This is a genomic window from Mycolicibacterium obuense, assembly GCF_055397605.1.
Genome location: NZ_AP043663.1, coordinates 5,106,142 through 5,332,829, shown reverse-complemented (window position 1 = coordinate 5,332,829; position 226,688 = coordinate 5,106,142). Strand labels below are relative to the sequence as shown.

Below are 226,688 nucleotides of genomic sequence, written 5' to 3'. Positions count from 1 at the left end.
ATCGGCGGCAATCTGATGCAGCGGCCGAGGTGCCTGTACTTCCGCGACGTGACCGCGGCATGCAACCGGCGCACCCCCGGCGCGGGGTGTGCGGCCATCGGCGGCCGCAACCGCCACCACGCCATCCTCGGCACCAGCGACGCGTGCGTTGCCACCCACCCGTCCGACCTGGCCGTTGCCCTGGTGGCTCTCGACGCCGCTGCGGTCGTTCGAGACCGAGATGGAGATCAGACGATCCGGCTCGCCGACTTCTTTCGCCAACCGGGCGACCGGCCCGACCAGGAACACAACCTGCCGCCCGGTGCCCTCATCGTCGCCCTCGAGGTCCCGGTCACGGCAGCGGCCGCACGGTCGGGTTACCTGAAGGTGCGCGATCGGGAGTCCTACGAGTTCGCACTGACGTCCGCTGCGGTGGCGATGGACCTCTCCGGCGGGGTGATCCGCAGTGCCCGCGTCGCCGTCGGCGGCGTCGGCACGGTGCCGTGGCGCCTGCCGTCGGTCGAAGCGGCGCTGGCGGGACAGCGTCCCAGCGCCCGGCTGTGGTCGGAGGCCGGCGCTCTGGCCGCTGACGGGGCAAAGCCGCTGTCGGAGAACGGGTTCAAGGTCGAACTGGTCAAGCGGACCGTCGAACGTCAGCTCGCGACCGTGGCTGGTATGCCATGAGTGGAGCGCAGCCCGTCGCCGGACAACCCATCACCCGGGTCGACGGACGCCTCAAGGTCACCGGCAAGGCCGCCTACGCGGCCGACCACCCGATTCCGGATGTGCTGTACGCCGCGCTGGTCGGCGCCACCGTGGCGCGGGGCGGCGTCGGCCGCATCGACGCCGCCGAGGCGAAGGGCCAACCCGACGTGGTGGCTGTCCTGACCGACTTCGGCGGGGTGAAGCTGCCGTACGACCCCACGCAGGTGGCCTCGTTCGGCCAGCCGGTGGCGATCGTCGTCGCCGCCACGCTGGAGGCCGCCGCGCACGCCGCATCGCTGGTCACCGTCGACTACTCGCCGGGACCTTCGGTGACCGACATCGATGCGCCGCAAGCGGTTCCGCAACCGAGTGCCCGCACCCGCGACTACAGCCGTGGCGATGCCGACGCCGCACTGCGGACCGCCGCGGTGGTGTCCGACCTGACCTACGCGATCGAGCGCAACAACCACAACTCGATGGAGATCCCCGCCACCATCGCCCGCTGGGACGGTGACGGGCTGACCGTGTGGGACAAGACCCAGGCGGTCGCGCGATCCCAGGAGGCCTACGCAGAGGCGTTCGAGCTGCCGGCCGAGCAGGTGCGGCTGATATCGCCGTTCGTGGGCGGTGCCTTCGGCTCGGCGGGCCGGGTCTGGCCGCACCAGCTGCTCGCGGCTTTCGCGGCCAAGCAAGTGCGCCGCCCGGTCAAGCTGATGCTGACGCGCAAGCAGTTCTACACCACCGTCGGGTACCGGCCGACGAGTCGGCAGCGGCTGGCGATCGGCTCCGACCGCACCGGACGCATCTCGGTGATCGTCCACGAGGGGCGGGTCGAGACCTCGCGCGACATCGGCTACGAGGACGGCATCGTCGGCGCGCCGCGGATGCAATACGCCGCTCCGAACATGCGCTCGACGTACCGGGTGGTGCCGCTGGACGTGAACTCGCCGACCTACATGCGCGGTCCGGGTGACACCACCGGCGCGTTCGCGCTGGAGTCCGGCGTGGACGATCTGGCGCACCGGCTCGGCATCGACCCCATCGAGCTGCGCTTGCGTAACGAGCCCGACCGGGACCAAGAGGAGGAGCGGCCGTTCTCCACCCGCAGGCTCACCGAGTGCTTCAGCCAGGGCGCCGCGGCGTTCGGCTGGTCGCGCCGCAGCCAGCAGCCCCGGACGGTACGGGACGGCGCACAGCTGATCGGAATGGGCACGGCCGCAGCGATTTATCACACCAATCGCAACAAGTGCTCGGTGCACGCGAAGATGAACGCCGACGGCACGGCCGACTTCGACACCGCCACCAGCGACATGGGGCCGGGCACCTACACCTCCATGACCCAGATGGCCGCCGATGCGCTGGGCCTGCCGATGAACCGGGTCCGCTTCGACCTCGGCGATTCGCGGATGCCGCCCGCTCCGATCCACGCGGGCTCGATGACGATGGCCAGCGTCGGGTCGGCAGTCAACCATGCCGGTATCATGTTGCGCGACAGGCTGGTTCGGACCGCAGTCGTGGATCCCGGCTCGCCGCTGAACGGTCTGGCTCCTGAGGCCGTCACGGTCACGGATGGCCGGATGTCAGCCCGGACCGACCCTGGTCGCGGTGAGTCCTACCAGGATCTGTTGCGACGGCGGGGCTGGCCCCAGCTCGAGGCGCGCTATGACTGGGCGCCGGACGACGCGAACACCCGCTTCTCGATGAACGCCTACGGCGCGGTCTTCGCCGAGGTCGCGGTCGACGAGCTGCTCGGGACGGTGCGGGTGCGCCGGATCTACGGGTGCTACGACGCCGGACGGGTGATCAACCCGATGCTGGCGCACAGCCAGGCCATCGGCGGCATGGTGGGCGGCATCGGGATGGCGCTGCTGGAGGCCACCCACCTCGACCACCGCGACGGCCGGATCGTCAACGCCAACATGGCCGATTACCTGGTACCCGTCAACGCCGATGTGCCAGAACTCGACGCCGCGTTCCTCACCGGCGAAGACATGATCGCCGACCCCATCGGCGTCAAAGGGCTGGGGGAGGTGGTGATCGTCGGGGTGCCTGCGGCGATCGCGAACGCCGTCTTCAACGCGACGGGCCGGCGGGTGACCGAGCTGCCGATCACGGTGGAGGCGCTGCTGTGAGGCCCTCTAGATCCGCCGGACGACGATCAAGCGGCGAGGTACGAGTCGCGTTGTGGGGGCACCTCCCGCTTGCGGGGGAGAGTCCGGTAATCAGATCCGCGACATCTCGGCGTTGATCCGGTCCAGCAGCTGTGGATAGCGCTTCGCCTCTTTGTGCCCGCTCGGCTTACCGCTGCTGACCACCGCGACCGACAGTGCCCGCTGGGGATCGGCCCACACCGCGATGTCGGTGAGGCCGGTGTGGCCGAAGGCGCCCTGCGCGTTGCGGCCGAACGGCCCGAATCGCTTGGAGCCCAGCATGTATCCGGTACCCCAGCGCATCGGCTGCAGTCCCGTCGCCAGATCCGGCCGCAAGCGGCGGGCCTCTCTGGTCGCCGCCTGCAGCGTTGCGGGTGACATCACTCGAATACCGTCGAGTTCGCCTCCGCGACAGAGGATCTCGGCGAACCTGGACAGCTCGTTCGCGTTGGACACGGTGCTCGACGACGGGATCACGCTGGTGAGGAACTCTGGTGTGTTGGAGAACGGGATGATCCGCTGCGGGGTGCCGCCGACGGCGATCTTGAACGCCTTGGCGATCGGCGGGGGCAGCGGCTTCCCGGTGACGTGGCTGGGCGCCACCAACGGAACATCCTCTGCCGCAACACCGTAATTCGTCCACCGAAAGCCCAGCGGGGCCAGGATCTCGTCGTGCAGGATGTCGCGGATGTTGCGGCCCGCCGCCGCACCGATGATCTCGCGCATCAACGGACCCCAGGTGAGGCCGTGGTAGATGTGCACCAGACCGGGAGGATGGATCGGCTTGAGCTGGCCCAGCATCTCCCGGGCGTACTCGCTGTCGTTCATGCGGCGCAGGTCGGGGCGAGGCCCGGTGGCGAACGGCACGCCCGCGCTGTGCGTCATCACATGCCTGATCGTGGTGCGGTCCTTGCCGTGGCTGGTGTAGGTCGGCAGGTAGTCGCACACGCGGTCGTCGAGGGAGAACACACCGCGCTCGACAAGCATGTGCGCGACGGTCGTGGTGATCGCCTTGGCCGCGGAGTAGACGCAGAACGGGGTGTCGGTGCCGACGACGACCTTCTCGGCGTCCGGCGGGTCAGCGGGTCCGTTGCCTCGGGCGTGCCCGATCGCGCGGTCGAGAACGGTGCGGCCGTCGCGGCGGATGCACACCTGGATCGCCGGCTGCATGCCCGCCGCGTACCAGTGCCGCGCCGCCTGCCAGATCCGCTCGACGGAGGCGGGGTCGACGTCCGTGTGGTCTTCGGCGCCGACCGACGTCACGGCGTCGAGGTCGGCGGGAACGACGATCCGGCCGTCGAGGGTGCCCGCGGCTGGGCTCAGCGCGGTCCCCCGTTGAACATGCCGCTGCCGATGGCCTGGGTCAGTGCGCCCAGCAGGTCGCCGGGTCCCGGCTGAGGCGGCATCGGGGCGTTGGTGAGCTGCCAGGTCTGGCAGTCGGTGGTGGTGAACGAGGTGTCGGTCGCATCGATCTGGACGAACGCCGGCTTCTTGGTCAGGGCGTTGTCGACCAGCTTGTCGCCGGCCGAACGCTTCCAGTAACACGCGCCGTTGTCGACGGGGCCGGCGGAGGAGTACACCCCGGGGACGATGTCCTTGCCTACCGCGTACGACCCATTGCCGTCGATGGTGGTCTTGGGACCGTCGGCGGCCGGTGCGGGAGCGGGGGCCGGCGGCGCGGGCTGAGCGTGGGCCAGCGGTGCTGCGACGCAGGAACAGGCCAGCACCGCAGCCACGGTCGTACGCAGGAATCTCATGAGAAAACCAGCCTCATAGCAAGCCAGTCTAAGTGCTGCGGCGGCGGGCGTGAACCCGCCGCCGCAGCGCCTGACGGTCGAGGCGGCGTCAGCCCGCCATGAAGGTGTTGTAGGCCGACTGCAGATCGGCCGGCAGCACGGTGACGTTGCAGGTGCGCTGGGTGTCGCCGATCGGCGCCAGGATGCCCCGCAGGTCGTAGTACTCACCAGGGTTGGCGGTGAAGTAGCCACGCAGGTTGGCCTCGGCCTCGGGGCGAGACTGATGCATCGCGGCCGTCACGACCTGGTTGGCGCCCGGATGGCTGTCGAGGTACTGGCGCGCCGCGGTGGTCGCCGAACCCACGGTGCCCGCGACCTGGCTGGCGCTGCAGCCCTCACCCGGAGCGGCCGACGCCGTGGGCGCCACTGCCGCGGCCGACGCGATGGCCACGCCGCCGAAGACAGCCGCCGCCCCGATGCGGGCCACGTTCTTGCGCACGCTGATAGCACTGGAATTCATGGTGGTTCTGGTCCTTCTCAGATGTCGTTGGTGGTGCTTTTCCCCGCCCGCATTCCACGGTAACCGCGTTCTGAGGGGCTGAAACCGAGCATGTGTTCGCCCGGCGGGGACCCCGCCGGTGTTACAGGGTCGCGGCGTGAGATCGGCCTCAAAACGACGGCGAAACCGCCTCTGACGTTGGGTCATCGTTGAGACTTCTCACGATCGGCGGCGCTTCCTTAACTGATCGTGATGTGCGTTGTGTCCGAATCGTTATGTCGCGACGGCTAATTTGGTTCCCGTGAAGCTGGGTTTGCTGATGCCCGGGATCGAGGTGGGGCTCGTCACCACGAACCTCGAGGCGATGGTCGCGTTCTACGAGGGGTTCCTCGAACTCGAGCCGCAGGGCGAGATCGCCTTCGAGGGCGGCTCTCAACGCCGCTACTCGCTCGGCACCAGCGTGCTCAAGCTCGTCACCTACGACACCCCGCCGGCACCGGCCGTGCCCGGCGGCGGCCGCGCCCAGGCGGGCCTGCGGTACTTCACGATCGGGGTCACCGGGCTCCGCGCCGTCGCGGGTGCCTTCGAGGCGTCGCCGTACGAGATCGTCGAGGGACCGACCGAGTTCGCGCCGGTGCCCGGCATGGGCTTCATGTTCGTCGCCGACCCCGACGGCAACCACATCGAACTGTTCGGCACCCTGTGAACCAGCCCGGCTACCCGCCCCCGCCGCCGCCCGCGTACTGCTACCGGCATCCCGACCGGCCGACCTACGTCGGCTGCACCCGCTGCAACCGCCCCATCTGTGGCGAGTGCATGCACAGTGCCGCGGTTGGCCATCAGTGCGCCGAGTGCGTCGGCGCCGGGGCGCGCTCGGTGCGGCAGGCCACGACACCGTTCGGCGCGGTGGCGCGCCGGTCGGCGACGCCGGTGGTCACCTACACGCTGATCGGTCTCAACGTCGCGATGTTCGTGCTGCAGATGGCAGTGCCCGGCACGGAACGCGCGCTCGCGCTGTGGCCCGTCGCGGTCGCCGACGGCGAGTGGTACCGGCTGCTGACCTCGGCATTCCTGCACTTCGGGGTGGCCCACATCGCGTTCAACATGCTGGCCCTCTACTTCGTCGGCCCGCCGCTGGAGATGGCGCTGGGCCGGCTGCGGTTCGGTGCGCTGTACCTGCTCAGCGCGCTCGGCGGCGCAGCGCTGGCCTACCTGCTGACACTCAACGCGTTGACCGCGGGTGCCTCGGGGGCGGTGTTCGGATTGTTCGGCGCGACGTTCGTCGTCGGAAAGAAACTGAACATGGACGTCCGCGGCGTCGTCGCGGTGATCGTCCTCAACCTGGCGTTCACGTTCGTCTTCCCCTTGATCAGCGGCCAGAACATCAGCTGGCAGGGCCACATCGGTGGGCTGATCACCGGCGCCGCGGTGGCCGCGGCCTTCGCGTACGCGCCGCGGGCCCAGCGCACCGCGGTGCAGGCCGGGGCCTGCACCGCGACGCTGGTGCTGATCCTCGCGATCGTGCTGTGGCGAACGGCAGACCTGCGGGCGATGTTCGGGCTGTGACCGGCTAGAGCCGATCGCCGAGCGTGGAGTTCAGCTGGGCATAGCGTTGCGGGGAGCGCGCCTTGATGACGTAGGCGCCGATGACGCCGATGGCCAGTGACGCGAACAACATGGCGGTGAAGGTGATCTGCAGCCACCCGCCCCCGCCGAGCAGGACGTCCATGCCCGTGATGGCGTACCAGAGGAACGGCAGCAGTCCGGCGACGCCGAGAAGCGGCGCGATGAAGGTGTTCCAGGGTCGCTTGTCGACGGTCGAGCGGCGGAAGAACACGAAGATGGCGATGCTGGCGATGGTCTGCAGCAGGATGATGCCGGCGGCGCCGACGCCGGTCCACCAGGTGAACAAGGTGGTGTAGGGGTCGAGGCCCAGTATGGCGAAGACGGCGACCACCACGGCGACCATGGCGATCTGCACGTAGCAGGCCAGTGCCGGTGACTTGCGGGTCGGGTGCGTGGTGCCCAGCCGTTTCCAGATGACGCCTTGGCGGCCCAGCGAGTACAGATAGCGGGCGACGTTGTTGTGGAACGTCAGGATCGCGGCGAACAGGCTGGTGATGACCAGGAGTTGGAAGGCTTCGGTCCCGGCGCGGCCGAGGACGCTGTCGCTCACGGCGAACACGAGGTTGCCGCCCTCGCTTCCGGCCAGGTCGACGATGTTCCCGACGCCCACGGAGTTCACGATGAGGAACGCGGTGACGGCGTAGAACACGCCCATGAAGATCACCGAGGTGTAGGTCGCGCGGGGGACGGTGCGTTTGGGGTCTTTGGCCTCTTCGCCGTAGATGGCTGTGCCCTCGAAACCGATGAAGGAGGCGTGGGCGAACATCAGCGCGACACCGATCGCACCGGCGAACACCGCTGACGGAGCGAAGGGTTCGAACGAGTAGTCACTGACGGGATTCGGTGAGTTGACGAGGATGCCGATGTTGAGGACGAGGATCACGCCCGTCTCCAGCGTCAACAGCACGGCCAGCACGCGAGCACCGGCGTGGATCTGCCGGACGCCGAGGAACAGTGACGCGCCCATCGCCAGCCCCGAGAAGACCCACCACGGCACGCCGACACCGGTGTGGCGAGAGGTGAATTCGGCTGCGTAATAGCCGAAGCCGCCGATGACCCCGAGCTGGATGGCGTTGTAGGCGAAGATCGCCAGGGAGGCGGATCCGATCCCCATCGGTCTACCGAGCCCCCGGGTGATGAAGGCGTAGAAAGCGCCCGCGTTGGTGATGTGTTTGCTCATGGCGACATAGCCGACCGCGAAGATGGTCAGCACTATCGCCACGGCGACGAAGGCGCCCGCGATTCCGACACCGTTGCCGGAGCCGATGATCACCGGGAACAGCGCGACGACGACAGTCAGCGGCGCGGCAGCGGCGACGACGAAGAACACGATGCCGAGTACGCCGATCTGGTTGCGCGCCAGACCTTCCGAGCCGTCAGGCGAATCCTTCAGGGTGGCCAACGACTGGGGATCGTCCTGGTGCAGCATGGCAGTCCTTCGGGGGTGGAGTGGTCGGTTAACGGGTGGTCTTGCTGCGGGCGGCGAATTTGACGACCTTGCGCAGCGCAGGGCTGCTCGCGACGGTGTAGCCGAGCTTCTTGCCGGTCTTGGTGTCCATCACGGTCTCCATGGCGCGGTCGATGACGCCGGCCTTAGGCGCCGGGCCGACGCGCTGCGCGGTCGGTGCGGGGGTTCCGTTGAGGTCTGCGATGACGACCTGGGCGGCGTTGTGACCGTTGGCGCCCATCACTCCGCCGCCGGGGTGAGTGCCGGAGCCGCAGAGGTAGTAGTTGTCGACCGTGGTGCGGTAGTCGGCCAATTCGGGCGTGGGCCGGTTGTTGAACAGCTGGTCGAAGAACATCGAGCCGTGGAAGATGTTGCCGCCGGTGAGCCCGTAGTCGCGTTCGAGGTCCTTCGGTGTGATGATCACCCGTTCCAGGATGTGGCCCCGCAGGTTGGGCGCGTACCTGAAGAGGACTTCCAGCACTCGATCCGCCCACTCGTCGCGGATGGTGTCCCAGTCCGTGCCTGCGAGTTCGAACGGAAGTTGTTGCACGCCCAGGGTCATCGTGTGTTTGCCCTCGGGGGCCAGGGTCGAGTCGTGCGTGGACTGGATGACAGCCTCGATCACGAAGTCGTCGGGGATCTCACCGCGGCGCTCGGCCTCCCAGGCGCGCTCGAAGTTCTCGATCGAGGCACCCATGATGGCCTGCGCCTGGTGCTGGGGCCCCTGCACGCCGGCGGGGAAGCCGATGTAGTCGGGCAGCTCGTCGATCAGCAGGTGGATGCGTGCCATCGAGCCGCGGGCGTCGTAGTCCTGCAGTTTGGCGGTCAGTTTGGCGTCGACCGCGCCGGCCGGTAGCAGGTGCAGCATGGAGCGTTGCGGGTCGGCGTTCGAGATCACCGTGCGCGCCGAAATAATCTGTCCGTCAGCCAGTTTCACGCCCGTCGCTTGGCCTCGGCTCACCACGACCTGCTCGACCGGTGACGAGAGCCGGATCTCGGCGCCATGCGCCTTGGCGCTGCGGGCCATCGCCTGGGTGATGCCGCCCATGCCTCCCTTGACGAAACCCCACTGTCCGAGTGTTCCTTTGAACTCGCCGACGGAGTGATGCCCGTAGACATAGCCGGTGCCCGGGGTGGACGGGCCACCCCACACCGAGATCATGCCGAAGAAGGTGAACAGGCCCTTGATGTGTTCGTTCTCGAAGTACCGGTCCAGCAGATCCTTCGTCGACAGCAACACCATCTCGTTGAAGAGATCCTCGGCGCCGGCGGCCTCGAAGGCGGCCAGCACCTGGGAGCGGCTGGGGGCCGGCGAGAGCAGGAACGGCGTGAGAATGGACGCAAATTTCTTGACCCGCAAACCGAATTCGAGGAAGGCGGCGGCATCGCGGGCGGAGAACTTCTCGATCTCCTTGAGCGTCTTGTCCATGTCCTTCCACACGAACAGATGGCTGCCGTCGGGGAAGATGCTGACCTCACTGGCTGCGGTCTGATACATCTCCAGGCCGTAGCGCTCCAATTCCAGATCGGCGATGATCTCCGGGCGAAGCAGGCTCGCGATGAATGCACACGACGACCAGGTGGCACCGGCGATGAGTTCTTCACTCGTACACGCGCCACCCACGACATCGCGGGCCTCCAGGACCAAGACCTTCTTACCCGCACGGGCGAGATATCCGGCGGTGATCAGGCCGTTGTGGCCCGCGCCGATGACGATGGCGTCGTAGGAGGGGACGGTGGTCGAAGTCATTGGTGTTCTCCCGGAATGGCGTGAGTGAAGTAGGTGCGGACGGTGGCGGGGTCGACGAGTTCGTCGAAGCCCGCGATGACGGGTTTCATGCTCGGGTCGTGGTCGCGGAACTGCTCCCAATCCGCCCAATCGGTGACCTCCATGACCTCCAGGATGTCGGCCGGAGCGCCATCGGGCGCATCGTCGACGCGGAACGCCTCGAAGCGTCGAACCAGGTCCCCGCGGGCCAGGCACGTCGGGCGATCCACCTCGGTGGAGAAACGCTCGAACTCGGCCGGGTCGACGCCGGGCAACATGGAGAACAGATTCACCGCCACTACCGTGCGGCCGGGGACAGTCATCGCAGGACCTCCGAAGGTGTTGTGCAGCAGACGATGTGGTCAGCTCGCCAGATTGATCATGATGTGCTTGATCTCGGTGTACTCCTCGACGGAGTAGATCGACATGTCGTTGCCGTGCCCGGATTGTTTGAACCCGCCGTGCGGCATCTCCGAGACGATCGGAAGATGGTCGTTGACCCACACCGTGCCGAATTGCAGCCTGCGGGCGGCGCGCATCGCCCGGCCGACGTCTCGGGTGAAGACCGATGCGGCCAGGCCGTACTCGACATCGTTGGCCCAGGCGAAGGCCTGCTCTTCGCTGCTGAAGCGGGTGGTGGTGACGACCGGGCCGAAGACTTCCTTCTGGACGATCTCGGAGTCCTGCGCGGCGTCGACGACAAGGGAAGGCTTGTACCAGAATCCGGGTCCTGAGCCGATGCCGCCGACGGCCAGCGAGGCCGGACCCGATGCGACGGCGCGGTCGACGAAGCCGGCCACCCGGTCGCGCTGGCGTTCCGAGATGACCGGGCCCATCTCGGTGGACTCCTCGGAAGGTTCACCCACGGCCACCTTGCTCACGGCGCGGGTCAGTTCGGTCACGAACTCGTCGTAGATGCCGTCGGCGATGTACACGCGTGAGGCGGCCATGCAGTCCTGGCCGGAATTGCCGTATCCGCCTTCGCAGATCTTCGTGATGGCGAGTTCGGCGTCACAATCGTCGAAGACGAGCACAGGCGCCTTGCCGCCCAGTTCCAGATGGAGGCGTTTGAGGTTGTCGGCCCCGGCGCGGGCGACGACCTTTCCGGTGGCGGTGTCGCCGGTCAGCGAGCTCATCCGCACCCGCGGGTGACCGGTCAGCGCGGCCCCGACGGTGTCGCCGTGACCGGTGACGACGTTCAGGACCCCTGCTGGAAACAGGTCGGCGGCCAGTTCGGCGAGGCGCAACGTGGTCAGCGGTGTCTGCTCACTGGGCTTGAGCACCAGCGTGTTTCCCGTCATCAGCGCCGGGCAGATCTTCCAGATCGCCATGACGAGGGGGAAGTTCCACGGCGCGACGCTGCCGACCACGCCGAGCGGATCGCGCCGGATGATGCTGGTGTGGGTGGGGGAGTACTCGCCCGCGGCGCGGCCCTCCAACACGCGGGCGGCGCCTGCGAAGAATCGCATGTTGTCCACACCGAAGGGGATCTCCTCGCGCGCAACGGAAATCGGCTTGCCGACGTTCTGCGACTCCAGCGCAGCGAACTCCTCGGCGTGAGCCTCCAGGCGGTCGGCCAGCTTCAGCAGGAGTTCGGCTCGCTTCCCCGGTGTGGTCGCCGCCCATCCGTCGAAAGCGCTCTCCGCCGCGCTGACCGCGCGCTGGACGTCGGCGGCGTCGCCCCGCGGCACAGTGGCGATCTGGTCGCCGTTCGCCGGGTTGATGACCGCTTCGGTCGCGCCGCTGGCGGCGGGGACGTGTTCTCCCGCGATGTACATGAGTGGGCCGTCCGCCATGAAAGTTCTTCTCCAAGTCACTGGGAGTGCGATGCCCGCCGAGCGGACGTGCTCAAGTGTTGAACAGTTGACATGGAGAACTTAAGCACAGCCGATAGGTGTCCGCAAGACGAGCAGTCAGAAAAGTCGTGGTGACGACACGGCCGTCGAATCGATGCTCGCGCAGCGCCGTCCGCGATGACTGCCGGCAGGGATGCGGCTAGCCCGCCGTGCGGGCAGCGAGGATCTTGCGCACCTCGTCACGGTTCTCGGTGATGATCTCGGCGATCGTGTCGCGGGCCACGTTCGGATCACGGGAGGTGAAGGCGGTGACGATGCGCTGGTGTTCGTCTTCGAGCCCCGAGCCGGTCTCGTACTCGTGATGGTCCAACGACAGGATCAGGAGGAAATAGCGCAGATCGCCGAGCAGTTCGGCGTAGAACTTGTCGAGCCGTGGGCTGTTCATCAGGCCGACGATGGCCCGGTGGATGTCGAGATCCTTCTCGACGATGACGCGTGGATCGTGCGTCGCCATGGCCGCTTTCAACGCCTCCATCGCGGTGAGCAGAGGCGACAGATCCGTATCGGGTCCCAGGGATGCGGCGGCCGCGGTCTCCAGATGCAGGCGGGCGCGGTAGATGTCGAGGACCTCCTCGTCGGAGGGATCCCAGACGACCAGGCCGCGGTTGAAGGTGTAGCGCACCAACCCGGTGCCCTGTAACAAGCGCACCGCTTCGCGCACGGTGTTGCGCGAGATGCCCAGGGCGTCGGCGACGACGGCTTCCCTGATGCGCTCACCGGGCTTGAGTTCGCCCTCCAGGATCATGTCCATCAAGCCGTCGGCGATCTGCTGCGCACTACTGCGTCCGACGATCTGAATGCGCTCGGCGATGGACATGGCCTCAGCGTACAACTGTTGAACACCGATTCGGAGCGCTGGCGGACGCGGTCGCGGCGGGCTGACTGGACGCCTCATGCTCTAATGTTCTACAGTTCATCGCTATCAACGACAGCCGCGGGTATCGCGGCGCAGTGAGATTCGATCGGGCGGCCGGGGCTGCGGGCCCCTCGGCGCGAGAACAGGATTGGCGATGACGGACGCTTTCCCCGACAGGGCCCTCGCCATCCCGCTGCGCTCCCGTGCACGGGACGGGGGCGTGTTCCGGGGCTCCGCTGCGCTTCTTCGCATCGCCCGAGAAAGTGCGCTCGACGAGTCGCCGGCAGAGCGCTTTCCCGAGCAGCAGGTGGCCGCCGAATTGCGGCGGCAGTACGACCTGGCCGGTCAGTTGAGCCGTATCCCGACCGAGAAGGACGATACGTTCCGTCTGGCCACCGACATCGGTCGCTTCCTGGTCAAGATCGCACCGGCAACGGAGGCCGCCCAGATCGTCAACCTGCAGTCCGCGGTCATGCTGCACCTGGAGAAGAGCCGACCCGCGATCCCCGTCCAGCGGTTGATCCGCGGGGTGCGCGGCCAGGTCGAGTCCACCGTGGTCGACCCGCGCGGGAATGCACGCCTCATGCGGGTCATGAGCTACCTCGACGGTGACCTTCTCGCGTCGACCATCCCGACCCCCACCCAGTTCCAGAAGGTCGGCGCCATGCTGGCGCGGCTCGACTCCGGGCTGGCCGGCTTCCGGCACCCCGGCGAATCTCGGTCACTGATCTGGGATCTGAAGAACTTCCTCCACGTGCGGCCACTCCTGGAGCTGGTGAACGACCACGACGACGTCACGATGGCGACGTGGATCTTCGACCAGTTCGAAGCTCTCGTCGCACCCCGAATCGGCACCCTCCCCACGCAGATGATCCATGGCGACTTCAGCCCGTTCAACGTCGTCGTCGACCCTGCCGCCGACGACTTCGTCACCGGCGTCATCGACTTCGGTGATGTCGTCCGCAGTCCCGTGCTGTTCGAACTGGCCGTTGCGGTGGCCAACCAGATCGGCCTCGACGATCGGCGTCCGTGGGACAGCGCGGTGGAGATCGTGCGCGGCTACCGTGCGGTCCGGCCGGTGCCCGATCGTGATGTGGCGCTGTTGGCCATCGCCGGGCCGGCGCGACTCCTGTTGCGTGCCTTGATTTTCGGCTGGCGCGCGGCTATCCATCCCCACAGCCGGGATTACGGGTTGTCCCATTCGGCGCAGGATTGGACCAGGCTCCGGTGCGCACTGTCGGTGGCCTCACCCACCGTGCAGGCACTGCTGTCGGCTGCCGGTGCATCATTTCAGACAGGAGAGAACTGACGATGACCAAGGCGTTCACGCCAGGAGCGTCCGAGCCCATGGTGAACGGGTTCGACACGTCGCGCATCGACGAGCTGCCCCCGCGCACCCGCGGCCAGGTCGAAGCTCGTGACCGTCTCCTGGGACCCGGCTACCGGTTGTTCTACGAAGACCCCGTGGAGATCGTCCGCGGCGCGGGAACTCTGCTCTTCGACGCCGATGGCAATGACTACCTCGACGTGTACAACAACGTGGTCAGCGTCGGGCACTGCCATCCCTACGTCGTCGACGCGATTCATCGGCAGCTGTCGACCCTGAACACGAACACCCGTTACATCCAGCAGTCGATCCTGACGTACAGCGAGCAGTTCCTGGCCACCATGCCCGCCGAGATCGGGCATGTCATGTTCACCTGCACCGGTTCCGAAGCCAACGACCTCGCGATGCGGGTGGCCCGGTACCACACCGGAAACCAGGGCGTCATCGTCACCGCCGGCGCCTACCACGGGCTGACCTCCGACGTGTCGGCCTTCTCGCCGTCGCTGGGTGTCGGTGTCCCACTGGGGCCACATGTGCGCACCATCAGCGCACCGGATCGCCTGCGTCACGGCGGAAACGACGCCGTGATCGCGACCATGCAGCGCGAGATCCGCGCAGCGATCGCCGATCTGGAGCGTCACGGGTTCGGAGTCGCAGCCTTCATTGCCGACATGATCTTCTCCTCCGACGGCATCTACGCCGATCCCGCGGGCTTCCTGCAGCCTGTCATCGAGGAAGTCCACAACGCCGGCGGGCTGTTCATCGCCGATGAGGTACAGCCGGGATTCGGCCGTACCGGACGGAATTGGTGGGGATTCCAGCGGCACGACCTCGTCCCCGACATCGTGACGACCGGTAAACCCATGGGCAACGGTATTCCGATCGCGGCGGCCGCCTTCCGCCCCGAACTCCTCGTCGAGTTCGGACGTAACATCCGCTACTTCAACACCTTCGGCGGTAACTCGGTGTCCATCGCGGCGGCGCAGGCGGTATTGGACGTGATCAACGGCGACGAGTTGATGGCGAACGCTGACCGCGTAGGCCGCTACATCCAGGCCGAAATCGAGTCCATGGCAGGCCGTTACGAACAGGTCGCCGAAGTCCGCGGCGCGGGGTTGTTCGTGGGGGTGGACATCGTCACCGACCGAGAATCCGCCACTCCCGACGGAGACGCGGCGTTGCGCGTGGTCAACCACATGCGCCGGCGCCGCGTGCTGATCTCGGCGTCGGGGCCCCGCGGCAGCGTGCTCAAAGTGCGTCCGCCGCTGCCTTTTTCGATGGCCGATGCCGATCGTCTCCTCGAGAATCTCGCGGTGGTGCTCGCCGAGGAGCTTCATTGACCCGCGCCGTCACGTTCGTACAGCGGCTGACCGCCGGCGCCGTCGAGGTCGACACCAGCAGCCGGCGGTTGGCCGAGTACAGCTACGACGCCTCGAATTATCGGGTCGAGCCAGTGGCCGTCGCATTCCCCCGGAACGCGGAGGACGTGAGTCATATCGCCCGGCTCTGTGCGGAGTTCGGCGTTCCCCTCATCGCGCGGGGCGGCGGCACATCGATGGCGGGCAATGCCATCGGCAGCGGAGTCGTCCTGGACTTCTCGCGACACATGGACCGCATCGTGTCTGTCGACGCCGCCAGCCGAACTGCCGTCGTCGAGCCGGGCGTCGTCTTGGCGGAGCTGGCGGAGGCCGTACAGCGCAGCACGGCCGATCAGTTGACGTTCGCCCCGGATCCGTCCAGCAGGAACCGGGCCACCGTCGGAGGATCGATCGGCAATGACGCCTGCGGCAACCACTCGGTCCGGTACGGGCGCACCGGCGACCACGTGGTGTCGTTGGACCTGGTGCTCGCCGACGGCACTCGCCTGACGGCCACCCACAGCGGACTGTGTGCCACCGATCCGGCGGACATCGCCGCAACGGAGCGAGCCAGCGCACTGTCCGCTGACCTGAGAGCCTTGACCGCACGGTACATGGCCCCGTTTCGTCTGGAACTCGGTCGCATTCCTCGGCAGGTCTCGGGCTTCCAGCTCGCACACCTGCTGCCGGAGAACGGCTTCGACGTCGCACGCGCACTGGTGGGCACCGAGGGATCCTGCGCCGTCGTCGTCGGCGCCACCGTCACCCTTGTCGACGTACCGCCGTCGGCGCTGCTCCTGGTCGTCGCCTATGACGACATCGTCGACGCCGCCCGCGACGTCACCACGATCCTGGAGTACTCGCCCGCGGCGGTCGAAGGCATCGACGAACACATCGTCGCCACGATGACAGCGCGCCGCGGCGAAGACTCCGTCGCCGCCTTGCCCGCCGGCCGCGCGTGGCTCTACATCGACCTCGACGGTGACGACGACGTCGCCGTCGCCGAGCACGCCCGCAGGCTCACCGCCGATCTGCGGGCCAACGGACGGGCCCGGCAGTTCCGGGAGGTCCGCGACCCGGGCGAACGTCGACAACTGTGGCGCGTTCGGGAGGACGGCGCCGGATTGTCGTCGCGACTACACCTCGCCGACGGGTCCACCGTGACGTCGTGGCCCGGTTGGGAAGATTCCGCCGTAGCCCCGGAGAACCTCGCCGATTACCTCGCCGACTTCCGCAACCTGCTCCAGCAGTACCAGCTGATCGGCGTGATGTACGGCCACTTCGGTGCCGGTTGCATGCACATCCGCATCACCTTCGATCAACGCACACCCGAAGGGCGAGAGGTCATGTCGGCGTTCCTCACCGCCGCGGCCCGGCTCGTCGTCGCACACGGCGGAACGCTGTCGGGCGAACACGGTGACGGGCGCGCACGGTCGCAGCTGCTGCCCGAGATGTACTCGCCGACGATCATGGAGGCGTTCGCCGGGTTCAAGGCTCTGTTCGATCCGGGCAACACCCTCAACCCCGGGATGATCGTCGCGCCCGAACCGATCACCGAACAGCTGGCGCTCGCCGATATCCCACCACTGCCCTGGCAGACCACGTTCACTCTTCACGAGTCCGCCGCACCAGGGTCCAGCCCATTCGCCGAAGCCGTGCAGCGCTGCATCGGCGTGGGCAGGTGCCGCTCACACAGCGGCGGAGTCATGTGCCCGAGCTATCGGGCGACCGGTGACGAGAAGGACTCCACGCGAGGTCGCGCCCGCGTTCTGCAGGACATGGTTCGCGGCGCTGACACGATGGACCAGGGATGGGCATCTGAAGACGTTCGTGACGTCCTGGACCTGTGTCTGTCCTGCAAAGCGTGTTCCACCGACTGCCCGACCGGTGTCGACATGGCAACCTACAAGGCCGAGTTCCTCGACCACCACTACCGCCGACGTGTGCGTCCGATGTCGCATTACTCACTGGGGTGGTTACCGCGATGGTTGGCCGTGACATCTCGCACTGCTCCCGTGGTCAACCGATTGCTGGCCAGCCCGCTGCGATCGGTGGGGCTGCGTCTCGGCGGACTGACGACGCAGCGACCGCTGCCCACCTTCGCCTCTCGCCGCGCGTTGCGCGCCGAAGTCGGTGTGCCGGGTGGCGGCACCGGGGACGTGATCATGCTGGTGGATTCTTTCACCAGAGGCTTTCGGCCCGAGGTCGCCGGCGCGGCGCGGCGCGTGATCGAGGATGGCGGCCAGCGCGCCGAGGTCCGCACCGACGTGTGCTGCGGACTCACCTGGATCTCCACCGGGCAACTGCGCCAGGCCCGAAAACGTCTGGCACGCACCGCTGCCGCTCTCGACGACGGAACCGATCGGCCGATCGTGGTCACCGAGCCGAGCTGCGCGGCCGCGCTGCGCAAGGATCTTCCTGAACTGGTCGGAAGCGACGCCGCTCGTCGGGTCGCGCGACGTGTCCGCAGTTTCGCCGAGCAGATCACTGCCCAGAGCGAGACCGGCTGGGCGCCGCGGGTAGCTCTGCCCGAGGCTGTCACCCTGCAGACCCACTGCCACGAATACGCCGTGTTCGGTGCGGCCACGCAGCGCCGCGCACTCGCCGCGGTCGGCATCGACCAGGTGCGTGAGGCGACCGGATGCTGCGGCGTTGCCGGCAATTTCGGTTTCGAGCGCGAGCACTACGACGTCAGCATGGCCGTCGCCGAACTGGCGCTGGCCCCGGCGCTGCGCGCCGACCCGGAGGCGGTGGTGCTCACCGACGGCTTCAGCTGCCACATGCAAGCCAGACAGCTGGCTCCGACCGCCCACGCCTCCCTGCACCTGGCACAGATTCTCGACCCCACATTGGAGAACGATCGATGACGTCAACAACGCTGCACGCTGGTCTCGCCGACATCCCGACCGGGCTTCTCATCGGCGGGCGGTGGCGCGCCGCGAACAACGGAAACGTCTTCGAGGTGGAGAACCCCGCCACCGGAGAGCTGTTGGCCAGCGTGGCCGATGCGGGTCCCGGGGACGCTGACGCGGCCCTGGACGCCGCAGTCGCTGCGCAGCGCTCGTGGGCCCGCACCGCACCACGCGTGCGTAGCGAAATCTTGCGCCGCGCATATGATCTCGTGATGTCCCGGCAGGACTGGCTGGCTGAGGTGATGACCTCGGAGATGGGTAAGCCGCTGGCCGAGGCCAGGGGTGAGGTGGCCTACGCCGCGGAGTTCCTGCGGTGGTTCTCCGAAGAAGCGGTGCGGATCTCCGGTGACCACACCACCACCGGCGACGGCGCGAACCGCATCATCGTCACGCGGGAACCCGTCGGTCCCTGTGTCCTCATCACGCCGTGGAACTTCCCGTTGGCGATGGGCACCCGCAAGATCGCGCCCGCCGTGGCAGCCGGCTGCACGATGGTGCTCAAACCCGCGCCGCAGACACCGCTGACCTCGTTGGCCCTGGCGGCGATCCTGCAGGAGTGCGGTCTGCCCGAGGGAGTGCTCAACGTCGTCACCACCACCGATGCAGCGACCGTGGTGCAGCGGTGGATGAGCAGCGGCAAGGCCCGCAAGATCAGCTTCACCGGCTCCACCGGCGTGGGCAAGGTGCTGCTGCGCCAGGCGGCCGACACGGTGATGAGATCGTCCATGGAGCTGGGCGGCAATGCGCCGTTCATCGTGTGCGCCGACGCCGACATCGACACCGCGGTGCAGGGGGCCATGGCGGCGAAGATGCGCAACATGGGGGAGGCGTGCACAGCGGCGAACCGCATGTACGTGCACCGTTCTCTGGCAAGCGAATTCAGTGAGCGCCTCGCGGCGCGGATGGCCGAACTGACGGTGGGCAACGGCCTGGCCGACGGTACCGATGTCGGACCGCTCATCGACGCCGCCGGCCGAGCCAAGGTCCAGCACCTGGTCGACGACGCGCTCGCCCGTGGTGCCACCGCCGTGACCGGCGGCCGGCTTCCCGACGGACCGGGTTACTTCTACCCGCCGACCGTGCTCGCCGATGTGTCACCTGAATCCGAGCTGATGTCCACAGAAGTGTTCGGTCCGGTGGCGCCGGTCATCCCGTTCGACGACGAAGACGACGTGATCTCCCGCGCCAACGACACCGACTGGGGTCTGGTCGGATACGTCTTCACCCAGGACATCGATCGCGCGTTCGACCTGAGCGAACGACTGGAGGTCGGCATGGTCGGTGTCAACACCGGGGTGGTGTCCAACCCCGCCGCACCCTTCGGAGGAGTCAAACAGTCCGGCCTCGGACGCGAAGGTGGCAAGGTCGGAATCGACGAGTTCCTCGAGTACAAGTACCTGTCGGTTCCCCGGCGCCGCCGCTAGGCGGACAGGCCCGCCGCGTCTGCGACAGCCTCCAGTGCCTCGAGGTGCTTGTCGACGGTCGTCAGGCCGGCGCCCATGGTGTTCACCGTCAGATGCGTGGCCCCGATCTGTCGCCACGCCTCGATCGCGGCGAGGACCGCGTCGGAGTCACCCTGCCAGCTGACGCGGCCCTCCATGCCGATGCTTTCCGGATCGCGGCCGGCGCCTCGGGCTGCCTCGTCCACCACGGCCCGCGCCTCGTCGAGACGCGGCCCCGGCCCGAACATCGGGAACCAGCCGTCGGCGAGCCTGCCCACGCGGGCGTACGCCCGCGGCGATGCGGCGCCGATCCACAGCGGTATGGGCCGCTGCACCGGCAGGGGAGCCACGCCCGCACCCACCACCCGGTGGTGACGTCCCTCGAACGTCACCGAGCGTTCGGTCCACAGCCGGCGCAGCAACTCGATCTGCTCTTCGGAGCGCCTGCCCCGATCGCCGAAGTTCTCACCGAGCGCCTCGTACTCCACCGCGTTCCAGCCCAGGCCCACCCCCAGCCGGAACCGCCCGCCTGTCAACAGGTCCACCTCCGCGGCCTGCTTGGCCACCAGCGCGGTCTGGCGCTGCGGCAGGATGATGACCCCGGTGACAAGCTCCAGCGTCGTCGTCACGGCCGCGAGATAGCCGAACATCACCAACGGCTCGTGGAACGTGGTGTCCACGTCGTACGGGCCTGCCCAGTCCCGGTGCACGGCCGGGTCGGCTCCGAGCACGTGGTCGTAGGCGAGAAGGTGGGTGAACCCGAGCTCCTCGACGCGCTGCCCCATGGCGCGCACCGCGCCGGGGTCGCCGCCGAGCTCGGTTTGCGGGAAAACCACGCCGATGCGCATACCGGGGCCAACCGTCACAGCGTGGAAATTAGTCCGTCTGGGTAGAAAGGGAGGGTGTTCGGACTACCGGAGGGCATCCGCGCGTGCCTGTTCGACCTCGACGGCGTGCTCACCGATACCGCCAGCGTGCACAAGCGGGCATGGAAGAAGATGTTCGACGACTTCCTCCGGGCACGCGACGGCGACGACTTCACCCCGTTCGACATCGGCGCCGACTACGACGACTACGTCGACGGCAAGCCGCGTGAGGACGGCGTGCGGTCCTTCCTCGAGAGCCGCCACATCGACGTCGACGACGCATGCGTGCACCAACTCGGCGATGAGAAGAACACGGCCTTCCAACACACGTTGGAGAAGGACGGGGTCGAGGTGTTCGACGGATCGCGTCGCTACCTGCAGGCGGTCGCCGAGGCCGGCCTGCGCCGCGCCGTCGTGTCGTCGAGCGCCAACACCAAGCAGGTCCTGGAGATCACCGGACTGGCCCAGTACGTCGAAGTACGGGTCGACGGCGTGACGCTGCAGGAGGAGCATCTGCGCGGCAAGCCCGCACCGGACAGCTTCCTGCGCGCCGCCGAATTGCTCGGCGTCGAACCAGCGGAGGCCGCGATCTTCGAAGACGCGCAGTCGGGAGTGGCCGCCGCTAAGGCCGGTCACTTCGGGGCCGTCGTCGGCGTCGACCGTGTCGGTCAGGCCGATGCGCTGCGTGAGCACGGCGCCGGCATCGTCGTCACCGACCTGGGGGAGCTGCTCGACCGATGATGATCTCCGACGAGGCTTTCCCGGTCGAACCGTGGCGGATCCGGGAAACCCAGCTCGTGTTCGACCTGCTGCCACAGACCGAGTCGATCTTCGCACTGTCCAACGGCCACATCGGATTACGCGGCAACCTGGACGAAGGGGAACCGTTCGGGCTGCCCGGTACCTATCTGAACGGGTTCTACGAGACGCGGCCTCTGCCCTACGCCGAGGCAGGCTTCGGCTATCCCGAGGACGGCCAGTCGATCGTCGACGTCACCAACGGCAAGCTGATCCGCCTGCTCGTCGAGGACGAGCCGTTCGACGTCCGCTACGGCGACCTGCTCTCCCACGAACGGGTGCTCGACATGCGGGCAGGCACCCTGACGCGCGAAGCCGAGTGGAAATCGCCTGCAGGCAAGCACGTCCGGGTCACCTCGGTGCGGCTGGTGTCGCTGGCGCAGCGCGGTCTGGCCGCCATCGAGTACATCGTCGAGGCGGTCGACGATCCCGTGCGCGTCACCCTGCAGTCCGAGCTGGTGGCCAACGAGGACCAGCCGGAGCCCTCCGACGATCCGCGGGTGGCATCGGTCCTGAAGAATCCGCTCAAGGCGATGCAGCACGAGGTCAGCGACAACGGCGCGGTGCTGATCCACCGCACCCGGGCCAGCAAGCTGATGATGGCTGCGGCGATGGATCACGTCGTCGAGGCCCCCGGGCGCGTCGACATCAGCGGCGACGCCGGCGGCGACTGGGCCCGCACCACGGTGGTGTGCGGCTTGCAGCCGGGTGAAAAGCTGCGCCTGGTCAAGTATCTCGCCTACGGCTGGTCGAGCATCCGATCCCGGCCTGCCCTGCGCGATCAGGTCGCCGCCGCGATCGCCGGTGCCCGCTACACGGGCTGGGACGGACTGCTCGACTCGCAGCGGGAGTATCTCGACGACTTCTGGGACAGTGCGGACGTCGAGGTCGACGGCGATGCCGACTGCCAGCAGGCGGTGCGCTTCGGCCTCTTCCACGTGATCCAGGCCGCGGCCCGCGCCGAACGCCGCGCGATCGCCGGGAAGGGCCTCACCGGCACCGGGTACGACGGGCACGCCTTCTGGGACACCGAGGGTTACGTGCTACCCGTACTGACCTACACCGCACCTCATGCCGCCGCAGACGCGCTGCGGTGGCGGTCCTCGACGCTGGACCTCGCCTGCGACCGCGCCAGAGAGCTCGACCTCGACGGCGCGAGCTTCCCGTGGCGCACGATCGCCGGAGAGGAGTGTTCGGCGTACTGGCCCGCAGGCACCGCCGCGTTCCACGTGAACGCCGACATCGCGATGGCGTTCGACCGCTACCGCGTGGTCACCGGCGACCACTCGCTCGAAAAAGACTGCGGGCTGGCGGTTCTCGTCGAGACCGCACGGCTGTGGATGTCTCTGGGCCACCACGACCGCAACGGTCTGTGGCGCATCGACGGTGTCACCGGCCCCGACGAGTACACCGCGGTGGTGCGCGACAACGTGTTCACCAACCTGATGGCGGCCAACAACCTGCGCATCGCCGTGGACGCTTGCCACCGAAACCCGGACGCCGCAAGCGATCTCGGGGTGGACAACGAGGAGACCGCCGCGTGGCGCGATGCCGCCGAGGCCGTGCACATTCCCTACGACGACGAGCTGGGTGTGCACCCGCAGTGCGATGGCTTCACCACGCTGCGGGAGTGGGATTTCTCGGCGAACACCGAATACCCTCTGCTGCTCCACGAACCGTACGTGCGGCTCTATCCGGCGCAGGTGGTCAAACAAGCTGACCTCGTGCTGGCCATGCAGTGGCAGAGCCACGCGTTCACCGCTGAGCAGAAGGCCCGCAACGTCGACTACTACGAGAAGCGCACCACCCGCGACTCGTCGTTGTCGGCGTGCACGCAGGCGGTGATGTGCGCCGAGGTGGGGCACCTGGAGCTCGCGCACGACTACGCCTACGAGGCCGCGCTGATCGATCTGCGCAATCTGCACCACAACACCGGTGACGGCTTGCACCTGGCGTCACTGGCGGGCAGCTGGACCGCGCTCGTCGGCGGTTTCGGCGGGCTGCGCGACGACGAAGGCATGCTGAGCCTCGACCCGCATCTGCCGTCGGGGATCAAGCGGCTGTGTTTCCGGTTGCGGTGGCGAAACTTCCGCGTCACCGTCGAGGCCGACCACTCGTCGGTCACCTACACCCTGCGCGACGGGCCGCACCACCGACTGACCATCCGTCATGCCGGTGAACCGCTGGAGATTAACACCGATGCGCCGACCACGGTGCCCGTTCAGCCGGTCACGCCCCTGTTGCCCACCCCGACGCAGCCGCCCGGCCGGGAACCGGTGCGCCGGCATCTGCAGAAATCAGACCTCGAGTCGTGAGCCGATCACCACGGTGCGGTCCAGCGGTAGCCCGAAGTAGGCCGCCGCGTCTGAGGTGATGTACGACGTCGCGATGAACAGGCGCTTGCGCCACCGCGCCATCGACGGTCGATCCCCTTCGCACAGTTCGAGTTTCGACAGGAAGTAGGTCGCGTTCGCCAGGTCGAGCGGGCCCTCGGTCTGCTCGGAATCCAGCAGACCGAGCACCCTGGGCACGTTGACGTGCTCCATGTAGCCGAACCGGGCCACCACGTGCACGATGCCGTCGTCGTCGGGCCCGAGTCGGTCGACGCTGACGCGCTCTGAATCCGGGATGCGCGGCACCGGTTCGGTGGTCAGACTCATGATCACCACGTGCTCTGCCAGCACGTGGTTGTGTTCGACGTTGGTGCGCATGGACAGCGGCGCCGTGTCGTCGCCCCTGTTCAGGAACACGGCCGTTCCCGGCAGCCGCACCAACGGCGGATCCATCGTGGTCAGCCCGTCGATGAAGTCCTGCATCGGACCCTCGACCTCACGTCGTTCCTCGGTGACCAGCACCCGGCCCCGCTGCCACGTCGTCATCACCACGAACGCGACGACGGCGATCAGCAGCGGCAGCCACGCCCCGTGCACGAGCTTGGTCATGTTGGCCGCGAAGAACATCAGGTCGACGGTCAACAGCACCGCCCCACCGCCGAGCACCAACCACAGCGGCGCCCCGGCGCGGGTGCGGGCGATGTAGAGGAACAGCAGCGTGGTGATCGTGATCGTGCCGGTGACCGCCATCCCGAACGCGTACGCCAGCGCCGAGGAACTGCGGAACGCGAACACCAGGATCAGCACCGCGACCATCAGCATCCCGTTGATCCACGGCACGTAGACCTGCCCCATCGCGGTGGCCGACGTGTAGTGGATTCGCAGCCTGGGCAGGTAACCGAGCTTGGCTGCCTGCGATGCCACCGAGAACGCGCCGGTGATCACCGCCTGCGATGCGATCACCGTCGCCGCAGTGGCCAGCAGCACGATCGGGATGCGGCCCCACTCCGGAACGAGCAGGAAAAACGGTGCGGCGACGTTGCGTTCGTCGGAGAGCACCAGTGCGCCCTGCCCGAAGTAGTTGAGCGTGCAGGCGGGCAGCACCAGACCCAACCAACCGACGGTGATGGCTTTGCGACCGAAATGCCCCATGTCGGCGTACAGCGCCTCGGCGCCGGTGACCGCCAGCACGATCGCGGCGAGCGCGAAGAACGCCACATGGAAACGGCCGGACAGGAATTCCAGCGCGTGGGTCGGTGACAGCGCCCAGAGGATGTCGGGATTGGTGACAATGCCGCGGATGCCGCACGCGCCGATCACGGCGAACCACAGGATCATCACCGGACCGAAGAACCGGCCCACCGTCTCGGTGCCACGGCGCTGCACGGAGAACAGGATCACGATGATCACCGCGGTCACAGGCACCACGAAGTCGGCGAACCCGGGATCGATCACCTTCACGCCTTCGACCGCCGAGAGCACCGAGATGGCCGGGGTGATCATGCTGTCGCCGAAGAACAGTGCCGCGCCGAACACGCCGAGCGCCGCCAGCACGGTCGACACCCGTCGTGTGGACGGTTTCGAGAACTTCTTCACGAGCGTGATCAGGGCCATGATGCCGCCCTCGCCGTGGTTGTCTGCGCGCATCACCAGCGTCACGTAGGTGAACGTCACGATCATCATCACCGACCAGAAGATCAGCGACACCACGCCGTAGACGTGATCGCGCGACACCGGCACCGGGTGCGGATCGTGGGGGTCGAAAACGGTGGCCAGCGTGTAGATCGGGCTGGTGCCGATGTCGCCGAACACCACGCCGAGTGCGCCGACCACGATGGCCGGGCGGAGTGGATGACGACCAGTGTTCTCGGTGATAGTGGACATTGTGGCTGATGGGGTGGACGATCCAGCGACCGACGCGGTGTCCGATGCACTCGATGCGCTGTACACGGCGCGCCCGCAGGACTTCACCGCGCGGCGCACCGAGCTGGCCGCGGCGGCCAAGAAAGCCGGTGACGGCGACGCCGCGAAGCAGATCGGCGCCAGCCGCAGGCCGACCGTCGCGGCGTGGGTGGTGAATCTGCTGGCGCTGAGAGGCACCGCGCGAACCCAACTCGCGGACCTGCGCTCGCGGCTACGGGAGGCGCACGCGGCGATGGACGGCGACGCGATCCGCGCCCTGACCACCGAGCAGCGCCGACTGGTGGAGGAACTGAGCCACGCCGGGTTCGTCGCGGCGGGGATCTCCGATCCGTCAGCCGCGCTGCGCGACGACGTCGTCTCGACCCTGCAGGCGGCCGTCGCCGATTCCGAGGTGCTCGCCCGCCTGGGCCGGCTGACCAAGGCCGAACAGTGGTCCGGCTTCGGCGACTTCGGGGTCGCGACCGCGGTGTCGGCGAAGCGTTCCCCGGCCAGCGCACCGGCCCCACCGGCCGAGAAGCGGGCCCGACGAGGCCCGTCCCCGGCCCTGCGAGACGCTCTCGCCCGGCAGGCCGACGCCGACGCGGCTCTTGCGGAGCTGCAGTCCGACCTGTCCGTGGCCCGGTTACGGGTCGAGGACGCGCGCCGCCGGCTCGCCACCGCCGAGGAAGCGCTGCGCACCGCCGAGGAGGCGCGGCGCGCAGCCGAAGACGCCTATGCTGCCGGCAAGCAGGCGAGCCGGGATGCCGCGGGAGCCGTCACGGCGGCCAGAGCGGCGCGCTGATTCCCGCTACCCTGGGCACAGGCATCCACACAGGGGAGGCACGGGAGATGAAGCTTCGAGTGCTGCCGTATGTGACCGTCGAGGTCGACGATCGGCTCCGCCACCGGCTACGCCGCGCCGGGGAACGGTGGCGGCTGAACATGCGGGCCTACCTGCTCAGCGCGGCCGACGACGTCGACTCCGCTGTGGAAGGCGCAGGAGACCGGGTGCGGGGGCTGTGCGACCGTGCCGTCAACCGCATCGACTCCGTGGCGGCCACGGTCACCGACAAGATCGCACCCGAGACATCGGCGCAGCCGGAACCGCAGGAGCGGCCCCGGCTGCGGGTGGTCAAGGACGAGCGCGCCAGCTAGAGACGGCGGTCAAAAAAGTCAGGCCCGCACCCGGCCGGTGCGACCACCGACGAAGAACGAACCGGCGATCACCAGAACGCCGACGACGGCCACGGGGATCGACCAGGAGCGCCGCGACGACAGCGCGGACTGGCACTCGGCGACGAAGTCCTTGTGCGGGATGATCTCGTTCAGCACCGGCAGGTTGGCCAGATTGTTGCCGTCGACGTCGCGCGCCTGGGACAGATCCGACGCGATCGCGTTGCCACAGCCGATGTCACCCTGGGGTCCCGGCACCGATACCGGCACCAACAGTGCGATCACTCCGACGAGCAACACCACCGCGCCGGCGAGCATGAGCAATCTCCGCAGATTCATGGCGCAGGGAGTGCCCAGTTCCGCGCTGCTGAAACAAGATCGATCACCGGCGCCCGTCGTGCCGGGTGGGCAGCGGCACGGTAGGTGTGCTGTCCTTGTCGGGTGATCGGCCATGGCGTGACCGTCCTGCTGTCGTTGTTGGCGGCGGTGTTCCTGGCCATCGGCATCGTGGTGCGGCAGCGGGCCACCCTGGACGTGCCCGCCGAACACGGCGTCAGCGCCGTCATGGTGCTGACGCTGATCCGTAGGCCGCTGTGGTGGGCCGGAACCGCCGCGGCGGTGGCCGGGTTCGTGTTCCAGGCGCTGGCGCTGGCCAACGGATCCCTGCTCCTGGTGCAACCCATCCTGGTGTCGGCGCTGCTGTTCGCACTGCCACTGTCGGCCCGGCTGGCCCATCGCAGGGTCACTCGCGGGGAATGGGCCTGGGCGCTGCTGCTCACCGCCGCGCTGGCGGTGTTCGTCGTGCTGGCCAAACCCAGCCCCGGTGACTACGAGGCCTCGCTGGGGATGTCGGCGATCGTCGCGGTCGTCTGCACGGCGGCTGTGCTGGCGTGCGTCGTCGTCGCGTTGCGCAGCGCCGATTGGCGCCGTGCGGTGTTGCTGGCGGTCGCGGTCGGCGTGCTCTTCGGCGTGGTCGCGGTGCTGACGAAGTTGTTCATGCACGTGCTCACCCACGAGGGAGCGTCCACCGTCTTCGCCACGCCGGTGCCCTATCTGCTTGTCGTGCTCGGCGTGATCGCCGTGCTGCTGCAGCAGTCGGCGTTCCATGCCGGCTCCCTGCAGACGTCCGTGCCGACGATGCTGACCCTCGAGCCGGTGATCGCGGTCATCCTCGGCGCGGTCGTGCTCGGTGAACATCTGGACGTGAGCCGCCTCGATGCGGTGGCGCTGGCGATCTCGACGCTGGCGATGGCTGCCGGCACCATCGCGCTGGGCCGCGACGAAGGCGCCTACGAGGAGCGGCTGACGGCGCCGGCCGACTCCGAGCCGGCGGAGCGTCAGGCCGCTTCAGGCACCGAGTAGCCGATCGAGGCGGGCGGCGATCTCCTCTACCGGCTAGCCCCCACCCCAGGACGCCCAGCGGTGAATCGCGATGCTGATCACGGGGCCGTCCAGCGCGACGCGGTCATACTGCGGGTACTTGGCCCGCAACTGCGCATAGCCCTCCGCCAGCGCGCGGCCCTCGTGATGGATCGTCGCCGTGCCGTCCGCCCGCACCCACCACAGCCGCGACCAGTCGTCGTCGTAGTGCTCGACCAGCAGGCTCACCTGGGGTCGGTGGGCGATGTTGTCCAGCCGACGCAGCCGCCGGGTCGACTTGGGCTTCGCGTCGACGGCCGTGAACACGACGTCGTCGCGATCGGCGGCCGTCGCGAACACCACGGGCACGACATGGGGGGAACCGTCGGGTCGCACGGTCGCGAGCATCGCCACCGGAGCGCCGGCGAACGCGGTAACCGGCCCGGACATGCCCACCTGCTCAACCCTAGGCGCGAGCAGCGCCGCCAGGTTATGGTTCACCGCGATGACACGGCCAGGTAATCGCCGCGCCACTGCGCCGCCTCCTGCTCACCGGAAGGTCTCAACCATGCCCTCTGCCAACACCACTGGACGCCTGTCCCGGTTCCTCGTCTGTGCCGCATCGGCCCTGCTGGTCGTCGGCGCCGCGGCGTGCGCCCCACCGGAGAAGAACGACTCCGGCTCCCAGACGCAGTCCGGCGGCAAGGCGTCAGAGGCCACCTCGGCGGCCGACTTCGGCGACATGGACGGTCTGGTCAAGGCAGCCAAGGACGAGGGTGAGCTCAATGTGATTGCGCTGCCGCCGGATTGGGCCAACTACGGAGCGATCATCAAGGCCTTCTCCGACAAGTACGGCATCAAGGTGAACTCTGCGCAACCCGATGCGTCGAGCCAGGACGAGATCAACGCCGCCAACCAGCAGAAGGGCCGCAGCAGCGCTCCGGACGTGTTCGACCTCGGCCAGTCCGTGGCGCTGGCCAACACCGCGATGTTCGCGCCGTACAAGGTGGCGACCTTCGACGACATCCCGGCCGCCTTCAAAGATCCCAGCGGGGCATGGGTCAACGACTACGGCGGCTACATGTCGATCGGCTTCGACTCCGCCAAGGTGCCCCCGGTGACGAATGTCAACGATCTGCTCAAGCCCGAGTACCAGGGCAAGGTCGCGCTCAACGGAGATCCCACCCAGGCCGGTGCGGCGTTCTCCGGCGTGCTGATGGTGGCGCTGTCGCAGGGCGGGTCCGCCGACGACATCGCCCCGGGCGTCGAGTTCTTCCGCAAGCTCAAGCAGGCGGGCAACTTCCTGCCGGTGGACCCGACGCCGGCGACCATCGAATCCGGGCAGACGCCGGTCGTCATCGACTGGAACTACACGAATTCGTCTGAGACGAAGAAGCTTCCGTCCTGGACGGTGTTCGTACCGCCGAACGCCGCGGTCGCGGGGTACTACTACCAGGCGATCAACAAGGAGGCGCCGCACCCGGCCGCGGCACGGCTGTGGCAGGAGTTCCTCTACAGCGACGAGGGGCAGAACCTCTACGCCCAGGGCGGCGTTCGCCCGGTGCGCGCCGACAACATGATCGCGAACAAGACGCTGGACGCCGAGGTCGCCAAGGCGCTCCCGGTGGTCGACGGACCGGTCACGGTGCCGACCCCGCAGCAGACCGAGGCCGCCTCGAAATACCTGTCGGAGAACTGGGCCGCCGCGGTTGGTTGACATGCGCCGTGTTCGTGACGGCCTGCCGCTGCTGCCGTTCCTGGCCGTCGTCCTGATCTTCCTGATCATCCCGACGGTCACCGTCGTGGTGAGCTCTGTGTATCTCGACGGGGTGTTCTCCTTCAGTCGCATCGCGGCGCTGTTCACCGGGACGGCGCTGTCGGCGCTGCTGACCAGCGTGCTGCTCAGCGCCGCCACGGCACTGCTCGGCGCGCTGCTCGGTGCGGTGATGGCGTGGCTGATCGTCAGCAGCCCGCCGACGTCGATGGTGCGCCGGGCCGTGCTGTCGCTGTGCAGCGTGCTGGCCCAATTCGGCGGAGTGGCTTTGGCTTTCGCGTTCCTGGCGACAGTCGGCTTGAACGGTGTGCTGACGCTGTGGGTGCAGCAGGCGACCGGCTGGAATCTCGCCGGCTCGGGGTGGCTGTACGGCCTGGGCGGGCTGATCCTGGTCTACACGTATTTCCAGATCCCACTGATGGTGATCGTGTTCGTGCCTGCGCTGGAAGGCCTGCGTGAGCAGTGGCGCGAGGCGGCGGTCAGCCTCGGGGCGTCCACGTGGGACTACTGGCGGGAAGTGGCGGTGCCGTTGCTGACCCCGGCGTTCCTCGGTTCGATGCTTCTGCTGTTCGCCAACGCCTTTGCCGCCTATGCCACGGCCGCCGCGCTGGTCAGTCAAGGCAGCCCGATCCTGCCGCTGCTGATCCGGGCGTCGCTGGTCAGCGAGGTGGTGCTGGGGCAGGCCGGTTTCGCCTACGCACTGGCGCTCGAGATGATCGTCGTGGTGGCCGTGGTGATGGTCGCCTACAACCTGTTGGTGCGGCGCAGCGCGCGGTGGCTGTCATGACGCGGGCGGTGCGCGGGCTGCTGTGGGTGGCGTTCGGGCTGTTCTTCTGCTTTCCGCTCTACGCGATGGCCGACTTCTCGACACGCGACCTGATCTCCGGCGGGCGCACCGGGCAGGCGTGGGCGAATCTGATCGCCGACGAGGCGCTGTACCGCGCGATCATCGTCTCCCTGTCGCTGGCGGTACTGACCGTGCTGGCGATGCTGATCCTGTTGGTGCCCACCATGATCTGGGTCCGGTTGCGCGCGCCCTGGGCCAAAGGGCTGATCGAATTCCTGTGCCTGCTGCCGCTGACGATCCCGGCCCTGGTGATCGTCGTCGGACTGCGCAACGTGTACCTGTGGGTGACGTACTTCTTCGGGGAGTCGGCGCTGACGCTGACGTTCGTCTACGTCGTGGTGGTGCTGCCGTTCTCCTACCGCGCGCTGGACGCTGCACTGTCGAGCATCGACCTGCAGACCCTCTCCGAGGCGGCACGGTCGCTCGGGGCCGGCTGGGTGACGACGATCCTGCGGGTCGTGGTGCCCAACATCTGGTCGGGCATCCTGTCGGCGGCCTTCATCTCGATCGCCGTGGTGCTCGGCGAGTTCACCATCGCGTCGCTGTCGGGATACGAGACGTTGCAGGTGCAGATCGTGACCATCGGCAAGAGCAACGGCCCGACCTCGGTGGCCGCGTCGCTGGCCACGCTGCTGTTCGGCTTCGCGCTGCTGCTGATCCTCTCCCTGGTCACCCGTGGCCGCCGCCACCAGACAGGAGTGACCACGTGACCGGAGTTGCCGTCGAGCTCACCGAGCTGACCCGTCTCTACGGTGAGACCAGGGCGCTCGACGGGCTGACCCTGCACATCGAACCCGGTGAGATGGTGGCGCTGCTCGGCCCGTCGGGCTGCGGGAAGACCACGGCACTGCGCATCCTCGCCGGTCTCGACGAGGCGACGTCGGGCACCGTGACCGTCGGTGGCGTCGACGTCAGCACGGTGCCCGCCAACAAGCGGGACATGGGCATGGTGTTCCAGGCCTACAGCCTGTTCCCCCACCTGACGGTGCTCGACAACGTCGCGTTCGGTCTGAAGATGCGAGGAAAAGCCAAGGGCGAGAGGCTGTCCCGCGCGGCCGACATGCTCGATCTGGTGGGCCTGGGGGCGCTGGGCGGCCGCTACGCCAAGGAGTTGTCGGGTGGGCAGCAGCAGCGCGTCGCGCTGGCCCGGGCGCTGGCGATCCAGCCCCGGGTGCTGCTGCTCGACGAGCCGCTCTCGGCGCTCGACGCCAAGGTGCGCACCCAGCTGCGTGACGAGATCCGGCGCGTACAGCTCGACGTCGGCACCACGACGCTGTTCGTCACCCACGACCAGGAGGAGGCGCTGGCCGTCGCGGACCGGGTCGGGGTCATGAACAAAGGCAGGCTCGAACAGCTCGCCGAACCCGCCGAGCTCTATGCCCACCCGGCTACGCCGTTCGTCGCCGACTTCGTCGGGCTCAACAACAGGGTGCCCGCGACGGTGTCCGGTGGCCGCGCGTCACTGCTCGGGCTGTCGCTGCCCGCGGCGCCGGGTTCGGTCGACGGCGAAGGGGTGGCGATGGTGCGGCCCGAGTCGGTGAACGTGACCGCTGACCCGGCGGGCACCGCGACCGTGACATCGGTGTCGTTCCTGGGGGCGATCTCGCGGGTGCACCTGAGCGCGGCCGACGGTGCGGTGCTGATGGCTCAGATGGCCAGCTCGGCGGCCCGGGACCTGCAGCCCGGCGAGCGCGTGGCCGTCGCGGTGGACAGCGACGCCGTGCTCGTCACCCCTGCGTGATTTCGGCGTGCCTATCGTCGGTCAGCGACGACAACCACGCCGAAATCACACGTCCTTGACGGGGTCGATGCCCAGGTCGCGGTAGCTCACCAGCGCCTGAAACGGTATGCCGCGCTTGGCGAATCGCGCGGCGGCGATGTCCCCGCGATCGACCATCGGGATCACGCCCGTCACGACCACGCCCAGGGGCTCGATGCGCTCGAGCGCCAGCTCGGTCGAGCCCCCGGTGCTGATCACGTCATCGACCAGCAGCACCCGGTCCCCGGCCTGCAACCGGGTGCCCTCGATCCACTGCTCACGGCCACGCTGCTTCTGCTCCTTGCGCACCGAGAACCAGGCCTTGCCCGTCACCATCGCCACGCCGTGCGCGAGCGGATCGGCGCCCATCGTCAGACCGCCGACGGCGTCGAACTCGATGCCGTGGGCAGCGGCGAGATCGGCCACCGCGCGGCTCACCACCGACAGCCGCTCCCCGGTGTCGACGGCGAACTTGCCGTCGATGTAGTCATGGCTGAGCTGGCCGCTGGCCAACCGGAACGGCTCCTCGCGACGCTCGTGTCCGCGCGTGCGGATCAGCTCGAACGCGGCCTGCCAGGTCTCGGGACGCTGCATCTGCTCGGACATAGCGCGATCGTAGTGCCCGCCGGAGAATCACTGCCCGCGGGCCCGACGCGTCAACTCGACCGTGGCTGAACGCAATTCGTCGGCGGAATCCAGCGGGGAAGCGAAACCGATTCTGGTGTAGGCCATTCCGCGTTCGGTCAGCACCCGCAGATCCAGGCCGTAGCGGTCCACGCCGGTGCACGAGGCGGTCGTGGTGTCCGGGTACCCGCCCAGTTCCCGCGCCATCGCGGCCAGCGCGTCGGCGTGGTCGGCGTTCAGATGGGCGATGGCGCCCGCGGCGTGGCGGCTGACCGGGTCCGGTTGCGCAGCGCCGTAGTCTGCTCCGCTCGTCGACTCCATGCGGCCGTAGCCGCCGACCCACCGCACACGGGCCACCCGCAACACCCACAGCGTGAAGTCGGTGTAGTCGATGTAGTACTTGGCCGCATCCACCGCCGCCAGGTGCGCCTCGCGCGCTGCCGTGTGCTCGTCGCCGGTCGGACGTTCCACGAGACCCGCTACCGTGATGCGCGCGTTGGCCAGGGGATCGGACTCGGTGGCCGGCGCGACGATGGCCAGGCTCGCCCTCGGGTCGGCCGCCAGGTTGCGGCCGTGCTCGGCGAGGTTCGACACGCACAGCACCGGCGCTCCGCCGAGCAGCCCATAGGTCACGAACGACGCCCACGGATCGCCGTAGGCCGTCAGCGTCGCCAGCGTCGCGGAGTTGGTCGACGCCGCGATCGTGCGCGCCTCTTCGGCGGCTGAGGGCCGGGCAGGATTGACGGGTTCGCGCAGCGGCGGCGGAATGGTCGGCGCATCGCCGGGATCGCCGTGATCGCGGGGTCGGCTTCCGGACGTCACTACGGCACCATAACCGGCACAGCAACCCGCTGACGCGCGCGTAGATTTCCGGCTGCGCTCAGCAAACTCCGATCCGGCCTCGGGGTTGTGCTGGTATGCGAGAATTGCCGGGGAGTCAACGACGGTCTTTCGGTACTGCGTCGGCTGAATGAGGGGACATCATGGGGCGGCCCGCATCGCGTGTCATCGCGGCTGCCGGCGCGCTGTCCCTGGTGCTGTTCCTCGGCGGTGTCGGTGTTGGGGTCGGGCCCGCCCTCGCGCAACCCTCGGACAGTGACGGTTCCTCGCAGACGGACTCCGGCGGCTCCGACAGCGGTTCCGAGGCACCCAAGAACACGTCGACGGACACATCGGGAAGCACGTCCAGCGGATCTACCTCAGTCGACACTCCCGACGACGCGTCGGTCACCGTCGACACCGACCCGGAAGAACCCTCACGCAGCGGCGGCTCTCGCGAACCCTCCGAGCCCGACTCCCCGGTGGCGCCCCGGGAATCCGGCAAGGTCGACTCCGGTCGGTCGCTGACCATCCCGATGCTGCGGCTGCCCGCCCCCGGCGAGATCCCGTCGGGTCAACTGCCGCTGCCGCGCAACTTCTACACCACGGTCGAGATCCCCGTGCCGACCTTGACGCAGTTCCTCTCGGCACTGTCGATCGTGCCGCCGGCACCGCCGCCCGGTCCGGCGTTCCGTACCCAGGAGGAGGCGCCGGTGGTGGATGCGTCCACCGGTACCGCCGGCGCGGGAGGTGGCGGCGGAGGAGGTGCCGGCCACGATCCCGCCGGTCTCCGAGCACCACTCGTGGTGACCGTGCCGCGCGCCCTCACGGCCGCCGATGCCGCACCCCGGGGCGTCAGAGCGCCCGACGCTGTCGGCGCCGAGCCGGGCGTGACCGCGCCAGGAGTCGCCGGAGCCAGCGCCCCGACAATCCGCGGCTCGATCGCCCCGACACCGGGCATCACCGCGCAGCCCCTGTCCACCGGTGCGGTGCCGCGAGCCGAGGCGATGCCGCGCTCCATGGTCAGCCCCACCGTCGCCCAGCTCGCGGCCGTCGCACTCCCCGGTCTCGCCGGCCTCATCCTGCTGACCTTCGGGGGCGGGGTCCTCGGCTACCGGCAGGCCAACAGCCTGCGGTATGTGCGCACCGCCGGTGCGGAGCGATTCCTCGCCTGAGCGTGGTCGGCGACGTCGTAACGGGTACAGGGACACCGTGATGAGACTGCCCTTCGCTGACTGGATAGTGCGCCAGCGCTGGTACGCCGGGCGCACTCGCCAATTGACCCGCGCCGTACCGATCGCCGTCACCGCGCTAAACGCCGACCTCGACCATGTTCTGCTGGACATCGGGTACGGCGACGGCTCCACCGAGCGCTACCAGGTGCTGGTCCGCTGGAGCGACACCCCGGTACCCGACTTCGGCGACATCGCGGCGATCGGATCGGATCAGGGTCGCTTCGCCTACGACGCGATGTTCGATCCCGCCGCGGCGACCCGACTTCTGTCCCTGATCGACGAATCCGCCACGGTGGGTCCGCTGACGTTCGTCAAAGAGCCCGGTGCCGCGCTGCCTCTCGCCGCGGCGCCCCGGGTCTCGGGCGCCGAGCAGAGCAACACCAGCGTGATCTTCGGCAGCGAGGCCATCCTCAAGGTGTTCCGGCGCGTGACTCCAGGCGTCAACCCCGACATCGAGTTGAACAGGGTGCTGGCGCGCGCGCAGAACCACCATGTGGCGACGCTGTTCGGTTCCTTCGAGACCGGCGGGGTGGCGGGGGATACGACGGGTGACACCGAGCCGTCCGCGCTCGGCATGGTGACCGCGTTCGCAGCCGACAGCTGCGAAGGCTGGGACATGGCGACGGCCAGTACCCGTGAGGACTTCTCCGACTTCACAGGAGAATCCCGCCGTCTCGGGGAGGCGGTGGCCTCGGTGCACGCGGCCCTTGCCGACGCGCTCGGCACGTCGACAGTGCCGTTCCCCGTCGATACGGTCCTCGCGCGGTTGCGCACCGCAGTCGAGGCGGCGCCCGCGCTGACCGATCACATGCCGCTGATCGAAGCCCGCTACCGCGCGCTGGCCGACGAGGCGATGATCGTGCAGCGAGTGCACGGCGATCTGCATCTGGGGCAGGTGCTTAAGACCGAAGACGGCTGGGTGCTGATCGACTTCGAGGGTGAGCCGGGTCAACCGTTGGACGAGCGGCGGCGGCCGGATTCGCCGCTGCGCGATGTGGCCGGCGTGTTGCGCTCGTTCGAGTACGCGGCCTACCAGCTGGTGGTCGAGCGGGGTGACGGCGGTGACGAGCTGGCCGAGCGGGCGCGGGAGTGGGTGGACGGCAACAGTGCCGCGTTCTGTGCCGGATATGCCGCCGGGGGCGGAGCGGATCCGGCTGCGGCGACGCAGATCCTGGCCGCCTACGAACTGGACAAGGCGGTGTACGAAGCGGCCTACGAAGCGAGGTTCCGTCCGTCGTGGCTGCCGATCCCGATGCGGTCGATCGAGCGCATCCTGCGCGGCTGACGCACAGAAAAAGCTGGCAACCGTGGCCACCCGGTAGGTCACCGCCGCTCTACGGCTCCTACTCCGGCCCGCCCGACCGGTGGCGAAACGTCACGACGTCCGCCAACGAGCGGCCACGGCTGCAACAGCGCTCCCAAGCTAACACATCGGAGCGGCAAACACGCTGAACCCGGCGGGTAAGCGTGCTGCCGCGCAACGTCTTTCGTGTCAGCCTTTCACACCATCACGTCACTCGGTCGTTGCCCGCAGCACGATCGTCGCCCGCGCCGGCACCTTCAGCGTCGCCCCGGCCGGCTGTGGCTCGTCCTGCTGACCGTCAGGGGTGAGCTCGCCGGTGTTGATCTCCGTCACCCACGCAGCGCCGAATTCCTTGGGCGGCAACGTGAAGTCGATCGGCTCGTAGTGGGCGTTGAAGCACAGCAGGAACGAGTCGTCGACCACGCGCTGGCCGCGGGCGTCCATGTCGGGGATGCCCTGGCCGTTGAGGAACACCGTCATCGACTTCGCGAAACCGGACTCCCAGTCCTCGCCGCTCATCTCCGTGCCGTCCGGGCCGAACCACGCGATGTCGGGCAGGCCCTCGGCGCCGCGGCGACCGACGGGCTTACCGGAGAAGAACCGCCGCCGCCGGAACACGGGATGATTGGCCCGCAACTCCGACACCGCCCGGGTGAAGTCCAGCAGGCCCTCGTCGACTTCTGCCCAATTGATCCAGGTGATCTCGTTGTCCTGGCAGTAGCCGTTGTTGTTGCCGCCCTGGGTGCGTCCGAGTTCGTCACCGTGGCACATCATCGGGACACCCTGCGACAGCAGCAGCGTGGTCATGAAGTTGCGTTCCTGCTGGGCGCGCAGCGCGTTGATCTCCGGATCGTCGGTCGGCCCCTCGACGCCGCAGTTCCACGACCGGTTGTGACTCTCGCCGTCGTTGTTGTCCTCGCCATTGGCGTCGTTGTGCTTCTCGTTGTACGACACGAGGTCGCGCAAAGTGAACCCGTCGTGAGCGATGACGAAGTTGATCGACGCGACAGGCCGGCGCGCGGTGTGCTCGTAGAGGTCCGACGAGCCGGTCAACCGGTAGGCGAACTCGTCGATGCTGGCGCCCTCACCGCGCCAGAAGTCCCGCACGGTGTCGCGGTACTTGCCGTTCCACTCCGTCCACTGCGGCGGGAAGTTGCCCACCTGGTAGCCACCCGGGCCGACGTCCCACGGCTCGGCGATCAGCTTCACCTGGCTGACCGTCGGGTCCTGCTGTACGAGTTCGAAGAACGTGGCCAGCCGGTCGACCTCGTAGAACTCGCGGGCCAGCGTCGAGGCCAGGTCGAAGCGGAACCCGTCGACGTGCATCTCGGTCACCCAGTACCGCAGCGAGTCCATCAGCAGCTGCAGCGTGTGCGGATGGCTGACGTTGAGGCTGTTGCCGGTGCCCGTGTAGTCCATGTAGAACCGCTTGTCGTCGTCGACAAGGTGGTAGTACGCGGCGTTGTCGATGCCGCGCATCGACAAGGTCGGACCCATGTGGTTGCCCTCGGCGGTGTGGTTGTAGACCACGTCGAGGATGACCTCGATGTTCGCCTCGTGCAGCGCCCGCACCATCGCCTTGAACTCCTGGACCTGACCGCCGGGGTTCGGGTTGGAGCTGTACTTGAAGTCCGGCGCGAAGAAGCCGATGGTGTTGTAGCCCCAGTAGTTCGACAGCCCCTTGTCCACCAGCGTCGAGTCGTTGGCGAAGTGATGCACCGGCATCAGCTCGATCGCCGTGATGCTCAGCGACTTCAGGTGCTCGATGATCGCCGGGTGCGCGACAGCGGCGTAGGTGCCGCGGATCTGCTCGGGGACATCCGGGTGGGTCATGGTGAGGCCCTTGACGTGGGCCTCGTAGATCACCGAGTCGGCGTACTCGTGGTTGGGTGGGCGGTCCACCCCCCAGTCGAAGTACGGGTTGATGACCACGCACTTGGGCATGTTGGCGGCCGAGTCGTCGTCGTTGCGGCTGTCCGGGTCGCCGAAGTTGTAGGAGAACAGCGACTGGTCCCACTCGAAGGTGCCGTCGATGGCCTTGGCGTACGGGTCCAGCAGCAGCTTGTTCGGGTTGCAGCGCACGCCGTTGGCCGGATCGTAGGGGCCGTGCACCCGGTAGCCGTACCGCTGGCCCGGCTCGATGCTGGGGATGAACCCGTGCCAGACGAAGCCGTCGACCTCGGGGAGGGTGATGCAGGCGGTCTGCTCGCCGTTCGCGTCGAACAGGCACAGCTCGACCTTCTCGGCGGCCTCGCTGAACAGCGCGAAGTTGGTGCCGTAGCCGTCGTAGGTGGCGCCAAGGGGGTAGGCCTTGCCGGGCCACACCTCGAGCGGAAACGAGGTGTCCGGCGAGGCGGCGGTCTGAGTCAAGGAGTTCTCCTGGTGTGCGATCGGCTGGTAGCGGTAGCGGATGCCCACAACGAGGGCACTGCAACCGTCCGTTATGTCACAAGGACGTCAATTGACGGTGACGCCGGCCGCGCGTAGTGCGCTGACGGCGTCCTGGGTCGTCACGGGCGCGACGCCGGCGGTCAGATCGAGCAGGACACGGGTCGCGAGCCCGTGTGCGGCCGCGTCGGCGGCGGTCGCCTTGACGCAGTAGTCGGTGGCGATACCGACGACGTCGACGGTGTCGACGTCGCGTTGGCGCAGCCAGTCGGCCAGCGAGGTGCCGTCGTCGTCCACGCCCTCGAAGCCGCTGTACGCGGCCGAGTACCGGCCTTTGTGGAACACCGCCTCCACCGGTGTGACGTCGAGGTCGGGATGGAATTCCGCGCCGTCGGTGCCGACGACGCAGTGCCGCGGCCAGGACGTGACGAAGTCCGGATGGTCGGAGAAGTGCTCGCCCGGATCGATGTGGAAGTCCTTGGTCGCCACCACGTGGTCGTAGCCATGCGCACCGGACAGCAGCGCGGAGGTGGCACGCGCGACGGCGGCCCCGCCCTCGACGGCCAGCGATCCGCCCTCGCAGAAGTCGTTCTGCACGTCGACGATGATGAGCGCTTTCTTCGCTGTCCGACCTGTCATGGCTTCACGGTATCCGCGATGCCTCCCACCCGCTGATGGGCGGTCAGGAGCAGGTGGTCGAACGTCTCGCGGGTGGGCAGCGTGTCCTGATAGTCGAGTTGCCGGTAGTCGGCGAGCAGTTGTTCGGCGAGCGCCCGCAGTTTGACGTTCGACTCTTGAGAGCGCCAACGCAACAGTTCGAACGCGGCGTCGCCGTCCACCCGGTAGATGAGCATCAGCATGCCCTTCACCTGTTCGATCACCGCGCGGTTCTCGGCGATCTCGCTCAACGCGGCGGTGACCATCTCCTGGGTCATCGTCCTGGCGGGGGTGACGTCGATGTAGAAGCCGTGCGTCCCGATCACATGACCCTGCTCGTCGGTCATCCGGTCGCCCACCACGACGACGTCGTGGACGTCGCCGCCTGTGTCGATGATGCGGTGCCGCGTGGAGAACGGGCGATGGGCGCGGCGCATCTCGTGCAGCGTGGCGGCGACCGCCGGACGATCGTCGGGGTGCTTGTGGGAGAGCACGAGTTCGGTGGTCGGAGTCACCGTGCCGGGCTCATAGCCGTGCATGATCTGCACCGCGTCTGACCACGCCCAGCGCTCATCGTCGAAGTGGAACGTGAACCAGCCGACGTGCTGGATTTCCTCGTCGGGCACACCGAGAAGATTAGCGCCGGTGCCGTCGACGCGATGCCCGGTCAGCCACCGAACAGCAAATACAAACCCATGAAGGTGTACCCGACCATCACCAGCATCATCGCCAGCTGGCCGGTGACCTGGTGCGCCCGGGGCAGCAACGCCAAAGAGCGGTCATGGGCCGCGATCACTCCGGCGATGTGGCCGGCCACGACGAAGCCGACCTTCAACGTGGCGCCCACTGCGGGATGCATGGAGAGCACGTAGCTGACCTCGTTGTCGGCCAGGCCCAGCACGTTCCAGCCGTGTCCGAGAGGGTCCGCCAGCCGGATGATCGCCTCCTGTCCGCGTTCGACCAGGTAGGTGAGGTAGTGGGCGAACACGTAGCCGATGACGATCGGGATCAGCGAGTGAGCCATCTTGCCGGGCAGCTCGCGCCGCTGCTGCGCGTCCACGCCCCCCGTGCAGCGGGCCGCCAGCGTGAAAGACACCGCAACCACGACGGCGAACAGCAGGAGACCCGCGGTGCGCAGCAGGCTCGCCGTCACCGCGGAGTCGGTGACCCGGTCGCTGAAATTGCGGAACGACGGGGTGGCCGAGAAGCTGTCGAATGCGGTCGAGCCGAGCAGCACCGACAATACGGCGACGATCCCGGGACGCACCGGCAGTGTCCCCAGGTGGTCGAACGGGTTGCCGATCGCGATACGACCGTCGGCGTTGCGGCGCATCGGGGAGAGCCGGGACGCGACGACGCTGTAGACCTCGAACGGATCGGCGCGGGCACACCACCGGGTGCCGCACCACAGTGTGCCCACGAGAGTGATGCCCAGATAGATGAGTAGCCAGGTGCGGATCGCGGGCAGGGAACCTGGGTCCGGGCTGGCCAGCTCGAGCCAGACGAACGCGAACAATCCCGCCGCGGCCGGCCAGTACCCCAACCGGTCCGGATAGCTGCGCCCCACAGAGGGGCGTCCGGTGATGCGGTGCAGCGCACGCACCGGCGAGATCACTCGCCACACCGGGCCGAACACCAGCGACAGCGCGACGAGCCCGACCCACAGCAGCACGTAGAAGACACCGGGCAGCGCATTGTCCGAGTTCTGTGGTCCGAAGAAGGCCGCCATCGCCACCCACGCCGTGAGCACCAGCGTCAGCGCCGTGAGGACCCAGCGGGTCGCCGTCGCATCGACGATCCGCGTCACCGCCGCGGGCAGCGCCCGGCCCGGCCGCGCCGTATCGAATTTCGGCTTCCGCCATGCCAATGCGACAACAGCGAACGTGAACGTCAACGCCCAGGCCGCACCGATCAGCGCATAGGTGAACGGGATCGGCAGATCGGTCGAGCCGCCCAGCCCGTGGGCGAGCACGGTGGTCGTCACTGCACGGCGATGGTCGCGATGGTCTTGTTCAGCTCGTGCAATTCCACGTCGACGCGGCCGGGCATGTCGACGGAGAACTGGAACGACTGGCCGGGACCGACGGCGATCGGGAACGAATGCTCGGGGGTGGAATGCACGTGCAACTCGTCGGCGGCATCACTGTCGACTTGAATCACGATCGGCTGCTTGACCTTTGCCTGGAGTTGCTCGTTGGTCGGCGTGACGGTGCCGCCCTTGATGGTCACCTTCAGCACCAACCGGTCCGGCGCCGTTTGGGCGTCGGTCAACTGCGTGGGTGCGGCCGCGCCAGGTGTGGAACTCCCGGTGCCCGCGTCGTCGCTCTTGTTGCCCCCGCAGCCGGCGATCAGCAGAGCCGCCGCGGCGGTCAGAGCGAGAAGTCTGGTCACGGTTCCCCTGTCTCGTCAGAGTTTCTGCGGTTCTTCCTGGCGATGTAGAACACCACGCCCGCCACCACGAACGCCGGAGCGAATGCGGGCAGCGCCAACCAGATCGAGTGATCCGCGAGGATCACCACCTCAGTCGCAGACGTCATGCCTGCGCAGACGGCTGCAGTTCGTTCTCGCTGCCGGTCGGCTCGTTGTTGTTGATGCGGCCACCGCCCCAGCTGATGCCCGCGATCATCGCCAGCGTGCAGACCAGCACGATGAGGCAGCCGATGATCCACAGCGACGCCGGGATGTCCGGGCTGCGCTCCCGCTGCAGGATGGTGATCTCCGAGACGAACGGGCGGGTGAACTGTGCCTCGGCCGGCACCTCCTTGGCACCGATACCGGGATCACCCGCCAGATAGATCGGTACCGCGGTCAGCGTCGTACCGTCGTGGACACGCAGCAGCGTCTTCCACTGTCCCGAGACCGGCATGGGCTTGGTCGAGACGTAGTGGCCGGGGCCGACCCTGTCCAGGTGATCGATGAACTGCCCGCGTTCGTTGGACAGCCCGCCCTGCCAGGCGAGGACCGACACCCAGTTGGGGTCGTCGCTGATCGCATCCGGCGGGGTGAAGCGGACGTCGGCGGTGACGAACCGGCCGGGTCCGGGGCCCTGGGTCTCGGTGAGCGCGAAGGTCGCGGTCTCGTTCTGCGGCACGGAGTAGCGCAGGCCGTTCGCCGTCGCGCCGCCGATCGCGAGCACTGTCAGCACGACCAGCCCCACGGAGATCGCCCGGCCGGGCAGCTTGCGACCGGTGAGGACCATGCCGATCATTCCGCCACAGCCGCCCGCCAGGATCGCGACGGGGACGGCCATCGCCAGCGCCTCGGGCCAGATGCTGCTCGGCCAGGGGTACGGGTAGATCGCGTCGATCCACAGCGACTCCAGCCACAGCCCGACCGTCGCGATACCGAGGCCGCTGACCATTCCGAACAGCACGGGTTTCTTGAGCAGCGGGGTCAGCGCCACCAACTCCACGACCAGGGCCGGGCCCAGGTAGAGCGGGAACCAGTTGACCGGCGCGTCCAGCAGGGGCGCGACCATGAACGCGATGATCCCGCGCAGGCCGATGGCCACGACAGCGGCGATGATCGCCGCCCCGCGACCGAGGAAGATGCGGGCCGCGACCAGGGCGACCGACGCCGCGGCGGCGATCAGCATCGGCTGGAAGACCTGCCGGAACTGCGGCACGCCGAAGTCGAACTCGATCTGGTACACCGACAGGCCGATCAGGACGCCGGCGAAAGCCAGATACTGGATGAACTTCAAGCCGATGCCGTCGCGTGGGGCATCGGCGCCCACGGCCCGCTTGCCTTCGACTTCGAGGTAGGCCGCGGCGATCGTGGAGAAGCCGGCGCCGCCGATCATCATCAGATGTGTGGGTCCCCACAGCGTGACGTCCTGACCGAAGATGCGGTGCCACACGTCGTCGAGCGGGAAGCCGATCAGCGCGTACATACCGCAGCCGGCCATCACGATTCCGCCGACGGGCGCGTACCACTTGTCGGTGATCCGCACCGCGGCCGGGCCCGGCTTGTCGAACGGCAGGACGATCGCGGTGCATCCCGCGATGAAGACGAAGAACAGGCCGATGATGATGAAGTAGTGCGCCGGGTTGGCCAGCGGACCGGGGTCGCGGCCCTTACCGATGTGCAGGCTGACATCCCAGATGAAGCCGAACAGCGCGCAGATGATCGCGCTGACGAAGATCGCGACCGGAAGCGCCACCCACGCCGGCCGGTGGAACTTGCGGCCCAACCATTCGGCGAAATTGTTCAGCCAGGAGATCTTGTGCTGGCGGTGCAGGTATCCGATCCACAGCAGCACTGCGGTGACTGCGAGTGCCACTGCAGACAGGCCGAAAACCTGGCTGAGTTCCGCGCCGCCACCTTCGCTGCCCTGGGCGAGCACCGCGATGTCCGGTCGAGAATGCGTCATCGTCATTCCTGTTCACCGTGCCGATAAGGTCCCTACTGGGCGGTAATGTTGCCAGAAGCATCTCAGGTGAAACCAGGGGTATCGGGTTTTTTCCTGGACCGACACGTTTCTGTGTCCGGGGCGTCGCGGAGACCGTGCACAGTAGTGGACTCGGGGCTGATATAGGGCTCTATCGCGGCTTATGTGAGCTGCAGTCACCGTCGCGTCATCGTCATCGGCTCAGCGTGTGAGGGCTCGACAGCTACCGGCCGCCAGGTGATACACCGCGTCCGGCGGCCCACCCGCAGCCTCCGCTAGCGGTTGCTAGCAATCGCTAGCGGAGGCGCCTGCCCCCGGCGTCGCGTCACTTCTTCGGGGGTCGCAGCACCTTCATGGCAGCGTTCATCACCGGCCCCGGCACGCGGTCCTTCATCGCCAACGCGGTGTTTCCGGCTTGCGTGCGCGCCGGCGTACCCCGGCCGAACATGCGATTCAGCGGGCCGCCACTGGGCTCGAGGTCGACATGCAGTGGCGGCCTGCCGTCCCCTGCGCCCAGCGCGTTCGAGATGACGATGCGCTGGATCTCGCTGGTGCCCTCGAAGATCGTGTACAGCTTGGCGTCTCGGTACCACTTCTCCACCGGGTGGTCCTTGATGTAGCCCCAGCCGCCCATCGTCTGGATCGCCCGCTCGGTGGTGCGCACCGCCAGCTCACTGGCCGCCAGCTTCGACATGGAGCCTTCGCCGCGCTCGAAGGGCACACCGGTGGCGGCCATCCACGATGCTCGCCACGTCAGCAGCCGGGCGGCATCCAGCCCGGTGGCCAGGTCGGCCAGCGGGAACGCGATGCCCTGGTTGTCGATGATGGGCGCGCCGAACGCTTCTCGCCTATTGGCGTACTCGGTCACGTATTCCAGTGCGGCCCTTGTGATTCCGAGCGCCTGCGCGGCGACCATCGGCCGGGTCTGCTCGAAGGTGCCCAACGTGGCGGAGCCCGAATGCTTGGCGCCTTCGACCGCCTCGCGCGCCCGCGCCAGTTTGTGCTCCAGCTTCTCCTGGCCACCCAGCAGGTTCTCGGCCGGTACGCGCACGCTGTTGAACTTCAGTTCGGCGGTGTGAGAGGCGCGGCAGCCGAGCTTGTCGAGCTTGCGGACCATCTCCAGGCCCGGGGTGCCACCCGGGACGATGAACAGCGCCTGCCCCTTGTGGCCCAGCTCCTGGTCGACGACCGCGTTGACGACGTGCACATTGGCGATGCCGCCGTTGCCGATCCACATCTTGTGGCCGTCGATGATCCAATCGGCATCCGGGCTGTCCCCGTCGCGCCGGGCCGTGGTCCGCAGATTGCGCACATCGCTGCCACCCTCGGGTTCGGAGATGGCCAGCGCCGCGAGCTTGAGATCGCCGGGTGTGCCGAAGCATTCCGGCGCCCACTGGAGCATCTGTTCGGGGGAGGCGGCCTGCCCGATCGCCGACAGGGCCAGCGCGGGCATCACCACGGCCAGGCCGATGCCGGCGCATCCCCAGAACAGCTCCTCCATGAACATCGGCAGGGACAGGCCGGTCGGGTCGCCGATCAGATCCCGGTAGAACAGGGGGCTGTAGAAACCCCTCTGCGCGGCTTCCTCGAGGACGGGCCAGGGGAATTCTTGGCGTTGGTCGTATTCGGCGGCGACGGGCCGAACCACCTCTTCGGCGAATTCGTGGGTCCGGCGCGCCAAGTCGTGTTGGGCCGCGGTCGGGGTGATGTCGAAACTCATCGCCGCACCCCCTCCTGCGTCGGCTCAGACCTCAGCTCGGTCCTCGGCTCCTCGGTCAACCCAGACATGCGCACCACCGCCTTTTCCCAGCGCTTTTCCCAGCGTCTCGGCTGGGCGGGTACCCACGGCCGCGCCGAAATCCACCGGCCACTGATCCGCCCGTCACGCGGACATCGCCTGTGGCGGCCCGCCGGCCTCGACGATGCGGCGCTGCGCCTCGCCGACCGAGATGCGCAATCGACGGGCCAGCACCTGCGCCCACGAGGCGCCGGCGAACTCGGCCGGAGGCGGCGCGCTCACCAGCCGGCGGATGAGCCGGCGTTGGAACGCGCCGACATGCTTGTCCATTTCCTCCAGCCGCACCACCAGCGCGCGCAGATCGGTGGGGCGGAGCTCGTGCAACGGCAGATCGTCCAGAGCGCGGTAGGCGGTATCGAGGGCGTCGAGGGCGGCGAACACATCATTCGAACTCATGTTCGACACGGTAGGCGAGGCCACCGACATGTCGAATACGCTCGGGTGATGGCCCGAAAGTATGCGACCGCCGAGGCCGTCGCCGCCGACGAACTGCACGACTTCATCCGCCCACGCCACCAGATGGTGCTCACCACGTTCCGCGCCGACGGGTCGCTGCAGACCTCCCCGGTGACCGGCGGCCTCGACGAGCACGGACGCATCGTGGTGGCCAGTTACCCGCAGCGGGCCAAAGCGGCGAACATCCGGCGGGACCCACGCGCCAGCGTCCTCGTCCTCAGCGACGAGTTCAACGGCGCCTACGTGCAGGTGGACGGTCCGGCTGAGGTGATCGAACTGCCGGAGGCGGTCGAGGCCCTGGTGGACTACTTCCGCGCGGTGGCCGGCGAACATCCTGACTGGGACGAGTATCGGCAGGCGATGGTGGACCAGGGGAAGTGCCTGATCCGCGTCACTCCGCAGCGGTGGGGTCCGGTGGCCACGGGCGGCTTCCCGCCGTCGTGATCGACAGGGCGCGCAGGACGGGCGGCGCCGATTGTGGTAGTCAGAGCTAGCAGACGCGTTGCATCAGCTAGCACGTCAAACTATAGTCTGGACACATGTCCAGGAGGGGTTCGGATTTCTTGCGCCACATGATTCGACCAGCTCGGAGCGGCTTCTCGCGCTGGACTCTCGTTCATATGCGTCCCGCAGGATAGGTGAGCTGACGATGCGTATCGCCTTGCTGTCCTACCGGAGCAAGACACATTGTGGCGGGCAGGGCGTCTATGTGCGCCACCTCAGCCGCGGACTGGTCGAGCTCGGTCACGACGTCGAGCTGTTCTCCGGCCAGCCGTATCCCGAGGGCCTGGATCCGCGGGTGCGCCTCACCAAGGTGCCCAGCCTCGATCTGTACCGCGAGCCGGATCCCTTCCGCGTGCCACGGCCCAGTGAGATCAAGACCAGCATCGACCTCGAGGAACTGCTGACCACCTGGACGGCGGGCTTCCCGGAGCCGAAGACGTTCAGCAAGCGGGCGGCGCGGCTGCTCGCCGACCGGCTCGACGACTTCGACGTCGTGCACGACAACCAGTGTCTGGGGACGGGACTGCTGGACATCGCCGCGTTGGGCATGCCCGTGGTTGCGACCGTGCACCACCCGATCACGCGCGACCGTGTCGTCGAGGTGGCCGCCGCGCCGTGGTGGCGCAAGCCGCTGGTTCGGCGCTGGTATGCGTTCGCCGAGATGCAGAAGGCCGTCGCCCGCCGCATCCCCGAGCTCGTGACCGTGTCGTCGACATCGGCGACGGACATCGCCGAGGACTTCGCGGTCGACCCACGCCAGTTGCACGTCGTGCCCCTCGGTGTCGACACCGAGCTGTTCGGTCCGGCCGAGCATCGGGTGCGTAACCGGATCATCGCGATCGCCAGCGCCGACGTACCGCTCAAGGGCGTCAGCCACCTTCTGCATGCGATCGCGCGGCTGCGCGTGGAGCGGGATCTCGAGCTGCAGTTGGTCGCGAAACTCGAACCCAACGGGCCCACCGAGAAGCTGATCGCCGAACTCGGCATCTCCGACATCGTGCACAGCTCGAGCGGGCTGTCCGACACCGAACTCGCCGATCTGCTCGCTTCGGCCGAGGTGGCGTGCATTCCCTCGCTGTACGAGGGCTTCTCGCTGCCGGCTGTCGAGGCGATGGCCAGCGGCACTCCGATCGTCGCCAGCCGGGCGGGCGCACTGCCCGAGGTGGTCGGCCCCGACGGCGAATGCGCACGGCTGGTGACCCCGGCCGATGTCGACGAGTTGACGTCCGTACTCGGTGAGCTGCTCGATTCGCCGCTCGAACTGCGTCGGCTCGGCGCCAACGGCCGGCGTCGTGCCCTCGAGGTGTTCAGTTGGGAATCGGTTGCCGCACAGACGGTTGCGGTATACGAACAAGCTCGTGAAAGGGTCGCTGCATGCTGACCGTTGACTTCGACCGACTCGGTGTGGGTGCGGGAACCAAGGTGATCGACGTCGGCTGTGGTGCCGGCCGGCACACGTTCGAGGCCTTTCGCCGGGGCGCCGACGTCATCGGATTCGACCAGAACGCCGCCGATCTCAACGACGTCGACGAGATCCTGCAGGCGATGAAGGAGCAGGGCGAGGCCCCGGCGTCGGCCAGAGGCGAGGCCGTCAAGGGTGATGCACTCGATCTGCCGTACCCGGATGCCACCTTCGACTGCGTGATCGCCTCGGAGATCCTCGAACACGTCCCCGAGGACAACCGCGCCATCGCTGAACTCGTCCGCGTGCTCAAACCCGGTGGGGCCCTGGCGATCACGGTTCCCCGATGGCTGCCCGAACGGGTCTGCTGGGCGCTGTCGGACTCCTACCACGCCAACGAGGGCGGCCACATCCGCATCTATCGGGCCGATGAACTGCGAGACAAAGTGCTCGCCCACGGTCTGACGTTGAAGCACACGCACCACGCTCACGCGCTGCACTCGCCCTACTGGTGGCTCAAGTGCGCTGTGGGCACAGAGCGTGACGATCATCCTGCGGTGAGCGCCTATCACAAGATGCTGGTGTGGGACATGATGAGTCGGCCGTGGCTGACCAGAACCGCGGAGGCGGTGCTCAATCCGGTCATCGGCAAGAGCGTCGCCCTCTATTTCACCAAGCCCATCTGATGGCCGACATCCCACACGTACCAGGCGTTTTCACTGCCGAGCAATGCCTGCAGACCGCGGAATCCATTGCCGCGACGCAGGAGTCCTCGGGTGCGATTCCCTGGTCGGTGGGTGGGCACACCGATCCGTGGGATCACATCGAGAACGCGATGGCGCTGACCGTGGCGGGGCTACTGGACAGCGCGCGTGCGGCGTTCGAATGGTCGCGGACGACGCAGCGCGCCGACGGTACGTGGCCGATCCAGCTGCGCGACGGCGTCGTCGAAGATGCCAACAGCGACAGCAATTTCTGCGCCTACATCGCCACCGGCGTCTGGCATCACGTCCTCGTCACCGGCGACCGGGCATTCGCCGAACAGATGTGGCCGGTGGTGTCCAAAGCCATCGACTTCGTCCTGAGCCTTCAGAAGAGCACCGGTGAAATCTGCTGGGCCGCGGGACCTTCCGGTGTTGCGGACGAGGCTTTGCTCACGGGGTGCTCGAGCATTCACCACAGCATCCGGTGTGCGCTGGCGTTGGCCGACTATCTCGGGGAGCCGCAGCCGGAGTGGGAAGTCGCGGTGGGACGTCTGGGTCACGCCATCGCCGAGCATCCCGAGGGTTTCACCGTCAAGGATCGCTGGTCGATGGAGTGGTACTACCCCGTGCTGGGTGGTGCGGTGCGCGGACCTCGGGCGAGCGCTCGCATCCAAGCGCGCTGGCAGGACTTCGTCGTCCCCGGTCTCGGCATCCGATGTGTCGACGACCAGCCCTGGGTGACCGGCGCCGAGACGTGTGAGCTGGTACTGGCTCTGGATGCGATAGGGGACCGGAGCCGGGCGTTCGAACAGTTCTCGGCGATGCACCACCTGCGTGAGGAGGACGGGTCCTACTGGACCGGCCTGGTGTACGCCGACGGGAAGCGCTGGCCCGTGGAGCGTACGACGTGGACGGGTGCCGCCGTCATCTTGGCCGCCGACGCCTTGTCCTCGACGACCCCCGGCTGTGGCATCTTCCGCGGGACCGAGCTGCCCCGCGGCCTGGAGGGCGAGTACGACTGCGAGTGCGCGGCCAGCGAGCGCTAAGAGCCCCCAAGTGTGCCGGCCTCGCCGCTGACTCTTTCCAGCACCCGCATCGACCCCGTTGCGAGCTCCTCGCGGAAGTCGCCACACTCCAGTGCTTTTCGGTAGATGTGGAACGGTGCCTGGCCACCGTCGGCCGGATTCGGGAACACGTCGTGGATCACCAGAGCGCCACCGACCTCCACCCACCGTGCCCAGCCGTCGAAGTCGCGCTGGGCCGCTTCCTCGGTGTGTCCGCCGTCGATGAACAACAGCCGCAATGGTGTTCGCCATCCTCGCGCCACGACGGGGGAGCGGCCGACCACCGCGACGACGTGCTCGTCGAGATTCGCCGCGTCGAGCGTGTGTCGCAGCGTGGGCAACGTGTCGAACAATCCGGTGACAGGATCCACCAGCGACGAATCGTGGTACTCCCACCCGGCCTGGTGTTCCTCGGAGCCGTGGTGATGGTCGACCGTGAACAGAAGGCCTCCGGTCTGCTGTGCGGCAGCGCCGAGCATCACGGTGGACTTGCCGCAGTACGTGCCGATCTCGACGGCGACGCCGTCACCCAGATAGCGCAGAGCGGTGTCGTAGAGCGTTCGGCCCTCGTCGACGGGCATGAAGCCGGTGACCCGTTCCGCGAGGTCGAACAGCGTTGTGGCAGCCGGCGGCATGGTCATGACCCCCAACTTACCGTTGCTGGCATCTGCCCGTTGTAGTAGCGTCCGGACATGTGTCCGATCCGGCCCGCGAGTCGACTCGTCGGCGTCTGACGGCCAAGCAGGCCGAGACCGTGGAGCGTCTCGGGCAGGCTGCAGCGAAGGTGCTCGGCCGGGAGGGTTTCGCCGGCCTGACCGTGCGGCGGGTAGCCGCCGAGGCGGGCGTAGGTGCCGCGACTGCATATACGTACTTTTCGTCCAAAGAGCATCTGGTGGCCGAGGTGTTCTGGCGCCGCCTCGCCGAATCTCCCTGCGTGGCGTATCAATCCGACGACCCGGCGGTGAGGGTGATCGAGGTGCTCGGGCACATCTCGCAGCCGGTCGCCGACGAACCGGAATTCGCGGGGGCGGTCACCACTGCGCTACTCGGGCGCGATCCGGATGTCGAGGTGCTGCGCCTGCGCATCGGCCGTGTCATCCGGGATCGGCTCGCCGAAGCGGTCGGCGCCGATGCCGATCCCGGCGTGGTGGACACCCTCGAGCTGTTGTACTCCGGAGCGCTGGTGCGAGCGGGTATGGGATACGCCTCGTACGACGAAATCGCCCGCAGGTTGGAGACGGCGGCGCGTCTGCTGCTGGGCTAGCGTTCGTGCGTCCTCGCCACCAGTGCTGCGCACATGTCTCGCACCGACGCCGCCTCTGCCTGCTTGCGCTTGATGATCCGACGAATATTGCGGCCCCGCTCGGCTTTTCGCGCTGCGGGGGTGAGCTTGCGCAGTTCGTTGCACCGCTCCACGATCTCGGTCTCGAGAGCCTGCCAGCGGGCGGTCAACATCGCCAGGTAGTAGTCGGCCTGGGCGTCGTTCGCGCTGTCCGACGGCGGCAGCACTAGCCGGACGTCGGAACGTGCGACGCGATGCGATCGGCGATCGCGCTCGCCTGCCGCACGTCGGAGGACTGCGGCGCACAGGCCAGGACGTCGATGACCACGTTGGCGCGCGCCGAGAGGACGCGCTCGCAGGACGACGTGGCCGTCTCGGTCGCGCGACTGACGGGTATGCGTAGGCGGTCGAGCTGGGTGTCGAGATCACCACTGCGCCAACGGGGTAGCCGTTGATCGTTGAGCGTGATGTTGACCGTGTGGTTGGTGCACTTGGCCCACCGATCCGCTGACTGGGCGAAGAAGTCGCGCGCGCTCTCGGGTGTCGGGTACGAGGTCACCGACTGGACGACCGACGAGCGCCACTGGTCGTTTCCGGGAGCGCGTAGGAGCTGCCGTCGCACCGCACTCCAGGACCCCGGCGTGTCCGGGCTACCGTAGATCGCTGTCTCGCCAGGATGCCAGATGCCCAGGCAATTCAGGTTCGGCAGCATGTTCCGGTTGTCGTCCATCGCGGAGTTCACAGGGTCGGCGATCAGCGGCGCGCCGTTCATGATCACATCGATGTCGTTGCTGTTGAGCAGTATTCCACTCAGCGCGGAGTCCGGAACGAGATCCTGGGCGGTAGGTTGCGGTGCGGGCGACTTGCCGCAGCCTGCCGCGACGAGCGCCAGCGAGACGGACCCGGCGCACAACGCTGCGACGCGCCGTGGTCGGGCGAGGGTCATGCGTGAGTGCCTGCGGCGGCGCATGCTTGCTGCGCGGCGATGGCGTCGTTGTTCATCTCGTCAGCGGTGCTGTTCAACGTGTCTCGCCCGCCGCGCAGACCCATCTTGATCAGCAGCTTGGTGGCGTCCACCGACCACTGCCGCATCGGCTCGGCCACCGCCGGTGTCAGGCCGGGTGTGTTGGCAGCGCTCATCGCGACTCCGGCGCCCTGCCGTAACGCAGTGCGGCCCACCACATTGCTGCTCTCGACAGCGGGGTCGGAGTAGTCGACGGCGGCGAAGGCCTCGAGGGAGTCTGCGAAATCGCCGTAGTAGGTGGCCGTCGAGTCCAGCACCTCGGCGAACTGTCCACAGGCCGCGACCGCCGCGGGATCGGCGTTGTCGTTTCCCGGCGTGGCAACCTGAACCGGAGGAACCGCCGGATCGGCGACGGTATCAGCCGGTTGCGCGGCTGCGGCGGGCGCCAGCAAAAAACTCACGATGATTGTGACACATCCTGCGAGAAACGCTCGCGTGGCGCAGAACCCAGTTGGCACGTTCGTTCTCCGATCGATTCTGAAGCGTGATGGTGGTGCGCGAAAATTGTTCTTGGCAACGTATTTCGAGCTCGCGAATGCGTACTCAATGCGTCGAAAGTGAACGAATGGCGACGTGGGAATGGCCGACAGTGGTCTATTCATGGGTTCGCGGCCACCTCACAGTGAACCTCACAGTCGACTCACAGCAAAGGTCGGCACTCGATAGGAAACGGGCCTGAACGGGACACCGTGTGTTCACCCGGTGGACACCCGGCCCATGGACGCTCTGCGGGTCAAAGGCGATACAACCCGTCCACATTCCACGAGAGGCGTCGTCAGACCCATGTTCAACCGCTATGTCTCGCTCGCCGCTGTCTGCCTGGCGGCGCCGGTCCTGGCCGCACCGATCGTCGCGGCGGAGCCGGCACCCCCCAATCCAGGTGTACAGCCCGTCGCGGATGCGGCGCCTGTCCCGCCGCCGCCCGACGGCGCGGTCCCGTCCGGCCCGCCCGGAATCCTGGACACGCCCGACGGCTGGCATCTGGAAGTCTCGGGAAGCAACGAAACTCAGTTGCCGGTAGCGCCGCTGACCACAGCAATCTCGTCGCGTGAGTACCTCGTGAGCGGCACCTTCACGGGCAAGATCACCGGCAAGGGCAAGACCACTCTGGCCGGCGGGTCGATGGAGGCCGGTGAGCAGATCGGCTGCGGCATCATCTCCGACGAGACGGAGATCAACCCCGGCGCGAGCATCACGCCCAGCATCGGCATCCCGTTCACCGGCAACCCGGCGTTCGGCGCCTCGCTCAGCCTGCAGGGCAAGGTCTACCTCAAGCCCGGCACGGTCACGACGGTGGCACTCGACAAGAAGTCTTTCAAGGGGACCTCGACCCGTATCACGCTGACCGGTGTGCGGGTCAAGACCGATCAGTGCGCGGGTCAGTCCTTCATCCGGTCCTATGCGACGCTGACCAGCTCGACTGACAACACCGACGACGTCGTCACCTATCTCGGCGTGACGAAGGCGGTGTAGGCCCACCCGGACCCTCGTTCGTCATCACAGACTTCGCTGACCGAAAGACTCTGAGAGGCAATCGTATTCATGAAGAAGAAGCTCCTCGCGCTGGCCGTTGCCGGCCTCGCCCTCCCGGCCTTCGCGGTACCCACCGCACTCGCCCAGCCGGCTCCGCCGGCCCCACTGCCGCCGCCGATCGACGGTGCGCCGCCGCCGGACGCCGGACCGCCGCCGGACAACGGTGTCGTCGCATCCGCTCCTCCCGGAGTGGTCATGTCGCCGGACGGATGGCAGCTCAGCGTCGCCGCCACGGGTGAGACGCAGCTGCCCATCGCTCCGCTGACGACGGCCGTCTCGTCGCGCGAATACCTCGTCGGCGGAACGTTCGTCGGCACGGTGACGGGCAACGGCAAGACGAAGCTCAACGGCGGTGTGTTGGAGGCCGGTTACCAGATCGGTTGCGGCATCGAGCTCGGGCAGGTCCGTCTGATCGGCTCGGTCGGTATCGGCACCTCGGGTTCGACGCTGACCGGTGGCCTCGTACCGACGGGTGTGAACTTCCCGATCTCGGGCACGCTCGAGATCCACCTGAAGCCCGGCACGGTGAACCAGGTGTCCGTCGACAAGAAGTCGTTCAAGGCTGCACCGGCGCGCGTGACGCTCAAGGACGTCCACATCAAGGTGGATGGCTGTGCGGGACAGTCGTTCCTGCGCTCCTACGCGACGCTGACCAGCTCGACGACCGACACCGACGACATCGTGGCGTACTACGGCGTCACGAAGTCCGTATGACAGGTGTCATCCGGCAGGCACCGGCGGCGTTCCTCGCCGCCGGTGCCGCCGTCGTCTTCGCGGCTGTGGCCCATGCCCAGCCGCCGGCGCCGCCGGAGCCACTGCCGCCCGCACCGGCGCCTGCGCCGCCGGGACCCACCATCCCGGTGATCGGTGCGCCCCTCGGTCCCGAGGGCTGGAACATGCTCGCCCAGACGGGACAACCCGCTGTCCCCGGAATGCTCGGTGCGCCGGCAATTCCCGGCATCGACCGGACGACGGCCCTGGGGCAGAACGCGGTACCTTCGGCGCCTGGTGCAGGCCCGGGTGTGGTGCCGAATCTGCGTGCCTTCAACAACGCCTACGGTCTGCCGCAGAACGTGGTGCCGTCAGCCCCGGGGCAGGGCCAGCAGTTCGACGTCGCACCCGGGGATGAGAACGCCGACGTCAACGGGCGCACCTGGCTGGGCCGTTTCTACGACCTGGCCGCGGACGGGCGCCTGCACGGGGCTCTGCTCAACCAGTTGCCGCAGCAGCAGCTCGGCGAGCCGCTTCCGGGCACCGCTCCGCCTCCTGGCACCAACATCCCGCCGGGGCTCGTGCAGTTCCTGCCCGACCCGGCAGCACCGCCTCCACCGCCCTGACAGCACTGCGCGAAAGTGCTCCCAGTGCCGTGAATTGACGTTCGCAGCCGCAGTGTGAGCACTTTCGCGACGCATCGCCCACAACGAAGATCGGCCCCCACCGGATACGGTGGGGGCCGATCGCGTGTGAGGTCAGGCGGCGTCGGCTTCGGGCTTGCGGTGCTTTCCTCCGATCGACGGAGTTGCCTTCGAGTCAGGCTTGGTGCCGGTCTCAGTGTCAGACTTCGCGTCAGACTTCGCGTCAGACTTCGCGTCAGACTTGTTGTCAGACTTGGACTCAGACTCGGACTCAGACGTGGTGCCTGACTTGGACTCGGTCGTGGAGTCAGCCTTGGAGTCGGCTTCCGAGTCGGTCTTGGCGTCTGACTTCGTGTCCGAGGTGGTGTCCGGCGTCGAGGCTGCCTCGTGGACCGTCGGCTCCGGCGACTCCTCGACCTCGGGGGCACGGTGCTTGCCGCCGACGGTCTTGGGGGCCTCCGCGGTGTCAGACTCGGTCGGCTGGTCGGCGACGCTGTGCGCAGCGCTGAGCTGTGACAGGAACGGGTGCGGGCTGTCGAGAACGGTTGCCGCCGAACCGTCGCCGGCGAGCAGGTTCGGAGCGTGCCGACTCTGCAGAGCGAGTGACGCGGTGGAGCCGCCGAAGATCTGGTCGATGACGCTCTTGTTGTAGGCCAACTCGCTCTTGATGGCGGTGGAGATGCCGGGGAGCGCACCCTTCAGGTTCGCGCGGACAGTCTCGACGTACGCCGGGATTTCCGTGGTCCGGTTGGTCAGCACGTAGGTGAAGACCGAGAAGGGCAGAGAGGCCAGCTGCACCACGGCGTTGGCGGCGCTACCGACGGCCTTCGAGACACCGAGGAAGTTGTGGTACGGAATGGTCAACAGCTGGAGGAGCAGGGTGCCCTGGTCCACCGGATCTGCCTGCGCAGCAACGGTCTTGACGGACGTCGCCGACGACGTGACATTCGGCTGCGGGCCGAACACCTGGGAGATCAGATCGAGGTCGTACTGGATTTCGGTCTTGATCGCGGTGGAGATTCCAGGAAGGGCGCCGTTGAGGTTCTTCTGGACGCTGGCGATGTAATCGGGGATTTCGCTGGTGCGATTGGTCAGTACGTAGGTGAAGACGCTGAAGGGCAGCGATGCCACCTGGAGGACAGCGTTGACGGCACTGCCGACGGCCTTCGAGACACCGAGGACGTTGTGGTACGGCGCGGTCAGCAGTTGGAGCAGCAGCGTGGCCCTGTCGACACCCGACAGCTCAGCCATGGTGTCGACGGCCTCGACCAGCGTGGCGTCAGAGGTTGGCGCGACAGGGGCATTCAACGTCCGCAGCGATGGTGGAACCGGGTCGAACGTGGATACCGCTGCGGACAATTCGACGGGGATCGTCGCCGTGGCATGCACGGAATCGGAGGTGGTCATGGTCGTGGGCGTAGTCATGGCCGGGGCCGCCAGGCAGGCGGCCGAGACGAGCGCCACGAGAGGTTTGCCAATGGACGAGTGCATACCGTCGCCTTCATCAAGGGGTGTCAGGACGGACGGAAGGGTACGGGGTGCGCACATGGGAGTCCGGAACACATTGCGGCGCTGCGGTTCTGAGCGGGTGAACGGGTGGTGACTTTCCTGGGAAGGCGTCAGCCGCCGACCAGCGCGGCCGCCGCCGCCAGTGCCGGCTCGGTGATCTCGGCGACGTCGCGGCCATCCTCGACGACGTAGGCGGTCAGTTCGCGTAATCCGCCGAGGAGGATCAGCGCTGTGGTGGGCGCCAGCGGACGCATGCCGGCGCGATCGAACCCGGGGCTGGCCGTCAGCGTCGTCAACAACTCGGTGAGATCGCCCATCACCTGCCGGTGCAGCGGCCGCGCAACGGCACCCAGCGCGGGAGCCTCTCGAATCCAGCACAGCGTGATCGCGGGGCGCGCACCGATATGGGACACGTACGCGTCCACGGCCTGCCTGATCTGTGACTGCCAATCATCTTCTGGCGCAACAGCGGCGCGGATGCCGGCGATGAGGTCGGCGTTGTTGCGTCGCAGCAGTTCGATCAGGCACTGCTCTTTGCCGGCGAAGTGCTCGTAGAAGGTGCGTTTCGACGTCCGTGCGTACCGGACGATGTCGGCGACGGTGGTGTCGCGGTAGCCCCGTTCCCCTATCGACGCGGTCAGTCCGTCGAGCAACCGGTCCGATGTCGGCACTGCGCTCTCGGTCATCTCCACCTCTTGCGGTCCGCTGGTACCAAGCGGTACCGTACCGGACATGACTGTGGTACACAGCAGTACCAAGAGTGATCGTCTGCCGCCTGGTCCCGGTATCCCGCATGCGCTGCAGGGACTCGGATTCTCGTTCGCCCGCAAGTGGACGATCCGTCAGGCCACCCGCCGGTGCGGTGAGGTGTTCACGCTGAGTCTCCCGGTGTTCGGTGAATCCGTGATCGTGGCCGATCCGGTGCTCGCCAAGCAGGTGTTCATGGCCAATCCTGATGACGTGGGCAACATCTCGCCCAACCTGTCCCGCGTGCTCGGTCCTGGTTCGGTGTTCGCTCTCGACGGCACCGATCACCGTCTGCGCCGCAAGCTGCTGACCCCGCCGCTGCACGGCAAGAGCATCAAGAACTACGAGCGGATCTTCGAAGAGGAGACCCTGCGCGAGATCCAGACGTGGCCGGAGGGTTCGCCGTTCGAGACGCTCGAGCCGATGATGCGGATCACCCTCAACGTCATCCTGCGGGCCGTCTTCGGCGCCGACGGCGCACACCTGGACGAGTTACGACGCAGCATCCCGCCCTGGGTCACGCTCGGATCGCGGCTGGCGGTGCTGCCGATGCCCTCCCACACCTACGGCCGGTTCACCCCGTGGGGCAGGCTGGCTGCCTATCGCACCACCTACGACGAGATCATCGGGCGGCTGATCGATGCCGTGGCGGCCGATCCGGACCTCGACTCCCGCGATGACGTGCTGTCGCTGTTGTTGCGCAGCACATACGACGACGGTTCGTCGATGTCGCGTGAGGATGTCGGCGACGAACTACTCACGTTGCTGGCCGCCGGGCACGAGACCACGGCGGCAACGCTCGGGTGGGCCTTCGAGAGGCTCAGCCGTCACCCGGAGGTGCTCGACAGGCTCGCCGCTGAAGTCGACAGCGACGACAACACCTACCGTCAGGCAGCGATCCTCGAGGTGCAGCGCACCCGCACGATCATCGATTTCGCGGGTCGGCACGTCTATGCGCCGTCGTTCGAGCTCGGGGACTGGGTGATTCCGCACGGCTATTCGATCCTCGTGGCGATCGCCCAGATGCACCGCCGGGACGAAGATTTCCCGGAGCCTCTGCGGTTCGATCCGGAACGCTTCGTCGGTCAGCGGCCCTCCACGTTCGCCCACATCCCGTATGGCGGTGGCACCCGACGCTGTGTCGGGGCCACCTTCGCCAACGTGGAAATGGACGTCGTGCTACGAACGGTGTTGCGCCACTTCACCATCGAGCCGACGACGGAGCCCGCGGAGAAGCAGCACTTCCGCGGGGTCGCGCATACGCCGAAGCTGGGCGGGCGCATCGTGGTGCACCGCCGCCAGGCGAATTAGACCACCGCCGCCAGGCGAATTAGACCACCGCCGCCAGGCGAATTAGACCACCGCCGCCAGGCGAATTAGACCACCGCCGCTAGCTACACCTGCGTGCGCTTCGGCAGCTTCCAGCCCGGCCGCGGGAAGTGGCAGGTGTACCCGTTGGGGTAGTGCAGCAGGTAGTCCTGATGCTCCGGCTCGGCCTCCCAGAAGTCCGGTGCGGGGCTGACCTCGGTGACGACCTTGCCCGGCCACAGGCCGGAGGCGTCGACGTCGGCGATCGTGTCGAGCGCGACCTCGCGCTGTTCGTCGTCGACGTAGAAGATCTCCGAGCGGTAGCTGGAGCCGACGTCGTTGCCCTGCCGGTTCTTCGTCGTCGGATCGTGGATCTGGAAGAAGAACTCGAGCAGCGCCCGGTAGTCGGTCTCGGCCGGGTCGTAGACGATCTCGACGGCCTCGGCGTGCCCCGGGTGGTTGCGATAGGTGGGGTGGTCGTTCTGCCCGCCGGTGTAACCGACGCGGGTGGACACCACGCCCGGCTGGCGGCGAATCAGATCCTGCATGCCCCAGAAGCAGCCGCCGGCCAGCACGGCCCGCTTGTAGTCACTCATGCGCGCTCCTCCTCGGATTCGGTGACGGTGGATTCGGTGAACAATTCACGGTACTGCCCATAGCCCTGAGCCTCGAGGTCGTCGAGGTGGACGAAGCGCAACGCCGCGGAGTTGATGCAGTACCGCAGGCCGCCCGCCTCGCGCGGACCGTCGGTGAAGACGTGTCCGAGGTGGCTGTCGCCGTGGGCGGAGCGGACCTCGGTGCGCATCATGAGATGCGAGAAGTCGCGCTTGCGGATGACGTTCTCGGCGTCGACCGGCCGGGTGAAGCTCGGCCATCCCGAGCCACTCTCGAACTTGTCGACCGATGCGAATAGCGGCTCACCGGACACCACGTCGACGTAGAGACCGGGTTCGTGGTTGTCCCAGTACTCGCCGGTGAAGGGACGTTCGGTGCCGTTCTGCTGGGTGACGTGGTACTGCTCGGGCGACAGCGCGCCGATCGCGTCGGGATTCCTGTTGTAGGTCTGTGTCACGGAACCTCCTCGGGTTGGCACTTCTACAACCTCGAATGTCCCTCGGTTAGTTCCCGTCACGGACCTCGTCGACCAGCGTCACGATCTCGTCAGCGACGGCCTGTGGCTGGTACAGCATCTGGTTGTGTCCGGTCCCCGGCACGATGACGTTGGTGGTGCCGAGCGCGGCCGCCAACATGTCGTTCGCCTGATGGACCTGGGCTTGGGTGTAGTTGTCCGGCTTCAGGTTCTTCGGCGCGGCGAACTTGTCGGCGCTCAGCACGATCGCGGGGACGCGTGGCAGCGGAGGTGCCGCCGCGATCGTCGCGAACGCGTCGTACGGCAGGATCGCTTCCTCTCCCGGCGGCTTGGTGCGTCCGTCGGCGTCGAACGCGTCGTTCTGGTCGGGCCGACCGACGCTCATCAGGAATTCCGACGTCGGCTCGGAGAACAGCAGTCCGCTGACGAGTTCGGGATGCTGCCGTGCCAGCAGGTCGAGCACCAGGCCGCCGTAGGAGTGGGCGACGAACACCATCGGGGTCGGGAGCTGCGCTGCGGTGATGAGTGCGACGACGTCGTCGACGTCCTGCGCGACGGTGTGCGGCTGCGCGACAGGGGTCGACCGATCCGGGCCGTCGGGCCGGGTGTCGGGTCTGTCGTAGGAGCAGATGCGCGTCGTGCGCGCGACGATCGGCTGCGTCGCGAGGTCGGTGGGGTAGTCGATCACGGCCTCGTCGACGAGGTCGTAGCGCTGAAAGCGAATCGGGTCGTTCGGCGCGATCGACGCGTTCCATGCCTGGGCGTAGCTGCCCATGCCGGGAATGACGAAGACGGTGGGCGAGCCCGTGCCCTGGCAGTTCAGGTAGAGGCTGCGGCCGTTGCCGATGTCGATCAGCCCGGCGAAGTCCTGCGCGAGGGCGGGTGGAGCGGTTGCGAGCGCGACGATGACCCCGACGGTCGTCGCGAGCAACGTCTTCACGGCAAGGACGATACGACCGGTCGACAAGACCAGGTAGAACGTGTTCTAGTTCTGGGTGTGACGGGTAGCACTTTCAGTCGCGACGAGTTGGTCGAAGCGTTCGCGGTGTTCGAGCAGACGGTCGACCGTGCGGCGAGCACGCGCGACTGGGATCCCTGGGTCGCCCAGTACACCGATGACGTGCTCTACATCGAGCACGCAGCAGGCACGATGCGCGGCCGCGAGGAGGTACGGCCCTGGATCTGGAACACCATGGAGACGTTCCCCGGCAGCTACATGACGTCGTTTCCGGCGCTGTGGAAGGTGTTCGACGAGGACACCGGACGGGTGATCTGCGAGCTCGACAACCCGATGCGCGATCCCGGCGACGGCACGATCATCAGCGCGACGAACATCTCGATCGTCACCTACGCCGGTGACGGCAGGTGGTGCCGGCAGGAAGACATCTACAACCCGCTGCGCTTCGTCAAGGCGACCGTGAAGTGGTGCCGCAAGGCCCAGGAACTCGGCACCCTGCCCGACGAGGCCGCCGAGTGGATGGCGAAGGTGACCCGATGAGTGCGTTGGTGATCGGGGCCAACGGCTACCTCGGTAGCCACGTGACCCGGCAGCTGGTCGACGCCGGCGAGGACGTGCGCGTGATGGTGAGGGATGGGGCCAACACGATAGGTATCGATGACCTCACGGTGACCCGTTTCGTCGGCGACATCTTCGACGGCGAGGTGCTGCGCGCGGCCATGACGGGATGCGACGTCGTCTACTACTGCGTCGTCGACACCCGCGGCTGGCTGCGCGATCCGGCGCCGCTGTTCCGCACCAACGTCGAGGGCACCCGTCATGTGCTGGACGTCGCGGTTGAACCGGCGATCGCCGCCGGTCTGAAGAAGTTCGTCTTCACCAGCACGTACGCAGCCGTCGCCCGACGGCGCGGTCACACGGCGACCGAGGACGACGTGATCACCGACGAGCGCTCGCTGACCCCGTATGTGCAATCGCGCGTGCAGGCCGAGCGGCTCGTGCTGGAGTACGCGCGCACCCGCGGACTGCCTGCGGTGGCGATGTGCGTGTCCACCACCTATGGCGCGGGGGACTGGGGGCGCACCCCGCACGGCGCGATCATCGCCGGCGCCGCGTTCGGCAAGCTGCCGTTCGTGCTGGGCAGCATCGAGTTGGAGGCCGTGGGCATCGACGACGCCGCGGCCGCCCTGCTGCTCGCCGCCGAGAAGAGCCGCGTCGGCGAGCGCTATCTGATCTCGGACAAGATGATCTCCAACGCCGAGGTGGTGCGGATCGCCGCCGAGGCGGTCGGGGTCCCGGCGCCGAGCCGGACGGTCCCGCTACCGCTGACCTATGCGATGGCGGCGGTGGGCAGCCTGAAGGCACGGCTCACCGGAACCGACGAGCGCCTCTCGCTCGATTCCGTGCGACTGATGCGCGCCGAAGCCCCCGTCGACTGCAGCAAGGCCAAGCGTGAGCTGGGGTGGCAGCCCCGACCCGTCGAGGAGTCGATTCGGGAGGCCGCGAGGTTCTGGGTCAGCCTGCGCTCCGCGAAGCGGTAGGTCCTGCGAAAATCTGTCGGTGCTCAACGGTTACATCTCGCACTGGTACGACGGGCTGCCCACTCCGCGGTCGTTTCTGCCGGGTAGTCGCGACGCCGACGTCTGCATCGTCGGCGCCGGCTACACGGGCTTGTGGACGGCGTACTACCTGAAGAAGGCCGATCCGAGCCTGCGCATCGTGGTGCTGGAGGCCCGGTTCGCGGGATTCGGGGCATCCGGGCGCAACGGCGGCTGGCTGTCGGGTCTCGTGCCCGGCGATCGTGAGCGGATGGCGCGGCAGTACGGCCGCGACGGTGTGGTCGCCTGGCAGCGAGCTCTCAACGAGGCCGTCGACGAGGTCATCGACATCGCCGAGAGAGAGGGCATCGACGCGGGCATCGTCAAGGGCGGGACGCTGGAGATCGCACGTAACCGGGCGCAGGCAGCTCGGCTGGCGGACGCCGCGGCCGCAGAGCGACGCTGGCAGGTCGACGGTATCGAAGAGCTCTCCAGAGACGAAGCGCGGCAACGGATTCAGCTCAGCGACGTGGTGGCGGCCTACCACAACCCGCACTGCGCCCGAATTCAGCCGGCGCAGCTGGTGCGCGGATTGGCCGATACCGTCGCCGCGCTCGGCGTCGACATCTACGAGCGCTCGCCGGTGGTCGAGATCGCGCCCGGGCGCGCGGTCACCCCGCGCGGCACCGTCACCGCCCCAATCGTGTTGCGCGCCACCGAAGGATTCACCGCGGGTCTGCCCGGACTGAAGCGTCGCTGGCTGCCGATGAACAGCTCGATGATCGCGACCGATCCGATCCCCGCGCACGTGTGGGACGCCATCGGTTGGCAGGGCAGGGAAACGCTCGGCGACACCGCACACGGCTTCTTCTACGCGCAACGCACCGTCGACGACCGCATCGCGATCGGGGGGCGCAGCGTCCCATACCGGTTCGGTTCCCGCACCGATCGGGACGGCCGGGTACCCGAGCGCACCATCACCGCATTGACCGCCGCGCTGCGCACGGTGCTGCCGCAGGTGTCCGACATCGGCATCGCGCACGGCTGGTGCGGCGTGCTCGCGGTGCCGCGCGACTGGGAGGCGACCGTCGATTTCGACCGAGCCAGCGGGTTGGGCTGGGCGGGTGGCTACGTGGGCCACGGCGTCACCGCGACCAACCTGGCCGGCCGCACGCTGGTCGATCTGGTGCTCGGCCGTGCCACGCCGCTGACCGAGCTGCCGTGGGTGGGTCACCGGTCGGCGCAGTGGGAGCCCGAACCGCTGCGGTGGCTCGGGGTGCGAGGCATGTACCTGGCGTACAAGGCCGCCGATTGGCACGAGGCGCGGGGCCGCACCACGACGTCACCGATCGCCGTCGTGGCGGACAAGATCGCCGGCCGGCCGCACTGATCGGCCCCGAGGCGTTCAATGGAGTGATGACCGACCGCCCTGTGCTCGAACCGACGAGCGAACACCCGATCACCGTGACGCCGACCGGACGCCGAGTCGTCGTCCGCGTCGGCGGAGAGGTGATTGCCGACACACATGACGCGCTCACGCTGCAAGAATCCAATTACCCAGCGGTGCAATACATTCCGATGTCAGATGTGGTAGCCGATCGCCTTCGGCGCAGTGACACCAGCACCTACTGCCCGTTCAAGGGTGACGCCGGCTACTACGACGTCAGAACCGGGGCCGAGACCGTCGCCGACGCGGTGTGGACCTATGCGGAGCCCTACCCCGCGGTCGCCGAGATCGCCGGGCACGTCGCGTTCTACCCGAACAAGGCCGACATCGCGGTGGAGCCCTAGCGGATGCCGGAGAGCCGGACCGCCAGTGTCACGTTCCCCGGACCCGCGAGCCCGGCGCTGACACTGTCACCGCTGCGCCGCGGGCGGGCCGACCCGTGCTACCACGACGCCCCCGACGGCGCGATCTGGCGGACCAGCCTGCTGGCCAGTGGTGCGGTGACCGCACGGATCACCCGGGCCGCCGTCGACACCGTCGGGTGCGAAGCGTGGGGGCCCGGCGCCGCGGAGTTCACGGACGCGCTGCCCGCCCTGCTCGGCGCCGACGACGACGTGCGTGGGTTCGACCCGCAGGAGCCGACGATCGCGCGCGCCCACCGACGCGTGCCGCACCTGCGACTGGGCCGGACGGGACGCGTGCTCGAGGCGCTCGTGCCGGCGATCCTGGAGCAGCGGGTGTACGGCAAGGACGCCCGGCGCGCATGGCGCCAGCTGGTGACCAAGTACGGCGCCCCCGCCCCCGGCCCAGCGCCTGCACACATGCGTGTGCCGCCCTCGGCCGAGGTGTGGCGGCGCGTGCCGTCCTGGGACTTCCACCTCGCCAACGTCGATCCCGGCCGGGCCCGGACGGTGATCGGGTGCGTGCAGCGCGCCGATGCCCTCGAACGGTTGGTCCGGCGGTCGTGCGAAGCGGCGCGCACCGCGATGATGTCGCTGCCCGGGGTGGGTGTCTGGACGGCGGCCGAAGTGGCCCAGCGGGCGTTCGGCGACGCCGACGCCCTGTCGATCGGGGACTATCACCTGTCGACGATGGTGGGCTGGAGTCTGCTCGGCCATCCGATCGACGACGACGAGATGGTGGTGCTGCTCGCGCCTCTGTCGCCGCATCGGCAACGGGCCGTCCGATTGCTGGAAGCCAGTGGGCTCGCGGTGAATCCGCGCTTCGGGCCGCGGGCGGCCATCCCGAATCTTGCCGAACTGTGACGTCGAGCGCAGACGATTATCGCGCCGACGGCCCGGGTACACGGAGCGGGACATACGAAGGAGCTGTTACATGACTACGTTCACCGTGCCTGGACTGTCCGACAAGGCGGGCGCCGAGGTCGCAGAGTTGCTGCAGAAGGCGTTGAGCCGTTACAACGATCTGCACCTGACCCTCAAGCACGTGCACTGGAATGTGGTGGGCCCCAACTTCATCGGGGTTCACGAGATGATCGACCCGCAGGTCGACCTGGTGCGCGGATACGCCGACGAGGTCGCCGAGCGCATCGCTGCTCTCGGGGCGTCGCCGCAGGGCACCCCCGGGGCCATCCAGAAGGACCGCACCTGGGACGACTACTCGGTGGGTCGCGACACGGTGCAGGCGCACCTGGCCGCCCTCGACCTGGTCTACACCGGCGTCATCGAGGACACGCGGAAGAGCATCGAGCGGTCCGGAGAGCTCGACCCGGTCACCGAGGACATGCTGATCGGCCACGCCGGCGAACTGGAGAAGTTCCAGTGGTTCGTCCGGGCGCACCTGGAGAACTCCGGCGGTCAGTTGGCCACTGAGGGCAAGAAGACCGAGAAGGACGCCGCGGACGCCGCCAAGAGCGCCTGACCGCCTCAGTTTCCCCCGTGATCTGGGGTGCCGCCGGGGAGCGCGTCGTCGCGGACAGGGCGATCGGCGAGTTCCTCGGCGGTACCGAACAGATACGGATAGGCGATACCGGCGATCGCGGCGCCGATGAGCGGCGCAACCCAGAACACCCAGAGTTGTGCCGGTGCGCCGTCACCGTTGAAGAACGCCACACCGGTTGATCGCGCGGGATTCACCGAGGTGTTGGAAATCGGGATCGAGATCAGGTGAATCAGCGTCAACGTCAGCCCGATGGACAGGCCGGCGAAGCCTTTCGGGGCACGATCGTCGGTGGACCCGAGGATCACCAACAAGAAGATGAAGGTCAGCAACACCTCGGCGATGATGACCGCCACCAGTGAATATCCCCCGGGTGAGTGCGTGCCGTAGCCGTTGGCCGCCATGCTGCCGGTCGCGGTGAAGCCGTCGCGTCCTTTGGCGATCACGTAGATCACGGCGCCGGCGACCAGCCCGGCGATCACCTGCGTGACCCAATAGCCGGGTACGGCCTTCCATTCGACGCGTTTGGCCAAGGCGGCACCGAGCGTGACGGCTGGGTTGAAGTGGCCGCCCGAGATCGTTCCGAACGCGTAGACACCGGTCAGCACCGTCAGGCCGAAGGCCAGTGAGACGCCGACGAACCCGATCCCGAGCGACACGCCGTCTCCGGCGAGGAATTTGGCGGCGAAGACAGCGCTGCCACAGCCGCCGAACACCAACCAGAACGTCCCGATGAATTCGGCTGCGAGCCGATGCAGCATCGTCGGTGAGCGCATCGCGGACCCCTCTTCCCATTGATGTGGGCTCCACGGTGACACGACCACGGCGTTCTCGGCGCACGCCGTATCCGAACCGTTGCGTTATGGAAACGAAGGATTCATCACGATCAGCGGTAGGCGGTCAACCGCCACACCAGGGCCGGACGGCCGTCGGAACCGACTGCGACGACGTCCGCCGTGGCGGTGCGCCGGCCCATTCGGACGGGTGTCGCGCTGTAGTGCGCGCCGGCGCCGCCGTGCATCGGACGGAAGAAGTTGACCCGCAGCGAACCAGTGACGAACTCGGCGTCGGGACCACTGTTCAGCGCCGCCGAGCCGACGAGTTCGAGCCCCATCGAGGACACCCCGCCGTGGACCGCCCCCACGCCGTTGTACGGCGCGATCGTCGCGTTGGACCAACACGGCCGCCGCACCGCCGGTCTCGCCGACCTCGACGGCCATCCGGTCCGCGAGCTTCGATCCGACCACCGGCGCATCTGCGTCGTCGTCGGGCCACGTGACGAGTTCGGTCGGTGCGGGGATGTAGAAGGACCGGACGGTTGCCGTCGCGATCGCGATACCGTCGACCGACAGCTCGCAGAGCGCCAACGCGGTACTGCCCTTGGGCCCCATGGCGCGTGCGACGCCCAGCACCGGTCGATCGGGCGCAGCCGCGATTGCCTCGAGCGCGCCCGGCGCCACCTCCAGCGCCAACTCGCTGGACACCGTCCACTCGTCCGTCCCGCGCCGGACGTGATTGGCCGCGCCGGCGACATGGTCGACCAGCATCGCCAGCGGCGCGATGGTGGGCAACCCGGTGAGTGGATTGACCAGACCGGCGGTCGGAACGGACGCTGTCGCCAGGTCGGGATCGCGGTCATCGGTCTCGATCCCGAAGCGTCCGAGAGGGTGATTCAGCGGGTAGCGCACCCAGCCAGCCTGACCGGTATGCCGCACCGGCTCGGCGGTGGGGTCACCGTTGACGTCGATTGCTCTGCGGCACAATGTGTTTGGTCTAGCGAGTGGCGCTCCTGCGCTCGGGAAAGGACTGTCAGCCGTCAGGATGGCAACTCTAAGAATCTCGCCAGGCTTTGAGCAAACGCCACAGGGGCGTAACCCGCACGTCACGATCTGATGCGAAGTCTGTGGCAAACATATGACGACCGCATTGATCAAGTGTGACGTGGCTCTCATTTGGGGTGCCTGATCGTTGCCAGGGTGAAAGACCCTCCATGGCAACGTTATTCGTCTGTGACCTGGCAGTGGGGGCGGGACGTCGGCGCCCCGCCGGCCGGGCGTCGTTAGGGTCCACTAAGTTGGCATGTCAGGGGCCCTTTGTCATATCGTTTTGAGCACTTGTGGCGCGTGGAAAAAGGGCCGGCGTTCAGTGCTGCACGAAGGCCCCTCCGCCGCCGCCCCGGCTAACGTTCTCGCGCCGAGGTGTCTGAAGAAATAAGGTAGGTGGGAATGGCGCCCAGTCCTCAGGGCCTGTACAACCCCGCATTCGAACACGATGCGTGTGGCGTGGCCATGGTGGCGGATATGCACGGCCGCCGCAGCCGCGACATCGTCGAAAAGGCCATCACGGCGCTGCTCAACCTCGAACACCGCGGCGCTCAGGGCGCCGAACCGAACACCGGCGACGGCGCAGGCATCCTGCTGCAGGTCCCCCACGAGTACTTCCAGGCGGTCGTCGAGTTCGACCTGCCCGAGCCGGGCAGCTACGCCACCGGCATCGCGTTCCTGCCGCAGTCGTCCAAGGACGCCGCGACGGCATGCGAATCCGTCGGCAAGATCGCCGAGGCCGAGGGCCTGCAGGTGCTCGGCTGGCGCGACGTCCCGACCGACGAGTCGTCGCTGGGTGCGCTGGCGCGCGATGCCATGCCGACCTTCCGCCAGGTGTTCCTCGCCGGCGCCTCCGGAATGGACCTGGAACGTCGCGCCTACGTGGTGCGCAAACGCGCCGAGCACGAACTCGGCACCAAGGGCCCGGGCCAGGACGGCCCCGGCCGCGAGACCGTCTATTTCCCGAGCCTGTCCGGCCAGACCTTCGTCTACAAGGGCATGCTGACCACCCCGCAGCTCAAGGCGTTCTACCTGGACCTGCAGGACGAGCGCCTCACCAGCGCCCTCGGCATCGTGCACTCCCGGTTCTCGACGAACACGTTCCCGTCGTGGCCGCTGGCGCACCCGTTCCGGCGCGTCGCCCACAACGGCGAGATCAACACCGTCACCGGCAACGAGAACTGGATGCGCGCCCGCGAAGCGCTGATCAACACCGACGTGTTCGGTTCGGGCCAGGACCTGGACAAGATCGTGCCCGTCTGTACCCCCGGCGCGTCCGACACCGCCCGCTTCGACGAGGTGCTCGAGCTGCTGCACCTCGGCGGCCGCAGCCTGCCGCACGCGGTGCTGATGATGATCCCGGAGGCCTGGGAGCGTCACGAGTCGATGGACCCGGCCCGCCGGGCGTTTTACCAGTACCACGCCTCGCTGATGGAACCCTGGGACGGCCCCGCGGCGGTCTGCTTCACCGACGGCACCGTGATCGGTGCGGTCCTGGACCGCAACGGACTGCGTCCGTCGCGGATCTGGGTGACCAGCGACGGGCTCGTCGTGATGGCCTCCGAGGCCGGCGTCCTCGATGTCGACCCCGCCACCGTCGTACAGAAGATGCGTCTGCAGCCCGGCCGCATGTTCCTCGTCGACACCGCGCAGGGCCGCATCGTCGACGACGAGGAGATCAAGGCCGAGCTGGCCGCCGAGCAGCCGTACCAGGAGTGGCTCGACGCCGGCCTGTTCCAGCTCGAGGAGCTGCCGCCCGGTGACTACGTGCGTATGCCGCACCACCGCGTGGTGCTGCGCCAGCAGATCTTCGGCTACACCTACGAAGAGCTCAACATGCTGGTCGCGCCGATGGCCCGCACCGGCGCCGAAGCGCTCGGATCGATGGGCACCGACACGCCCATCGCGGTGCTCTCCTCGCGGCCTCGCGTGCTGTTCGACTACTTCCAGCAGCTGTTCGCGCAGGTCACCAACCCGCCGTTGGACGCCATCCGGGAAGAGGTGGTCACCAGCCTCGCGGGCACAGTCGGACCCGAGGGCGACCTGCTCAATCCCGACGCCGAGTCGTGCCGTCAGATCGCGCTGTCGCAGCCGATCCTTCGCAACGCCGAGCTGTCCAAGCTGATCTGCGTCGACCCCGACCACGAGATCCGCGGCCACAAGCACGGCATGCGCGCCGCGGTGATCCGCTGCCTCTACCCGGTCAACCGTGGCGGCCGCGGGCTCAAGGAAGCGCTGGACAACGTTCGCGCCAAGGTGTCGGCCGCGATCCGCGACGGCGCGCGCATCATCGTGCTCTCCGACCGCGAGTCCAACGAGCAGATGGCGCCGATCCCGTCGCTGCTGTCCGTCGCGGCGGTGCACCACCACCTCGTCCGCGACCGGACCCGCACCAAGGTGGGTCTCGTCGTCGAAGCCGGCGATGCCCGCGAAGTGCACCACATGGCATGCCTGGTGGGCTTCGGCGCCGCCGCGATCAACCCGTACATGGCGTTCGAGTCGATCGAGGACATGGTCGACCGCGGCGTCATCAGCGGCATCAGCAGTGACCAGGCGAAGGCCAACTACGTCAAGGCCGCCGGCAAGGGCGTGCTGAAGGTGATGTCGAAGATGGGCATCTCCACCCTGGCGTCCTACACCGGAGCGCAGCTGTTCCAGGCCATCGGCATCAGCGAGAAGCTGCTCGACGAGTACTTCACCGGGCTGTCCTGTCCGGTCGGGGGCATCGATCTCGACGACATCGCGAGCGACGTCTCCGCGCGCCATTCCCTCGCGTACCTGGACCGCCCCGACGAGTGGGCGCACCGCGAACTCGAAGTGGGCGGCGAGTACCAGTGGCGCCGGGAAGGTGAGTACCACCTGTTCAACCCGGACACGGTGTTCAAGCTCCAACACTCCACGCGCACAGGTCAGTACGAGGTGTTCAAGGAGTACACCAAGCTGGTCGACGACCAGAGCGAGCGGATGGCATCGCTGCGCGGTCTCCTGAAATTCCGTGCGGGTCAGCGCCCCTCGATCCCGGTGGACGAGGTCGAGCCGGCCAGCGAGATCGTCAAGCGGTTCTCCACCGGAGCGATGAGCTACGGCTCCATCTCGGCCGAGGCACACGAGACGCTCGCGATCGCGATGAACCGGCTCGGTGGCCGATCCAACTCGGGTGAGGGTGGCGAAGCGGTCGCCCGCTTCGACCGTGACGAGAACGGCGACTGGCGGCGCAGTGCGATCAAGCAGGTCGCCTCGGGTCGCTTCGGCGTCACCTCGCACTACCTGAGCAACTGCACCGATATCCAGATCAAGATGGCTCAGGGTGCGAAACCCGGTGAGGGCGGCCAACTTCCGGGACACAAGGTGTACCCGTGGGTGGCCGAGGTGCGGCACTCCACGCCCGGCGTGGGATTGATCTCGCCGCCGCCGCACCACGACATCTACTCCATCGAGGATCTCGCGCAGCTGATCCACGATCTGAAGAACGCGAACCCGCAGGCGCGGGTGCACGTGAAGCTGGTGTCCGAGAACGGCGTCGGAACCGTCGCCGCAGGCGTGTCGAAGGCGCACGCCGACGTGGTGCTGATCTCCGGCCACGACGGCGGCACCGGCGCGACCCCGCTGACGTCGATGAAGCATGCGGGCGCCCCGTGGGAACTGGGCCTGGCCGAGACGCAGCAGACCCTGCTGCTCAACGGACTTCGTGACCGCATCGTGGTCCAGGTCGACGGACAGCTCAAGACGGGCCGCGATGTGGTGATCGCGGCGCTGCTCGGCGCCGAGGAGTTCGGCTTCGCCACCGCACCGCTGGTGGTCTCGGGCTGCATCATGATGCGGGTCTGCCACCTGGACACCTGCCCGGTCGGGGTGGCCACCCAGAATCCGCTGCTGCGTCAGCGGTTCAACGGCAAGCCCGAGTTCGTCGAGAACTTCTTCATGTTCATCGCCGAAGAGGTCCGGGAATTGATGGCACAGTTGGGTTTCCGGACGGTCAACGAGATGGTCGGCCAGGTCGGCGCGCTCGACACGGCCAAGGCCGCGGAGCACTGGAAGGCGCACAAACTCGATCTGGCTCCGGTCCTGCACGAACCCGATTCGGCGTTCATGAACCAGGACCTGTACTGCAGCTCCCGGCAGGACCATGGGCTGGACAAGGCGCTCGATCAGCAGCTGATCGTGCAGTGCCGGGAGGCTCTTGACGGCTCCGCGCCGGTGCGCTTCTCGACCACGATCGCCAACGTCAACCGCACCGTCGGCACCATGCTCGGCCACGAGGTGACCAAGGCGTACGGGGGACAGGGTCTTCCGGACGGCACGATCGACATCACGTTCAAGGGCTCGGCGGGCAACAGCTTCGGCGCCTTCGTCCCGAAGGGCATCACGCTGCGTGTCTACGGCGACGCCAACGACTATGTCGGCAAGGGCCTTTCCGGCGGCCGCATCGTGGTGCGCCCACCGGAGAACGCGCCGGCGGGCTATGTCGCCGAAGACAACATCATCGCCGGCAACGTGGTTCTGTTCGGCGCCACCAGCGGGCAGATGTTCCTGCGCGGTCAGGTGGGTGAACGGTTCGCAGTGCGAAACTCCGGCGCCCACGCCGTCGTCGAGGGCGTCGGCGACCACGGCTGCGAGTACATGACCGGCGGACGGGTCGTCATCCTCGGCCCCACCGGCCGCAACTTCGCGGCGGGTATGTCCGGCGGCGTCGGCTACGTCTACGACCCGGGCAACGTCCTGGCCGACAATGTGAACGGCGAGATGGTGGCGTTGGAGAGCCTCGACGACGAGGACACCGAGTTCCTGCGCGACATCATCGCCGCGCACGTCGACGCCACCGATTCGGCCGTCGGACAACGGATTCTGGCCGATTGGGACACCCAGTCCGGCTACTTCACCAAGGTGATGCCCCGCGATTACAAGCGCGTGTTGCAGGCCATCGCCGATGCGGAACGCAATGGAGACGATGTGAACGAGGCGATCATGGCGGCTGCACGTGGCTGATCCGCGCGGTTTCATGAAATACACGCAGCGGGAGACCCCGCAGCGTCGCCCCGTCGATCTGCGCCTACGGGACTGGAAAGAGGTCTACGAGGATTTCCCTCCCGACCATCTGCAGATCCAGGCCTCGCGCTGCATGGACTGCGGTATCCCGTTCTGCCACAACGGCTGCCCGCTGGGCAACCTGATCCCGGAATGGAACGACCTGGTCCGCACCGACCGGTGGCGCGAAGCGATCGAGCGGTTGCACGCCACCAACAACTTCCCCGAGTTCACCGGGCGGTTGTGCCCGGCGCCGTGTGAGGGCTCGTGCGTGCTCGGCATCAACCAGGATCCGGTGACCATCAAGCAGGTCGAGGTCGAGATCATCGACAGGGCCTTCGACGAGGGCTGGGTGGTGCCGCTTCCGCCCGATCGAAAGACGGGCAAGAAGGTGGCCGTCGTCGGCTCGGGTCCGGCGGGACTCGCTGCGGCGCAACAGCTCACGCGCGCCGGCCACGACGTGACGGTCTTCGAACGCGATGATCGCATCGGTGGCCTGCTGCGGTACGGCATCCCCGAGTTCAAGATGGAGAAGCGCCACATCGACCGGCGCCTCGAGCAGATGGAAGCCGAGGGCACGCAGTTCCGCACCGGCGTGAACGTCGGCGTCGACATCACTGCGGCACAACTGCGTTCGCAGTTCGACGCCGTGGTGCTGGCCGGCGGAGCGACCGCGCGGCGCGATCTGCCGATCCCCGGGCGTGAACTCGACGGCATCCACCAGGCGATGGAGTACCTGCCCTGGGCCAACCGGGTGCAGCTCGGCGATCCCGTCGTCGACGACGACAACCAGCCGCCGATCACGGCCAAGGGCAAGAAGGTCGTCATCATCGGTGGCGGTGACACCGGCGCCGACTGTCTGGGCACCGCGCACCGCCAGGGCGCCGAGCACGTGCACCAGTTCGAGATCATGCCGCGCCCGCCGGAGACCCGCGCCGATTCGACGCCGTGGCCGACGTACCCGCTGGTGTACCGGGTCACCTCCGCGCACGAAGAGGGCGGCGAGCGCGTGTACTCGGTCAACACCGAGGAGTTCTTCGGCGAAGACGGCCGGGTGACGGGCCTGCGCGGCTACGAGGTCGAGATGAAGGCCGGCAAGTTCGAGAAGGTCGAGGGCAGCGACTTCGAGATGGCTGCGGATCTGGTGCTCTTGGCGATGGGGTTCACCGGTCCTGAGCGCGAAGGCCTGCTGGCCGACCTCAAGGTCGAAATCAGCGAGCGCGGCAACGTGGGGCGCGACGCGAAGTTCGCCACCTCGGTGCCCGGGGTGTACGTCGCCGGCGACATGGGTCGGGGCCAGTCCCTGATCGTGTGGGCGATTGCCGAGGGTCGCGCGGCGGCCTCCGCGGTGGACACGTACCTGATGGGGCACACGGCCCTGCCGGCGCCCATCAAGCCGACCGCGGTCCCGCAGCGGTAGTCGAAATTCTCGCTCGCGCATCGAGCGTGCACAGGTGGTCGTGAAAGCATCGATTTCACAACCACCACGGCACGCTCGATGCACGAGACGGTCAAGGATCTGTTTCGCGGTGTTAACAACAGTCACTTGAGTCACACCAGAAACAGCATATTTTTATTCGGCGTGCCTTCCGGTGTTTGCCAACGCTCAGGTATCTAATGACTTGGTGAGGGCGCTGCGGTAACGTGGCTCCCCGGTTCAGCTATACGTACACCGCAGGAGTGATCACCGTGTCCATCAACCCGGTTACCCGCACTCGGATCAGTCGTATTACCTGGTCACTGTTCCGTCACCACGTCAAAAGCCGCGAGTTTCCGGCCAAAGCCGAGCGCCTGATCACCCCAGACGAACTCGTCCGGTACGGCTTCTAGCGAATTTTGTCGCACCCGTCGATCTGCAGGCGGGCAGCGGGCGCCGCAACGTAGCCTTCCGTTACCGAATCGTGATCGTCACTGATCTTTGCTGAGCAGACCTGAGTCGCGGATCGCCTCGGCAAGCGGCTCGAGCACCGCGGGGTCATAGGGCGGAGGCAGGTAGATGATCGCCAGATCGAGGCCTTCGGCGCCCAGAGCGATGCAGTCCTCGATGAGCTTGCGATAGTTCTGCTCCTCCAGCCGCACGTGCGACGAGAGCATGATCTCCTTGGGGTCGCGCCCCACGTCGGCGCAATGCCGCTTCAGCACATCCCGCTTACGGGCGAATTCTTCCGGCGTGCCGCCCACGTAGTTCCAATGGTCGGCGTACTGGGCGGTGATGCGCAGCGTGCGCTTCTCACCGTTACCGCCGATGCAGATCGGCGGATGCGGCTGCTGCGGGCCCTTCGGCTCGTTGCGCGCGTCCTTCAGCTGGTAGAAGCGGCCGTCGAAGGTGGTCGTCTCCTGACTCAGGAGACCCTTGAGCACTTGGCAGGCCTCCTCGAAGCGATCGAACCGTTCCTTGATGCTGCCCAGTTCGATGCCGTAGGCGCCGGACTCCTCCTCGTTCCAGCCGGCGCCGATACCGAGCTCGAGCCGGCCATTGGAGACGATGTCCAGAGCCGAGGCCATGTTGGCGAGCACGGCTGGATGGCGGTAATGGATGCCGGTGACGAGCACGCCGACGCGCAGGCGCGTGGTCGCCTGCGCCAGGGCGGTCAGCGTGATCCACCCCTCCAGGCACGGTCCGGTCGAGTCGGAGAAGATCGGATAGAAGTGATCGAAGGTCCAGCCGGATTCGAAGACGTCGATATCGTCGGCGGCCTGCCAGACGGCGAGCATGTCCGACCAGGCGGTGTTCTGCGGGGATGTCTTGAAGGCGAATCTCACTATGCCGACTCTAGGACGAAATCCTGGAGATGCGCCGATGAGTTCGGCAGATGATCCGAGTCAGCACCGACATGATCGATATGACCTCTGCATGTGCGGGCACCGCGGACCTCGTGCGGGCCGTCGGTGACGATGAGTTGGCGGGGCCCACACCCTGTTCGGAGATGAGTGTGGCGGCGTTGGTGTCGCATCTGGGCGGCCTGGCGGCGGCGTTCACCGCGGCGGCCGCCAAGGAGTTCTGCGAGCTGACCGACACCCCGCCGGAGGTGAGCGACCAGCTCGACGACGGTTGGCGGACGTCGTACCCGGAGCGGCTGACGGCGATGGCCGCAGCCTGGAACGACCCAGCGGCGTGGGAGGGGATGTCGCGCGCCGGCGGGGTGGACTTTCCCGGCGAGGTCGGCGGAAGGATCGCGTTGACCGAGGTGGTGGTGCATGGCTGGGATCTGGCCCGCGCCGTCGGCCGACCCTATGCGGTCGACGACGACGTCCTGGCAGCGGTGCTGCCGCACGTGACGGAGTTCGCCGCCGGACCGCCGGTCGAGGGACTCTTCGCCGCAGCGGTGCCGGTCAATGACGATGCGCCACTGCTGGATCGGGTGATCGCACTGACCGGACGGGACCCTGCCTGGACACGTTAGGGGGCGACGAGCGACATCAATTGCGTTCCGTCGTTGGACAATTGGACCAGTGTGGTGTTGATGCGCCAGACCTGCGCATCGGAGTTGACCCCCGCCTGAAGTGTCCACAGCCTGTTGCACGTCGCGAGATCGACTGCCTTGGCGACGCGGCCGCGAACGGGATCGAGAATCCGCAGTACCGCGACCGTGCCGTCTGAGCCGAGATAGTTGCCGAAATTGTCCTCGCAGGTGGGCCCCTGCTTGCCAGTGCGCAGATCGTATTGTGTCCACTTCGGGAACGAGTTGCCGCCGCCTGTGTTGACCATCAGGCGTGTGCCGATGAGGACCGTGTCGGGCTCGGCGCCGTCGGAACTGATGCGAGCTAGCGGAGTACCTCTTGGCGTGTAAACCGTTGTACCGGCGGGTGTCACGATCATGGGGACATCCCGCGAACTGGTGGCCAGACGCCCTCCACTCTCGAGGTGTCCCACCTGTTGCGCTCGCGCGTCATAGAACAGAACCTCGTCGGGGTCAGCGAGTCTGCCGGAAGGTCCTGCTTCCGTCGCGAAGCCTCCCGGGTAGACGACGGCATCGAGGGTTTGCCTCTGCGGCCCGAGATCAGGGCTGAGAACTGTGCCGTCGGCAAGCGAGAAGGCTACTTTTCGCACAGTTGCCGGCCCGCCGACGACTTGAGTTCCGATGGTGGGATCGCCGAGGTCGCTCTGCGGCCGGTACCGCTGATCGGTGTCACCGTGGCCGCCGACGAACCACGTCAGCTCTGCGTGGTTTCCGATACCCGAGACACCGCGCCCCTGCTCGGAGGCAATGGCGTAGATGCCCACCTGGTCGACACCGTTGTGACCGGGGTTCTGCGTCAACGCTGTCGGTCCTCGGAAGGGGACAGCTCCTGTGGCGGCTTGGATGACCCACGCGATCGTGGAGGTTCCGTCGAGTCGCAGGCACAGCACGGTGTCTGGGCCGTTCAGGTAGCAATCTGGCCGGTAGACCGTATCCGACGCCAGCGACACAGGCGGGAAGAGTGGCTTGCCGCGGCGAACGTCGATGCCGACCAGCCACCAGTCGTGGTCGTCGAGTCGCGACGCCAGGAAGTACGCCTTGTCGTCGAGATAACCAACCAAAGGCTTCGACTGTCCGACGGCAGGAGCGGTGACGAACATGGTGTCGGGCGGAAGTCCGAGATCTGCTGCAGACAAGCGCCACCCGGTGACTGGCTGGGCGCGCATAGACGGAAGGAGTATCTGCGGCGGTGGATTCCACGCACCGGGCGACTGGGAAGGGCGAGAATGTTGCCACCACAGGAGGCCCGCGACTGTCGCGGCGATCAGTACAACACATGCGGCGGGCACGGCTCTTCTCTGCTGATCGGCTTGCCTGTCACGAGGGTGCGACAAGCGACATCAATTCCGTTCCGTCGTCGGACAATTGGATCAGAGTGGTTCCGGCGCGCCAAACTCTGCTGAAGGAGCCCGGGGCTGACGTGAAACGCCACCGCTCGACGCACGTGGCGATATCGAGGCCAAGAGTATCCCGCTGCGGGCTAGGAGTTTGATCTGTGAAAACCGCCGTAGTGCCATCGCTTCCAACAAGGCCGGACAGTGCGCTTCTGCAGATGCACCCCTTGCGGCCGTCAGTGAGATCGTACTGTTGCCAGTGATTCTGCGATCCGGAGCTGGTCTCATTGACGAAGAACCATTTTCCGAGCAGGAGCTGACCCGAGCCCGAATCAAACCCTGTGATATCGACTAGTGAGTTGCCCTCGTTGCTGTACACCGTGGATGTCCGGCTGGAAGCCACAATCGGGATTTCGTTCGACAACGTGTCGAGCGATCCTGCTGAGACAGCGTGCCCGAGTTGTCGTCCGTCGTTGTCGAAGAACCACACCACATCCGGGGTTGGTTGCTGCGACTTGGGAGTGGTCTGGACAGCGAACCCGCCTGGATAGACCACCGCGGACGTCGGCTCCACATCCTCGGGCAATTCCGGTTCGAGCACCTTGCCGTCACGTAGGGAGAACACGACCATGCGATCGGAACCTCGGCCGCCGGTCGTCTGGGCTGCCAGTGTCGACGCAGCGAAGTTCGTCGACCCCTTTTCGGTCCGCAAGCTTCCATCTCCCGGAACGAACCATGTCGTGTTTGCGGTATCGCCGATGCCGTAGACACCCTCGTCCATCATTGCCGCAACTGCGTAATCTCCTGCCTGCTCGACACCGAGATGCCCGACCGCCAGGGTCAGATCGGTCGGCCCGTCGTAAAGCACATTGCCGGATTCCGCATCGATCACCCATGCTGTGGATGTATCGCCGGAGGCAAGGCACAGCAGCCGATTCGGGCCATTGATGAAGCATTCTGGGTGAGCAGCGTCAGGCAAGGGCACCGGCGCGAAGAGCGGTCGCCCATCCCTGACGTCTATGCCCGTAAGCCACCATCGTCGATCGTCGGAGGTCGCGGACGTCATGAAATACGCTCGGTCGGAGACGCTTCCGATGTATGGACTTGACCACGGCGCATCATCGTTCGTCCCGAAGCGCACAGCTCCCGGTTGGTGAGCAATGGGCTCGGCAATGCCGAGGTCAGCTACCGAGATGCGCCAACCGGGAACGGGATGAGCGGCCATGGGCGACGACAACACGACTTCTGGCTGGGGGTGCCACTGCGGCCGACCGACAGGGTTGCCCTGGATGGCGCCTCGATGACCGCATCCGGTGACCACGGCAACGACGATCACGGCGGCAAGAGCCAACCACCTTCTGGAGCTAGCTGTTGACAGGGCGTATCGACGGTCCATCGTTCCGAATTGCCTCAGGCGAACATCACGGCACGCCGCTGCTCAACCAGTTCTGGTGCAGGCAAATGTAGTTCGCGGTGTAAGAAGCTCTCCGTCGCCGCACCGTCCTGACCGAGGCTTTGCATCAGGTTGGCGATGACGACGTGCTGTCCGGCCAGAGCTTGGAGTCGTGCCATCGTGGTGACGGCTCGGATTTCATCGGAGAGCTCACGCTCTGTCATTGTCACGACGTCAGGGCTGAGGATCACCCGGACGACCAGGCCGCTCATCAAAGCGACGGCAGATACGGTGTTCTCCGGGTTGCTCGCGGTGAACAGGACCGTCGTGAAGAGGTCCTCGCTGCCGTCATGAGAAGCGCTCGCCGGCCTGTAGACGTCCAGGGCCTCAACCGTCTGGCCCCAGTCAGATTCTTCTTCCTCGAACATCAATCCGTCCTTTCGACGTCCTAACCGGCGATCAGAGCCGACATTCCGTTCCGATCTGTTTGCCAGCCAGGTAGTCGGTGCTCTGATAGTTACGCGAAGCGTTCTGCAGCTTCTGGGCGAGTTCATCAGACACCCGCTGCATCGTGTGCCCCGCGACTTTGCGAGCGACATCTGCATCGGCCAGCGCCGAAGTCGTCATTGCACAGATCGGGCCGTGGGTTATGCCCACGTTGTTCGCCGCCGAAGCCGCCGCTCGGTTCGCCCCGACGAACTGTTCTGCGGCCCTTTGTTGCAGACCGGCAAGCCTGTCGATGTGTTCCGTGACGACGTGGAGATTGTCTTCGCGATTACCCATTGGTGTGCGACTCATTTCCGGAGGACGGGGGCTGTGTGCCCGGCGCCCGTCCCGCTGCCGTCGCGTGGCCGCGTGCACCCGGGCTCGCGGCGGGCATCGCGGGCTTGGGCGTGAATGCAGGGGAAGGGGTTCGGCCGGCCGATGAGGCAGACGATGACGGTCCGAGTGGTTTAGAGCCACCAGTTCCGAGCAGGGGCGCGGGAACCGCACCGGATTGATTGCTGTAGGGGATCGCGGGAGGACCCGTGTCGGGGACTTCCGGTTCTGGCACGGTGTAGTTATCGCCATCGGCGATGCGCGTCGGCAACCGCATGCGATCGTCTTGCTGGCTCACGAGCGTCGCGTTGCAATCGGGGCTCGCGTCGCCGACGGTTTCCTTACTCACGACTGCTGCGTAGTCCTGCAAGGTCGCCATGATGCGCTGAGCGTTCGCAACCGAATCGATCGCGAGATCGCTGATCGCCTTGGTCGTGACGCCCAGCGCTGCGGTGGCGGCGGCGATGTCTGCTTCCAGCTTGGCTGGTATGAGCGGCGGCACGAACATCATCCATGACGTCGCGAGCCCGAAGTCGTACAACGTTTGTGACGCCTCATCCAATGTCTGCCGCGTGCGGCGTACCTGGCCCGCTTCACGGGCAATCACCTCACCGATGGCCTTGTCCGCCACGCTGGTGTTGGACGCCTGCTTTCGGTGGACCGTGTTGGCCCGTCCGTACTCCTCTGCGGCCGCACCGTCCCACCGATCGTCCTTGGGTGTTGCGTCGATCAGTGTCTCCACAGTGTCTTCCAGCCGACGCGCGGAGTCGCGGTACCCGTTGCCCTCCTCGGGGTCGCCCGATCCTGTCAGCGCTTTCTGGCCTTCGATCGCGAGTTGCGCGGCGGCCAGGATCTTTGAGTCGGCCAGCTTGGCCGCCGAGCCCAGGTACCTCTTGGGCACCTCACCCAGGCTGACGCCAAGCCCCTCCACCCCGTCGAGAATGCCGACGACGTCGCCGATGAGGTTCCGGCCGTCGGTGGTCGCTCCGTGCACGTCACCCTGGAGCAGATTGATGACGAAACTCGGCGCGTCCGTCACGCCGCTGCGCAGCCCGTCGCCGATCTGGAAAAGATCCTCGAACAGCCCCACGACACTCCCTTCCGTCGGAGAAAACACTAACAACCGGGCAAGAGGGGTCTTGACACGAATTTCTTCATCGGTATCCGGGCACACTGGTGGCATGGATCCGGTCACTGCTCTACGCCAGATCGCCTACTACAAGGATCGCGCGCGAGAGGACTCGCGCCGAGTGATGGCCTACCGCAACGCCGCCGATGTCGTCGAAGCGCTCACCGACGCCCAGCGCGAGAAGCATGGCGCGGCCAACAGTTGGCAGTCGCTGCCCCGCATCGGTCCGAAGACGGCGAAGGTCATCGCCCAGGCGTGGGCTGGGCGGGAACCCGACGTGCTGGTCGAGTTGCGGGAATCTGCACAGGATCTCGGCGGTGGTGAGATCCGTGCTGCGCTACGCGGCGATCTGCACGTGCACTCCAACTGGTCCGACGGATCGGCGCCCATCGAGGAGATGATGCTGGCCGCCCGCGACCTAGGACACGAGTACTGCGCCCTGACCGACCACTCGCCACGCCTGAAGATCGCCAACGGGCTCTCGCCCGACCGACTCCGCCAACAGCTCGACGTCATCGACGAGATTCGCGAAAGTGTCGCTCCCATGCGCATTCTCAGTGGCATCGAGGTCGACATCCTCGAGGACGGCTCCCTCGATCAGGAACCCGAGCTGCTCGAACGGCTCGACGTCGTCGTGGCAAGCGTGCACTCCAAACTCGCGATGGACGCCCCTGCGATGACCCGCCGCATGATCAAGGCCGTCACCAACCCACACGCCGACATCCTCGGGCACTGCACCGGCCGGCTGGTCACCGGTGGACGGGGGATGCGGCCCGAAAGCACCTTCGACGCCGAGGCCGTTTTCACGGCCTGCCGAGACGCCGGCACCGCGGTCGAGATCAACTCGCGCCCGGAGCGCCGCGATCCGCCCACCCGGCTGCTCACCTTGGCGATGGACATCGGGTGCGTGTTCTCCATCGACACCGACTCCCACGCACCGGGGCAGCTCGACTTCCTGGGGTACGGCGCCCAGCGTGCCCTCGACGCAGGACTGGCCGCCGAGCGCATCGTCAACACGTGGGATGCAAACTCCCTGCTCGAGTGGACTCGCGCCTGAGGTGTCAGTCGGGCAGCATCGGCATCTCCACACCCGTGTCCCGGCCGACCAGCACGCCTCGGGTCACTGCCGCGTTGCCGTAGCGGCCCCGCACCCGGTCGATCGCCGCGTCGATGCTCGAGCTGTCGGCGGTGAGGTCGACATGTGAGAAGGGCAGCTCCATCTGCTGCGCACCGTCGCGATCGATGTTGCACACCGCGAACCCCACCAACGTCAGACCACGCTCGGCGATCAGTGGCGCCGCGGCCGCGACCAGCGTCCGCGCCGCCTGCAAGATCGCATCCGTCGATGCGGTGGCCAGCGGCAGCGTGTGCGACCGGGTCACCCGACCGAAGTCGTCGAATCGCAAGCGCAGCACCACCGTGCGGCCCGTTCGGTCGGCGGCCCGCATCCGCCGCGTGATCCGATCGACCAGGTTGACGACGACCGCGTCCACCTCGTCCGGCGACATCGAGTTGCCGGCGCGCCCCAGCGCGCGTTGAGCGCCCACCGAGCGGCGGCGCTGCCCCGTCACCACGCGGCGGCGATCCTGATTGTGCGCCAGCGCGAACAGCTGCCGCCCCATCGCGCCGCCGACCATCGACCGCAGCGTGGCCTCGTTCAATTCGGCGACGTCCGCGACGGTCTCGATGCCGTGCTCGTGCAGTTTGGCCGCGGTCTTCACACCGACGCCCCACAGCCTTCGCACCGGCAGCGGGTGGAGGAACGCGAGCTCACGATCGGGTGGCACCAACAGCAGACCGTCGGGCTTGGCTTCCTGGCTGGCCACCTTGGCGAGGAACTTGGTACGCGCGACGCCGACGGTGATCGGCAGTCCGACTTCGTCGCGCACCCGCTCCCGGAGCCGGGCGCCGACCTGAACTGGCGTACCGGAGACCCGTCGCAACCCGGACACGTCGAGAAAGGCCTCGTCGATCGAGAGCGGTTCGACGGTCGGCGTCGTGTCCCGAAACACCTCGAACACGTCCTCGCTGGCCTTCGAATACGCCGACATGCGCGGTGGCACCACGACGGCCTGCGGGCACAGGGCCCGCGCCTGCCGACCGCCCATCGCGGTGCGCACCCCGAACGCCTTCGCTTCGTAGCTGGCCGCCAGGACCACGCCGGCGCCGACGATCACCGGCAGACCGCGCAGCGCGGGGTTGTCCCGCTGCTCGACCGACGCATAGAACGAGTCGAGATCAGCGTGGAGGATGCAGGCTTCCCCGGACACGAACACATGTTCGCATCCAGCACCGACAGGTCAGGCTGAGGCGCCGTAGATGCTGGTGGTCCAGACGTGCACGAGGTTGTCGAGCACCCGGTGGTCGGGGATTGCCGGCTGCTGCCCGGCGAACGTCGCCGCCATCACCGACTCGTTCATCAGGTTCAGCGCCGTGGCCAGTTCCACCGCGGGCACCGTCACCGGCGCCGCACCCGCAGCCCGTTCGGCCTCGATCACCGTCGCGGAATGGTCGATCCAGCGCTGCATGGATCGTGCCCACATCTCGCGCGCGGCCGAGTCCGTGGTGCGGACCCCGACCGTCGCTGCGCATACGGCGCGGTGCGCCCCGAACGTGCGGACGAACACGTCGATGCCGTGGCGCCAGAACGCCCGACGATCCGTGGGCCGGGCGGCGATGATCTCCGCCAGCGCGGCGTCGGCCTCGGCGATGACCCGCTCCAACAGCGTCAGCAGGACCGCATCCTTGGACGGAAAGTAGAAGTAGAAGGTGGGCCGCGAGATTCCGGCGCCCTTGGCGAGGTCGTCGACGGAGATCTCGGCCAAGGGACGGTGCTCCAGCAGGCGCTCCGCGGTCTCCAGGATCGCGAGCTCACGGTCGTCACCGGACGGGCGCGAACCGCGCCGGCCGCGGCCGGTACGCGCATGGCTGGTGGTGGTCACTTTCTGCACTTTACACCCTGTTGATATTTTCGACGCACTGTTGACTCGCTCGACGCGGCGTTGAATACTTCGTGCATGACCGAGTTCGTCGACGTCGTCATCGTGGGAGCCGGCATCTCCGGCATCAGCGCCGCCTGGCATGTGCAGGACCGCTGTCCCGGCACCAGCTACGTGATCCTCGAGCGGCGGGCCCACCTGGGCGGCACCTGGGACCTGTTCCAGTACCCCGGCATCCGATCCGATTCGGACATGTTCACGCTCGGCTTCCGGTTCAAGCCATGGACGTCGAACAAGGCCATCGCCGACGGCCCGTCGATCATGGCCTATCTCGAAGAAACAGTCGCGGAGTTCGGCATCGACAAGCACATCCGGTACGGGCACACCGTCACCGGCGCCGACTGGTCCGACGACGAGAGTCGCTGGACGGTGACCGTCGAGCGCGACGGTGAACTGGTCGAGATCTCCGCCCGCTACCTCATGGCCTGCAGTGGCTATTACAACTACGACCAGGGTTACGCTCCAGAATTTCCCGGCGCGGCCGACTTCACCGGACGGATCGTCCACCCTCAGCACTGGCCCGCCGATCTCGACTACGCAGGCAAACGCATCGTCGTGATCGGCAGCGGCGCCACCGCAGTCACTCTGATTCCAGCCCTTGCCAATTCGGGCGCCGGCCAGCTGACCATGCTGCAGCGATCGCCCACCTTCATCGCCGCGCTGCCCGACGTCGACCCGTTCACCGTCGCGACCAACAAACGCCTGCCCGCCAAAGCCGCCTACGTGCTGAACCGGTGGAAGAGCATCCTCGCCCAATCCGCCCAGTATCAGATCGCCCGCCGTTTCCCAGACTTCTTCCGCAAGCAGCTCCTGACGATGGCCCGCCACCGGCTGCCCGAAGGGTTCGACGTGGACAAGCACTTCAACCCTCGCTACAACCCGTGGGATGAGCGAGTGTGCCTGGCGCCCAACGGAGATCTGTTCAAGACCATTCGCGCGGGCAAGGCCGACATCGTCACCGACACAATCGAGCGCTTCACCGAGACGGGGATCGCGCTGTCCTCGGGGCAGCATCTCGACGCCGACATCATCGTCACGGCAACAGGATTGAACCTGCAGCTGTTCGGCGGTGCGACGATCTCACGCAACGGCGAACCGCTGGTGCTCAACGAGTCGATGGCCTACAAGGGCATGATGCTGACCAACATGCCGAACATGGCGTTCACGATCGGCTACACGAATGCGTCCTGGACGCTCAAGGCCGACCTGGTCTCCGAATTCTTCTGCCGCGTCATCAACTTCATGTCCGACAAGGGCTACGACACGGTCGAACCGCGGCACCCCGGCGCCAGTGTCGGCGAGGCGCCGCTGATGGACTTCACGCCGGGATACGTGTTGCGCGCTCTGGACTACCTCCCGAAGTCGGGCTCACGCACCCCGTGGCGCCTCAAGCAGAACTACCTGCTCGACCTGCAGTTGATCCGCCGCGGCAAGGTCGACGACTCGGCGCTGGAATTCACCAAACACCGAGCGGCAGTGCGCAGTTCGGTGTGATCAGCTACTGACGACGATGATCCCGTCATCGTCGCTGTAAACGATGTCGCCCGGCGTGAAGACCACGCCGCCGAACTCGACCGCCTCGTCGCGCACACCCTCACCGGTCTTGGTGCTCTTACGCGGGTTGGTGCCCAGCGCCTTGATGCCGATGTCGAGCGTCCGCAGCGTGGAGGCGTCGCGCACCGCACCATTGATGATCAGACCCGACCAGCCGCTGGCGCGGCCCAACTCGGCGATCACGTCGCCGACCAATGCGGTGTGCACGGAGCCCGCACCGTCGATGACCAGTACCCCGCCGGCGCCGGGCTCCGACAACACCGACTTGAGGAGCGCGTTGTCCTGGAAGCAGCGCACGGTCGTGATCGGCCCGGCGAACTCGGCGCGCCCGCCGAACTGACGCATCTGCAGATCGCAGCTGCGCACATCGGGGCCGATCTCGTCGACCAGGTCAGCGGTGGGGCGCGGGGTCACAGTCACCGCGCCATTATGCCGTGGCCTCAGTCGTGATTGCGTCGCGCGGCGAGCAGAACCACGACCAGCGCGAGAATGCCGGTGACGGCCGCGGCGGCCAGCGGCAGGCGAGCCGACCGGGACTCCTCCCGGCTGGCGGGTGCCGGTGCCGTGACAGCAGGGCTGGCGGTAGCCACCGTTGATTTCGCCTGTGCGGCAACCTCTTCGGCAGCGCGGGTCACATCGGCAGCGGGCTGAGGGGGAGCGATCTTCTTCGCCGGGGCCTTTTTCGCCGGTGCCTTCTTGGCGGGCACCTTCTTCGCCGGTGCCTTCTTGGCCAGTGCCTTCTTCGCCGGTGCCTTCTTCGCAGGCACCTTCTTCGCGGGGGTCTTCTCCGGCGTCTTCTTGGCGGGTGCTTTCTTGGCCGGCGTCTTCTTCGCCGGAACAGCCGCGGCATCACCGTCGGGGGACACGGCATCCGACCGGTCTTCGGGCCGATCCGGCTGCTCCATGTCACCGCTCCTTCGACTGTTCAGGCGTGTGCGTCAACTCATCATGCCAGGCCCTGCGGGGCGCCCGACTGCCGTGTCAGGCGGTCACCGCCAGCGTCGCCGCAGCGGCCAGCGTGACCGCCATGAGCCCCAATTCCGTGTAGGCACGGGCCCGGGAGAGCCCGGCGGTGGCCCGGTGGGCACGCGCGTCGGGCAGCCAGGATGCCCGGTTGCGCCACGCCAACGCCAGAAGGACGACCGTGAGCGCCAGTTTCGCGGACAGCACCCTTCCCCACCCGGTGGTCACCAGCTGCGCGGGTGTCTCGAGCACTGCCAGGCCCGCCACGACCCCTCCGACGAGCAGCACGCACACGCTGGCCAGCGACAGTTGCGAGAACCGCGGCAACACTCGCGCCCACTGACCGCGATGCGAGACCGTCAGGACCAGCGCGGCGAGCACGCCGCACCACATCGCAGCGGCGAGCGTGTGCACCGCGACAGCGATGCCGCCGAGGGCGTCCTCGCCGAGATGGCCCGTCAACGGATGACCCACGACACCGATGGCTGCCACTCCGGCGGTGACCGCAGCCACCGGCGCAGTCCTGGGCGCGAGCCCCGCCGCGATGGCGACCACCGCCGCAGCCGCGATCGTCACCAGCGCAGCCCGGCCGGGTGCGGTCTCGACGCTGAAGTCCCACACGGTGTGCAGGCCGACGTTTCCGGCGCTGCGGCCCGCGGCCTCGGCAGTCGCGAGAACGAGCCGAACCAGCTCGGCCGCCAGCCACATCGTCGAGGCGGCCAGCAGCGATGTGGCGCCGCGCCGCAGCAGCTCGTCGCGGTATCGCGGTCCGTCGAGAGCGGGCACCACGGTCAAGCCGATGGTCACCACTGCGGCGCCGTCGGCGACCGCGCGCACCAGCGCCGCCGGAAGCGAAGCCCCCGGGAAGGCAAGCGCCCAGGCCAGGACGCACGCCGCGACGGTGACGAGTAGGCCACCCGTCACCGCCCGGCCGTGCGTCATGACCTGCGGCGGACCGCCCACACCGCACCCGCGGCCACCACGGCGATCGCGCCGACCGCGAACGGCCACGCCGGCAGCCCCGTCGGGGCGGGCGAGGCCGGCTCAGCCTGGGAGGTGGTCGGTGCTGCTGTCGCAGGCGTCGCCGCGGGCGCTGTCGTGCCCGTCGTCACCTGGAACGGCCACGAGCCGGTGACGACGTGCCCGTCGGCTGACGTCGCCCGGTAGTTGACGGTGTACGTGCCCGCGGGCGCACCGGGGCGAACCCCGATGCTGATCACGGCCCCGTCGACGGTCGGGGTTCCGTCGGCCCACTGCGCGCCGTCCGGGCCCACCACCGTCATCGCGGCGAACTCGGGTTGCATCGTCTCGTTGAACGTCGCGCTGACCCGGCCGGGGGCCTGGGGCAGCACGGCGTTGTCGGCGGGATCGCTGCCGATGCGAGCGGCGTGCGCCCACGCCGGACCGGCGCTGATCAGGGCGGTCAGGACGAGGACCAGTGCCGTCGCCCCGGCCGCGAGAACGTGGACGAGCCGGGGCCGCCCACGGTGAAGTTCATGCATTCGGTTGTCTGCTTCCTGTGTCGGTGGTGTCGGTGTCGGGGTCAGCCCGCGACGGGCGGACCCCGATGCGACATCGACGCGGCGAGCAGCAGCTCCGCGAACAGGGGTTGGTCACCGGGAGTGGAGGGTCTCGTCGGGGCGGGGGACACCCTCGCACCCGACGGGGCTGCCGTGCGCCGCACGACACAGACGAGCATGCGGGCGAGCTGCTCGCCCACGCTGATCAGCAAGGCGCCGACGACGACTGCGGCCAGGTGCGCGACGAGCATCGCCCCGCGCGGCGCGGCCGCGTGCGGGTGGCCGACCGCGAGCACGGTGTGGCCGACGACCTGTCCCGCCGCCAGCAGCAGGGCCAGCGGGCCCAGATTTCGGGTCCGCGGCAGCGCAGTGGCCGTCGCGCCGACCGTCGCCCCGACCAGCAGCAGGCCGATGGTGGCAGGGCCGACCGCGAGATGGCCACCGCCGGTTGCGTGAGCCGCCAGTGACAGCGCCGTGGTCACCAGTCCTGCGGCTGCACCACGCAGAAGGACGGGTTGCCGGACAGGCGCCTCGGACACGGGGTGTGCGGCTGGGTTCAGGCCACGCCGAGGCGCGCCAACAGATCAGCGTCGATACCGTCGAGCTGCTGGGCGATGGCGGCGTGTGCCGGCCTGCGGCGAGCGGGCGGCATGTTCTCCGCCGCGGTGACGGCGGCCGCCAGGTCGGTGAGCCGCGCGCTGATCGCCGCGGCGAACTGCTTGGTCTCGGCGTCCTTGGGCTTCTTCTCGGTGAGCTGGCGCAGCGACTGCTCGGCTCCGGCGATTCGCGCCGACAACTCGGCGCCGTGTCCGGAGAACTGCCCGAGCTGGCTGACGGGGATGCCGAGGCGATCGGCGCGACGCTCGTCGATCAGCCCCCGCGCCGAGATCGACGCGCGGTACACCAGCGGGATGACGACCGGCGCCAGCAGCCGCGACACTGTCAACGCTCTACGAATCTTGGTGGGAGTGAACAGCTTTCCCTCGCGGGCGGCTTTGAGCTGAGTTTCGGCGACCTTCAGCGCGGTGCGATCGCTGTCGCGCTGTGCGCGCAACTGCGCCCGCAGCGACTTGGCCGCGGCCTTCTGCTCGGCCTTGAAGCGGCGGACCTCGTTCTTGGCCGAGAGCTTGGCCTCGAGCTTGGCCTTGGTCTTGATGGCCCGTCTCTCGGCCCTACGGACGGCGCGGGACTTACGTCGCTTGAACAGACTCATCCGCAAAGCCCTCTCCACTGTCGATCGCCGGCGCGCTGACCCACACTATCGTTCACGCCTCGGTGATGAACCGGCCGGAGGGGCAGGAGCGGTTGTGCGAGAATCGAGCCTCACCCGGGGTCTACCTTCTCACCCGATACCCGGGAAGGTGGTGACGACGTGGGTCCGCGAGCGCGCAGTGTCTGTGCCGCCTGCCTGACCGTCGGCGGGCTGTGGGTCGCAGGCGCCGGAGCGACGGCGTCCGCGGAACCCGCCGACACCGAGACGTCCGCGAGGCCCGCCACCTCCACCGACCGCACCGACGACCCGCCCCAGGTCAATCGGCCCCCGACGATCGACGAACCGTCGACCCGCCGCGGGATCGGCACCACGTGGCGGCGCAGCCACCGAGCCGCCCTCGGGCGAGACCGCGACCCGTCTGATCCCTGCGGCGACAAAGGCGGGAAAGACTGCGGACCGGGCTGGCCGTGGCCGTGGCCCTGGCCGGGCGGTGGGCCCGACGACGATCCCGACGATCCGGAGCCACCCGGCATCCCGGCGCCGCCGGAAACCCATGGCGGAGTCAGCGACCGCCCGGCGGTGGCGCCACGTCCCGGTGGGATCGGCGCACCCGGAGTCGGCGCACCCCAGACACGACCACCTGCCGAGCTGCCGTTCGACCCCGACGTGCTCGACGTCGTTCCCGGCGTCGGGCTGCCGGCCACCGGAGCGGGCGCGCCGATCAGCCTTCCGGCACTGCCCGTTGTCGCGCCGGCCGCAGGGGCCGGACCCGGCATCGGCACCCCACGTGCCGTCGAGGCCGCACCGCCCCCCGCCGCACCGGCCAGGATCGCGGCCGAACCACCTCCGGCGCGACCGGTGGAGCCCGTGGAGAACGTCCTCGCCGGTCCGCCGCCGTCGGCGCGCGTCGGCTACGGCGAAACGCTGCGCTCCGCGGGCACCTCGCAGCTGGCCGCTCTCGCGCTTCCCGGCGTCGTCGGCATCCTCGTCCTGACGGCCGCCGGCGGCGTGGTCGGCTACCGACAGGCCAAGGCCGGCCAGGTGGTTCGCGCCCGGGGCACAGCACGATTCATGAACTGAGACGATAAGCATGTCGGTACGGGGTAAGCGGCGCATAGTAAAGCTGTCGACAGTGGGGGCCCGAACGGGCAGAGACGGGCGGAAAGGGGGAGCGATGCCTGCGAGCCGGCGAGTGACCCGCGCGGTCGGGGAGGTACTCGATCTGGCGCCGCGGCACGGGGAGATCACCTTGCCGCGGTTGGTTCAGGCGGTCAGTGAGCACCGAGGCCGCACGATCGAACTGACGACGGCCGAACTCCCGCCCGGTGTCTGCGGTCAATGGCGCCAGTACGCCGACCATGACGTCTTCCTCATCCAACAGGGGCTGCCCGCCTGGGACCGCACCCTGGCCCACGAACTCGGCCACCTCGTCCTCGGACACGAGGGCATCCCCGTCACGCAAGCGGCCCGGGAGAGCACCGAGGTGGCCAGCTCGGACCTGATCGGATACATGCTCAACCAGCGCACCGGGTGCATGGGTCCCGCCGGAGAGGACGCCGAGCAGGAGGCCGAGGACTTCGCCGCACTGCTGATCTACCGGCTGGGCCGGCTGCCGTCGGATCGGTCGTCGATCGTGCAGGTGCGCCTCGGAGAGGCGTTTGGTTGATCGTCTGGGTCATCGCCGGTCTCCTGGGATTGGCGACCGGACTTCGCATCGGGTGGGCGCTGGTCAACAAGCAGTCACTGGTCAGCACCGCGATGATCCTGGCGCTGGGCAGCCTCGGCGTGGTCGCTGCGCTCAACTGGCAGCCGCTGGCCCTGCTGATCGACACGCTGGCGCACTGGCCCAACATCGCGATGGGCCTCAGCCAGGTCGCGTTGATCGGGTGTGCCGCCGGGAGCTGCGTGATGATCACGACGGTGTCGAGCCATCGATCACCCGCAGCCGCGAAGAAGATCGCCATGGTGCAGTACGGGGTGGCGACGGTGATCGCCGTGGCCAGCCTCGCCGTGTTCTTCGCGGCGGGACGCAGCACCGAGATGGCGCCGCAGGAGTATCTGCGGCGCAGCCTGGGCGCCGAGGGCGCTTCGCTGCCATGGCTGTTGCCGCTGCTCTACGTGATGCTGGCGCTGAGTCTGGTGGCGTGGGCGGGGCTGCGGCACAGCAACCGGACCCGCCGCGGGCGCGCGCTGTTCGTGTTCACCGTCGGCATCGTGCTGATCGTTGCCGCGTCGGCGTTCTTCCTGCTGCGAGCGGTCGGCACGAGCGGTCTGGTCGGGGTGGGCGCGGCCGCCACGCTGCTCGGTGCGGCGATGCTGATCGTGGCCGCCGGCTCACTGCTGCCCAGCTTGGAGGACTGGTTCGGCGCGCGCCGTGAACTCCGCACGATCGGACCGATCCTGGCCGAACTCGGCCGCCGGCACCCCGACGTGGGGATCGGTGTGCGACCACGCGGTCCGCTGGTGTTCCGGGTGGCCGAGCGGATGTCGTTGATCTCCGATGCGCTGTTCCTCGAAGCGACGGCCGCGGCGGGTGCGCTGCGCCGGGTCGACGCCGGCTCCGGGGGAACCGACACGGACCGCGTCCGGGACGAGGACCTGGACGAATCGAGCGAGCTGGACCCACCCGACGTCACGCCGGAAGAGCAGGCCAGTGTGATCGCGGCGTGGATCGCCGACCAGCACGAGTTCCCGGGCCTGCCCTGGTTACGACAGCCGGAGAGCTACTCCGACCGCGAATGGATCCTGGAAATCGCTCGTCAGTACCGGATTCTCGACTCCGGCGGGCAGAAGGCCCACCTTCGCCGGTCCGAGCCGCAGGAGTGAGGACGGCTAAACGTCGAGGTTCTCTTTGCGTCGCAGCTCATCGACCTTCTGGACGATGTCCTGCTTCGCCTCGGCGGACAGGCCGACCGTGCGGGCTGCGATGCGGCGAACACCCTCGTCCCGCATCCCGGCGAGCAGGGTCAGCTCCTTGTCGAGCTTCTCGTAGTACTCGTCGTCCGTGAAGTACGCGGGCTTGATCCGGAAGAAGTTGGCAAGCGCGGCCATCGTGGCGACGGACGGGTTGGTTCGGTTGCCGGAACGCAACTGAGAGAGATAGGGAGCTGACATGGTGACGCCTTCGGCCTTGAGCGCCGCGATCACCTCGGCGGAGGTGTGGGGCCCACGTCCGGGCGGGTAGACGGTGTCGAACAAGCGGTTCAGGCGAGCGGCAAACGTGTTGCTCATTGGATTGACCTCCAACTACAGACGAGCGTTTTTTCAGGGCGGCGTATTTGCTGATCATCGTAGCGACAGATGAGTCCACAACCAAGTGCAAACCACAGAAAAGTGAACCAGGGCTTGCGTCGCTGGCCACCGCTACTGGTGTGAACGGCGTAGTCGGGACATCTGCCACGGGGCGGGCACGGTGCAGCTAGGCAAATAATAACGCCTGCGTAGCAAGCGTACGCGCAGGTTTTCCGAAGGCGGCGGCACCGAGTATGTCGCGGAGGTGGCCGGCAACGATGTCCCGTGCGCGCGGCGAACACACAATTATTTGCTGAGTGTTCGGTCGGTCATGATGTGCTCAGTGAGGTGAGCCGCGCTGCACCCCCGGTGATGCGCGAACTCACGCCATCAGGCGGCATCGCTGGGCGCGCGACGCTGTCAGTAGCCAATGGCAGGTGGCGAGAAGCGAACGGTCAAGCGGCCAGCAGCATCGCCAGAATGGCGGTGTCCGGGTGGCTGATCGGGTCGAGGCCGACCCTGCTCACCATCGACGTGACGGTGCCATCGGATTCGGCCTCCACCCAAGCCGCCCGGTGTTCGAGGCCCAGATGCGGGAGTCCCGGCAGCAGCACGCACCCCGACGCGGCGCCGGTGCACTCCGGCAGCGACGGGGTGGTCTCCGACGGGGGATGGAGCATCAGCAGTGCGGGCGGCTGGCGCTCGGCGAAGTGTCCGGGGGCCACAGCGGCGTCGCCGACCACCGTTCCCTCGGCCAGCACCAGGCCCACCGTTCCCGGCTCGGGCTCGTCGGGCAGCTCTTCTCGGGCCCCGAAGATCGTCGTCGTGGACAGCAGACCCGGCATCGACGCGACCCGAACGGCGACCATCAGCAGCTGCGCCCACTCTTTGGTCGAGTCCGGCCACCGGCCCGAGACCACGAAACCCTTCAGGGACCCACGCGAATGAAACGGTGCGATCTCGATCGCCCGACCGGATCCGAAATCCATCTCGCCTCCCGGCATCGGTGAGCAACAGCCAGACACGTCTGTGGGTCGATTCGCTCAGGATGCGGCAGGTCGCATCGGGCACGCAAGTGGACACGGCATATCGATACGCCGCAGACACAAAACCGGCCCGGTCGCTGACGACCGGGCCGGAAGACGGGTATGCGAGAGGCTCACGCAGGCGGGTAGACGCCCATCTGCTTGCCCTTGTCTGTCTGCCAGAAGATGTCGGCGATCTCGTCGATGGTCTTCAGCAGCTTCTCGGCGACCGCGGTGTCCAGCGACTTCTTGACGTCGCCGGCCCCGTGAACGCCGTCCCAGAACAGCTGGTGCAGATTCGGGAACTGCTCGAAGTGGTCCTTGGTGAAGAAGTCCGCCCACAGGACCATCAGGTGATGCTTGACCTCTTCGGCCTGGCGCTCCTTGATGATGATGGCGCGGGTCTTGAAGTGGTCGTCATCCGAATCATGGTATTTCTGAAGGGTTTTCAGGCACGAGAGGGCCTCGATCTTGGCCTGCGCGGGGTCGTACACGCCGCAGTACAGATCGCAGTGCGCGTGGGCAGGAGTGGCGTTGGAGAACACGGAGTCAAAGAGTCGATGCAGCATGGCTTTAACTTACCCTCAAGATCATGAGGCCTAACCCCGGACGGCCGGTATTTCGGCACGGCCCGCCGGTGCGCCGATTCGTGGTGGTCGAGGATTCGATGCGACCCACGCTGTCCCCGGGTGACGGCCTACTGGCGCTGCGGTGCGGGCGCCTGCGGGTCGGCCAGCTCCGGGTGTTCCCTGACCCGTCGCGATCGTCGCGCTATCTGGTCAAGCGGGTCGGTCGGGTGCGCCGCGATGCGCGCGGTCTGATGTTCGAGGCGGTGTCGGACAACGCCGACGCGCCGGGCGTGGTCGATTCCCGAACCTTCGGGTGGGTACCGGCGGACCGCAGCTACCGCGTGGTGTGGAGAGTCCGGCAGACGGTGCGGCAGACCGGGCCCCGCGAGGCGTGACTCAGAACAGGACGATCAGCGCCAGGACACCGAGCAGCACGAGGGCGATCACGCCGGCCCTCAAGCAGGACATCAACTGACTGCTGGTGTACGCGCGCGAGGACGACTGCCACTCCGACGGCGGATACGCCGATCCCGGCCCTGTGGATGATTGGGCCATCAGATGCTCCTCACCTGCACGTTTGCTTCCTCCCCCACGTGCGTATCTCAGTGACATCTGTCACAGGCGAACGATGTGATCGCGATCATAACCTCATTTGTCCTACGCGGGAAAATCGATCGGACGGTGACGAGCCCGTCACCGAAATCGTTAGGCAGCCGAGACATTTCGCTCTGTTCGCTTCCTGTACTGACGGGTAGCTGTGAGTTTCCGGCGCGTTTCGTGGTGTCGTCATCCACAACTCGAGCCCATGGCCTCGACAACTGCGCTCACAGCCTGTGGATAAATCTGTGGAATCTGTGGATAGGTAGGCGGTCCGCGTCGATTTCGCTGCCGACCGGCCTCGGTGGTGCCGCCCCGCAGCGACGTGTCAGCATGGCCACATGGACGACATCGGTGTGAGGCAAGCGAACGTCGCCGAGATACCGGCTGAGTTCGACGCCGGGATGGGTGGCCCGATCCTGCTCGACGTCCGCGAGCACGACGAGTGGCGACTGGGCCACGCGCCGGGCGCGCGTCACATCCCGATGGGCGAAGTGCCGGCACGCATGGCCGAGATCCCGGTTGACGCCGACCTCTATGTCATCTGCCACCTCGGTGGCCGTTCCCAGCGCGTCGCCGACTACCTCGTCGGCCAGGGCTACCAGCCGGTCAACGTCAGCGGCGGCATGGCGGCCTGGGCCGGAGCGGGCCGCCCGGTGGTGACCGACGACGGCCGTCCGGGTTCCGTCTGATTCCCTGCCCGATCGCCTGCCTGAACCGCCCGTCCAGGCGGCGACATTAAGCTGGCCGGATGATCCAGGTGTGCTCCCAGTGCGGGACGCGGTGGAACGTGCGCGATCGGCAGCGGGTCTGGTGCCCGCGCTGCCGCGGCACGCTGCTCGCTCCCGGGAGCGCGGCGCCCGCGCCGGAATGGGGTCGGCGGGACGCGGCGCCCGCGCAGCGACGGCCGACCCCCGGGTTGCCGGCGGGGTTCAAGTGGGTCGCGGTGCGGCCCGGCCCGCCTCCGCCGCCCCGTCGTCCCCGTCGTGATCTGGGCCCGACGCCCCGATATTCGGTGATCCCCAGGTGGGGGCTCGTCGAGCACTTCGACGCCCCCGCCGACGAGAAACCGGTTCGCACCGGCCCGTCCCTGACCGCGGTCCACACGACCCTCGTGGCCACAGTGGCGGTGCTCGGCGCCGCGGCGTTCGTCCACCTGATCCGCTACGTACTCCTCATCGTCAACCGCACTGTGCTGCTCAATCCGTGGGTGGCCGGCATCGCCACGTGGGGCGGGGTCGCGGTGAGCGTGGTGGCGCTGTTCACCACTGTCGCCAGCCTGCTGCTGCTGATCCAGTGGCTGGTGTCCCGGCGGGCCGCCGCGTACGCCCACCACGGGCACGACGATCCCCGACCGGCCTGGATGCTGCGACTGTGCTGCCTGCTGCCGGTGGTGAACCTCTTCTGGGCGCCGGTGTTCGTGCTCGAACTGGCGCAGGTCGAGGGCCGGCAGAACTGGCTGCGGCGCCCGATCTCGGTGTGGTGGGCAGTATGGGTGGCCAGCACCGCGGTGTCGCTGTTCTCCATCGCGACCAGCTTCACCACCGATCCGCAGGGCATCGCCGACAACACGGTCACCACGATCGTCGCGTACCTGTTCGCAGCCGGCGCGCTGCTGCTGGCGCTCCAGGTGTTCCTCGGCTTCGAACGGCAACCGGTCGAACGGCCGTCGAAGCGGTGGCTGATGGTCACGGCGCCCGAGCAGAAGCAACCGGCGAAAGATTCCTCTGCCGATCAGGCGCGTGCGGTTGAGCCCGAAGGGCAGAACCCGGCAGCATAGCGGTATGAACTCCGGCGGGACGTCCGACGGCCACCCGTTCGTGGTGGCCCACCGCGGCGCCTCAGCTGATCTTCCCGAACACACCAGGGCGGCCTATGCGCGCGCGCTCGACGAGGGCGCTGACGCGGTGGAATGCGATGTGCGGTTGACCCGCGACGGGCATCTGGTGTGTGTGCACGACCGTCGCCTGGACCGCACGTCGACCGGTAACGGCCTGGTCAGCGATATGACGTTGGCGCAGCTGCGGGAGCTGGACTACGGCTCCTGGCACCCCAGCTGGCGAGCCGACGGCAGTCAGGGTGACACCGGGCTCCTCACCCTCGATGATCTGGTGGCGCTGGTCCTGGACTGGAACCGGCCGGTGAAGATGTTCATCGAAACCAAACATCCCGTCCGCTACGGCGCGCTGGTGGAGAGCAAGGTGCTGGCGCTGCTGCACCGGTACGGCATCGCCGCGCCCGCGTCGGCGGATCTGTCCCGCGCGGTCGTGATGTCGTTCTCCGCGGCGGCGGTGTGGCGGATCAGGCGGGCGGCACCGCTGTTGCCGACGGTGCTGCTGGGCGAGACGTCCCGCTTCCTCGGTGGCAGTGCGGCAACGACGGTCGGTGCGACAGCGGTCGGACCGTCGATCGCGACGTTGCGCGAGCATCCGGAACTGGTGGACCGGGCCGCGGCGCAGGGGCGCGCCCTGTACTGCTGGACCGTCGACCACTACGAGGACGTGCAGTACTGCCGCGACCTCGGGGTCGCGTGGATCGCGACCAACCACCCCGGCCGCACCAAGGACTGGCTGCAGAACGGTCTGACGGGCGCGGGCCGCGACTGAGCGTCAGGGGTTCGACGCGTCGAGCACGTCCTGGGGAATCGGCGCATCCGAAGCCAGCGCCGAGAACAAGCGTGTCGAGGCGTCGCTGTCCCAGACGACGATCGACCCGGAGCCGTTCTCCGTGAACTCGCCGATCGGGACCGTGATGGTCTGCAGGTCGCCGCGCAGCGCCCACCCCAGCCGCGCGAGATCCCACACGTGGTCGCCGTCGGCGACGGTGAGGGTGTCCGCCGCCGCCGTGGCCATCGGGTACCAGCGCAGCGGATTGGCCAACACCGACGGGCTCGCCGCGCGGTGCACCAGAGTGGACATGAAGGCCCGCTGGTTGGCCATCCGGTCGAGGTCGGCGCGCGGCGTGGCGCGGCTGCGGACGAAGCCGAGCGCCTGCTGCCCGTCGACGTGCTGGCAGCCGGCGGGCAGATTGATACCGGCCAGCGGGTCGTCGATCGGTTCCGGTGGGCACACCGTGACGCCGCCGACCGCATCGACGAGGCCTGCGAACCCGCCGAAACCGATCTCCGCGTAGTGGTCGATGCGCAGGCCGGTCGCCTCCTCGACCGTCTGGGTGAGCAATGCCGGGCCGCCGAGGGAGAAGGCGGCGTTGATCTTGTCGCTGTCGTATCCCGGGATGGGCACGTAGGAGTCGCGGGGGATCGACACCATCGTGGCCGGGGTGCTCGACCCGAGTCCGGGCAGATGGACGAGCAGGATCGTGTCGGTGCGGCTGTTACCCAGGTCGCCACCGGTCGACAGTTCGGCCTGCTGCTCCGGACTCAGATCCGACCTGCTGTCGGAACCCACTAGGAGCCAGGTCGTCCCGGCACCCTGCGCAGGTCGGTCGGCATAGTCCGTCAGGGCGGGGACGCGGCGCAGGGACGTGTCGATCCAGACGCCGGCGCCGACGAGCCCCAGCACCGCCACCAGAAGCACCACCGGGATCAGCCGAAGCCAGCGCCGGGGTCGGCGGGGCGTGCGGCGAGGCGGTGCCGGCGGTGCCGGCGGGCGTGCGGGGGGCGGTGGCGGTCGTCGCACCTGAGGTGGCGGAGGACGTCGCGGCGGGGCGGGCGCAGGGGCGGGAGGGCGGCGCGGCGGGAGCGGCGGCGGTGGCGGTGGCGGAGCGGGCGGCCGGTAGTGCGGATCGCGCCGGAGCTGCGGCGGCGGCTCCCTCCGCGGCGGATAACCACGCGGCGGGGGCGGTGGCGCCGGCCTGGGGGCGGGCGGCCGCTCGTCGGTCACAGCAAGAACCTACTGCAACCAGGTCAGTCGGCCGGCCAACAACGAGTACCCGACGAACGCCACGGCGTCGATCAGCGTGTGCGCCACGATCAGTGGCCACAGCCGACCGGTGCGTTGCCACGCGTATCCGAACACCAGGCCCATCGCCACATTGCCCAGCCCCGCCCCGAAACCCTGGTAGAGGTGGTAGACCCCGCGCAGCAGGCTCGACAGGGCCAGCGCGACCCAGGGGTTCACCTGGAGCTGGCGCAGCCGCGTCAGCAGGAAGCCGACGACGACCACCTCCTCGGCCCACCCGTTACCGAACGAGAGCAGCAGGAGCACCGGGATACGCCACCAGGTGTCGTTCAGCTCGGCGGGTTCGACCGAGGCGTTCACGCCGAGGATGCGGGCCAACTGGTACAGCGCCAGCCCGGGTATCCCGATCATCAGGGCAAGCCCTACACCGCCGAGAAAGTCTGTGCGCCAACGGAATCGAGCGAGGCCGATGCGGGCTGGGCTGTCCCCGGCGCGCCACAGCAGGTACAGCGCGAGGCCGCCCCAGGCCAGCAACTGGAACAATCCGGCGAGGTTCAGGCCGAGGTCGATCAGGCTGAACGGCGACCGGCGCGGATTGAGCGCCACGGTCTGCCCGGACAGCCCGAGCAGCACCGCTTCGATCAGGCGCAGCAGAGCCGTGTAGCCGCTGAGTCCGAAGGTGACGGCGAGGACCACCGCGATCTCGATGCGCAGGGCGCGACGCTGCGCATCGGTCGGCGGTTCGCTCACCGCAGCTACGGTAGCGGGACGACCGCACCGAGTCGTCAGACGCGGCGGGCGCGCAACCCGTTGAGGAACGGGCAACCCATCAAGATCCGGATGGCGCGGCTGAGTCCCGTCACATCGTCGACGGGATGCGGGAACGGCAGCCGGACGTCGTGGTCACCGTCGGCGGATTCCACGCGCAGCGCGACGCCGTAGCGATCGAGGCCGAGGGGGCGCACGTGGCCGTTACGCAGGGCTCCGGGAAGGCGGCTCGCCAGCCGGTCGACGACATCGCGGTGCTCGGCGTCCAGATGTTGTAGCCAGGCGGATTCCATGGCGCAGAACGGATCGGGCAGTGCGCCCAGCAGGCCCGCGACCGAGATCGACTCCGCGCCGGTCGAATCCGCGGCGACCACGGATTCGATCTCCAGCCGCATCAGCACGTCCTGGCCCCGGGTGCTGTTCACCTCGAGCAGGGCGGGGTGGGGATTGGACGCGGCGATGAGATCGAGCAGCGCGGGGACCTCGCGGTCCGGCACGGTCCGCAGCGTGCCCCGGATCCACACCAGCGAGCGGACGGGTTCGCGCAGCGGCAGCGGCGCATAATCGGTCAGCTCGAGGACGGCCTGCACACCGGCCGCCTCGGTCGTGGCCGCAACCGCGGTCAGGGGGCTCGACGCGGGGACAGTCAGCGCGGCTGATCCGTCGCACAGCAGGTGCACCAGCGGGGTGGGGGTCGGGTCGAGTCCGTCGATGGCGACCACCGCCCCGGTGGCGCGCGCACATGTGCTCCGGATTCGCTCCGCCGTCGTTGGTGTCTGGGCCGGTGTCTGCGTCGGTGTCTGTCCTGTCATCACGCCTCCATTAGTAAGGTGAGGCTAACTTAACCATCCGTACGGAGTGGCGCAAGGCTTTCCGTCGCCCACCAGCGCAGCTGTGTTCACCCGATAGGCTGACCCCGTGTCCCGCATCGCTTACCTCGGCCCTGAGGGGACGTTCACCGAGGCGGCACTGAGGGCTCTCGAGGCCGACCACCGGATCCCCGTGCCAGGACCCGTCACCCAGGCTCCCACCGACAGCACGCCGGCGGCGGTGGCCGCCGTCCGCTCCGGGGAAGCCGACTTCGCGTGCGTCCCGATCGAGAACTCCATCGAGGGGTCCGTGCTGCCGACACTGGACAGTCTCGCCGACGGGCCGCCGGTGCAGATCTACGCCGAACTGACCCTCGACGTGTCGTTCACCATCGCGGTACGACCCGGCATCGCGGCAGCCGCGGTGCGCACCGTCGCGGCCTTCCCGGTCGCCACCGCCCAGGTCAGGAAGTGGCTCGTCGCCAACCTGCCCGACGCGGCACTGCTGCCCGCGCACTCCAACGCCGCGGCCGCCGCCGAAGTGGCCGCGGGCCGGGCCGACGCAGCGATCACCACGGCTCTGGCCACCGACCGCTACGGCCTGGACACGGTGGCCGCCGGTGTCGTCGACGAGCCGAACGCCAGGACGCGCTTCGTCCTCGTCGGAGCTCCGGCCGCACCGCCCCCGCGCACCGGGGCCGACCGCACGTCGGTGGTGCTGCGCCTGGAGAACGTGCCGGGCTCCCTCGCGATGGCGATGACCGAACTGGCCATCCGCGACATCGACCTGACCCGCATCGAGTCTCGGCCCACCAGAACCGAACTGGGCAGCTACATGTTCTTCCTCGACTTCGTCGGCCACATCGACGACGCCCCGGTCGCCGAGGCGCTGCGCGCACTGCACCGCCGCTGCGCCGACGTGCGCTACCTGGGCTCCTGGCCCACCGGTGACCCGGCGGGCGCACCGCCTCCGGTGACCGACGAGGCGACGACGTGGCTGACGCGGCTGCGGGAGGGCACCCCATGAGCGGGCGCCTGGTGCTGGTGCGGCACGGACAGACGCACAGCAACGTGGCCCGGCGGCTCGACACGAGGCCACCGGGCGCCGAGCTGACCGAGCTCGGGCGCGAACAGGCCCGCGGTTTCGCCGGCACGCTGAGCCGCCCGCCCGGTCTCATCGCCCACTCGATCGCCACCCGCGCGATACAGACCGCTCACGAGATAGACAGCGCCCTGTGCGCGCAGGGCCCCGTGGAGTTCGACGGGCTCCACGAAGTCCAGGTCGGCGACCTGGAGGATCGGTCGGACGAGGCCGCGCACGACGAGTTCACCGCGATCTACCGGAGCTGGCACCACGGCGAGCTCGACATCGCGCTGCCCGGCGGCGAGACCGGCCGTCAGGTCCTGGACCGCTACGTCCCCGTGCTCGACGACCTGCGCATGCGCTACCTCGACGACGACGCCTGGCGTGAGGACATCATCGTGGTCAGCCACGGCGCGGCCATCCGCCTCGTGGCCGCCGTGCTCGCCGGGATCGACAGCCGCTTCGCGATCGAGAACCACCTGGCCAACACCGAATCGGTGGTGCTCGCGCCGATCACCGACGGACGGTGGAGCTGTCTGCAGTGGGGCGCGCTGACACCACCGTTCGACCTGGAGGCCAGTCCGGCCATCACGGTGACGGCCGGCGGCGACGCTGCCGACGCCTCAGCCGACCCGATGGGCTGACACCGCACCCACGTGGTCGCACTCGCAGCCGATCGCGCTGCAGTCGAGGTGCATGTCGTGCGCAGCAGGCGGGGAAAGGCAACCGTCCTCGGTGCATTCCTCCCGGCGGTAGGCGTGGTGGATCAGCGCACCGTGGCAGTGCTCGAGGCCCGCCGCGCAGTCGCGGCACCGAAGGCTCATGCTCCGTTCATAGCACCGATCGCCGACACGATCGGGTTGCCGCGCTCGAGCGACGTTCAGCCCCAGCCGAGTTCGTGCAGCCGCTCGTCGTCGATGCCGAAGTGGTGCGCGATCTCGTGGATCACGGTGATCGCCACCTCGTCGACCACCTCGGCGTCGGTGTGGCACATGTCGAGCAGCGCGTCGCGGTAGATCGTGATGGTGTCGGGCAGTGCGCCGACGTACCAGGAGTCGCGCTCGGTGAGCGCCACGCCCTCGTAGAGCCCTAGCAGTTCGGGCTCGTCGGGGTTGCGGTCGGCCACCAAGATCACCACGTTGTCGATCGCCGCGGCGAGCTCACCGGGCAGCAGGTCGAGCGCGTCGCCGACCAACTCGTCGAACCGCTGCGGACTCATCCGCACGGCCATCACGGGGCAGGTGGCGGGAACGGCGCGGCCGGGGGCGGCACCGGGTCGACCGGGGCCGGCGCGGCCGGCGGCGCCTGCTCGGCCGGCGGCAGCGCCACATCGGCCGGCGGCGCTGCCGGTGGGGGTGGCGGGCCACCCAGGAACGTGTTGCCCTGTGCTGGTGCCTGATCAGGGGCCGGCGCCTGCTGACTGGCCGTGGGTGCGGCCGTCGTCGCCAGCTGCGGCATGTGCTGGGTCTGCTGGCTGCTGTCCGACTGGGTCGACTGAGAGCTGGAGCTGGAGCTCGAACCGGAACTGGAGCTGCTCGACGACGTGTCCGGCACCTGCGGCACCTCGATCGGCGGCAGGTTCAGCCGCTCCTCGGGGATGTCCGGCGGCGGAACCGGCGGCTGCCCGTTGATCATCAGCGGGCCCTTGGCGCTGTTGAGCAGAGTCGACCAGCCGCCGTTGCCGAGGGTCGCACCGATGCTGCACGACACCTGACGGCTGCCGGCGGACCAGCTGGGCAGCGAGACCGTGCTGTAGATCAGCGTCAGCGTGGTGTTGCGCAGCTGGATCGGGGCCAGGTAGGCGTCGGTCATCTTGGTGCAGGAGTCCTTGATGAACCCGTCCTGCTCGGGCTCCGCCGGTAGCGCCCCCGGGAACCGCTCGGCCAGGTTCACCGAGCCGGTGACCTCCATCGCGTGCGGCGCGGCGCAGTCGACGGGGATGTCGGTCGGCTGGTTGGTGGTCGGGTCGATGCCCAAGCAGGTGCCGGCGGCCCACACCTTGGACTGGTCGATGTCGGCGACCTTGCCGGTGAACGCCAGCTGCTGATTGTTCGGGCCGGGCAGCTGCAGACCACACAGCATGCGGCGCTCCCCGGACTGCTTCCAGGCCTTGTCCCCGGACCACAGCATGCTGATCGTGAACTTGCTGTTCGGGTCGAACTTCGCGCCGAGATAGCGCCGGACCGCCGCCGTGCACTGCTCCTGGCTGATCTGCTGGATGCGGGCGGTCGAGGGCGGTGCGGCGTCGGGGCCGTACTCGCTGCCCGGGAAGGTACGCATGTCCACCGACTCGGCCACCTCGAAGCGGTGCTCGGCCGTACAGTCCACGACCTGGGCGGCGTCGGGCGTCCGCTCCGGCCAGTTCAGGCAGTCGCCGCTCTTGGCGTGGTCGAACGTGTCGTTGCCGCGGGAACCCAGCGAGATCGAGTTGGCAGTCAACCCGCCGGCCGGATCGGCTTGCGGAAGCGCGGTGATGACACCGGCGATCAGCAGGCCACCGAGCGCGGTCAACAGCAGGGCCCGGCGCGTGGACTCGGCCTGCAGGCTGTGCCACCAGCGCGTCGGACGCCGCTCCGGGCCGGCGGGCGGTGCGTCAGATGGCTGTGGCGGGGTGGACGACGAGAACATCGCCCACCATTGTGGCAGGCGTGTCAGGTGCTGTGACAAGTGATGCAGCTGTAACGTTATGCGGCTGACGCTGCGGCCCGTAGGGTTGCGCGATGTGATCGACCTGAAAGTGCTGCGAGAAAACCCCGACGCGGTGCGGGCATCCCAGCGGGCCCGCGGCGAAGATCCCGGCCTCGTCGACGCCCTGGCCGACGCCGATGTCGCCCGTCGTGCCGCCATCTCGGAGGCCGACACTCTGCGCGCCGATCAGAAGACGGCCAGCAAGGCAGTGGGCAAGGCCTCGCCCGACGAGCGCCCGGCGCTGCTGGCCGCAGCCAAGGAGCTCGCCGAACGCGTGCGGGCCGCCGAGGCGACGCAGGCCGAGGCCGAGAAGGCCTTCACCGCAGCACACATGGCGATCGCGAACGTCATCATCGACGGTGTGCCGGCGGGCGGCGAAGACGCCTTCACCGTGCTCGAGACCGTCGGCGAACCCCCCGCGCTGGAGAACCCCAAGGACCACCTGGACCTGGGGGAGTCGTTGGGCTTGATCGACATGGATCGCGGCGCCAAGGTCTCCGGATCGCGGTTCTACTTCCTCACCGGCTACGGCGCGCTACTGCAGCTGGCGCTGTTCCAGCTCGCCGTCCGCACCGCCACGGAGAACGGCTTCACGCTGATGATCCCCCCGGTGCTGGTGCGCCCGGAGATCATGGCGGGCACCGGCTTCCTCGGTGCCCACGCCGACGAGGTCTATCACCTCGCCGATGACGACCTGTATCTCGTCGGCACGTCCGAGGTGCCGCTGGCCGGCTATCACTCCGACGAGATCCTCGACCTGTCGAACGGTCCGCGCCGCTACGCCGGCTGGTCCTCGTGCTTCCGGCGCGAGGCGGGCAGCTACGGCAAGGACACCCGCGGCATCATCCGGGTGCACCAGTTCGACAAGATCGAGGGCTTCGTCTACTGCAAGCCCGAGGACGCCGAGGCCGAACACGAGCGTCTGCTCGGTTGGCAGCGTCAGATGCTCGCCCACATCGAGGTGCCCTACCGGGTCATCGACATCGCGGCAGGCGACCTCGGCTCATCTGCGGCGCGAAAGTTCGACTGCGAGGCCTGGGTTCCCACGCAGCAGACGTACCGGGAACTGACGTCGACCTCGAACTGCACCACGTTCCAGGCCCGTCGGCTGGCCGTGCGCTACCGCGACGACAGCGGTAAGCCGCAGATCGCGGCGACGCTGAACGGAACGCTGGCGACCACGCGATGGCTGGTCGCCATCCTGGAGAACCATCAACAGCCCGACGGCAGCGTCCGGGTGCCACAGGCGCTGGTGCCCTACCTCGGGGTTGAGGAGCTCAGGCCGAGCTAGGCGGCGATGATGTCTGCGATGAAGTCCCGGCAGGTCCGCCGCATGTCGGCCAGTGTCATCCGCGACGAGTGAAGGACCACCTGGACGGCGAGCCCGTCGAGCATTCCGATCAGCATGTTGCTGACGATCACCGGGTCACCGGGGCGGGCCAGACCGGCTCGCTGAGCATCGCCGATGACGCCGGCGACGACGTCGCGCCATTGCCCGTAGAGCCTGTCGTTGATCTCCTGCAACACGGTGTCCCGGCTGCCCTCGGCCCACAGCGCCAGCCACACCTTCCACGCCCGCGTCGACAGATCGTCATGGGGCAGATACGAATCGACCAGATCGTGCAGGATCGCCAGGCTGTTCTTCCCGGAGTTCAGCAGCTCCTGCCGGCGTGCCAGCGAGTCGGTCAGGTTGAACTCGAAGGCGGCGGTGATGACTTCCTTCTTCGTGTCGAAGTAGTAGTGCACCGTGCCCGAGCTCACCCCGGCTTCTCGCGCGACGTCGGACAACCGGAGAGCGGGAATCCCCGCCGTGGCGATCACTTCGCAAGCCGCGGCGAGGATCTGCGGCCGACGCTCGGCTTCCACACTGGGGCGCGGCATCAGTCACTCCGAATCGTCTGAATGGGCCCGGGCGACCTCGATCGTACAAGTCGCTTAACTGGCCGCCCGGTCAAATGCCCTGTGTCAGCCGAGGTTGCGGGAGATCACCAGACGCATGATGTCGGAGGTGCCCTCCTCGATCTCTTCGAGCTTGGCGTCGCGCATCCACTGCTCGACGGGGTATTCGCGGGAGTACCCCCAGCCGCCGAGTGTCTGCACCGCGGCGTGGGTGACGAACATGGCGGTTTCCGACGCGGTCAGCTTGGCCATCGCCGCCACACCGCGTGCGGGTGCACCGCTGTCGATGACCCGGGCAGCGTGCAGCACCAGCAGCCGGGCGGCCTCGATCCGGGTGGCCATCTCCGCGAGCCGGAAAGCGACGGCCTGGTGTTCGATGATGGGCACCCCGAACTGCTGACGGGTCTTGGCGTAGTCGAGCGCGTATTCGTACGCGGCGCGCGCGGCGCCGACCGCCGCGGCTCCGAGCACCACGCGGGAGATGTCGAACGTGCCCATCAGGCCGTAGAACCCTTGGCCCTCGTCGCCGAGGCGGTCTTCTTCGGGCACCAGCACGCCGTCGAGGAAGATCTCCCGGCACACGATGGCCCGCTGCCCCATCTTCTTCATCGGCGCGCCGAAGGTCAGGCCCTCGGTGTCCTTGTCGATCAGGAACGCCGAGATTCCCGACGATCGCCGGGTGGTGTCGGTCTTGGCGAAGACGACGTAGAACTGAGCAGCACCGGCGTTGGAGATCCAGGCCTTCTGCCCGGAGATGCGGTAGCCCCCGTCGACGCGGGTCGCGGTGGTGGCGATCGAGGCGGCATCCGATCCCGAGCCCGGCTCGGTCGTGGCCAGGGCGGTCATCACCGGTGCCGGACCCGTCAGCGGGGTGAGCCAGCGCTTTTTCTGCTCTTCGTTGCCGAGCACGAGGATCGGATCTGCGAAGAACCCGTTGGAACACACCAGGTTTCCGATGCCGGGATCGCCCCAGCACAGCTCTTCCTGGACGAGGCACTGGGTGAAGACGTCGGTGAACCCACCACCGCCGTACTCCTCGGGGATCATGAAGTCGGTGATGCCGACGGTCGCGGCCTGCGCGAAGATGTCGACGGGCGTGACGGTGTCGGCCTCGTCGACCTCGCGTCCGCGCGGACGGATGTGGCGGGCGGCGAAGTCGCGGCAGAGCTCGACGATCTGACGCTGCTCGTCGGTCAACGGCCAGGCGGGTACAGCGGTGGTGGTCATGTGTTCTCTTTCTCGGTTGTGTCTAATTGCACTGTGCGGCAATTGATATCGCTGATTCTGGGTCAGGCGAAGTCGTCGGGCCGGGTCAATACCAGGGCGTCCACGGCCAGGGCGCCCGTGGCGGTGACGCGGACGGGATTGAGTTCGATCTCGGTGATGTCGGGGTGCGTCGCGATCAGCGTGGAGACGGTCGCGACGAGATCGGCGAGTGCTGGTATGTCGACGGGCGTTCGGCCGCGCCACCCCCGCAGCAGGGGCGCGATGCGAAGCCCGTCGAGCATGGCCCTCGCGGTCTGCGCTGACACCGGTGCGCACTCCATGCTGATGTCACGATGCACCTCGGTTTCGGTGCCGCCGGCGCCGACCACCACGACCGGTCCCAGGTCGGGATCCCGCCGTGCGGCGACGAGCACCTCCACCGCGTCCGGCCGCTGGTCCTGCTCTTCGAGCACGAAGGCGCCGGGTCCGAGGCGGCGGTACATGTCCGCGAACGACGCATCGATCTGCGGCCGGTCCCGCAGGCCGATGCACACTCCGCCAGCGTCACTCTTGTGCTCCAACCAGTCAGCTTTGAGCACCAGAGGAGCGGTCAGATCATCTGCGGCAGAGGAGAGTTCGTGGTCATCGTGCACCAGCTCACCGCGCGGGAAGGGGATTCCCGCGGTGCCGAGCCACGTCCGGGCGGCCCAGTAGCCGGACCCGGGCGGGGTCTCGCGACCGGCCGGCGCGGAGACCGGCCGGGGAGCCGGAGCGCCCGTGGTGAGTGCAGCCAGGACACGCATCACCGCGGCGATGTCCCCGTAGGCCGGCACGCCGTGGTCCCACAGTGCCTGTGCCGCGGTGGATTCGGGTGCCATGGTGTGCACGAGCAGGGGGATGTCCGACGCGCAGGACATGGCCACCGCCACCGCCACCTCGGCGTCGGACAGGGCCGGCGTGTCCTGGCCATAGCAGCCGAAGTAACCCGTCAGCACGACGGCGTCGACGTCACCGTGTGCACGTACCTCGGCGATGACGCGGCCATAGGTCGCGAGGTCTTGTTCCCCCGCCCCCGCCAGGTCCACCGGATTGCTGCACGCGGCACCTGCGGGAAGGTCTCGGGCGAGCCGGTCGGCCACCGCGGTGGGCAGCGGCGGCACCTCGAGGCCGGCGGCCACCGCGACGTCGGCGGCGATACCACTCTGCCCCCCACTGTCGCCGATGATCGCCACCCGCCGGCCGCGGGCCGGCGACGCGGTGAGCAACCCGCGGGCCACGTCGATCACCTCGGTGGGGGTGGCGACCCGGACGACGCCGGCGGCTCGGCACGCGGCGTCGACGACGTCGAGGGGTGCGGTGAGCGAACCGGTGTGGGTCCGTGCGAGTCGGGCGCTGGCGCCACTGGCGCCCACCGTGAGCAGCACGGTCGGCTTACCGAGCGCCCGCAGCCCGGCGAGCACGCCGAACAAGGTCTCCCCGTGGGCGAAGCTCTCCAGGTAGAGCGCGATCACGCCGGTGTTGTCGTCGGCGACCAGGTCGGCGAGGACCTCGGCTGCGGTGACATCGGACTGGTTGCCGACGGACACGAAACGCGACACCCCGACACCGTGTCTGCGCCCGATCGCCATGAGCTCCGATCCGACCTGCCCGCTCTGGGAGACGATGGCCATCGGGCCGGGGGTGGGTGCCCCCCACATCAGCCGCAGATCGTGGGCGGCGTTGTAGATGCCGAGGCTGTTGGTTCCGATCAGGCGCGCGCCGGCGGCGGTGATGCGGGCGGCCAGTGCGGCATCGTCGGCGATCCCGGCGGTGATGCCGAGGAAGCCACGGACACCCCGCTCGAGTGCGTCGTCCACCACCGCGTCGACGTGGCTCGCGGGTACACACAGCGCCACCAGCTCAGGGGTCTCCGCCAGCTCGCCGATTCCTGCGGCGCAGGGCCGACCGAGGACCGTCCGTGATCGGCTGTTGACGAGGTGCACGGTGCGGCGATGCTCGCCGGTGAGCGCGCCGGAGGCCAGCCAGTAGCCCCATTTCGCGGGATCGTCGGACGCCCCGACGACGGCGACCGAGGAGGGATTGCTGAACACCCTGAGGTCCTGCCGCGCGGTCGGCGGCAGCAGCGTCGCGGTCATCGCAGCGCCGCCTGGATCTCGGCAGCGGCGCGCTGGCCGGAGGCGATCGCACCGTCGATGTAGCCGTTCCACACCGAGGACGTCTCGGTGCCTGCCCAGTGCAGGGGCCCGCATGCCGTCCGCCAGCCTGCCCGGCCGTGCTCGAGCCACACTCCCGGCGCTGGGTTGGCGGCGTAACCACCACGCGCCCAGGGGTCTTCGGGCCAGTTCTTCTCGGTGTAGTACAGCGGGGACTGCGCCTGCTCACCGAACAGCAGGCCCAGCGTCCTCAGCACGTCCTGTCGGCGTTCGGCCTCGGGCAGTTGTGACCATCGGTGCTGGCGCTCGGCGTAGACGAACGACACCAGCACTCCCAGCCGGCCGTCGGAGGGGGAGTTGTCGAACACGACACCCACCGAATGGTCACCGTAGACGGTGGCTTCACCGGACAGCCCGGAGTCTCGCCAGAACGGCGTCTCGTAGACGGTGTGGATCTTGGCGACGTCGCCCATCGGGCTGCGCTCCAGCCAGCGGTTGCGTGCCTGCGGCAGCTCGGGGGTGTGGTGAATCCGCAGCGCCGCCGCCGGTGTTGTCGCGACGACGACGCGGGTGGCGCAAAGCTGTCCGCGCCCGGAGTCGACGCGCACGCGACCGTCGTCGAGCACCTCGATGTGCTGCACCGGCGCACCGAGGTGAACCCGGTCGCCGAGGTGCGCCGCGATCGCGCTGGCCACCGACTGGGCACCAGCGCTGAATCGCCGCTCCTGAGCGCAGCCCTCGGTTTCCATCAGCTGCTCGAAACCGCCGGCGGAGGCGACGTAGAAGAGGAAGTGGAACAGGGAGATGTCGCGCGGCTCCACGGTCCACACGCCCTGCACGGCGAGGCCGAGGCGGGTGCGGGCGTCCGGATCGGCGACCGTGTGGTCGAGGTAGGTCTGCACGGTCTGGCTGTCCCATGCGCCGAGACCGGGGGTGGCCCACGGCTGTGTCAGGTCGACCGACGCGGCCAGTGCGTCGATCGCCTCGGTCGCCGCTTCGTAGGCGGCGACTCCCGCGCCGTCGACAGGTCCGGCGCCGCGGAAGGGCCGGCAGACCCCGTCGCTCCACAGCTCGAGGTGGGTGCCGTGGTTGTAGGTGGGAAAGGTGGGGCAGCCGAACCGTTCCGCCAACGCGAGGAGCCGGGTCTGGGTGGGGCCGACCCATTGACCGCCGTGATCGATGGCCAGGCCGTCCAACTGGGTGACGACTTCGGTGTGGACGCGTCCGCCCACCCGGTCGGAGCCTTCCAGCACCACCACGTCGATGCCGGCGTCGTGCAGGGCCAGCGCCGCGGACAGGCCGGAGTACCCCGCGCCGACGATGACAGCGGTGGCCTCCGTGGGCAGTGGCTCGCTCTTCTGAGTGGTGTGCACGGAGTCAGTGTGAAGATAATTGGCCCGCCAGTCAAGATTAAAATGTGATCTGGTTTCGCCTCTTGACAGCATGTGGCCGGCGACACACACTCTCTAAACTGGCCCGCCAATCAGAAATGAGAAGCCATGGAGTTCCTGCCGTTCGAGCGTCAGCTCGAGGACCGGTTGACCGCGATCGAGACGGGCGACGCCGACGCCGTGCTGGTCTCCGACCTGCCGCTACGGGACCTCCTGCTGGCGGTCGGCGTGCTCGTCGCCGTGATCGTCGCTCTGCTGTGGTGGGCATACTGATGGCGCGCACCGTGCCCCACGATGCTGTCGTCGGCTCGAACCTCGATGTGACGCTGACCGATCTCCCGTTGCTTCCGCACGAGCGGATCTGGGGGTTCTGGCAGCACTCGTGGGTCAACGTGGGACTGGCCATCGCGACCTGGGCCTTCCTCCAGGGCGCGGCGGTCGCCTACTACGTGGGCTTCGTCCAGGCGATCGCGACCGTGATCATCGGCTACGGCGTCAGCGTGTTGGCGGTGGCGCTCGCTCCCTGCCTGCCGTCCGTCAAATACGGGATCGAACAGTTCGTCGGCCTCCGCAGCACCTTCGGTGAGGTCGGTGCCAGGCTGGTGATGATCACCATGTCCACCGTCTTGGCCGCGGCCTGGTCGGCGGTGCTGGCCATCATGTTCGGTCACGGCCTGGTCGTCGTCGCCAATCAGGTGTTCGGCATCGAACTCTCCCAGGCCGGGGCTGCCGCCAGCCTGCTCGCACTGATCGCGATCACCGTCTCGGCGCTGATCCTGGCCCGCGGACCGGTGTCGGTCGAGGCGGTGTGCCGGGTGCTGGCGCCGCTGCTGCTGATCATCCTGGTCGGCATCATCGTCATCGTCTTCTCGCAGAACACCTGGGGAGAACTCGCAGCGTTGGCGCCGCTGGGCGGTCTCAGCGACGACCCGCATTTGAGCTTCGTGCTCGCTGTCGAACTGAGCATCGCCGGCGGCTTCGCGTGGTGGCCCAATCTGGGCAACTTGGCCCGCCTCACGCGCACGTCCCGGGCGGCGTTCTGGCCGAACTGGCTGGGCGTGTTCGGTGCATCCGTGGTGGCCGCCGTCGTCGGCGCTGTCGCCGCGCTGTCCCTCCAGGTCGAAGAACCGACTCAATGGTTCATCCCACTGGCCGGCATCGGCGTCGGCGTCGTGGCCTTGGCCGTCGTCTGCCTCGCCAACATCACCGCCATCCTGTCGCAGGGCTATGCGTCGATGGTCGCCCTCAAGGGCGGCGGCGGGCGCTTCTTCCGAGTGGCGGCCTGGCCCTGGCTCATCGCCGCGATCCTGGTCCCGGCCGCGGTCCTGGTGTTCTTCCCCGCCGCGGTCTACGACAACTACGGCCGCTTCCTGTCGTGGGGTGCCATCGTGCTGGCCCCGCTGTGTGCTGTGCAGATCGTCGACTACTTCCTGTTGCGGCGCCGCCAGATCAGCGTGCGCGATCTGTTCCTGCCCGCTGCGCAGTCGGCCTACGGCTACTGGAAGGGCGTGAACTACGCCGCGTTCGCGGCCGTGGCCGCGGGTGCGCTGACGTATTCGCTTCTGCTGAACCCGGTGTCGTACGAGCCGAGCGCAGTGTTCCGGTACACGACGGCCTCGCTACCCGCTTTCGTCGTCGCCGGGGTGGTGCACTACGTGTTGACGTCGCTGGTGGTCAGGCGCCGCGGTCTCGGCGGATACCCCACGCGGACGACCTCCTGAGTCAGCGACCCGCGAGGAGCTCGTCGAGCAGGTCGACGAATGCGTTCGGATGCTCGGGTGTGCACGCGGGCCGCGGAAAGGCGCCGCGGACGTCGAGGGTGACGAGCGTGGACTTGCGCGGCCGGTTCACATCCAGCGGGAGCCAGCACCGTAAATCAGTGCCCCACAGGCGGAACCGCGACATGAACAGCCCCAGCGGGCTGACGTGGTAGCCGCGGATGTCGCGCAACGGGATGATCTTCGAGGTGCCTGACGGGAAGTGATAGCGGCGCAGGGTGAGTGCTTCGCGGTCGAGCTGGATCAGCCCGTCGTCGTAGAACGGGCTCGAGACAGCGCCGGCGCTCACAGTTTCTGCGACCTCAGCTCGTGGCCCTTGGTGGTCAGGCACCGTCCGCTGTCGAGATTCCACTGCCAGCCGTGCAGATTGCAGGTCAGCGTATTGCCCTCCACCACACCGAATTTCGATAGATCAGCCTTCAGGTGGGGGCAGCGGCGCTGGATCTCGTAGCCGTCCAGCGTGATCGAGGCCGTGTCGTCGTGCGCCTCGGCGAACCAGCCGTCGGCGTAGGCGATGCGCTCGTCGGTCAGGCACTTGAAGAACGTGTACAGGTACTCGTTGTACCCGCCGACCCGCCAGGCCCGGAACCGCGTGGACAGGAAGATGGTGTTCACCCAGTCCGGTTCCCGGTCACGCACGACCGTGCGCACCAACTCGGCCGGTATCTCGAATCCGTACCTGAACTTCTCATCCGAGACCGGCTCGCGCACAGTACGTTTGGGGAAGTCCAGCACCACCGTTTCAGGCCCCATCCGCAGCTCCACGGGGTAACCGATGCCGTCGCAGATCTGGTCGGAGGCCGACATGATGGGTTCGAACAGTTCCCGTAGCGGCGCGAGCAGTGGCTCTCCGTCGGCCGGCGCCCAGGACGCCTTCTCGGCGGCGAGTACCGGGGCCATCCTCTCGGCGTACGCCGCGATGTAATCGGCCTTGCCGGTGGTGAAGATCGCCCGGACCTCGTCCTCGGACACCGGATGGTGCAGCGAATCCAGCACGGAGCCGGTGAATTCCGCAGTCGAACCGGGGATCATCAGCAGCCCGCCGGCGTGCCCGTGCGAGGCCATCTGGTCCAGGAACACCACCTGGTCGGGGAAGATGTTCGCCGGATCGCCGTGGTCGTCGTTGAGGTCGCGCAGCTCCGGATCCAGGAAGCACGGCGGACCGGCCGAGGGCACCACCCAGGTGGCGCCGACCTGTGCGATGTACTGCCGGCACCGGTCCATCTGACGCTGGCGCTTCTGCACACCGAACGCGTACTTGGCCCGATCGGGCATGTCGTAGACCATCGGGTACCAGATCGCCCCGGAGTACTGCAGCATGTGCACGTCGATCTCACCGAAGTCGGCGGCCAGCACGTCGAGATCGACCGGCCGGGCGTCGTTCATGTTGAACGCCACCGTCTCGCCGTCGGAAACCACGAGGCCGGAGTCGCCGATGGGGCCGTCCGCGGGAGCCCGCAGCGCGATGATCATCACGTCGAGGTCGCCTTTGGGACCGCTGACGCGGTGCTTCACCGAATCAGTGGTCTCGAAGAACTGGTGGAAGCCGAGCTTCTCGAGCTCACGGCGTAGATCCGGCACCGGGTAGTCCGGCAGCAGCACCACGGCGTCCTTGCGGACGTGATCGCGCAGGATCACCGGATCGAAGTGGTCCTTGTGCAGGTGCGACACATAGAGGTAGTCGACGTCGCCCAGCGCCGCCCAGTCCAGATCGCTGTTGTCCGGGAACGGGAACCACGAGGCGAAATACGCCGGCGTCACCCACGGATCGCACAGGATGCTCCCGGCCTTGGTGTCGATGCGGAAGCCGGCGTGCCCGACACTGGTGACCTGCACAAATACCCCTCTGACGACTGCTTGCTCGCCTGTCAGCTTAGCCCGGCCGCGCGGGCTCGTCGTTCCACCGCTGCCGGTAGAACGCGATGCGTTCGGCGTCCGGTGCCACGCCGTAGGCGGCGAGCAGCACCGCCTCCCACTCGCCGCCCGGATAGTTCCAGTCCAACGACATCGTGGCGATGGCGAGGTCGGCCCACAGGTCAGCCACGCCCAGGTCGCCGAGGTCGACGTGGCCGGCGAACGAGCCGTCGTCAGCCATCAGGGTGTTGGGGGCGCAGGCGTCGCCGTGGCACACCACGAGCCGCGCAGGTGGAGGAGCGCCCTCGCCGATCCAGGAGGGCGCGCCGAACGGACAGTCCGCGACGGGCAGTGAGTCGTGCAGCGCGCGCAGTCCGGCACCGATGGCCCGCGCGGCGGTCTCCGGTCGGCCGGTCCACCGCACGTCGACGGCCGAGCGACCGGGCAGTGCCGCGGTGTGCAACCAGCCGCGACCGCTGGCCAGCACCTCGGGCACGGTCGCGTGACGACGAGCCCACGTCAGCCGCACCGCCTCGTCGTCGAGCAGATGGGCGACCCCATCGGGATAGGTCTTGACGAACGCCGTCGGTGGATCGCCGACGGCGAACGTGACCCCGCCCAGTTCGTTGACCCACACCGCAGCCACCGGCAGGCCGTCCGCGATCCGGGACACGACGGCCGGCACGGGCAGCGGTTGGCTCGGCGTACTCACGGCGAGCCCCACTGTGCCACGCACTACGCTGGCGCCTGTGGAACCGGTATACGGCACTGTCATCCAGCTCGCCCGGCTCGTCTGGCGGGCGCAGGGCCTGACGTTCACCGTCACCGGCGTCGAGAACCTGCCCCGCACCGGCGGTGCAGTCATTGCGATCAACCACACCAGCTACTTCGACTTCACCTTCGCCGGGCTCCCCGCCTACCGACAGCACCTGGGCCGCAAGGTGCGGTTCATGGCGAAGAAAGAAGTGTTCGACCACAGCGTCACCGGGCCGATCATGCGCAGCCTGCGCCACATTGCGGTCGATCGCGACAGCGGTGCCGCGTCGTACGCGGAGGCGGTGCAGAAGCTCAAGGACGGCGAGTTCGTCGGCGTCTATCCCGAGGCCACGATCAGCCGCAGCTTCGAGATCAAGGACTTCAAGTCCGGTGCGGCGCGGATGGCGATCGACGCCGACGTGCCCATCGTGCCGCACATCGTGTGGGGCGCTCAGCGCATCTGGACCAAGGGCCATCCGAAGAAGATGTGGCGGCCCAAGGTACCCATCTCGATCGCGGTCGGCGCACCCATCTACCCGACGCTGCCGGCCGCCGAGCTGACCGCGCTGCTGCATTCGCGGATGCAGCATCTTCTGACCGAGGTGCAGGACGCCTACGGCCCGCATCCGCCCGGCGAATTCTGGGTGCCGCACCGCCTGGGCGGTGGCGCTCCGACTCTGGCCGAGGCCAACCGGATGGACGCCGACGAGGCGGCCGCCAAGGCCGCCCGTCGCGCCGGCCCGTCCACCGAGGCGCCGGGGTAAGCCGTGGAACCGGTCTTCCGCTCGCTCGAGATCGCGGCGATGCTGGCGGTGCGGGCCACCGGGACGACGATCACCTACCGCGGGTTGGAGAACATGCCCACCTCGGGGGGTGCTGTCATCGCGATCAATCACACGGGTTACGTCGACTGGCTGCCCGCGGCGTTGGCCGCCATGCACCGGCACCGCCGGATGCGGTCAATGATCAAGGCCGAGATGAACGAGGTGAAGACCGTCGCCTATCTGATCAAGCACACCAAGACGATTCCGGTGGATCGCCAGGCCGGCGCCGGAGCCTACGCCCATGCCGTCGAGGCGCTGCGGGCCGGCGAGATCGTCGGCGTGTACCCGGAGGCGACCATCAGCCGCAGCTTCGAACTCAAGGAGTTCAAGAGCGGGGCCGCCCGCATGGCGCGGGAGGCGCAGGTGCCGATCGTGCCGCTGATCGTCTGGGGAGCGCAACGGATCTGGACCAAAGATCAGCCGAGAGCGTTGGGCCGCAAGAAGATTCCCGTCACCGTCGCGGTGGGTGCGTCGGTCCCCCCGGACAGCGATGTCGACGAACTCAGCAGCCGGATGAGGGCGGCGATGACCGAACTGCTGCACGACGCACAACAGGGCTATCCGGCGCCGCCCGGGGCGCCGTGGCTGCCGCGCCGGCTCGGCGGAAGCGCACCCACCCCGGTCGAAGCCGCCCGGATCGAAGAGGCGGAGCTCGCCGAGCGAGCCCGCAGACGGGGAGAAACCGCGTGACACCCGAACTGGTCGCGACCGATGTCGACGGCACCCTGCTCGACGACGACGAGACGGTCAGCCCGCGCACCCGAGAGGCGGTGCGCGCCGTCGTCGACTCCGGGGCGCAGTTCGTGCTCGCCACAGGAAGACCGCCCCGATGGATCACCCCGATCGTCGACCAGTTGGGTTTCGCACCGATGGCGGTGTGCGCCAACGGCGCAGTGATCTACGACCCGTCGGCGGACCGCATCGTCAGTGCCCGCACGCTGTCCGCCGACGAGCTGGGGCAGCTGGCCGAGGTCGCCGCACGGGTGATCCCCGGCGCGGGCCTCGCGGTCGAGCGGGTGGGCAGGACCGCCCACGACGCCGCCACTCCGCAGTTCGTCAGCTCGCCCGGGTATGAGCACGCGTGGCTGAACCCGGACAACACCGAAGTGTCGCTGGAGGATCTGCTCAGCGCGCCCGCGGTGAAACTACTGATCCGCAAGGCGGGCGCCCGCAGCGCCGACATGGCGGCAGCTCTGTTCGAGCACGTCGGAACCGCAGGCGACATCACGTACTCCACCAACAACGGGCTGATCGAAATCGTCCCCACCGGCATCAGCAAAGCGACGGGTATCGCGGAACTGAGTGTGCCGCAGGGGATCGACGCTGCCCACATCGTGACGTTCGGAGACATGCCCAACGACGTGCCGATGCTCGCGTGGGCAGGGTTGGGGGTCGCGATGGGCAATGCGCACCCCGACGCCGTCGCGGCCGCAGACGAGGTGACGGCCACCAACGCCGAGCACGGGGTCGCGCGCGTGCTGGAGCGGTTCTGGGGCTAGCCGCCGGGGGGCTGACTCACGCCGGGTTGATCGGCGGAGTGAAGCGCTCCAGTTGGACGGGGTTGTCGACGGGGCGGGTCAGTTCGACGGGGATGCCGTCGGTCACCCGGGTGACGGTGCCCTTCTCCCGGTCGAAGTTGAGGGTGCCGTGTTGGAAGTTCTGCACGATCCACAGCGGTTCGGCGATCTCGGCACTGGTCGGCAAGCCCAGCGCGCCCCGCTCGAATCCCAGTGTGCCCCAGGCGTTGTACAGTTCGCCGGTGATCGGCTCGGCGCCCGTCGTGGGGGACCAGTAGACCGCACCGTGTTCGAAGGTGGCGTAGCGGGTCGCGCCCTCTCCGGAGGCCTCGGGCGAGGTCGGCTTGCCGAGATAGCTGTTGACCCCGCCCAGCTTGTCCCACGTGGTGAAGATCGCGCCGCCGCGCAGCTGCTCGATGAGTAGGTCGGCCCCGGGCGGCTCGTTGAATGCTGCTGCCATCTCCCGGATCTGCGGCATCACCGCGTAGGCGGCGTTGCCCGGGCACTCGGTGTTGCCGACGTCGCGGTGGGTGAAGATGGTCGGCAGCGTCGGGGACGAGCCGAACGGGAACTTGGTGAACGCTCCGCCCTCGGACGGCAGCACCACGGTGCCGCGTGGGTCGACCCCGGCCTGACCCAGCACCCAGCCGAGAAGCCTTGCTGTGGTCCGCAATTGGATAGGTGTCGGCGGGACGTCGGTGAAGTTGCCGAGCATGGCCACACCCCACGTGTTGTGGTTGAACCCGCCGGTGTGGCTGCCCTCGACCGGTCGGGTCATGCCGCCGGCCCGGCCCTCGAACACCTGGCCGTATTTGTCGACCAGTGCGTTGTAGGCGATGTCGCACCAGCCGAGGGTGCGTGTGTGGTACTCGTAGATCGAGCGGACGATCCCCGCCGAGTCCTGGGGGGTGTAGTCGTTGCTACCCGCGGTGTGGTGCACGACGCCGGCCTGAATCCTGCTGTCGTAGCGGGGTTCTCCGCAGCGCATCGATTCGTCGGCGCCCCATGCGGCGCGGTTGATGATGCTGGGCGGTTGTCCCGGTGGTGTCGCGGCGTTGGGGAGGGGGAGCAGATCGACGGGCGTCTGTGGCGGGCTGATCAGGACGGCATTGATGTTCTCGGCGAAGGGTTGCTCGACGGTGGCCGGGATGTAGCCGAGTGCCGGACGCGGCCCCTGCGCAGGGGCCGCAGGTCCGGTCACGGGAGCGTTGGGCGGGCGGGTGACCTCGATCTGCACCGTCGTGGTCCGGCCGACGAACACGGGTTCGGTGCCGCGCGGTGCGTCGTGGCTGGTCGGGCCGACCCCCCCGAGCGACTCGGCGTCGAACCAGGGGCCCCATCTGCCGTCGGATTTCTTCGCCCGGACCCGGGCGGTGGTGCCGGTCAGATCGCCCGACGTCAGCGCGACCATCGAGAACGGGGTGTCCTGGTGGATCTCGCGGACCGTGCGGCCGCCGCCGAGTTCGGCCAGCGGCTGCTCCGCCATCTGCGGGGCGGCGATCGCGGGGGTGGGTGCCGGGTCAGCGGTGATGATCGCGCGGACGAGCAGCACGGTGAGCAACACCGTCCCCGCCAGCGCGACGATCAGTGTCGACCTCGGACGACGACACAGCACGGGCTGATGTTACGTATGTGCCAGCTGTTACTGATGTTCCGACACGCGGACACGCGGACACGCAGACACGCGGACGCGCCGACGGCACCGCAGAGCACAAGGCTTCTGCGGTGCCGTCGTCGTGGGTGGCTGGAGTCGATCAGGCGCCGGCGTCGAGCGCTGCTTCGGCGGCCCCGAGCCCGGCCTGGGCCGGGGCAGCAGCCGCGCTGGCCGCGTCGACCGCTGCCGCGGGTGCGGCGGCCGCCGCGGCGGCGGGGGGCTTGACCGCGGACATGATCGCCGGCATCAGCACGCCCTTGAGCAAGTCGATGGCTTCTCCCGCGCCCAGCGAGTTGGCCGCGCTGGTCAGGTCACCGAGCAGGCCGCCGCTGCTGGATGCCACCGGCTGGGTGGCGGCCAGCGACGGGTCGCCCAGGATTGGGTAGCCCGTGCCGAGGGCCGGATCGAGTCCGACGGGTGCAGAGATCGGCACCTCGCCCGCGCCAGTCAGCCCCGACGTCGAGATCGGGGCCGCGCCCAGCACGGGGTCGGTCAGCGCCGGCGGTGTGCTCAGCCCCGGGGTGGTGAGCCCGGCGGGTGTGGTCAGCGACGGCGTCGTGAGTCCGGGTGCGGTCAGCGCGGGATCGGTCAGCGACGGCGTCGTGAGCCCAGGAGTGGTCAGCGACGGTGTGGTGAGGCCGGGCGCGCTGAGTGCCGGGTCGGTCAGCGACGGGGTGGCACCGATCGGGCTGGTCAGCGCCGGATTGGCCAGGCCTGGGTCGGTCAGCGACGGGGTGCCGAGGCCCGCAGAACCCAGACCGGTACCCAGTCCGGTGCCCAGGCCGGGCGACAGGGTGGTGGGTGAGCCGGCTCCGGTGCCGGTCAGCAGGCCGGTGGGCAGCGGGGGCAGGTTGATGCCGAACTGCGAAAGGCCCTGCGACAGCGCGGAGATCAGCTCGCCGGGCAGATCGGTGATGGTGGCGGCCTGACGGAACTCGCGGTGCTGCGGCTGCGGGGACGGCGAGGTCAGCTGGGTGGTGGCGACAACTGCAACGGGACCTGCGACGGCCAGAGCGGCGACTGTGCTCAGGGCTGTCGAGAGCCGGCGGCGACGTCGGTTCGGCACGGAAGTCTCCTCAATACATGGACTACAGGCGGTAGATCGCGGATTTGTCGTACGCGTTTGATGGTACTGATGTGACTAGTGGGACCAGAGTGACGATATGGAATCGTGAGCTAATCGCGACCTCCGCCGTTGCGCCACCGCGGGGCGGGCACCCGCCGTCAGATACCCTTGCTGCCGATGTTCTCCTCTGATTCCCGCCTGCCCGAAGGTGCCTTCGACCTCTATGTCGTCGGCTCCGGGTTCTTCGGCCTGACGATCGCCGAGCGGGTGGCCACCCAGCTCGACAAGCGGGTCCTGGTCCTCGACCGGCGTTCCCACCTGGGCGGCAACGCGTACTCCGAAGCGGAGCCGCAGACCGGTATCGAGGTGCACCGCTACGGCGCGCACCTCTTCCACACCTCGAACCAGCGGGTGTGGGACTACGTGCGGCAGTTCACCGACTTCACCGGCTATCAGCATCGGGTCTTCGCCCTGCACAACGGGCAGGCCTACCAGTTCCCGATGGGGCTGGGGCTGGTCAGCCAGTTCTTCGGCCGCTACTTCACCCCCGACGAGGCGCGCGCGCTGATCGCCGAGCAATCGGGCGAGATCGATACCGCCGACGCGCAGAATCTCGAGGAGAAGGCGATCTCGCTGATCGGCCGCCCCCTGTACGAGGCATTCGTCAAGGACTACACCGCCAAGCAGTGGCAGACCGATCCCAAGGAGCTGCCCGCCTCGACGATCAACCGTCTACCGGTGCGCTACACCTTCGACAACCGCTACTTCAACGACACCTATGAAGGTCTGCCGGTCGACGGGTACACCGCGTGGCTGGAAAACATGGCCGCCGACGAGCGGATCGAGGTCCGGCTGGACACCGACTGGTTCGACGTGCGCGATGAGCTGCGGGCCGCCAACCCCGATGCGCCGGTCGTCTACACCGGCCCGCTGGACCGCTACTTCGACTACAGCGAAGGCCGGCTGGGCTGGCGCACGCTGGACTTCGACCTCGAGGTGCTGCCGACCGGAGATTTCCAGGGCACCCCGGTGATGAACTACAACGACGGTGACGTGCCGTTCACCCGTATCCACGAGTTCCGGCACTTCCATCCCGAGCGGGCCTACCCGACCGACAAGACGGTGATCATGCGGGAGTACTCCCGGTTCGCCGAGGCCGACGACGAGCCCTACTACCCGATCAACACCGAGACCGACCGCGCGCTGCTGGCGTCCTATCGCACCCGGGCCAAGGCCGAGACCGCCTCGGCGAAGGTGCTTTTCGGCGGGCGACTGGGCACCTACCAGTACCTGGACATGCACATGGCGATCGCCAGCGCGCTCAACATGTACGACAACACGCTGGCGCCGCATCTACGTGACGGTGCGCCGCTGGTCGAGGAGACAGACACATGACAACCAGCGACATTCCGTCCGGCGCTCTCGCCCCGGGTCGATCTCAGGCGGTCAGCCCGCTGGCCCGGGTGATCCTGCCGCGACCCGGCGAACCGCTCGACGTCCGCAAGCTCTACATCGAGGAGTCGGAGACCAACGCCCGGCGCGCGCACGCGCCCACCCGCACCACGCTGGAGATCGGCACCGAATCCGAGGTGTCGTTCGCGACGTACTTCAATGCGTTCCCGGCCAGCTACTGGCGGCGCTGGTCGATCCTGGAGAGCGTCGTGCTGCGGGTCGAGCTCACCGGCAGCGCCCGCGTCGACGTCTATCGCAGCAAGGCCACCGGTGCCCGGATCACCGTCGGCGGCGCCCCCGTTGTCAGTAGTGGCGACGAGACCGCGGTGGCCGAGTTCGAGATCGACCTCACCCCGTTCGAAGACGGCGGTTGGATCTGGTTCGACATCACCACCGATTCCGCGACGACGCTGCACCACGCGGGCTGGTACGCGCCCATCCCGGCGCCCGGCCGCGCGAACGTCGCCGTCGGCATCCCGACGTTCAACCGGCCCTCGGACTGCGTCAGCGCTCTGGCGGCGCTGACATCCGATCCGCTGGTCGACGAGGTGATCAGCGCCGTCATCGTCTCCGACCAGGGCACCAACAAGGCCAAGGACCACCCGGGTTTCGACGAGGCCGCCGCCGCCCTGGGCAATCGCCTGTCGATCCACGATCAGCCGAACCTCGGCGGCTCGGGCGGCTACAGCCGCGTGATGTACGAGGCGCTGAAGAACACTGACTGCGAACAGATCCTGTTCATGGACGACGACATCCGGATCGAACCCGATTCGATCCTGCGGGCCCTGGCGATGAATCGCTTCGCCAAGGTGCCCACGCTCGTCGGCGGCCAGATGCTCAACCTGCAGGAGCCCAGCCACCTGCATGTGATGGGCGAGATGGTCGATTCCGAGAACTTCATGTGGACCGGGGCGGTCAACACCGAGTACGACCACAACTTCGCCAAGTACCCGCTCAACGACGAGGACGAGTACCGCAGCCGGCTGCTGCACCGTCGCATCGATGTCGACTACAACGGCTGGTGGATGTGCATGATCCCGCGCCAGGTCGCCGAGGAGCTGGGCCAGCCGCTGCCGCTGTTCATCAAGTGGGACGACGCCGACTACGGCCTGCGCGCCGGTGAGCACGGCTACCCCACGGTGACGCTGCCGGGGGCAGCGATCTGGCACATGGCGTGGAGTGACAAGGACGACGCGATCGACTGGCAGGCCTACTTCCACCTGCGCAACCGACTGATTGTGGCGGCCCTGCACTGGGACGGCAACATCCGCGGCCTGCTGCGCAGCCATCTCAAGGCGACACTGAAACACCTTCTCTGCCTTGAGTATTCGACGGTCGCCATCCAGAACAAGGCCATGGACGATTTCCTTGCCGGGCCTGATCACCTCTTCTCGATCCTGGAGTCCTCGCTGCCCGACGTCCGTGCGATGCGTCAGCAGTACCCCGATGCGGTGGTGCTGTCGAGCGCCACGACGTTGCCCACCCCGTCGGACAAACGCTGGCGCAAGAAGGTGGAGATTCCGACGAACCCGGTCGCGATCTCGCTGCGGTTGGGCCGCGGCGTGGTGCACCAGCTCAAGCCCCACGACCCCGAACACCACCAGCGTCCGCAGGTCAACGTCGCCACCCAGGACGCGCGGTGGTTCTCACTGTGCAACGTCGACGGGGTCACCGTGACCACCGCCGACGGCCGCGGTGTGGTCTACCGCCAGCGGGACCGGGAGAAGATGTTCGAGCTGCTGCGCGAGTCACTCAAGCGGCAGGCGCTGTTGTCTCGGAAGTTCGCCAAGATGCGCAAGGTGTACCGCTCGGCGCTGCCGATGCTGACCAGCACGCAGAAGTGGGAGAGCGTGCTGCTCGAGAGTTCCAGCGCAGAAACCGGCCGTGGCTGAGACCCCGCGCGGCGAGGATGCCGTGCTGGTGGCCGTGCAGTCCGCGGTAGCCGAGCGGCCGGGCGTGCTGCCGGCGGCGCGGGCGCTGTCCCACTTCGGTGAGCACAGTCTCGGCTGGCTCGCCGTCGCCGCGCTCGGTGCGTGGCTGGTGCCGGCCCGGCGACGGCAGTACGTCACAGCGGGTGTCGGGGCGTTCGCCGCGCACGCCGCCGCAGTCCTGATCAAGCGCATCGTTCGTCGTGCCCGCCCCCATCATCCGGCGATCGCCGTGAACGTCGGCACCCCCAGCCGGCTCAGCTTCCCGTCGGCGCACGCCACGTCGACCGCTGCGGCCGCGGTGCTGCTGGCCCGTCCCACCGGACTGCCGCTGCCCGCCCTGCTGGTCCCGCCGATGGCGTTGTCGCGCTTGGTGCTCGGCGTGCACTATCCGAGCGACGTGGTCGCCGGGGTCGCCGTCGGCACGGCCGTCGCCGGCGTGGTCGCCAGAGCTGCCGAGGTGCTCGAAGGAGGATCGCGATGAGTACATCCCAGGTCCGCGAGACGGGATCGTCGGCCGGACCGCCCAAGAGTCTGCCCGCGGGCATCATCAAGGCGATCCGGCCGCGGCAGTGGGTGAAGAACCTCCTCGTGCTGGCCGCTCCGATCGCGGCGTTCGGTGGCACCGCCCGCTACGACTACGACCAGATGGCGATCAACATCGTCATCGCGTTCGTGGCGTTCTCCATGGCGGCCTCGTGCATCTACCTGGTCAACGACTCCCGCGATGTCGAGGCCGACCGTGCGCACCCGACCAAGAGGTTCCGGCCCATCGCCGCAGGGGTGGTTCCGCCGTGGCTGGCCTACACGCTGGCGGTGGTCCTCGGGGCGGCGTCGCTCGGGATCTCCTTCCTCGCCTCGCCCAACCTGGTCGTGGTCATCGCGGTGTACATCGCGATGCAGCTCGCCTACTGCTTCGGTCTGAAACACCAAGCGGTGCTGGACATCTGCATCGTCTCGTCGGCCTACCTGATCCGCGCCATCGCCGGCGGTGCCGCCGCGGGCATCCCGCTGTCGCAGTGGTTCCTGCTGGTGATGACGTTCGGCTCGCTGTTCATGGTGGCCGGGAAGCGCTATGCGGAACTGCAACTGGCAGAACGCACCGGCGCCAAGATTCGCAAGTCGCTGGAGAGCTACACCGCGTCCTATCTGAGGTTCGTGTGGACGGTGGCGGCGACCGCGATGGTGGTCTGCTACAGCCTGTGGGCCTTCGAACGCGACGGCGCCAACGCCTCCTGGTACGCGATCACGATCATCCCCATCACCATCGCGATCCTTCGCTACGCCGTCGACGTCGACGGCGGACTGGCCGGAGAACCCGAGGAGATCGCGCTGAAGGACCGGGTTCTGCAGCTGCTGCTGCTGGCGTGGATCGGGACCATCGGTGCCGCAATCTTCTTCAGCTGAGCGCGTCACCTCCGCAGCGGCCGACCGGCTGAACCGCTGGCCGGCCTTCCCGTACCACCCGTGGGTGCGGATCAGCCTGTGGGTGAGCGTGATCGCGGTGGCCGCGCTGTTCGGCTGGGGCGCCTGGCAGCGCCGGTGGATCGCCGACGACGGCCTGATCGTGCTGCGGACGGTGCGAAACCTGTTGGCGGGCAACGGTCCGGTGTTCAACGCCGGTGAGCGGGTCGAGGCCAACACCTCGACCGCGTGGTCCTATCTGGTGACGCTCGGCGGGTTCGTCTCCGGATCGGCCCGGCTCGAATACGTCGCGCTCACGCTGGCTCTCGTGCTCAGTGTGCTGGGTGTGGTCCTGGTCATGCTGGGCACCGCGCGGCTCTACGCCCCCGGACTCGGCGGCCGGCGCGCGATCCTCCTGCCCGCAGGTGCGCTCGTGTACATCGCTGTTCCGCCGGCGCGCGACTTCGCCACCTCCGGGCTCGAAAACGGTTTGGTGCTGGCCTATCTCGGCCTGCTGTGGTGGATGATGGTGTGCTGGTCGCAGGCCCCGCGCCACGGCGGCGCATCCCGCGGATTCCAGATCGCGCTCGCGTTCGTCGCGGGGTTCTCGGTGCTGGTGCGTCCCGAGCTGGCGCTGATCGGCGGCGTCGCACTGGTGATGATGCTCATCGCCACCACCGGCTGGACCGCCCGGCTGATCCTCGTCGTCGCCGGCGGCCTGATTCCGTTGGCCTATCAGATCTTCCGGATGGGTTACTACGGACTGCTGGTGCCCGGAACCGCGTTGGCCAAGGACGCCTCGGGCGCCAAGTGGGACCAGGGTTTCGTGTACCTCGCGAACTTCAACCGGCCCTACCTGCTGTGGGCGCCGGCGATTCTGCTGATCGGGCTCGCTCTGATGGTGCTGCTGCTGCGCGGTCGGCCCCAATGGGTGCAGCGCGGCACGACGCGGCAGGCCGGCTGGCTGGCCCGCACCGTGCAGAGCCCGCCCGCGGTGGTGGCGTTCATGCTCGTGTCGGGTCTGCTGCAGGCGGTGTACTGGATCCGGCAGGGCGGCGACTTCATGCACGGCCGGGTGCTGCTGACCCCGATGTTCTGTCTGCTGGCCCCGGTGGCGGTGATCCCGCTGCTGCTGCCCGATCGCACCCGGATGGCCCGCGGCGCCGGGTACCTCTACGCCGGTGCCACGGCGGTGCTGTGGCTGGCGGTGGCGGGATGGGCGCTGTGGGCGGCCAATTCACCGGGCCTGGGGTCGGATGCCACCCGGGTGACCTACAGCGGCATCGTCGACGAGCGCCGGTTCTACTCGCAGGCCACGGGGCACGCCCACCCGCTCACCGCGGCCGACTACCTGGACTACCCGCGGATGCGGGCCGTGCTGACCGCGATCGCGAACACTCCCGACGGGGCGCTGCTGCTGCCGTCGGGCAACTACGACCGCTGGGACGTCGTGCCCGCGCTGCCGCCGCCTCCGGAGGTCCGCGCAGCGGCGGTGGGCGGCTATGTCGGACCGCACACGGTGTTCTTCACCAACCTCGGCATGCTCGGCATGAACGTCGGTCTGGACGTCCGCGTCATCGACCAGATCGGACTGGCCAACCCGTTGGCCGCGCACACCGCGCGTCTGACCGACGGACGGATCGGCCACGACAAGAACCTGTTCCCCGATTGGGCGGTGGCCGAGGGTCCCTTCCTGAAGGAACCGCCGTGGATTCCGCCGTATCTGGACGAGGACTGGATTCGGCAGGCCGAGGCGGCGCTGAAGTGCCCGGAGACCGACAAGGTCCTCGAGGCGATCCGCGCGCCGATGGGTGTTCGACGATTCCTGTCCAACGTCGTGCACGCCGCGGAGTACACCCGCTACCGCATCGACCGGGTGCCGTTGTACGAGCTCGCCCGGTGCGGTCTGCCCATCCCGGAGCCAGTCAATCCGCCCTATACGGGGCTGGCTCCGACCGGGCCGTGAGCCCCACGATTTGGCCGGGCGTCATGGTTTCTGCTTTCGTAACATGAGGGACTCCCGCAGCAGATATGCCTGATGGGCATGGGACGACGGGTCGCGAGCGCGTATCGCGGCGACAAGAGACGGCCACAAAGGTGTGGTTGACTACACGGGCACGAGGCCGGGTCGGGGACCGGCGGCTGGTTGCTGCTGTACGAAAAGATGGGACACAACAAAGCATGAAGTTCGGTTCAAGGCTGCGCGCCAATGCGCGACGGCTCACGATCGCGGCCCTGGTGGCAGCCGTGTTGCCCGCCGTGATCGGTGTCGTGGGCGGCTCCGCAACGGCGAGCGCGTTCTCACGCCCAGGTCTGCCGGTGGAGTACCTGATGGTGCCCTCGGCCGGTATGGGTCGCGACATCAAGGTGCAGTTCCAGAGCGGTGGACCCAACGCACCCGGTCTCTACCTGCTCGACGGTCTGCGTGCACAGGACGACTTCAACGGCTGGGACATCAACACCCAGGCGTTCGAGTGGTACCTCGACTCCGGCCTGGCGACGATCATGCCGGTCGGCGGCCAGTCCGGCTTCTACAGCGACTGGTACAAGCCGGCCTGCGGCAAGTCCGGTTGCCAGACCTACAAGTGGGAGACGTTCCTCACGCAGGAGCTGCCCGCCTACCTCGCGGCCAACAAGGGTGTGAACCCCAACCGCAACGCGGCCGTCGGCCTGTCGATGGCCGGCTCGGCCGCCCTGACGCTGGCGATCTACCACCCGAATCAGTTCCAGTACGCCGGATCGCTGTCGGGCTTCCTGAACCTGTCCGAGGGCTGGTGGCCCGCGCTGGTCAACATCTCGATGGGCGACGCCGGTGGCTACAAGGCCAACGACATGTGGGGCCCGACCGAGGACCCCAACAGCGCCTGGAAGCGCAACGATCCGTTCGTCAACATCAACAAGTTGATCGCGAACAACACCCGCATCTGGATCTACTGCGGTAACGGCAAGCCTTCTGAGCTGGGCGGCAACAATCTGCCCGCCAAGTTCCTCGAGGGCCTGACCATCCGCACCAACCGGACGTTCCAGGAGACCTACCTGGCCAACGGCGGGACCAACGGGGTGTTCAACTTCCCGTCCTCCGGTGCTCACGACTGGGGCTACTGGGGCCAGCAGCTCCAGCAGATGAAGCCCGACGTGCAGCGCGTGCTGGGCGCCGTGCCGCAGCCGTCGGCTCCGGCGGTGCCGGTCGACGCGGCGGCCAACGGCGGCTAGTCCGTTCGCCTCTGATCCACACTGACGGCGGTGTCCCCTTCGGGGGCCACCGCCGTCAGTCGCTTTGCGTCCCGGCCCGTCGGGGTGGTGTGGTTCACTACGTTGCGGTCGGTGATTCGAGAGGTGGGGTTGATGCGTGGGCTGATCCGGACATTGATGGCTGTCGTGCTGGCAGCCGCGGCAGGCTTCGCCGGCGGGGTGGGTACCGCCCACGCTCAGGGCGTCGAGATGCTGATGGTGCCGTCGGCGGCGATGGGCCGCGACATCCCGGTCGCGTTCCAGGGCGGCGGTCCGCACGCGGTGGTCCTGCTCGACGCGTTCAACGGCGCGCCCGACGTCAGCAACTGGGTGACCGCAGGCAATGCGATGAACGCGCTGGCCGGTAGGGGCATCTCGGTGGTGGCCCCGGCCGGTGGCGCGTGGAGCATGTACACGAACTGGGAGCAGGACGGCAGCAAGCAGTGGGAGACGTTCCTCGCCGACGAGCTGCCGAACTGGCTGGCCGCGAACAAGGGTCTGGCGCCGGGTGGCCATGGGATCGTCGGCGCGGCCATGGGCGGCACCGGCGCGATGACGATGGCGGCTTTCCATCCCGATCGCTATCGCTTCGCCGGGTCGCTGTCGGGCTTCCTGACGCCGTCGAACACGACGATGAACGGCGCGATCACCGCGGGGCTGGCGCAATTCGGCGGCGTGGACACCCGCAACATGTGGGGCCTGCCACAGCTGGGCCGGTGGAAGTGGCACGACCCCGACGTCCACGTGCAGCTGCTGGCCGACAACAACACGCGCCTGTGGGTCTTCAGTCCGTCGACCACCACCTGCACCGACGTGCCGGCGATGATCGGCTACTGCGACCAGGCCCAGGGCAGCAATCGCGCGTTCTATCAGCACTACCGCTCCGTCGGCGGCGGTAACGGCCACTTCGACTTCCCGGCCGGTGGCACCCATGACTGGGGAACGTGGAGCGCGCAGCTGGGGGCGATGAGCGGAGAGCTCGCCACCACGATCCGGTAGGCGAGCGCCGGCAGGCGCTGGTCGGGAGCCCCGGTACGTTGGAGACCGTGCATCACAGGTCACGGTCCGCGTTGGCGGGTGCAGGTGTGGCGGGGTGTGTGCTGGCCGCCTCGTCCTGGCTGGCCGGTTGCGGGGCCGCCGACGAGATGGTCGCCGGGCCCGCTTCGGAGATCGAGCCGTCGCCCGTGCACGGGCAGGGCGGCGCGCAGTTGCCCGGCCAGCCCGCGCCGGGAAACACGTCCAACGCGCTGGTGGTCACCCCGCGCGAACGGGCCTACCTCGACGCGCTGCGCTCCGCGGGGGTGGCGCCGTCCAGCGATCTCGCGGCACTGAGCATCGGCTCGTACGTGTGCCAGGCCCGCGCGGCCAGGCAGACCGATCAGGCGGTGTGGGACTTCGTCGCGCCGCTGGTCCGCAATGACGCGAGCGAGCCGACCTCCGAAGGTGTCATGAGCTCCGGCGGCGCGCCGCCGTCGGCGAGTCATCTGCACGCCGAGACCGCCGACTACATTCGCATCGCCACCGATCAACTCTGCTAGGAGCTCCCGAACCCATGGCCAAGACCAATCGGCGTAAACGCCACCGCCTTCTGGCGCTGTTCGCCGCCGGCGCGGTGGGCCTCGTCGTCGTGCTGATCGTCGCCGTCGTGATCGTCGTGCTGCGGCGGCCCGACGGTGGCTCGACGGCGATTCCGCCGACCGCGCTGCCTCCGACGGGGATGCCGTCCGGGTCGCCGGGTGCGCCCAGCAAGCCGCGGCCGGAGTTCCAGGACGCGAGCTGCCCCGACGTCCAGCTGATTTCGATCCCCGGCACATGGGAGTCGTCGCGGGCGCTCGATCCGTTCAATCCCGTGCAGTTCCCGGCAGCGCTGCTGCTGCGCGTCACGAATCCGATCCGGGCCGAGTTCGGGAACGATCGGGTCGAGGTGTTCACGGTGCCGTACACAGCCCAGTTCCACAATCCGCTGTCGGCCGATCAGCAGATGTCCTACAACGACAGCCGGACCGAGGGCACCCGGGCGGCCGTGCAGGCCATGACGGACATGAACAACCGGTGCCCGCTCACCAGCTACGTGCTGATCGGGTTCTCCCAGGGCGCGGTGATCGCCGGGGACATCGCCAGCGACATCGGCAACGGCCGGGGCCCGGTGGACCAGGATCTGGTGCTCGGCGTGACTTTGGTCGCCGACGGTCGCCGCCAGGACGGCGTCGGCCAGGACATCGGGCCCAACCCGGACGGTCAGGGTGCGGAGATCACGTTGAACGAGGTGCCGACGCTCTCCGCGCTGGGTCTGACGATGACGGGTCCGCGGCCGGGCGGTTTCGGTGCGCTCAACGACCGCACCAACGAGATCTGCGCGCGCGGCGATCTGATCTGTGCGGCGCCGTCGTCGGCGTTCAACATCACGCAGTTGCCGAAGACGCTCGAGGTGCTCAGCGGCGGGGCCGGACAGCCCGTCCATGCGATGTACGCCACTCCGCAGTTCTGGAACATCGACGGCCAGCCGGCCACCGATTGGACGCTGAACTGGACGCGGCAGCTGATCAGTAACGCTCCGCAGCCAAAACATGGCTGACACGTGACCGCAAAGATTTGGCCGCGGTCATGGCGTCGCCTAACATTAAGGGAAATCTAAGACACGCTCGGAGAGGACGTTCTCCGAGCACACGAACGGCGGCTCAGGGGCGGGGAGCCGTCACCCCGGTACGATTTCGGGGTTTGGGATTCATCCCATGTGATTGGAGTTGAGATGGCGTTCCACAACCCGTTCATCAAAGACGGGCTGATCAAGTTCCCCGACAGCGGCAACCTGGTCAAGCACGTCGAGCGATGGGCCAAGGTGCGCGGCGACAAGCTGGCGTACCGGTTCGTGGATTTTTCGACCGAGCGTGACGGGGTGTACCGCGACCTCAAGTGGGCCGACTTCGGCGCCCGCAACCGCGCCATTGGCGCCCGCCTGCAGCAGGTCACCCAGCCCGGTGACCGCATCGCGATCCTGTGCCCGCAGAATCTGGACTACCTGGTGGCGTTCTTCGGCACGCTCTACGCCGGTCGGATCGCCGTACCGCTGTTCGACCCCAACGAGCCCGGCCACGTCGGCCGGCTGCACGCCGTCCTCGACGACTGCTCGCCGTCGGCGGTCCTGACGACGACCGCGGCCGCAGAGGGCGTCCGCAAGTTCTTCCGCACCCGGCCGGCGAATCAGCGTCCGCGCGTCATCGCCGTCGACGCGGTGCCCACCGAGGTCGGCTCGACGTGGGAACCGGTCGATGTCCAGCACGACACGATCGCCTACCTGCAGTACACCTCCGGCTCGACCCGCATCCCGACCGGTGTGCAGATCACCCACCTCAACCTGGCCACGAACGTGGTCCAGGTCATCGAGGCGCTGGACGGGCAGGAGGGCGACCGGGGCGTCTCCTGGCTGCCGTTCTTCCACGACATGGGCCTGATCACCGTGCTGTTGTCGCCGATGCTCGGGCACTACATCACCTTCATGACGCCTGCCGCGTTCGTCCGTCGCCCCGGTCGGTGGATCCGGGAGATGGCGCGCAAGGAAGGCGACACCGGGGGCACCATCTCGGTGGCCCCGAACTTCGCGTTCGATCACGCCGCGGCGCGAGGCGTGCCCAAGGAGGGTGAAGAGCCCCTCGACATGTCGAACATCAAGTGCATCCTCAACGGCAGCGAGCCGATCTCGGCGGCCACGGTCAACCGGTTCAACGAGGCGTTCGGCCCCTTCGGCTTCAAGCCGCAGGCCATCAAGCCGTCCTACGGTCTGGCCGAGGCCACGCTGTTCGTCTCGACGACGCCGATGAACGCCGAGCCCCGGATCATCCACGTGGACCGCGACGAGCTCAACAACCACCGCTTCGTCGAGGTGCCCGCGGACTCTCCCAAGGCGGTCGCACAGGCCGGCGCCGGCAAGATCGGTGTCGCGGAGTGGGCGGTCATCGTCGACGCCGACACCGCCAGTGAGTTGCCCGACGGCCAGATCGGGGAAGTCTGGATCAGCGGCCAGAACATGGGCACCGGCTACTGGGGCAAGCCCGACGAGACCACCGCCACGTTCCACAACATCTTGAAGTCACGCACCGAGCCGTCGCACGCCCAGGGGGCCACCGACGACGCGACGTGGGTGCGCACCGGCGACCTCGGTGCCTACCACGACGGCGAGCTCTTCATCACCGGCCGCACCAAAGACCTCGTCATCATCGACGGCCGCAACCACTATCCGCAGGACCTGGAGTACTCCGCACAGGAGTCGACCAAGGCGCTGCGCACCGGGTTCGTCGCCGCGTTCTCCGTGCCGGCCAACCAGTTGCCCGACGAGGTGTTCGCCGATGCGCATTCGGGTCTCAAGCGGGATCCGAGTGACACGTCCGAGCAGCTGGTCATCGTCGGCGAGCGCGCACCGGGCGCCCACAAGCTGGACATGGGGCCGATCGCCGACGACATCCGCGCGGCGATCGCGGTGCGCCACGGTGTGACGGTGCGCGACGTGCTCCTGACTCCCGCCGGCGCGATCCCGCGTACGTCGAGCGGCAAGATCGGCCGCCGCGCCTGCCGTTCGGCATACCTGGACGGCAGCCTGCGCAGCGGCAAGGTGGCCAACGCCTTCCCCGATGAAACGGACTGACGTCCACCAACAGCAACGGCACAGGCGGCCCTCGGCTGCCTGCCGATCGTGAGGTAGTGAACATGGCTGAGCCGCAGAACAATCCGCGCGTACCCGACATGACCGTGAACGAGATGCGGGAGTGGCTGCGTAACTGGATCGGCAATGCCACCGGGCAGTCGCCGGACTCCGTCAGCGAGTCGACGCCGATGGTCGAGCTGGGCCTGTCCTCGCGTGACGCGGTGGCCATGGCCAGCGACATCGAGGACCTGACCGGCGTGACGCTCACCGCGACGGTGGCGTTCCGGCATCCGACGATCGAGTCGCTGGCGACGGTGATCATCGAGGGTGAGCCCGAACAGGATCTGGCCGCCCTGGACGCCGAGGACTGGTCGCGCGACGGGGACGAGGGCCGGCTCAACATCGCGATCGTCGGTGTCGGCACCCGCTTCCCCGGGGACATGAACACCCCCGACCAGACGTGGGAGGCGCTGCTCGAGGGCCGCGACGCGATCACCGATCTGCCCGAGGGGCGGTGGTCGGAGTTCCTGTCGGAGCCGCGTATCGCCGAGCGGGTGGCCAAGGCCCGCACCCGGGGCGGCTACCTGTCCGACATCAAGGGCTTCGACGCCGAGTTCTTCGCGCTGTCGAAGATGGAAGCCGACAACATCGATCCGCAGCAGCGGATGGCGCTCGAGCTGACCTGGGAAGCGCTGGAGCACGCCAGGATTCCCGCGTCGAGCCTGCGTGGCAGCAACGTCGGTGTGTTCGTCGGTAGCTCGGTCAACGACTACATGTTCATGTCGGTCGCCGACCCCACCGTCGCGCACCCCTATGCCATCACCGGTAACTCGAGTGCCGTGATCGCCAACCGGGTGTCCTACTTCTTCGATTTCCGCGGCCCGTCGATGGCCATCGACACGGCCTGCTCGTCGGCGTTGGTGGCCGTGCACGAGGGCATGAAGGCGCTGCGCGCCGGGGACGCCGACGTCGTTCTCGCCGGCGGGGTCAACGCCCTGATCACCCCGCTGGTCACGCTCGGTTTCGACGAGGTCGGCGGCGTGCTCGCCTCCGACGGCCGGATCAAGTCGTTCTCTGCCGACGCCGACGGATACGCCCGCTCCGAGGGCGGCGGCATGATCGTGCTCAAGCGCCTCGAGGATGCGCGCCGCGACGGGGACGACATCCTCGCCGTGATCGCCGGTGGTGCGGTGAACCACGACGGCCGCTCCAACGGCATGCTGGCACCGAATCCCGACGCGCAGGAAGCCGTGCTGCGGAAGGCCTACAAGGATGCGGGTATCGACCCGCGCTCCGTCGACTATGTCGAGGCGCACGGCACCGGCACCATCCTCGGCGATCCGATCGAGGCCGACGCGCTGGGCCGCGTCATCGGCCGCGGTCGCGCCGCCGACAAGCCGGCTCTGCTGGGTGCGGTGAAATCCAATGTGGGCCACCTGGAGTCGGCCGCCGGTGCGGCGAGCCTGGCCAAGGTCGCGTTGGCGTTGCGCAACAACAAGATCCCGCCGTCGATCAACTACGCGGGGCCCAACCCCTACATCGATTTCGACGCCGAACACCTCAAGGTGGCCGACACGGTCACCGACTGGCCGCGCTACAGCGGCAAGGCCATCGCCGGTGTGTCAGGCTTCGGCTTCGGCGGCGCCAACGCCCACCTGGTGGTGCGCGAGGTGCTCGCCAGCGACCTCGTCGAGCCCGCCCCCGAACCCGACGTCGCGGTCGTGACGCCCGCCAACGACGACGCGAAAGCGGTGTACGTCGGCGGGGTGCGGATGGATGAGTACGGCGAGTTTCTGGACGACGACGATGACGCGCTGGACACCCCGGCGGCAGCCGCCGAGGGTGAGTACGAGCTGCCGGGCCTGACGGACCGGGCCCAGGAGCTGCTGGAGGCTGCACGCGAGCAACTCGCGGCCGCCGACGCCGAGAATCCCCCGACACCGATAGTCCCGCTGGCGGTCTCGGGCTTCCTGACCTCACGCAAGAAGGCTGCCGCCGCTGAGCTGGCGGACTGGATCGACAGCCCCGAGGGGCGCGCCTCGTCGCTGGAGTCGATCGGCCGCTCGCTGTCGCGGCGCAACCACGGCCGCTCACGCGCGGTGGTGCTGGCCCACGACCACGACGAGGCGATCAAGGGTCTGCGCGCCATCGCCGACGGCAAGCCGACCCCGCTCGTCATCAGTGCCGACGGCCCGGTCACCAATGGGCCGGTGTGGGTGCTCGCCGGGTTCGGTGCCCAGCACCGGAAGATGGGCAAGAGTCTCTACCTGCGCGACGAGACGTTCGCCGAGTGGATCAACAAGGTCGACAGCCTCATTCAAGACGAGCGCGGCTTCTCGATCCTCGAGCTGATCCTCGACGACGCGATCGACTACACCGATGAGACCACCGAGCTGCCCATCGAGAAGGTGCAGCTGGCCATCTTCGCGCTCCAGATCGCGCTCGGTGAGCTCCTCAAGTCGCACGGCGCGAAACCCGGTGCGCTGGTGGGCCAGTCGCTGGGCGAAGCGGCCGCGGCCTACTTCGCCGGCGGCCTCTCGCTGGAGGACGCGACCCGCACCATCTGCTCGCGCAGCCACCTGATGGGTGAGGGCGAGGCGATGCTGTTCGGTGAGTACATCCGGCTGATGGCGCTGGTGGAGTACTCGGCCGACGAGATCGAGACGGTGTTCTCGGACTTCAAGAACCTCGAGGTCTGCGTGTACGCCGCGCCGACGCAGACGGTGATCGGCGGGCCGCCCGACGAGGTGGACGCGATCATCGCCCGCGCCGAATCGGAGGGCAAGTTCGCCCGCAAGTTCCAGACCAAGGGCGCCAGCCACACCTCGCAGATGGACCCGCTGCTCGGTGAACTGGCCGCGGAACTGCAAGGCATCGAACCGCATCCGTTGCAGGTCGCCTACTACTCGACGGTGCACGAGGGCAACCTCATTCGGGCCGGCGCCGACCCGATCCACGACGTGGACTACTGGAAGAAGGGGCTGCGCCACAGCGTCTACTTCACCCACGGCATCCGCAACGCCGTCGACAACGGGCACACCACGTTCCTGGAGTTGGCGCCGAACCCGGTCGCGCTGATGCAGGCCGGCCTCACCACGGCCGATGCGGGATTGCATGATGCGCAACTGATCCCGACGCTGGCGCGCAAGCAGGACGAGGTCGACTCGATGACCACGGCCATGGCGCACCTGTTCGTGCACGGCCATGACCTCGATTTCCGCACCCTGTTCCCGCGGACGTCGCGCGGGCTGGCCGGGTCGCTCGACTTCGCGAACATCCCGCCCACCCGGTTCAAGCGCAAGCCGCACTGGCTGGATGCGCACTTCACCGGCGACAACTCGTCGGTGATGCCGGGCAGCCATGTGGCCACCCCGGATGGCCGGCACGTGTGGGAGTTCTCGCCACGTGCCGAGGCCGATCTGGCCGCGCTGGTGAAAAGTGCTGCGGCGATGGTCCTTCCGGATGCCAAGCTGGTTGCCTCCGAGCAGCGCGCGGTCCCTGCCGAGGGCTCGCGTCTGGTCACCACGCTGACCCGCCATCCGGGCGGGGCGAGCGTGCAGGTGCATGCGCGGATCGACGAATCCTTCACCCTGGTCTACGACGCGATCGTCAGCCGCAACGGTGCGCAGACCGCACTGCCGACGGCCGTCGGTGCGGGCACCGTCGCCGAAGTGGCTGTCGCGGCGCCGGTCGAGGAGCCCGAAGAAACACCGGGGTTCGAGGCCGACAATCTGACTGCCGGGGCCAACCTCGGTGCGAGCTTCGCCAAGTGGTCCCCGGAGTCCGGCGAGACCATCGGTGAGCGGCTCGGCACGATCGTGGGCTCGGCGATGGGGTACGAACCCGAGGACCTGCCGTGGGAGGTGCCGCTGATCGAGCTGGGCCTGGACTCGTTGATGGCGGTGCGCATCAAGAACCGCGTCGAATATGACTTCGACCTGCCGCCGATCCAGCTGACCGCGGTGCGCGACGCCAACCTGTACGCGGTGGAGAAGCTGATCGCCTACGCGATCGAGCACCGCGACGAGGTGGACCAGCTCGCCGAGGCCCAGAAGGGCAAGACGGCCGAGGAGATCGCGGCCGAGCAGGCCGAGCTGATGGGTGGGGCGAGCACGGTCGCCGAACTCGAGGCCAAGCTCGCCGAGTCGGGTCACCCCATCGCGGCACCGGACGAGCAGGACGCGAAGCAGATCGCGACCGACAGCGTCGAGGCCCAGCAGGACCTGACACTGCCGCCGCCCCCGGTGGATCCGAGCGGCCCGGGCATCCCGCCCCCGCCGACCGATCCGTCGGGCCCGAGCGCCCCGAGTGCCGACAAGCCCAGTGCCGCGAGCCTCGCCGCGAAGGTGCTGACGCAGGAAGCGGTCACCGAGGCACTCGGCGCCGACGTGCCGCCGCGTGACGCCGCCGAACGCGTCACGTTCGCGACGTGGGCGATCGTCACCGGCAAGTCGCCGGGCGGCATTTTCAACGACCTGCCGTCGATCGACGACGCCACCGCGCAGAAGCTGGCCGAGCGGCTCTCCGAGCGCGCCGACGGAGAGGTGACCGCGGAGCAGGTCAAGGCCGCCGGCACCATCCAGGACCTGTCCACCGTCGTGCGCGATCTGATGGACGCCGGTGAGGTCGACGGGTTCGTCCGCACGATCCGGGCCCGGCCCGAGGGGTCGACGCGCATCCCGGTGTTCGTGTTCCATCCGGCGGGCGGGTCGACGGTGGTGTACGAGCCGCTGCTCAAGCGGTTGCCGCCGGACACCCCGATGTACGGGTTCGAGCGCGTCGAGGGTTCGGTCGAGGAGCGGGCCGCCGAGTACCTGCCGAAGCTGCGGGAGATCCAGGGCGACGGCCCCTACATCCTGGTCGGCTGGTCGCTGGGTGGCGCTCTGGCCTACGCCTGCGCGATCGGGCTCAAGCAGTCCGGCGCCGACGTGCGCTTCGTCGGGCTGATCGACATGGTCCGGCCGGGCGAGGAGATCCCGCAGACCAAGGAGGAGACCCGCGCCCGCTGGGATCGCTACGCGTTGTTCGCGCAGCGCACCTTCAACGTCGAGATCCCCGAGATCCCGTACGAGGAGCTCGAGGCGCTCGACGACGACGGGCAGGTCCGCTACGTGCTCGACGCGGTGCAGCAGGCCGGGGTGGAGATCCCGGGCGGCATCATCGAGCACCAGCGGACGTCGTACCTGGACAACCGGCTGCTCGAGACCGCCGAGATCCAGCCCTACGACGGTCACGTCACGCTGTACATGGCCGATCGCTACCACGACGACGCGATCTTCTTCGAACCGCGCTACGCCGTCCGTCAGCCCGACGGCGGGTGGGGCGAGTTCGTCGAGGATCTCGAAGTGGTGCCGGTCGGGGGCGAGCACATCCAGGTCATCGACGAGCCGTACATTGCCAAGGTCGGGGCTCACCTGAGTGAGGCGATCACCGTGATCGAGAGCGAGAGCAAGTGACCACGAAAACGACGGCGGAACTGCTGACCGAGCTTCGGGAGAAGCTGGAGCTCGCCAAGGAGCCGGGCGGTGAGAAAGCCGTCGCGAAGCGGGCGAAGAAGGGCATCCCGAGCGCCCGGGAGCGCATTTACGAGCTGCTCGATCCGGGCAGCTTCCTCGAGATCGGCGCACTGGCGAAGACCCCCGGTGATCCTGACGCGCTGTACGGCGACGGCGTGGTCACCGGGCACGGCACCATCAACGGTCGCCCGGTGGGCGTGTTCAGCCACGATCAGACCGTCTTCCAGGGTTCGGTCGGAGAGATGTTCGGCCGCAAAGTCGCCCGGCTGATGGAGTGGGTGGCGATGGTCGGCTGCCCGATCATCGGCATCAACGACTCGGCGGGCGCGCGCATCCAGGACGCGGTGACATCGTTGGCGTGGTACGCCGAGCTGGGCCGCCGCCACGAGATGCTGCGCGGGCTGGTGCCCGAGATCTCGCTGATCTTCGGCAAGTGTGCCGGCGGTGCGGTGTACTCGCCGATCCAGACGGACCTGATCGTCGCAGTGCGCGACCAGGGCTACATGTTCATCACCGGCCCCGACGTCATCAAGGACGTCACCGGTGAGGACGTCACGTTCGACGAGCTCGGCGGCGCCGACGTCCAGGCGCAGCGCGGCAACATCCACAAGGTCGTCGAGTCGGAGGCGGCCGCGTATCAGTACGTGCGCGACTACCTGAGCTTCCTGCCCGCCAACCACTTCGACGACGCGCCGATCGTCAACCCCGGGTTGGAGCCGGAGATCACGCCGCACGATCTCGAGCTCGACACGATCGTGCCGGACTCGGACAACCAGGCCTACGACATGATGGAGATCCTGCTGCGGATCTTCGACGACGGCGATGTGTTCGAGGTCGCCGACCAGCGTGGCCGGGCGATGATCACGGCGTTCGCCCGGGTCGACGGGCGGCCGGTCGGGGTCATCGCCAATCAGCCGATGGTGCTGTCCGGCGCCGTGGACAGCGAGGCGTCGGACAAGGCATCGAGCTTCATCCGGTTCTGCGACTCGTTCAACCTGCCGCTGGTGTTCGTCGTCGACACCCCGGGCGCGATGCCCGGTGTCGAGGAGGAGAAGAACGGCATCATCAAGCGTGGCGGTCGCTTCTTCAACGCGATCGTCGAGGCCGATGTCCCGAAGGTCACCATCGTGATTCGCAAGGCCTACGGCGGCGGCTACGCGGTGATGGGGTCCAAGCAGCTCTCGGCGGATCTGAACTTCGCGTGGCCGACAGCGCGCATCGCGGTGATCGGAGCCGAGGGTGCGGCCCAGCTGCTGGTGAAGCGGTTCCCCGATCCGACCGCGCCTGAGGTGCAGAAGATCCGCAAGGACTTCATCGAGGGCTACAACCTCAACATGGCGACTCCGTGGATCGCGGCCGAACGCGGTTACATCGACGGTGTCATCGAACCGCACGAGACGCGGCTGCTGCTGCGCAAGTCGCTGAAGCTGCTGCGCGACAAGCAACCGTTCCCGAAGGTGCTGCGCAAACACGGCCTGACGCCCATCTAGATCTGTGGTGGGGTTGGATAGAGCCTGTGTCGACTGACTTCACCGGGCTGCGTCGGGGTGCGCCCCTGGGCGATCCGCGCCTGGACCTGTGCGATCTGTACGTGTTCCCGTCCCCGAACGATCCGGGGCGCACCGCGCTGATCCTGACCGCGAACCCGAACGCGGATGCGATGCATCCCGACGCGGTGTACCGCATCGCGATCGACAACGACGGTGACCTGCGCAACGACATCGTGTTCAACTTCACCTTCAGTGAACCGGTGAACGGGCGTCAGAAGGTCGATGTGCGCCTGGCCCTGCAGGCCGAGGCCCGTGTCGACGCCGCGGTGGGGTCGGAGATCTTCGGCGGGCTCGACGTGTCGTTCGAAGACGAGCCGCATCTGTGGCGGTCGCGGTCGGGATCGTTCTCGTTCTTCGCCGGGGCGCGCACCGACGCTGCGTTTCCCGACTCGAAGGTCATCGCCATGGCGGTGGAATTGCCGACGGCCTATCTGGGGGCCGCGCCAGACGTCCGCATCTGGGCGCGGTGCAGTGTGAACACCGACGGTACGTGGCGCCATGTCGACCGGGTCGGGCATCCATGGGTCAGCGGACTCTTCCCCGACGACGAGGAACTCGCCGAGTTCAACGCCGACGAACCCAACCGGGATCAGGGCCGGTGGATGGGGCACCTCATCGATGTGTTGGCCGAGACCGGCGGCTACACCCGCGCCGAGGCCATCGATGCGATCGCCACCGAGGGCACGCTGCCGGACGTGTTGACCTACAACCCGAGCAAGCCCGCCGGGTATCCGAACGGGCGCGGGCTGCGCGACGACGTCGCCGACTACCGCTCGCGGTTCTTGACCAACGGCCGCACGACGATGACCGACTTCGCGCCGGGCGGGGACTTCCTGCCCGACTTCCCGTACCTCAGCGCACCGTAGGGGTGCGGGGATGCCGCTGACCGACGGGGACGTGATCGCGGGCTACACGGTCATGCGGCTGCTGGGCTCGGGGGGCATGGGTGAGGTCTATCTGGCACGCCATCCACGGCTGCCCCGAAACGATGCGCTCAAGGTGCTCTCTGCCACGGTCTGCGCTGACACCGAGTACCGGGAGCGGTTCAACCGGGAGGCTGACATCGCGGCCACGCTGTGGCATCCGCACATCGTGTCGGTCCACGACCGCGGGGACTTCGACGGCCGGCTGTGGTTGTCGATGGACCACGTCGAGGGCACCGACGCGGCGCGGCTGCTCGCCGAGCGCTACCCCGACGGCATGCCGCCCGATCTGGTGGTGCGCATCGTCACCGCCGTGGGGGAGGCGCTCGACTACGCGCATGCCCGCGGTCTGCTGCACCGCGACGTCAAACCGGCCAACATCCTGATAGCCGATCCGGACACCGATGACGAGCGAATCCTGTTGGCGGACTTCGGTATTGCCCGCCGCGTCGGCGAGGTCAGTGCGCTCACCGGCACGGACATGACGGTCGGCACGGTCGCCTATTCGGCGCCCGAGCAGCTCACTGCCGACAAGGACATCGACGGCCGGGCCGATCAGTACGCGCTGGCGGCGACGGCCTACCAGCTGCTCACGGGATCGCCGCCGTTCCAGCATTCGAACCCGGCGATCGTCATCAGCTCCCACCTGTCGGCGCGGCCGCCGTCGATTGCGCAGGCGCGGCCCGATCTGTCGGGGCTGGGCGGGGCGCTGGAGAAGGGGCTGGCCAAGTTGCCGGCCGACCGGTTCGAGCGCTGCATCGATTTCGCGAGGGCACTGGCCAACCGGACGGGGCTGGTGGCGCCGGCGCTCGGGGTCGATCCGCACGCGACGATGCCGGCGCAGGCGGCAGCGGCCGGTCCGCGGCACGCCAGGGCGGACCGCGCTGCGGCTCGCTCGCGGGGGCGTGGCGTCGCGGTGGTGGCGCTGGTGCTGGCCCTGGTGGCGGTCGCCGCGACGTTGTTCGTGGTGCTGCATGACGAGCCGGCGAAGACGGACACGGTGGCGGTGCCCGTGGTGGTGGTCGGCGCCGATTGTGGGACGTTGGGCGCGGCCGGGATCACCGAGCAGAAGGCCCAGGCCTACTGCGCGAAGGTGAGTGGGTCGGATCAGCAGCTGTGGTCGTTGTATTCGTCGGACATCGCGAAGCCGACGGGCACCGGCGACGTCCCGGTGCAGGTGTGCGTACAGCAGACGAATCGGTCTCAGGCGGACTGCCAGGGCGACATCGCGCGGGAGAACGCCGACCCCAGTGCGAACGACACCCCGGCGCCGGCGAGCTAGGTTCCGACGCTGCGGTAGAGCCGGATCGAGAGCGTGCAGAGCCATGCCCAGCTCAGCGCGACGGCGACGGTGAAGGCGAGCAGTGCCGCGGTGCCGCCGTGGCCGGAGGAGAGCCACAGGAAGCTCGCGGCGAACATCAGGCCGACGATCCGGGACGGCCAGCCGCCGATCACGACGCAGGCCGCCACCAGACACGCGAAACCCATACCGGCGACGGCGAAGTGGGTGATGCCGTGCCACGTCATCACACCGGGTCCGGCCGGGGTGCCGGGCGGGAAACCATCGGACGGGTCGGCCCGGAACATTCCGGCGAGGATCAGTGCCGATCCGTAGACGCCGAGGAGCCCCGTCGCCCACGTGGCGCGTCTGCCCGGTGCGAGCGCGCGTCCGACGCCGACGGCGGCGGCGATCGTCATCGCGCCGCAGACGACGAAGGTGGCAACCTGTATCCAACCGAAATCGCCGTTGACGAGCTGGCTCGCGGCGTGCCGTGTCGGATCGAAGCCGTCGCGCGTGGCGGCCTGCGCCGCCACGGAGATCACGTAGATCGGACCCGCGATCACGCCGTAGCCGAGCAGCGATTTGGTGATCCGGTCCGCGAGCGGAGGGCAATCGGTGGCCGTCAACACACCTCCCAGGTCGACCGTCGTGTCAGAATGGAACTAGACCGTACAGTACCGAAAACTGGACTGTCCAGTACCGAAGAGGTGTGATGCCCGAACCGACGGGTCGCTCAGCGCGTAAGCGCGCGACCATCCTGGCCGAGGCTCGCCGGCTGTTCCTCGCGCACGGCTACCAGGGCACGAGCGTCGATGCGATCGCGGCCGCGGCAGCGGTGTCCAAGCAGACGGTGTACAAGAACTTCGGCGACAAGCAGGCGCTGCTGATGGCGATCACCGACGAAGCCCTGCAGGGCGCCGTCGACGCGTTCTCGGCGCGGGTGTCGGCGCTGGCTGACACCACCGACCTGAGGCGTGACCTCACCGAGCTGGCCGCCGAGTATCTGCGTGTGGTCTTGGCCGAACCCGTGGTGCAGTTGCGGCGCCTCGTGGTGGGCGAAGCGGCCCGGGTACCCGATCTCGCCGAGGCGTATCTGCAGCGGGCGCCGGAGCGGACCCTGACGGCGTTCGCCGACTGCTTCGCCCGCCTGGGCGAGCGTGGGCTGCTCAACATCGTCGAGCCACGCGTGGCCGCAGAGCATTTTGCATTCCTCGTGGTGGGGCGCTGCATCGACGAGGCGTTGTTCCGCGGCGGTCCGGCCGTGCTCGAGTCGGTCGACGTGCACGCGCAGGCGGCGGCGGGTGTGCGGGTGTTCCTGGCCGGCTACGGCCGAAACTAGATTCCTGAGAGCCCCAGCCACTCGTCGACGCCGAATCCGTTCGCGCGGGCTGAGATTCGTGCCCCGCCCCGGCCGGGATAGTGCGCAGGCACCACGGTCGCGCCGCGCTGCGCCGCCTCGGTCAGCACGCGGTGGCGGGTGTGCGCCGCGGCGGCGGGGTCCTCGTCGAACGCGCACGGATCGTCCGGGCGGACCAGTTGGATCGGACAGTGGGTCAGGTCGCCGACGAACACGGCGGGTACATCGGCATCCAGCCACACCACCGACGAGCCCGGGGTGTGCCCGCCCGCGGGCCGCAACCACAGCGAGTCGCTGAGCTGATGGTCACCGGAGTAGAGCTCGGTCTGATCGGCAACAGGCAACACGCTGTCGGCGAACACTATTGGCATGCTCTCGTTGGTGCTGTCGCCGTCGGGGGAGAAGTGACGGTAATCGGCCTCGGGCATCAGATAGCGCGCATTGGGGAACGTCGGCACCCATGCCCCGTCGACGAGGCGGGTGTTCCAGCCGACGTGATCGGTGTGCAGGTGGGTGTTGACCACGACGTCGACGGACTCCGGTGCCACGCCGGCAGCGGCGAGCGCGTCGAGGTATCCGGTGCTCAACTGGTGCAGCGGCGGGAAATGCGGCCGGTGGCGATCGTTGCCGACGCCGGTGTCGATCAGCACCGTCATGCCGTCGACCTGCAGCACCCAGGTCTGCATCGCGATCTTCCATTGATCGGCCGCCCGGTCCCAGAACGACGGCTCGAGCAGGTCGGCGTTGTCGCTCCACGCCTGGGCCGGGGTCTGGCCGAACAGATCGGTGCGCATCTGGACCCGCAGCTCGACGACGCGGGTCAGCGTCGCCCGGCCGAGCGCGACGCGGTCGGTCACGGCTCGAAACGCATCGGCCCGGGTGAGAACAGCCCGGAGTGGGTGGCCTCGCCGAGATCGATCTGCGCCGGCTGCGCATCGACGATGGTGTCGAACCGGCGCAGCGAACCCCAGTCCTGGCCCCAGTCGTGCGACAGGTAGGTCGACATCACCGAGGCCCGCAGGAGGAGATCGGTGATCCCCAGCAGGCCGCCGTTCTTGCCGTCCTGCCACGTGTCGGTGCTCTGCAGCTTGGCGAAGTAATCCGGGGAGATGCGGAACTTCGGGATGTCGGTGACGCCGTTGGCGTGCAGCATCGGCTGCTGGCACGGGAACACCAGCCCGACCGCCCAGTCCATCAGGACCGGTTGGGTGGAACCGATGTACTCCTGCACCGAGCGCACCTCCGGCACGCGCGGGGGCGTGACCGCGACCCAGTCGCCCTGGCCCAGCGACAGGTCTTCGGCGACCACCCGGACGGCGACGGCATCGGCGGGGATCTCCGAGCGCGGGTAGCGCAGGTTGCGCCATGACGGTGTGGGGCCGATGTCGTAGGGGCGCACACGCCCCGCCGGCACGGGTGCGCCGTCGGGACCCTTGGTGGCGTACTCCAATTCGACCGTCTGACCGGACGTTTCGCCGTTGGCGACGCTGATCCCGGCGATGGTGCCCGACGCGGTGACGACGACCAGCGGATGCGCGTCATCAGGCGCGGGAAGCGCATACCACGCCGAGGTGAGGCGGCTTTCCTGTTGCGCTGCAGTCGAATACGAACCGGCCACCGGCACCCGGGCCGGGTCGAGACCGTAGGGCAACGGAACTGTGGATCCGTTCACCCCGGGCCGGGACAGCTTGACCGGTCGATTCCAGTCGTAGTCGGTGCCGGGCTGTGGATTGTTCAGCCGGATCGCCTCGGCGATGATCTTCTCCGGAACGCCGTTGGGGGAGAAGCCGGTCGGCGTCGCACCGCCCAACGGTCCCAGCGGGCCGTAGTCGCCCGGTAGCGGCGACAGGAAGCCGGCATTCGAATCGGGTTCCACCAGAACGTCATCGGCCAGCCCGCAGCCACCGGCGAGCCCGCGTACGTTGGCCCAGCCGTTGGAGTAGGTCGGGTACTGGCGGATCACGCCGATGGCCATCGAGGCGATCGACACCACGACCATCAGCGCCGCCGCGATCGGGATCGGCGCGGTGGTCAGCAGGCGGACCACCCGTGGTTCCCGCCGCGGTCTCAGGTGCAGCCAGAACGCGCACAGCGCGGCGAGTGCGAAGAGGGCGAAGAACATCGTGCTGATGCTCACGCCGCCGATCTTGGGCACCGAGTTGTTGAACGGCACACCGAAATTGGAGACATACCACCACCCGTTGGTGGAGGCGAAGCACAGCGCCAGCACGAAGAACACCAGCGACAGGAACGTCATCCGGTTGCGTGCCGAACGCAGCACCACCGGTGACACGATGACCGTGGCCAGCGCTGCCATCGCGCCGCCCACCGCGGCGAACAACCCGAAGTGATGGATCCACTTGGTCGGGGTGAACATCAAGAAGAAGATCGTCGCGAAGATCACGCCCATCAGCCGCCAGGCCGGGCCGCGGGCCACGCCCGGAACGCGCTTGCGCCGCAGCATGACGAACAGCGACGGGAACAGGCACATGGCGGTGAACAGGAACGCCACCCGGCGTTCGATGGCGCCGTCGGTGGTCGGCAGGACCAGGTAGTAGTAGCGCAGGTTCTCGGTGTACCACTCCTGGCTCGGGCCGATCGCGGTGCGGATCTTGGTGGCCTCCAACACCGTGGCGATGGTCTGGTCGGCGAACACCACGGTCAGGATCACCGTGCCCGCGGCCAGCAGCGGCGCGATCAGCGGCAAGGTGCCGACCAGCGCGCGACGGCGCATCACGATGCGAAGGATGGGACGGCCGCCGGCGATCAGGGCGGCGACCGCGATCAGTCCGGTCGGCTGGATGCCGAGCGTGAACGCCGCGGTGAGGGTGGCCAGTGCGGCCGGGGTGAGCCGGCCGGAGGTGATGGCCCGTTCGATGAGCACGTAGGTGACCAGGGCGCCGGTGGCGATCTGCCCTTCCGGGCGCAGGCCGTTGTTGAACGGCATCCATGCGGCCAGCAGCACCAGGCCGGCGGCCCACATCGCGGCGCGGCTGGACGACACCGCGGGGCCGAGCCGGGGCAGCACCTCGCGGGAGAGCAGCAGCCAGCAGATCAGCGAGCAGATCAGATCGGGCAGGCGGATCCACAAGCTGGCGTCGCTGACGTGGGTCATCAGCGCGAGCACGTTGTAGTACCAGCCGAACGGGTCCTCCGGGCTGCCGAACCAGCGGAAGTAGTTGGCCATGTAGCCGGCGTGATCGGCGGTGCGGGCCATCTGCATCTGATAGCCGTCGTCGCTGGAGCCGGCGCCGATCACGTACCAGAGCAGGAAGCCGCCCACGACGACGATGTCGACCACGCTGAACGTCCGCCAGCGCGTGGGGATCACGCGGTGCATCCGCCGCCCGTCGAGGCGGTCCAGCCGCCACAGGGCCAGCAGCGCGATCACCGTCGAGACCATCGCCAGCAGCATCGCGGTCAGCTTCAGCGCGCTCGGATGGCTGGTGTAGCGGGTGTCGATGGTCGCCGAGAACTGCATACCGGGCGGTGCCGGACCGACCAGGTCGGTGAACACCCCGACGATGGCGGGCCGCAAGTTCGGATCGGCGTAGCCGGTGCGCTGCGGTTTCCCGGCGTCCGCGCCGGAGACCTGGGTGAGGCCGACGAAGTCGGCGTACGTGCCGTCGTGTGAGGAGGTGATGTCGAGGCGCTCGCAGCCGCCGATCCGGTTGCGGTTGACGCTGACGATGACGACGTTGCGGACGATCACGTCGACGCGGGACGCGGTGACGTTGACCAGCATCGCGTTCAGGGCCGCGTCGCGCCCCTGGGCCGGGGCGGTGCCGAGAACGAGACCGCCCCTGGCCGGCATCCCGGCGAGCACGGGGCACGGGATGGACGCCGACAACGAGACCGGAGCCTGCGCGATCAGCGGCGCGGTCACATTGGCGAGCCGGTCCTGCTGCGGCCAGTTCAGCGTCGCCGTGGTCTGGATGACCGGCAGCAGCGGCGTCGCCACCGCCAGCACGAAGCCGAGCAGCCCGGCGATCGTCGCGACCCAGCGCGCCACCTTCACGTCGTTCATCACGGCAGGGCCCTGATCGGTCCGCCCCGGCTCCACCCGAACACTCGTGTCGACCCTTCCTCGACGACGGCGTCGGGTGCCTCGTCGCGCGGCACGACGCGGATGTAGCGCTCCAAGGCTCCCCAATCGCGGTACCAGTCATTGCGCAGGTAGGTCGGTATCGCCGCGGTCCGCAGCAGCGCCTGGATGAACAGGAACGGTCCGCCGGACTCGGCCGACTGCCACTGGTTCGACGACACCACCATCTGCTTGAAGTTCGGGATGATGCGGTACTGCGGCAGCTCGGCGATGCCGAGATGCTCGGCGAACGGCCGCTGGCACGGGAAGTTCGCCGCGGTGGCGATGTCCATCAGCACCGGGGTGTCCGATCCGAGGAACTGCTCGGCGGTCTGCAGCACCGGGACCCGGGGCGGGGTGAACCCGAACCACTGGTCCTCGGACAGGTTGGGGTCGTCGGCGACGATGCGGGCGACGTTGGCTTCCGGCGGCGCCGTCGTGAACGGGAATCGCAGGTTGCGCCAGGCCTTCTGCTGGAAGATGTCGATCGGCTGGACCTCGTTCAGCGCCTGGTAGGAGCCGTCGGGTCGGTGCACCCCCCACTGCAGCTTCAGCGACTGGCCGTAGTTGAAGGAGCCGTCCTCGTTGTAGTACCAGATGGCCCCGGCCGCGGCGACGCTGACCAGCGGCCGGTCCGGGGTGCGAGGCGGCAGTTGGTACCAGGCCGAGGTGGCCTTGGCGGCCACGGCGTTCTCGCCGAAGCTGCCCATCACCGGCGTGCGCTTGGGGTCGAGCCCGAACGGCAGGAACACCCGGGAACCGTTGACGCCCTCGGGTCCGTAGCCGCCGCCGGTGCCTGCCGCGTAGCCGACGCCGATGTTCGGTTTGTCGACCGGTCCGTCGGTGTTGACGGTGCCGGGGTTGGCGGCCACCGGCTCGGCCGGCTCCAGGGTGCCGCTGACGCCGTTCGGGGTGAAACCGACCGGATCCTCACCGCCGAGCGGGCCGTACTGTCCCCAGCGCTGGCCCGGAACCGGTTGCAGCATCCCGGCATTCGTGTCGGCTTCGACGAGGACGTCGTCGGCCATCGCGCAACTGTCCGTGCTCAGACCCGAGCGCAGCGCCGCGATGTTGGCCGCGCCGGTGGTGTAGACGGGATAGCGGCCGGCGGTCGCCTTGAGCATGGAGCCGAGCTCGAGGACGACCATGATGATCGCCACGACGAGCAGCGGTGTGGAGGCCAGCGCCCGGTTGCGGCCGGTGTCGGCGACCTGGGTGTGGCCCGCGTAGTCGATGCGGAAGTGCAGCCAGGCCGCGAGCAGGCCGCCGGCGATGGCGAGCACCAGGAAGATCGTGGTCACCGGGAAGTGGGCGATCACCGGCTGTTTGTCGAACCACGGCACGCCGTAGTTGCCGACGTAGAACCAGCCGTTGATGCCCGACGTCGCCCAGGCCAGGACGAACAGCAGTGCGGTCACGTACAGCGCCAGGTTGCGCCGGCTGTGCAGTCCGACGCGGGCGAACGCGAACGCGGTCACCCCGCCGAGGGCGCCGGCCAGCCCGGCGAACGCACCGAGCTGGACGGCCCATTTGGTGGGTGTCAGCGTCAGGAGCAGCAGGCCCACCGCGGTGGTGCCCGTCAGCCGCCAGACCGGCCCGCTCACCGCACCGGGCACGCGGCCGCGGCGCAGCAGCACCACGATCAGGCCGAACACGCACAGCAGCAGCACGAGGACGGCGAAGCGACGGGTCAGTGAGCCGTCGACGCTGTCCTCGACGGTCAGGAAGTAGTAGCGCAGGAACTCCTGGTACCAGGGGATCGTCGGTCCGACGACGTACTTGATGCGCACCGATTCGGCGACGGTGGCCAGCGTCTGGTCCCGGAACACGATCACCGACACCAGCGACACCGATGAGAGCAGAGGCAGCAGGGTCGCGGCGAGCCCGTCGGTGCGGCGGCGCGCGGAGATGATCCGGGTGATTCCGCGGGCGCCGACCAGCAGCGGCGCCACCGCGACCAGACCCTGCGGCGCCAGCGTCACCGAGAACATCGCGATCACGACGGCGACGGCCGCCGGCCACAGCCGTCGGGTCCCGAGCGTCCACTCGACCAGCATCAGCACCGCGACCACCGCGAAGGCGATCAGCGGTTCGGGGCGCAACCCGTTGTTGAACGGCAGCCAGGCCGCCAGGAACACCGCTGCGGCGGTCCACGTGGCCACCCGGTTGGCCGCGACGCGGCGGCCCAGCCGCGGCAGCAGACAGCGGCTGACGATCAGCCAGGTGCCGATGCCGGCGAGGGTGGCGGGCAGCCGCATCCACACCCCGGCGGCGCTGATCGAGGCCAGATGGGCCAGCACGCTCTGGTACCAGTCGAACGGCGCCTCGGACGCCCCGAAGTAGCGGTAGTAGTTGGCGGTGTAGCCGGCCTCGCCGGCCACCCGCGCCATCGTCAGGTTGTAGCCGTCGTCGGAGGACTGCGGGCCCACGATGTGCCACACCAGCAGCCCGCCGATGACGCCGAGGTCGCCCACCCAGGTCGCCCAGCCGACGCGCCGACGGGCGCGCGGCGGGCGTCGTCCGGACACCCGGTCGAGCAGCGCCAGCGCGATGATCGACCCGACCACGCACACCACGCCGAGCGCCATCACGAGGGTCTTCAGTGCCGTCGGGCTGGTGATGAAGCGGGTGTCGACGTCGATGCGTGCGTTCAGGCCCGATTGCACCGGGACGCGGAGGTCGGTGAACACTCCGGCCACCTGCGGGCGTTTGTCGACGCTCAGCGTGCCCGTCGCGCCGGGGATGCCGACGAAGTCGGCTCCGACCGCGCCGACGTTGGCCCACAGGCGCAGCTCGCTGCAGGCGCCGCGGTTCACGTCCTGGCGGGGGGCGACGGCGGCGACGGTGTCGCGGAACGCGACGTAGACGACGTCGGCGTTGGCGCGCACGAACAAGCCGTTACGGCCGGCGTCGATGCCGCCGGGGGGAATCGTCGAGAAGACCAGCCCGCCGTCGGCGGGCAGGCTCGCGACCGCGGAGCAGGGGATCGTGACGTCGAGCGACTTGGGGGCGCCGGAGACCAGCGGCGCGGTGATGTCGCTGACGGTGCCGTCGGCGTCGGCGCCTTGGGGCCACAGGATCGCGGCGGTCTGCTGGGTGACCGGAAGCAGCGGTGCGACACCGCAGCACAGGATGCCGAGGAGTCCCAGAGCTCCCGCGAGGATCGCGACGAGACGGGAACTTCGGGCAGGCACGAGGCTCGATGGTAGACGGGTCTAGGACAGACGCAGCGGCGCCGGGCTCCACAATCCGCTACGCGTTGCCGAACCGAGATCCAGGCGAGCGACGCCCGCGCCCGGGTAGTACGGCGTGAGCTGCTGCAGGGCGCCCCAATCGCGGGACCAGTCGTACTTCAGATACGTGGGCACGGTGGTGGCGCGCAGCAGGAGCTCGGTGATGCCGAGCGGCCCGCCGCCCAGGTAATCCATCACCGGGGAGTTGGCCTCGGCGCCGAAGCGGTCCGGCAGGATGCGCCACTTCGGCACCTCGATCACGCCGTTGCGATGCCCGAACGGGCGCTGGCACGGGAACGCGAGCCCGACCAGCCAGTCCAGCAGCACGGGGTCGCTGGAACCGACGACGTCCTGCAGGGTGCGCAGCTCCGGGATGCGGGGAGGGGTGACGGCGATCCAGTGGGTGGGGCTCAGATCGTCGTCGGTGGCGACCAGCCGGATACGGGTCGCGTCCGACGGGATGGCCGACAGCGGCGCGCGCAGGTTGCGCCAGGCCGGGGCCGCGCCGACGTCGGCGAAGCTGACGCTGCCGCCCGGTTCGTCGTCGTCACGCGCCCACTGGACCACGAGGTCGTCGGGGTCGAACCGGCCGGCCGCCGACACCACGAGCAGCGAGTCGGAGCGATCGCCGTCGCTCCAGCCGGCGGGCAGGCGGTACCAGGCCGAGCGCAGGAACGCCGGCGCCTGGGTGCCACTGCGCCAGCTGCCCAGCACCGGGGTGCGGGCCGGATCCAGGTTGTAGGGCAGCCGTGCGCGGGATCCGTTGATGCCCGCCGCGGCCGTCGTGCCGCCTTCGGTACCGGCCTCGCTGCCGGTGACCACGCCGCTGTCGGAGTCGGCGAAGTTGTCCGAGCCGGGTTGTTCCATCACCGGGTCGGCGGAGACGTCGGCCGGAATCCCGTTGGGGCTGAACCCTTCTGATCGCTGCGCACCCAGCGAGATGCTGACAGGCGTGTCGATGGGGGTGAGGATGCCGGCGTTGGGATCCTGTTCGACCATGACGTCTTCGGCCATGCCGCAGGTCTTTCCGGTCAGCGCCCCGAGGTTGGAGCGCCCCACTGTCCAGGCCGGGTACTGGCCGGTCATCGCCAGCGTCAGGGAGCCCACCTCGAAGATCACCAGCGCCCAGGTGGCGATCGCCAGCGGAGCCCGCGCCATGTTCCGCCAGCGCCGCGGCGGGCCCTCCGGGGCGCGGTCGCGACCCGAGAAGTGCAGCCACGCCGCCACCAGCAGCGCGAGCACCGACAGCCCGAGCAGCATGGTGGTGAACCCGAAGTGCCACTCGGGGAACGAATTCGACCACGGCACACCGAAATTCGAGACGTACCACCAGCCGTTGACGGTCGCGAACGACAGCGCGGTGAGGAACAGCACGGCCGCGGCGAACACGGTGCGGTTGCGGCGCGAGCGCATCGCGGCGACGGAGACCGCGACGGCGGCCAGCGCGCCGAGGCAACCGGCCAGCCCGGCGAACACCCCGAAGTGATGCGTCCACTTGGTGGGGGTGAACATCAGGGACAGGAACGAGATGATCGTGATACCGACGATGCGTCGGCTGGGTCCGGGTGCGGTACCGGGGATGCGGCCCTTCCGCAACGCCATGGCGACCGAGACGGCCAGCGCCAGCAGCAGGGTCAGCACCGCGAACCGGCGGGCCACCGAACCGTCGGGGCTGGTGGTGAACAGCCGCGAGTAGCGGATGTGCTCGTCGAACCACGCCAGGCTCGGGCCGACCGCGGACCGGAAGGTGTTGCCCTGCAGTTCGGCGGCCAGTGTCTGGTCGCGGAAGATCAGGAAGATCGTCACGGTGCCCGCGGCGGCGATCGGGGCCAGCAGCGCCCAGTAGCCGAACCTCGAGACATGGGCGGCCACAATCGTTTTCAGCGGCCCGATGGCGACCAGCAGCGCGCCGATGGCCGCAATTCCGGTGGGTCCGGAGAACAGCGTCAGAGCCCCGATGATCACGGCGATCGCGACCGGCAGCAGGCGACTGGTGGCCACTCCGCGCTCGACCGAGCACCAGGTCAGCAGGATGCCCAGCGCGATGATCGGCTCGGGGCGAAGCCCGTTGTTCAGCGGCAACCAGAACGCGAGGAAGAGCCCCGCGGCCGTCCATGCCGCGGCCCGGCTGTGCTTGACCGCATCGCCGAGGCGGGGGATCACCTCGCGGCTGATCACCCACCAGCAGGCCAGGCCCATCAGCAACGTGGGCAGTCGCATCCACACGCTGGTGGTGCTGACGTGGGCCCACAGCGCGAGCAGGTCGTAGTACCAGCCGAACGGCGCCTCCGGGGTGCCGAACCAGCGGTAGTAGTTGGCCATGTAGCCGGCGTTCTCCGACACCCGCGCCATGGTCAGGATGTAGCCGTCGTCGGCGGTGTTGGCGCCGACGAAGTGCCACCACACCATCACGGCGGTGAGCAGCCCGTCGAGCGGCGACAGCGACCACCACCGCGGCGGCAGGAATCGCTTGTGCCTGCGGCCGTCGGCGCTGTCGAGCACGTGCAGAGCGCCCAGCGACACGATCGTCATCGCGACCCCGAGGATCATCGCGACGAGTTTCAGCACCGTCGGCGAGGTGCTGTAGCGGGAGTCGACGGTGGCCGAGAACTGCATGCCGGGCGGGGCCGGGCCGGACAGGTCGGTGAAGACGCCCACGATCTGCGGGCGGAAGTCGTAGCCGCTGCGCTCGCCGCGCAGCGGTTCCCCGGCGTTCGACGAGTCGGGCGGCTGGGTGAGTCCGACGAACTCGCCGGTGACCTTGTCGGCATGGGCGGTGAACGTCAGCTCCCGGCAGGCGGGGCTGAGCACCTGGTCCAGCGGGGCGCTGACCACCGGGGTGTTGCGCACGATCACCAATAGGTCGTTGTTGACCCGTTCGACGAGCAATCCGCGGTCGACAGCTTTGGGTGCCTGCCTGGGCACCGTCGACAGCAGCACCGAGCGGCCGGGCCGATCCAGCCCGGCGGCGGCCTGGCACGGGATCGTGATGTCGAGGTCGGTGGCGACATAGCCGATGAGTGGGGCGTCGACGCTGGCGAGCACGCCATCCTGCGGCCAGTTGATCTGCGCGGTGGTCTGGGTGACCGGCAGCAGCGGCGTGGCGATCGCCAAGACCGTGCCCAGCAGCCCCGCCACGATCGCGATCAGGCGCGCGGTGCGGTGATTGCCGCTTGTCGCCCGCTGCTCCGCCACGGGGCTAGATCGTAGAGGGCGTGCGGATGGCCAGCACGAACGGCCCGATCGTGGACACCTCGAAGCGGGGATCGTCGAACAGTGCGTCGTCGAGGGCGACGTGGTAACGGCGCACGTTGGGCTGGTTGGGGTAGACGTCGGAGGCCAGCCGCAGCGTGTAGGTGCCGCCCGCACCGCGGCGCATCAGGAACACCGTCGGCGGCGGCCACGGTAGCGCGTCGAGGGCCTGGATGAACTGATCGGCGGTGGTCAGCATGGACCAGCCCTCGATGGCGCCGGCCCGCTCGGTGAACTGGGCGAGCGGGTTGGCGTAGTGGGAGGTGAGGCCCTGGAAGCCGTAGTAGGGGTAGTAGGACAGGAAGCTGTAGTCGGCGGTCATCACCACGGTCTCGTTGCGCGGTCGGCCGGTCACCTCCTGGATCTTCGCGTCGACCTCGCGGTAGTACTGCTCGGCACCTGGTGGCCGGCGGTCGGCGCGCTGGCCCGCGCCGTCGGTGTCGGTGTAGGCGACGACGATGTCGGAGCGCAGCACATCGGGGATGTCCTGGCTGAAGGTGAGCGCACCCAGTGCGCCGACCGCGGTGGCGACGGCGACGACGCGGTGGGTGTTGGCGGTGCTGACCCGGGCGGCCAGTGCCTGTGCGGCCTCGACGAAGCCGAACGCGCCGGCGGCGGTCAGCAGCACGGTCAGCGTCGGCTGCAGGCGGAACGAGAGCAGCGTGGTGCCGACCAGCGTGGTCAGCATCGACAGCAGCGACCACGCATAGACGGCGAGCACGGCGACGGCCAGTGCTCCTGCTCTCGTGGAGCTGCGCGCCCGGATCACCAGCCAGAACGTGCCGAGCAGACACAGCGCACCCAGCAGGGTGAACTGCAGCATCGGGAACGACAGCTGGGCGCCGTCGACGGGTAGGTAGTGCTGGGCGGTGCCACGGTCGGCGGGCGTGCCCTTGGCAGCGGCGATCAGGTAGGGCCCCCACCCGATCAGCGCGATCGACCCGGAGATCACCGCGATCACGGCGAGGCGGGCCAGCGGGTCCCAGTGCCGCCGCGCGATGGCGAGCAGCACCGCCATGATCGTCAGCGTGAAGGCCGCGTAGGCCAGCAGCAGCGTGTAGAACAGGGCGGCGACGCCGAGGAAGATGCCGACGGCGACGACAGCGGCCCACCCGCTCGTCTTTTTCCCCGGGTCGCTTCGCTCCTGCCCGCCGGCCCGTTCCTTCACCCGCGCGCGCAGCCCCGACCACGCCAGCACGAAGATCGGCGGCAGCAGCACGGTGATGATCGCGGCGTACGGCTCGGCGGGGGTGTAGGCGAGCGCGGCGGCGGCCGTGGCGGTGCTGACCACGAGCGCGTACTCGAAGCGGACCATCGCCGCCCACAGCACGAAGGCCAGGACGATCGCGATCGTGATCGAGGCGACCGACCACGGCTTGAACATCTCCCAGGCCGGTGTGCCCGTCAGCGCGGCGAGCCGGCCGCCGAGCCAGAACCAGCCGGGCGGGTAGAACGGCGGCAACCCCATGTAGGTCATGTCGTGCAGGCTCGCCGAATCCGTCAGCCGGGTCAGGTATTCGGTGCGGAACTGCTGGTCGACCGAGATGCCGAACAGATACAGCTTGGTGGCGCCCAGCGGCATGGCGATGGTCACCACGGAGAAGGCGGCGAGGAACAGCACCGCGCCGAGGCGTGCCAGCGTGCGGCGGCCGCGCCGCCACAGCAGCCCGGCGGCGAGAAGCCCTGCCAGACAGACGACCTGGCCGACCGTGGTCAGTGCGTGCAGCTGATTGGAAGAGTTGTACGCCGGCCATTCGACGCGAGCGATCGCGGTCAGGCTCACAACGGCGACCGCGGCGGCGATGAGGGCCGCGACGGCCATCTGGCCGGCCACTCGAACCGGCGCGGCCAGCGCGCTGGGCATCAGATGGGCAGCTTGCGGAAGATCGGGCGCGGGATGTGGCGCAGCACCATCATCACGTAGCGGAACGCGCCGGGCGCCCACACCAGATCCTTGCCTTTGGCCGAGGCGGTCACCGCGAGGTCGGCGACGTACTCCTTGTCGACGGTCAGCGGCGCTTCCTTGACGTGCGCGCTCATCCGGGTGCGGACCTGGCCGGGGCGGATGACGAGAACGCGAACACCGTACTCGCGCAGGGCTTCTCCGAGGCCGAGATAGAAGCCGTCGAGGCCCGCCTTGGTGGAGCCGTAGACGAAGTTGGAGCGCCGCACGCGCTCGCCCGCCGCGGAGCTCATCGCGATGATCTGACCGGACCCCTGCGCGCGCATCTTGTCGCCGACGAGCACGCCCACCGACACGGCGGCGGTGTAGTTGATGTCGGCGATCTGCACGGCTTTGCGCTGGTTCTGCCACAGCTCCTCGGCGTCGCCCAGGAGGCCGAACGCCACGATCGCGACGTCGACATCCCCGTTGCCCCATGCCTTCTCGATCACAGCCGGATGGCTGTCGGTGTCGATGGCGTCAAAGTCGATGACCTCGACGGCCGAGGCACCTGCGTCGCGCATCTGGGCTTCGGCAGACCCGCGCAGCGGATCGCCGGGCATGCAGGCCAGGATCACGCGCGCTTTTGCGTTGCGCAGGTAGCGCGCGCAGATCGCCAGCCCGATCTCGGAGGTGCCCCCGAGCAGCAGGATGGTCTGGGGATTGCCGGTGGCGTCAAACACCATCTAGAGGAGCTCCAGTCGTCGAGCCATGTCGGAAGCGAAGACCCCGGCGGGATCGACCTTGCGGCGCACTGCGATCCACTCGTCGATGCGGGGATACATGGCATGGAAGGTTTCGGCCGTGGTGCGGGAATCCTTGGCGGTGTAGAGGCGGCCGCCGAATTCGAGCACGCGCTTGTCGAGTCCGTTGAGGAACTCGTTGAGGCCCGGCTTGATCGGGAAGTCCACGCACACGTTCCAGCCCGGGATCGGAAAGCTCAGCGGCGCTTCGTTTCCCGGCCCGAACAGTTTGAACACGTTGAGGAACGAGTAGAACCCCGAGCGCTGGATGTCGACGAGGATCGCCTTGAACTCCTCGACGGCGTCGGTGGGCACCACGAACTGGTATTGGCCGAAACCCAGTGAGCCGTAGGCCCGATTCCATTCTCCGAACATGTCGAGCGGGTGGTAGAACTGCGTCAGGTTCTGGACCTTGCCGCGGTAGGTGCCCGATTTGCGGTACCAGAGTTCGCCGATCGGCATGAACGTGTACTTGTTCGCCAAGCCGTTGGGGAAGACGTCGGGCAGCGTGAGCAGTTGCGGCGCATCGAATTTCAGCGGGTTCTTCTGCAGCTTCGGTGGGAGCTGGTCGAGGGTCGCCAGCGAGCCGCGGGAGATGGCCGCGCGGCCCAGCTTGGGCGGGGCGCTGATCGCGTCGAACCAGGCGCTGGAGTAGGTGTAGTTGTCCTCGGTGCCGTCGCTGTGGAACGCGATCGTCTCGTCGAGGCTCGCGGTGACGTCACCGTCGGCGATGAAGTACGCGGTCTCGGTGGGCGTCATCGCGATCGTGGCACGCAGGATGATGCCGGTCAGCCCGTTGCCGCCGACGGTGGCCCAGAACAGCTCACGCTCGGGGCCGTCGGGAGTGATCGTGCGGACCTGTCCGTCAGCGGTCAGCAGCTCCATCGAGCGCACGTGGTTGCCGAAGCTGCCGGCGCTGTGGTGGTTCTTGCCGTGGATGTCGCAGGCGATGGCACCGCCGATGGTGACCTGGCGGGTGCCGGGCAGCACCGGTACCCAGAGCCCCAGCGGCAGCGCCGCGCGCATGAGTTGGTCGAGGTTGACGCCGGCATCGACGTCGACGATCGCGTCGTCGGTGTTGATCGCATGGATGCGGTTGAGCGCATTCATGTCGATGACCAGGCCGCCGCCGTTCTGGGCGTTGTCGCCGTAGGAACGGCCGAGGCCACGCGCGAGTATTCCCCGGTCGGGGTCCTCGGCGGCGCGGGTGACGGCCTTGACGATCACCTCGGGATCCGGCGTCGTCAGCACCTGCGCGACGGTCGGGGCGGTGCGGCCCCAGCCGGTCAGGCGCTTGGCGGTGGTCGGAAGCTCGGTGCGAAACATCGTCACAGAGGGTACCGCTTCGCGGCGGCCGTCCGGTGCAGCGCGAGCGTGGCGCGGAGGTCGTCGAGCAGCGGGTCGACGAAGTCCGCGCGGTGTTTGGCGTCGGTGGCCGCGCGGGCGCTCAGGTACATGAAGGTCAACGCGATCAGGATGAGCGTGATGTGGGCCAGCGCCTGGTCGACCGGGAGCGTGATGTCCAGCCACTGGCTGCGCGCCGGATTCCCGTCGGTCAGGTGGTCGAGAACCGTGCCGTTGAGCACCACCAGCCCCATCACGAAGAAGATCACGCCGGTGACCAGGGCGAGGACCAGTGCCTGGATGCTCTGCGCCAGCGACACCACGGCGACGACTCTGGCTCGCTCCGAGCGTCGCAGGGGTGGCTCGATGTCGGCGATCAGGGGACTGCAGGCGTGGATGGACTCGGTGACCGTGAAGGCCAGCGCGATCGCGGCCATACAGCACACCAGCAGCCAGATCCGGGTGGTTTCCAGGTTGGCGGCGATGTACCAGACGGTGTTGTTGAAGAACACCAGAAGGGTGAGCAGGACGACGGGCAGGGCACGTGCGAGCAGTTGGGCTGCCGAGCGGAGGTGGGTGAACGTGGTGCGCAGCGCCCAGCCGAGGATCGCGCCCATCCCGGTACCGGTGGCGGCGAGGATGACCAGGATCACGGCCACGTCGACGGCTTCGGTCCGGAAGGCGGTCCAGCCGCCGGCCTGGTAGGTGTCCGACGCCAGGCCCACCACGATCGAGGCCCACGCGATCAACCCGCGTGCTCGCGGGCTCGCGATGCGGCTCACCGCGAACGCGACCAGGGCCATCAGGGGCAGCAGCGCCGCCAGCACCACGAGCACCGACCAGTCGGCGAAGGACGGGGACGTGCTGATGTCGATGTCCTGGTCACCGGAGGCGATCAGGACGTAGAGCTCGAGCACCATCAGCGTGGCCCAGGCGGCCAGGGCCGGTGCTGACCGGCGCACGACTGCGTGCCAACCGTCGGTGACGAGGGCCTCTCGAGTTGCCGGGCGGACGGTCATCGCAGCCGGAAGATGACGGCCCGCTGCACGATGAAGTTGATGACGGTCGCGGTGCCCTGGGCGATGACGAAGGCGACCGGTACCCGCCAGGGCTGGTTTTCGAACTGCATGTAGAAGACGTAGTTGATGCCGACCTGGACGGCATAGGTGACGGCGTAGAGCGCCACCACCGCGATGAAGCGGGCCCGGCTCGGCGGCGCCTGGAAGGTCCACCGGCGGTTGATCAGGTAGGCGGTCGTCGTCCCGGCGATGAAGCTCAGCGTCTTCGCGACGTTGACATGCAGCCCCGCCGCGAGGAACGCGACGTAGAGACCGAAGTCCACGATCGCCGACAACCCACCGGTCAGGACGAAGCGCCAGATCTGCGTCGTCAACGGGAGCTGTGGTGACATCGGAGGCTCGGCCACCCGGGCAGCTTAGAACGGGGGAGGTCCGTGGGGTTCGGCGCCGTGCCGTTGGTTCAGACGGCGGGCCGCGGTGACCGCACGCGCCCGGCTCTGGGCGCGTGTGTGTCGGCGCCGCGGCATCATCGCACCGCGCGCCTCGCACGCCGGCGGCCGCGGAGGATCGGCGTCCCACAGCGTGCCGGTTGGGCGGCACAGCGACGGAAACAGATCTCGACTGCCCGGATACGTCGTGTACTCATGGCCGGTCGGACTGGTCCAGATCACCGTGCCGTCGGGCAGCTGACGATCGTGCCATCCTTCGAGACCGGCCCAGAACGTTTTCAGGAGATGATGAAAACGGCACAGCGTCTTGAGGTTCGATGCGTGCGTGGGCCCGACGGGATACGGGACGGTGTGGTCGATGTCGGCTTCGGTGGCGGGCACGTCGCAGCCGGGGAAGCGACAGGTGACATCCCGGCAGCGGATGAATTCGGCGAGCGCGCGGGACGGCACGTAGCGCTCTTCGGACGGTGCGTCACCGGGATGGACGATCTGTCGTAGACGAGCGCGGGTCAGGTTCAACGCCTCCACCGACGTGACCCCTGAACCGAAGATGAGCGCGGGCTTGTCCTTGCGGGCGGGCTCCTCGGTGACCCTCTCCTCCACCTCGTCGATGGTCTCGCTGTCGGCGATCACGTAGACCGTCGTGTTGGGGCTCGGCGTCGGCCCGGTGGCGGCGTCGCAATCGTCGAGACCGCACTGGCACACCAGCGCGTCCAGCCCGACGCCGACGGCGCTCAGTGCATCAGCCCGGCGGTTCTGCAGGGTGCGGGGGTCCGCGGCGCAGACGGTGTGCGCGATGGCCTCCAGGCGATCCTCCAGTGCGGTCGCGTCGGCGGCCGGCAGAAGCGCCCAGACGCTCGTGAAGCCCGGCGCGTCCGAGGGTGAGCCGAACTCGACCCGCCGTCCCGCCAGGGACTCCACCACCTGGCGCACCGCGATCGGATCGTGCGCCAGCACGGTCGCGTCGATGGCCTGCTCGATCTTCTTCTCCGAGAGCTGCCCCCAGCGGTCGACGCGGTCGGCGATCGCAGCGTCGACTTCGGCCATCACCGCCGGATCGGTCACCAGCCCGGTCCGGTAGACGATCTTGCGGATCAGCAGATCGCTGATGAGTCCCTCGGCGAACAGCGCCGCCACCCGGGGAAGCCGGTCCCTCAGCGCCACCGCCCGTTGGGTCTGGTGGAGTGCAAGCCCCTGCGTGACGCCCACGGCCACCGCCACCTCCGCGGCGACCGCTGCCTCGGGGTCCAGCCACCACCCGGAGCGGTCCTCGGCGTCGACCCCGGTGCGGCGGGTGAACAGCTCGGCCATCACCGCCATCTTGCGCGCCGCGGCGGCGTTCTCCTCGCGTGACCACTGCCGGGCAGCGTCGATCAGATCGGCGGCGCTGAGCCTGCCCAGATCTGACATTTCGAACATGTGTTCGATGATAATGGAGCCCACCGACCGCGTTGACTCACTAGAAATGCGCGCAAATGGGCGGGCCGTTGCCTCATCAGAAATGCGCGCGTAGGCCCAGTAGATGGGGTTGACGTTGACCGAGCGCCGAGCAATCACCGAGGCGGCTGCGAAGCGCTATCAGCTGGCAAGCAAGGGCGTCAAAGGTCGGATCCTCGACGAGTTGTGCGCCAACACCGGGTGGCATAGGAGTCACGCCCGCAAGGCGCTGAAACAGGCGCTGGTGCCCAGGATTGTGGCCAGGCGCAGCCCGCGTCCTGTGAAATACGGGCCGGAAGTCATCGCAGCGTTGACGGTCTGTTGGCAGGTCTTGGAGATGCCGGCCGGCAAGCGGCTGGCGCCGATGCTCGGTGAGCTGGTGGCGGTGTTGCGGCGTTTCGGAGAGCTGACCATTACCGAGGACACCGCGGCATTGCTGACCTCGATGTCGGCGGCCACCATCGACCGCAGACTTGCCGGTGAACGCGCCAACCGCCAGCTCAGAGGGCATGTGGGCACGAAGCCAGGATCGCTGCTCAAGACCCAGATACCGGTACGCACCTGGGCGGAGTGGGACGACGCCCAACCCGGGTTCGTCGAGATCGACCTGGTCTTCCATGACGGCGGCGACCGCGGTGGCGGCCATGCATTCACCTTGACCGTCACCGATGTCGCGACCGGCTGGACCGAAAATCGATCCGTACCGAGCAAATCCGCCAAAAATGTGGTGGCGGCTCTTAACGACATCGCTAACACGATGCCGTTTCCGATCATCGGAGTGGATTCCGACAACGGATACGAGTTCATCAACGGTCACCTGCTGTCGTGGTGCGAGCGGCGCCATGTCACCTTCACCCGGGCGAGACCAGGCAACAAAAACGATGGCTGTCATGTCGAGCAGAAAAATTGGGCCGTGGTGCGTTCAGTCGTGGGTTACTACCGCTACGACACCGCCGCGGAGCTGTTGTTGCTCAACGAGATCTGGCGTTTGCATTCGAAGCTGGCCAACTACTTCTGCCCGCAGCAGAAACTGATCTCCAAGACTCGTCGCGGTGCCAAAGTTTCCAAGAAACACGACCAGGCGACCACGCCGTACCGGCGTGCGATCGATCACCAGACCATGACGGTTCAACGCGTCATAGCGCTCAAGCGGATCTACTCGCTCATCAATCCCGCCGCCACACGGCGCCAACTCCACGCCTTGACCGTCCAACTTTTCACCCTCGCCACCAGCAAACCCACTAACGACGGCCAACCGGCCATCACCAAGCGCGCACGCTCACGTGAGGCAACGACCACTCCTACGCGCGCATCTTGACGTGAGGCAACAGGCCGACAAGTTTCAGTCATGTGTTTCTGCCACCCATGATCAAATTTCTGCCACCCGAAATGTTCTGCGGCACCGGCGGGTTCCAGATATCAGATCACCACGATCGGAAACCAGAAGAGGGCAAGACAATGAAGAAGATCTCCATCACCACAGCTGCCGCCGCCGCCCTGACCGCCGGAGTCCTGGGCTTGGCCGCCCCCGCATACGCCGCCCCGACCGGAGGCGACGCCGAGCAGACCATCAGCGCGCTCGAGGCGCAGGGCAACCGGGTCGTCGTGACCCGCCAGTCCAGTGCGCCGCTGGATCAGGCGTCGGTCGTCTCCGTGACGCGCGGGCCCATCCAGCGCGGCGCCGAGCCGTTCGGCACCTCCAACGGCGATTCGAACCGCTCGACCATCGACCAGACGATCTACGTCACGGTCAAGTAGTCCTCCGAGATCCCCCCTCGGAAAGTGCGAAGGGCGCCCCCACAAGGGGCGCCCTTCGTCATGTCCGAGCTACAACCGACTGGCGGCCAACACCTCGCACAATGCCGAAACTGCCGATCCGAAGGCATGTTCCGGCGGCGCGGCGTAACCCACGACGATGCCGTCGCGCTCATCGGTCATGGCGTCGGGATGACGCAGGATCGACAGCCCGGTCAGCGCGATGCCGGCCTCACCGGCGCGACGCATCACCTCGGCCTCGGTGCCATCGGGAAGGGTCACGAGCAGGTTGAGCCCGGCCGCCAACCCGACTGTGTCCACGCCGAACGGCGCCAAGGCCTGCACGAGAGCGTCCCTGCGGCGCCGGTATCGCCCCCGCATGCGTCGGATGTGGCGGTCGTAGTACCCGCGCGCCACGAACTCGGCAAGGGTGAGCTGATTGATCACGTCGACGGAGAACTGTTGTCCACCAGCCGCTTCGACGACAGGATCCACCAGTGTCTCCGGCAGGGCGAGCCACCCCAGCCGCAAGGCCGGGGACAGGCTCTTGCTGACGGAGCCGAGATAGGCGACCCGACCGGGGTCCAGCGCCTGCAGCGCGCCGACGGGTTGGCGGTCGAAGCGGAACTCTCCGTCGTAGTCGTCGTCGAGGACGACACGGGATGTGCGACGGGCCCATTCGACCACCGCCGCCCGTCGGGCGGGGTCTAACGGCATCCCGAGCGGATTGTGGTGCGCCGGCGTCAGGAGCACCCCCGTCACGTCGAGTCCTTCCAATTCCTCGACGACGGCCCCGTGGTCGTCGACCCCGATCGGCACCGTCGACCCGCCCGCCGCCGTGATCGCGTCGCGAAACAGGTGCAGCCCGTACGCCTCGACCGCCATCGGCCCACCCAGCACGCGGGTCAACAACTCCACCGCCTGACGAACCCCGGCGCAGATCACGATCGACTCGGGGGAGGTTCGGACGCCGCGCGCTCGGGCGAGGTAATCGGCCAAGGCGCAACGCAATTCGACCCGTCCCCGCGGGTCGCCCATGTGGAGTGCCTCGCTCGGCGCGGCAGTGAGCGCCCGACGCGTGCAGGCGATCCATTGATTGCGGGGGAACTCGGACACATCCGGCGACCCGGGCATGAGGTTGTGCACCGGCGTCACCGAGCGGCCGCGGGGCCGGACACCGATGGGCGGCGCAGCCGTGTTCAGCACCCAGGTGCCCGCGCCCTGGCGGGACGCGAACCACCCCTCGGCGACCAGCTCGGCATAGGCGTCAGCGACGGTGTTGCGCGCCAGTCCGAGGTCGGCAGCCAAGGTGCGCGACGCCGGCAGCATGGTGCCGGGCGGCAGCCGGCCGGACCGCGCCGCGTCCCGCAGCGCCGCCATCACCGTGTCCTTGGCTCCCCGTGCACCTGGGGTCAGCGCATCCCGTAGCTCGAGGTGCAGATCCCGCGCTCCCGAATTGGCCCAAGAAACCATGGTTCGATTAGACCACCGAGGCGGGCTTTTCACGCCTAGCGTCGACGGTATGACACATACACTGACCGGCCCGAGATTCCCGATCTACAAGAGCTCTCCCGAGCTGTACGAAGCGATGATGGCGCTGTCCACCGCCGCCGCCAAGGACGTCGAACCGGAACTGGGCGAGTTGATCAAAATCCGCGCCTCGCAGATGAATCGGTGCGCGTTCTGCCTCGACATGCACACCCGCGATGCTCGCAAGCTCGGGGTGAGCGACCAGAAGATCGACGTGCTGGCGGCGTGGACCGAAGCCGGCGACCTCTTCACCGCGCGCGAACAGGCCGCGCTCGCCCTCACCGAATCCCTCACCGTGCTCGGCGATCACGGCGTCCCCGAGGACGTCTACGCCGTCGCCGCGGATGCGTTCACCCAACGTGAACTCGGGCAGGTCATCGCCATGGCCGTCACCATCAACGCCTGGAACCGGATCAACGCCGCCGTGCAGACGCCGCCGCCCCGCCGCTGAGTCCCCGAAGAAGTGCCGTTGGACCCTACGCGCGGGCGGCGCCGCCGACGAGCATGAGCACCATGGATGCGACAACCACCCCGGTGACCGAGCTGTCCGAGTCGCAGAGTTGGCAGCTGCTGTCGGGGCTCACGCTCGGCAGGCTGGTGACCACCGTCGGCGGCTGGACCGAGATCTTCCCGGTCAACTACGTCGTCCAGCACAAGACCCTGCTGTTCCGCACCGCCGAGGGCACGAAACTGTTGACCGCCGTTCTCAACGAGAACGTCGTGTTCGAGGCGGATGACCACAACGTCGTCGAGGGGTGGAGCGTCGTGGTCCGCGGAACAGCCAAACTTCTCAGCACCGCCGCCGAGATCGCCGAAGCCGACAGCGCCGGCCTGTATCCGTGGGTCGCGACCCGCAAGTTGCGCTACGTGCGGATCACCCCGCACACGCTGACCGGGCGCCGGTTCGTCTTCGGTCCAGAGCCGGATCAGACCGCGCTGGTCAGCTGAGCGTCACACCCAGTACGGCACCCGCGCACGGTACTGGCGCATCGCCAGCGCGGCGAACAGCCAGCCGAACGCGGTCAGCACCAGCACGACGACCCAGTGCCGCAGCTCCTGATCCGCGCCCAGCAGCGGTGCCCGCACGATGTCGAGGTAGTGCAACAGCGGGTTGAGTTCGACGATCTTGGCCCAGTGCCCGGCCCCCTGGGCTTCGAGCGTGGATTCGTTCCAGATGATCGGCGTCATGAAGAACAGCAGCTGCACCAGGCTGTTCAGTAGCGGGCTGATGTCCCGGTAGCGGGTCGCGAGGATGCCGAAACACAGTGACACCCAGACACAGTTCAGCGCAATGAGACCCAAGGCCGGGATGACGGCGAGGTCGGTCCACGTCCACGGCTTCGGATAGATGATCGCGATGATCACGAAGATGATGATGTTGTGCGCGAACAGGATCATCTGCCGCCACACCAGACGGTAGACGTGCACCGACAGCGGCGTCGGAAGCTGTTTGATCAGACCTTCGTTGGCGATGAACACCTCGGCGCCCTCGAGGATCGAGGCGTTGATCAGGTTCCAGATGATCAGCCCGAGCGTCACGTAGGGAAGATGTTCGGACAGTTCGAGTTTGAACAGCTTCGAGTACAGCGCGCCCATCGCGACGGCGGTCGTCCCGGTGGCGATCGTGATCCAGAACGGGCCCAGCACCGAACGCCGGTACCGCTGCTTGATGTCCTGCCAGCCCAGGTGAAACCACAGTTCGCGCTTGCCGAAGCCGCCGACCAGGTCGGCCCACGCCCGGCCGAAGGTCCGAGACTGCGCCGCGGCATCGGTGAACGTCATCGGCGGGTGAACCTCTCTCGTCGTCCCAACCGCCGCAACCGAATCCACTCGGCGAATCCCCGGGGGTCGCGCGTCGACACCAGGAAGTACCAGCCGAAGCGCAGCCACTCCTGCGCGACGAGCTTGCGCATGCCCGGTTGCGACTGCAGGTAGCCGCGGTTGCGGTAGGTGTAGAACCTCTTGGTCTCGTTGTCGGGGTACTGGGTGTGCATCCGGCCACCCAGGATCGGCTTGAATTCCTCTGTGCCGCAGGGGTGCAGATAGACCGCATCCAGGCAGGTGCCGAACGGCAGGCCCGTGCGAATCAACCGTCGGTGCACCTCGGTCTCGTCGCCACGGATGAACAAGCGCAGATCCGGCACGCCCACCGCCTCGATCGTCGACGCGCGGAACAGTGCGCCGTTGAACAGCGAGGCGATGCCGGGCAGCAGGTCACCGTTGCCGTCGGTGCGCAACTCGCTGGCCAGCCGTCGCCACGCCAAACCGCGGCGCAGCGGGAAGGCCAGCCGTTCGGGCTGCTCGAGGTTGCACACCATCGGCGACACCTCGGCCAGCCCGTGCCGCTCGGCGCACCGCAGAAGGGTTTCCAGCACCTCACTGTCCTGGGGGCGGCCGTCGTCGTCGGCCAGCCACACCCAGTCCGCGCCGAGCGCCAGCGCGTGCAGCATGCCGAGGGCGAACCCGCCTGCGCCACCGAGGTTGCGCTGCGAGGCCAGGTAGGTGGTCGGAATCGGTTGTCCGGCAACGATGTCGCGGACCCGATCGTCGGCATCGTTGTCGATGACGATCAGGTGGTCGGGGCGCCGGCTCTGCGCCGACACGATGTCGAGGGACTTCGCGAGTTCGTCGGGCCGCCGATGGGTGACGACGACGGCGCATACGGTCTCAGCCACGCGCGGTCTCCTCGAGGACCTCCCGCACATGGCGGGCGGCGTCCTCGCCCTCGTAGGCGCGGACGACGTCCTCGATGCCGCCCTCCATCTTCACGGTGCCGTGGTCGATCCACATCGCGGTGTTGCACAACCGGGCCAGGAATTCGTTGGAATGGCTGGCGAACACCAGGATTCCGGACCGCGCCACCAGGTCGGCCAGCCGGGTCTGCGCCTTCTTCAAGAAGTCCGCGTCGACGGCGCCGATGCCCTCGTCGAGGAGCAGGATCTCGGGATCGATGCTCGTCACCACACCCATCGCCAATCGCACCCGCATGCCGGTCGAGTACGTCCGCAGCGGCATCGACAGGTAGTCGCCCAATTCGGTGAACTCGGCGATCTCGTCGACCTTGGCGAGCATCTGCTTGCGCGTCTGTCCGAGGAAGAGTCCCCGGATGATGATGTTCTCGAAGCCGGAGATCTCGGGGTCCATGCCGACACCCAGGTCGAACACCGGCGCCACCCGGCCCCGCACCGTCGCCACCCCGCGCGTCGGCTCGTAGATGCCCGACAGCAGGCGCAGCAGCGTCGATTTGCCCGCACCGTTGTGGCCGACCAGACCGACCCGGTCACCCATCTTCAGCGACATCGTGATGTCGCGCAGCGCCTCGATGACGACGACGTTGGACTCGTTGCGTCCGATCGCACCGCCGGCCTTGCCGAGGAAAGCCTTCTTCAGCGACCGCGTCTTGGCGTCGAAGATCGGGAACTCCACCCACGCGTTGCGCGTCTGGATGAACGGTTCCGACGACTGGGGACTGCTCACCGACGTCTCACAGGTACTGGCCGGTACCGGGATGCCCGGGCCCGCCGCGCTGCGCCGGAATGCTCACGCCGGGCGGCAACGCTCCCTGGCGCATCTGCTCGAGCTGCTGACGGGCGGCCATCTGCTGAGCGAACAGCGCGGTCTGAATGCCGTGGAACAGGCCTTCCAGCCAGCCCACCAGCTGCGCCTGGGCGATGCGGAGCTCGGAATCCGACGGCACCGCGTCTTCGGTGAACGGCAGCGTGAGCCGCTCGAGTTCGGCGCGCAGCTCCGGCGCGAGACCCTCCTCCAGCTCGCTGATGCTGGTGCGGTGGATATCGCGCAGGCGGCCGCGGCTGGCCTCGTCGAGCGGAGCGGCGCGGACCTCCTCGAGGAGCTGCTTGATCATCGTGCCGATCCGCATGACCTTGGCGGGCTGCTCGACCAGGTCGGACAGCGATTTGCCCTCGGAGCCCTGCTCGGCGTCGGACGTGCCGTCGCCGATGATCTCGATGTTGTCGTCGTTGTCCGAAGTCATGTTCCTAGAGTGCCCCAGCGTCGCGTCGTCATTCCGGTCGGGCTGCGCGCCACTGGTAGATGCGCGTCTCGCCGTTGTCGTAGATCTTCTCCCAGGAGCGGGATTTGTCCAGCGACGCCAGACCGTCGGGGATGACGAACCCCCGCACCACCGGCGTGCTCACGAGAAGGTAGCGGATGTTGAGAGCTTTGACGGCCTCGGCCACCCGGGGATCGGTGTCGGCGTCGTCGGCGTAGGCCCAGATGATGAACCGGTTGTAGCCGGGGCCCTGCTGCACCGGGTAGTCGTAGTGCGTCCACAGCGGGTGCAGGTCGGCGACGGCGTACATCCATGCGGTGCCGTCGGTGTTGGCGTTGGCGATCAGCGTGTCGCGCGCCCCGGGCAGCGTCGCGAGGTGAGCGAAGGCCTCGAGGTCCTTGTCGTCGATGATCACGGAGTCGTACTTCTCGCCGAACAGGAACTCGTGGCGCGGGAGATAGTGCACGGCCGAGGCGACGGCGGCCACCGCGAGCACGACCGCGGCGGTCGTGTGCCGAACGCGCGCCGATACCGCCGGGACGCGCGCGGCCACCCAACAGGCGCCGGTGACGGCCGCGATCCCGGCCAGCGCACTCAGCAGCAGGGTGATCACCGCGGACAGCCGGCGCGGGTCGCTGTAGAAGAGGTCGCTGAACTGGCCGACGGCTGCCCCGAACGGGCCGCCGAACGGCACGGACGAGTGCACGATCGAGATGACCAGCAACAACCACACCAGGGCGGGCCACCACACCCGCCGCACGACGATCAGGACACCACCGGCCGCCGCCAGTGCGATCAGCCACCACTGGATCGGGAAATCGTTGAGATGACGGGTGTGCTGCACGACGGCGTCGAACAGCGCGCGCTTCCTGCTCTGGTGAGTGACGAAGGAGTGGCCCTCGATGATCTCCGCCTGTTGCAGCACGCCCAGGAACTGAGGGAGCAGCAGCGCCACCGCCGGGGCCCCGATGGCGAAGAGAGTGATGGTGTCGGAGAGCCGCCCGCGCACGGGCCGGCGCAGCACATCGACCAGCCACCAGGCGGCGACGAGGACGACCGCGATCACGCCGCCGGTGATGTGGACGGTGAACAGACCGACGACGGCCAACACCGCCATCGGGATGCGGTCGCGGTGCGCCAGCGTCGTGGTGACGAGCACGAACACCGGCACGGCGATGCCGTAGGCGGCGAGGTTGGGAATCGAGGCGGTGTCGAACTCGACGAACGGGACGGCGGTGAACGACGCGGCCAACACCGCCGAGGTGGCCGCGGCCCCGAACGTCGGCCACGGCGCCGCCCAGCGGTGCATGAGAAGCCACGTCAACATCGCGGCGCTCGCGGGGAACAGCCAGCAGGACACCGCGACGGAGAACACCGTGTACGCCGTCGCCGGCGCGGCACCGGCCACCTGGGCGAACACCGCGGCCAGCGCGTGGAAGGCAGAGGGGTAGTACAGCGCCTCGAGGGTTTCGACGTTGCGCAGTTCGCCCATGTGGGTGGGGGAGGCCTGGCCGGTGTCGAGGATGAACCGGATGGTGTTGGCGTGCCAGACCGCATCCCAGGTGCTGGGAATCGACTGCCAATTGGCCAAACCCCGCGCGGCGGCGACCCAGATCAGCACCGCCCCCAGGACCACGCCTCCGCCGACCAGGAGCGTCGCACCGCGCGGCGGTCGAGGTCTCTCGGGCGCCTGGGGGGTGGTCCAGATCCGTCGGGCCAGCACCCGCGAACCGGCGATCGCGCCGGCGACGACGGCGAGAGTGAGCAGTGCGGTGCCCGCGTTCCAGGGCACCCCGAGCGCGCCGAACGGCACGATTGCCATGGCCACGGCGCCGTAGGTCAACGCCGGCGCGACGGCCACCGCAGCCGGCCAGTGCAGCCCACCGCACCGCGCGATGATTGCCCCGGGGACAACCAGCAACGCCAACGCGAGTAGCACTCCGTACCCGAAGCTCACTGGACTAGTATGGCTGCCCAGATGACCCGTACCGGCCACGGCATGGGCAGCACGAGCGAGGTCGGGCAATCGCTCACCGTCCGCGATGCGGCGGCACGGCGAGGTTCCCTGGACGCACTAAGGTGGGCTGACATGGCATACGACGTCGCCCGGGTGCGGGGTCTGCACCCGTCGTTGGGCGATGGCTGGGTGCACCTGGATGCGCAGCACGGCATGCTGCTGCCCGATACGGTCAGCCGCGCGGTGTCCACGGCTTTCCGTGGCTCGATGCCGACCGTGGCGAGTGCGCACCCGTCGTCGCGGCGCAGTGCCGCGGTGCTGGCCGCGGCCCGCCAGGCGGTGGCCGATCTGGTCAACGCCGACCCTGCCGGCGTCGTTCTGGGTGCCGACCGCGCGGTGCTGCTGACCTCGCTCGCCGACGCGGCGTCTGGCCGTGTCGGGCTCGGATACGAGGTGGTGGTGTCTCGGCTCGACGACGAGGCCAACATCGCTCCGTGGCTGCGCGCGGCGAACCGCTACGGGGCGCAGGTCAAGTGGGCCGAGGTCGACATCGAATCCGGGGAGCTGCCGACGTGGCAGTGGGAGGGCCTGGTCAACCGGGCCACCCGGCTGGTCGCATTGACCTCCGCGTCAACGACTTTGGGCACCGTCACCGAGCTTCGCGAGGTGACCAAACTGGTCCACGAGGTCGGGGGGCTCGTCGTCGTGGACCACTCCGCGGCCGCGCCCTACCGCCTGATCGACATCGACGAGGTCGAAGCCGACGTGGTGGCGCTCAACGCGCTGGCCTGGGGTGGGCCCCCGATCGGCGCGCTCGTGTTCCGCGACCCGTCGCTGATCGATGCGTTCGGTTCGGTGTCCCTGGCCCCTGAGGCGACGGGCCCGGCGCGTCTGGAGCTGGGGTCACACCAGTTCGGCTACCTCGCCGGCCTGGTGGCCAGCATCGAATATCTTGCCGGTCTTGAGGATTCGGCCCAAGGCAGCCGTCGTGAGCGGCTTGCGGTGTCGATGAGGTCCGCCTCGGGCTATCTCGACGGCCTCTTCGACTACCTGCTGTCCTCGCTGCGGGTGCTGCCCACGGTGATCGTGATCGGTAGCCCCGAGGAGCGCATCCCGGTGCTGAGCTTCGCCGTGGAGAACGTGCCCGCCGAGCGGGTGGTGCAGCGGCTCGCCGACAACGGCATCCTCGCGATCGCGAACGCGAACTCCCGCGTGCTCGACGTCATCGGCGTCAACGATGTGGGTGGTGCGGTCACGATCGGGCTGGCGCACTACAGCACCGCAGCCGAGGTCGATCAGCTGGTGCGGGCCCTGGCCTCACTCGGCTGACCCTCGCTAATCGCCTACGCGCAGAATCACTTTCCCGGACACGTCGCCGGACTCGAGCAATTCGTGGGCCGCTTGGGCTTCTGCGATGGGGAACTCGGCGCCGATCACCGGTCGGACCTGACCGTCGGCGATCATCGGCCACACATTGTCTCGCACCTGCGTCACGATCGCGGACTTGCCGGCCGGCCCGTCCACAGGGCGGGCGCGTAGTGCCGTGGCGAACACGCCGCCGCGCTTGGCCAGCAGCTTGCCGATGTTCAGCTCGCCCTTGACGCCGCCCTGCATGCCGATGATCACCAGGCGGCCGTCGTCGGCCAGGGCGTCGATGTTGCGATCCAGATAGGCCGCTCCCATGATGTCGAGGATGACGTCGGCGCCGCCGGCCTCGCGCAGCACCTCGACGAAATCGTCGGCGTGGTAGTCGATGGTGATCTCGGCGCCGAGTTCGGCGCACAGCTCCAGCTTGTTCGCCGATCCGGCGGTCACGGCGACCCGGCAGCCCAGCGCGCCGGCGACCTGGATGGCGTGGGTGCCGATGCCGCTGGCACCCCCGTGCACCAGCAGCAGCTGGCCCGGCTGCACGCCGGCGGTCATCACGATGTTCGACCAGACGGTGCAGGCGACCTCGGGTAGCCCGGCGGCGTACGGGAGCGGTATCCCTTCGGGTGCGGGGAGCAGCTGAGAGGCCGGAACCGCCACGTATTCGGCGTAGCCACCGCCTGCCAGCAAAGCGCAGACCGGTTGCCCCTGCGACCACTGCGGATCGTCGAGATCGGCACCCAGGGCCTCGATCACCCCGGACACCTCGAGACCGATGATGTCGCTGGCGCCCGGCGGGGGCGGATAGTGCCCGGCTGCCTGGAGGAGATCGGCCCGGTTGACCCCGGCGGCGGCGACCCGCAGCAGGACCTCGCCGGGGCCGGGTGTCACATCGGGGACTGCCTGCCAGGACAGTCGGCCGGAGTCCGCCACGATAGCCAGCATTCGGGCAACGCTACTACGCAGCGGAAACCGCATTTCCTATTGCCCGATGGCACTAGGGCGCGACCTCTAATATGTGGCAATGGAGGGGATCACGGGGGGGCGTAGCGCAAGCGATACGCCAGGTTTGGACATGTCAGAACAACGAGCGTGGCAGAACTTTCTGGAGGCGTCGCTGCGCCTGTACGCCACGATGAACAGAGCCTTGGTGGACAAGCACAAGCTCACCTTGAACGACGTACGGCTGCTCGATCTGCTGGCTGCATCGCCGGCAGGGGCGGCCCGAATGGGAGATCTGGCGGAGTCGTTGATGTCGCTGCCGAGTCGCGTCACGCGGCAGATCAATCGTTTGGAGAAGCAGACCCTGGTGACCCGGGGCGCGAGTCCGGACGACGGCCGCGGGGTGCTGGCTTTCATCACGGTGCAGGGCCGCGACGCGCTGTCCGCGGCGCAGCAGACGTACGGGGCGGCGGTACGCGAGCACTTCGTGGACCGTCTCTCGCGACCTCAAGTGACTGCGATGGGGGAGAACTGCCGCCGGATCAGCACCGCGCTGCAGTCGGGTGCGCCGTCGGCGAAGGTGGGCCGCGTCTAGACTGACGCGCGGTGGCGTGGCAGAGCGGCCTAATGCACTCGCCTTGAAAGCGAGAGACGGCTAACACCGTCCGGGGGTTCAAATCCCTCCGCCACCGCTGTTACTTGTCTTCGAAAGTCAAGGCAAGCGGGTTCGCAATGGTGCACAGTAATTGCCGTGAACCGACACACCGCCGCGCTGCTGGCCGCCGCGACACTGGTCGCCGCTCCGCTGGCCACCGCATCACTGTTGAACGCGCCGACCGCAGCCGCCGACATCTGCGCCGGAGTCCACGGCCGCTTCGTCGGCGTCGAGGGCTGCGGCGCGCCGATCGCCAACGGCGTCGAAGCCGGTGTGGCGGCGGCGGCAATCGCCTCGTCGGCTGTTCCCTACGTGCCCGGCGAGATCCCCTGCTACACCGTCGAAGGGGTGCCCTACTTCACCCCGCCCGGAGACCCCTGCTGAACATGACTGCGGCCGGCTACGGCCGCAGTTGGTGTCCCCCGATCGGTGGACATCGAATTCCGCCGGAGCGTTCCACCCAATAGCGGATGTGTTCATCCGGCAAAGCCGTCACTATCGACCCATGACGATGGAAGCGGCCCCTGCCGGACCCACTGCCACCCAACCGCTCTGGCGGATCGCGCTGTCCAGTTACGTGGGCTCGGCGATCGAGTTCTACGACTTCTTCATCTACGGCACCGCCGCGGCACTGGTGTTCCCGACGGTGTTCTTCCCCGACCTGAGCCCGATCATGGCGACGACGGCCTCGCTGGGCGCGTTCGCGGCCGCGTTCCTGGCCCGGCCGGTCGGGGCGGCGGTGTTCGGTCACTTCGGCGACCGCATCAGCCGCAAGCAGACCTTGGTCGTGACGCTGCTGCTGATGGGCGTCGCGACCGTCGGAGTGGGTCTCATTCCGAGCACAGCAACCATCGGTATCGCGGCTCCGCTGTTGCTGCTGGGTCTGCGGCTGGTCCAGGGCTTCGCCGTCGGCGGCGAATGGGCGGGCGCCGTCCTGCTCAGCGCAGAGAACTCGCCCCAGGACCGGCGCGGCTTCTTCGGGATGTTCACCCAGCTCGGCCTGGGCACCGCGCTGGTGTTGGCCAACCTCGTGTTCTGGGTCGTGCAGGCCGCCTTCGGCGAGGATCCGGGCTCGGCGTTCTTCGCCTGGGCCTGGCGAATCCCGTTCCTGCTCAGCGGAATTCTGATCCTCGTGGCGCTCTACATCCGCATGCACGTCAAGGACTCCCCGGTACTCGGCGAGGACACCGGACACCAGGGCGCCCCGCTCGTCGCGCTGTTCCGTCGGCAGGGGCGGCAGGTGCTGCTGGCTGCCGGGGTCGCCGTCTGCGCTCCCATGCTGGTGTTCCAGGCGGGCACCTTCTTCGTCCACTACGCCGCCGAGCGGCTCGACTTCTCCTACGACCTGGTGTTGATGACCGGGGTGATCGGCGGTCTGTGCGCGGTGGGCTTCGCAGCGGTGTCGGCAGTCCTCAGTGACACCTACGGCCGGCGTCGCATCGTGTCGTGGGGGTTCGCGTTGACGGCGCCGTGGGCGTTCGTGGTGTTCCCGCTGATCGAGACCGGCGACAAGATGATGTTCGGCGTGACGATCGTGGTGACCTACTGCCTCATCGGCTGGTGCATGGGGCCGCTCGCCGCGCTGCTGCCGGAGATCTTCGCCCCCGAGTACCGCTACACCGGCGCCGCGTTGTCGCACACGCTGGGCGCGATCATCGGCGGCGCGCTGCCGCCCGTCGTGTCACCGCTGCTGCTGGCCAACTACGGCGGTTGGGCGGTGTCGGTCATGATGGGCGCGCTCGGACTGGTCAGCTTGGCGTGTGTCCTGGCGCTGCCGGAGACGGCGGGCCGCAGGATCTAGGCGGTCACTCGCCGGTGAACGTCGGCGGGCGCTTCTCGAACATCGCGGTAATGCCCTCGGTGAGGTCCTTCGACGCCAGGAACGCCGAGTTCCACGCCGCCACGTAGCGCAGGCTCGCCGAGACCGCGGCGGTGCGCTGCTCGTCGAGGACGTCCTTGACGCCGGCGACCACCAGCGGCGGGTTCGCGGCGATCTCAGCCGCGGTGGCCCGCGCCGCGGCCAACGACGCGTCGGCGTCGGGGAACACGTCGTTGACCAGACCGATCTTCTCGGCCCGCCCAGCGTCGATGTCCTTGCCCGTCAACGCCAGTTCGCGCAGGTGCCCGTCGTTCAGGATCAGCGGCAGCCGCGCCAGCGAACCGACGTCGGCGACGATCGCGAGCTTGACCTCCCGAACCGAGAACTTCGCGTCGGCACTCGCGTAGCGGATGTCGACGGCTGAGATCAGGTCGACGCCGCCGCCGATGCACCAGCCGTGCACCGACGCGATCACCGGCGTGCGGCAATCGGCGACCGCGGTGATCGACTGCTGCATGGTCTTGAGGTGCTTGTGGAAGTCGGCGCGGGGTTTGGCCAGGGCGCCCTCGGCGAGCATCGGTGACAGCATGCCGCCCATCGCGGGCAGGTCGAGGCCGTAGCTGAAATTCTTGCCCGAACCCGTCAGCACGATCGCCCGCACGTCGGGGTCGGCGTCGAGCTCCGCGAAGACCTGGGGGAGTTCGGCCCAGAACGCCGGTCCCATCGCATTGCCCTTGCCCGGGCCGATCAACGTGACCTGTGCGATGTGGTCGGCGATCTCCACTGTCACTGACTCATAGCTGCTGCCCATGGCTCATGAGGCTAGCTGCCGCGCGACAGCGCGGGCCATCAGCCCATCAGGGCGTCAGCCCATCAAAACGTCGGCGACCTTCGCGCTGGGCAGGAACTGGCATGCGGCGTCGGCGAGGAGTTGGCCGACCGTCTCGCCGTTGGCGCCGATCGGGTTGTTGCCCTGGGCGAGGATCGCCTTGACCACCGCGAGCCGGGTCGCCTCGTCGAGCTTCGAGTACTCCTCGCACGACATGCTGGTCGCGTTCGGCGGGGGCGGCACCTCGGGGACGTTCGACCCGCGCGTCGGCAGCGGCAGATTCGGGATCGTGATCTCGGGCAACCCGGGGATGCTCGGCAGCCCGGGAATGCTCGGCGCGCTGCGTTCGGTGGTCAGCGGCGGGCCGGGTTCGGTGGTCTGCGCGACGGCACCCTCGGTGCTGCGTGAGCAGGCCGTCGTCGCGCCGAGCACGATCGCCAGCCCGACCATGGCGGTCGTCGTCACCCGCGCGCGCGTCCTCATCTTCGCCACGATAGGGGGCTACACCCGCTCGAGATAGAAATACAGGTGACGCGGCGTGCCGGAGCTGGTGTCCATGGCGCCCTTGCCGTTCATGATGCCGACGACGGCGTTGTCGTCGACGACCTTGAAGTGGTCGTGCACCGGCTTGCCGTCGTAGACCATGGACGCGACCGTCTCGCCGCGGAACTCTTCCATCCACAGGCTGGCTTCGCCGTTCATCGCCTCCGTGTTCGAGAACTTGGCGCCGTCAGCATCCAGGCACACCAGCGGCTTGGCGTCGGCGGCGGAGTGGAACGTCTTGCCGAACCAGTTGAGCCGCTTCATGAAGCCGTTGGCCTTGTGGCCGGTGTCGAACTCGCCGCCCTTCCATTCGCCAAGCATGAACTCGATGGTCGCCGGCGCCAGGGTGGCCCAGAACGCGTCGAGTTCGGCGTCGTCGATCCGGCCGGTGCGCGAGGTCAGCTCGGTGAAGGTCTTCCGGGGTTCGGTCATGAGCGTCCTGTCCAGGTGCGGGCGAAGTCGAGGAAGGCGTCGTTCTCGCGCGGGGCCGCCACGGTGACCCGCACGCCGTCGTCACCATAGGGCCGCACGATGATGCGGCTGTTGGCGGCGTCGGCCGCGAACTGCTGGGCGCGGCCGGTCAGCGGCAGCCAGACGAAATTGGCCTGCGACGGCGGCAGTTCGTACCCGGCGTCGCGCAGCGCGGCCGAGACGCGGGTGCGTTCGGCCACGACGGCGTCGGTGCGTTCGAGCAGTTCGTCGGCGGCGTCGAGGGAGGCGATGGCGGCGGCCTGGGAGACGGTCGTGGCGGTGAAGGGGACGTAGACCTTGGACAGCGCGCTGACGATGTCCGGATCGGCGACGGCGTAGCCGACGCGCAGGCCGGCCAGGCCGTACGCCTTCGAGAACGTCCGCAGCACGACGACGTTGGAATGCGCGCGGACCAGGCCGAAGCTGTCGGGCACCAGGTCGTCGCGGATGTACTCGATGTAGGCCTCGTCGAGCACGACCATGATGTGCGGCGGGACGGCCTCGACGAATGCGGCCAGCTTGGCGGGGTCGACGACGGTGCTGGTCGGGTTGTTCGGGTTACAGACGAAGATCAGCCGGGTGCGGTCGGTGATCGCGGCCGCCATGGCGTCGAGGTCGAAGGTGTGTTCGGTCAGCGGCACCTGGACCGGGGTGGCGCCGGCGGTGCGGACCTGCAGCGGATAGATCTCGAAGCTGCGCCACCCGAACAGCACCTCGTCACCGACCGTGGAGGTGATCTGGATCAGCTGCTGGCACAGGCTCACCGACCCGCAGCCCACCGAGATGTGCTCGGGCGCGAAGTTCACGTGCTTGGCCAGGCGCTCCTTGAGCTCGACGTATCCGTTGTCGGGATAGCGGTTGATGCCGTCCATCGCGTCGGCGACCGCGGCGCGCACGCTGGGCAGAGGCCCGTGGACGGTTTCGTTGCTGGCGATCTTGATGGCGCCCGGCACGGTCTTGCCCGGTGTGTAGGCGGGCAGATCGGCGAGTTCCGGGCGAAGACGTGCGGGCACCCGAACAGTTTAGGGCTGTCGTCGATCTGCTTTGCTTCCCGTGGCAGGGCCTGTGTACTCTCTCCTTTCGGCGGTCAACGTCAGGAGGCGTGCCAGAGCGGCCGAATGGGACTCACTGCTAATGAGTTGCCCGCCTTAAAGCGGGCCGGAGGTTCAAATCCTCTCGCCTCCGCCAACAACTGAACACGCACCACCACGCGCCCGTAGCTCAACGGATAGAGCATCTGACTACGGATCAGAAGGTTAGGGGTTCGAATCCCTTCGGGCGCACTTCTATTTCTTGTTGGCGAGCACCATGTCGACTGCCGCCTCGATGACGTCGTCACCCGGCACCGTTCCGAACATCAGCGACGGGCACGCCACCACGCCGGCCAGCATCGAGATCGCCGCTTCCAACTGCGCACCGTCGAAGACGTTCTCCAGCATCGTCCGGATCGGACGCTGCGCCTCGGAGTTCAGCGAATCGCGGATCTCGGCCATGGTCTCGACAGACGCCCACTGCGCCATCGCGTAGAGCACTTTGTCCAAGTGGAGGTCGACCACCGCGGTGCGGAACGACGTCAGCTCGCCGATCAGATCTGAGCGAAGGTCGCCCGAGGGCTCCGTGTGGGGCAGCTCGCCGATGGCATCGAGGGCGATCCGTAGCAGGTCCACGCGCGTCGGCCAGTGGGTGTACAGCGTGGTCTTCGAGTAGCCGGCGAGCTCGGCGACGCGGGCGTGGGTGACGGCTTCGGAGCCCTCGGAGACTAGGACATCCAGGGCGGTGCGGCCGACGTCGGCGCGGGTGCGGATGACCCGGGCGTCTTCGCCAGGGGCAGCCTTGCCGCTGCGGCCTGCCATCTGCACTCACCTCTGCCCCGTGGTCTCTGGTGCCCTCAATTAACGCATGAATCCGGTCGGGCCCGTCGAAGACGTGCGCGGGGCACCCTGTGCGCGTCGATAAAATTCACCGGTGATGTCCGACGTTGCCATGCTCACGCAGTCTGCGCAGGCGAGTCTTGTCGCCAAGGACTACGCGGCTGCGGCGTCGGCGGCCTGGGCGGTGCTCACCGTCGAGCCGACTCACGAGCATGCGATGCGGCTGTATGCGCTCGCGTTGCACGGGCTGGGCCGCGACGCAGATGCGTTGGCGATGGCGTGGCGTCTGGTGACCGAGCATCCCCGGTCGGCGCTGGCGCAGTACACGTACGCGAGCCTGCTGCATGAGTCCCGCATGGATCAGCAGGCGTCGGCGGTGGTGGACGAGGCGTTGCGGCTCGACCCGACGAACCCGGACGCACTGGTGTTGCGCGGCGACATCTTCCGAACGACCTGGGGTGCGAAGGCTGCCGAGCAGCAGTATCTGCAGGCGCTGCGGATCGAGCCGAACCATGCCATCGCGACGCACAACCTCGCGGTGAGCCGGTTGCGCTGGGGCACGTTGACGCAGGCGGTGCGGGGACTTCTGGTCGCCGACCGCATGAATCCGGCGTTGCGCCCCATGGTGATCGACAACATCGGGCTGGCGATGGCGCGGGTACTGCGGATGGCGACGGCGTCGGTGGTGTTCCTGGCGGTGGCGCTGATCGTCGTGATGGCCGCCAACGATGACGGAATGTCGACGGTGCTGCCGCGGATCGCGGCTGGGGTATTGGGCCTGGCTCTCGTCGTCCCGCTGGTGTGGGTGGCGCGTACGGTTCCGGCGGCGGTCTTGAGTGTTGTTGTGCGGCAGAGACTTCTACTCGGTGCGCGGATAGCGTTCGTGGCGTTGGCGGTGCTGCTGGGCGCGGTGACGGCGGCGGTGGGCGCGAACCCGGTGTCCGACGTGGCGGGCACGCTGCTGTTGTTCGGGGTGTTCGGCTTGACGGTGCTCGGATACGTGACGGGCTCGTAGCTGCCGTCACACGTGGAACAGCGGACGGCCCTGGGGTCCTCGTAGGACGCGATGATGTCGGGCAAGGGGTTGGACACCAGGTGAGAAAGCTTGACGAGTGTGTATTCGTCACGAGCAGAGGCGATGATCAGCCCATCTGTGTCGGTCAGACTGAAGAAGCCGTGGGTGTCTTTATCTGTGATTCGGAAGTCAGTTGCGTCGGCATCTGGGTGGGTCGGTAATCGCAGTCGCGGGAGCCCTTTTCGTGATCGAGCATCCGAACCCAATAGACCGAAAAGGTGCTTCTCCAGGGTCTCCGCCGCGGGCGCTGACAGCTCGAACTGTTCGTCAGAAGCCCTTTCCGACGAGGTTAGGACAAAATGGCCGTCAAAGCGTCGACGGATGTAGAAACGGATTTCTCCGCCGGGATCGGACCAGAGAATTGTCGCGCGCGAATGCCCTCCTCGGCTCACTGAATATCCCGCTGCTCGCGCCCACTCGACGAGGTCTTGTCACACCTCTGGGGTGAACGGTGAGTTGTCTGCCTCCCTTACGGCCAAGGTTCCGCCTAGCAGTCGGCTGTATGTGAGGCGCCCCAGAAGGTAGTAGCACGCCTCCGATTCGGTGGAGAGCCGTGCCAAGCCGTTCTTGTTTCCGCGTTCGTACCAGTACACCTCCCAGAGGCCATCAGTGCTGGGCTCGACGCACCATGAATACTCCGCCTGACCGCCGAGTGCCAGCTCGCGGTCTGGGATCTCCAAGGCGCGCAGAGCTCGCCTCAGCTCTGTGACGTTCATGCCGTTACCCGCTCGGCGAAAGCCGAGGTGGACTCTTCGGGATGCACCTAGACCGGTCCCTTCGTCGATGCAGGTCCACCGTCAACCGTATGTGCGACAGTGCTCTTCGAGATTTCAGTGAAGTCGACGGTTGGGTAGTCGCGTTTGATGCGTGCAGCAATATCGGCGGGATCGTCGGGTCTGAGTCCTCCCTGCATCAAGAAATAGCGACCCACATCGATCTTGTAGGGGCCTTCAGAGAACATCACCCGAAGGATGAATGAGCGGTCGCTTGCCTCGTAAAGTGTCCATTCCCAGGGAGAGTCGGCGAGCTTCGTGAGTTCGATGGAGTTGCTGGGGCTCGGAACGTCGCTCACCAAGGCCTGCCCGGCGTACTCGCATTTCTCGAACGTCAGATGCTCATCTCGGCCAACGGTGTTGTCGATGACCAGTGCGAGCTGCACGGGAAAGCGCTTCATGCCGTTGTGCAACTGCGTGCCTACAGCCAGACTGCACACGATCACCGCGTAGATACGCAGGAAGGCACCGGCGTCGTCACGTCCGTGAAACTCGGGTTGCGTTCGACTCCAGTCGAAGTCGGGCTGGGGATGAAAGCGCAAAGGCGGATTCAGAACGACGAAGAAGTAGTCACTTCTGTCGGGTCCGGGTATTTGCCGCGCCACACGTCCGCTCACCGGAAGTTGGCTCTGTAGCTCGGGGATTGCGTATGTAAGACCACCTCCCGACTGATCCCAATCGATGCTGTCGATCGTCAGATGCGGCATGGAAGTACCTCCCAATGAAACGCAGACTTCAGGGAGCCCACTGATTTTCAACCCCGCGGATATTGGTGAGTCGACCGGTGTCCACGACTACCTCGTAAACGCCAGGTTCGATCGAGCCCGCGCCGACGGTGCGCGCCAGACCAGGATCGTCGTCGAGCAAGAGGAGCTCGGCGGTTCTCCCGGACGTTCGGACGATACGTACCGGGACACCATCGAGCTCAGCGGTGAAAATGCGCTCGAAGACCTCGGTCTCGTTCAGGGGCACGCTCATCGACCAGACGTTGGCTCGGACTGGCTCAAAACCCGTCGGGCCGTCGGCGGTGACGGCTGTCAGCTGGACGGTCTCTGCGACGACGTCGGCGAAGAACTCGGTTCCGCGCCACCGAGCCAGTGTGCCGACCATCGGGCTCGGCGGGCGCCATTGCTTGGCGTTGAGCCAACCGCGTGCAACACCTTCGTATCGCGAAAGCATTTTCTGTTCGCCGTCGGACCTAAGGCGCCAGTATTCGGAGCCGTATGGATATCGGGTGCGGCTCATGGCCCACACCTGAGATAACGAATCGCCGAACAAGAAACCATTGGGAAAGGTCGGCCAGGGGCGTGGCGCTTCGCTGGGTTGGGACAGCGTGGCGAGGCGGGGCTGTTCGAAGCGCACGACATCGACGAACTGCGGCGCCCCTTCCACCCCGTAGGCTGCCAGAAGTTGTTGTGGTGTGCGCAGATTGACAGCTGCAGCCGCATCCGCGACGTATCCGCCCACCTGGTCATCGCCAGTGTCGACGATGGCAGTTGCGAGGGTGGAATTCAGCAACTTCTGGAGAATGAACCGATCAGGCATAGGGCATCTCCTCTATCTCGATGCTGTCGAAATCCTCCGGCTTGTAATGCCCTGTCCAGCCCATGTATTGGTCGCCGTCGAGTCCGAGTTCGTCTGCCACGGCGGGCGGTCCGATGTAGGTGACCCCTATTTGACCGTCGTGGAAACGGCTGACGAGAGACACGGCGTGGCCGGATAGGAAGCCGGTGACCTTTCTGTACAACATCTTCTCTATCGACGATCGAGGCACTTTGACCCAAGGCCGGTAATGGCCAGGCTCGAACCGTGACTCGCCAGCGTCAATGGCATCGGGGAATTCGGGCCCCCCGTCTGCGCGCAGTGCGATCCAATCCTCACCGGTGAAGGCGATCGGGTACTGCTTTCCCCGGTAGGTTGCGATACCGCCCGAGACAGGAATATCCATGTTAATTACCCTGAGGTATCCACTCGTCGCGGCCGAGGACAGCTATCAATCGTTGTGTTCCGTCGTCGAGGATTTCCCACATCTCCGCACCTTCCCGCATGGTGATCCCGGATGCAACGTACTCGGGTATGACGTCGTCACCGGATTTGGTGAAGCCGTTACCGGTGAAGGGATCTTCCCAGCTGTCGAACCGACTGTTTCCGCCCAGATCGGAATTCCTCGGTATTTCATAAAGATCGGGCGACGTTGGATTCTCCGCTTGAAAGCGGATGACCATCGTTCCCGGATCATGCTGTGCGAATTGTGATCCTCCGTAGTCGAGCCGAAGATGGTCGTATATTGCCGCCGGGGAGGACAGATGCGCAGTGTCCCCTGCCACGGTCACCGAACCATTGACTATCCGCGGATCAAAATTGGTTGCGCCCATGATGTAGTCGTCGGCGCGGCTTTGAACGAAGTGCCCGTCGGCATGGAAGAAGCCGGGCGGAATCACCTTTTGCATAACGGTGTCAGCTGTCGGTGCGGGCAAGGCGTCGCGAACCGCCGTCAACAAGTGGCGTTGATCCGCTGTCAGAGCATCCGTCGGGGTGTTGATCAGATCGACGAGTTCGCTCTTGCTCATGCCATGTGCTGCGAGGGCGTCGTCGATTCGATGGTTGTCGAGGAGCTGCTCAGGTGCGAGTGACGTGGTGTGCTCGCTGCCATCCATCATCGAGTAGACCCGCGCGTGCCCGTCCGGCGGAGCCTTGTCTCCGGGCGAAGTGTGGGTGCCGTCGCCCGGGGACGGTTGATCGCCGTTCGCGTGAGATTCCGGACTTCCCGGGTGTGTGCCATCGGGGGACAGGGGCTGTTCGTGAGTCCCGCCGGCAGCTGCGGACCCGCCATTCTGTGGACCCGGTTCCGACCCGCCGCCTCCGCCTGACGACTCCGGCGTCGGCGTAGCTGAAGGAGCCGAGTGCGCTGGGGCTTCTGTCGGCGCTTCAGGCGTCCCACCCGACGGTCCGTGCGGCGCTGTCGATCCGCCAACGGATCCGGGGCCCCCGCCGGGTGAAGCCGACGGCTGCCCGCCTGGCGAAGGTGTCCCACTCGGCGACGGTGCCGAGGACGACGGCGCACCGCCCGCCGACGGCGCTTCGCCCACGGGTGCCCGCGGTCCGGCGCCGCCCTCGGCGCCCGAACCCGACGGCCGGCCACTCGGTGCCGACGGCTCACCAGCACGCGGACCGCCACCCGACGGGCCGCTGCCCGACGGCGTCGACCCACCCGGCGCCGGACCAGCACCCGGCGTGCCCGGCCCCGCCCCGCCCGGAATCCCCTCGGGCCGCAGCGGCGGCACCCCGCCCGTGCCAGAGGGGTTGAACTCCGGAACATGCGGTGTCTCAATGCGACTCGGCGTCCCGCGTGTCCAGCTGCCCAGCTCACCGACCTTGGGCAGACGACCTTCCTCGAGCACGCGTCGGCTCAGGTTCAGGCCCTTGGCGACGCTGCCGGTCTTCGACAGCGCGCCGCCGGGAACGAACAGCGAACCGATGTTGAACGCCGCCTCGCCCGCGGCGCGGCCCGGATGGTCACCCGACCACTTGTCCCACGCGACGAACTCCTTGCCCATGTTGATCAGGACATCGGGCAGAGTGGACGGGTCCTTGGCGACCGAGAGCGCCATCTCGGCCATGCCCTTCCAGGTGTCCGGGTCGGCCATCGCCACGATCCCCGACACGGTGCCGATCAACCCGGTGACCGCGCCCACCTGGATGTCGGTGTACAGCGTGACGGCATTCGCCAGATCGTTGCCCACCCGGTCGCCGAACGTCTCCACCAGGATCGGCCGGATCCATTTCTGGAACGCCGTCGCCGCGTCGCCGATGAGGCCGGTCAGCTCGTCGAGCAGCCCGACGATGCCCTTCACCTGACTCTGGAAGTTGTGCAGCACCGTGCCGATGTCGTGCGCCACTTCGCGCAGGATGTCGTCGGCCTCTCCGGTGAAGATGCCTTTCACCGTGTCCCACAGGCCGTCCAGCGACAGCCGGTCGAGGATTCGCCGGATCGCGTCCTGGGTTTCCTGCACGCCGTTCGCAAAATCAGTGATCGACTGCGCGACAGAGTTCGACACCTCGGCCAGCGACGAGATCGCGGTGCCCAGGCTTTCCAGCGCGGTCTTCATCGCCCCGGTCTCGGGGACCTGTTGCGCGGCAACGGCATTCTTGATGCCGGTCAGCTGCGGCTCGATTAGCGCGAACCCGGTGGCGAAGTTCCGCCATTGCCCTGCGGTCACACCCATGATCGGGGCGTTGCCCGACGGCCACGTCATCGCGGTCCCGGCGAAGAAGCCGATGCCTGGCAGCACCTGCAGGAACGGTTGGATCAGGTACCACTTGTCCGGCGGCGGGACCGTGACGCCGTTGGGGCCGGCCGGGACGTGGGCAGGCAAGGCTTTGCCGGGTTCGGCGCCGACGCCGCCGGACGGTCCGGGCCCGCCGATCGTCGCCGCGGCGTCGGCGTTGCGGTAGTTGTAGCCGGTGGCCTGTAGCAGCATGCCCACGGAGTTGAAGGCGTTGGCAGCATCGGCGACGGCGGAGGTGAACTCGCCGGCTTGATGGCCGTACTTCAATCCGAAGTTCAGCCCCGCCGGGTCCATGCCTGACGAGATGCCACCGCCGAGCGCCGCGCCCAGTGCATCCGACAGCCGAGCCAGCTGCGAGCCGATCGCACCGGTCTGCTGACCCGCGGCGATCAGCGCCTCCGGGTCAACCTCGATCCGCACCGCGTGGCCCCCCGATGGTCATGCCTGCCACATCTGGCCGTTCTTGGCGACGGCGTCGGTGTAGTTCTTGTGCGCCGTGTCGGCGACCTTCTGCAGCGCGGCGAGCGATTCCTTCATCTGCTCTGCACCGGTCTCCCACTGTTTCTGCGCCTGCGCCTGCGCATCCGAGGCGGCGCCCTCCCACGAGCCGCGCAGCATCGCCATCGTGTGCTCGATGTCGTCGAGGCATTCGCCGACCTCGCGACCGAATTCCTCCATGTGGGTGATCGCGGCGCGCAGCGCATCGAAATCGACTATCAGCGCGCTCATCGCTCGTCCCTCGGCGTCGGATCGCGATCGGAACCCCGCGGCTGTTCGGGTGCGGGCGCCTCACCTCCCTGCGCTGCGCCCTCGACCATGGACGCCACCTGCTCGACGAATCCGCCGGCCATCTGCGCCCCCTGCTGCAGGAAGCCGCCGAGCTGTTGTGGCGCCGACTGTGCCGACTCCGCAACCGACCCGAGCTGCTCGAGGTTCATCGCCTGGGCCAGACCCGTCAGCGGCTCGGACGCCGCCGCAGCAGCGCCACCCCCCGTAGCCGAGCCACTCGCAGTTGAAGCCGCCGGCGCCGCAGTCGGAGCCCCGCCTCCGCCGCCACCACCCCCCGCAGGCGCACCCCCGCCGCCCTGCATCGTCGCGCTCAAAGCCTCACCGGACTGCTGGTCGGTCTTGGCGTACTCCTTGCCCGCGAGGCTCAGCAGGTCGGCCATGGTCTGCAGACCGCGAACCACCTGGCCGGCTCCGTCGTGCCACTTGTCCCACGCAGGCCCGTAGGCCGAGGCGGCGTCTCCTTTCCACCCCGAGCCGAGCAGTTGCCGCGTCTCCAGATCCACGCTGGACAGTCCGTCCTGCAGGCGCTGTCCGGCGTCGCGCAGCCGCTCGGATGCCGCCTGCAGTTCCGACACCACCACCTCGACCGAACGCTCCACGGCAAAGAGCCTATGGGCCGCGGCGAGGGGGTCCGTGCGCCAATTTCGCCCCGCCGCTGCGCTCTAGGGTGGGGGCGTGCGCCTTCTTCTGATCGCCGACACCCACGTGCCCAAGCGGGCCAAAGACCTCCCGCCGCAGGTGTGGGACGCGGTCGACGACGCCGACGTCGTCATCCACGCGGGTGACTGGGTGGAGCCGGATCTGCTCGATGCGTTGGAGCAGCGCTCCCGACGGCTGGTGGCGTGCTGGGGCAACAACGATGGCGACGAGCTGCGTCGCAGGCTGCCCGAACGGGCCGACGTCGAGTTGGGCGGGTTGCGCTTCATGGTCACCCACGAGACGGGCGGTGCGTCCGGCCGCGAGGCGCGCATGGCCAAGGCCTATCCCGACACCGATGTGCTGGTGTTCGGCCACAGCCACATCCCGTGGGACACGACCGCCGAGACGGGCCTGCGGCTGCTCAACCCGGGATCACCGACCGACCGGCGCCGCCAGCCACACTGCACCTACATGACCGCGACGGCGGCCGATGGCACACTCACCGACGTCCAGCTGCACCGTGTGCCGCGCCGTGAGTGACCGGCCCGCCACCGTCGACGACGTGCACCGCATCGCCGCGGGCATGCCGCACGTGACGCGCATCGAGGGCCCGAAGGCCGGCAACGCGATCTACCAGGTCGGCGGCAAATCGTTCGTGTTCTTCCGCACCCCGAGGCCCGACGCGTTCGACCCGGACACCGGCGAGAAGTACCCCGACGTCATCGTCATCTGGGTCGAGTCCGAGGCCGACAAGCTCGCGCTCACCCAGGACCCGTCGTCGCCGTTCTTCACCACACCGCACTTCGACGGGCACCCGTCGGTGTTGGTGCGCGCGAGCCGACTCGCGGAGGTCGCCGTCGGCGAGGTCCAGGAATTGATCCAGGACGCCTGGCTGTCCCGGGCCTCGAAACGCCGCGCGCAACAGTGGTTCAGCCGGGACGGGTGATCTTGTCGTGCTCGGCTCCGCAGCAGAACAGCGCGAGCCGGGCCGGGACGTCGCCGGGGTTGCGCCACCGATGCCGAGTCCCGTTCTGCACCACGGTGTCCCCGGGCTGCAGCGTCACCTCGGCGCCGTCGTCGAGCTCCAGGATCACAGTGCCCTCGAGCACCACCTCGAAGTCGATGGTGTCGGTGGTGTGCATGCCGGGATCGTCGAGCTCCATGTACCCGAGCAGGCCCGGCAGCTTTTCCTCGCCGTCGGCGATCGCCTCCTCGGTGGTGAGGTCGTCCGTGCGCGCGGTGGCGGTGCCCGGCGGCAGCGTGAACATCGAGAACCGGAATCCGCCGATCGGTGGAAAGTAGGTGCGCCAGTTCGGCATCGACCCGTCATCGGGGAAGTGGGGTGTCTGATCGCCGCCCCACAGCATCGTGAACTCCGACCCCGGAAGAAGCACCGGTGTGCGCGGCGCGACGGTCTCGTCGCTGACGAACACCGACTTGCCGGCGGCATCGTGACCTGTGACCACTCGACGGACATCCATCGGCCCAGTCAACCACCGCGACGGCAGTGAAAGTGGCAGTCTCAGCGGAATGGAGCACAAGCCGCCGAGCAGCACCATCGAAGCAGCGCATCGCGAGCATCTGACCTCCCTTCCGTTCGACGACACCCGGGATTTCGCCGACGCCGATCGCGGCTTCATCGCCGCGAAGACTCCCTGCGTCATCACCGCCGCCGACGGCCGGGTGGTGTGGGACAACGACGTCTACGACTTCCTGCACGGAGACGCACCCACGTCGGTGCACCCGAGCCTGTGGCGGCAGTCCCAACTTGTCGCGAAACAGGGTCTCTACGAGGTGGTCGGGGGGATTTATCAGGTCCGCGGTTTCGACCTGTCCAACATCACGTTCGTCGAAGGGGACAGCGGCATCATCGTGATCGATCCGCTGGTGTCCACCGAGGTGGCTGCGGCTGCCCTGGCGCTGTACCGCGAACACCGCGGAGAGCGTCCCGTCACCGCCGTCATCTACACGCACAGTCACGTCGACCATTTCGGCGGTGTGCTCGGGGTGACGTCACAGGCTGACGTCGACGCCGGGAAGGTTGCGGTGCTGGCGCCGGAGGGCTTCACCGCGCACGCGGTGCAGGAGAACGTGTACGCGGGCACGGCGATGGCCCGCCGGGCCGGCTACATGTACGGGGCAGTGCTGGAGCGTGGGCCGCACGGGCAGGTGGGCTGCGGGCTCGGTCAGACCCCCTCGCAGGGCGAGGTCGCGATCATCGTGCCCACCATCGACATTCGCGAGACCGGCGAGACCCACACCGTCGACGGTGTCGAGATCGAATTCCAGATGGCACCCGGCACCGAGGCGCCGGCCGAGATGCACTTCTACTTCCCGAAGTTCCGCGCACTGTGCATGGCCGAGAACGCCACGCACAATCTGCACAACCTGCTGACGCTGCGCGGCGCGCTGGTACGCGATCCGCACGGCTGGGCGGGGTATCTCACCGAAGCGATCGACACCTTCGCCGACCGCGCCGACGTGGTGTTCGCCTCCCACCACTGGCCCACGTGGGGCAAGGACCGCATCGTCGAATTCCTGTCACTGCAGCGGGATCTGTACGCCTACCTGCACGACCAGACGCTGCGCCAGCTCAACCAGGGCTTCACCGGGATCGAGATCGCCGAGACCTTCTCGATGCCGCCCGCTCTCGAGAACGCCTGGCATGCACGGGGTTACTACGGGTCGGTGAGCCACAACGTGAAGGCGGTCTATCAGCGCTACATGGGCTGGTTCGACGGGAACCCGGGCCGGTTGTGGCCCCACCCGCCGGAAGCGATCGGACCCCGCTACGTCGCGGCGATGGGCGGTCTGGACCGCGTGGTCGAGATCGCTGCGCAAGCCTTTGATGAGGGTGACTTCCGCTGGGCAGCAACACTTCTCGACCATGCCATCTTCACCGACGAGAACCACGCCGGGGCTCGGCAGCTCTACGCCGACACCCTCGAGCAACTGGCATACGGGGCGGAGACCGCCACGTGGCGCAACTTCTTCCTGGCAGGAGCCACCGAGCTACGTGACGGCAACTTCGGCACCCCGACGGCCACGTCGACGACAATGGCCGCTCAGCTCTCCCCGGAGCAGATGTTCGACGTGCTGGCGATCAGCGTGAACGGCCCGCGCGCATGGGATCTGGACCTGGCGATCGACGTGACCTTCGTCGACACCGCGACCAACTACCGGCTCACGCTGCGCAACGGGGTGCTGGTCTACCGCAAGGTCGATGCCGACGAGCAGACCGCGCAGGCCGCGCTGCGGCTGGCGACCAAGGTGCGGCTGCTGAGCTTGGCGGCGGGTGACACGACGTCACCAGGGGTCGAGATCCTCGGTGACGCAGCAGTTCTCGCGCAGCTCGTCGATGTGCTGGACAAGCCCGACCCCGGCTTCGACATCGTGACGCCCTAGGGCTGACCGCCGTCGGCGCGGATGATCGACCCGGTGGTGAAACTGCTCGCATCAGACATCAAGAACAAGGCCGCGCCGATGATCTCGCGGGGCTCGCCCGCACGCTGCAACGCCAGATGTCCGAACGCGGCGTCGGGGTCGAACGTCCACGCATCGGCGATGTCGGTGAGAAACGGCCCGGGCATCAGCGTGTTGACCCGCACCGTCGGCCCGAACGCCTTCGCCAGCGCCTCGGTCGTCGCATTGAGGCCTGCTTTGGCCGCCGCGTAGGGCAGGAACGTCGGATCCGGTCGTAGCGATCCGCTCGTGCTGACGTTGATGATCGACCCGCCTCCGGCGGCCAGCATGCGCTCACCCACCAGGGCCGACAACCGGAACGGGCCCTTCAGGTTCAGGTTGAGCGCCGCATCGAACAGCTTCTCGCTGACATCGGTGAGGGACTCGTACAGCGGTGACATCCCCGCGTTGTTCACCAGCACGTCGACCCGGCCGAACCGCTCATAGGCCGCGTCGACGAGCCCGTCGAGCTGATCCCACCGCCCGACGTGGACGGCGTACGGCAGTGCCGCGCGACCGGTCTCGGCGGCGATCTCCTCGGCGGTCGCGACGCAGGCCTCGTAGGTGCGGCTGGCGATCACCACGTCGGCACCGCACCGGGCCGCGGCGAACGCCATCTCCCGACCCAGTCCCCGACTGCCGCCCGTCACCAGCACCACGCGGTCGGTCAGATCGAACAGCGAATCTGCGTACCCGGTCACGGGCCCTATGGTGGCACGGTGCAACTGCTTCTCGTCCGACACGCACTTCCACTGCGCAGCGAACCGGGGGAGGGCTCGGATCCGAACCTGTCGCCCGAGGGTCTCGCCCAGGCGGCCCGGCTGCCCGACGCGCTGGCCCGCTTTCCGATCACTCGGCTGGTGAGCAGCCCGCAGGTGCGTGCCATCGAGACGGGAGGGCCGGTGGCCGAGAAGCTCGGGCTGCCGATCGATGTCGACGACCGCCTCGCCGAATACGACCGCGACCTCGAGCACTACATCCCGATCGAGCAGATCGCCAGGGACAACCCCGAGGAGCTGCAGCGGTTGATCGACGGTCACCTGCCGAGCAGCGTCGACGAGGACGCCTTCCGCGCCCGCATCGCCGCAGGCATCGAGGATGTGGTGGCCGCCGCCGACCACGAGGACACGGTTGTGGTGTTCAGCCACGGGGGTGTGATCAACGTGCTGCTGCACACCATCCTGCGCACACCGCGGTTGCTGAACTTCCACGTCGACTACGCCTCGGTGACCAGGGTGCTGTCCTCCCGCAGCGGTCGGCTCTCGGTGGCCAGCGTCAACGGCACCGAACACGTATGGGATCTGCTGCCGCGAAACGTCAGCTGGTAAACAGAACGCCGTGACAGACCTCGAAGGCCTCGACCTCACTGCCCTGGATCGCCACCTGCGAGAGGTGGGCGTGCCCCGCACCGGAGACCTGCGCGCCGAGCTGGTGTCGGGTGGCCGGTCGAACCTGACCTTCCTGGTCGCCGACGACGCGTCGAAGTGGGTGCTGCGTCGCCCGCCGCTGCACGGACTCACGCCGTCCGCGCATGACATGGCCCGCGAGTACCGAGTGGTGGCCGCGCTGAAGGACACCGCGGTGCCGGTGGCCCGGGCGGTGACCATGCGCAACGACGACTCGGTGCTCGGTGCGCCGTTCCAGATGGTGGAGTTCGTCCCCGGCCGCGTGGTGCGCTACACCCATCAACTCGAGGCTCTCGGCGACAAGGCGGCCGTCGAGCAGTCCGTCGACGCGCTGATCGCCGTCCTTGCCGACCTGCATGCGGTGGAACCCGACGCGGTCGGTCTCGGTGACTTCGGCAAGCCCACCGGTTATCTCGAGCGTCAGGTGCGGCGCTGGGGATCGCAGTGGGATCTGGTGAAGCAGCCCGACGACGCGTGCGATGCCGACGTCAAGAAGTTGCACAGCCGGCTGGCCGAATCGGTGCCGGCCCAGAGCCGATCGGCGATCGTGCACGGCGACTACCGCATCGACAACACGATCCTCGATGCCGAGGACGCCACCAAGGTCGTCGCCGTCCTCGACTGGGAGATGTCCACCCTGGGCGACCCGCTCAGCGACGCCGCACTGATGTGCGTCTACCGGCATCCGACGTTCCACTTCGTGCACGCCGACGCGGCATGGGCATCGGAGTTGGTGCCCGACCCCGACGCGCTCGCCGAGAAGTACGCGCGGGCGGCCGGTGTCGACCTGCACGACTGGGACTTCTACATGGCGCTGGCGTACTTCAAGCTGGCGATCATCGGCGCCGGCATCGCATTCCGGTCACGGGAGGCCGGCGTGACCGACGACGGTGATCGCGTCGAGGAAGCCGTCGCACCGCTCGTCGCCGCCGGGCTCCGCGCGTTGTCCTGATCACAGAGGGTTTCCCGCGCGGGACCATCGGGTAGAGAAGCGCGTGCCCTCCTCTGAGATGAAGCGCGACGTCGGTGCTGAACTGGACGTCGAGATCTATGCCCCGACGACCCTCGAGTTCCAGATCGCGGTCGCACCGCAGCCCGGCGCCGAGGTGACCGAATCCTTGTCGTTCACGTTGGACGGCAAAGAAATTCCGCTGGAGAAGATCAACGAGATCTCCGGCGACCACGGCAACCGCATCCACAAGTTCGACGTCGAGAAGGGCAACCTCAAGGTCAGCTACTCGGCCACGGTGCTGGGGCAGGCGGACCCGACGCCGGTCACCGAGCTGGATCTGACCACCTACCTGCGCCCGAGCCGGTACGCCGAGGCCGACAAGTTCTTCGGCTTCGCCGCGACCGAATTCGGTGACTACACCGACTCGGTTGCGCTGCTGGAGAAGGTGTCCTCGTGGGTGGGCTCGCGTCTGCAGTACGTGCCCGGCTCCAGTGACCCGATCGACGGTGCCGCCGACACGCTGCTCGCCGGCTCCGGGGTGTGCCGGGACTACGCGCACCTGGTGATCGCGCTGCTGAGGGCCGTCAACGTTCCTGCGCGCCTGGTGTCGGTGTACGCCCCGGGCTGCCAGCCGATGGATTTCCACGCCGTGGCCGAGGCCTTCGTCGACGGGCAGTGGCGCGTGGTCGACGCGACGCTGCTGGCGCCGCGACAGTCGCTGGTCCGCATCGCCACCGGTCGAGACGCGGCGGACACCGCATGGTTGGACAACCACAAGGGTTCGATCAACGTCAACAACATGGTCGTCACCGCGACCGTGGACGGCGACTTACCGAAGGATTCGGTCGATCAGGTGGTGTCGATTCGGTGAGGCCGGCTCACAACCCGGCTTTGAGGTTCTTCTTCGCCGCCCGGCGCAACTGGAAGATGCGGACAGCGCCGACGGCCACGGTGAGCAGGCCACCGGCGACCGCCGCAGCGAGGATCGCCACGCCGAGTGGCAGGCTCCAGCTCCAGCCCAGGAACTGGAACTGGGCCGACTCGGTGTTCTGCGCGATGAAGATGAGCAGCACGATGAGGATCAGGAAGCCGAGTGCCAACGCCGACCACAGCGCCGCGGCGCGGGTGCGGTGCACCGCGGACTTCGGCGGCACCGGGGTGCCTGTTGCCGGTGTCGTCGGCACGTCGTACGTGGGCGACGGGTCGGCCGACGAGAACGGTTCGCTGGACATGGCACCATTCTTGCCCTTTCGCGCTTCGAATGAAACATGCACAGATGTCGCGTTAGTGTCACGAAAGCTTCCGCGACCTGGAGAGGACGTTCCAGCGTGACCCGTTTCCGAAAGCACTCTCGAAAATCCGGATGGTCGCCGCTGCGCGTCCTGCTGACACTGGTGCTGGCGCTCACCGTCGCCGCGTGTGGCAGCTCCAATCCCCTGGGTGGCGGGGAGGTGTCCGGGGATCTGAAGTCGATCAAGGTGGGTTCGGCGGACTTCACGGAATCGAAGATCATCGCCGAGATCTACGCCCAGGCCCTGGAGGCCAACGGTTTCACCGTGTCCCGACAGTTCGGGATCGGCAGCCGCGAGACGTACATCCCGGCTGTGCAGGATCATTCGATCGACCTGATCCCGGAGTACACCGGGAACCTGCTGCAGTACTTCGACGAGAAGAGCCCGGCCACCACACCCGACGCGGTGCTGCTGGCACTGTTCAAGGCGCTGCCCGGCGACCTGTCGATCCTGGTTCCCTCGCCCGCCGAGGACAAGGACACCCTCGCGGTGTCGGAGGCGACGGCGCAGCGCTGGAACCTGAAATCGATCGCCGATCTCGCGGCGCGCTCGCCGGAGGTGAAGGTCGGCGGCCCGTCGGAATTCCAGACGCGGCAGACCGGCCTGGTCGGACTGAAGGAGAAGTACGGACTCGACATCGCGCCGGCCAACTTCGTCGCGATCAGCGACGGCGGCGGTCCGGCCACGGTGCAGGCGCTCACCGGCGGCACCGTCACCGCGGCCAACATCTTCTCCACCTCGCCGGCGATCGAGCAGAGCAAGCTCGTGGTGCTCGAGGACCCCAAGAACGTGTTCCTGGCCGCGAACGTGGTGCCGCTGGTCGCCTCTCAGAAGATGTCGGCCGATCTGAAGACCGTGCTGGACGCCGTCAGCGCCAAGCTGACCACCGAGGCGCTGATCCAGTTGAACACCGCGGTCGAGGGCAATCAGGGCGTCGATCCCGACGAAGCTGCGGGAAAGTGGATCGCCGACAACGGCTTCGACAAGCCGGTCGGAAAGTAGGGGCGATGATCACGTTCACCAACGTCAGCAAGAAGTACCCGGACGGCACCGTCGCCGTCGACGACCTGACTCTCGAGGTCCCCGAGGGGACGCTCACCGTGTTCGTCGGACCGTCGGGATGCGGTAAGACGACCTCGATGCGAATGATCAACCGGATGATCGATCCGACGTCGGGCACGTTGACGGTCGACGGCGACGACGTCACGAAGGTCGACCCGGTCAAGCTTCGGCTCGGCATCGGATACGTCATCCAGAGCGCGGGTCTGATGCCCCATCTCCGGGTGATCGACAACGTGGCGACCGTCCCCGTGCTGCGTGGCGAATCACGGCGCAGCGCACGGAAATCCGCGCTGGGCGTGCTGGAAAGGGTGGGCCTGGACCCTGCGCTGGCCAACCGCTACCCGGCACAGCTCTCCGGCGGGCAGCAGCAGCGCGTCGGGGTGGCCCGTGCGCTGGCCGCCGACCCGCCGATCCTGTTGATGGACGAGCCGTTCAGCGCCGTCGATCCGGTGGTGCGCGACGACCTGCAGAACGAGATTGTGCGCCTGCAAAAGGAACTGCGCAAGACCATCGTGTTCGTCACCCACGACATCGACGAGGCCATCAAGCTCGGCGACAAGGTCGCCGTCTTCGGCCGCGGCGGGAAGCTGCAGCAGTACGACGAGCCGTCTCGGCTGCTGTCCAACCCCGCCAACGATGCGGTCGCGGGCTTCGTCGGCGCCGACCGCGGTTACCGAGGTCTGCAGTTCTTCCACGCCACCGGCCTCCCGCTGCACGACATCCGGCACGTCGGTGAACCCGAGATCGATTCTCTGACACTGAATCCGGGAGACTGGGTGCTGGTCACCCGGCCCGACGGCACCCCGTACGCGTGGATCGACGCCGAGGGTGTGAAGCTGCACCGGGAGGGTCGCTCGCTCTACGACAGCACGATCGCCGGCGGATCGCTGTTCCGTCCCGACGGCACGTTGCGGCTGGCGCTGGACGCGGCCCTGTCCTCGCCGGCCGGTCTCGGCGTCGCCGTCGACGAGAACGATCAGGTCATCGGCGGGGTTCGTGCCGACAACGTGCTCGAGGCGCTGGAGACCCAGCGCACCGCTCGGCAGGCCGGCGAGTAATGCGGTACCTGTTCACCCACCTCGATGATCTCTGGGCGCTCACGGTGATCCATCTGCGGCTCTCGTTGATCCCGATCGTGCTGGGGTTGGTGATCGCGGTTCCGCTGGGCGCGCTGGTACAGCGCACGACGGCGTTGCGCCGGCTCACCACCGTGACGGCGAGCATCATCTTCACGATCCCGTCGCTGGCGCTGTTCGTGGTGCTGCCGCTCATCATCCCGACCCGAATCCTCGACGAGGCGAACGTCATCGTCGCGCTGACGCTCTACACGGTGGCGCTACTGGTTCGTGCGGTGCCCGAGGCCCTCGACGCGGTGTCGCCCGCAGTGCTCGACGCCGCCACCGCGGTCGGTTACAAGCCGCTCACCCGGATGCTGAAAGTGGAACTCCCGCTTGCTGTTCCGGTGCTCATCGCCAGCCTGCGGGTGGTGGCCGTGACCAACATCTCGATGGTGTCCGTCGGCTCGGTGATCGGCATCGGTGGCCTCGGAACCTGGTTCACCGAGGGCTATCAATCGAACAAGAGTGACCAGATCGTGGCCGGCATCGTCGCGATCTTCGTGCTCGCACTGGTCATCGACACGCTGATCATGCTGGCGGGCAAGGCACTCACGCCTTGGACAAGGGCGCAGACCGGTTCGGCGACGGCGGCACCGAAGGGAGCGTCAGTGTGAACTTCCTCGAGCAGGCGCTGTCCTTCATCTTCACCGCCGCCAACTGGTCCGGCCCCTCCGGGTTGGGCATGCGGATCGTCGAGCATCTGCAGTACACCGCGATCGCGACCTTCTTCTCCGCCCTGATCGCCGTGCCGATCGGCATGCTGATCGGCCACACCGGGCGGGGCACCTTCTTGGTCGTCACCGGGGTCAACGCGCTGCGCGCGCTACCGACCCTGGGCGTGCTGTTGCTCGGCGTGCTGCTGTGGGGACTCGGGCTCGTGCCGCCGACGGTGGCGCTGATGCTGCTCGGCATTCCGCCGCTACTGGCCGGCACCTACGCCGGCATCGCCAACGTGGACCGCTCGGTGGTCGACGCGGCACGGTCGATGGGCATGACCGAGCGGCGCATCCTGCTGCGCGTCGAGACCCCCATCGCGATGCCCTTGATCCTGGGCGGGCTGCGGACCGCGACATTGCAGATCGTCGCGACGGCCACCGTCGCGGCCTACGCCAGTCTGGGCGGGCTCGGTCGCTACCTGATCGACGGCATCAAGGTCCGGCAGTTCCACATCGCCCTGGTGGGCGCCTTGATGGTGACCCTGCTGGCGTTGATCCTGGATGCCGCGCTGGCGTTCGCGGTCTGGCTGTCCGTGCCCGGGAGCGGGCGGTTGCGCGGCCGCCGATCGCTGCCGCAGCCCTTCCTCTCCGACGAGGTGGCGGTCGAATCTCGACGCAGTTCGGCAGCCCGCCACGAACGGGTGGGCCCGTCGCCTACGGTAGACCCATGAGTGAAGCCGACCGCTCTGAGACGACTGCCTTCCCCGCCGTGCTGACGTGGCGCGCGCCCGACGTGTCGCGGATGGAGTCGGTGCGCGTGCAGCTCTCGGGCAACCGCATCAAGGCCTACGGTCGCGTGGTGGCGGCCGCCACAGAAGCGCATCCCGCGTTCAGCGCCTCCTACGATCTGGTCACCGACGAGAACGGCGCCACCAAGCGGCTGTCCATGACGGTGACCATGGCCGAGCGCGAGCGGCAGCTGTCGGTCGCGCGCGACGAGGAGAACATGTGGCTGGTGCAGGAGCACTCGGGCCAGACCAGCCGGTCGTCCTATGACGGCGCCCTCGACGTCGACGTCGTCTTCAGCCCGTTCTTCAACGCCCTGCCCATCCGCCGCGCCGGCGTGATGCCCGGCAGCGAAGAGTCGGTGACCGTCCCGGTCGTCTACCTGAGGGTGCCCGATCTGTCGGTGGACATCGCGCACATCAGCTACACGGCGACCCCGGACGGCATCAAGCTGAACTCGCCCGTCGCCGACACCACCGTCACGGTCGACGCGAACGGTTTCATCCTCGACTATCCCGGATTGGCAGAGCGGATCTGATCACACCGCCGGCCCGGCCGGCGGCAGCCAGCTCCTCGTGCCACCCCGCGGCGCCGATCACCGTCCCGACGATGTCGGTTCGGCTGACACTGTCGTAGCGCACGCGGGCGGCGTGCCCCGCGGTCACCAACTCGGCGACCGACCCGTGCTGAGCCAACTGCTCGCGGGCGCGGGTCAGCAGCGCCAGCGCCTCGTCCAGCACGGGCAGCAGCTCGCCGGCGTTGGCTTCGCACATCGCACGCACCAGCTCGGGAGCCGTGGCCGCCACCCGGGTGCCGTCCCGGAACGACCCCGCCGCCAGCGCGAAGGCCAGCGGAACGTGCCCGGCCGTCGTCGCCAGCGCCTCGGCGAGCAGGTGCGGGAGGTGCGAGATCGTCGCCGCGGCCCTGTCGTGCTCGTCGGACCGGGCCGGCACCACGAACGCCCGGCAGTCGAGCGCCAGCGTCATGACCTCGGCCCAGACTTGCGGGTCGACATGGTCGTCGACGCTGATCACCCACGGGGTACCGACGAACAGGTCCGCGTCACCCGCGGTCCAGCCCGAGTGCGCGGTACCCGTCATCGGGTGGCCGCCGACGAACCGGTCCAGCAGCCCGGCTGCGCGCACCTCCTCGAGGACGGCCCCCTTCACGCTGGTCACATCGGTCAACGGGCACTGCGGGGCGACGGCGCGGACGTGGGCCAGCATCGTCGGCAGGGCCGGCATGGGGACGGCGATCACCACCACCGCACCGAGATCGGCGGCGCGGGTGAGAGCTTCGTCGAGGTGCGTGGTGGCGTCGTATCCGTCGAACCGGGCGGCCTCGACGCCCTCGACCGACCGGTTGTATCCGAACACGGGACGCCCCGCCGCCCGGGCCGCACGCATCAGCGAGCCACCGATCAACCCCAGACCCAGGACACAGACGGGTGTCTTCTCCACCTGTCCAGGTTGGCATAGCGCATGGTCAAGGCCATGGCAGGGGACTACGGTTAGCTCTCATGGCAGCGCAGCGTGCACAGGCTCAGGAGCGTTCGGTCGACGAACCGGACGGCTTCGGCGTGGCGGTGGTGCGTGAAGAGGGTAAGTGGCGGTGCACCGCGTTGGGCGCGGGCGCGCTGACCAGCCTGTCCGCCGCCGAGACGGAGCTGCGTGAGTTACGCAGCGCGGGTGCTGTTTTCGGGATCCTGGACATCGACGACGAGTTCTTCGTGATCGTGCGCCCCGCACCGTCGGGCGCCCGTCTGCTGCTGTCCGACGCGACCGCGGCGCTGGACTACGACATCGCCGCCGAGGTGCTGGAGAAGCTCGACGCGGACTTCGACGACGACGAACTCGAGAGCGCCGACCCGTTCGAAGAGGGTGACATCGGCCTGCTGTCCGACATCGGCCTGCCCGAAGCCGTGATGGGTGTGATCCTCGACGAGAGCGACGACCTCTACGCCGACGAGCAGGTCGGCCGGATCGCGCGGGAGATGGGTTTCGCCGACGAGCTGGCCGCCGTGCTGGACCGATTGGGCCGGTGACCGACGAGCAGCTGATCCAGGCTGCCCTGGCCGCCGCCGCTGCGGCGGGGCCGCGCGACGTGCCGATCGGCGCGGTGGTCGTGGCTGCCGACGGCACGGAGCTCGCCCGGGCGGCCAATGCGCGCGAAGAGCTGGGTGATCCGACCGCACACGCGGAGATCCTCGCGCTGCGTGCCGCGGCCGCGGTGCACGGCGACGGGTGGCGGCTCGAGGGTGCGACGCTGGCGGTCACCGTCGAGCCGTGCACGATGTGCGCGGGCGCGCTGGTGATGGCGCGGGTGGCGCGGGTGGTGTTCGGCGCGTGGGAGCCCAAGACCGGGGCGGTCGGCTCGCTGTGGGATGTGGTGCGCGATCGTAGGCTCACGCACCGGCCGCAGGTCCGTGGCGGCGTGCTCGCCGAGTTGTGCGCGGCGCCGCTCGAGGAGTTCTTCGCCGGCCAGCGCTGACAGCCGGTTTGGGTCGTGGGCGCTTGCTCGGTAAGCTGCCACACGGTGGCGTGTCCGAGCGGCCTAAGGAGCACGCCTCGAAAGCGTGTGACGGGTAACCCCCGTCCGAGGGTTCAAATCCCTCCGCCACCGCCAAAGCCCCGAGTCTGCGATCCAGACGCGGGGCTTTTTCTTTTCTGCGCTTCCCGCGCTGTTACCCTCCCGTCAATATGGGGGCTCGTCAGGCAGTTCGCGAGATATCGGGGGTAGCGATGGGGCATTCCGCCTGGGTTGGCCGGGTCGGGGCGTTGGCCGTCGTTCTCGGGATCGGATTGGCCGTCACCGGCGCACCGGCGGTTGCGTGGGCTGACACGGGCGACGCGGCCGGGGAGACGACGTCGGCCCTCGACAGCGGTCAGCGTGCGGTCGAGCGACCGACCGCGGCGCACGACACATCGAGGGACAAGTCGGCGACCGAACGACGCAAGACCAGGAGGGCCCACCGAGCCGAGGGCGAGCCTCAGGTGTCGAAGCGCCGCGTGCGAGCGAGCGAACGGGCGATCGATGCGGAGCCGACCGAAGACCGCGTCGAGCCCGTGCGGGCCCAGGCGGCGCCGACTGCCACCCGCCAGGCCGAGCCGGTGGCCGAGCGCCCGATCGCCGCTGAACCGGTGGCCCGAATCGAGACGGCCGCACCGACGCGGATGCCGATCGTCCGCACGGTCCTGCGTGCCGTCAGTGATGCCGTCGCCTCGCGTTCGGGGCACGGCACGCAGCCCGAAACCCCGTTGCTGTGGGGCCTGGTGGCCTGGGTGCGCCGCCAGATGCACGATCAGGATTCCGTGAGCGCAGCCGCGCTGGCGGCCGTGAACAATGCCCCCGTCGCCACCGGCGACGTCTACGCCGGCCTCGAAGACAAGACCATCAAGGGCAATGTCTTGGACAACGACACCGACGCCGACGGCACCGCGTTGGTCGCCACCGTGGTGGCCGGGCCGTCCTACGGGGTGGTGGCGCTGAGCTCCAACGGCGCGTTCGTCTACACGCCGACCACCAACTATCACGGCGTCGATACGTTCAGCTACAGCGCATCCGACGGCGCTGCGGCGAGCAACGTCGCGGTCGTCACGCTGACCGTGGCCGCAGTCGACGACATCGTGTTCCAGTTCACCTACGGCAATGGCGCGCAGTACTGGGCGCCGCAGGCCAAGGCGGCACTGCAGGCGGCGGCCAACCGTCTGTCGGAGTACATCGCCACATCGAGCCCGGTCACGCTGACCTACCACGTCACCGGCGAAAACAATTCGTCGGCAACGTATTTGGCGACGGGCGGCACGAATTTCGGCGTCCCCAGTCGGCCGGCCTTCTCCAACGCCATGATCACGAAGGTCACGTCGCGGTTCCACACCGACGCGAACCGCAGCGCCGCCGACGGCAACATGCTGGTCAATTTCTCGTACCCGTACTACTCGTATGACGATTCACCGGCGGTCAACGAAGTCGACTTCCAGACCGTGGTGATGCACGAACTCCTGCACAGCCTCGGCTACCAAGCCCTCCTGGACGGCGGGCAGACCAGCCGGAGATCCTGGCTGACCTATGACAAGTTCATCGTCGATGCGAACGGAACCCGAGTCATCAGCAGTCGAGGCCGCTTCACCAGCGCCTACGCCGCCAACCTGTCGGGTGCCAACGGCGGTCTCTTCTTCGGCGGTGCGAACGCGGTAGCTGCCTACGGCGGACCCGTTCCGCTGCAATCCCTTTCGCTGTCGCACCTGCGGCTGTCGACATTCCCCTACAGCGGGCCGGACGCGAAGTTGATGGGACCGGTCGCACCGAACGGCAAGACGCTGCGCGTACTGAGTCCCGTGGAGTCGGCCATCCTGCGCGACCTCGGATACACGGTGGTGTCGCCGGCGCCGTCGGTGTTCTCCGCCGCAGCCGTGAACCTGTGACCGCTGCTACGTCAGGATCAGAACCGCGGCGTGGCCATCGTGGTCACCGGTGGTGACCGTGTCGGTGTTGTAGGCGTTGTCGAGCGCGATCTGCCCGGCGCAAGTGGCCCGCCCGCTGGCGACCATCTTCGCGGCCAGCGCGTCACGGGCGACGTTCGACGAGACGTAGAGATGCGCGGGGCGCCCCTGGTAGGTGCCCCACTCCTCCTCGCTGAACGTCCCGCTCCACACGTAGCCTCCGGGCGTGGCCACCGGCGCGGGGCCGAAGATCCGGCCATGGTTGTTGGTCTCGAAGAAGACGTTGTCCGAATAGCCCTGCAGAAGACCGCTCGGCTGCTGGCGATATGCCTTGCCGTTGATGATGCCGCGGAAGCCGCCCGTGTGGATGGGCTGCGGCGGGAAGCCCGACGCGCGCATTGCCCTGTTCAGCCGGAGCCTGGCCTGAAAAGCGTTCGTGGACTTGGTGTCCACGATGACGATGTTGACCGGCTCGAGCAGGCTCTTGCCGTCCTCGCGTTGGCCGCCGTAGTCCGAGATCTGACCGCTGGGCTCGACCATCCACTTGCCGATGCTGCCGTACTGCGTGCTCACCTGGTCGGTCGGCGCCGGTGTGACCGGCTCGACGTCGGTCGTGGCGGCCGCGCGCTCGGCCCGGCGATCGGCGGCGGTCTCGAACTCCTGCCGCACGACCTCGAGTAGTGCGAGCACGGGCCGAGCGTTCTTCCGGACCGAACGAGGCCGGCTCGTCGGCCCGTCGGCTACCGAGGTATCGGCTACCGCGGTGTCCACCGAAGCCTTCTTCCCGGCGCGCCTGGATACACGGACCGACGGCCCGGCGTCGACCGCCGTCGCGCTAATCGTCGAGGCCACCGACCTGGTAGCCGCGGTGCCCCGGTCGTTGCCCACGGAATCATCAGCGTGGGCGACCGCTGTGCCGCCGGCGACGGCGGCGCCGACGCCGAGCGTGACGGCGAGCAGCCCGACACGTCCGATGCGCGCCTGTGATCCGTGTCGCGAAGCCCGTTGCTGCGCAGCAACGCAGGTCGCACTGTGCCGTCCCATGGCCGTACCCCTCGTCCCCCCGGCGGCGGCGCGCGACGTGCGCGGCGCAGTCGGCCGCCCGCGAGTCTATGGGCTGATCATGAAGTTCACAGCAAAGTCGGCGATGATAGCCATCGGTTCCATGCAAAAGGCCCGCCACCGCGGGGGTGACGGGCCCTTCGACGAATTGCGCCTACTTCTTGAAGGCGTCCTTCACGTTTTCGACGGCGTCCTTGAGGCTGGACTTGGCCTGGTCCACCTTGCCCTCGTTCTCGGTGCTCTTGTCGCCAGTGAGCTTGCCGAAGCCTTCCTTGGCCTTGCCGCCGAGGTCGTCGATCTTGTTGCTGGCCTTGTCGTCGGCGCCCATGTGAGTGGTCCCTTCGCTCTGGTGTTCAGCCCGTAGGTCGGGCCGTTGCGAGGGGAGTACCTGAACGGTCCGAGTTTGAAACACGCCGTCATGAGTCGATCTTGCCGACCGCGTCACACGGCGGCGGGCACCTCGGCGGGTGCAGGCTCCACCGTCACCTTGATCGCTTCACCGTTCTTGACGATCTGGAAGGCGTCGAGCACGTCGTCGAGCGGGATGTGACGGGTGATGAGGTCCTTGACCGGCACCTGCCCGGTGGAGATGTACTCCAACGCCCGCTTGTTGTGCTCGGGCGCCGACCCATTGGCGCCGTGGATGTGCAGCTGTCGATAGTGGACCAGGTTCGAGTCGCAGGTGATCGTCGGGTCGGTCTTCGGCAGGCCGCCGAAGAACGAGATCCGGCCGTTGCGGGCGGCCATCGAGATAGCTTGCTCCTGAGCAACATTGGCGGCGGTCGCGGTGATCACCACGTTGGCTCCGCGGCCACCGGTGAGCTCCATGACGCGCTCGACGACGTCGACCTCGGCACCGTTGATGATCTCGTCGGGACCGACCGCATCGGCCGACATCTGAAGTCGGGCGGCGTTGACGTCGACCAGGTACACCGGGCCGCAGTTGTGCACGCCGCGGGCGATGCGGATGTGCATGCAGCCGATGGGCCCCGCGCCGAAGACCACCACGGTGTCGCCCTCTTCGATACCGAGCAGCTCTTGGGCGTTGATCGCGCAGGCGAACGGTTCTGCGGCCGAGGCTTCGTCGAAGCCGACGTTGTCCGGAATGCGGTTCAGGCCATCGACTTTGAGCACCTGGCGCGGCACGATCATGTATTCGGCGAAGCCGCCGTCGTACTGGTAGCCCATCGACGTCTGGTTCTGGCACACCGCCATCCAGCCCTTGCGGCACTCGTAGCATTCACCGCACGGCACCGCCGCGATGACCTGCACGCGGTCGCCGACCTCCCAACTGCTGCCGTAGGTGGCGTTCACCTCTGAACCCACCTCGACGATCTCACCGGCGATCTCGTGTCCGATGGTGCGCGGGGGCGTCAGGTTCTGGTGGCCGTTGTAGAAGATCTTGACGTCGGTGCCGCAGGTCGAACAGTTGCGCACGCGCAGCTTGACCTCGTCGGGTGCGCAGTCGGGTTCCGGCACGTCTTCCAGTCGGACGTCTTCGGGGGCGTAGAAGCGCAGTGCCTTCATCGTGGTGTCCTCTCGTCGGCGACATGCTCGCTGGTGTGCTCTTCAGCACTCTATCCGCCATACGGGCATAAAACCACCACATATTCTGACCGAATGTGCCCGAGTGCTTGCGCACATGCCCGTTTGTGAGGTCTACTGGACGATGTGACCGGCGTCACCGGCGAGAATCGGAGGAGCTCCATGTCAACAGCAACCCAGGACACACCGCCCCGTGTCGGGGCCCGGGTACGCGTCCAGAAATTCGGCACGGCCCTGTCCAACATGGTCATGCCCAACATCGGCGCGTTCATCGCGTGGGGCCTGATCACCGCACTGTTCATCGAGCAGGGCTGGCTGCAGGGCATCTTCTCCGCGTTGAAGAACCCCGACGGCTGGGTGGCCCACATCGGTGGCTGGGGCTCCTATGACGGCGGCGGCATCGTCGGCCCGATGATCACCTACCTGCTGCCGATCCTGATCGGCTACACCGGCGGCCGGATGGTGCACGGCAACCGCGGCGCGGTCGTCGGCGCCATCGCCACGATCGGCGTGGTGACCGGTGCCGACGTGCCGATGTTCATGGGCGCCATGCTCATGGGCCCGCTCGGTGGCTGGTGCATGAAGAAGCTCGACGCTCTGTGGGAAGGCAAGGTCCGCCCCGGGTTCGAGATGCTGGTCGACAACTTCTCCGCCGGCATCCTCGGCATGCTGCTGGCGATCCTCGGGTTCTTCGGTGTCGGCCCGATCGTCTCGGCGTTCACCCGCGGCGCCGGCAACGCCGTGAACTTCCTCGTCGACAACGACCTGCTTCCGCTCACCTCGCTGCTGATCGAACCGGCGAAGGTGCTGTTCCTGAACAACGCGATCAACCACGGCGTGCTGACCCCGCTGGGCACCACGCAGGCCCTGGAGACCGGCAAGTCCATCCTGTTCCTGCTGGAGACCAACCCCGGCCCCGGGCTCGGTGTGCTGTTGGCGTTCATGTTCTTCGGCCGCGGTGCGGCGCGGGCCTCTGCCCCCGGTGCGGCGATCATCCAGTTCTTCGGCGGCATCCACGAGATCTACTTCCCGTACGTGCTGATGAAGCCCAAGCTCCTCGCCGCCACCATCCTCGGCGGCATGACCGGTGTGTTCATCAATGTGTTGTTCGGCTCGGGGCTGCGCGCACCGGCTGCACCGGGATCCATCATCGCGATCTACGCCCAGACGCCGGGCAACAGCTTCGTCGGCGTGACGCTGGCCGTGCTGGGCGCCACCGCGGTGTCGTTCGCGGTCGCCGCGTTCCTGCTGAAGACCGACAAGGACACCGACGAGCCCGACCTGGCGGCCGCGACGGCCAGCATGGAGTCGATGAAGGGCAAGAAGTCCAGCATCGCGTCGGCTCTCACCGGCGGGGTCGCGACCAAAGCGGGACCCATCCACGCCATCGTCTTCGCCTGCGATGCCGGCATGGGCTCGTCGGCCATGGGTGCGTCGGTGCTGCGCAGAAAGATCCAGAGTGCGGGCTTCGGTGATGTGAAGGTGTCGAACGCGGCGATCTCCAATCTGACCGACACTTACGACCTCGTCGTGTCTCATCGCGATCTGACCGATCGGGCACGCCAGCGCACGCCGTCGGCCCTGCACGTCTCCGTCGACGATTTCATGGCCAGCCCCCGCTACGACGAGATCGTCGGCACACTGGCCGAGACGAACGGGGCAGCGGGCGCCGACGCGACACCGGTACCCGACGAGCCCGCGCCGGCCACCGACGGCGACGTCCTTTCCCTGGAGTCGATCGTGCTCGCGGGCTCGGCCCGCAGCGCAGCCGACGCCATCGACGAAGCAGGCCAATTGCTGGTCGCCGCAGGTGCAGTCGAGCAGGCCTACGTGACCGCGATGCACGACCGGGAGAGCTCGATCTCGACCTACATGGGCAACGGTCTGGCGATTCCCCACGGCACCAACGAGGCCAAGGACGCCATCCGGCGCACCGGGCTGTCGTTCGTGCGCTACCCCGAGCCGATCGACTGGAACGGTAAGCCGGCCGAGTTCGTGGTCGGGATCGCCGGGGCCGGAAAGGATCACATGGCGCTGCTGACGAAGATCGCGCAGGTGTTCCTCAAAGCCGACGACGTCGCCCGGCTGCGGGAGGCCACGACGGCCGAGGAGATCAAGGCGATCCTGACTTCAGCCGACTAGCGTGACGTCGGTGGATTCCGACACCCGCCAGAGCAGGATCGTCGAGTTCGCCCGCACCCGTGGCCGGGTCGAGGTGGCCTCGCTCGCGACAGAACTCGACGTCGCGAGCGAGACCATCCGCCGGGATCTCAAGGTGCTCGCCGGTCGCCGGCTGCTCAAGCGGGTGCACGGCGGCGCGGTGCCGCTGGAGACGGCGTCCTTCGAGTCCGGTGTCGAATACCGCAGCCAAGTCGATTCCGCGCAGAAGCACCGCATGGCCATCGCGGCCAGCGAACTGCTGCACGGTGCCGAAACCGTCTATCTGGACGAGGGTTTCACGCCCCGTCTGATCGCCGAGCGGTTGGCCGAGAAGGAGCTGACGGTGGTGACGTCGTCACTGCTCGTCGCCGAGGCGCTGGCTCACAGCAGCACCGTCACCGTGTTGCTGCTCGGCGGTCGGATGCGAGGCAGGACCCTGGCCACCGTGGATCACTGGGCCGTGGACATGCTCTCCGGCCTGGTGATCGACGTGGCTTTCCTGGGCACCAACGGAATCTCGCTCGAGCACGGGTTGACGACACCCGACCCGGCGGTGGCCGCCGTGAAGAGCACCGCGGTGCAGGTGGCCCGACGGCCCATCCTGGTGGCGGCACACTCGAAGTTCGGTGAGAGCAGCTTCTGCCGCTTCGCGAAGGTGTCGGACTTCGAATCGATCGTCAGCGGAGCCGAACTCGACACAGCGATCGCCCGCCGCTACGAGGCTCTCGGTCCGGTGGTGATCCGCGCCTGATCATTCGTCGTTGTCCACGCGCTTGATCATTCGTCGTCGTCGACGACGGTGTAGAACGAGTCACCGTCCTCGGGTGTCCCGTCGATCTGACCGAGGTCACGACGGTCGGTCCGCACCTCGGGATCGCCCGGGGGCAGCACGTCGGGCTCCTCGGCGGCGAGGCGCTCGTCCAGGCTCTCGTCGTCCTCCGCCTCGATCCACTGGTCGGGCGGATCGACGACGATGTCGCCGTCGTCGTTGCGCACCTCGTCGGAATCCAGGGACTCACTCGGCCCGAGGGTGTTGTCGGGTGCTGCGTCGTCGTAATCGCCGTTGCGGTCCATGACAGAGGAGTCTGCCTCAGCCGTAGAACATCACCGAGTAATCGGCGGACCACGCGCCGCCGGCGCACTTCAACGGCACGCCGTCGGGTGACTGGGCCACCCCCGTCGAGTCGCCGCACGGCGAGCGCAGCAGCTTGACACCGACCAGTGGCGGGAACGACACCCACATGCGCTTCGAACTGCACGCCAGTGTGTTGCCGCTGGCGTCGAGGCCGAAGTTGTAGCGGGTGGTCTGGTTGCATTCACCGCCGACATGCACCCCGCGGTCCACGTACGGGACGCATGCGGCGTTGTCGCAGGCGCCCGGCGACGCCGTGGCGTTTCCAGCGCCGAGCCCCAGCACAGGAGCGACGAGCAGACCACCGGCAAGGGCGAGCAGACCTTTCATGCCCTGCAGCCTAAGTGGTCCGCCCGTACTCCCGAGCGGGGTTTGCCGGCATTGGCCGGATATAGCGCGCTCCGATGAGTCAGGGACAGGTGACCTCGATCTCGAACGGCTTGCTGACCGGTTGCAGCGGGTTGGCCATGTCGACGCCCGTGGCGGTGCCGGAGATCTTGTAGGTCTTGTCGTCCTTCTCGACCTTGGCCTCACCCTGACCCGCAGCGCTCGCGTAGGTCAGTGAGACGCCGTTGACGTTGCCCAGTCCCACCGATACCACCGAGGGGCTGTCACCGGCGGTCACGACCGCGCCGAGGCCACCGGTCGCGTTGCCGATCGCGATGTTGGTGTTGCCGCCCGCATCGGTGCAGACCACGTTGCCCTCGATCGCCTGGTCCTTGCCGTCGATGGTGACGGTGGACTTGCCCTGCGCCGCCGCGACGGACGAGGTCTCTCCTGATGTCTCGGACTTCTTCTCGGAGGAACAGCCTGACAGGCCGGCGATGAGGACCGCTGCGCCGCCGACGGCGACCAGGATTTCACGCTTCATCACGGGTTCTCCTTCGTGTAGTGGCGATCCGCCGCTGGATCACCGCGGTCAGTATGGGTGCCGAGCCGCGGCGGATTAGCCAAATTACGAAAAAGTGACCGGTACGCGATCGGGCCTGTCAACAGGAGACGGCGATGGTGAACGTGCCTGACGTGCGGAAGCTCGGGTTGTCGGTGGCGAAGCCGTCCGCCGTGCCGGTGATCTCGTAGGTGCGGCCTGTCATGCTGACCGAGGCCTCACCCCCGAGCCCCGCGTTGTAGCTGCCGGTGAATCCGCCGAGATCGTTGATGCCGACCTGGCGCACGCTCAGACCCTCGGCTGCGGACACGAGCGCCGAGGCGCCGCTCGTGCCGTCACCGGTCTCGATCGTCATGAGTGGCCCCGCCGGTGTGCAGCGCACGGACTCCGTGCTGCCGAGGTCCTGGCCGTTGACGGTGAGCTGTGCGGTGCCGGCGACCAGCTGGCCCGGTGGCGGCTCGTAGGGTGGCGGGGCCGACGAACATCCGGCCAGGACCGTCGCCGCCACACCGGCCCACGCGCCTCGCATCCTCACAGTGGAAGAATCTACGTCCGTGCCGCCCCCTGACACCCGCGATCCGTTTTTCTGCGTCGACGCGGAGTTGCCGGGACGGCGGGGTCGCGCCGGTGTCATCCACACTCCGCACGGTGAGATACGCACCCCGGCGTTCATCGCGGTCGGCACCCAGGCCACCGTCAAGGCGGTCCTGCCCGAGACCATGAAAGACCTTGGTGCGCAGGCGATCCTGGCCAACGCCTACCACCTCTACCTGCAACCCGGCGCCGACATCGTCGACGAGGCCGGCGGCTTGGGCGCGTTCATGAACTGGCCGGGCCCCACGTTCACCGACAGCGGTGGTTTCCAGGTGATGTCGCTGGGCGTCGGGTTCAAGAAAGTGCTCGCGATGGACACCACCCGGGTCCAGACCGACGACATCATCGCCGAGGGAAAGCAGCGGCTCGCCCACGTCGACGACGACGGTGTCACGTTCCGCTCGCATCTCAACGGTTCGATGCATCGCTTCACCCCGGAGGTGTCGATCGGTATCCAGCATCAGCTCGGCGCCGACATCATCTTCGCGTTCGACGAGCTGACCACGCTGGTGAACACCCGCGGCTATCAGGAGCAGTCGGTCGAGCGCACGCACCGCTGGGCGCAGCGCTGCCTGGTCGAACACCGCCGGTTGACCCAGGTGCGCGCCCACAAGCCGCGGCAGGCGCTGTTCGGCGTGGTGCAGGGCGCCCAGTACGAGGATCTGCGCCGCCAGGCCGCGCGGGGGCTGACCGAGATCGTCGACGACGACGGTGCCGGGTTCGACGGCTACGGAATCGGTGGCGCGCTGGAGAAGCAGAACCTCGCCACGATCGTCGGCTGGGTCACCAGCGAACTGCCCGACGACAAGCCACGGCACCTGCTCGGCATCAGCGAACCCGACGACCTGTTCGCAGCGGTGGAGGCCGGCGCGGACACGTTCGACTGCGTCTCGCCCTCGCGGGTGGCCCGGAACGCGGCGATCTACTCGGCGGACGGCCGCTACAACATCACCGGGTCCCGGTATCGCCGCGACTTCACCCCGCTCGACGCCGAGTGCGACTGCTACACCTGTGCGCACTACACCCGGGCCTACCTTCGTCACCTGTTCAAGGCCAAGGAGATCCTCGCGTCGACGCTGGCGACGATCCACAACGAGCGTTTCGTGGTCCGGCTGGTCGACGACATGCGCGCGGCGATCCTCGCGGGCCGGTTCGACGAGCTGCGCGAGCACGTGCTGGGCCGGTACTACGGGCGCGCGCACAATAGGGCATGACCCCAGGGAGGACCGAACAGTCGCCGGACGTCTTGCTGCGCGAACTCCTCGACCCCGCCCACCGCGCCGATCCCTATCCGCTCTACGCCGCGTTGCGCGACCACGGCCCGCTGCTGCTGCCCGGCCACAACCTCGCGGTGTTCTCGTCGTACGCCGACTGCGACGAGGTGTTGCGCCATCCCGCCGCCTGCAGTGACCGGTTGAAATCCACGGTTGCGCAGCGCGCGATCGCCGACGGCGCCCCGGCGCGCCCCCTGGGGCCGCCCGGCTTCCTGTTCCTCGATCCGCCCGATCACACGCGGCTGCGTCGGCTGGTCAGCAAGGCGTTCGTGCCCAAGGTGGTGCGCGCGCTGGAACCCGACATCACCAGCATGGTGGACCATCTGCTCGACGACGCGGCGAGCACCTTCGACGCGATCGCCGGTCTGGCTCATCCGCTCCCGGTCGCAGTGATCTGCCGGCTGCTCGGGGTGCCCGTCGCCGACGAGCCACGCTTCCGCGACGCCTCGGCGCTGCTCGCCCAGGGGCTGGACCCGTTCGTGTCCATCACCGGCGCCGCCGGTGACGGTGTCGAGGAGCGGTTGCAGGCCGGCCGGTGGCTGCGGGAGTACCTGCGCGGGTTGATCGCCGACCGACGCCGCGAACCGGGCGAGGATCTGATGTCGGCGCTGGTCGAGGTCGAAGAGTCCGGCGACGTGCTCACCGAGGACGAGATCGTCGCGACGTGCAATCTCCTGCTGATCGCCGGACACGAGACCACGGTGAACCTGATCGCCAACGCGACGCTGGCGCTGCTGCGTCACCCCGGGCAGTGGGCTGCGCTGCGCCGCGACCCGGGCCGCGCCGGCGCGGTGATCGAGGAGACGCTGCGCTACGACCCGCCCGTGCAGCTGATCGGCCGGGTCGCGGGGGAGGACATGACGATCGGCTCGGTGCGCGTGCCGAAGGGTGACAACATGCTGCTCCTGCTGGCTGCCGCGCATCGCGATCCGGCCGCGACGGACCGGGCCGACGAGTTCGATCCCGACCGCCCGGTGATCCGTCATCTCGGGTTCGGCAAGGGCCCGCATTTCTGCCTCGGTGCTCCGCTCGCGCGGCTGGAGGCCACCGTGGCGCTGACCGCGCTGACGGCCCGGTTCCCGGACGCGCGCCTGGCCGCCGAGCCGGCCTACAAGCCGAACGTCACCCTGCGCGGCATGGAGGACCTGTCGATCACGTTGTGAGGCAGGCTAACTGAGCGCCGCGATGACCTCGCCGGCCGCGCGCTCGCCCGCTTCCACCGCACCCTCCATGTAGGCGCTCCAGTGCGTCGCGGTGTCGGTCGAGGCCCAGTGGATCACGCCGATCGGCTCGGCGAGAGCCGGCCCGTAGGTGGTCCACACGAGCGGTCCGCAGTTGGCGTTGTAGCAGCCGCGCGTCCACTGCCGGCTGCCCCATTCGCCGTCGATGTAGAGCTGGGGGTGCGCCGCGCGGTCACCGTAGTGGCGGACCAGCTCGGCCGTCAGCGCCGCACGCCGGTCCTCCTCGGACCACCGCAGGTGCGTGCGCGCCTGTTCGCCTTCCAGGAACAGCAGGATCACGCCGCGGTCGTCGCCGGGGACGCAGGTGTCGTTCGACATGCGGGCGGGTCCGATGTCGGAGATCAGCTGGCCGTTGCAGCCGTCGGCACGCCAGAACGGCTCGTCGTAGACGAAAAATGCTTTCATCGCAGCGGAATTCGGCATGCGCTGGGTCAGCTGGTCACGGTAGCCCGACAGCGGCGGGTCGTAGGAGATCCGGCCGGCCAGCATCGGCGAGATCGCCACGATCACCCGGCGGGCCCGCGCGGTCCGGCCTCCTCGGGAGTGCACGGTGACGCTGTCGGCGGTGTGCTCGATCAGCTGCACCGGAGCCTGGAGCACCAGATGGCTTTCGGCCAGCGCCGCCAACCGATTCGGGATCTCGGCGGTACCACCGACGAAGCGGGTCGTCTGCGCTCCACCTTCGGATTCGGCGAACAGTTCGGCGGTCACACCGCACGTCTGGATCGTGAAGAGCAGATGCAGGAACGACACCTCGACGGTCGGGACCGCGAGGATTCCCACCGTGCAGATCTCCAGCAGGGTGCGCGCGACCGGGGAGAGCCCCTGGCCGTCGTACCACGCGCCGGCGGTGATGGCATCCCACTCCGCGGCGTGCGGCGCCGTCCACGGCGCCTCGGGCGGCACCTCGGCCGCGAGCTCGTCGAGCAGGCGCAGCACCTTCTCCAGCTCGGCGAGCTCTCCGCCGAATCGGCGGTGGAACTCGTTCTCGCGCAACACCCCTGATCCGGCGAGCTCGTAGGTCGTCTCACCCTCGTCGTACTGTGGGTAGGTCTGCACCCCGAGTTCGGCGGCGAGTGCGAACATCCGATGGTGGGTGTCACCGATCCACTGGGCCCCCAGCTCCACGGGCAGGCCCGGTGCCACCTCTTCGGTGAGGACGCGACCGCCGACGCGCTCGTCGGCCTCCAGGATCAGCGGGGTCAGACCGGCCGCGAGAACTGTGCGCGCCGCGATCAATCCGGAGATTCCCGCGCCGACGATGACGACGTCCGCCTCGAGTGCTGCCATGCCGACAGCCTCTCACGGTGACCTAGAGCGGGTTGAGAATTCGCTGCAGGAACTGCCGGGTGCGGTCGTGCTGTGGGTCGCCGATCACCGCGGCAGGCGGGCCCTGCTCGAGGATCACCCCGGCGTCGGTGAACAGCACCTGATCCGAAACCTGCTTGGCGAACTGGATCTCGTGAGTGACGATCACCAGGGTCCACCCCTCCACAGCAAGATCCCGGATCACCGCGAGTACCTCGCCGACCAGTTCTGGGTCCAGCGCGGAGGTGGGTTCGTCGAACAGCACCACCTTCGGTTTCAGGGCGAGTGCGCGGGCGATCCCCACCCGCTGCTGCTGTCCGCCGGAGAGCTGGAACGGGTACTGGTCGCGCTTGTCGGCCAGCCCGACCTGTTCGAGAAGCGTCACCGCCTCGGCGTTCGCCTCCTCGCGCGGGCGCTTCTGCGCGACGACCGGACCTTCGGTGACGTTCTCCAGCACCGTCTTGTGCGGAAACAGGTTGTGCGACTGGAACACCAAGCCGCTCTGGGCCCGGTACTCCCGGAGCACGTTCTTGGCCACAGGTGCGCTGAAGTCGACCTCGACATCCCCGACCCGGACCACGCCGGCGTCGGGAGCGTCGAGCGCATTGAGCGTGCGCAGCAGCGTGGTCTTGCCCGATCCGGAGGGGCCGATGACGGTGGTCGCCGAGCCGCGCGGCACCGTGAACGACACGTCCTTGAGCACCTCCAGCGGGCCGAACGACTTCCGCACGCCGGTGGCGACGATCCTGTCTTCGCTCATCATCTTCTTCTCCTCGCGCACGCGCTCGTCATCTCGCCACGTATCTCTCCAGTCGATGCTCGATTCTGGCTTGCCCGAAGGACAGCACCAGGCAGATCACCCAGTAGTAGACGGCGGCAGTGCCGTAGAGCGCGAAGAACTCGAACGTCGGCGCCGCGATGATCTGCGCCTGCCGCAGCAGTTCGGTGACCAGGATGGTCGACGCCAGCGACGTGTCCTTCACCAGGGAGATCAGCGTGTTCGACAGCGGCGGTACCGCAACGCGGGTGGCCTGGGGCAGGATGATCCGCCGCAGGGTGCCGGTGTAGTCCAGGCCGATGGTCTGCGCCGCCTCCCACTGGCCCTTCGGGATGCTCTGGATCGCCGACCGGATGATCTCGGCGGCGTACCCGCCGACGTTGAGCGAGAACGCGATCACCGCTGCGGGGAACGGATCGATCTTGACGCCGAACTGGGGGAGGGCGAAGAACACGATGAACAACTGGACCAGCAGCGGGGTCCCGCGGATCACCGAGATGTAGAACCGGGCCACGTTGCTGGCCACCACGTTCGACGACAGCCGCGCCAGCGCCACCGCGAGGGCGATCACCAACCCGAGAGCGAAGCTGATGACGGTCAGCGGGATCGTCATCGTCAGTGCCGCCCGGGCCAGCGGCCAGAGGTTCTCCCGAACCAACTGCCAGGCGGACCGTGCCTGCGGCGCGCCGTCGGCCCCTTGATCGGCTGAGGCCGGCGCGCCGGAAGCGTTGGCGTTGAGGTACTTCTGCGAGATCTGGGCCAGCGTGCCGTCGGCGCGCAGCTGGTCCAACGCCGTGTTCAGTTCAGGCAGCAGCCCGCTGTCCTTGCGCGCGGCGAAGCCCTGTTCGCTCTTCTCTCCCACGGTGCCTGCGATCTTCACCGAGGCGTCTTTGGTCTCTGCCAGGTAGGCGTAGACCGCGATGCTGTCGTTGATCACGACGTCGACGCGGCCCTGGCTGAGCAGGGTGATGGCCTGGGTGAACCCCTCGACCGATTCCACCCGGGCGCCGGCCTTGCGGGCGACCTCGGACCAGTTGCTGGTGGCGTTCTCGGCGGCCACCTCACCCTTCAGGTCGGCGGTCGACGTGATGGAGGTGTCGTCCGCGCGGGTGACGATGACGCCCTCGCCGACTGAATACGGCTGCGAGAGATCGTATTTGGCCTGCCGTTCGGGATTGATCGTGACCTCGTTGGCGACCACGTCGAAGCGGTCGGCCTCCAGCGCGGCGAACATCGAATCCCATGGAGTCTCGACGAACTCGACCCGTACGCCGAGTTTCTCGCCGACAGCCCGCGCCACGTCGACGTCGTATCCGACCAATTCGCCGGTAGCGGCGTCGTGGTACGAGAACGGGGCGTACACGCCTTCCGTCCCGACCCGCAGCACACCGGCCGACGCGATCGGCGTGTCGCCGCCCCCGGAGGAGCCGGCGCACCCGGCGAGGATCAGCGCCGCGAGGAGCAGAACCGCGAGCAGCGCGCGGTGTGGTCGATGCATCGGCCGCACGCTAGCAACACCGTGCGTCGACCGGAAGGGTTGTGATCACCCGGGCAGATATACCCACGGCGAGCGGGGTAGACGCGCCGGATCGAATTCGTCGAGCATGCCGTCCACCGTGGCCGCGGTGTATCCGAGAGAGTCCGCGATCAGGCGCAGCGCCCGCTCGACACCGATCTCGGCGAGTGTGACCGCGCCGTCCCGCTTCGCCAACCGGGCGCCGTCGGCGTTGAGCACCAGCGGGACATGGGCGTAGACCGGTACGGGGTGGCCGAGGAGTCGAGCGAGGTAGGCCTGCCGGGGGGATGAGGGCAGCAGGTCGTCGCCGCGCACCACCTGGTCGATTCCGGCCTCGGCGTCGTCGACGACGACTGCGAGGTTGTAGGCGGGCACCCCGTCGCCGCGGCGCACGACGAAGTCGTCGACCAGACCCGTGTAGTTGCCGTGCAGCAGGTCGTGCACCGTCGCCGTGGTCGTGTCGGTGCGCAACCGCAGCGCCGGGGGTCGCCCGGTGTCCGCACGCCGCTGCGCCCGCTCGGCGGCGGTGAGATCGCGGCACGTCCCCGGATATGCGCCCTCGGGGGCGTGTGGAGCGCGAGGCGCCTGCGCGATGTCGCGTCGGCTGCAGTAGCACTCGAAGAGCAGGCCCCGCGCGGCGAGACCGTCGACGACGGCGTCGTAGCGGTCCGGGTGATCGGTCTGCCTGGTGGCCGGTCCGTCCCACGTCACGCCGATCGCGGCCAGGTCGGCGAGCTGGCGGTCGGCGATGTCGGTGTGGGTGCGATCGTCGAGGTCCTCGACGCGCATCAGGAACCGGCGCCCCGTGGAGCGGGCGAACAGCCAGGCCAGCACCGCGGTGCGGAGGTTCCCCAGGTGCAGGTCGGCCGACGGGCTCGGGGCGAATCTGCCGGCGCCGGGACTGGTCACCGTGTCACTGTGTCAGACGGCGCGCCGGTCCTGGCTCTGCAGTGCGACCGATGCCGCGGCCACCGCGGGCGCGACCCCGACACCCCGGCCCTGCGCGGTGACCGCGAGCCGGGTGCGGTCGCCGCGGAACAGGTCGCGGGAGAATTCGCACGGGGTGTCGTGCTGGTCGTAGGTGATGCGGGTGATGAGCAGCAGCGCCGAGTTCGGCTTGATGCCCAGCAGGTTGGCCTCTTCGCCGGTGGCGTTGACCGCCTCGATGCGCTCGTCGGCGCGGGCGGCCACCAGACCGTACTGGCTCTCCAGGATCTCGTAGAGCGAGCCGCCGAGCTGCTGCTCGAGCAGACCGGGAAACGCGTCCGCGGGAAATTGCGCCGATTCCAGAGAGATCGGCGATCCGTCGGCCAGGCGCACGCGCTGGATCTCGATGACGAAGTCGTCGGCGGCCAGCCCCAGCGCCTTCTGCGACGTGGCGTCGGCGGCGCAGATCTTGGTGGACAGCACCCGGGTACCCGCGACGTAACCCTGGCTGGCGAGGAACGCGGGGACGCCGACGACGTCGCCGAGGCTGCGCTGCACCTGGGCGTGGCTGATGAAGATGCCGCCGGCGCGCCCGATGACACGATCGACGAGACCGGCCTCCTCCAGTGCGGCGAGGACCTGCCGCAGGCTGGAACGGCTGGTGCGGTAGCGGTCGGCGAGCTCACGTTCGCTGCCGAGTTTGGTGCCGGGCGCCCCGGCGTTGATGTCGGCCACGATCCGGCGCCGCAGATCCTCGCTGTGCGTGGCCACCGCGCCTCCTCACGCCTGAAATTGGTACGTCCAAATCAGGATACGTGCTACTCAGAGGTCGGCGAGCGCCTCTGCGGATTCGGGCAGGATCTGTCCACCGTCGACGACCAGCGTCTGGCCGGTGATGTAGGCGGCCTCGTCGGTGGCGAAGAACAGTGCGGCGTTGCCGATGTCGGCGACGGTGCCGAGCGTGCCGGTGGGGATGGCGGCCTTCATCTGGTCCATGTACTGCTCACCCATCTCGACGAGGCCCTCGGTCAGGATGTTGCCGGGAAGCACCGCGTTGACGGTGATCTTCTTGCGCGCCAACTCGATGGCCGCCGTGCGGAGGAAGCCGAGCTGCGCGGCCTTGCTGGCGCCGTAATGCGACCAGCCGGGAAAACCCGTGATGGGTCCCGTGATCGACGAGGTGAGCACGATGCGGCCGTGGCCGCTGGCGGTCAGTGGCTCCAGTGCCGCCTGCACGATGTAGAAGGTGCCCTTGACGTTGGTGTCGAGCACCTGGTCGAGGTCGTCGGGGGTCATCTCGCTCAGCGATGCCGAGGGGAAGATGCCCGCGTTGGCACACACGATGTCGAGCCCACCGTGGCGTTCGACGGCGGCATCCACTGCTGCGCGGCAGTCCTGCGGACTCGTCACATCGGCGGTCAGGCCGCTCACCGTGCCCGGCAGATCGGCGAAATCGGCCACGGTTCGGTCAATGTCGGCCTGGGTGCGTGCGGTGAGCACGACATTGACGCCGGCGCGGGCGAAGACCTCGACGATGCCGCGGCCGATGCCCTTGCTGCCACCGGTCACGATGGCGGTACGACCCTGCAGGGAGGTGAACATGGACAACCTTTCGAATGTCAGGTCAGCGAGTGACCGTCGGAGGACAGATACTTCTCGGCGAGGGTGCAACTGCCGGCGGCGTAGGTGACGGAGATGGCCTGCGACTCGCGGGAGTGGCTGTGCGTGCCCATCCAGGCCAGCAGCAGCATCCGGCGCAGCAGGACGAACGATGCCAGCATGTCCTCGTCGGCGGCGGACATCTCGCGGCGGGTGCGGTATCCGGTGACCCAGGCGTCCTGCCAGTCCGGTACCGAGGGGTGGTCTTCGAAGAATGACACGGCGGTGCCGAAATCGTAGAAATACCAGCCGAATCCGCAGTCATCGAAGTCGATCACCGTGATGGTGTCGCCGTCGACCAGCAGGTTGGCCAACCGCAGATCGGCGTGCACCAGGCCGAACGTGTCACTGCCCGTGCCGTATTCGGCGAGCCGCCGGCCCAGCAGCTGCTCAGCCCGGTCCAGGACCTCTGCCTCGGGTTCGCCGACCCCGATCGCGTCACTCCAGCGTCCCCACCGCGGCGAGGCACCCAGGCTGTGCTCCCAGTCCCACGCGAACCGGCTGAACGCCGGGGGGCGCTGCCAGCTGCGAGCATGGTCGTGCAGCGCGGCGGTGATACAGCCAAGCGTGTGGAAATCCGTTCTGCTGAGCGTGTTCTCGTCGGGTTCGGCGCCGGGCACCATCTCGAAGTGCACGACGTGGCGCTGCGCACCGTCGTGCTCGACGGTGACGACACGACGCCCGTCACGGGTCGGGACCACCGTCGGTACCGTGATGTCACTGTCGCGGCGCAGGGCATCCAGCCACGTCAGCTCGGACTCGATCTGATCGGCACGGTGGTAGTTCTTGCGGTGCACCCGCAGAATCGACCGGTGCCCGCAGCCGGGCTCCTCGACGGCGAATGTGGCGTTCTCCGAGAGGTTCAGCAGACGCAGCGCCGAGCCCGGCGGCAAGTCGAAATCCTCCAGTGCCTTCTGTGCGACGACCTCATCACCGCCGAGGTCACCGCCGAGGTCCTCGCTCAATGGTCCCGCCCCTCGATTCCCTGCAGCACCGTCGTGATCGCCTCGCGTGCGGTCACCACGTCATCTGTGCTGCCGCTGATATAGAGGCGGCCCGCCGCGCCGATCATCTGCACGTCCACCAGCGTCAGGCCGGGCGCGGCGCGCTCTGCCTCGTTGGCGGCCACCGCGGCGAACAGCGCCGGTGTCATCTCGTAGACGAGCAGCGACTGGCCCGGCAGCACCATCGAGGCCTGTCGGTTGCGGTTGAGGATCACCGCGTGCTGGTCGGTGATGTCGGCGATCACGTCGTGGTAGAGCACCCGCGGACGCAGCTGATCCGACGCCGAACTCTTCGTTCCGTTCAGGATCGCCTCACCGGCCCGGCGGACATCGGCCAGATCGCTCGAGTGGATCTCCAGCACGCCGAACTGGCGTTCCACGTAGAGGATTCCGGGCTGGATGCCCGGCACCTCGCGCAGCGCGAGGTCAATGACCCGCTCGATCGCCAGAGCCGGCGACACCTCGACGATGAGCGCGTGCTCACCGGCGTACGGCGGGTAGCCCCTGGCCCGGGTCGGTGTGCCGAGATAGGCGGCGAACTGCTGCTGCAGATCTTCGACGAGCAGGTAGACGCGGATGTCGGTCCGTGTCGGTGCGTCCGTGGCGGCCATCGGGTGAGGTTACTGCGCGGCGACGGAGAAGTGCGCGCCGAGCTCGTTGTGCGGGCGCGGGATCACGTGCACGCTGATGAGCTCGCCGACCTGAGAGGCGGCCTCGGCGCCGGCTTCGGTCGCGGCCTTGACCGCGCCCACCTCGCCGGTGACGATCACGGCGACCAGGCCGTCACCGACTTGCTGACGGTCGGTGATGGTCACGTTGGCGGCCTTGACCATCGCGTCCGCCGCGGCGAGCGCCGCGACGAAGCCCTTGGTCTCGATCATGCCGATCGCGTTGCTGGCCATGGTTTCTCCTTTTGTGTGGGTGGTGATGACGGGTGTTCGGGCTATTCGTTGGAGTCGATGGAGCCGATGATCAGGGCGTCGACCGGCGGGGGCGTGCCGGTGAACCAGCTCGCCGCCACGGAGCCCTGGGTGATCAGGACGTGTTCGCCGACTCCGCTGCCCAGGACGTCGAAGGCGATCAGCCGCGATCCGGAGCCGTCGACCTCGACTTCGAGAAGGGCGCCGGCGGGGAGACCGTCGATGCGTCGGGTCGACCAGACCTGACCGGTGACCGTGCCACGGATCATGTTCGCTCCTTGTGGATCGTCACGCCCAGTGCACGGGCGCGTTCGCGGGCCAGCGGGGTGAGCACGGCCTTGGGGCCGAGGACCAGGGATGAGCCGGATGCGGCGATGTCGGCGATCTGCCGCTCGGTGACGGCGCCGCGCTCGATGCGTCGGCTGCTGCCCGCGCCGCCGCGTTGCGTGCCTGCCAGCTGGAAGGACAGCCGGCCGTGCCGCAGGTCCGCGCGGGTCTTGGGATTCTCGAACAGCCGCAACAGGTTCCGGACGAACGCGTCGAGATCGCGGTCGTTGGCGATCCGCACGGTGTCCACCCGCGACCGCTCGTCGGCAGCCAGCGGACCGGTGGCCACCGGGCCTTCGGGCGGGCGGGGGGCCGGCGGTGGGGCTGACGGCTGCTGAGCCGGGCGGGGTGGTGGCGCGGGCTTGAGGTCGCCGATGGCCTCCCGGATCACCTCGCGCACCATCTGGCGCAACGCATCCCGGTCGACGCTCATCGCACGCTCCGGGCGAGGGCCTCTTCGGCGGCGGCTGCGGCCTGGCGGATGTCGGACTCGCTACCGGAGAGGTAGACCCGGCCCGTGGCACCGATCATGCGGAAGTCGACGACCTTGATGTCGGCGGCCTTCTCGGCCTCATTGGTGGCCAGGATCGCGTACGACGCGGGCGCGACCTCGAGCACGTACAGGGTCTCGCCGGCCAGCACCATGGACCCGATCTTGTTGCGGTTGATCAGGAATGCGTGCTGGGAGTCGATGCTGGAGATGATGCGCGACGCCAGGATCTGAGGCGGTTTGATGGCGTCGGTCCCTGCATCGCCGTCGCGGCCCAGCTCGGCCAGCGCCGCGTCGGCGGCGGACTGCACCGCGTCGGTGTCGCCGTGGAACTCGAGGTAGCCGAACTGACGCTCGACGACGAGCACGCCGGCCTGGACCTCGGCATGCTTGAGGGCGACATCGGTGACACCTTCGATGTCCAGACCCGGTGCCACCTCGATGATCTGGGCTGCCACCCCGGCACGCGGCAGGGCGCCTTTGATCCAGGTACCCAGGTACGACATCGTCTGCGGCTGGAGCCGATCGATGAAGATGAACGAACGCAGTTCAGCCACGGGTCACCTCTTGATCAGTTGGGCGAGTTCTTCGGCCACCATCGCGCGCAGCTCGGCGCGCAGCGCCTCGATGCCCGGGTCGGCGGCGCGACGGGAAGCGCTCGGGCGGCTCACCGGTGCGGCGGGCGCGGCGCCGGACGTGTCGTTCGACGCGCGCGGGTACGCGGGCACCTCGTCGGTGGGGGAGCGCCACGGCGAGAGGCCGGCGAAACTGGGCATCGTCACGCCGGCGTCGGCGTTGTAGGCGATCCGCGTCCAGTTCATCAGGTTCTCGGGCTGCAGGTTCTCCCCGATGGAGCTGCGCCCGACGAACCCGGTGCCGATCGTCATCGACGGGGCGAGGTTGGTCTCCAGCCCGGAGCTGCCGGTGCTGTTCCCGACGTTGACCGACACCCGCAGAACCGGCACGTTGGCTGCGAATTCCGTGATCACGGAGGCGCTTTCGCTGTGGATGGCAGCCGAGTGCCCGGCCCCGGCGATGCGGACCACCGCGCGGGCTGCGCGGATGCCGCGCGGCGCGTCGGCGACCGTGGTCATGCCGAGCACAGGGCTCAACTTCTCGTGGGTGAGCACCTCCTCACCGATCAGATCGGTGAACGGGGCGATCAGCACCTTCGTCTTCGGCGTCACCCGCAGCCCGATGCGCTCGGCGATCCAGGCGGCGTCGCGGCCGACGACCTCGGTGTTCAACGACCCGTCGGGGAACATGTACTCGCGCAGGCGCTGGGTGGCGTCGGCGTCGAGGACGTGGGCGCCGTGGCGGGTGAGCGCCGAGGTGAGCTTGCCGGTGATCGACTCCTCGGCGATCAGGACGGATTCGTTGGTGCACAGCACCGAGTTGTCGAACGCCTTGCTCTCGACGATGCGCCGCGCCGCGGCGTCGATGTCGGCCGTCGCGTCGACGAAGACGGGCACGTTGCCCGGTCCCACTCCCAGCGCCGGATTACCCGAGGAGTACGCCGCCCGCACGACGCCGGTGCCGCCGGTGGCGACGATGACGTCGGTGCGTTCGTCGCTCATCATCGCTTCGATCAGGGGGAGGGTCGGCTCGTCGATGACCGCGACGATGCCGTCGGGGGCACCCGCTGCGACGGCGGCCTCGGCCAGCAGGCGGGCCGCATCGGCCGAGCATTGGCGGGCCCGCGGATGCGGCGCGACGACCACGGCGTTGCGGGTCATCAGCGCGAGGATCACCTTGAAGTACACCGTGGCAACCGGATTGGTGGTGGGGCAGAGGGCGAGCACGACACCGGCCGGGCGGGGGATCTCGACGATCTTGCGGGCCGTGTCGATGCGCGGTGTCACGTAGTCCTGGTCGCGATAGAAGTCGACGATGCCGCGGGAGCAGGCGCGGTTCTTGACGATCTTGTGCTCGACGACGCCCATCTGCGTCTCGGCCACCGCGGCCGCGGCGAAGCGTTCGGCGTTGCGGTGCCCGGCGTCGGCGACCGCCTCGACGATGCGGGTCACGGCCGCCTGGTCGTACTCGGCGTAGGCGGCCGCGGCGAAGCGCGCCCGTTCCAGCATCTGACCTGCCTGCGCTACCGACATCACGGCTTCCTCCGTCCGGTCGCGGCCAGCTTCGCCCGTCCGACGGCGACCTCGACGCGGTCGAGCACGTCCTCGCACAGTTCACGGTTGAGCAGAAGGCCCGGTTTGAATTGCAGGACACGGGGATCGAGGGTGGAGAAGATCGCCCACACGCCGCCGCGGTAGAGCTCACGCATCACGAACTTCGCGCCCTCGGGGTGGTCGAATTCCAGCCCGATCACCACACCGTTCTGCCGGATTCCGACGAACCAGTCGGGATGGTCGGCCTGGATGCGGGTCAGACCGCGGGCGAAGATGTCCGCGATGTAATGCACCGAGGAGCGGACCTCGGGGCGACTGGTGATCTCGAGGGTCTTGAGGGCGGCCACGCAGCCGAGCTCGGCACCACCGAAGGTGGAGATGTGGCCGAAGCCGTCCTGCTCGAGCCATTGCGCGGCGCGGTCGCTGAGCAGTGCGGCGGTGATCGGGTACATGCCGCCGGACAGACCCTTGCCGGTGACCATGATGTCGGGCTCGATGCCGTGTTTGGTGATCGCCCACATCTCACCGGTCCGCATCAACCCGGTCTGCACCTCGTCGGCGATGTAGAGCGCGTCGTAGCGGACGCACAGGTCCTTCACCGCTTCCAGATATCCGATGGGCGGCAACGGGAATCCGTACGTGGCGGGAATCGTCTCCATGATCACTGCCGCGACGTCACGGCCGCGCAGCGCCTGCTCCATCGCGTCGGTGTCACCGAAGGGCACCTGCACGAACTCGTCAGGTCGGTCGGCGAGGAAGAGTTTGGCGAACCGGTCGTCACCGGTGGCGACCGCCAGCCCGGTGTGGCCGTGGTAGGCCTTGACGATCGAGACGATCTTGCGGCGCTGCATCGCATGGCGCGCGCTCTTGAGGGCGATGTCGATGGCCTCACCGCCGCCCGAGCCGAACGCCACCTTGGTCAGCGAGGCGGGTGCCGACTCGATCAGCTTCTGTGCCAATGCCGTTCGCGCGACCGAGGGGAAGTGGTGATTGCCGACGTCGAAGTACTGCATGCCTTCCGAAATGGCCGCCACCAGTTCGGGATTGCGATGACCGAGGTTGTAGGTGCCGCCGTTGAGGTGCATGTCGATGAGACGGCGCCCGCTCATGTCCCACAGGAAGTAGTCCTGTCGACGATCGATCACCAGGTCGACGCCGGAATCGGTCCAGAACTGCGTCTTGTCCGGGTTCCAGTACTCCTTGGCACGTTCGAGCACCTGTGCCTTGGATTCGAACGAGAACGTGCCGTAGTCGTACACGAAACTCCCTGTCGTCAGGTCGCGGGGGTTGACCAAAAGCTAAACGGTAGGACCATTTATGTCAACAGGTGCTGTTTGGGGTTGCGCGGTTGATTTGGTAGTGCCAATATGACCTTCGGCTTGCCTGTGGTCTAGGCCACAGGGGCTGACCATCATGGGTCTCTCCTTCACCTGGAAGGTGTCGTTTCAATGACAGAAGATGTCGTGCCCCGCCAGACATCAACCGATTCGGTGCAAAAGCTCAAACGCAATGCTGTCGGCACCATCGGGGTGATCTTCATGGCCGTCGCGACGGCGGCGCCGATCACCGCGATGGTCGGCAACGTGCCGATCGCCGTCGGCTTCGGCAACGGCTCCCACGCCCCGGCCGGTTACCTCGTCGCGACGATCGTGCTCGGTCTGTTCGCGATCGGATACGCGACAATGGCCAAGCACATCACGTCCACAGGGGCGTTCTACGGCTACATCTCCCACGGGCTCGGCCGCGTCATCGGCATGGCGAGCGGCCTCATCATCACGATGGCCTACGTGGTGTTCGAGGGCTCGCTGATCGGCATCTTCGCGTTCTTCTTCAAGAACCTGTTCTCCAGTCAATTCGGCATCGAGGTGCACTGGCTGGTCCCGGCGCTGCTGATGCTGGCGCTCAACTGCATCCTGACCTACTTCGATGTGAACCTCACCGCGAAGGTGCTCGGGGTGTTCCTGGTCACCGAGATCGTCATGTTGTCGCTCGGCGCGATCGGCGTCCTGATCAAGGGCGGCGGCCCCGACGGCTTCGCCATCGCCGAGACCCTCAACCCCATCGGTGCGTTCCAGCCCGCCGCGATCGCCGGTGCCAGCGCCGGCCTCGGCCTGTTCTTCGCGTTCTGGTCGTGGGTCGGCTTCGAATCCACCGCGATGTACGGCGAGGAATCCAAGGATCCCAAGCGAATCATCCCGCGCGCCACGATGATCGCCGTCCTCGGCGTCGGCATCTTCTACGTCTTCGTGTCATGGATGGCGATCGCCGGCACCGGCCCGCAGCAGTCCATCGAGCTCGCCCAGGACCCCAACACCAGCTCGGAGATCTTCTTCGGACCGGTGCGCAGCACCTATGGCGAATGGGCCATCACGCTGTTCAACATCCTGCTGGTGACAGGATCCTTCGCCTGCGGTATGGCCTTCCACAACTGCGCGTCGCGCTACCTCTACGCGATGAGCCGTGAGGGCCTGCACGCCGGCCTGCAGAAGACGCTGGGCGCCACACATCCCCACCACGGCTCGCCGCACATCGCGTCGTTCGTGCAGACCGGCATCACGCTCGTGTTGATCCTCGCGTTCTTCTTCGCGGGCATGGACCCCTACGTGCACATGTACACGCTGCTGGCGATCCTGGGCACCATGGCGATCCTGATCGTGCAGGCACTGTGCGCGTTCTCCGTCGTCGCGTACTTCCACTTCCACAAGAACCATCCGTCGAGTGCGCACTGGTTCAAGACGTTCCTGGCGCCTCTGCTCGGCGGCATCGGCATGCTGTACGTCGTCTACCTGCTCTGGGAGCACAAAGACGCAGCCGCCGGCGCCGCATCCGGCACATTGCTGTTCAAGCTGACACCATGGATCGTGGTCGGGCTGTTCGTGCTCGGGGCAGCACTGGCGCTGTACTTCAAGTACGCGGACAAGGATCGGTACGAACTGATCGGTCGGATCGTGTACGAGGACAACGAAGTTCGCGACTAGTTTCGTAACAAAGGTGGCTAGCGTGGCAGACGAGTTGGGCCGGTTCCGGGTACTGAACACCAAACCCGTCAACCTCGACGGGTTCAGCGTCCCGGACCCCCGGCTCGGCCTGGCCGCGATGCGCAGCCCCCATGACCCCTCCCCGTCCCTGACCATTCGGGACGGGGAGGTTGTCGAGCTCGATGGCAAAGGCGCCGGCGAGTTCGACGTGATCGACGAGTTCATCGCCCGCTACGGCATCGACCTCGCGGTCGCCGAGGAGGCGATGGCCCTCGACGACGTGACGCTGGCCCGGATGGCGGTGGACGTCAACGTCCCCCGCGCCGAGGTGGTGCGGCTGATCGGCGGCACCACCCCGGCCAAGCTGGCCCGGGTGATCGCGCTGATGTCCCCGGTCGAGATGCAGATGGCGATGGCCAAGATGCGCGCCCGCCGGACCCCGAGCAATCAGGCGCACGTCACCAACCAGCTCGACGACCCGCTGCTGATCGCCGCCGACGCCGCCAGCGCCGTCGCCTACGGGTTCCGGGAGGTCGAGACCACGGTGCCGGTGCTCGGCGACGCTCCCTCGAATGCGGTGGCGTTGCTGATCGGTTCCCAGGTCGGCACGCCCGGCGCGATGGCGCAGTGCTCGATCGAAGAGGCACTGGAATTGCGGCTGGGTCTGCGTGGGCTGACCAGCTATGCGGAGACCATCTCGATCTACGGCACCGAGCAGGTGTTCGTCGACGGCGACGACACCCCGTTCAGCAAGGCCATTCTCACCTCGGCGTACGCGTCACGTGGCCTGAAGATGCGGGTCACCAGTGGCGGTGGCGCCGAGGTCCTGATGGGTGCGGCCGAGCAGTGCTCGATCCTCTACCTGGAGTCGCGCTGCGTGTCGCTGGCTCGTGCGCTCGGGTCTCAAGGCGTGCAGAACGGTGGCATCGACGGCGTCGGTGTGGTCGCCTCGGTCCCCGAGGGGATGAAGGAACTGCTCGCCGAGAACCTGATGGTGATGATGCGCGACCTGGAGTCGTGCGCGGGCAACGACAACCTGATCTCCGAGTCCGACATCCGCCGCAGTGCGCACACACTGCCGGTGCTGCTCGCGGGCGCGGACTTCATCTTCTCCGGGTTCGGGTCGATTCCGCGCTACGACAACGCGTTTGCGCTGTCGAACTTCAACTCCGACGACATGGACGACTTCCTGGTGCTGCAGCGTGACTGGGGCGCCGACGGTGGGCTGCGCACCGTCACCCCCGAGCGCCTCGAAGCGGTGCGCCGGCGGGCTGCCACAGCCGTGCAGGCGGTCTATCGCGACCTCGGCCTCGCCGACTACGACGACGCCCGTGTGGACCAGGTGGTGGCCGCCAACGGGTCCCGCGATCTGCCCCCCGGACACCCCAAGATGGTGGCCGAAGCCGCCGCGTCGATCGAGGCCAAGCAGCTGACCGTGTTCGACGTCATCGCCTCGCTGCACCGCACCGGCTTCACCGACGAGGCGGAGGCGATCACGACGCTGACCCGCGAACGCCTCAAGGGTGACCAGCTGCAGACCTCCGCGATCTTCGACGAGCAGTTCGGCGTGCTGTCCAAGCTCACCGATCCCAACGACTACACCGGTCCGGCAACGGGATACGCGCTCACCGACGCGCGACGTGCCGAGATCGATGCGATCCGGCAGGCCCGCACCAGCGCCGAGTTGACCGCCGACCAGGACGAGCACCACGGCCACGTCACCGTCGTCGACGTCGAGCCGGCCCGGCAGGGCAGCGATCCGCGGGAGGTGTGCATCGGCCTGTCCCCGGCCTGGGGGCGCAGCGTCTGGCTGAGCCTGTGCGGGTTGACGATCGGCGAGGTCCTCCGCCAGCTGGCGGCGGGCCTGGAGGAGGAGGGCTGTGTGGCGCGCACAGTCCAGGTGCGTTCCACCATCGACGTGGGCCTCATCGGACTGACCGCGGCCCGGCTTTCTGGATCGGGTATCGGAATCGGGTTGCAGGGCAAGGGAACCGCACTGATCCACCGGC

Annotated in this window: 221 protein-coding genes, 4 tRNA genes and 1 pseudogene (2 of these 226 only partly in view); 103 read left to right on the top strand and 123 right to left on the bottom strand. The window is 68.0% G+C overall.

Annotated elements, in window-relative coordinates; translation table 11 throughout:
- Positions 1-663, top strand: the 3' portion of a protein-coding gene (locus tag ACZ50N_RS25830) for an FAD binding domain-containing protein (protein WP_464474122.1). Its footprint begins 315 nt before the window's first position; 663 of the gene's 978 nt are visible here — the last part of the coding sequence; the start codon falls outside the window, past its left edge; the stop codon is at positions 661-663.
- Complete coding sequence (locus ACZ50N_RS25825) at positions 660-2,816, top strand: xanthine dehydrogenase family protein molybdopterin-binding subunit (RefSeq protein ID WP_464474121.1); 2,157 nt, start codon at positions 660-662, stop codon at positions 2,814-2,816. The genes ACZ50N_RS25830 and ACZ50N_RS25825 overlap by 4 nt, the downstream gene beginning before the upstream one ends.
- Positions 2,817-2,906: 90 nt before the next feature.
- On the opposite strand, the gene lipE is transcribed toward ACZ50N_RS25825, so the two are convergent.
- From lipE to ACZ50N_RS25810, 3 genes are all read right to left on the bottom strand, one after another.
- The gene (gene lipE / locus ACZ50N_RS25820) at positions 2,907-4,157 is read right to left on the bottom strand and encodes a lipase LipE (protein WP_464475718.1); all 1,251 of its coding nucleotides are present in this window, start codon (positions 4,155-4,157) and stop codon (positions 2,907-2,909) included.
- Entirely contained in the window at positions 4,154-4,591 is a 438-nt protein-coding gene (locus ACZ50N_RS25815) for an Rv1352/Rv1906c domain-containing protein (RefSeq protein WP_073684921.1), read from the bottom strand. Before ACZ50N_RS25815 ends, lipE begins: the two co-directional genes overlap by 4 nt.
- A gap of 88 nt (positions 4,592-4,679) precedes the next feature.
- Positions 4,680-5,090, bottom strand: coding sequence for a heme-binding protein (locus tag ACZ50N_RS25810; RefSeq protein WP_048423033.1), 411 nt, complete (start codon positions 5,088-5,090; stop codon positions 4,680-4,682).
- Between the two features lie 298 nt (positions 5,091-5,388).
- On the opposite strand from ACZ50N_RS25810, the gene ACZ50N_RS25805 reads away from it, so the two are divergent.
- Positions 5,389-5,775, top strand: coding sequence for a VOC family protein (locus ACZ50N_RS25805; protein ID WP_464475717.1), 387 nt, complete (start codon positions 5,389-5,391; stop codon positions 5,773-5,775).
- Entirely contained in the window at positions 5,772-6,635 is an 864-nt protein-coding gene (locus ACZ50N_RS25800) for a rhomboid family intramembrane serine protease (RefSeq protein WP_048423034.1), read from the top strand. Before ACZ50N_RS25805 ends, ACZ50N_RS25800 begins: the two co-directional genes overlap by 4 nt.
- Before the next feature lie 4 nt (positions 6,636-6,639).
- Here ACZ50N_RS25800 and ACZ50N_RS25795 read toward each other — a convergent pair whose 3' ends face one another.
- From ACZ50N_RS25795 to ACZ50N_RS25775, 5 genes are all read right to left on the bottom strand, one after another.
- Positions 6,640-8,124 (bottom strand): APC family permease, encoded by a 1,485-nt coding sequence (locus ACZ50N_RS25795; protein ID WP_464474120.1) that lies wholly within the window; start codon positions 8,122-8,124, stop codon positions 6,640-6,642.
- 28 nt (positions 8,125-8,152) lie between these two features.
- Entirely contained in the window at positions 8,153-9,892 is a 1,740-nt protein-coding gene (locus ACZ50N_RS25790) for a phytoene desaturase family protein (RefSeq protein WP_464474119.1), read from the bottom strand.
- The gene (locus ACZ50N_RS25785) at positions 9,889-10,233 is read right to left on the bottom strand and encodes a RedY/HapK family protein (protein ID WP_131705552.1); all 345 of its coding nucleotides are present in this window, start codon (positions 10,231-10,233) and stop codon (positions 9,889-9,891) included. Before ACZ50N_RS25785 ends, ACZ50N_RS25790 begins: the two co-directional genes overlap by 4 nt.
- A 39-nt stretch (positions 10,234-10,272) precedes the next feature.
- Positions 10,273-11,706 (bottom strand): gamma-aminobutyraldehyde dehydrogenase, encoded by a 1,434-nt coding sequence (locus tag ACZ50N_RS25780; RefSeq protein ID WP_464474118.1) that lies wholly within the window; start codon positions 11,704-11,706, stop codon positions 10,273-10,275.
- Positions 11,707-11,905: 199 nt separating this feature from the next.
- Positions 11,906-12,583: a GntR family transcriptional regulator gene (locus ACZ50N_RS25775; protein WP_052765270.1), complete on the bottom strand. Its 678-nt coding sequence runs from the start codon at positions 12,581-12,583 to the stop codon at positions 11,906-11,908.
- Between the two features lie 193 nt (positions 12,584-12,776).
- Between ACZ50N_RS25775 and ACZ50N_RS25770 the strand changes: the two genes are divergently transcribed.
- Genes ACZ50N_RS25770 through ACZ50N_RS25755 form a run of 4 tightly spaced genes read left to right on the top strand, consistent with a single transcriptional unit; the run spans position 12,777 to position 19,643 of the window.
- Positions 12,777-13,931 (top strand): phosphotransferase, encoded by a 1,155-nt coding sequence (locus ACZ50N_RS25770; protein ID WP_464474117.1) that lies wholly within the window; start codon positions 12,777-12,779, stop codon positions 13,929-13,931.
- Between the two features lie 38 nt (positions 13,932-13,969).
- Entirely contained in the window at positions 13,970-15,289 is a 1,320-nt protein-coding gene (locus ACZ50N_RS25765) for an aspartate aminotransferase family protein (RefSeq protein ID WP_464475716.1), read from the top strand.
- Positions 15,286-18,174: an FAD-binding and (Fe-S)-binding domain-containing protein gene (locus ACZ50N_RS25760; RefSeq protein WP_464474116.1), complete on the top strand. Its 2,889-nt coding sequence runs from the start codon at positions 15,286-15,288 to the stop codon at positions 18,172-18,174. The genes ACZ50N_RS25765 and ACZ50N_RS25760 overlap by 4 nt, the downstream gene beginning before the upstream one ends.
- On the top strand, positions 18,171-19,643 hold the full coding sequence (locus ACZ50N_RS25755) for an NAD-dependent succinate-semialdehyde dehydrogenase (RefSeq protein WP_464474115.1): 1,473 nt from the start codon (positions 18,171-18,173) through the stop codon (positions 19,641-19,643). Before ACZ50N_RS25760 ends, ACZ50N_RS25755 begins: the two co-directional genes overlap by 4 nt.
- On the opposite strand, the gene ACZ50N_RS25750 is transcribed toward ACZ50N_RS25755, so the two are convergent.
- Positions 19,640-20,509 carry an LLM class F420-dependent oxidoreductase gene (locus tag ACZ50N_RS25750; protein WP_464475715.1) on the bottom strand — a complete coding sequence of 290 codons (870 nt, stop codon included), beginning with the start codon at positions 20,507-20,509 and terminating at the stop codon, positions 19,640-19,642. The genes ACZ50N_RS25755 and ACZ50N_RS25750 overlap by 4 nt on opposite strands.
- 54 nt (positions 20,510-20,563) lie before the next feature.
- Between ACZ50N_RS25750 and ACZ50N_RS25745 the strand changes: the two genes are divergently transcribed.
- Both ACZ50N_RS25745 and ACZ50N_RS25740 read left to right on the top strand, forming a co-directional pair.
- Complete coding sequence (locus ACZ50N_RS25745; RefSeq protein WP_464474114.1) at positions 20,564-21,268, top strand: beta-phosphoglucomutase family hydrolase; 705 nt, start codon at positions 20,564-20,566, stop codon at positions 21,266-21,268.
- Positions 21,268-23,640 carry a glycoside hydrolase family 65 protein gene (locus tag ACZ50N_RS25740; RefSeq protein WP_464475714.1) on the top strand — a complete coding sequence of 791 codons (2,373 nt, stop codon included), beginning with the start codon at positions 21,268-21,270 and terminating at the stop codon, positions 23,638-23,640. Before ACZ50N_RS25745 ends, ACZ50N_RS25740 begins: the two co-directional genes overlap by 1 nt.
- Here the strand turns inward: ACZ50N_RS25740 and ACZ50N_RS25735 are convergent.
- Entirely contained in the window at positions 23,623-25,542 is a 1,920-nt protein-coding gene (locus ACZ50N_RS25735; RefSeq protein WP_464474113.1) for a potassium transporter Kup, read from the bottom strand. The two genes, ACZ50N_RS25740 and ACZ50N_RS25735, sit on opposite strands and share 18 nt — an antisense overlap.
- A 1-nt stretch (position 25,543) precedes the next feature.
- On the opposite strand from ACZ50N_RS25735, the gene ACZ50N_RS25730 reads away from it, so the two are divergent.
- Positions 25,544-26,362: a hypothetical protein gene (locus ACZ50N_RS25730; RefSeq protein ID WP_464474112.1), complete on the top strand. Its 819-nt coding sequence runs from the start codon at positions 25,544-25,546 to the stop codon at positions 26,360-26,362.
- 47 nt (positions 26,363-26,409) lie between these two features.
- A complete protein-coding gene (locus ACZ50N_RS25725; protein WP_046366412.1) occupies positions 26,410-26,715 on the top strand; it encodes a hypothetical protein in 306 nt (101 codons plus the stop codon).
- Positions 26,716-26,733: 18 nt separating this feature from the next.
- Here ACZ50N_RS25725 and ACZ50N_RS25720 read toward each other — a convergent pair whose 3' ends face one another.
- Positions 26,734-27,072, bottom strand: a complete 339-nt coding sequence (locus ACZ50N_RS25720) for a hypothetical protein (RefSeq protein WP_046366413.1) — start codon at positions 27,070-27,072, stop codon at positions 26,734-26,736.
- A gap of 102 nt (positions 27,073-27,174) precedes the next feature.
- On the opposite strand from ACZ50N_RS25720, the gene ACZ50N_RS25715 reads away from it, so the two are divergent.
- Entirely contained in the window at positions 27,175-28,095 is a 921-nt protein-coding gene (locus ACZ50N_RS25715; RefSeq protein ID WP_464474111.1) for a DMT family transporter, read from the top strand.
- Positions 28,096-28,128: 33 nt separating this feature from the next.
- Here ACZ50N_RS25715 and ACZ50N_RS25710 read toward each other — a convergent pair whose 3' ends face one another.
- Positions 28,129-28,542, bottom strand: a complete 414-nt coding sequence (locus tag ACZ50N_RS25710) for a TIGR03668 family PPOX class F420-dependent oxidoreductase (RefSeq protein WP_464474110.1) — start codon at positions 28,540-28,542, stop codon at positions 28,129-28,131.
- 118 nt (positions 28,543-28,660) lie between these two features.
- Between ACZ50N_RS25710 and ACZ50N_RS25705 the strand changes: the two genes are divergently transcribed.
- From ACZ50N_RS25705 to ACZ50N_RS25690, 4 genes are read left to right on the top strand one after another with little or no spacing between them, the layout of a single operon-like run.
- Entirely contained in the window at positions 28,661-29,809 is a 1,149-nt protein-coding gene (locus tag ACZ50N_RS25705) for an ABC transporter substrate-binding protein (RefSeq protein WP_048423042.1), read from the top strand.
- A 1-nt stretch (position 29,810) separates the two neighbouring features.
- On the top strand, positions 29,811-30,653 hold the full coding sequence (locus ACZ50N_RS25700; RefSeq protein ID WP_464469139.1) for an ABC transporter permease: 843 nt from the start codon (positions 29,811-29,813) through the stop codon (positions 30,651-30,653).
- Positions 30,650-31,423, top strand: coding sequence for an ABC transporter permease (locus tag ACZ50N_RS25695; RefSeq protein ID WP_046366417.1), 774 nt, complete (start codon positions 30,650-30,652; stop codon positions 31,421-31,423). The genes ACZ50N_RS25700 and ACZ50N_RS25695 overlap by 4 nt, the downstream gene beginning before the upstream one ends.
- Entirely contained in the window at positions 31,420-32,454 is a 1,035-nt protein-coding gene (locus ACZ50N_RS25690) for an ABC transporter ATP-binding protein (protein WP_464474109.1), read from the top strand. The genes ACZ50N_RS25695 and ACZ50N_RS25690 overlap by 4 nt, the downstream gene beginning before the upstream one ends.
- Positions 32,455-32,499: 45 nt before the next feature.
- On the opposite strand, the gene pyrE is transcribed toward ACZ50N_RS25690, so the two are convergent.
- Entirely contained in the window at positions 32,500-33,078 is a 579-nt protein-coding gene (pyrE, locus tag ACZ50N_RS25685) for an orotate phosphoribosyltransferase (RefSeq protein WP_046366419.1), read from the bottom strand.
- A gap of 27 nt (positions 33,079-33,105) precedes the next feature.
- Positions 33,106-33,918 carry a HugZ family pyridoxamine 5'-phosphate oxidase gene (locus ACZ50N_RS25680; protein WP_464474108.1) on the bottom strand — a complete coding sequence of 271 codons (813 nt, stop codon included), beginning with the start codon at positions 33,916-33,918 and terminating at the stop codon, positions 33,106-33,108.
- 161 nt (positions 33,919-34,079) lie between these two features.
- Here ACZ50N_RS25680 and ACZ50N_RS25675 point away from each other — a divergent pair, with 161 nt between their 5' ends.
- Together ACZ50N_RS25675 and ACZ50N_RS25670 are read left to right on the top strand one after the other, a co-directional pair.
- Positions 34,080-35,090, top strand: coding sequence for a hypothetical protein (locus tag ACZ50N_RS25675; RefSeq protein WP_464474107.1), 1,011 nt, complete (start codon positions 34,080-34,082; stop codon positions 35,088-35,090).
- A gap of 40 nt (positions 35,091-35,130) precedes the next feature.
- On the top strand, positions 35,131-36,435 hold the full coding sequence (locus tag ACZ50N_RS25670) for a maltokinase N-terminal cap-like domain-containing protein (protein WP_464474106.1): 1,305 nt from the start codon (positions 35,131-35,133) through the stop codon (positions 36,433-36,435).
- Positions 36,436-36,663: 228 nt separating this feature from the next.
- On the opposite strand, the gene glgX is transcribed toward ACZ50N_RS25670, so the two are convergent.
- The 9 genes from glgX to ACZ50N_RS25625 form a co-directional block, all read right to left on the bottom strand.
- A complete protein-coding gene (gene glgX, locus ACZ50N_RS25665; protein WP_464474105.1) occupies positions 36,664-38,823 on the bottom strand; it encodes a glycogen debranching protein GlgX in 2,160 nt (719 codons plus the stop codon).
- A gap of 87 nt (positions 38,824-38,910) precedes the next feature.
- A complete protein-coding gene (locus ACZ50N_RS25660) occupies positions 38,911-39,480 on the bottom strand; it encodes an isochorismatase family protein (protein WP_464474104.1) in 570 nt (189 codons plus the stop codon).
- Positions 39,477-40,124, bottom strand: coding sequence for a PAS and ANTAR domain-containing protein (locus tag ACZ50N_RS25655; RefSeq protein ID WP_046365473.1), 648 nt, complete (start codon positions 40,122-40,124; stop codon positions 39,477-39,479). Before ACZ50N_RS25655 ends, ACZ50N_RS25660 begins: the two co-directional genes overlap by 4 nt.
- A 41-nt stretch (positions 40,125-40,165) precedes the next feature.
- Positions 40,166-41,482 carry a hypothetical protein gene (locus ACZ50N_RS25650; protein WP_464474103.1) on the bottom strand — a complete coding sequence of 439 codons (1,317 nt, stop codon included), beginning with the start codon at positions 41,480-41,482 and terminating at the stop codon, positions 40,166-40,168.
- Positions 41,479-41,889, bottom strand: coding sequence for a hypothetical protein (locus ACZ50N_RS25645; protein WP_046365471.1), 411 nt, complete (start codon positions 41,887-41,889; stop codon positions 41,479-41,481). The genes ACZ50N_RS25650 and ACZ50N_RS25645 overlap by 4 nt, the downstream gene beginning before the upstream one ends.
- Positions 41,886-42,035, bottom strand: coding sequence for a hypothetical protein (locus ACZ50N_RS25640; protein WP_162938443.1), 150 nt, complete (start codon positions 42,033-42,035; stop codon positions 41,886-41,888). The genes ACZ50N_RS25645 and ACZ50N_RS25640 overlap by 4 nt, the downstream gene beginning before the upstream one ends.
- Entirely contained in the window at positions 42,032-43,876 is a 1,845-nt protein-coding gene (locus ACZ50N_RS25635) for a hypothetical protein (protein WP_464474102.1), read from the bottom strand. Before ACZ50N_RS25635 ends, ACZ50N_RS25640 begins: the two co-directional genes overlap by 4 nt.
- Positions 43,877-44,213: 337 nt before the next feature.
- Entirely contained in the window at positions 44,214-45,608 is a 1,395-nt protein-coding gene (locus ACZ50N_RS25630) for an acyl-CoA dehydrogenase family protein (protein ID WP_046365470.1), read from the bottom strand.
- A gap of 162 nt (positions 45,609-45,770) precedes the next feature.
- On the bottom strand, positions 45,771-46,082 hold the full coding sequence (locus ACZ50N_RS25625) for a DUF222 domain-containing protein (protein ID WP_046365478.1): 312 nt from the start codon (positions 46,080-46,082) through the stop codon (positions 45,771-45,773).
- 48 nt (positions 46,083-46,130) lie between these two features.
- On the opposite strand from ACZ50N_RS25625, the gene ACZ50N_RS25620 reads away from it, so the two are divergent.
- From ACZ50N_RS25620 to ACZ50N_RS25605, 4 genes are all read left to right on the top strand, one after another.
- On the top strand, positions 46,131-46,586 hold the full coding sequence (locus tag ACZ50N_RS25620; protein WP_133412535.1) for a PPOX class F420-dependent oxidoreductase: 456 nt from the start codon (positions 46,131-46,133) through the stop codon (positions 46,584-46,586).
- 205 nt (positions 46,587-46,791) lie between these two features.
- Positions 46,792-48,027 carry an MMP alpha-(1->4)-mannosyltransferase gene (locus ACZ50N_RS25615; RefSeq protein ID WP_046365468.1) on the top strand — a complete coding sequence of 412 codons (1,236 nt, stop codon included), beginning with the start codon at positions 46,792-46,794 and terminating at the stop codon, positions 48,025-48,027.
- Complete coding sequence (locus ACZ50N_RS25610) at positions 48,021-48,734, top strand: class I SAM-dependent methyltransferase (RefSeq protein WP_046365467.1); 714 nt, start codon at positions 48,021-48,023, stop codon at positions 48,732-48,734. Before ACZ50N_RS25615 ends, ACZ50N_RS25610 begins: the two co-directional genes overlap by 7 nt.
- On the top strand, positions 48,734-49,798 hold the full coding sequence (locus ACZ50N_RS25605) for an MMP endo-(1,4)-3-O-methyl-alpha-D-mannosidase (protein WP_464474101.1): 1,065 nt from the start codon (positions 48,734-48,736) through the stop codon (positions 49,796-49,798). The genes ACZ50N_RS25610 and ACZ50N_RS25605 overlap by 1 nt, the downstream gene beginning before the upstream one ends.
- Here ACZ50N_RS25605 and ACZ50N_RS25600 read toward each other — a convergent pair.
- The gene (locus ACZ50N_RS25600; RefSeq protein WP_133412532.1) at positions 49,795-50,457 is read right to left on the bottom strand and encodes a class I SAM-dependent methyltransferase; all 663 of its coding nucleotides are present in this window, start codon (positions 50,455-50,457) and stop codon (positions 49,795-49,797) included. The two genes, ACZ50N_RS25605 and ACZ50N_RS25600, sit on opposite strands and share 4 nt — an antisense overlap.
- A gap of 53 nt (positions 50,458-50,510) precedes the next feature.
- Between ACZ50N_RS25600 and ACZ50N_RS25595 the strand changes: the two genes are divergently transcribed.
- The gene (locus ACZ50N_RS25595) at positions 50,511-51,080 is read left to right on the top strand and encodes a TetR family transcriptional regulator (RefSeq protein WP_046365464.1); all 570 of its coding nucleotides are present in this window, start codon (positions 50,511-50,513) and stop codon (positions 51,078-51,080) included.
- Here ACZ50N_RS25595 and ACZ50N_RS25590 read toward each other — a convergent pair.
- Genes ACZ50N_RS25590 through ACZ50N_RS25580 form a run of 3 tightly spaced genes read right to left on the bottom strand, consistent with a single transcriptional unit; the run spans position 51,077 to position 52,523 of the window.
- On the bottom strand, positions 51,077-51,325 hold the full coding sequence (locus ACZ50N_RS25590; RefSeq protein WP_046365463.1) for a hypothetical protein: 249 nt from the start codon (positions 51,323-51,325) through the stop codon (positions 51,077-51,079). The two genes, ACZ50N_RS25595 and ACZ50N_RS25590, sit on opposite strands and share 4 nt — an antisense overlap.
- On the bottom strand, positions 51,325-52,044 hold the full coding sequence (locus ACZ50N_RS25585; protein ID WP_464474100.1) for a sensor domain-containing protein: 720 nt from the start codon (positions 52,042-52,044) through the stop codon (positions 51,325-51,327). The genes ACZ50N_RS25590 and ACZ50N_RS25585 overlap by 1 nt, the downstream gene beginning before the upstream one ends.
- Positions 52,041-52,523: an Rv2240c family protein gene (locus tag ACZ50N_RS25580; protein ID WP_318257935.1), complete on the bottom strand. Its 483-nt coding sequence runs from the start codon at positions 52,521-52,523 to the stop codon at positions 52,041-52,043. The genes ACZ50N_RS25585 and ACZ50N_RS25580 overlap by 4 nt, the downstream gene beginning before the upstream one ends.
- Before the next feature lie 382 nt (positions 52,524-52,905).
- On the opposite strand from ACZ50N_RS25580, the gene ACZ50N_RS25575 reads away from it, so the two are divergent.
- The 3 genes from ACZ50N_RS25575 (at position 52,906) to ACZ50N_RS25565 (ending at position 54,992) form a co-directional block, all read left to right on the top strand.
- Entirely contained in the window at positions 52,906-53,595 is a 690-nt protein-coding gene (locus ACZ50N_RS25575; protein WP_046365461.1) for an MspA family porin, read from the top strand.
- Positions 53,596-53,664: 69 nt separating this feature from the next.
- Positions 53,665-54,369, top strand: coding sequence for an MspA family porin (locus tag ACZ50N_RS25570; RefSeq protein WP_046365460.1), 705 nt, complete (start codon positions 53,665-53,667; stop codon positions 54,367-54,369).
- Positions 54,366-54,992 (top strand): hypothetical protein, encoded by a 627-nt coding sequence (locus ACZ50N_RS25565; RefSeq protein WP_048423058.1) that lies wholly within the window; start codon positions 54,366-54,368, stop codon positions 54,990-54,992. The genes ACZ50N_RS25570 and ACZ50N_RS25565 overlap by 4 nt, the downstream gene beginning before the upstream one ends.
- Before the next feature lie 132 nt (positions 54,993-55,124).
- On the opposite strand, the gene ACZ50N_RS25560 is transcribed toward ACZ50N_RS25565, so the two are convergent.
- Together ACZ50N_RS25560 and ACZ50N_RS25555 are read right to left on the bottom strand one after the other, a co-directional pair.
- Positions 55,125-56,417, bottom strand: a complete 1,293-nt coding sequence (locus ACZ50N_RS25560) for a hypothetical protein (RefSeq protein ID WP_464474099.1) — start codon at positions 56,415-56,417, stop codon at positions 55,125-55,127.
- A gap of 212 nt (positions 56,418-56,629) precedes the next feature.
- Positions 56,630-57,205 carry a TetR/AcrR family transcriptional regulator gene (locus ACZ50N_RS25555; protein WP_046363381.1) on the bottom strand — a complete coding sequence of 192 codons (576 nt, stop codon included), beginning with the start codon at positions 57,203-57,205 and terminating at the stop codon, positions 56,630-56,632.
- Positions 57,206-57,251: 46 nt separating this feature from the next.
- On the opposite strand from ACZ50N_RS25555, the gene ACZ50N_RS25550 reads away from it, so the two are divergent.
- Positions 57,252-58,577 carry a cytochrome P450 gene (locus ACZ50N_RS25550; RefSeq protein ID WP_464474098.1) on the top strand — a complete coding sequence of 442 codons (1,326 nt, stop codon included), beginning with the start codon at positions 57,252-57,254 and terminating at the stop codon, positions 58,575-58,577.
- A gap of 83 nt (positions 58,578-58,660) precedes the next feature.
- On the opposite strand, the gene msrA is transcribed toward ACZ50N_RS25550, so the two are convergent.
- From msrA to ACZ50N_RS25535, 3 genes are read right to left on the bottom strand one after another with little or no spacing between them, the layout of a single operon-like run.
- Positions 58,661-59,170, bottom strand: a complete 510-nt coding sequence (msrA, locus tag ACZ50N_RS25545; RefSeq protein ID WP_046363365.1) for a peptide-methionine (S)-S-oxide reductase MsrA — start codon at positions 59,168-59,170, stop codon at positions 58,661-58,663.
- On the bottom strand, positions 59,167-59,646 hold the full coding sequence (gene msrB / locus ACZ50N_RS25540; RefSeq protein ID WP_046363364.1) for a peptide-methionine (R)-S-oxide reductase MsrB: 480 nt from the start codon (positions 59,644-59,646) through the stop codon (positions 59,167-59,169). The genes msrA and msrB overlap by 4 nt, the downstream gene beginning before the upstream one ends.
- A 46-nt stretch (positions 59,647-59,692) precedes the next feature.
- Positions 59,693-60,604 carry an alpha/beta fold hydrolase gene (locus ACZ50N_RS25535; RefSeq protein WP_464474097.1) on the bottom strand — a complete coding sequence of 304 codons (912 nt, stop codon included), beginning with the start codon at positions 60,602-60,604 and terminating at the stop codon, positions 59,693-59,695.
- A gap of 57 nt (positions 60,605-60,661) precedes the next feature.
- Between ACZ50N_RS25535 and ACZ50N_RS25530 the strand changes: the two genes are divergently transcribed.
- The 6 genes from ACZ50N_RS25530 (at position 60,662) to ACZ50N_RS25505 (ending at position 65,488) form a co-directional block, all read left to right on the top strand.
- Entirely contained in the window at positions 60,662-61,162 is a 501-nt protein-coding gene (locus ACZ50N_RS25530; protein WP_046363362.1) for a nuclear transport factor 2 family protein, read from the top strand.
- A complete protein-coding gene (locus ACZ50N_RS25525) occupies positions 61,159-62,163 on the top strand; it encodes an NAD-dependent epimerase/dehydratase family protein (protein WP_464474096.1) in 1,005 nt (334 codons plus the stop codon). Before ACZ50N_RS25530 ends, ACZ50N_RS25525 begins: the two co-directional genes overlap by 4 nt.
- Before the next feature lie 13 nt (positions 62,164-62,176).
- Positions 62,177-63,550, top strand: a complete 1,374-nt coding sequence (locus tag ACZ50N_RS25520; RefSeq protein ID WP_464475713.1) for an NAD(P)/FAD-dependent oxidoreductase — start codon at positions 62,177-62,179, stop codon at positions 63,548-63,550.
- A gap of 26 nt (positions 63,551-63,576) precedes the next feature.
- Entirely contained in the window at positions 63,577-63,951 is a 375-nt protein-coding gene (locus ACZ50N_RS25515; RefSeq protein WP_073684250.1) for a DUF427 domain-containing protein, read from the top strand.
- Between the two features lie 3 nt (positions 63,952-63,954).
- The gene (locus tag ACZ50N_RS25510; RefSeq protein ID WP_046363359.1) at positions 63,955-64,872 is read left to right on the top strand and encodes a DNA-3-methyladenine glycosylase family protein; all 918 of its coding nucleotides are present in this window, start codon (positions 63,955-63,957) and stop codon (positions 64,870-64,872) included.
- A gap of 70 nt (positions 64,873-64,942) precedes the next feature.
- Complete coding sequence (locus ACZ50N_RS25505) at positions 64,943-65,488, top strand: Dps family protein (protein ID WP_046363358.1); 546 nt, start codon at positions 64,943-64,945, stop codon at positions 65,486-65,488.
- Positions 65,489-65,493: 5 nt separating this feature from the next.
- Here ACZ50N_RS25505 and aqpZ read toward each other — a convergent pair whose 3' ends face one another.
- Both aqpZ and ACZ50N_RS25495 read right to left on the bottom strand, forming a co-directional pair.
- Entirely contained in the window at positions 65,494-66,282 is a 789-nt protein-coding gene (gene aqpZ, locus ACZ50N_RS25500) for an aquaporin Z (RefSeq protein WP_046363357.1), read from the bottom strand.
- Positions 66,283-66,392: 110 nt separating this feature from the next.
- Positions 66,393-66,620 carry a PaaI family thioesterase gene (locus ACZ50N_RS25495; protein WP_464475712.1) on the bottom strand — a complete coding sequence of 76 codons (228 nt, stop codon included), beginning with the start codon at positions 66,618-66,620 and terminating at the stop codon, positions 66,393-66,395.
- A 1,111-nt stretch (positions 66,621-67,731) separates the two neighbouring features.
- Between ACZ50N_RS25495 and gltB the strand changes: the two genes are divergently transcribed.
- From gltB to ACZ50N_RS25480, 3 genes are all read left to right on the top strand, one after another.
- A complete protein-coding gene (gene gltB / locus ACZ50N_RS25490; RefSeq protein WP_464474095.1) occupies positions 67,732-72,315 on the top strand; it encodes a glutamate synthase large subunit in 4,584 nt (1,527 codons plus the stop codon).
- Positions 72,308-73,774 (top strand): glutamate synthase subunit beta, encoded by a 1,467-nt coding sequence (locus tag ACZ50N_RS25485; RefSeq protein WP_046363355.1) that lies wholly within the window; start codon positions 72,308-72,310, stop codon positions 73,772-73,774. Before gltB ends, ACZ50N_RS25485 begins: the two co-directional genes overlap by 8 nt.
- 260 nt (positions 73,775-74,034) lie before the next feature.
- Positions 74,035-74,184: a hypothetical protein gene (locus tag ACZ50N_RS25480; RefSeq protein WP_157850931.1), complete on the top strand. Its 150-nt coding sequence runs from the start codon at positions 74,035-74,037 to the stop codon at positions 74,182-74,184.
- A gap of 78 nt (positions 74,185-74,262) precedes the next feature.
- Here the strand turns inward: ACZ50N_RS25480 and ACZ50N_RS25475 are convergent, their stop codons facing one another.
- Positions 74,263-75,117, bottom strand: coding sequence for a TIGR03560 family F420-dependent LLM class oxidoreductase (locus tag ACZ50N_RS25475; RefSeq protein WP_046363354.1), 855 nt, complete (start codon positions 75,115-75,117; stop codon positions 74,263-74,265).
- A 71-nt stretch (positions 75,118-75,188) separates the two neighbouring features.
- Here ACZ50N_RS25475 and ACZ50N_RS25470 point away from each other — a divergent pair, with 71 nt between their 5' ends.
- Positions 75,189-75,758, top strand: a complete 570-nt coding sequence (locus ACZ50N_RS25470; RefSeq protein ID WP_464475711.1) for a TIGR03086 family metal-binding protein — start codon at positions 75,189-75,191, stop codon at positions 75,756-75,758.
- On the opposite strand, the gene ACZ50N_RS25465 is transcribed toward ACZ50N_RS25470, so the two are convergent.
- From ACZ50N_RS25465 to ACZ50N_RS25445, 5 genes are all read right to left on the bottom strand, one after another.
- Positions 75,755-76,951, bottom strand: coding sequence for a 9-bladed beta-propeller domain-containing protein (locus ACZ50N_RS25465; RefSeq protein ID WP_464474094.1), 1,197 nt, complete (start codon positions 76,949-76,951; stop codon positions 75,755-75,757). The two genes, ACZ50N_RS25470 and ACZ50N_RS25465, sit on opposite strands and share 4 nt — an antisense overlap.
- A 181-nt stretch (positions 76,952-77,132) precedes the next feature.
- A complete protein-coding gene (locus ACZ50N_RS25460; RefSeq protein WP_464474093.1) occupies positions 77,133-78,500 on the bottom strand; it encodes a 9-bladed beta-propeller domain-containing protein in 1,368 nt (455 codons plus the stop codon).
- A gap of 59 nt (positions 78,501-78,559) precedes the next feature.
- Positions 78,560-78,970, bottom strand: coding sequence for a hypothetical protein (locus ACZ50N_RS25455; RefSeq protein ID WP_318257933.1), 411 nt, complete (start codon positions 78,968-78,970; stop codon positions 78,560-78,562).
- A 31-nt stretch (positions 78,971-79,001) separates the two neighbouring features.
- The gene (locus ACZ50N_RS25450) at positions 79,002-79,325 is read right to left on the bottom strand and encodes an ESX-1 secretion-associated protein (RefSeq protein ID WP_046363352.1); all 324 of its coding nucleotides are present in this window, start codon (positions 79,323-79,325) and stop codon (positions 79,002-79,004) included.
- Positions 79,318-80,451, bottom strand: coding sequence for an EspA/EspE family type VII secretion system effector (locus ACZ50N_RS25445; protein ID WP_464474092.1), 1,134 nt, complete (start codon positions 80,449-80,451; stop codon positions 79,318-79,320). The genes ACZ50N_RS25450 and ACZ50N_RS25445 overlap by 8 nt, the downstream gene beginning before the upstream one ends.
- 91 nt (positions 80,452-80,542) lie before the next feature.
- Here ACZ50N_RS25445 and ACZ50N_RS25440 point away from each other — a divergent pair, with 91 nt between their 5' ends.
- Positions 80,543-81,547, top strand: a complete 1,005-nt coding sequence (locus ACZ50N_RS25440) for a PHP domain-containing protein (protein ID WP_464474091.1) — start codon at positions 80,543-80,545, stop codon at positions 81,545-81,547.
- Positions 81,548-81,551: 4 nt separating this feature from the next.
- On the opposite strand, the gene dinB is transcribed toward ACZ50N_RS25440, so the two are convergent.
- Together dinB and ACZ50N_RS25430 are read right to left on the bottom strand one after the other, a co-directional pair.
- Positions 81,552-82,760 carry a DNA polymerase IV gene (gene dinB / locus ACZ50N_RS25435; RefSeq protein WP_464474090.1) on the bottom strand — a complete coding sequence of 403 codons (1,209 nt, stop codon included), beginning with the start codon at positions 82,758-82,760 and terminating at the stop codon, positions 81,552-81,554.
- A gap of 30 nt (positions 82,761-82,790) precedes the next feature.
- Positions 82,791-83,432, bottom strand: coding sequence for a TetR/AcrR family transcriptional regulator (locus tag ACZ50N_RS25430; RefSeq protein WP_073684267.1), 642 nt, complete (start codon positions 83,430-83,432; stop codon positions 82,791-82,793).
- Between the two features lie 75 nt (positions 83,433-83,507).
- On the opposite strand from ACZ50N_RS25430, the gene ACZ50N_RS25425 reads away from it, so the two are divergent.
- Positions 83,508-84,983, top strand: coding sequence for a flavin-containing monooxygenase (locus ACZ50N_RS25425; protein WP_046363349.1), 1,476 nt, complete (start codon positions 83,508-83,510; stop codon positions 84,981-84,983).
- On the opposite strand, the gene rraA is transcribed toward ACZ50N_RS25425, so the two are convergent.
- From rraA to ACZ50N_RS25395, 6 genes are all read right to left on the bottom strand, one after another.
- Positions 84,984-85,463: a ribonuclease E activity regulator RraA gene (gene rraA, locus ACZ50N_RS25420; RefSeq protein WP_464474089.1), complete on the bottom strand. Its 480-nt coding sequence runs from the start codon at positions 85,461-85,463 to the stop codon at positions 84,984-84,986. It abuts the gene before it with no gap.
- A 20-nt stretch (positions 85,464-85,483) separates the two neighbouring features.
- Complete coding sequence (locus ACZ50N_RS25415; RefSeq protein ID WP_133412516.1) at positions 85,484-85,948, bottom strand: hypothetical protein; 465 nt, start codon at positions 85,946-85,948, stop codon at positions 85,484-85,486.
- Positions 85,949-86,024: 76 nt separating this feature from the next.
- Positions 86,025-86,948 (bottom strand): CopD family protein, encoded by a 924-nt coding sequence (locus tag ACZ50N_RS25410; RefSeq protein ID WP_464474088.1) that lies wholly within the window; start codon positions 86,946-86,948, stop codon positions 86,025-86,027.
- The gene (locus ACZ50N_RS25405) at positions 86,945-87,508 is read right to left on the bottom strand and encodes a copper resistance CopC family protein (RefSeq protein WP_464474087.1); all 564 of its coding nucleotides are present in this window, start codon (positions 87,506-87,508) and stop codon (positions 86,945-86,947) included. Before ACZ50N_RS25405 ends, ACZ50N_RS25410 begins: the two co-directional genes overlap by 4 nt.
- Positions 87,509-87,549: 41 nt before the next feature.
- The gene (locus ACZ50N_RS25400) at positions 87,550-88,008 is read right to left on the bottom strand and encodes a hypothetical protein (protein WP_464474086.1); all 459 of its coding nucleotides are present in this window, start codon (positions 88,006-88,008) and stop codon (positions 87,550-87,552) included.
- Positions 88,009-88,082: 74 nt separating this feature from the next.
- Entirely contained in the window at positions 88,083-88,739 is a 657-nt protein-coding gene (locus ACZ50N_RS25395) for a DUF6474 family protein (protein ID WP_073685608.1), read from the bottom strand.
- A 159-nt stretch (positions 88,740-88,898) separates the two neighbouring features.
- Here ACZ50N_RS25395 and ACZ50N_RS25390 point away from each other — a divergent pair, with 159 nt between their 5' ends.
- From ACZ50N_RS25390 to ACZ50N_RS25380, 3 genes are all read left to right on the top strand, one after another.
- The gene (locus ACZ50N_RS25390; RefSeq protein WP_464474085.1) at positions 88,899-89,819 is read left to right on the top strand and encodes a hypothetical protein; all 921 of its coding nucleotides are present in this window, start codon (positions 88,899-88,901) and stop codon (positions 89,817-89,819) included.
- A 94-nt stretch (positions 89,820-89,913) separates the two neighbouring features.
- Positions 89,914-90,405, top strand: a complete 492-nt coding sequence (locus ACZ50N_RS25385) for an ImmA/IrrE family metallo-endopeptidase (RefSeq protein WP_046363343.1) — start codon at positions 89,914-89,916, stop codon at positions 90,403-90,405.
- Positions 90,402-91,565, top strand: coding sequence for a hypothetical protein (locus ACZ50N_RS25380; RefSeq protein WP_464474084.1), 1,164 nt, complete (start codon positions 90,402-90,404; stop codon positions 91,563-91,565). The genes ACZ50N_RS25385 and ACZ50N_RS25380 overlap by 4 nt, the downstream gene beginning before the upstream one ends.
- Positions 91,566-91,571: 6 nt before the next feature.
- Here the strand turns inward: ACZ50N_RS25380 and ACZ50N_RS25375 are convergent, their stop codons facing one another.
- From ACZ50N_RS25375 to sodN, 3 genes are all read right to left on the bottom strand, one after another.
- Positions 91,572-91,970 (bottom strand): helix-turn-helix domain-containing protein, encoded by a 399-nt coding sequence (locus ACZ50N_RS25375; protein WP_046363341.1) that lies wholly within the window; start codon positions 91,968-91,970, stop codon positions 91,572-91,574.
- Positions 91,971-92,425: 455 nt separating this feature from the next.
- Positions 92,426-92,959, bottom strand: a complete 534-nt coding sequence (locus tag ACZ50N_RS25370) for a hypothetical protein (RefSeq protein ID WP_046363371.1) — start codon at positions 92,957-92,959, stop codon at positions 92,426-92,428.
- 170 nt (positions 92,960-93,129) lie between these two features.
- Complete coding sequence (gene sodN / locus ACZ50N_RS25365) at positions 93,130-93,564, bottom strand: superoxide dismutase, Ni (RefSeq protein WP_046363340.1); 435 nt, start codon at positions 93,562-93,564, stop codon at positions 93,130-93,132.
- A gap of 98 nt (positions 93,565-93,662) precedes the next feature.
- On the opposite strand from sodN, the gene ACZ50N_RS25360 reads away from it, so the two are divergent.
- Positions 93,663-93,959 carry a S24/S26 family peptidase gene (locus tag ACZ50N_RS25360; RefSeq protein ID WP_464475710.1) on the top strand — a complete coding sequence of 99 codons (297 nt, stop codon included), beginning with the start codon at positions 93,663-93,665 and terminating at the stop codon, positions 93,957-93,959.
- Between the two features lies 1 nt (position 93,960).
- Here ACZ50N_RS25360 and ACZ50N_RS25355 read toward each other — a convergent pair whose 3' ends face one another.
- A complete protein-coding gene (locus ACZ50N_RS25355) occupies positions 93,961-94,119 on the bottom strand; it encodes a hypothetical protein (protein WP_166429119.1) in 159 nt (52 codons plus the stop codon).
- A gap of 383 nt (positions 94,120-94,502) precedes the next feature.
- Here ACZ50N_RS25355 and ACZ50N_RS25350 point away from each other — a divergent pair, with 383 nt between their 5' ends.
- Genes ACZ50N_RS25350 through ACZ50N_RS25340 form a run of 3 tightly spaced genes read left to right on the top strand, consistent with a single transcriptional unit; the run spans position 94,503 to position 96,767 of the window.
- Entirely contained in the window at positions 94,503-94,853 is a 351-nt protein-coding gene (locus ACZ50N_RS25350; RefSeq protein WP_073685193.1) for a rhodanese-like domain-containing protein, read from the top strand.
- 59 nt (positions 94,854-94,912) lie between these two features.
- Positions 94,913-95,941 (top strand): DUF4328 domain-containing protein, encoded by a 1,029-nt coding sequence (locus tag ACZ50N_RS25345; protein ID WP_464474083.1) that lies wholly within the window; start codon positions 94,913-94,915, stop codon positions 95,939-95,941.
- 4 nt (positions 95,942-95,945) lie between these two features.
- Positions 95,946-96,767: a glycerophosphodiester phosphodiesterase gene (locus ACZ50N_RS25340; protein ID WP_046363335.1), complete on the top strand. Its 822-nt coding sequence runs from the start codon at positions 95,946-95,948 to the stop codon at positions 96,765-96,767.
- 3 nt (positions 96,768-96,770) lie between these two features.
- Here the strand turns inward: ACZ50N_RS25340 and ACZ50N_RS25335 are convergent, their stop codons facing one another.
- The 3 genes from ACZ50N_RS25335 to ACZ50N_RS25325 are packed head-to-tail and all read right to left on the bottom strand — an operon-like array spanning position 96,771 to position 99,601.
- Positions 96,771-98,003 carry an LCP family protein gene (locus ACZ50N_RS25335; RefSeq protein ID WP_464474082.1) on the bottom strand — a complete coding sequence of 411 codons (1,233 nt, stop codon included), beginning with the start codon at positions 98,001-98,003 and terminating at the stop codon, positions 96,771-96,773.
- Positions 98,004-98,012: 9 nt separating this feature from the next.
- Positions 98,013-98,771, bottom strand: coding sequence for a CPBP family intramembrane glutamic endopeptidase (locus ACZ50N_RS25330; RefSeq protein ID WP_464474081.1), 759 nt, complete (start codon positions 98,769-98,771; stop codon positions 98,013-98,015).
- Between the two features lie 35 nt (positions 98,772-98,806).
- Entirely contained in the window at positions 98,807-99,601 is a 795-nt protein-coding gene (locus ACZ50N_RS25325; protein WP_048424084.1) for a DUF2470 domain-containing protein, read from the bottom strand.
- A 106-nt stretch (positions 99,602-99,707) separates the two neighbouring features.
- On the opposite strand from ACZ50N_RS25325, the gene pheA reads away from it, so the two are divergent.
- On the top strand, positions 99,708-100,625 hold the full coding sequence (gene pheA / locus ACZ50N_RS25320; RefSeq protein WP_464474080.1) for a prephenate dehydratase: 918 nt from the start codon (positions 99,708-99,710) through the stop codon (positions 100,623-100,625).
- Positions 100,622-101,326 carry a histidine phosphatase family protein gene (locus ACZ50N_RS25315; RefSeq protein ID WP_464474079.1) on the top strand — a complete coding sequence of 235 codons (705 nt, stop codon included), beginning with the start codon at positions 100,622-100,624 and terminating at the stop codon, positions 101,324-101,326. The genes pheA and ACZ50N_RS25315 overlap by 4 nt, the downstream gene beginning before the upstream one ends.
- Here ACZ50N_RS25315 and ACZ50N_RS25310 read toward each other — a convergent pair.
- From ACZ50N_RS25310 to ACZ50N_RS25300, 3 genes are read right to left on the bottom strand one after another with little or no spacing between them, the layout of a single operon-like run.
- Positions 101,306-101,506, bottom strand: a complete 201-nt coding sequence (locus ACZ50N_RS25310; RefSeq protein WP_046363330.1) for a hypothetical protein — start codon at positions 101,504-101,506, stop codon at positions 101,306-101,308. The two genes, ACZ50N_RS25315 and ACZ50N_RS25310, sit on opposite strands and share 21 nt — an antisense overlap.
- A gap of 56 nt (positions 101,507-101,562) precedes the next feature.
- Positions 101,563-101,913 (bottom strand): metallopeptidase family protein, encoded by a 351-nt coding sequence (locus ACZ50N_RS25305; protein WP_046363369.1) that lies wholly within the window; start codon positions 101,911-101,913, stop codon positions 101,563-101,565.
- Positions 101,913-103,310: a septum formation family protein gene (locus tag ACZ50N_RS25300; protein ID WP_277243545.1), complete on the bottom strand. Its 1,398-nt coding sequence runs from the start codon at positions 103,308-103,310 to the stop codon at positions 101,913-101,915. Before ACZ50N_RS25300 ends, ACZ50N_RS25305 begins: the two co-directional genes overlap by 1 nt.
- 94 nt (positions 103,311-103,404) lie before the next feature.
- Between ACZ50N_RS25300 and serS the strand changes: the two genes are divergently transcribed.
- Positions 103,405-104,661, top strand: coding sequence for a serine--tRNA ligase (serS, locus tag ACZ50N_RS25295; protein WP_464474078.1), 1,257 nt, complete (start codon positions 103,405-103,407; stop codon positions 104,659-104,661).
- On the opposite strand, the gene ACZ50N_RS25290 is transcribed toward serS, so the two are convergent.
- From ACZ50N_RS25290 to ACZ50N_RS25275, 4 genes are all read right to left on the bottom strand, one after another.
- On the bottom strand, positions 104,658-105,251 hold the full coding sequence (locus ACZ50N_RS25290) for a TetR/AcrR family transcriptional regulator (protein WP_464474077.1): 594 nt from the start codon (positions 105,249-105,251) through the stop codon (positions 104,658-104,660). The genes serS and ACZ50N_RS25290 overlap by 4 nt on opposite strands.
- A gap of 84 nt (positions 105,252-105,335) precedes the next feature.
- The gene (locus ACZ50N_RS25285; protein ID WP_046366045.1) at positions 105,336-106,496 is read right to left on the bottom strand and encodes an acyl-CoA dehydrogenase family protein; all 1,161 of its coding nucleotides are present in this window, start codon (positions 106,494-106,496) and stop codon (positions 105,336-105,338) included.
- Between the two features lie 62 nt (positions 106,497-106,558).
- Positions 106,559-108,610 carry an acetate--CoA ligase family protein gene (locus ACZ50N_RS25280; protein ID WP_464474076.1) on the bottom strand — a complete coding sequence of 684 codons (2,052 nt, stop codon included), beginning with the start codon at positions 108,608-108,610 and terminating at the stop codon, positions 106,559-106,561.
- On the bottom strand, positions 108,607-110,001 hold the full coding sequence (locus tag ACZ50N_RS25275) for a flavin monoamine oxidase family protein (RefSeq protein ID WP_464474075.1): 1,395 nt from the start codon (positions 109,999-110,001) through the stop codon (positions 108,607-108,609). Before ACZ50N_RS25275 ends, ACZ50N_RS25280 begins: the two co-directional genes overlap by 4 nt.
- A 126-nt stretch (positions 110,002-110,127) precedes the next feature.
- On the opposite strand from ACZ50N_RS25275, the gene ACZ50N_RS25270 reads away from it, so the two are divergent.
- Both ACZ50N_RS25270 and ACZ50N_RS25265 read left to right on the top strand, forming a co-directional pair.
- On the top strand, positions 110,128-110,292 hold the full coding sequence (locus ACZ50N_RS25270; protein ID WP_157850941.1) for a hypothetical protein: 165 nt from the start codon (positions 110,128-110,130) through the stop codon (positions 110,290-110,292).
- Positions 110,292-111,740 carry a cytosine permease gene (locus ACZ50N_RS25265; RefSeq protein WP_464474074.1) on the top strand — a complete coding sequence of 483 codons (1,449 nt, stop codon included), beginning with the start codon at positions 110,292-110,294 and terminating at the stop codon, positions 111,738-111,740. Before ACZ50N_RS25270 ends, ACZ50N_RS25265 begins: the two co-directional genes overlap by 1 nt.
- 1 nt (position 111,741) lies before the next feature.
- Here the strand turns inward: ACZ50N_RS25265 and ACZ50N_RS25260 are convergent, their stop codons facing one another.
- Genes ACZ50N_RS25260 through ACZ50N_RS25250 form a run of 3 tightly spaced genes read right to left on the bottom strand, consistent with a single transcriptional unit; the run spans position 111,742 to position 114,363 of the window.
- The gene (locus ACZ50N_RS25260) at positions 111,742-112,086 is read right to left on the bottom strand and encodes a hypothetical protein (protein ID WP_048424090.1); all 345 of its coding nucleotides are present in this window, start codon (positions 112,084-112,086) and stop codon (positions 111,742-111,744) included.
- Complete coding sequence (locus ACZ50N_RS25255; RefSeq protein ID WP_464474073.1) at positions 112,083-113,633, bottom strand: Rieske 2Fe-2S domain-containing protein; 1,551 nt, start codon at positions 113,631-113,633, stop codon at positions 112,083-112,085. The genes ACZ50N_RS25260 and ACZ50N_RS25255 overlap by 4 nt, the downstream gene beginning before the upstream one ends.
- Positions 113,634-113,670: 37 nt before the next feature.
- Entirely contained in the window at positions 113,671-114,363 is a 693-nt protein-coding gene (locus tag ACZ50N_RS25250) for a phosphotransferase (protein ID WP_464474072.1), read from the bottom strand.
- A 37-nt stretch (positions 114,364-114,400) separates the two neighbouring features.
- Here ACZ50N_RS25250 and ACZ50N_RS25245 point away from each other — a divergent pair, with 37 nt between their 5' ends.
- Genes ACZ50N_RS25245 through ACZ50N_RS25235 form a run of 3 tightly spaced genes read left to right on the top strand, consistent with a single transcriptional unit; the run spans position 114,401 to position 116,730 of the window.
- On the top strand, positions 114,401-115,171 hold the full coding sequence (locus tag ACZ50N_RS25245) for a lysophospholipid acyltransferase family protein (RefSeq protein ID WP_046676694.1): 771 nt from the start codon (positions 114,401-114,403) through the stop codon (positions 115,169-115,171).
- A gap of 3 nt (positions 115,172-115,174) precedes the next feature.
- Positions 115,175-115,921: a lysophospholipid acyltransferase family protein gene (locus ACZ50N_RS25240; protein ID WP_464474071.1), complete on the top strand. Its 747-nt coding sequence runs from the start codon at positions 115,175-115,177 to the stop codon at positions 115,919-115,921.
- The gene (locus tag ACZ50N_RS25235) at positions 115,918-116,730 is read left to right on the top strand and encodes a Cof-type HAD-IIB family hydrolase (protein ID WP_046366801.1); all 813 of its coding nucleotides are present in this window, start codon (positions 115,918-115,920) and stop codon (positions 116,728-116,730) included. The genes ACZ50N_RS25240 and ACZ50N_RS25235 overlap by 4 nt, the downstream gene beginning before the upstream one ends.
- A gap of 16 nt (positions 116,731-116,746) precedes the next feature.
- Here the strand turns inward: ACZ50N_RS25235 and ACZ50N_RS25230 are convergent, their stop codons facing one another.
- Positions 116,747-118,363 carry an N-acetylmuramoyl-L-alanine amidase gene (locus tag ACZ50N_RS25230; RefSeq protein WP_464474070.1) on the bottom strand — a complete coding sequence of 539 codons (1,617 nt, stop codon included), beginning with the start codon at positions 118,361-118,363 and terminating at the stop codon, positions 116,747-116,749.
- 139 nt (positions 118,364-118,502) lie between these two features.
- Complete coding sequence (locus ACZ50N_RS25225; RefSeq protein WP_048424095.1) at positions 118,503-119,468, bottom strand: hypothetical protein; 966 nt, start codon at positions 119,466-119,468, stop codon at positions 118,503-118,505.
- A gap of 177 nt (positions 119,469-119,645) precedes the next feature.
- On the opposite strand from ACZ50N_RS25225, the gene glf reads away from it, so the two are divergent.
- From glf to ACZ50N_RS25155, 14 genes are all read left to right on the top strand, one after another.
- Positions 119,646-120,863 carry a UDP-galactopyranose mutase gene (gene glf / locus ACZ50N_RS25220; protein WP_048424096.1) on the top strand — a complete coding sequence of 406 codons (1,218 nt, stop codon included), beginning with the start codon at positions 119,646-119,648 and terminating at the stop codon, positions 120,861-120,863.
- Positions 120,860-122,812, top strand: coding sequence for a glycosyltransferase (locus ACZ50N_RS25215; RefSeq protein WP_464474069.1), 1,953 nt, complete (start codon positions 120,860-120,862; stop codon positions 122,810-122,812). Before glf ends, ACZ50N_RS25215 begins: the two co-directional genes overlap by 4 nt.
- Positions 122,805-123,332, top strand: coding sequence for a phosphatase PAP2 family protein (locus ACZ50N_RS25210; RefSeq protein ID WP_048424098.1), 528 nt, complete (start codon positions 122,805-122,807; stop codon positions 123,330-123,332). Before ACZ50N_RS25215 ends, ACZ50N_RS25210 begins: the two co-directional genes overlap by 8 nt.
- On the top strand, positions 123,329-124,255 hold the full coding sequence (locus tag ACZ50N_RS25205) for a decaprenyl-phosphate phosphoribosyltransferase (protein WP_046365098.1): 927 nt from the start codon (positions 123,329-123,331) through the stop codon (positions 124,253-124,255). The genes ACZ50N_RS25210 and ACZ50N_RS25205 overlap by 4 nt, the downstream gene beginning before the upstream one ends.
- Positions 124,233-126,218: a terminal beta-(1->2)-arabinofuranosyltransferase gene (zomB, locus tag ACZ50N_RS25200; RefSeq protein WP_464474068.1), complete on the top strand. Its 1,986-nt coding sequence runs from the start codon at positions 124,233-124,235 to the stop codon at positions 126,216-126,218. The genes ACZ50N_RS25205 and zomB overlap by 23 nt, the downstream gene beginning before the upstream one ends.
- 215 nt (positions 126,219-126,433) lie before the next feature.
- Positions 126,434-127,465 carry an esterase family protein gene (locus tag ACZ50N_RS25195; RefSeq protein WP_464474067.1) on the top strand — a complete coding sequence of 344 codons (1,032 nt, stop codon included), beginning with the start codon at positions 126,434-126,436 and terminating at the stop codon, positions 127,463-127,465.
- Between the two features lie 132 nt (positions 127,466-127,597).
- Complete coding sequence (locus ACZ50N_RS25190) at positions 127,598-128,482, top strand: esterase family protein (RefSeq protein WP_464475709.1); 885 nt, start codon at positions 127,598-127,600, stop codon at positions 128,480-128,482.
- A gap of 47 nt (positions 128,483-128,529) precedes the next feature.
- Positions 128,530-129,021, top strand: coding sequence for a DUF732 domain-containing protein (locus ACZ50N_RS25185; RefSeq protein ID WP_464474066.1), 492 nt, complete (start codon positions 128,530-128,532; stop codon positions 129,019-129,021).
- A gap of 14 nt (positions 129,022-129,035) precedes the next feature.
- Positions 129,036-130,058 carry a carboxylesterase Culp6 gene (culp6, locus tag ACZ50N_RS25180; RefSeq protein WP_073684560.1) on the top strand — a complete coding sequence of 341 codons (1,023 nt, stop codon included), beginning with the start codon at positions 129,036-129,038 and terminating at the stop codon, positions 130,056-130,058.
- Positions 130,059-130,232: 174 nt separating this feature from the next.
- Positions 130,233-132,122 carry a long-chain-fatty-acid--AMP ligase FadD32 gene (gene fadD32 / locus ACZ50N_RS25175; RefSeq protein WP_046365094.1) on the top strand — a complete coding sequence of 630 codons (1,890 nt, stop codon included), beginning with the start codon at positions 130,233-130,235 and terminating at the stop codon, positions 132,120-132,122.
- Complete coding sequence (gene pks13 / locus ACZ50N_RS25170) at positions 132,119-137,578, top strand: polyketide synthase Pks13 (protein WP_464475708.1); 5,460 nt, start codon at positions 132,119-132,121, stop codon at positions 137,576-137,578. The genes fadD32 and pks13 overlap by 4 nt, the downstream gene beginning before the upstream one ends.
- A complete protein-coding gene (locus ACZ50N_RS25165; protein WP_046365092.1) occupies positions 137,575-139,128 on the top strand; it encodes an acyl-CoA carboxylase subunit beta in 1,554 nt (517 codons plus the stop codon). The genes pks13 and ACZ50N_RS25165 overlap by 4 nt, the downstream gene beginning before the upstream one ends.
- A 26-nt stretch (positions 139,129-139,154) precedes the next feature.
- Positions 139,155-140,054, top strand: a complete 900-nt coding sequence (locus ACZ50N_RS25160; RefSeq protein ID WP_464469769.1) for a DUF4331 family protein — start codon at positions 139,155-139,157, stop codon at positions 140,052-140,054.
- Positions 140,055-140,064: 10 nt separating this feature from the next.
- Positions 140,065-141,393, top strand: coding sequence for a serine/threonine-protein kinase (locus ACZ50N_RS25155; RefSeq protein WP_464474065.1), 1,329 nt, complete (start codon positions 140,065-140,067; stop codon positions 141,391-141,393).
- Here ACZ50N_RS25155 and ACZ50N_RS25150 read toward each other — a convergent pair.
- Positions 141,390-142,019: a DUF998 domain-containing protein gene (locus ACZ50N_RS25150; protein ID WP_464474064.1), complete on the bottom strand. Its 630-nt coding sequence runs from the start codon at positions 142,017-142,019 to the stop codon at positions 141,390-141,392. The genes ACZ50N_RS25155 and ACZ50N_RS25150 overlap by 4 nt on opposite strands.
- A gap of 86 nt (positions 142,020-142,105) precedes the next feature.
- Here ACZ50N_RS25150 and ACZ50N_RS25145 point away from each other — a divergent pair, with 86 nt between their 5' ends.
- Positions 142,106-142,732 carry a TetR/AcrR family transcriptional regulator gene (locus ACZ50N_RS25145; RefSeq protein WP_464474063.1) on the top strand — a complete coding sequence of 209 codons (627 nt, stop codon included), beginning with the start codon at positions 142,106-142,108 and terminating at the stop codon, positions 142,730-142,732.
- Here ACZ50N_RS25145 and ACZ50N_RS25140 read toward each other — a convergent pair.
- From ACZ50N_RS25140 to ACZ50N_RS25095, 10 genes are read right to left on the bottom strand one after another with little or no spacing between them, the layout of a single operon-like run.
- Positions 142,729-143,607, bottom strand: coding sequence for an MBL fold metallo-hydrolase (locus tag ACZ50N_RS25140; protein WP_464474062.1), 879 nt, complete (start codon positions 143,605-143,607; stop codon positions 142,729-142,731). The two genes, ACZ50N_RS25145 and ACZ50N_RS25140, sit on opposite strands and share 4 nt — an antisense overlap.
- Positions 143,604-146,777, bottom strand: coding sequence for an arabinosyltransferase domain-containing protein (locus tag ACZ50N_RS25135; protein WP_464474061.1), 3,174 nt, complete (start codon positions 146,775-146,777; stop codon positions 143,604-143,606). The genes ACZ50N_RS25140 and ACZ50N_RS25135 overlap by 4 nt, the downstream gene beginning before the upstream one ends.
- Positions 146,777-150,028 carry an arabinosyltransferase domain-containing protein gene (locus ACZ50N_RS25130; protein WP_464474060.1) on the bottom strand — a complete coding sequence of 1,084 codons (3,252 nt, stop codon included), beginning with the start codon at positions 150,026-150,028 and terminating at the stop codon, positions 146,777-146,779. The genes ACZ50N_RS25135 and ACZ50N_RS25130 overlap by 1 nt, the downstream gene beginning before the upstream one ends.
- A 21-nt stretch (positions 150,029-150,049) precedes the next feature.
- Entirely contained in the window at positions 150,050-153,262 is a 3,213-nt protein-coding gene (locus ACZ50N_RS25125; protein ID WP_464474059.1) for an arabinosyltransferase domain-containing protein, read from the bottom strand.
- A 4-nt stretch (positions 153,263-153,266) separates the two neighbouring features.
- Positions 153,267-155,183: a galactan 5-O-arabinofuranosyltransferase gene (locus ACZ50N_RS25120; protein WP_464474058.1), complete on the bottom strand. Its 1,917-nt coding sequence runs from the start codon at positions 155,181-155,183 to the stop codon at positions 153,267-153,269.
- Entirely contained in the window at positions 155,183-155,947 is a 765-nt protein-coding gene (locus ACZ50N_RS25115) for a decaprenylphospho-beta-D-erythro-pentofuranosid-2-ulose 2-reductase (RefSeq protein WP_464474057.1), read from the bottom strand. Before ACZ50N_RS25115 ends, ACZ50N_RS25120 begins: the two co-directional genes overlap by 1 nt.
- Complete coding sequence (locus ACZ50N_RS25110) at positions 155,948-157,330, bottom strand: decaprenylphosphoryl-beta-D-ribose oxidase (protein ID WP_464474056.1); 1,383 nt, start codon at positions 157,328-157,330, stop codon at positions 155,948-155,950.
- Between the two features lie 2 nt (positions 157,331-157,332).
- Complete coding sequence (locus ACZ50N_RS25105) at positions 157,333-158,367, bottom strand: hypothetical protein (RefSeq protein ID WP_464474055.1); 1,035 nt, start codon at positions 158,365-158,367, stop codon at positions 157,333-157,335.
- The gene (locus tag ACZ50N_RS25100; RefSeq protein ID WP_464475707.1) at positions 158,364-158,759 is read right to left on the bottom strand and encodes a GtrA family protein; all 396 of its coding nucleotides are present in this window, start codon (positions 158,757-158,759) and stop codon (positions 158,364-158,366) included. Before ACZ50N_RS25100 ends, ACZ50N_RS25105 begins: the two co-directional genes overlap by 4 nt.
- A 24-nt stretch (positions 158,760-158,783) precedes the next feature.
- Complete coding sequence (locus ACZ50N_RS25095) at positions 158,784-160,235, bottom strand: HNH endonuclease signature motif containing protein (RefSeq protein WP_464474054.1); 1,452 nt, start codon at positions 160,233-160,235, stop codon at positions 158,784-158,786.
- Positions 160,236-160,338: 103 nt separating this feature from the next.
- Between ACZ50N_RS25095 and ACZ50N_RS25090 the strand changes: the two genes are divergently transcribed.
- Positions 160,339-161,571, top strand: a complete 1,233-nt coding sequence (locus ACZ50N_RS25090) for an integrase catalytic domain-containing protein (protein ID WP_048421677.1) — start codon at positions 160,339-160,341, stop codon at positions 161,569-161,571.
- A gap of 140 nt (positions 161,572-161,711) precedes the next feature.
- Complete coding sequence (locus tag ACZ50N_RS25085; RefSeq protein WP_046363513.1) at positions 161,712-162,011, top strand: hypothetical protein; 300 nt, start codon at positions 161,712-161,714, stop codon at positions 162,009-162,011.
- 69 nt (positions 162,012-162,080) lie between these two features.
- Here the strand turns inward: ACZ50N_RS25085 and pdxR are convergent, their stop codons facing one another.
- Entirely contained in the window at positions 162,081-163,481 is a 1,401-nt protein-coding gene (gene pdxR / locus ACZ50N_RS25080) for a MocR-like pyridoxine biosynthesis transcription factor PdxR (RefSeq protein WP_464474053.1), read from the bottom strand.
- A 49-nt stretch (positions 163,482-163,530) separates the two neighbouring features.
- On the opposite strand from pdxR, the gene ACZ50N_RS25075 reads away from it, so the two are divergent.
- Positions 163,531-163,989, top strand: a complete 459-nt coding sequence (locus tag ACZ50N_RS25075) for a carboxymuconolactone decarboxylase family protein (protein WP_046363500.1) — start codon at positions 163,531-163,533, stop codon at positions 163,987-163,989.
- Between the two features lie 62 nt (positions 163,990-164,051).
- Positions 164,052-164,486, top strand: a complete 435-nt coding sequence (locus tag ACZ50N_RS25070) for a pyridoxamine 5'-phosphate oxidase family protein (RefSeq protein WP_046363512.1) — start codon at positions 164,052-164,054, stop codon at positions 164,484-164,486.
- Between the two features lie 3 nt (positions 164,487-164,489).
- Here the strand turns inward: ACZ50N_RS25070 and wzm are convergent, their stop codons facing one another.
- The 5 genes from wzm to ACZ50N_RS25045 are packed head-to-tail and all read right to left on the bottom strand — an operon-like array spanning position 164,490 to position 169,507.
- Positions 164,490-165,320, bottom strand: a complete 831-nt coding sequence (gene wzm / locus ACZ50N_RS25065) for a galactan export ABC transporter permease subunit Wzm/RfbD (protein WP_046363499.1) — start codon at positions 165,318-165,320, stop codon at positions 164,490-164,492.
- Positions 165,317-166,213, bottom strand: a complete 897-nt coding sequence (gene glfT1, locus ACZ50N_RS25060; protein WP_464474052.1) for a galactofuranosyltransferase GlfT1 — start codon at positions 166,211-166,213, stop codon at positions 165,317-165,319. The genes wzm and glfT1 overlap by 4 nt, the downstream gene beginning before the upstream one ends.
- The gene (gene wzt / locus ACZ50N_RS25055) at positions 166,206-167,015 is read right to left on the bottom strand and encodes a galactan export ABC transporter ATP-binding subunit Wzt/RfbE (RefSeq protein WP_046363497.1); all 810 of its coding nucleotides are present in this window, start codon (positions 167,013-167,015) and stop codon (positions 166,206-166,208) included. The genes glfT1 and wzt overlap by 8 nt, the downstream gene beginning before the upstream one ends.
- A gap of 7 nt (positions 167,016-167,022) precedes the next feature.
- The gene (locus ACZ50N_RS25050) at positions 167,023-167,532 is read right to left on the bottom strand and encodes a bacterial proteasome activator family protein (protein WP_046363496.1); all 510 of its coding nucleotides are present in this window, start codon (positions 167,530-167,532) and stop codon (positions 167,023-167,025) included.
- A 28-nt stretch (positions 167,533-167,560) separates the two neighbouring features.
- Positions 167,561-169,507 (bottom strand): DUF6541 family protein, encoded by a 1,947-nt coding sequence (locus ACZ50N_RS25045; RefSeq protein WP_464474051.1) that lies wholly within the window; start codon positions 169,505-169,507, stop codon positions 167,561-167,563.
- 132 nt (positions 169,508-169,639) lie between these two features.
- Between ACZ50N_RS25045 and ACZ50N_RS25040 the strand changes: the two genes are divergently transcribed.
- On the top strand, positions 169,640-170,836 hold the full coding sequence (locus ACZ50N_RS25040; RefSeq protein ID WP_133414769.1) for a cysteine desulfurase-like protein: 1,197 nt from the start codon (positions 169,640-169,642) through the stop codon (positions 170,834-170,836).
- A 6-nt stretch (positions 170,837-170,842) separates the two neighbouring features.
- Here the strand turns inward: ACZ50N_RS25040 and ACZ50N_RS25035 are convergent, their stop codons facing one another.
- The gene (locus tag ACZ50N_RS25035) at positions 170,843-171,820 is read right to left on the bottom strand and encodes an NAD(P)H-quinone oxidoreductase (protein ID WP_464474050.1); all 978 of its coding nucleotides are present in this window, start codon (positions 171,818-171,820) and stop codon (positions 170,843-170,845) included.
- A gap of 79 nt (positions 171,821-171,899) precedes the next feature.
- On the opposite strand from ACZ50N_RS25035, the gene ACZ50N_RS25030 reads away from it, so the two are divergent.
- From ACZ50N_RS25030 to ACZ50N_RS25015, 4 genes are all read left to right on the top strand, one after another.
- Positions 171,900-172,412 (top strand): MarR family winged helix-turn-helix transcriptional regulator, encoded by a 513-nt coding sequence (locus ACZ50N_RS25030; protein WP_046363492.1) that lies wholly within the window; start codon positions 171,900-171,902, stop codon positions 172,410-172,412.
- Positions 172,413-172,422: 10 nt separating this feature from the next.
- Positions 172,423-172,509: transfer RNA gene (locus tag ACZ50N_RS25025), tRNA-Ser, on the top strand.
- Between the two features lie 59 nt (positions 172,510-172,568).
- Positions 172,569-172,856, top strand: coding sequence for a hypothetical protein (locus ACZ50N_RS25020; protein WP_052765215.1), 288 nt, complete (start codon positions 172,569-172,571; stop codon positions 172,854-172,856).
- A gap of 121 nt (positions 172,857-172,977) precedes the next feature.
- Positions 172,978-174,273, top strand: coding sequence for an MFS transporter (locus ACZ50N_RS25015; RefSeq protein WP_046363491.1), 1,296 nt, complete (start codon positions 172,978-172,980; stop codon positions 174,271-174,273).
- A gap of 4 nt (positions 174,274-174,277) precedes the next feature.
- Here the strand turns inward: ACZ50N_RS25015 and ACZ50N_RS25010 are convergent, their stop codons facing one another.
- Genes ACZ50N_RS25010 through hisC form a run of 4 tightly spaced genes read right to left on the bottom strand, consistent with a single transcriptional unit; the run spans position 174,278 to position 177,147 of the window.
- Complete coding sequence (locus ACZ50N_RS25010) at positions 174,278-175,102, bottom strand: crotonase/enoyl-CoA hydratase family protein (protein ID WP_133414771.1); 825 nt, start codon at positions 175,100-175,102, stop codon at positions 174,278-174,280.
- Positions 175,103-175,156: 54 nt separating this feature from the next.
- Positions 175,157-175,603 (bottom strand): hypothetical protein, encoded by a 447-nt coding sequence (locus tag ACZ50N_RS25005; protein WP_052765217.1) that lies wholly within the window; start codon positions 175,601-175,603, stop codon positions 175,157-175,159.
- 18 nt (positions 175,604-175,621) lie between these two features.
- A complete protein-coding gene (locus tag ACZ50N_RS25000) occupies positions 175,622-176,095 on the bottom strand; it encodes a DUF4334 domain-containing protein (protein WP_133414772.1) in 474 nt (157 codons plus the stop codon).
- Positions 176,092-177,147, bottom strand: a complete 1,056-nt coding sequence (hisC, locus tag ACZ50N_RS24995) for a histidinol-phosphate transaminase (RefSeq protein WP_464474049.1) — start codon at positions 177,145-177,147, stop codon at positions 176,092-176,094. Before hisC ends, ACZ50N_RS25000 begins: the two co-directional genes overlap by 4 nt.
- Positions 177,148-177,230: 83 nt before the next feature.
- Between hisC and ACZ50N_RS24990 the strand changes: the two genes are divergently transcribed.
- A tRNA-Ser gene (locus ACZ50N_RS24990) sits at positions 177,231-177,322 on the top strand.
- Positions 177,323-177,344: 22 nt separating this feature from the next.
- Positions 177,345-177,417: transfer RNA gene (locus ACZ50N_RS24985), tRNA-Arg, on the top strand.
- Between the two features lie 3 nt (positions 177,418-177,420).
- On the opposite strand, the gene ACZ50N_RS24980 is transcribed toward ACZ50N_RS24985, so the two are convergent.
- Positions 177,421-177,987 (bottom strand): TetR/AcrR family transcriptional regulator, encoded by a 567-nt coding sequence (locus tag ACZ50N_RS24980; RefSeq protein WP_464474048.1) that lies wholly within the window; start codon positions 177,985-177,987, stop codon positions 177,421-177,423.
- Positions 177,988-178,099: 112 nt separating this feature from the next.
- Between ACZ50N_RS24980 and ACZ50N_RS24975 the strand changes: the two genes are divergently transcribed.
- The gene (locus ACZ50N_RS24975) at positions 178,100-179,020 is read left to right on the top strand and encodes a tetratricopeptide repeat protein (protein WP_464474047.1); all 921 of its coding nucleotides are present in this window, start codon (positions 178,100-178,102) and stop codon (positions 179,018-179,020) included.
- 44 nt (positions 179,021-179,064) lie between these two features.
- Here ACZ50N_RS24975 and ACZ50N_RS24970 read toward each other — a convergent pair.
- The 8 genes and pseudogenes from ACZ50N_RS24970 to ACZ50N_RS24935 all read right to left on the bottom strand — a co-directional run.
- Positions 179,065-179,484: pseudogene (locus ACZ50N_RS24970) on the bottom strand (Imm61 family immunity protein); the annotation flags it as partial.
- Positions 179,485-179,511: 27 nt separating this feature from the next.
- Positions 179,512-179,796, bottom strand: a complete 285-nt coding sequence (locus tag ACZ50N_RS24965) for a hypothetical protein (protein ID WP_053079311.1) — start codon at positions 179,794-179,796, stop codon at positions 179,512-179,514.
- Positions 179,797-179,843: 47 nt separating this feature from the next.
- On the bottom strand, positions 179,844-180,560 hold the full coding sequence (locus tag ACZ50N_RS24960) for a hypothetical protein (RefSeq protein ID WP_464474046.1): 717 nt from the start codon (positions 180,558-180,560) through the stop codon (positions 179,844-179,846).
- Between the two features lie 28 nt (positions 180,561-180,588).
- On the bottom strand, positions 180,589-181,398 hold the full coding sequence (locus ACZ50N_RS24955; RefSeq protein ID WP_048422512.1) for a hypothetical protein: 810 nt from the start codon (positions 181,396-181,398) through the stop codon (positions 180,589-180,591).
- Positions 181,391-181,801, bottom strand: coding sequence for a hypothetical protein (locus tag ACZ50N_RS24950; RefSeq protein WP_048422513.1), 411 nt, complete (start codon positions 181,799-181,801; stop codon positions 181,391-181,393). The genes ACZ50N_RS24955 and ACZ50N_RS24950 overlap by 8 nt, the downstream gene beginning before the upstream one ends.
- Before the next feature lies 1 nt (position 181,802).
- Positions 181,803-184,562, bottom strand: coding sequence for a WXG100 family type VII secretion target (locus ACZ50N_RS24945; protein WP_464474045.1), 2,760 nt, complete (start codon positions 184,560-184,562; stop codon positions 181,803-181,805).
- 18 nt (positions 184,563-184,580) lie between these two features.
- On the bottom strand, positions 184,581-184,871 hold the full coding sequence (locus tag ACZ50N_RS24940) for a WXG100 family type VII secretion target (protein WP_464474044.1): 291 nt from the start codon (positions 184,869-184,871) through the stop codon (positions 184,581-184,583).
- Positions 184,868-185,530 carry a WXG100 family type VII secretion target gene (locus ACZ50N_RS24935; RefSeq protein ID WP_464474043.1) on the bottom strand — a complete coding sequence of 221 codons (663 nt, stop codon included), beginning with the start codon at positions 185,528-185,530 and terminating at the stop codon, positions 184,868-184,870. The genes ACZ50N_RS24940 and ACZ50N_RS24935 overlap by 4 nt, the downstream gene beginning before the upstream one ends.
- 76 nt (positions 185,531-185,606) lie before the next feature.
- Between ACZ50N_RS24935 and ACZ50N_RS24930 the strand changes: the two genes are divergently transcribed.
- Positions 185,607-186,110 carry a metallophosphoesterase family protein gene (locus ACZ50N_RS24930; protein WP_464474042.1) on the top strand — a complete coding sequence of 168 codons (504 nt, stop codon included), beginning with the start codon at positions 185,607-185,609 and terminating at the stop codon, positions 186,108-186,110.
- A complete protein-coding gene (locus ACZ50N_RS24925) occupies positions 186,103-186,516 on the top strand; it encodes an MmcQ/YjbR family DNA-binding protein (RefSeq protein WP_464474041.1) in 414 nt (137 codons plus the stop codon). The genes ACZ50N_RS24930 and ACZ50N_RS24925 overlap by 8 nt, the downstream gene beginning before the upstream one ends.
- Here the strand turns inward: ACZ50N_RS24925 and ACZ50N_RS24920 are convergent.
- Positions 186,500-187,051: a cupin domain-containing protein gene (locus ACZ50N_RS24920; protein ID WP_073683022.1), complete on the bottom strand. Its 552-nt coding sequence runs from the start codon at positions 187,049-187,051 to the stop codon at positions 186,500-186,502. The two genes, ACZ50N_RS24925 and ACZ50N_RS24920, sit on opposite strands and share 17 nt — an antisense overlap.
- 49 nt (positions 187,052-187,100) lie before the next feature.
- Here ACZ50N_RS24920 and ACZ50N_RS24915 point away from each other — a divergent pair, with 49 nt between their 5' ends.
- On the top strand, positions 187,101-188,975 hold the full coding sequence (locus tag ACZ50N_RS24915) for an alkyl/aryl-sulfatase (protein WP_464474040.1): 1,875 nt from the start codon (positions 187,101-187,103) through the stop codon (positions 188,973-188,975).
- On the opposite strand, the gene ACZ50N_RS24910 is transcribed toward ACZ50N_RS24915, so the two are convergent.
- Entirely contained in the window at positions 188,972-189,733 is a 762-nt protein-coding gene (locus tag ACZ50N_RS24910) for an SDR family NAD(P)-dependent oxidoreductase (protein ID WP_464474039.1), read from the bottom strand. The two genes, ACZ50N_RS24915 and ACZ50N_RS24910, sit on opposite strands and share 4 nt — an antisense overlap.
- Before the next feature lie 18 nt (positions 189,734-189,751).
- On the opposite strand from ACZ50N_RS24910, the gene ACZ50N_RS24905 reads away from it, so the two are divergent.
- Genes ACZ50N_RS24905 through ACZ50N_RS24895 form a run of 3 tightly spaced genes read left to right on the top strand, consistent with a single transcriptional unit; the run spans position 189,752 to position 192,261 of the window.
- Positions 189,752-190,360, top strand: a complete 609-nt coding sequence (locus ACZ50N_RS24905) for a histidine phosphatase family protein (RefSeq protein ID WP_048422520.1) — start codon at positions 189,752-189,754, stop codon at positions 190,358-190,360.
- Positions 190,361-190,370: 10 nt separating this feature from the next.
- Positions 190,371-191,390: a phosphotransferase family protein gene (locus ACZ50N_RS24900; protein WP_464474038.1), complete on the top strand. Its 1,020-nt coding sequence runs from the start codon at positions 190,371-190,373 to the stop codon at positions 191,388-191,390.
- 58 nt (positions 191,391-191,448) lie between these two features.
- Positions 191,449-192,261 carry a transglutaminase-like domain-containing protein gene (locus tag ACZ50N_RS24895; protein ID WP_046362973.1) on the top strand — a complete coding sequence of 271 codons (813 nt, stop codon included), beginning with the start codon at positions 191,449-191,451 and terminating at the stop codon, positions 192,259-192,261.
- Between the two features lie 7 nt (positions 192,262-192,268).
- Here ACZ50N_RS24895 and ACZ50N_RS24890 read toward each other — a convergent pair whose 3' ends face one another.
- Positions 192,269-192,622 carry a LapA family protein gene (locus ACZ50N_RS24890; protein ID WP_046362972.1) on the bottom strand — a complete coding sequence of 118 codons (354 nt, stop codon included), beginning with the start codon at positions 192,620-192,622 and terminating at the stop codon, positions 192,269-192,271.
- 141 nt (positions 192,623-192,763) lie between these two features.
- Between ACZ50N_RS24890 and ACZ50N_RS24885 the strand changes: the two genes are divergently transcribed.
- The 5 genes from ACZ50N_RS24885 to ACZ50N_RS24865 are packed head-to-tail and all read left to right on the top strand — an operon-like array spanning position 192,764 to position 196,842.
- Entirely contained in the window at positions 192,764-193,684 is a 921-nt protein-coding gene (locus tag ACZ50N_RS24885) for an ABC transporter substrate-binding protein (protein WP_198529208.1), read from the top strand.
- 5 nt (positions 193,685-193,689) lie between these two features.
- A complete protein-coding gene (locus ACZ50N_RS24880; protein ID WP_133414786.1) occupies positions 193,690-194,802 on the top strand; it encodes an ABC transporter ATP-binding protein in 1,113 nt (370 codons plus the stop codon).
- A complete protein-coding gene (locus ACZ50N_RS24875) occupies positions 194,802-195,476 on the top strand; it encodes an ABC transporter permease (protein WP_048422522.1) in 675 nt (224 codons plus the stop codon). Before ACZ50N_RS24880 ends, ACZ50N_RS24875 begins: the two co-directional genes overlap by 1 nt.
- Positions 195,473-196,249: an ABC transporter permease gene (locus ACZ50N_RS24870; protein WP_048422607.1), complete on the top strand. Its 777-nt coding sequence runs from the start codon at positions 195,473-195,475 to the stop codon at positions 196,247-196,249. Before ACZ50N_RS24875 ends, ACZ50N_RS24870 begins: the two co-directional genes overlap by 4 nt.
- Positions 196,246-196,842 (top strand): putative glycolipid-binding domain-containing protein, encoded by a 597-nt coding sequence (locus ACZ50N_RS24865; RefSeq protein ID WP_048422523.1) that lies wholly within the window; start codon positions 196,246-196,248, stop codon positions 196,840-196,842. The genes ACZ50N_RS24870 and ACZ50N_RS24865 overlap by 4 nt, the downstream gene beginning before the upstream one ends.
- Here the strand turns inward: ACZ50N_RS24865 and ACZ50N_RS24860 are convergent.
- Positions 196,805-197,764 (bottom strand): prephenate dehydrogenase, encoded by a 960-nt coding sequence (locus ACZ50N_RS24860; protein ID WP_464474037.1) that lies wholly within the window; start codon positions 197,762-197,764, stop codon positions 196,805-196,807. The two genes, ACZ50N_RS24865 and ACZ50N_RS24860, sit on opposite strands and share 38 nt — an antisense overlap.
- Before the next feature lie 59 nt (positions 197,765-197,823).
- On the opposite strand from ACZ50N_RS24860, the gene ACZ50N_RS24855 reads away from it, so the two are divergent.
- The 4 genes from ACZ50N_RS24855 (at position 197,824) to ACZ50N_RS24840 (ending at position 200,728) form a co-directional block, all read left to right on the top strand.
- Entirely contained in the window at positions 197,824-198,348 is a 525-nt protein-coding gene (locus ACZ50N_RS24855) for a tRNA adenosine deaminase-associated protein (RefSeq protein ID WP_464474036.1), read from the top strand.
- The gene (locus ACZ50N_RS24850) at positions 198,345-198,794 is read left to right on the top strand and encodes a nucleoside deaminase (protein ID WP_046362965.1); all 450 of its coding nucleotides are present in this window, start codon (positions 198,345-198,347) and stop codon (positions 198,792-198,794) included. Before ACZ50N_RS24855 ends, ACZ50N_RS24850 begins: the two co-directional genes overlap by 4 nt.
- Before the next feature lie 44 nt (positions 198,795-198,838).
- A tRNA-Ser gene (locus ACZ50N_RS24845) sits at positions 198,839-198,929 on the top strand.
- A 116-nt stretch (positions 198,930-199,045) separates the two neighbouring features.
- Entirely contained in the window at positions 199,046-200,728 is a 1,683-nt protein-coding gene (locus ACZ50N_RS24840; RefSeq protein WP_464474035.1) for an Ig-like domain-containing protein, read from the top strand.
- 6 nt (positions 200,729-200,734) lie between these two features.
- Here ACZ50N_RS24840 and ACZ50N_RS24835 read toward each other — a convergent pair whose 3' ends face one another.
- The 3 genes from ACZ50N_RS24835 to ACZ50N_RS24825 form a co-directional block, all read right to left on the bottom strand.
- Entirely contained in the window at positions 200,735-201,790 is a 1,056-nt protein-coding gene (locus ACZ50N_RS24835; protein WP_464474034.1) for a hypothetical protein, read from the bottom strand.
- Positions 201,791-201,962: 172 nt separating this feature from the next.
- Positions 201,963-202,136 carry a CsbD family protein gene (locus ACZ50N_RS24830; RefSeq protein ID WP_133414789.1) on the bottom strand — a complete coding sequence of 58 codons (174 nt, stop codon included), beginning with the start codon at positions 202,134-202,136 and terminating at the stop codon, positions 201,963-201,965.
- Between the two features lie 113 nt (positions 202,137-202,249).
- On the bottom strand, positions 202,250-203,335 hold the full coding sequence (locus tag ACZ50N_RS24825) for a zinc-dependent dehydrogenase (protein WP_464474033.1): 1,086 nt from the start codon (positions 203,333-203,335) through the stop codon (positions 202,250-202,252).
- A gap of 180 nt (positions 203,336-203,515) precedes the next feature.
- Here ACZ50N_RS24825 and ACZ50N_RS24820 point away from each other — a divergent pair, with 180 nt between their 5' ends.
- A complete protein-coding gene (locus tag ACZ50N_RS24820; RefSeq protein WP_464474032.1) occupies positions 203,516-205,495 on the top strand; it encodes a PTS mannitol transporter subunit IICBA in 1,980 nt (659 codons plus the stop codon).
- A 10-nt stretch (positions 205,496-205,505) separates the two neighbouring features.
- A complete protein-coding gene (locus ACZ50N_RS24815; protein WP_046362986.1) occupies positions 205,506-206,264 on the top strand; it encodes a DeoR/GlpR family DNA-binding transcription regulator in 759 nt (252 codons plus the stop codon).
- A 26-nt stretch (positions 206,265-206,290) separates the two neighbouring features.
- On the opposite strand, the gene ACZ50N_RS24810 is transcribed toward ACZ50N_RS24815, so the two are convergent.
- The 4 genes from ACZ50N_RS24810 to ACZ50N_RS24795 form a co-directional block, all read right to left on the bottom strand.
- A complete protein-coding gene (locus ACZ50N_RS24810; RefSeq protein ID WP_464474031.1) occupies positions 206,291-206,587 on the bottom strand; it encodes a hypothetical protein in 297 nt (98 codons plus the stop codon).
- A 16-nt stretch (positions 206,588-206,603) separates the two neighbouring features.
- A complete protein-coding gene (locus ACZ50N_RS24805; RefSeq protein ID WP_046362959.1) occupies positions 206,604-206,975 on the bottom strand; it encodes a hypothetical protein in 372 nt (123 codons plus the stop codon).
- Positions 206,976-207,054: 79 nt separating this feature from the next.
- Positions 207,055-207,516: a lipoprotein LpqH gene (locus tag ACZ50N_RS24800; RefSeq protein ID WP_464475706.1), complete on the bottom strand. Its 462-nt coding sequence runs from the start codon at positions 207,514-207,516 to the stop codon at positions 207,055-207,057.
- Between the two features lie 118 nt (positions 207,517-207,634).
- Positions 207,635-208,063, bottom strand: coding sequence for a lipoprotein LpqH (locus tag ACZ50N_RS24795; protein ID WP_046362957.1), 429 nt, complete (start codon positions 208,061-208,063; stop codon positions 207,635-207,637).
- A gap of 25 nt (positions 208,064-208,088) precedes the next feature.
- Here ACZ50N_RS24795 and tgt point away from each other — a divergent pair, with 25 nt between their 5' ends.
- Positions 208,089-209,342 carry a tRNA guanosine(34) transglycosylase Tgt gene (gene tgt, locus ACZ50N_RS24790; protein ID WP_464474030.1) on the top strand — a complete coding sequence of 418 codons (1,254 nt, stop codon included), beginning with the start codon at positions 208,089-208,091 and terminating at the stop codon, positions 209,340-209,342.
- A complete protein-coding gene (locus ACZ50N_RS24785; RefSeq protein WP_464474029.1) occupies positions 209,339-210,565 on the top strand; it encodes a cytochrome P450 in 1,227 nt (408 codons plus the stop codon). Before tgt ends, ACZ50N_RS24785 begins: the two co-directional genes overlap by 4 nt.
- 6 nt (positions 210,566-210,571) lie before the next feature.
- Here ACZ50N_RS24785 and ACZ50N_RS24780 read toward each other — a convergent pair whose 3' ends face one another.
- From ACZ50N_RS24780 to ACZ50N_RS24715, 14 genes are read right to left on the bottom strand one after another with little or no spacing between them, the layout of a single operon-like run.
- On the bottom strand, positions 210,572-211,933 hold the full coding sequence (locus tag ACZ50N_RS24780) for a flavin monoamine oxidase family protein (RefSeq protein WP_464474028.1): 1,362 nt from the start codon (positions 211,931-211,933) through the stop codon (positions 210,572-210,574).
- A 22-nt stretch (positions 211,934-211,955) separates the two neighbouring features.
- Positions 211,956-212,711, bottom strand: a complete 756-nt coding sequence (locus tag ACZ50N_RS24775; protein WP_464475705.1) for an amino acid ABC transporter ATP-binding protein — start codon at positions 212,709-212,711, stop codon at positions 211,956-211,958.
- 28 nt (positions 212,712-212,739) lie between these two features.
- Positions 212,740-214,227: an ABC transporter permease subunit gene (locus ACZ50N_RS24770; RefSeq protein WP_464474027.1), complete on the bottom strand. Its 1,488-nt coding sequence runs from the start codon at positions 214,225-214,227 to the stop codon at positions 212,740-212,742.
- Between the two features lie 45 nt (positions 214,228-214,272).
- Positions 214,273-215,154, bottom strand: coding sequence for a tRNA glutamyl-Q(34) synthetase GluQRS (gene gluQRS / locus ACZ50N_RS24765; protein ID WP_464474026.1), 882 nt, complete (start codon positions 215,152-215,154; stop codon positions 214,273-214,275).
- A gap of 12 nt (positions 215,155-215,166) precedes the next feature.
- Positions 215,167-215,943, bottom strand: a complete 777-nt coding sequence (locus tag ACZ50N_RS24760) for a GntR family transcriptional regulator (protein WP_048422530.1) — start codon at positions 215,941-215,943, stop codon at positions 215,167-215,169.
- A 51-nt stretch (positions 215,944-215,994) separates the two neighbouring features.
- Positions 215,995-216,774, bottom strand: coding sequence for a 3-oxoacyl-ACP reductase FabG (fabG, locus tag ACZ50N_RS24755; RefSeq protein ID WP_046362951.1), 780 nt, complete (start codon positions 216,772-216,774; stop codon positions 215,995-215,997).
- 17 nt (positions 216,775-216,791) lie between these two features.
- The gene (locus tag ACZ50N_RS24750; RefSeq protein WP_464474025.1) at positions 216,792-217,796 is read right to left on the bottom strand and encodes a phosphotransferase enzyme family protein; all 1,005 of its coding nucleotides are present in this window, start codon (positions 217,794-217,796) and stop codon (positions 216,792-216,794) included.
- A complete protein-coding gene (locus ACZ50N_RS24745) occupies positions 217,793-218,446 on the bottom strand; it encodes a microcompartment protein (RefSeq protein ID WP_046362949.1) in 654 nt (217 codons plus the stop codon). The genes ACZ50N_RS24750 and ACZ50N_RS24745 overlap by 4 nt, the downstream gene beginning before the upstream one ends.
- Positions 218,447-218,455: 9 nt before the next feature.
- On the bottom strand, positions 218,456-218,737 hold the full coding sequence (locus ACZ50N_RS24740; RefSeq protein ID WP_024447241.1) for a BMC domain-containing protein: 282 nt from the start codon (positions 218,735-218,737) through the stop codon (positions 218,456-218,458).
- 41 nt (positions 218,738-218,778) lie between these two features.
- Complete coding sequence (locus tag ACZ50N_RS24735) at positions 218,779-219,024, bottom strand: EutN/CcmL family microcompartment protein (protein WP_046362948.1); 246 nt, start codon at positions 219,022-219,024, stop codon at positions 218,779-218,781.
- Complete coding sequence (locus ACZ50N_RS24730) at positions 219,021-219,515, bottom strand: hypothetical protein (RefSeq protein ID WP_046362947.1); 495 nt, start codon at positions 219,513-219,515, stop codon at positions 219,021-219,023. The genes ACZ50N_RS24735 and ACZ50N_RS24730 overlap by 4 nt, the downstream gene beginning before the upstream one ends.
- Positions 219,512-220,129, bottom strand: a complete 618-nt coding sequence (locus ACZ50N_RS24725; RefSeq protein ID WP_046362946.1) for a BMC domain-containing protein — start codon at positions 220,127-220,129, stop codon at positions 219,512-219,514. The genes ACZ50N_RS24730 and ACZ50N_RS24725 overlap by 4 nt, the downstream gene beginning before the upstream one ends.
- Positions 220,130-220,132: 3 nt before the next feature.
- A complete protein-coding gene (locus tag ACZ50N_RS24720; RefSeq protein WP_464474024.1) occupies positions 220,133-221,680 on the bottom strand; it encodes an aldehyde dehydrogenase family protein in 1,548 nt (515 codons plus the stop codon).
- Positions 221,680-222,960 (bottom strand): class-III pyridoxal-phosphate-dependent aminotransferase, encoded by a 1,281-nt coding sequence (locus ACZ50N_RS24715; protein ID WP_048422534.1) that lies wholly within the window; start codon positions 222,958-222,960, stop codon positions 221,680-221,682. The genes ACZ50N_RS24720 and ACZ50N_RS24715 overlap by 1 nt, the downstream gene beginning before the upstream one ends.
- A 189-nt stretch (positions 222,961-223,149) precedes the next feature.
- Between ACZ50N_RS24715 and ACZ50N_RS24710 the strand changes: the two genes are divergently transcribed.
- Both ACZ50N_RS24710 and ACZ50N_RS24705 read left to right on the top strand, forming a co-directional pair.
- Complete coding sequence (locus ACZ50N_RS24710) at positions 223,150-224,679, top strand: APC family permease (protein WP_082163985.1); 1,530 nt, start codon at positions 223,150-223,152, stop codon at positions 224,677-224,679.
- Between the two features lie 22 nt (positions 224,680-224,701).
- On the top strand, positions 224,702-226,688 hold the 5' portion of the coding sequence (locus ACZ50N_RS24705; RefSeq protein ID WP_133414798.1) for a propanediol/glycerol family dehydratase large subunit. The gene runs 254 nt beyond the window's last position; the window shows 1,987 of its 2,241 coding nt (coding positions 1-1,987); it begins with the start codon at positions 224,702-224,704; its stop codon lies beyond the right edge, outside the window.

Excerpts from the sequence above, each read along its gene's own strand:
- glf (WP_048424096.1), top strand. The coding sequence starts at position 119,646 with ATGTTCTCCTCTGATTCCCGCCTGCCCGAAGGTGCCTTCGACCTCTAT.
- pyrE (WP_046366419.1), bottom strand. The coding sequence starts at position 33,078 with ATGTCCGAGCAGATGCAGCGTCCCGAGACCTGGCAGGCCGCGTTCGAG.
- aqpZ (WP_046363357.1), bottom strand. The coding sequence starts at position 66,282 with ATGCGCTCACCGACGATGCTGCATCGGCTCGCAGCCGAATTCATCGGG.
- ACZ50N_RS25190 (WP_464475709.1), top strand. The coding sequence starts at position 127,598 with ATGCGTGGGCTGATCCGGACATTGATGGCTGTCGTGCTGGCAGCCGCG.
- ACZ50N_RS25565 (WP_048423058.1), top strand. The coding sequence starts at position 54,366 with ATGACAGGTGTCATCCGGCAGGCACCGGCGGCGTTCCTCGCCGCCGGT.
- ACZ50N_RS25265 (WP_464474074.1), top strand. The coding sequence starts at position 110,292 with ATGGCGCGCACCGTGCCCCACGATGCTGTCGTCGGCTCGAACCTCGAT.
- ACZ50N_RS24810 (WP_464474031.1), bottom strand. The coding sequence starts at position 206,587 with ATGGACCGCAACGGCGATTACGACGACGCAGCACCCGACAACACCCTC.
- ACZ50N_RS25575 (WP_046365461.1), top strand. The coding sequence starts at position 52,906 with ATGTTCAACCGCTATGTCTCGCTCGCCGCTGTCTGCCTGGCGGCGCCG.
- ACZ50N_RS25620 (WP_133412535.1), top strand. The coding sequence starts at position 46,131 with ATGGCCCGAAAGTATGCGACCGCCGAGGCCGTCGCCGCCGACGAACTG.
- ACZ50N_RS25440 (WP_464474091.1), top strand. The coding sequence starts at position 80,543 with ATGGATCCGGTCACTGCTCTACGCCAGATCGCCTACTACAAGGATCGC.
- ACZ50N_RS25050 (WP_046363496.1), bottom strand. The coding sequence starts at position 167,532 with ATGACTTCGGACAACGACGACAACATCGAGATCATCGGCGACGGCACG.
- ACZ50N_RS25285 (WP_046366045.1), bottom strand. The coding sequence starts at position 106,496 with ATGACCACCACCGCTGTACCCGCCTGGCCGTTGACCGACGAGCAGCGT.
- ACZ50N_RS25670 (WP_464474106.1), top strand. The coding sequence starts at position 35,131 with ATGAGACTGCCCTTCGCTGACTGGATAGTGCGCCAGCGCTGGTACGCC.
- ACZ50N_RS25585 (WP_464474100.1), bottom strand. The coding sequence starts at position 52,044 with ATGACCCTCGCCCGACCACGGCGCGTCGCAGCGTTGTGCGCCGGGTCC.
- ACZ50N_RS25375 (WP_046363341.1), bottom strand. The coding sequence starts at position 91,970 with ATGAGCAACACGTTTGCCGCTCGCCTGAACCGCTTGTTCGACACCGTC.
- ACZ50N_RS25815 (WP_073684921.1), bottom strand. The coding sequence starts at position 4,591 with ATGAGATTCCTGCGTACGACCGTGGCTGCGGTGCTGGCCTGTTCCTGC.
- ACZ50N_RS25675 (WP_464474107.1), top strand. The coding sequence starts at position 34,080 with ATGGGGCGGCCCGCATCGCGTGTCATCGCGGCTGCCGGCGCGCTGTCC.
- ACZ50N_RS24720 (WP_464474024.1), bottom strand. The coding sequence starts at position 221,680 with ATGTCGGTAGCGCAGGCAGGTCAGATGCTGGAACGGGCGCGCTTCGCC.
- ACZ50N_RS25510 (WP_046363359.1), top strand. The coding sequence starts at position 63,955 with ATGCCGGAGAGCCGGACCGCCAGTGTCACGTTCCCCGGACCCGCGAGC.
- ACZ50N_RS25610 (WP_046365467.1), top strand. The coding sequence starts at position 48,021 with ATGCTGACCGTTGACTTCGACCGACTCGGTGTGGGTGCGGGAACCAAG.
- ACZ50N_RS25360 (WP_464475710.1), top strand. The coding sequence starts at position 93,663 with ATGCGACCCACGCTGTCCCCGGGTGACGGCCTACTGGCGCTGCGGTGC.
- ACZ50N_RS25325 (WP_048424084.1), bottom strand. The coding sequence starts at position 99,601 with ATGACAGGACAGACACCGACGCAGACACCGGCCCAGACACCAACGACG.
- ACZ50N_RS25095 (WP_464474054.1), bottom strand. The coding sequence starts at position 160,235 with ATGTTCGAAATGTCAGATCTGGGCAGGCTCAGCGCCGCCGATCTGATC.
- ACZ50N_RS24840 (WP_464474035.1), top strand. The coding sequence starts at position 199,046 with ATGGGGCATTCCGCCTGGGTTGGCCGGGTCGGGGCGTTGGCCGTCGTT.
- ACZ50N_RS25735 (WP_464474113.1), bottom strand. The coding sequence starts at position 25,542 with ATGTCCACTATCACCGAGAACACTGGTCGTCATCCACTCCGCCCGGCC.
- ACZ50N_RS25605 (WP_464474101.1), top strand. The coding sequence starts at position 48,734 with ATGGCCGACATCCCACACGTACCAGGCGTTTTCACTGCCGAGCAATGC.
- ACZ50N_RS25005 (WP_052765217.1), bottom strand. The coding sequence starts at position 175,603 with ATGAGGACGCGCGCGCGGGTGACGACGACCGCCATGGTCGGGCTGGCG.
- ACZ50N_RS24820 (WP_464474032.1), top strand. The coding sequence starts at position 203,516 with ATGTCAACAGCAACCCAGGACACACCGCCCCGTGTCGGGGCCCGGGTA.
- ACZ50N_RS25425 (WP_046363349.1), top strand. The coding sequence starts at position 83,508 with ATGACCGAGTTCGTCGACGTCGTCATCGTGGGAGCCGGCATCTCCGGC.
- ACZ50N_RS24785 (WP_464474029.1), top strand. The coding sequence starts at position 209,339 with ATGACCCCAGGGAGGACCGAACAGTCGCCGGACGTCTTGCTGCGCGAA.
- sodN (WP_046363340.1), bottom strand. The coding sequence starts at position 93,564 with ATGCTGCATCGACTCTTTGACTCCGTGTTCTCCAACGCCACTCCTGCC.
- ACZ50N_RS25785 (WP_131705552.1), bottom strand. The coding sequence starts at position 10,233 with ATGACTGTCCCCGGCCGCACGGTAGTGGCGGTGAATCTGTTCTCCATG.
- ACZ50N_RS25725 (WP_046366412.1), top strand. The coding sequence starts at position 26,410 with ATGAAGCTTCGAGTGCTGCCGTATGTGACCGTCGAGGTCGACGATCGG.
- ACZ50N_RS25615 (WP_046365468.1), top strand. The coding sequence starts at position 46,792 with ATGCGTATCGCCTTGCTGTCCTACCGGAGCAAGACACATTGTGGCGGG.
- ACZ50N_RS25710 (WP_464474110.1), bottom strand. The coding sequence starts at position 28,542 with ATGTCCGGGCCGGTTACCGCGTTCGCCGGCGCTCCGGTGGCGATGCTC.
- ACZ50N_RS24980 (WP_464474048.1), bottom strand. The coding sequence starts at position 177,987 with ATGGCAGGCCGCAGCGGCAAGGCTGCCCCTGGCGAAGACGCCCGGGTC.
- ACZ50N_RS25145 (WP_464474063.1), top strand. The coding sequence starts at position 142,106 with ATGCCCGAACCGACGGGTCGCTCAGCGCGTAAGCGCGCGACCATCCTG.
- ACZ50N_RS25570 (WP_046365460.1), top strand. The coding sequence starts at position 53,665 with ATGAAGAAGAAGCTCCTCGCGCTGGCCGTTGCCGGCCTCGCCCTCCCG.
- culp6 (WP_073684560.1), top strand. The coding sequence starts at position 129,036 with ATGGCCAAGACCAATCGGCGTAAACGCCACCGCCTTCTGGCGCTGTTC.
- ACZ50N_RS25385 (WP_046363343.1), top strand. The coding sequence starts at position 89,914 with ATGCCTGCGAGCCGGCGAGTGACCCGCGCGGTCGGGGAGGTACTCGAT.
- ACZ50N_RS24960 (WP_464474046.1), bottom strand. The coding sequence starts at position 180,560 with ATGCCGCATCTGACGATCGACAGCATCGATTGGGATCAGTCGGGAGGT.
- ACZ50N_RS25705 (WP_048423042.1), top strand. The coding sequence starts at position 28,661 with ATGCCCTCTGCCAACACCACTGGACGCCTGTCCCGGTTCCTCGTCTGT.
- ACZ50N_RS24835 (WP_464474034.1), bottom strand. The coding sequence starts at position 201,790 with ATGGGACGGCACAGTGCGACCTGCGTTGCTGCGCAGCAACGGGCTTCG.
- ACZ50N_RS25110 (WP_464474056.1), bottom strand. The coding sequence starts at position 157,330 with ATGTTTCGCACCGAGCTTCCGACCACCGCCAAGCGCCTGACCGGCTGG.
- ACZ50N_RS24965 (WP_053079311.1), bottom strand. The coding sequence starts at position 179,796 with ATGAACGTCACAGAGCTGAGGCGAGCTCTGCGCGCCTTGGAGATCCCA.
- ACZ50N_RS25775 (WP_052765270.1), bottom strand. The coding sequence starts at position 12,583 with ATGTCCATCGCCGAGCGCATTCAGATCGTCGGACGCAGTAGTGCGCAG.
- ACZ50N_RS25085 (WP_046363513.1), top strand. The coding sequence starts at position 161,712 with ATGAAGAAGATCTCCATCACCACAGCTGCCGCCGCCGCCCTGACCGCC.
- ACZ50N_RS25270 (WP_157850941.1), top strand. The coding sequence starts at position 110,128 with ATGGAGTTCCTGCCGTTCGAGCGTCAGCTCGAGGACCGGTTGACCGCG.
- ACZ50N_RS24710 (WP_082163985.1), top strand. The coding sequence starts at position 223,150 with ATGACAGAAGATGTCGTGCCCCGCCAGACATCAACCGATTCGGTGCAA.
- ACZ50N_RS25515 (WP_073684250.1), top strand. The coding sequence starts at position 63,577 with ATGACCGACCGCCCTGTGCTCGAACCGACGAGCGAACACCCGATCACC.
- ACZ50N_RS25355 (WP_166429119.1), bottom strand. The coding sequence starts at position 94,119 with ATGGCCCAATCATCCACAGGGCCGGGATCGGCGTATCCGCCGTCGGAG.
- wzm (WP_046363499.1), bottom strand. The coding sequence starts at position 165,320 with ATGACGTTCACCGATGCCGCGGCGCAGTCTCGGACCTTCGGCCGGGCG.
- ACZ50N_RS25810 (WP_048423033.1), bottom strand. The coding sequence starts at position 5,090 with ATGAATTCCAGTGCTATCAGCGTGCGCAAGAACGTGGCCCGCATCGGG.
- ACZ50N_RS24770 (WP_464474027.1), bottom strand. The coding sequence starts at position 214,227 with ATGCATCGACCACACCGCGCGCTGCTCGCGGTTCTGCTCCTCGCGGCG.
- ACZ50N_RS25825 (WP_464474121.1), top strand. The coding sequence starts at position 660 with ATGAGTGGAGCGCAGCCCGTCGCCGGACAACCCATCACCCGGGTCGAC.
- ACZ50N_RS24745 (WP_046362949.1), bottom strand. The coding sequence starts at position 218,446 with ATGGCCGCCACGGACGCACCGACACGGACCGACATCCGCGTCTACCTG.
- ACZ50N_RS25415 (WP_133412516.1), bottom strand. The coding sequence starts at position 85,948 with ATGGAGCAGCCGGATCGGCCCGAAGACCGGTCGGATGCCGTGTCCCCC.
- ACZ50N_RS25395 (WP_073685608.1), bottom strand. The coding sequence starts at position 88,739 with ATGAGTCTGTTCAAGCGACGTAAGTCCCGCGCCGTCCGTAGGGCCGAG.
- fabG (WP_046362951.1), bottom strand. The coding sequence starts at position 216,774 with ATGTTCACCTCCCTGCAGGGTCGTACCGCCATCGTGACCGGTGGCAGC.
- ACZ50N_RS25370 (WP_046363371.1), bottom strand. The coding sequence starts at position 92,959 with ATGGATTTCGGATCCGGTCGGGCGATCGAGATCGCACCGTTTCATTCG.
- ACZ50N_RS25455 (WP_318257933.1), bottom strand. The coding sequence starts at position 78,970 with ATGTTCGAGGAAGAAGAATCTGACTGGGGCCAGACGGTTGAGGCCCTG.
- ACZ50N_RS25315 (WP_464474079.1), top strand. The coding sequence starts at position 100,622 with ATGAGCGGGCGCCTGGTGCTGGTGCGGCACGGACAGACGCACAGCAAC.
- ACZ50N_RS24855 (WP_464474036.1), top strand. The coding sequence starts at position 197,824 with ATGGCAGCGCAGCGTGCACAGGCTCAGGAGCGTTCGGTCGACGAACCG.
- ACZ50N_RS25695 (WP_046366417.1), top strand. The coding sequence starts at position 30,650 with ATGACGCGGGCGGTGCGCGGGCTGCTGTGGGTGGCGTTCGGGCTGTTC.
- ACZ50N_RS25300 (WP_277243545.1), bottom strand. The coding sequence starts at position 103,310 with ATGTTCTCGTCGTCCACCCCGCCACAGCCATCTGACGCACCGCCCGCC.
- ACZ50N_RS25100 (WP_464475707.1), bottom strand. The coding sequence starts at position 158,759 with ATGTCACCACAGCTCCCGTTGACGACGCAGATCTGGCGCTTCGTCCTG.
- ACZ50N_RS25310 (WP_046363330.1), bottom strand. The coding sequence starts at position 101,506 with ATGAGCCTTCGGTGCCGCGACTGCGCGGCGGGCCTCGAGCACTGCCAC.
- ACZ50N_RS25780 (WP_464474118.1), bottom strand. The coding sequence starts at position 11,706 with ATGGCGGACGGCCCACTCATGTACATCGCGGGAGAACACGTCCCCGCC.
- ACZ50N_RS24775 (WP_464475705.1), bottom strand. The coding sequence starts at position 212,711 with ATGAGCGAAGACAGGATCGTCGCCACCGGCGTGCGGAAGTCGTTCGGC.
- ACZ50N_RS25450 (WP_046363352.1), bottom strand. The coding sequence starts at position 79,325 with ATGGGTAATCGCGAAGACAATCTCCACGTCGTCACGGAACACATCGAC.
- ACZ50N_RS25555 (WP_046363381.1), bottom strand. The coding sequence starts at position 57,205 with ATGACCGAGAGCGCAGTGCCGACATCGGACCGGTTGCTCGACGGACTG.
- ACZ50N_RS25410 (WP_464474088.1), bottom strand. The coding sequence starts at position 86,948 with ATGACGCACGGCCGGGCGGTGACGGGTGGCCTACTCGTCACCGTCGCG.
- ACZ50N_RS24950 (WP_048422513.1), bottom strand. The coding sequence starts at position 181,801 with ATGGATATTCCTGTCTCGGGCGGTATCGCAACCTACCGGGGAAAGCAG.
- ACZ50N_RS24895 (WP_046362973.1), top strand. The coding sequence starts at position 191,449 with ATGAAGCGCGACGTCGGTGCTGAACTGGACGTCGAGATCTATGCCCCG.
- ACZ50N_RS24780 (WP_464474028.1), bottom strand. The coding sequence starts at position 211,933 with ATGGCAGCACTCGAGGCGGACGTCGTCATCGTCGGCGCGGGAATCTCC.
- ACZ50N_RS25795 (WP_464474120.1), bottom strand. The coding sequence starts at position 8,124 with ATGCTGCACCAGGACGATCCCCAGTCGTTGGCCACCCTGAAGGATTCG.
- ACZ50N_RS24800 (WP_464475706.1), bottom strand. The coding sequence starts at position 207,516 with ATGAAGCGTGAAATCCTGGTCGCCGTCGGCGGCGCAGCGGTCCTCATC.
- ACZ50N_RS25505 (WP_046363358.1), top strand. The coding sequence starts at position 64,943 with ATGACTACGTTCACCGTGCCTGGACTGTCCGACAAGGCGGGCGCCGAG.
- ACZ50N_RS25345 (WP_464474083.1), top strand. The coding sequence starts at position 94,913 with ATGATCCAGGTGTGCTCCCAGTGCGGGACGCGGTGGAACGTGCGCGAT.
- ACZ50N_RS25120 (WP_464474058.1), bottom strand. The coding sequence starts at position 155,183 with ATGCCCAGCGCGCTGGCCGCGCCGGTTCGAGTGGCCGGCCAGATGGCC.
- ACZ50N_RS25660 (WP_464474104.1), bottom strand. The coding sequence starts at position 39,480 with ATGACAGGTCGGACAGCGAAGAAAGCGCTCATCATCGTCGACGTGCAG.
- ACZ50N_RS25405 (WP_464474087.1), bottom strand. The coding sequence starts at position 87,508 with ATGCATGAACTTCACCGTGGGCGGCCCCGGCTCGTCCACGTTCTCGCG.
- ACZ50N_RS24865 (WP_048422523.1), top strand. The coding sequence starts at position 196,246 with ATGAGTGAAGCCGACCGCTCTGAGACGACTGCCTTCCCCGCCGTGCTG.
- ACZ50N_RS25030 (WP_046363492.1), top strand. The coding sequence starts at position 171,900 with ATGGAGGGGATCACGGGGGGGCGTAGCGCAAGCGATACGCCAGGTTTG.
- ACZ50N_RS25805 (WP_464475717.1), top strand. The coding sequence starts at position 5,389 with ATGCCCGGGATCGAGGTGGGGCTCGTCACCACGAACCTCGAGGCGATG.
- gltB (WP_464474095.1), top strand. The coding sequence starts at position 67,732 with ATGGCGCCCAGTCCTCAGGGCCTGTACAACCCCGCATTCGAACACGAT.
- ACZ50N_RS25640 (WP_162938443.1), bottom strand. The coding sequence starts at position 42,035 with ATGACGTCTGCGACTGAGGTGGTGATCCTCGCGGATCACTCGATCTGG.
- ACZ50N_RS25135 (WP_464474061.1), bottom strand. The coding sequence starts at position 146,777 with ATGAACGACGTGAAGGTGGCGCGCTGGGTCGCGACGATCGCCGGGCTG.
- ACZ50N_RS25090 (WP_048421677.1), top strand. The coding sequence starts at position 160,339 with ATGGGGTTGACGTTGACCGAGCGCCGAGCAATCACCGAGGCGGCTGCG.
- ACZ50N_RS25350 (WP_073685193.1), top strand. The coding sequence starts at position 94,503 with ATGGACGACATCGGTGTGAGGCAAGCGAACGTCGCCGAGATACCGGCT.
- ACZ50N_RS25790 (WP_464474119.1), bottom strand. The coding sequence starts at position 9,892 with ATGACTTCGACCACCGTCCCCTCCTACGACGCCATCGTCATCGGCGCG.
- ACZ50N_RS25525 (WP_464474096.1), top strand. The coding sequence starts at position 61,159 with ATGAGTGCGTTGGTGATCGGGGCCAACGGCTACCTCGGTAGCCACGTG.
- ACZ50N_RS24805 (WP_046362959.1), bottom strand. The coding sequence starts at position 206,975 with ATGAAAGGTCTGCTCGCCCTTGCCGGTGGTCTGCTCGTCGCTCCTGTG.
- ACZ50N_RS25625 (WP_046365478.1), bottom strand. The coding sequence starts at position 46,082 with ATGAGTTCGAATGATGTGTTCGCCGCCCTCGACGCCCTCGATACCGCC.
- ACZ50N_RS25720 (WP_046366413.1), bottom strand. The coding sequence starts at position 27,072 with ATGAATCTGCGGAGATTGCTCATGCTCGCCGGCGCGGTGGTGTTGCTC.
- ACZ50N_RS25280 (WP_464474076.1), bottom strand. The coding sequence starts at position 108,610 with ATGACCGCGACGCTGCTGCCGCCGACCGCGCGGCAGGACCTCAGGGTG.
- ACZ50N_RS25740 (WP_464475714.1), top strand. The coding sequence starts at position 21,268 with ATGATCTCCGACGAGGCTTTCCCGGTCGAACCGTGGCGGATCCGGGAA.
- fadD32 (WP_046365094.1), top strand. The coding sequence starts at position 130,233 with ATGGCGTTCCACAACCCGTTCATCAAAGACGGGCTGATCAAGTTCCCC.
- ACZ50N_RS24890 (WP_046362972.1), bottom strand. The coding sequence starts at position 192,622 with ATGTCCAGCGAACCGTTCTCGTCGGCCGACCCGTCGCCCACGTACGAC.
- ACZ50N_RS24915 (WP_464474040.1), top strand. The coding sequence starts at position 187,101 with ATGGAGCACAAGCCGCCGAGCAGCACCATCGAAGCAGCGCATCGCGAG.
- ACZ50N_RS25340 (WP_046363335.1), top strand. The coding sequence starts at position 95,946 with ATGAACTCCGGCGGGACGTCCGACGGCCACCCGTTCGTGGTGGCCCAC.
- ACZ50N_RS25770 (WP_464474117.1), top strand. The coding sequence starts at position 12,777 with ATGACGGACGCTTTCCCCGACAGGGCCCTCGCCATCCCGCTGCGCTCC.
- ACZ50N_RS25600 (WP_133412532.1), bottom strand. The coding sequence starts at position 50,457 with ATGACCATGCCGCCGGCTGCCACAACGCTGTTCGACCTCGCGGAACGG.
- ACZ50N_RS25305 (WP_046363369.1), bottom strand. The coding sequence starts at position 101,913 with ATGGCCGTGCGGATGAGTCCGCAGCGGTTCGACGAGTTGGTCGGCGAC.
- ACZ50N_RS24730 (WP_046362947.1), bottom strand. The coding sequence starts at position 219,515 with ATGAGCGTCGACCGGGATGCGTTGCGCCAGATGGTGCGCGAGGTGATC.
- ACZ50N_RS25105 (WP_464474055.1), bottom strand. The coding sequence starts at position 158,367 with ATGACCGTCCGCCCGGCAACTCGAGAGGCCCTCGTCACCGACGGTTGG.
- ACZ50N_RS24880 (WP_133414786.1), top strand. The coding sequence starts at position 193,690 with ATGATCACGTTCACCAACGTCAGCAAGAAGTACCCGGACGGCACCGTC.
- pdxR (WP_464474053.1), bottom strand. The coding sequence starts at position 163,481 with ATGGTTTCTTGGGCCAATTCGGGAGCGCGGGATCTGCACCTCGAGCTA.
- ACZ50N_RS25290 (WP_464474077.1), bottom strand. The coding sequence starts at position 105,251 with ATGCCGCGCCCCAGTGTGGAAGCCGAGCGTCGGCCGCAGATCCTCGCC.
- ACZ50N_RS25550 (WP_464474098.1), top strand. The coding sequence starts at position 57,252 with ATGACTGTGGTACACAGCAGTACCAAGAGTGATCGTCTGCCGCCTGGT.
- ACZ50N_RS25215 (WP_464474069.1), top strand. The coding sequence starts at position 120,860 with ATGACAACCAGCGACATTCCGTCCGGCGCTCTCGCCCCGGGTCGATCT.
- ACZ50N_RS24795 (WP_046362957.1), bottom strand. The coding sequence starts at position 208,063 with ATGCGAGGCGCGTGGGCCGGTGTGGCGGCGACGGTCCTGGCCGGATGT.
- ACZ50N_RS25495 (WP_464475712.1), bottom strand. The coding sequence starts at position 66,620 with ATGGGGCTCGAACTCGTCGGCTCGGCGGCGCTGAACAGTGGTCCCGAC.
- ACZ50N_RS25040 (WP_133414769.1), top strand. The coding sequence starts at position 169,640 with ATGGCATACGACGTCGCCCGGGTGCGGGGTCTGCACCCGTCGTTGGGC.
- ACZ50N_RS25755 (WP_464474115.1), top strand. The coding sequence starts at position 18,171 with ATGACGTCAACAACGCTGCACGCTGGTCTCGCCGACATCCCGACCGGG.
- ACZ50N_RS24735 (WP_046362948.1), bottom strand. The coding sequence starts at position 219,024 with ATGATCCGTGGCACGGTCACCGGTCAGGTCTGGTCGACCCGACGCATC.
- ACZ50N_RS25075 (WP_046363500.1), top strand. The coding sequence starts at position 163,531 with ATGACACATACACTGACCGGCCCGAGATTCCCGATCTACAAGAGCTCT.
- ACZ50N_RS25000 (WP_133414772.1), bottom strand. The coding sequence starts at position 176,095 with ATGACCGAACCCCGGAAGACCTTCACCGAGCTGACCTCGCGCACCGGC.
- ACZ50N_RS25035 (WP_464474050.1), bottom strand. The coding sequence starts at position 171,820 with ATGCTGGCTATCGTGGCGGACTCCGGCCGACTGTCCTGGCAGGCAGTC.
- ACZ50N_RS25205 (WP_046365098.1), top strand. The coding sequence starts at position 123,329 with ATGAGTACATCCCAGGTCCGCGAGACGGGATCGTCGGCCGGACCGCCC.
- ACZ50N_RS25015 (WP_046363491.1), top strand. The coding sequence starts at position 172,978 with ATGACGATGGAAGCGGCCCCTGCCGGACCCACTGCCACCCAACCGCTC.
- ACZ50N_RS25750 (WP_464475715.1), bottom strand. The coding sequence starts at position 20,509 with ATGCGCATCGGCGTGGTTTTCCCGCAAACCGAGCTCGGCGGCGACCCC.
- ACZ50N_RS25155 (WP_464474065.1), top strand. The coding sequence starts at position 140,065 with ATGCCGCTGACCGACGGGGACGTGATCGCGGGCTACACGGTCATGCGG.
- ACZ50N_RS24825 (WP_464474033.1), bottom strand. The coding sequence starts at position 203,335 with ATGAAGGCACTGCGCTTCTACGCCCCCGAAGACGTCCGACTGGAAGAC.
- ACZ50N_RS25070 (WP_046363512.1), top strand. The coding sequence starts at position 164,052 with ATGGATGCGACAACCACCCCGGTGACCGAGCTGTCCGAGTCGCAGAGT.
- ACZ50N_RS25765 (WP_464475716.1), top strand. The coding sequence starts at position 13,970 with ATGGTGAACGGGTTCGACACGTCGCGCATCGACGAGCTGCCCCCGCGC.
- ACZ50N_RS24875 (WP_048422522.1), top strand. The coding sequence starts at position 194,802 with ATGCGGTACCTGTTCACCCACCTCGATGATCTCTGGGCGCTCACGGTG.
- ACZ50N_RS25700 (WP_464469139.1), top strand. The coding sequence starts at position 29,811 with ATGCGCCGTGTTCGTGACGGCCTGCCGCTGCTGCCGTTCCTGGCCGTC.
- msrA (WP_046363365.1), bottom strand. The coding sequence starts at position 59,170 with ATGAGTGACTACAAGCGGGCCGTGCTGGCCGGCGGCTGCTTCTGGGGC.
- ACZ50N_RS25560 (WP_464474099.1), bottom strand. The coding sequence starts at position 56,417 with ATGACCACCTCCGATTCCGTGCATGCCACGGCGACGATCCCCGTCGAA.
- ACZ50N_RS25630 (WP_046365470.1), bottom strand. The coding sequence starts at position 45,608 with ATGAGTTTCGACATCACCCCGACCGCGGCCCAACACGACTTGGCGCGC.
- ACZ50N_RS24740 (WP_024447241.1), bottom strand. The coding sequence starts at position 218,737 with ATGGCCAGCAACGCGATCGGCATGATCGAGACCAAGGGCTTCGTCGCG.
- ACZ50N_RS25115 (WP_464474057.1), bottom strand. The coding sequence starts at position 155,947 with ATGGTGTTTGACGCCACCGGCAATCCCCAGACCATCCTGCTGCTCGGG.
- ACZ50N_RS25635 (WP_464474102.1), bottom strand. The coding sequence starts at position 43,876 with ATGACGATGACGCATTCTCGACCGGACATCGCGGTGCTCGCCCAGGGC.
- ACZ50N_RS24955 (WP_048422512.1), bottom strand. The coding sequence starts at position 181,398 with ATGCCTGATCGGTTCATTCTCCAGAAGTTGCTGAATTCCACCCTCGCA.
- ACZ50N_RS25010 (WP_133414771.1), bottom strand. The coding sequence starts at position 175,102 with ATGGGCAGCAGCTATGAGTCAGTGACAGTGGAGATCGCCGACCACATC.
- ACZ50N_RS24920 (WP_073683022.1), bottom strand. The coding sequence starts at position 187,051 with ATGGATGTCCGTCGAGTGGTCACAGGTCACGATGCCGCCGGCAAGTCG.
- ACZ50N_RS24830 (WP_133414789.1), bottom strand. The coding sequence starts at position 202,136 with ATGGGCGCCGACGACAAGGCCAGCAACAAGATCGACGACCTCGGCGGC.
- ACZ50N_RS24940 (WP_464474044.1), bottom strand. The coding sequence starts at position 184,871 with ATGAGCGCGCTGATAGTCGATTTCGATGCGCTGCGCGCCGCGATCACC.
- ACZ50N_RS25195 (WP_464474067.1), top strand. The coding sequence starts at position 126,434 with ATGAAGTTCGGTTCAAGGCTGCGCGCCAATGCGCGACGGCTCACGATC.
- ACZ50N_RS25470 (WP_464475711.1), top strand. The coding sequence starts at position 75,189 with ATGATCGATATGACCTCTGCATGTGCGGGCACCGCGGACCTCGTGCGG.